Here is a 170,637-nt window from a genome sequence, read left to right as displayed (position 1 = left end):
AGTGTCAGCCCGCAACGGCTGTCTGATTGCACCCTGTTCCCAGCTTCACTCTACAAGAACCGAGCTTGTTCGGTGTGGGCAGGTAAGGAGTCAATTCTGAGTCTGAATGGCAAGGCTTGCACTTGCATCTGACCGAGAGTTCAGCCCCTTAGTGACAGTAATCTGCTGTCGGACTGGATTAGTTATATACGGACTGATTACCGTGATTCACTAATCAACGAATCGCACCCATCTCTTTAATCAGGTCGTAACCATGACTGGGATGTTCGGATAACAACTCCAACAAGATGAACTTAATATCACCCCGACGAGTGCGATATTCATCCGGCCAACCACGACCAAAAGTTTCATCACGAAAGTGTTTGCCATGATGTTTACCATGCTCTTTGCGATGCTCAAAGCGAGACTTGACAAACAAAAAATCATCTTCACTAACTCCTGCCCATGCAGGTGCGCCAAAGCGCGATCTAAAGTGTCTAAACATAAATCAATTTCCAATCAACTTTCTCTACTATACGATATATCGGAATACATCGCGATATATCGGAATAGAATTTTGATGAAGATTGTTCCAAGTAGTAGAGACAGCAATTGATAGGGATTATCAAGAAATAAATTATCTACTCTTGTGGGGTGGACATCTTGTCCGCCCTTGTCTACGGGCGGGCGAGACGCCCACCCCACAAGAAAAGTTGTATATTTTTTATTTGTCAGTCCCTAGTGTCTTTGGGGGATTACATACGCAACGCAGAGGCACAGCAATGCTGTGCCTCAAAAAAAGAATTTTTACAAATTGGTAATCTATTACACTTTGAAGCTGTTAACACCTCACAGCTAACCGTCAACAATCAACACAAGTCAACAATCAACACAAAAAGATATACCGCCTAAAATGGCAAATTAAGCTTTCACCTTAGCTTTTGACCAGACACCATTTTCATCTTCATCATATTGCTGCCGAACAGTTTCCCAGGCCGCTTGTTCAGCGTTAAACTCATCACTTTTTTCGTTGAGTACAGCGTTATAGCGGTCAATGAATGTACGTTGAGCTTCACTAGAAAGATGAGCGCGAACTTCAGGTGACAAGTCATCTGGGCTGTTGCACACTCCCGGACAAGGACGAGCCAGGGTTTTTTCAATTACCTGAATTTCTTCACCACCAGCACTTTCTAGGAGCAATTGAAATTCCCCGGTGCGATCGCTTGGAACTTCTGCCATCAATAAGAACTCACCAGCTTGTAAGCGAGTTTGGTAAATAGCGGCCTTATCTTCTGGCATTCCTAAAGTAGTCAGAACCGATACTAAACCGGCTCCTGCACTACCGGTGATCGCTCCACTAGCGGCCCCTAACAATACTGCACCAATGGGCCCGGCTGCCACAATTGAGCCAACAAAAGGAATAAATAGTACACCCACACCCGTGAGCAAACTGAGGAAGGAACCAAACAAGGAACCAAAAACTGCCCCTGTTCTCAAGCCTCCCAGAATCACATCCTTTTTACTAATAAAGCCAGAAATTCGAGTTTCGGACTGGAAATTTCTGCCCATCACCGAAATACGATCTCTAGGTACACCTCTATCTAACAAACGTCTAATAACATCATCTATTTGTTTTTGTTCTTTGAATACAGCAGAAATAGTACGTTCTGCTTGATATACTTCTGACATTTAAATACTCCTGGGAATATGTTGTTTTTGCTGTATTTATAGTCATGGGCAAGGGTATAGGGTGTAGGGTGTCGGATGTGAGGAAAATCACTTCTCCCTACACCAACAGACTTATCTAGACTTTCAGGGAACTCCAAAAAATAAATTATTCCGGTGAAAGTGTTGACTGTTGACGGTTCACAGTTAACAGTCAACAGTCAACAGTCCCTAAATATGCAATTCACAACCCAAAATCTAAAATCTCATAGGACTTACGCAACTGGCATATTATTTTAAGTTCGTAGTGAGGACTTTAGTCCTCTAATAAGGACTGAAGTCCTTACTACAAGCAAAAAAATTGATTTTTTGTGACACTTGCGTAAGTCCTGTCTCAAATTGATTACACACCTACAGGAGTTTTAGTTTCTGTTGCTGGCTGTGTACCGTCTCCCTCAAGTGCTTGTCCTTCAATAAATGAGCGCAACATCCAAGCCATTTCCTCATGTTCTTCCATCAATCCAGTCAGAAAATCAGCGGTTCCTTGATCGTGGAACTGTTCGCCGGAGCGATCGACATGATCTCTGAGGTTGCGAATCACTTGCTCGTGATCTTGCACTAAATTAGCTACCATTCCTGTTGCAGTGGGAACATTACCACCATGTTCCTTGAGGGTAGCAATTTTGAGAAATCCTTCCATTGTACCAACTGGATAACCACCCAAAGCACGAACCCGTTCTGCTAAAGCATCGATATTTTCAGTCAGCTTTTCGTAGTGTTCTTCCCATAGCTGGTGCAAAGAACGGAATTGAGGGCCAACAACATCCCAATGGTACTTTTTGGTTTTTACTAACAGTAAATAGGCATCTGCCAAATCTTGATTTAACAGATTAATTACACCTTCACGCTGTTCTTGTGTCAAACCAATATTAATCGCACGCATTGTTTTTCATCCCTAGACAAACTTATTATTTATTAACATCCCAAATTTGCAACAACATCTACATCAACCAAAGGGTGCATTATCAGTTGAAATTAGTTAGCATATTTATAATTACCCCTATGTCTTAGTAGGTAGTATAGCAATCCTATTTGATTTACAAACTAATGGTGGAGGTAGGAAATAGGGTTGTGGAAACGGGGAATAGATTTGTTTGGATCTTACTTTATGCCTTATATAAATAAAAATTAGCCATAAGTGACCTTTTATCCAATCACTTATGACTATTGAAAAATTACCAAAATCAAGTATTAATTATGTTACTTACCTGTAACTTTGTCTAACACATTTTTGATACTTTCTTCCACTGAGGTTGCGCTCTGTGAATTTTCAGGACGTTTTTGTTTGTCAATGTCAGCGGTTCCTTGAACTTCATTGAGTCCTCCTTGAGTCTTCTCTTGAGTCTCTTCAAGTCCAATTGGTGGTTTTCTAGCAGCTTCGTCAGTTTGGCGCTGAATATCAAGCAGTTGTGTTTCTCCTTCGGTAGGCTTGCTTTGGTAGCTATCGATCGCAAAAGCAGGATAAGCACTGGAGAACAACATTAAAGCGCAGGTAAAAGCCACAACTAAAAAACGTACTGGGCGCAAAATAGATAAAACAGAAGCAATAACTTTCATTTGAAATCCTCGATAACAGCGTTAACTACGCAAGACATTTACTCCATGGGCAAGGCTTGTGCTTTTATCTGGTAAACTTTACCAGTAAAACTCGTCAGCAATGCTCCAATCTAGAAGTTACTGAAAAATCAACCTGAACAACTTAACCTTTGTATTTGTGTATTCACTAACTTCAAACAGTTAATGAGTAGTTACCTCTGGCAAGTTCTTCATTTAATTTCCAACTGACTTAATTTTTACTTTGAAGACTATCAGGGATACATCAATCTGTAGAATGAAGTCACTACTATCCATAGTTAGAAAAAAATCATTCTCTAGGTATATCGACTTATCTACGAGACGCTGAAGCTAGTTTGCTCTCTCACATAAATACCTTTGAAAAAAGAAAAATATTTGTTACAGCACTCATCAATTCATACAGGTTAAATCATGCGGGTTAAATAAAGTATAACTACTCATAGCGATTGTTAAATGTTGACTGTCAACAGCCGCTTATCTTCTAAACAGTGTCATTAAATAGGTATCAATTATTATTTAGAATTTTTTTAATATTTAACTGAATATCTGGTACAATTACGAAAGTTAGGGATAAAATTTCTTGGCTACAACGTGCGTATGTTGCAGAACAAGAAAAAGTGGTTCGCAGGTAACGAGAGAACTGATTTAGTAGATATCCACAGTGTTTTAAATAGACTAAGATTCTTTTTTCTACAAACAGCTTGACTGTATTGAAGGAAGTTTCTTATGGCATTTTTCTCCATAATTTGTGACAGATTATTGTGGTCTAGTTACAAGCCACATTTCCTTGTGGATGGGGCCTTCGGTACTTTCCAACAACAACATAAGGGAACTCCAAAAAATCAATTATTCCGCTTAAAGTGTTGACGTTCACAGTTAACTGTTGACAATTTCAATGGAATATTTTTTACTTGGGAGTTCCTAAGAGGTGCCATTTTTTGCACCTGCCGATCGGCGATCGCCTGAGTATACTTTCTCAGGTGGATCTCTTGGTGCTGTGTAGTATCTATTCACAGTTGATACCCAGAGAGCTTTTTTCGCATATCTGCAATTTTTTCAACAAACTCTGAGAGTGGCATATCACCTAATACGGTTCGGTTAAAGGGAAAAGGGGAAAGGGGAAAGGTTTCAAATACATCCAAATCCCCTTACCCTTTAACCTTTTCCCAGATCACAAGGTAAGTTCATACTGCTTATCCGAACCGTATTGGCATATCACCTAAACGCAAGTCAGCTAGGTAATTCATCTATTGTCCATATTTAGGAGCATCAAAATGAAATCAATTCTTGAGTTGATCGAAAAAAAGAATCAGGAATATGCTCAATTACCATTTTTTAAGTATATGGAAGATGAGACAATTAACCCACGGCAGAAATTGGCATTTGCCCCTGTGATTGCTCCACTGGCGATGGAATTCAGTGAACTGTGCAAAAGAATTCTCAGAGATGAGCCAACAACTGATTACATTCAACAGATGGTGAATGTGCATACCCACGAAGAACATTTCCACTGGCAATGGTTACTGGAAGACATGGAGAAGATGGGAATTGACTATCCTATGCGGTTCAGCGATGCGGTGCGATTTCTGTGGAGCGAACATACCTTGGTTTCTCGTTCCATGTTACCTTTATTCGAGCGCTATACTCGTGGAGCGCATCCAATTATCAAATTAGTAGCCATTGAAGTCTCTGAAGTGACAGCCAATGTCTTTTTCCGTTCCACTAAATATGCAGCCCTGCAACTACAAGAAACGACTCAAGCAGAGTTCCGTTATTTTGGAATGCGGCATAACCATATCGAAAATACTCACACTCTCCACACTCCAGCTTCTTTGCAAACAATGAGAGACATTGAAGTGCCAGAGGAAATTCGTCAACAAATCTTGGAATTCATTGATGTGGCCTTTGAGTATTTTACAGACTTGATCGATGAGTTTTTTGCCTATATTACCACCCATTCTTATCAAGAACCCTTTGCTAGAGTTTATCAATCCGAGCGATCGCTAAGACCTGTCTAAACTATCTGTGCAATGGAGGGGAGTCTGGTATTGCGGGAAAATAATACCCCATTGGGGCTAAATTTGTGACGCTATCCCCGACTCCCTTCGCTCAATAGACTTCTAAGAGAATAGGACTTACGCAAAAACTCTCTCAAACCCTCTTTCTTCGTGTCCTTCTCTGACGAGACGCTGCGCGAATGTGTTCTTTGTGGTAGCCTACGGCAAGCCGCTCCGCGTCTACGTTCTTCCGTGACCTTTGCGTAAGTCCTGGAGAAGTCGGGAAAAGGCGAAGGGGAAAGGGGGAAAGGTTTGGATTTTCCCTTTCCCCAATCAAGATGCATTCCTTTTCCCACAAAAGTGCTTTTTGCGCTCTTGTCTAATTAACGGTAATTGTTACAGCATAAACAGCGTTGCGTTGTCCTTCAATGGGTTGAATTGCTCCATTAGAGTCAGTAGCTCGACTCATCAAGTTATATTTTCCTCGCGTTGGTGGAGTCCATTGAAACGTGAATCTCTGCCATGCATATTGCAACCTTGCTTCAACTTCAGCAGTGTGCCAAGTTATGCCGCTATCTATACTGACATCAACCGATGTGATGTCACTGTGTGCCCATGCCCAGCCCCAAAGTGTTTGGGGTTGAAGATTTAATACTTGATTTTGGTGAGGGTGAACAATCACAGACTCCGGAGCAACTTCCCAAACAGGCTTTAAAGTCGTACCATCCTCACCAACTCCATCGTTATAGAAGGTCGTCGTAAAGATTCCTGGCGATCGCTTATCTGTCACATAAATATTCGAGAGCCATTTCACCGAGTTAGTGCCATAGTAACCTGGAACAACAAGCCGCAACGGGAAACCCCGCTCTAGGGATAGAGGTTTACCGTTTATCTTATACGCCAGTAGCACATCCTTATGTAATGCTTTTTCCAGAGGAATATCTTTAATATAAAAATCACTAGAAACTCCCTCATAAACACCGCCATCAAGTCCTACAAACCAGACATAACGTGCTTGGGGTTTAACTTGCAGTTGATTGAGAATTGCTCCCAGGGAAACACCCCCCCATGTAACATTACTGATAGTTCTTGTTGGAAGTGTGGGTTGCAGTGGGTTACCGGAACATTGATGAAAAACGGTTAATTCCCGATACTCCATATTCAGCAAATTCTCATATGACAATTCCAGACTTTGCTCTACTAATCCCGAAATTTTCAATCTCCATCGTTCAATGTCAATATTTGGAATTCCCATATGACTGACGACGAATAGCTGGTTTTCAGGAGTAATAAAAGACTCAAGGTCATGAACACCCAGTGGAAAGTTTATAATCATTCCCACATAGCTCATGCTTTTGTTTTCTAAAGAATTATCGAACTCATTCATTTAAACAACATGCCAAAAATGAGCTATTAATATTGTAATATAATGTGTTACATTAAGTACTGATTATTAGACCTGCCTTAAAAATAGGGCATTGGGCATCAGAAGATTGATTTTTAAGACAGAAGTCTATTAAGTAATACAATCTCCCCTTGAGTGTGCTGGTTGGGTAATTTTTGTTTTTGTGACAAATATTTAGATGAATTGCGATCTAATTGGTGGATTAGGGAAAACTACACTCAGATTATTTATCCAGTAACGACTCCTATGGTACAAAATCTAGTCAATGTTTCTGGCTATCGGATTAGTGAAATTATTTATACTAGTAACCGTACCCTGGTTTACCGAGGTTGGCGAGAATCTGATGAAACACCAATTGTAATTAAACTTCTGAAAAATCCCTATCCCAGCCCCATTGAATTGGCTCAATTTAGGAATCAGTACGCAATTACTAATATTTTAAATGTCCCTGGTGTTGTTCGGATATATAGCCTAGAGAATTTTCAAAATCGGCTAGCCTTGATTTTGGAAGACTTTGGTGGAATTTCTTTGAAGGAGTACGCTGCTTTTAAAAACAAAGGACTTTATCAAATAGATAATCAAAAAAATTTATTGACTGAGTTTTTAGAGATTGCCATCGCCCTTGCTGATATTCTGGCGGATCTCTACCATCATCAAATCATCCACAAGGATATTAAGCCTGCAAATATTTTAATTAATCCGACTACAAAGCAAGTCAGAATCATCGACTTTAGCATTGCCTCGTTATTAACCAGAGAAACCCAACTTTCAACCAGTCCGACTGTTTTAGAGGGAACTCTCGCTTATCTTTCCCCCGAACAAACCGGACGAATGAACCGAGGGATTGATTACCGCACTGACTTCTATTCCCTGGGAGTCACCTTCTATGAGTTATTGACGGGGCAATTACCATTTCAATCTCATGATTTGATGGAATTAGTGCATTGTCACATAGCCAAACAAGCAATACCTGTTCATCATCTCAATCCTATTATTCCTCCCCAACTATCAGAAATTATTAATAAATTGATGGCGAAGAACGCCGAAGACCGCTATCAAAGTGCATTGGGGCTAAAGCACGATTTAGAAACTTGTTTGTGTCAATTACAGGAAGGCGGCGATATTCTCCCGTTCCAACTAGGGGAAAAAGATGTTTGCGATCGCTTTGTAATTCCAGAAAAACTTTATGGTCGTGAAGTAGAAGTTGCAAACCTCCTAGCAAGTTTTGAGCGAGTGCGTCAAGGAACTTGTGAATTGATGTTGATAGCAGGTTCCTCTGGCATTGGTAAAACGGCAATTGTCAATGAAGTTCACAAACCCATTACCCGTCAGCGCGGATATTTTATTAAGGGCAAATTCGATCAATTTAATCGTAATATTCCTTTTTTAGCTTTAGTCCAAGCCTTTCGAGACTTAATGACACAATTGCTCACAGAAAGCGATGCTCAAATTGCTCAATGGAAAATTAAAATTTTAGCCACATTGGGAGAAAGTGCCCAGGTAATTATCGAGGTGATTCCAGAACTCGAACGCATTATTGGTAAACAGCCTGCTGTGCCCGAATTATCTGGTAGTGCTGTTCAAAGCCGCTTCAATTTGTTGTTTCAGAAATTCATTCAAGTATTTACAACCCAAGAACATCCCCTGGTGATTTTCCTAGATGACTTACAGTGGGCAGATTCCGCTTCTTTAAAGCTGACGCACCTGTTGATGAGTGAAACAAACAATTGTTATTTGCTGGTGATTGGAGCATATCGAGATAATGAAGTCAGTGCAGCACATCCCCTGATGTTAACCATTGAGCAGATGCGTCAAGAAGGGATTAGAGTTAATAACATTATTCTTTCTCCACTGAGTGAGACTGAACTTAATGAAATGATTGGGGATACACTGAAATATTCGCCAGAACAGGCACTTGCAATTACTCATCTGGTATATCAAAAGACCAAAGGCAATCCATTTTTTACCAATCAATTTCTTAAATCGCTCCATGAAGATGGATTAATAACCTTTGCCACTAAAACAGGAAATTGGCAGTGCAATATTCCTTACATCCGGACGCTTTCTTTTACACAAGATGTTGTGGAGTTTGTGAAGCTGCAACTCCAGAAATTACCACCGCAGACTCAGGATGTTCTCAAATTGGCTGCCTGTATCGGCAATCAATTTGATTTAGAAACTCTGTCGGTGGTGTACGAACAATCTCCAACAGAAACCGCATTGGCCCTTTGGCCAGCCTTGAAGGATGAATTAATTTTACCTAACGGAGAAGGATATAAATTATTTCAAAATCAGCCCGTCATGGCAATTAATTATTTATCCTGTGAGAACAACGCACAAATCACAAATGCTAACGGCTCGATAACCATCAGTTACAAATTTCTCCACGATCGCGTCCAACAAGCTGCTTATTCATTAATTCCAGCAAATCAAAAAGCAGCAACACACCTGAAAATTGGTCAACAGCTGTTGAGCAATACCCCAGAAACAAAGCTCGAAGAAGTCATTTTTGAAATTGTCAACCAACTCAACATCGGCATAGAACTAATTGTAGCCCAGAGCGATCGCTTACGCTTGGCACAACTCAACTTACTGGCGGGAAAGAAAGCCAAGTCTTCCACAGCTTACTGGGTAGCAATTGAATATTTAACAGCAGGCATTAGTTTATTGAAAGCTGACTGTTGGCAAAGTCAGTATGATTTAGCTTTAGCATTGCACGAATCAGCCGCTGATGCTGCTTACCTTGGTGGAGCCTATGCACAGATGGAAGAATTCGCTCAAACAGTGATGCAGCAAGTGAAAACACCAGTGGATTTAGTTGGCATTTACGAAACCAAAATCCAAGCATACACAGCCCAAAATGATGTACTGGGAGCAATTGCCATTGCTCGCCAGGGAATGAGTCAATTGGGCTTAATTTTCCCACAAAGACCCACCCCCGAAGACATTGGGCAAGCTCTTGAGGAAATCGCCGCCTTAATTGCCGGACATGAAATTGCCCAATTGGTTGACTTACCGCTGATGACAGCAAAAGACAAGCTGGCAATTACCCGAATTGTAGCCAATGTTGCCCCCGCCGTTTACATTGCCGAGCCGAATCTATTTCCCCTACTCATCCTGTCCCAAGTCAAAGCATCTATTCAGTATGGCAATGCCCCATTTTCTGCCTTTTGTTATGCCTGTTATGGCATTTTGTTACAGGGAATTCTTCAGGATATTGACACAGCCCATCAAGTCGGCAACTTGGCTTTGGCACTAACGGATAAATTTAACATTAGCGATGTTAAACCTACAGTCTTTTATGTCGTGGGTGCTTTTATCACCTATTTGAAGTCTCCTCTAGAAAAATCCTTACAATTGATGCTGGAGGGCTATAAAATTGCCTTAGAAACTGGAAACTTATACTATGTAGGCTTCAATACCAAAGACATCTGCCAGTATTCCTATTTTATGGGTCGAGAGTTGAACTCCTTAGAACAAGAGATACGGGCTTACACTCATGTTTTGGAAAATTTTAAGCAAGGCACAACCCTCAACTACTGTCGGATCTTCTGGCAAACAGTTTTGAATTTGCTAGGCAAAACTGAAAATCTCTGTCATCTCCAAGGAGAGGCACTCAAGGAACCAGAATTTGCCACTCAATTAATTAACGCCAAAGAATTTACTGGGCTGCACTATTTCTTATTGCATCAGTTGATTCTCTGTTATCTATTTGAAAATCTCCCTCAAGCAATAGAAACAGCCGCTCAAGCCAGAGAATATCTAGTTGCGGGCACTGGTTATGCCACTGTGCCGATATTTTATTTCTATGATTCACTAACAGCTGTTTGTGAATATTCCCAAGCTACAGTTTCTCGCCAAGAACAGCTGCTGGCAAGAGTCAGAGAAAACCAGAGCAGAATGCAGACTTGGGCGCACCATGCACCCATGAATTATTTGCACAAATTTCAATTAGTACAAGCCGAACAATGTCGTGTTTTGAGACAAATGGGCGAGGCTGTGGATCTCTACGACAAAGCAATTACTGGGGCGAAACTCAATGGCTATATTCAGGAAGAAGCCCTGGCCAACGAACTGGCTGCTCGATTTTATTTAGAATGGAACAAAGAGCCGATCGCTCAAATATATCTCACAAATGCCTATTACTGTTACCTTAACTGGGGAGCGGTGGCTAAAGTCAGGCATTTAGAACAGCAATATCCTCACTTGTTAGCTGCGATCCTGGAGCAAGACGAAATTAGTAATTCAATTGTCAATCGAACTACCACAATTGGATTGGGAAGCAGCAGTACTAGTGTGACTGAAGCTTTAGATTTAGCAACAGTCATCAAAGCTTCTCACACACTGGCTGGAGAAATTGAATTAGAAAAGCTGTTGACGACCTTAATGCAGGTGGTAATTGAAAATGCTGGGGCTGAAAAATCTGCTCTTTTGCTGCTTCAAGAAGATAATTGGGTAGTTGCGGCTCAAAAAAGCAACAAAGCAACCACACAAACAACTATTACCAATCAAAGTCTTGATTCAGAGAGTGTCATCAACTTACACTCCCTTCCTCTTGAGGCGAGTCAAGATATTCCCAAAACCGTTGTCAACTATGTCTCGCGTACCAAAGAAACCCTTGTACTAGATGATGCTCGTACAGAAATCACCTTTGTCAACGATCCCTACATCATTCAATACCAACCAAAAAGCTTGCTGTGTACGCCGATTCACAATCGTGGCAAACTCATTGGCATCTTATATTTAGAAAACAGTTTAACAACTGGAGTCTTTACCCAAAAACGTCTTGAGGTTCTGCATCTGCTAATATCCCAAACTGCCATATCGCTGCAAAATGCCATGCTCTATAACAATCTAGCTGTGGCAAAAGCTCAACTAGAAGAGTATAGCCATAGTTTAGAGCATAAGGTACAGCAAAGAACTCAAGAGTTGAATGATAAAAATCAACATCTATCAGCAGCTTTAGAGGAACTTAAACGCACGCAAACCCAATTAATTCAAACTGAAAAAATGTCTTCTCTAGGGCAAATGGTGGCGGGTGTTGCCCATGAAATTAATAACCCGATTAATTTTATCTATGCTAACCTCACCCATGCCAATGAATATTTTCAACAAATGTTGCACATAATCGAACTGTATCACCGTTACTATCCTCAACCTGTGGCGGAAATTGAAGAACAACTAGAATCAACAGATTTAAATTTCCTCAAATTAGACCTGCAAAAATTGTTGGAATCAATGAAAGTAGGAGCAGTTCGGATTCGTCATATTGTGCTTTCTCTCCGCAATTTTGCACGATTGGATGAAGCGGCAATGAAACCTGTGAATATTCACGAAGGAATCGATAGTACTTTGCTTGTGTTGCATCATCGTCTAGAACAAAAACCATATCGCCCCGCCATCAATGTGATTAAGGAGTATGAAAATTTACCAGAAGTTAATTGTTATGCCAGTCAGATAAATCAGGTGTTTATGAATATTTTGAACAATGCTATTGATGCTTTAGATTGCTCATTTTCTATCAACGAAGGAGAAAATAAACAACTCAAAATTCCCACAATTAAAATTCGTACTCAGATGATTAATTTTCATACAATCAACATTGAAATTGTAGATAATGGAATTGGAATGTCTGAGGAAGTGAAGCAACGATTATTTGACCCATTCTTTACAACAAAACCTGTGGGTGGAGGAACGGGTTTAGGATTATCCATTAGTTATTCTATTATGGAAAAACATGGTGGACGACTAAATGTCAAATCAGAACTAGGACAAGGGGCAGAGTTTTCGCTTTTACTTCCCGTAAGGGCGGATGGCCGTTAGCCCCTACTGTGAACCGTCAACAGTCAACTGTCGATTGCCTAATTATTTGACCACTTGACAAATTAATGTCCTTAAAAATACTTAGCTTAAAACCCTTACTCAGTAAGGGTTTTATTATTTTAGTCTGAAAATAGTCTACTAGAGACTTCTTGCCAAAATAAGTGTCCTCTTTTAAACTATTGACAAAATAACTGTCCTCTTCTGAAAAATGTTTTCAGCCAAAATTTTTACCAAAATTGACAAAATAAATGTCCTTTACATAGTACAATACAACTACGTTTTTATTAAACAGAAATGTAAATATGCTGGACGATCATCCCAATGGTGAGCAAGAGCCAGAAATTAATGAGATAGTGACTGAAATATCAGCAGATGATAGGCATTTGCTCGATCTAATTCAAAAATTGCTAGAACCATGCGATCGCATCACCTACGGGCAAAGGCAAAGGGAAGTAGCAGCTAAACTAGGTAAGTCAGTACGGACAGTACGACGGCTAGTGAAAAAGTGGGAAGAAGAGGGTTTAGCTGCACTCCAGACCACAAAACGGGCTGATAAAGGTAAACACCGTATTGATGCTGAGTGGCAAAAGTTCATTATCAATACATATAAAGAAGGCAATAAAGGTAGTAGGCGAATTACTCCCCAACAAGTTGCTATCAGGGTAAAAGCAAAAGCAGCAGAATTAGGGGAACAGAAGTATCCAAGTTATAGGACTGTATATCGAGTCCTGCAACCAATAATTGAGCAGCAAGAACAAAAAGCGAGTATAAGGAATCGTGGTTGGCGTGGATCTCAAATATCACTCAAAACCCGTGATGGAGAATACATAGAAGTTGAATACAGTAATCATGTTTGGCAGTGTGACCATACTCTTGCAGACATATTACTCGTAGATCAACATGGTGAACTGCTGGGTCGTCCTTGGCTGACAACAGTTTTAGATACTTACTCACGCTGCATCATGGGAATAAACTTAGGTTTTGCTACATGGAATTCTCAAGTCGTAGCATTGGCACTACGTCACGCAATTTTACCGAAGCAGTACGGGCCAGAATACGAACTTCATGAAGAGTGGGGAACATACGGTCAGCCAAAATACTTTTATACAGATGGTGGCTCAGATTTTAACTCTAAACATTTGAAGCAAATTGGGGTACAACTGGATTTTTCTTGTGATTTGCGTGACCGACCCAGTGAAGGGGGCATTGTTGAACGTCCTTTTGGTACCTTTAACACCGACTTCTTTTCAAGTTTGCCAGGTTATACAGGTTCAAATGTACAGGAACGTCCAGAGCAAGCCGAGAAGGAGGCTTGTCTTACGTTAAGAGAGTTAGAACGCCTTTTAGTACGTTACATCGTAGACAAATATAACCAAAGTATTGATGCTCGTCTGGGCGATCAAACTCGTTATCAACGATGGGAAGCAGGGCTAATTGCGGCTCCTAAACTAATTTCCGAGGAAGAGTTATGTATATGTTTGATGAAGCAAACGCGACGCTCAATTTACAGAGGTGGATATTTACAATTTGAAAATTTAACTTATCGAGGAGAAAACTTAGCAGGTTATGCAGGCGAAAGTGTTGTACTACGATATGACCCCAGAGACATAACAAGTATCTTAGTATATCGCCAAAAAGACCAGAAAGAAGAGTTTCTAGCTAGAGCATCTGCTCAAGATTTAGAAACAGAGCAATTGTCTTTAGATGAGGCTAAAGCTATGAGCCGTAAGCTCAGGCAAGTGGGTAAGACTATTAGTAATAGTTCATTTTTAGCAGAGGTACGCGATCGCGATATTTTTGTCAAAGAAAAGCTCACTAAACAAGAACGACGAAAACAAGAAAACACACAATTCCAAAAAGCTAAAAAAATATTGCCAGTTAAACCTGAAAAAGAAATAGAAATTGAACTAGCATCCATCGAAAGTTTACCAGAACCGGAAATGCCGGAAGTCTTTGATTACGAACAAATGCACGAAGATTACGGGTGGTAGAAAATGACTTCACAGCAAGGCCAAGAAGTCGCTCAACAATTGGGTGATATACCCAAAAATGATGCGAAATTACAAGCAGAAATTCAACGATTAAACCGTAAAAGTTTTGTGCCACTAGAACAAGTACAAATTCTACATGATTGGCTAGAAGGGAAGCGTCAAGCTCGCCAATGCTGTCGAATTGTTGGAGAGTCACGTACAGGTAAAACTATGGCCTGCAATGCTTACAGATTAAGACATAAGCCAATACAACAGCCAGGTAAACCTCCAATAGTTCCTGTTGCTTACATCTTAGTTCCTCCAGAATGCAGTTCTAAGGACTTGTTTACGCTAATTATTGAGCATCTGAAGTATCAAATGACTAAGGGAACAGTTGCTGAAATTCGAGAGCGGACTCGGCGGGTTCTTAAAGGCTGTGGTGTAGAAACATTAATTATTGATGAGGCCGACCGCTTGAAGCCAAATACATTTAAAGATGTACGAGACATTGGTGAAGAATTAGAAATATCTGTGGTCTTAGTAGGAACAGATCGCCTGGATGCAGTGATTAAGCGTGATGAACAGGTTTACAATCGCTTTCGGGCTTGCCATCGATTTGGTAAATTCTCAGGGGAAGAATTTAAGCGAACTGTTGAAATTTGGGAAAAAAAAGTTTTACAGCTGCCAGTTGCTTCCAATCTTTCCAGTAAGACTATGCTAAAAACTTTAGGCGAAGCAACGGGAGGTTATATTGGTTTGCTGGATATGATTCTTAGAGAAGCAGCAATCCGAGCATTGAAGAAAGGATTACAAAAGGTGGATTTGGCAACTTTGAAGGAAGTAGCAGCAGAGTACAAATAATGGAAGTTCCAAAGATTCAACCTTGGCTGTTTCAAATAGAACCTTTAGATGGAGAAAGTCTGAGTCACTTTTTAGGACGCTTTCGACGGGCAAATGATTTAACGCCTACTGGGTTAGGTAAAGCAGCAGGACTTGGGGGTGCGATCGCGCGTTGGGAAAAATTTCGCTTTAATCCTCCACCGTCTCAGCAGCAATTGCAGGGATTGGTTAAGGTTGTAGGGGTTGATGCCGACAGATTAGCGCAGATGTTACCACCTGCTGGGGTGGGGATGAAGCTTGAGCCGATTCGGTTATGTGCTGCTTGCTATGTTGAGTCACCTTGTCACAAGATTGAATGGCAGTTTAAGGTAACGCAAGGGTGCGCGAGCCACAAAATAACTTTGTTGTCGGAATGTCCTAACTGCGGGGCAAAGTTTAAGGTTCCTGCATTGTGGGTAGATGGTTGGTGTCAACGATGTTTTCTGACTTTTGCCGATATGGTCAAGCATCAAAAGTCTATTGAATACTAAGTTTGTGTAGCAATATAAGTACTTTTCAAATTTTAGCTACCAATAATCCCCCCTTGCTTTACTGGAAAAAGGTAACAAGAGGGGATATCCTATGTTTCAATAAACAAAATAATTCGCTACAAATTAAATTGATTTTCAGAATGACCAAATCATGGGCTAATTTGCTCTGCTTGCTCGACTGCTGGATTGAACATGATTGAGAAAGTTGCATTTGGTATCAGTCGATGTAGAACTTGTGAATGAGCTTCTGCATCACTTCGACGGCGAAAACGAGCAACTATTTGGTGTTGCATACTAGGAAAATGGCGGACTATACACCAAGGATTTAGCTTTTCAATGTAGGTCACAAAACCCTCTTGATCGTATCTATGATTTAGCTGGGGAATTGCAGTTGAATAATAGACAAAGTTTGCTGAAACATTAGTAAACTCAACGAGGTTGTCACCAACCCCGTTGGTCTTCAAAACCGTGCGTAATAGTTTCCCATTACACGGCTCCTCAATGATTTGGCACTTTGTCATGTGTACTTCACAACTGAACCATCCTCAGTTGTCTTTTCATCGTGGCAGTGTCTGTGTAATATCTGGAGATTTTTATATTCATCTTTGCCTCCCAAACTTTTGGGGGTTTTGTGGTCAATCTCCAGTACGTCTTCCTCTCGGAAGTACATTCCGCAGTGGGTACATTTATTAGACTTTTGCATTGCTACTCATAACTTTACATTCCAAATCACCGTAAGTCCGTCAGCATATCCTTGTCATTACAACAGGGCGTTCGCTTTTGACTTAATCTCTCCTCTCGTTAGCATACGGTTAGCACCTACTCAGTTATCGACCTTACTGAGGGCAGGCGAAAGGTTACTTCGTTCCGAATAACCATTGTTAGAACCTTTAGAATGATGCTATCCACCGGGTTTATTGGGAGTGCAACTGGTCAACCAGAGAATTGCCAGCCCCTTATCCCTTGCCTTTTGGCTCCAACGCATTAAGCCTTATTTCGCTGGTTCTTTATGACGATGGTTCAGCGCATCTTTACTTTCGCTATTCATAGGTTTATGCTCGGAGGGAACCAGTTTAGGCTACCAGTTTTACCTCCTTTTCATCCCGCTTTACGGATTGATGGCTAGTCGCTACCGTAGGGATGATGCTGTTACCGTTGCACCTACGGAGAGGGACTTTTCCTTAGAATCACCCTCATGGTTATTCAGTTATCATCTGAGAGAGATTAAAGTGCGAACTCCACCCATTAAGGGTTATCTCTCAAATGTCACTCATCCCTGAATATTTCTATTCATTTCGAGTGAACGAATCGCACCCCAAGACTAAAGCCACCCTACAGTGAGAGTGGCTGGTAAAAAAATGTCAGGATGACATTGCAATTGGTTGACAGTTCGACTTCGCTCACCGTCAACTTTTCGATTCCTAGTTATGCCTTGCTAGAGAACAGAGCATCTTCAGAAATTCTTCTGGAATTTCCTCAAAGTTTTCTAGCAGGAAGTCCATTAGGGCAAGATGACGTAAATCGCTGGGCATGGGTCTGCGGTAATTGCGACCTTTGGAGAACCAACGCCGGACAGTTGAAAGTGAACGAGAGCAAATCCGAGCGATCGCCTCATGATTGACATCCCACTTAGCATAAAAATTCTTGGGTGTCATTCCTAGTTGACAATGGCTATATAAGTCAATCAAATTTTGCTCTCGTGCCTGTAAAGGACGCGGATTATTCATAGCATTGGCTCCGCTTCCAGTGGTTCTAAATCTTCCTCCCAAGCAATATCGGCAGATGTCCAAGCTGCACTGGGACTATCTTTGCTCAACCAAATCAGGTAGCACCAAGTCCAGCAGCAAAGATGGGGAGCAAAGCTGTAAAATCTGCCGATCGCAATTCCCCAATCCGTGTCAGAACCAACCCAACGCAATTTGTCGCCGTACAAAAAGCGGGGTGTCTTTGCTGTATTGGGAAAATCGTCAGGTAAATCACCAGAACTCGCAGAAAGTTTCTGGTTAATTAACCTTGGGAGTAAATCTTGGCGATTGAACGCCATCGCACTCAAATAACTAGCAACTAGTCCAGCATCAAGACTCTGGGTTAATTGAGAAATTAACAACGCTGCTAAAGTTTCTTGTTCTTGCTGTTCACAATAATCGCTGAGTTTCGTCAATAGTTCACCAATACCGAAGTCATCTAAAGCTTGTAGATAACTTCTGTGTTCATCTGTTTTGTGGCAAACAGGTCTTAACATAGAATATGTCTCCTGTGACAGGGAGCCAGAAGCCAGCGCGTCAGCCCTGAGAAAGTTGTGCGCTGGCTTTTGACTTATCAGTAATTATACATAGATTTAATGTATTTATGTTTAAATTTATTTGTTTTTAGTGATTTAATAGAAAAATACATAGAAAAACTGATGATAGTCACATGGGGAAAGTAACACTGAGTATTTACATGGAAGAAGAAGACAAAGAAGCTCTGCAACAACTAGCAGATGCAGAGGAGCGTTCATTGTCGCAAATGGCGGTGTTAATTCTGAAACGAGCAATTAGACAAGCGCAGGCAGATGGAACGATTTTGCCAAATCAAGGAAAAGGGAAATGAGGCGATCGCTCGCTGGGAAAAGTTTCGGTTTCATGCTTCACCGTCTCGTCACCAGTTGGAAGCTTTAGCTAAAATTGTGGGGGTTGATGCCGATAGATTAACGCAAGCAAATGTTACCACCTGCTGGGGTGGGTATGCAGCATGAACCCATTCGATTATGTGGGGCTTGTTATGCGGAAAGGCCTTGTCACCAGATTAAGTGGCAGTTTAAGGAAACGGGGGGATGCGATCACTATAAGTTGCATTTACTATCCAAGTGTCCGAATTATGATGCTAGGTTTAAAATACCTGCTTTATGGGAGCATGGATGCTGTGATCGCTGTCAATTACCTTTTAGTGAAATGGGGAACTTTCAAAAGCTTATATCTCTGCCTACATAGTTAAGGCTTACAACTTAGATTCTGCATTTAGGTTACTAGAATTGGTTTGCTAGATATCATTCATAATTCAAGCTGATTAATACATGAACTAAAATCTAGGTAGGGTTGAACTCTATCTGAAATTAGATGTTATGGTGTTGCTGTTGAGGAAACTTTGGGTGTTGCTCGTTTCTGTACTCTTCCTCGTGTAGAATTCTCTAATTCATCTATTCTCTTATTGAGTCTCTGAATTTCTCTTTCTAAAGAATTAATTTTATCTGCGTGGTTAATGTTTTTTTCGCGTGTCTCGTTCAGGTACTCAGATGTACTTAGAAAAAAACTAACTAATTGCCAAGAAGACATTACTACAGCGATGATTGATAAGCTAACTCCTATAAGAGTTCCTATTGTAAACCGTTGTTGACTTTGAGTTAATTTTTTATCAGCTTCATCAGCTAACTGTTTAGCTTCCTGAGCAGCTTTTTCGGCAGATTGAGCAGCTCTCTCAGCAGATTGAGCAGCTTTTTCGGCAGAGTTTCGAGCATCCTGGATTGCATCTGGAATCGAACTACGGATAGGACGATTGCGATCTGCCTTAAGAAGATATTCCTCTACATCGGAATCTTGGTTTTTTCTAGCCGGGAATGGTATGTATTTCCCCTGGCGAGATATCAGATTTGCTCGTCTTTGTCTCTTCAATTGCCTCCAATCATCGGAATGACTCAATTTTGTAAACTCTACCCAAATAAGAGCTTCACCACCAAAAAATCTGTAGTCATTGGTAGTTAAATTATGCAAAGGTATGGAAAGTCTTCCTACAAATCCAGGATCTACTAATGGGCCAGTACCTAATAACAGACCTCTATAAACATGGGTTATTTTTAAATTAAATCTTAGTGCAATATAGTCTGGAAGGCGGAACATTGGTTCTACAGTTACGAAGGCAATAGAGTTTGGTTTGAGAATAAATTCTTTATTTTTCTGAATATATTCAACTTGTTTTTTCCCTTGCTCATCATAATATACGCATTTTCCAAGTAAATTGACCTCATATGATGCAGACTTAAGTTTATCTGGATCAAAAGGATCAATCATACCAGTTACAGCAACATAGTCATAAATATCAGCCGAATTTAACAGTGCAGGTAAGATATCAGGAAATGGATCTTTGGATTTGTATTCCTTAAATCTGTTTTCTGCTTCGTCAGGACTTGGAGCAAATGGACTTGGACTATTTACTTGTATGTTGGATTGAGGGGTGTTACTCATATTGGCTTGACGTGAGATTTAGATGATTACGGGATACAAGTGATGCTGCACCAAATCCAAGATAATCAATATTTGAGTTAAGTGCAGATTCAACCTCAGCAACAAACTGGGAGACTTTTTCTGTTGGGCGATTCAAAAAATTACATCTTGCATCTACATAATCCAAATGATTCAAGACAATATGAGTTGGTCTATTGACTAGAATCGCTTGACGTACTACATCCGGATTAAATCGAGCAACCCGCCTGATTAATTTAGTAACTGAGGTATATTCAATAATTGGAGTACAAACCTCTGACTCGCAAGATACTGTTTGCCAATCAACTTCATCAGGTAAAGGCCCAGAATTTCCGCTTACCCGGATAGGAAATGCACGTAACACAAGTACAATTTCATCTACATCTAGGGGACTAAGACCAGCTTCAGCAATAAATCCTGCTGCTGTTGTATCCCGACTTGTTACATAAGGATAATCACTAGAGTGAAGTAGAGATAAACCAAACCCTTGTGTACCTTCAACAATTATTCTTTCTTTAGCCTCTAAATATGAACGCATTAACGGTACTACAGGTTTAACAAATTCCTGCAAACTCACTTCATGTTTAGCTAAACAAACTGATGAATTCCTCTCAATTCGTCTACGTACTGCTGCACCTGTTCCACTTAAAGTCGAACCTATAGATTGACCCAATGAACCTGTTTGCTCTTCTATTTGTTCACGCTCAGTCACGATAACAGCATTGGGATCAATTAACAGCCTATCCTTAGATAATCCTATGCGAGTAATTTCATTTATTAATATGTTTGGTTCTATATAACTTCCTGCGCCTAATACACATATAACATTTGGTAAGAGCGCAGCAGTAGGTAATTGCTGAAGAATTATTGGTGTACCTGATGCAGAGATAACTGTATGCCCGGAGTTAAACCCTCCAACACGTACTGCTACAGTTGCTCTTTTTTCTCTTGCAAAAAAATGTGCAACCTTGCCCTTACCCTCAGAACCAAACTGGCCACCTACTACTACTGTTACAGGCATTTTTAAAATCTTGTTCCTTTCCTTAATTTTTTCTTTCTCTAGACTCTATAGCTTGAATAATAGCTGAAGAAAATTCTTCTGCTGTTTTATCATTAACAATTAAAATATGTGCTAAATCAGCTAGATGGCTAATATTCTGTTCTGTTAACTGGGAATTAGCTATAACAAATTCTTCTGCTTCGCCTCCTCTAGCAATATATCTATCCATACGTGATTCCAATGGAGAAGTAATATGAATGTGTAAGAAAGATGAACCGAATGTTTCTTGCCAAAAAGCATAGTCTTCAGGAAAGCGTAAACCGTCTATAACAATATCACTATTCTTGGGCAGCTTTTCAAGAAGTTTTTTACATAGCCAACGCTGCCCTAATTTTTGGTTTACTTCTGTTCCAATTTGTTGTAGCGTTTCGCGAGTCGGCTTGATGCCTTGTTCATTTAAAATATCTTCTAGCACCAGACTATATCTAGCGTAATGAAATCCTCGTGATTTGAGCAAGTTACCAGCAGTTGTTTTTCCAACAGCCATAGATCCACTGAATCCAATAACTATTCTGTTTTTCCAAGTACTTTGGCAAGAATTAACATCAGGAATAATTAGGTATTCTTCTTCAACATTTCCTAATGCTTCAAATTTTCCATTCCAGAAGAAAACACCAACAATAGCTGAAGTAATTGCATCTAGTTCATCATGACTTACTGGTTGCTCAGTATACTCTCCTTTAACACCAAATTCACTAAGCCCAATTTTAAGAAGTTCAATACTAGCTTTTTTCCGTGGAATATTCATTATATCTTGTGCTGCACCTGGATAACTTTCAATCACAGGTATCCCTTGCCCTCTAAAATATTTAGCAAGCCGAATACCACGAGCAGTCAAATTTTGCATACTCCTAATTAAAGATGGATAAACATTTATCCCACGCTTCTTTAATATCCTTTCGCAAAACCGAGTAATACCGTAAAGTTGCCGTCCAGGATCGCTATCCTCAACGCTAACTCTTCCTATAGGTAAAGACAATGGTGAATCAATAGAGACAAGAGTAGGCTTAACATCCAGCGTTGCATTAATTAACTCAGAATCAGTATTTAATCTTTTGGTAAGTACATAATCTCCTTCTAATACGCTCCATCCAGACGCTCGATTTTCCGAACCGGAAAGGTCAATACCAACAATTTTTAATTTAGATAAATCTTTTATATCGGCAATATCTTTTAGTAATATGCTTGAGCATTGTTTTTCTTTAGGAGCAGGTATAGATATTCCCTCTGGGTTTGATTTTGATTTACCTTTATTCCACTGTAATGGACTTGGATTTGCCGCAAAATAATGAATGGAAGCACTAATATCTAGAGGAATTTGATGTTTTTTTATAAGCCGAGAAATAACATCATCAAATATTGATTTCATGCCTTCTATATCCGCATGATTGTAAGAAATCAACAGCCTCAGGGACTCAGAATCACCTCGACAGTATTTGTACCAAAGTAAAGGAGCAGAATCACCTTCTATGTCCAACAAATTAGAAGGTCTTTTTACTCCTAAAAGTTTTTCAATTTTTTTTTGCCCTCCTTCTAGCCCAACCCGTTTTGCTAAGAAACGTAGGTCAATGTGAGTTTTAGGAAGTTTCAAGTCCTGAAATTCTTTACAAATAAAAGGAATATCAAAAAGCGAACCATTAAAGGTAACGAGAACTTTTGCTTGTGTTAATGCTTGTCTAAAAGAATAATCATCCTCTCCTTGTATGTATACTTTGTACTTTGAATCCATACTCCATCCTACTAGTGTAATATTATTGTAGTGTCTACTTAAACCAGTAGTTTCAATATCTAAAAACATTGTTTTTTGAGGAAAAGTAAGAGCAATTCGATAGTATTCGGAACTAGGTAATTTATCAGCAAAAAAATCAGCATTTTCATCTTCAATTGCTTTGCGTGAAGCTTGAATAAAACTCTTTCTACTATTATCTGTATTAATATCAAAGATAGATAACTGAGTTGCTTGTTTTAACTCCCAGTCGTCCCAAGATACAATACCTGAACGCCAAAGTTCATTTTCTGTCTTAGATCCAATTCCTTTTAAATGTTGAAAAGTTGATAAAAGCATTGTATTTGCATCTGTTTTAAAGTAGTGTTTGTATTTATATCGTGTTATTAATTGTATACTCTAGTGTTTATTACATATACTAACCTAGTAAATGTGTCACTTTATATAAGTTATTTTGTCTCATGATTTGTTGTTAGACACAGACGCAATTACCTGTATCTTCTTAAAGGATACAGGTTCTAGTGAGAGTAGCACCTCTTCAACCTCAAAATTATCGCTTGCAGCAAACTCAGACTTCGCTGACAATTTTCGCCTCTAAGTTCTCAGTGATACTTTGGAATAGTTCCAACGCTGCTTCTAAATCCTCAGCAATCTCTAAAGCTAAAACATCCGGTGCTGGAAGGTTATCAGAGTCTTCTAAACTTTCATCCCTCAGCCAGAAAATATCCAGACTGACTTTATCCCGTTGCATCAGTTCTTCATAACTAAAGGCGCGAAACCTGTCTGTTTCCTGGCGTTCTTGGCGATTTTGAGCATTAAAGCATTGGATAAAGTCTTGCAAGTCAAAGTAACGCAGAGGATTCGTTTTCAGGGTAAAGTGCTGATTGGTTCTAAAATCGTAAATCCAGAGTTTCTTAGTCCAGGGGTCGGCGCTGGCGGGTTTGCGGTCAAAGAATAACACGTTAGCTTTGACACCTTGAGCGTAGAATATACCTGTTGGCAGTCTCAGTAAGGTATGTACGTCGCATTCGTGCAGTAATTTCTTGCGGATGGTTTCACCAGCACCACCTTCAAACAGGACGTTATCAGGAACAACAATAGCAGCTTTACCGTTGATTTGCAGTAGGGTTTTGACGTGCTGGAGAAAGTTTAGCTGTTTGTTAGATGTGGTAGCCCAAAAGTCATCACGGCGATACACGACCTTTTCTTTGTCTGCTTTGCCATCATCGTTGAAAACAGTAATGCTGCTTTTTTTACCGAAGGGTGGATTTGTTAATACTAATTCAAAGCGATCGCCTGGATCTGCCATTAAGCTATCTTTAGCATCAACTGGACTTTCATCACCTGCTATACCGTGTAAATACAGATTCATTGCACAGAGGCGTACTACCCCATCAGCAACATCAAAACCTTTGAAGGTTTGATTTTTCAGGAATTGCTTTTGAGCTTTATCGAGTTTGTAATTTTTGGTGATGTAGTCATTAGCAACCAGGAAAAAACCACCTGTACCACAAGCAGGATCGCAGATGCGCTGTGCTGGTTGGGGTTGCATGACTTCGACAATGGCTTTAATTAATGCCCTTGGCGTAAAATACTGACCTGCACCACCTTTAACATCTTCAGCATTCTTTTGCAGCAATCCTTCGTAAATTTCTCCTTTTACATCGATATCTAAACCAATCCAAGTTTCTGAGTTGATGAGTTCTACCAGTCGCTTGAGTTTGGCGGGGTCTTGAATTTTGTTTTGCGATTTGCGGAAGATAACGCCCAAAAGTCCTTTTTCTTTACCCAGGTTTTCTAAAGTATGACGGTACTGGGTTTCTAAAGCATCACCATCTTGCGATCGCAGTGCTGACCAACTGTATTCTGGGGGAATGGTGGAACGTTTGCCCAAAGGCGGGGGAAGTTGGTTTTGTTCTTCGACCATCTTCAAGAACAGCAAATAGGTAAGCTGTTCTACATAGTCACTGTAGCTAACGCCATCATCGCGGAGGACGTTACAGTAATTCCAGAGTTTTTGAACGATGGTTGAGGATTCGTTAGCCATTGAGTGATGCTACAGGGAGTTTTACTAGTAACGAAGAATTATATATTTTTGAGATGGCGATCGCCGCGAAGACAAGCTCAAATTAATGATTATGTTGCTCACTTGTAGCTATAATGCCAGCTTCACTCTTTGTATAACTGAATCAATGCATCGCTGCGAAAAATCCCAAAGTTTGAGTATATTACAGTTATTGGGTGTATTTTTTCGATAATGCTTGAGAAAGTATAAAATAAAACTTTTTTTGGCGATAAATCATTTCTAATAGTAATTAATCCTTAGTTAGCAATATAGCTCTGCGCTTTCGGAGTGTCATCATGAGCTTGATTAATCTGGATCTGGTCTTTAACGCCATTACTAGCATCGCCAATCCTTTGATTAAAGAAAAAATTCTGCGTAGTGAGACAGTAATTAAGTTACTCCAGCAATTTAACCTCGATCCAGAGCATCCACCTGCTGATTTTAGTGGTGTTTACGCTTACGCCTTAGTAGAGTACGGTGTTGGCAAACCAAAACCATTGCTGGAATTATTCCGGCAAGAAGCAATTAAACAAGCTTTTCGCACAGCATTAGACCACAATAACGCTTCAATTCTCCTTTCTGAGGTTGATGCTTTTCTTGATGCCTATGCATCGGGCGATGATATTAGAAGTTTGGAACTTGATGTTAGGCGAGAGGTAGCTGAATTTGCGACGGTATTTATCGAAGTGGCGAAACGTAGCCGCACACCTGCTGATGTGTTGATGAGCCAGAAAATCGGTTCTTTACATAGCAGGATTGCGAGTATCCAAGAACAACTGGATAGATTACCGACGCTGGAAGGAATTCGCACAGAAATAGCTAGGTTAGCAGCACAGAATTATCCTGCATTACCAGGAAGTGTCACTGAAAACCAATGTAGAGCGATCGCACTCGCCCAACAAATGCGAGGATGGTTTGAAACTTTGGGCTATGACTTTGAAAAATATGAAATCTGGGCAGAGGAATATTTTGAATGGATAATTCAAATTCCAGTACGTCGCAGTTATGACCGCATTCTTATACGTGGTGTTGCAGGAGAAATTGGACTGAGTGATGTCATGGCGTTGCGTTCCTCAGTTGAGGCGCAAAAAACTGATGAAGGATGGTTAGTAACTACCCGCCGCATTTCACGCGCTGCAAGGGATGAAGTCAAAAAGGAAACAAATCGTCATCTTGATTGTTTCACTTTTGACGAACTAATTGACTTAGATGCCGACTTTAATGCCTATCTTGACTGGTTAGAAGCAGAAATCAAACGCCGAAAAATTGATACTAAGTATGTACCTCTTGCTTGTACAAAAGAAGAAATTGACCCAGTAACTAAGCAGCGAATTGGGGTGAGTCGATACGAGGAAGAAGACGGCTGGATTGATGGCTATATAGACTTGTGGCTTGATGACCCTGCAAAAGAGCATATTTCCATTCTGGGAGAATTTGGCACAGGTAAAACTTGGTTTGTCTTTCACTATGCTTGGACTGCACTGCAACGTTACCGCGATGCTCAAAAACGTGGTGTTGAACGTCCCCGTCTTCCTTTAGTAATTACCTTGCGTGACTTTGCCAAAGCGTTAAATGTAGAGAATGTTTTAGCAGGTTTCTTTTTTACCCAACATAATATCCGCATCAACAGCGAAGTTTTCGACCAACTCAACCGCATGGGTAAATTGCTGCTAATTTTCGATGGCTTTGACGAAATGGCAGCAAAAGTTGACCGCCAACAGATGATTAACAACTTCTGGGAACTGGCAAAGGTCGTAGTTCCCGGTGCTAAAGTTATCCTTACCTGTCGGACTGAGCATTTCCCAGAGGCGAAAGAAGGACGTGCTTTACTCAATGCAGAATTGCAAGCATCGACTAAAAAATTGACTGGCGAAACGCCGCAATTTGAGGTATTAGAACTGGATAAATTCAACGATGAGCAAATTCGGCAGGTGCTTTCATACCAAGCTGAAGCAGTGACAGTTGAACAAGTGATGGGCAATGAGCAATTATTAGACTTAGCCCGTCGTCCAGTAATGACCGATTTAATCTTAGAAGCATTGCCAGATATTGAAGCGGGTAAACCTGTAGATATGTCACGGGTTTATCTGTATGCAGTGCGGCGCAAGATGGAACGGGATATCAAGGCAGAACGTACTTTTACTTCTTTGGCAGATAAACTGTATTTCCTGTGCGAACTTTCCTGGGAAATGCTGTCTAATGACCAAATGAGCTTGAATTATCGCCTTTTCCCAGAACGTATCCGCCGCTTATTTGGTTCTAGTGTGCAAGAAGAAAAGGATTTAGACCACTGGCATTATGACATGATGGCGCAGACGATGCTTGTTCGCAATGCTGATGGTGATTATACTCCAGCGCATAGGTCGCTGTTGGAGTTTTTTGTAGCGTATAAATTTGCCGCAGAGTTAGGGGCGTTAGCTAATGATTTTACAGAATTGGCACAAGCGCGATCGCTTGTAGATAAAACTGTCGCGCCTGCTGATTATACGTGGTCTGCTTATTTTTCGCGTCAATCAAATGATATTATTGCGCCACTTAAAGCATTTACAACCGAGTCTTTTGAGAAGTTAAGAGAAACTTTTGGCAAAGCACCACTCACAAAAGCAGTAATAGATTTACTCTTACCAATGTTGAGTAATCATGAAACTCTGATTAGTATAATTGAAGCCACGCGAGGTAAAAGCGAAAATGAGGTAGGTTATATCGGCGGAAATGCAGCGACACTGGCAGTTAAATTTGATAAAACAGCGTTGGAAGAAAGAGACTTAAATCATACAGTAATTAAGGGGGCTGATTTTTCTGATACCAGTTTACGACACGCTCATTTAATCAAAGCCAATCTAACAGAATCAGTTTTTCCAAAAGTCTTTGGCGCAGTTTTTTCAGTTGCATATAGTCCTGATGGTAAGTTATTTGCAGCAGCTGATGGTAATTGTGAAATTAATATATGGTTGACTGGAAATGATCAGCCGATTTTAAAATGTAACGGGCATAATAATTGGATACGCTCGATAGTTTTTAGTCCTGATGCTCACATTTTGGCTAGTGCCAGCTATGATCATACGGTAAAGCTGTGGAATACTACTACTGGAGTGTGTATAGCAATCTTGGAAGAACATAGCGATAGAGTACATTCAGTAGCATTTAGTCCAGACGGTAAAATCTTAGCAAGCGGAAGTCGAGATAAAACAATAAAGCTATGGAATACTCATACATGGGAATGCTTGAAAACATTAGATGGTATAAGCAACATACGTACAGTAGCTTTTAGTCCTGATGCAAAAATACTTGTTACTGGTGGCGCAGATAAAACATTAAAATTATGGGATATTGCGACTGGAAAATGCCTGAAAATTTTTCAAGGACATACCGATTCAATAAGCTCAGTTGTGTTTTCTTCAGACGGTAAAAACATAGTAAGTGGTGGTAGAGATAAAACAATCAAATTATGGGATGTTGCTAAGGAAAATTGTTTAAAATCTTTTGAAGGACATACTGACACAGTACGTGCAGTTGCCGTTAGTGAAAATTTTATTGTGAGTAGTAGTAAGGATACAACAATAAAGATATGGGATTTTAAAACTGGGGAATGCACTAAAACTTTACAAGGACATAACGGTTGGGTACGTTCAATTGCAGTTAGTCCTCAAGGTAACTATTTAATTAGTGGTAGTGAAGATAAAACTGTCAGACAATGGGACATTATCACTGGAAAGTGCTTAAAAATTTTGCAAGGTTATACTGGTTGGGTACGTTCAATAGCTATTAGTCCTAATGGTATAAATTTGGCTAGTTGTAGTGAAGATGGAACTATAAAGCTATGGGACATTGTTACAGGAAAATGCTTACAAACTTTACAAGGTCATCAAAGTAGGGTTAACTCAGTAGCAATTAGCCCTGATGGTAATACTTTAGCTAGTAGCAGTTATGATAGAACAATCAAGTTATGGGATATTAAGACTTATAAATGTTCAAAAACTTTTTACGCTCAAAATACTGGAGGAGTAAATTCAGTCATTTTTGCTTCTGATAGTATAACTCTGGTAAGTGGAAGTGGTGATAGTACGGTCAAGATATGGGATTCTCAAACAAAAGAACCACTAAAAATTCTACGAGGACATATCGACTGGGTATGGATGGTAGCAATCAGCCCTAATAACAAGATTATAGCTAGTGGTGGTTATGATAAGACAGTAAGACTCTGGGATTTTCACACAGGAGAATGCTTAAATATCATCAAAGGACACACTTCAATGGTAAGTGCATTAGCAATTAGTCCAGATAGTGATGTGGTTGCAAGTGCGAGTCTTGATAAAACAATAAGACTGTGGAATATCCATAATGGCGAGTGCTTAAAAACTTTGTGTAAACATACGGTAAATTCAATAGCATTTAGCCCAGATGGTCATTTACTAGCTAGTGCAGGTCATGATGGACAAATAATTATTTGGGATACTTGTACTGGGGAATGTATTAAAACTTTGTTAGGACATAATAGTTGGGTTAGTACTATTACTTTTAGTCCTGATGGTAGAAATCTTATCAGTGGTAGTAGAGATGAAACAATTAAAGTGTGGGATATTAAATCAAGTGAATGCTTAAAAACACTTGATAATAAACCCTATGCTGGCATGAACATCACAGGTGTTAAAGGCTTAACCGAAGCTGAAAAAGCCACACTTAAAGCATTAGGCGCGGTGGAAGATGGAGAATAAAGATTAGACAATATGCAAGCGATGTTGCGGCGATCGCACCACCCATCCCTTGACACTCATACAGTAAGAGCGATCGCATCACTAATTCTGAAACGTCTTGAATGTGCGATCGCATCAGTAAAACTATTCCTCTTCGCCATACTGTGTTGGTGCTTCACCATGAGACTCAAGAATTTTGGGCTTTTTAATTTTGGGATTAGCAGGTTCAAATTTTTCTAGCTGTAAATCAAACTCCCACTCATCCAATAAATCAAAGATAAATTGCAGATGATTTCCTGTTTTTAGTGGTAATTCACCCAAGCGAAAATCGCTGGTGTTTGGGGGAATATCAACAAAGGGATGGGAAAATTCAAAAGTACGTCCTAAATGGTCTTTGTAAATGAATCGGTAGAGGTGATCAAAGTCGAAATCAAATGCTTGAACCAATGCTGCGGCGACTTGATCGAGATTGAAGTTGCTAGGAATGGCTATGTGTCGCCAAGCATCCAACAGGCTGACTTTAAAAGTATAAATTGCCTCGGTAAACTCTCCTTTGGCAATGACTAAGGTTTGTTCCCATTCAGGAAAGTAGGTTTGGAGTGATGGTTTTAATTTTTCAAAGGCTATGCGGAAGTTAAGGGTAATTTCCTCCTCTTCTTTGTCTGGTTCAATTTCATCATAAATTTCCGAGATTAAAGCTATCATTGCATCTCCCCAAGGACGGCGTTTTACAGCAGCTATCCGCCAACCTTTAGCAGGTTCGGGTTTTCCTGGGGTGAGTTCGAGAAAGCCAAATAAATGAAACAGACTAAGACTGTGCAAGCCTGGGTAATAGGCTAATTTGTCTTGTTCCGAGTAACTATTAAAGGTTAAGCCTTCATCTGGAATTTCTCGCCAAAATTGCAAGCAGCGAAATAATAGTCCGTATGGATCTCTAAATTCGCCTAAGACTTCGCTTTCTCCCCAAATTAACCAGGATTCTAAAAGTGTGAAATATTGTTCTGTTGGGTTGAAGCCTTGCCAAATTTTGAGGAATTGTTTGTCTAAAACTAATTTGCTTTTTTTACCTTGGGTGATAACTTGAGACAGTCCAGAGGTGCGAAGGACGAAGTATAACCCGTAAATGTAGGGGTAGGATTTTTGTTGGGGACGCTTGAGGTTAGTTTCAATGGGGTAACTCAAGCGAGAATTGAGTTGCTGGAGGTATTTGAGAGAGAATTGATGATACGTGCTGCTAACTTCAACGCCGTCAGGTTGGAGAAATTCTAGGATGGTTTGAAAGTCCCGCAGAATTGTTCCTGGGGAATCTTGGGTGATGCTTTGCTGTTGGAGGAGTTGCTTTTTGTCTTCCGTGAGGGTTGGGAGTTGTTCGCCCAGATGATTGGGGACGGGGAATAGTCGTTTAATCATCTAATTTCAACTCTAATTGTGTAGCTGTAGTTTTAGATTTACGCGGTTGCTTGGATTTAATTGTAGATTGATGTTTTGGTTTTTTGTCAGCTTCGCGGTTAGCTTTCTCTGCTTTGATGCGTTCTAGCAGTTTTTCGGCGGGTTCATCGTTGGGGTCTTGGGGTACGAGTTTGCCTTCAAAGGCTTGTTTTAAGATGGTTTGGCGGAGTTTTTCAGCGCGTTTGAGGTTGGTATCTATGGTTTTTTCGAGTTGGTCGATTACTGAAAAAGACAGTTCAACTTCACATTGAATTTGAACCTGTTCTTCTTGAGGCGGTAAAGGTATAGGAAAAGCACTCAATTTGCTTAAGTTAATAGATGCAAGATTAGTTGTTTGCTTACCCTCCTTCATGAAATATGTTGCACCATAAGTATTGCTACACCAAGAAACGAATTTTGCAGATAGGTCTGAGTTATATAATCGACCTCTAAAAACGTGATTTTGATGAATACATTCACTAATCTCTTCTTGCCATATCCAACCTCTTCCTAATTTATCTCTATCTCCACCCTCATTAAATAAAATGTCATTTTTTTTGAGCAATAACTCAGTAATAATTGTTTCATTAGCTTCAATTTCTTTAATTTCGTTTAAATCAAGATATCCACGCTGTACATTCGCAACTCGTAAATAAGGAATTATTTTAAAGTTCTCAAATTTTCGGTTACTGTCTTTTGTAATTCCGCCTTTTAATGCTGCTATAGTATCTAACCTAACCCAGCACCACCCATCAGGTAATTTAGCTAAATCCGAAGTATCGGGTGCAACTGGTTCTTTATATTTCAGCTTCCAACTATCATCTTTGGGAGTTTTCCCCTGTGCTTTCATCTTCACCAGTTGTTCGGCTTCCCACTTCTCCCGTCGTTGTTTGAGAATACGTTCAAGTAACACTGAGGCGGGTTCTAATTCTCCTAGATTGGCTTCCCGCCATTCTTTAGTTAAATTTCCTTCGACTGCGGCTTTTAACACCGCCTGACGGTAGCGTTTTAATTTGGCTTTTACTTTTTTGAGTAACTCTACCCCTGCATCAAGTTGGGTGAATAGTTCTTCAATTTTGGCAACTATGCGATGTTGTTCAGCAAGTGGGGGAAGGGGAACAGGTGTAGTTCCTACATCTGTTTGATTAATACTAGCTTGATTGACTGCCCATTTTGCATTACTGATCAAGCGAGATTTTCCTAAACGAGAACGCAAATAGAATGCAAGAAAAAATACGTTAGCCGCTTGAAATAATCTGAGTCTCATCATATTTGACTCAAATAGAGCTGGAATATTTCTAGACCTAACAGGCAAGCACTTACCCAGATGGCTAGGACTATTCACTCTATTAATTACTAAGTCACCCTCATTTAAACTATATTTTTCAATATCCTCTGGTTTGGCTCTAACTAAATTCAGTTGATTAGAAGGACGGCTAAAACCATCTTGAAAGTCATCTATCCTCAAAATAGGAGTTCCTGAACCGTACTCAGATTTAGGTAAATAGATTCCATTTTGTATTCCACTTTCTACAAGAGTTTCTATTTCTGTCCACACCCAACCTTTTGGCAACTCATACAACTCCTCACCCATTACGCAGCTAACGCCTCATTCAACTCATCCAAAATATCCATTAAATCATTTCCAAACAACTGATAACCCTGAAACGCTTCCTGTGGCATTTCCTGTAAATCCTCTGGCTCAATCCTCACACTGGTGGCAATATGCTCCCTAATTTTTTCCAACCACCCCACCTGCTGTGAGGTAAACTGTTTTCCTGCTAACCACTGCTGAAACTTCTCCTCAACTGTCACCGCGTAGGGTTCTAACGTCTCCGTTTCCCCCATCGCAAAGCGTACCAGAGAAATGATATCTGTCAACAGCTTTTGCACCCCTGCACCCCTGACTTTATCTGCTTGCAACTGGGTGTATGCTTGCCATAACTTTTCTGGTGTCAGGTTACGCGGTGGACGTTCTAGGGCATTCGCTAACTGCTTGATTTGCTCGTAGGTTAACCGTCGCTGTCCGTAGGGCTGATTATAAAGGATTTGTAGTGCAGTAATTTCATCCTTATTCGCTGCTACAAACTCCCGAAAACTCTCCACAGTCCCCATTGCCTTATCCCTAGCAGTGGTATCAAATCCCGCAGCTAACACCACATCCTGACTGATAGTATCAATAATCTGCTCGTTCTTACTTTTAATATCTTTGAGCAAGTTACGAAACTGGGGATTATCAAAGGGTTGACAAGCAAGGTTGATTAATACCTCTGCTGCTTGCTGCTGTTGTGTTTCCGTGGGTGTTGGGGTTTGAAACTGTGCGATCGCCTGTTCAATTTGCGTATCTGGATCGAGGGCATCGAGTAACTCTCTGGTAATCTGTGGAATAGACTTGCCCCCAGCAGCAGTTTTTAATTCTGTGCGTTCATCCGCATTCAGTTGCCTTTCTAACCTTGCCAAGCGTCCCGCCAAGGACATCAGCGTGTCTTCATCTCGCTGATCCAACGCCACTGCTTGGACTAATTTATCAAAAGGTAAACTGCGTTTGCGCTCCAAAGGTCGAGAATCAGTTTTATCTGACTCGCACACCCCCACCGCATCCACAATCACGAATTGTTCCTTCACTTGAGCATCGGGTGTCACTCCTTGAAAATCTGTGGGATTAATTGTGCGGGTTCCCCGTCCTTTCATCTGCTCAAAATAAATCCGCGATTTCACATCCCGCATAAATAGCAAGCATTCCAAAGGTTTGATATCCGTCCCCGTGGAAATCATATCGACGGTGACAGCAATGCGGGGGTTATAGGAGTTGCGGAAACTGGCGATTAAATCTTCTGCTTTCTCCCCAGTGGTGCGATAGGTAATCTTTTTACAAAACTCATTCCCCTTACCAAATTCTTGGCGGACAATTCGCACAATATCTTCAGCGTGGGAGTCATCTTTAGCAAAAATCAGGGTTTTGGGAACTTCGGTTCTACCAGGGAATATCTCGGTAAATAATCGCTGTTTAAAGGTGCGAATCACCGTGCGAATTTGATCCATCGCTACAACAGAACGATCCAACTCCCTCCCCGCATAGTTTAAATCTTCATCCAACTGCTGCCAACGGATGGCACGAGTTTGGCGATCGCGTCTATCAATGTAAAATCCTGCTTGGATATTGCTACCCTGTTCTGTAATTTGGGTGCGAATGCGATAAACCTCATACCCCACATTCACTCCATCAGCTACCGCCCGTTCGTGGGAATACTCCATCACCAAATTCTGATCGAAAAAGCCAAAGGTTTGCAGAGATGGCGTTGCCGTCAGTCCGATAATGAAAGCATCAAAATATTCCAAAACTTGCCGCCACACATTGTAAATCGAGCGGTGGCATTCATCGGTGATTATGAAATCAAAGGTTTCAATGGGAATTTTCGGGTTATAAACTACATCCTTGGGTTGTTGGTTTTCCTCCTCGCCATTGAACTGTGATGCTTCCTCATTTTCTGCCTCAAATTCAGCCTCTCCCCGCAACATCGAATAAAGACGCTGAATCGTGGTGATACACACCTTATTAACTGGATCGATGGTATTGGAAGTCAACAACTGCACATTATAGAGTTCAGTGAACTTGCGCCCATCATCAGGGGTGACATACTGCTGAAACTCCTTCTGGGTTTGTTCTCCCAAATTCTTCCGATCCACCAAAAACAAAACCCGTTTCGCCCCAGCTAACTTAATCAGCCAGTAGATAAAACTCACAGCAGTATAGGTTTTGCCTACACCCGTCGCCATTTGAATTAATGCTCTAGGACGATTTTCTTTGAGAGAATTAAATAAACCTGCGATCGCTTCTTGCTGACAATCTCGTAAATCTTCTGTTTCAATTGTGGGTAACAGTTGCAAAAGTCCTCTGAGGGTGTCAGACTTACCTAGCCATTCCTGTAGCGTTTCCGGTTTATGGAAAGTAAACACCCGCCTTGAGCGATAATCAGGATCGCGGGAGTCACGAAAAAATGTTTCTGTACCAGTGCTTTCGTAGATGAAAGGTAAAGGCTTTTGGTGACAGGGGAGACTTTTGGGCAAGTTAAAGGAATATTTATCGGATTGGATTTCAACACCGCTTAAAGCAAATCCAGCAGGTTTCGCTTCAAGAACTCCAACAGCCTTGCGGTTGATGAATAGCAAGTAATCAGCATAACCAGATTTCAAGGGATATTCGCGCACCGCAATTCCCAACCCCGCACCCAAGTTCACTTGCTCATAGTCTTGGATAACCCATCCTGCGGTGGTGAGTAATTGGTCAATTTTTTGCCTTGCCTGTTCTTCCGGTTTCATCAGTTAGTTACTATGCACTTACATAAATTTTCATGGCTTTTTCTGAGAAGCGCAAGTAACATTAAGCTCAGTAAAATTGCTGTTATTTATCTAGAGTATGTAAATAGCAGTTTTGTTTTATCACGCCAATTTCTTCGTCAACTGCTGATGTATCACATCTAGCCACACAGGAATCACAGGTTTACCCTCATCTAAAGATGCGATCGCTTGTTCTCGGTCATACACTACAAGATTTAGCGATCGCTTATGCCCCTCGAAAAGTATCATCCACCGACTACCTTTACCAAATTCAAACAACTCCGGTTCCTTATCTCTCAGGGTTTTCAGCGTAGTACTGGCAATATCAAAACTCAATCCCATAGACAAAAAATATAACATTGCTGCCAGTTCCATCAAATTCGGCTTTGAGTAATAAATACTACGCCCTGTTCCCGTCTCACCAATAACAGGAACAACCACACCCTTTTCGCGCCAGTACTGGAGTTGACGCAGGGTGCAGCCTGTGATTTCAGCCGCTTGTTTACTCGTAAAAAACGTTTCTTGCATGAAATCATTGTAGGCACAGCAGTTAATTAAACGTTTGTGGTATTATCAGACATATATGTTAGTAAACGTATGAGCCAGATTACTATTCAGTGTCGTTTAGTAGGAAGTGAATCTACCCGCCAACAGCTATGGAAGTTGATGGCAGAGAAAAATACGCCACTGATTAACGAACTGTTGCTAAAGGTAGCTCAACAGCCAGAGTTTGAGAGTTGGCGGCAAAAAGGCAAGCACCCAGCCAAAATTGTCAAAGAATTATGCGAACCTTTGAAAACTGACCCCCGCTTCATCGGTCAACCCGGACGCTTTTACACGAGTGCGATCGCATTGGTGAATTACATATATAAATCATGGTTGGCGTTGATGAAGCGATCGCAGTCTCAACTAGAAGGTAAAATGCGCTGGTTGGAAATGCTTAAAAGTGATGCCGAATTAGTAGAAGCGAGTGGTGTTACTTTAGAGAACCTTCGTACTAAAGCGGCTGAAATATTGGCTCAATTGGCCCCCCAGTCAGATACAGTTGAAGCAAAATCACCGAAAGGAAACAAACGTAAGAAAACCAAAAAATCTAAAAAATCAGATGGCGATTGCGCGGAGCGCACGCTACGCGAACGTAGTATTTCTCAAATTTTGTTTGAGGCTTACCGCAACACAGAAGAAACATTGACACGCTGTGCAATTGGCTATTTGCTGAAAAATGGTTGCAAAATCAGCAATCAAGATGAAGATGCTGATAAATTTGCTAAACGCCGCCGTAAACTTGAGATTCAAATTGAACGCCTCAAACAACAGCTAGAGGCACGAATCCCCAAAGGTCGAGACTTAACCGATGCCAAATGGTTAGAAACTCTTTTGCTTGTCACTAATAACGCTCCTGAAAATGAAGCAGAGGCTAAATTTTGGCAGGACAGCCTTCTAAAACAATCTAGCAAACTACCTTTCCCAGTCGCTTATGAAACCAACGAAGATATGACTTGGTTTAAAAACGAGCGTGGACGTATCTGTGTGAAATTTAATGGTTTGAGTGAGCATAGCTTTCAAGTCTATTGTGATTCTCGCCATCTGCACTGGTTCCAACGATTTTTAGAAGACCAACAAATCAAGCACAACAGTAAAAACCAACACTCTAGCAGCCTATTTACTCTCCGCAGTGGGCGTATTGCTTGGCAGGAAGGGGAAGGCAAAGGCGATCATTGGAAAGTTAACCGCTTAATCCTCTACTGTTCTGTAGATACTCGCCTATGGACTGCTGAAGGAACAAACCTAATCAGAGAAGAGAAAGCAGAAGAAATTGCTAAAACTATCACCCAAACAAAAGCCAAAGGTGAACTCAACGATCAACAACTTGCTCATATAAAAAGAAAAAACTCATCTTTAGCCAGAATTAATAACCCCTTTCCTCGTCCTAGCAAGCCCTTATATAAAGGTCAATCTCATATTCTTGTTGCAGTTAGCCTTGGTTTAGAGAACCCTACAACAGTAGCAGTGGTTGATAGCTCTATAGGTAAAGTGCTTACCTACCGCAGCATTAAACAGCTACTAGGCGATAATTACAGACTTTTAAATAGACAGCGACAACAAAAACATACCTTATCCCACCAGCGCCAAGTAGCTCAAATTCTGGCTTCACCAAATCAAATTGGAGAATCAGAGTTAGGACAGTATGTAGATAGATTACTAGCTCAAGAAATTGTGGCGATCGCAATAACATATAAAGCTGGCAGTATAGTTCTCCCTAAATTGGGGGATATGCGAGAACAAGTTCAAAGCGAAGTTCAAGCTAAAGCCGAACAGAAATCAGACTTAATAGAAGTTCAGCAAAAATATGCCAAACAATACCGAGTTAGTGTCCATCAATGGAGCTATGGCAGATTGATTGCAAATATTGAAAGTCAATCTGCTAAAGCAGGAATTTTTATAGAAGAGGCAAAACAGCCGATTCGAGGTAGTCCACAAGAGAAAGCGAAAGAATTAGCGATCGCGGCTTACGATTCTCGCAAAATAAACTGATTGACAAAACACCGAACCTTGACAATAGAATGAAAATATTCAATAGCGCCGCAGTTCATACTTGTTACAAGTCTCTGTGCTGCGTAAATGTGGGTTAGTTTGACTGCTGTTAAACAGTCTTGCTTTCTGACCCTGGTAGCTGCCCACCTTGATGCTGCTGTCCCTTGTGGATAGGAATTAGGTGCGCCCCCAGTAATAGAGGTGCGGGTTTACCGCAGTGGTGGCTACTGAATCACCTCCGACCAAGGAGGAACCCACCTTAATTATTTTTTGGCATGGTAAAGCAGGGGCGATTTCCCTGGCACTCCTGCCAAAACTTTAAATCGCTTGTTTAATAAGGTTTATAGCCTTTAATGTGTCAGTTGATTTACTTTTTTAAGTATTAACTGACCAGCGATTTTGGGAGACATGACAAAAATGCCTTCAGAACTATTGGTAAATCAAGAGTTTGAAGCGCAGAGTTTCAACACCCCTCCCAGCTAGAGGCGGGTTGAAAGACTTCAAAAGTGCTTACGTGGTTTGGGAACCTGAAAGGGTTTCAACACCCCTCCCAGCTAGAGGCGGGTTGAAAGGTTTCTATTTTAACCGTACTTATACGGATTAATGTTGTTTCAACACCCCTCCCAGCTAGAGGCGGGTTGAAAGTTTTTCAAAAATTTTAAAAATTATCACCACCCTGGAAGTTTCAACACCCCTCCCAGCTAGAGGCGGGTTGAAAGACTCAAGACGCGATGCCAAAAGGTATCAATTTAGATTAGTTTCAACACCCCTCCCAGCTAGAGGCGGGTTGAAAGAATATACGTAGGCTTTCTGAACTCAATGATTTTATGCGTTTCAACACCCCTCCCAGCTAGAGGCGGGTTGAAAGAATTATTCATCTCGCTTCGGTCTTTATTGGATATTTACAAGTTTCAACACCCCTCCCAGCTAGAGGCGGGTTGAAAGGATTCAACGACATTATATAAACGGGCAAATAATTATTGTTTCAACACCCCTCCCAGCTAGAGGCGGGTTGAAAGTTATCAAAACTGCAACCGAAATAAACGCAATCACTAGTTTCAACACCCCTCCCAGCTAGAGGCGGGTTGAAAGTAACATCTAAAGAGGATGTAGTTCCAGGGGCTGTGTTTCAACACCCCTCCCAGCTAGAGGCGGGTTGAAAGCTGCTGGTTCTACCCTTGGTGGGTGGGGTGGTGCAAGTTTCAACACCCCTCCCAGCTAGAGGCGGGTTGAAAGGTAGAACTCCGGGCTATGCAGCTGTACAAGCTGAGTTTCAACACCCCTCCCAGCTAGAGGCGGGTTGAAAGCTGTGCTTACAAATCCATTGCCTGCTGGGGCTTCGGTTTCAACACCCCTCCCAGCTAGAGGCGGGTTGAAAGAACCAAGATGGAGATTCGTAAAAATTGAGGGGAGTTTCAACACCCCTCCCAGCTAGAGGCGGGTTGAAAGAACAAGCAACCCAATTAGCATCCCTGGTCTTCCACTCAGTTTCAACACCCCTCCCAGCTAGAGGCGGGTTGAAAGTTCAAAAATACTTAAAACCCAATGAATCAGAAGCCGCGTTTCAACACCCCTCCCAGCTAGAGGCGGGTTGAAAGGAAACCCTCAATTCACATGCCCCGCACGGTTAGTCGGGTTTCAACACCCCTCCCAGCTAGAGGCGAGTAAAGGAGGGACACACAAAAAACAAAAGCAATCAGAAGTATTTCAACACCGTTCTCAGTTACAGATGGTTTAAAATCAGGAAAAATGAGACTTTGCTCGATAATACTTTTTACGTTTAAAAAGCATTCCTAGCTAGAGAAGGGCTGAGAGGATGTTTGGAAATTGACAATTTTTTTGGAGAGAGTTTTACAAACTTCTCTTAAAAATAGGTGGGTTGAAAGATTGGTAAAAGTCATGGAATTCTTGGACTAATAGGACAAAAACTTGTCAACTTACAGCAATTTTCATTTCTTTGAACCACAAATCCCCATAGGGGGGTAAGGTCTTGCTGGCAAGGTTGATGTATGACAGTAACACACCACGCTGAAAAGTTTAACGATATTTTTAACGATATTATTTTGTTAATGGTTAGCTAACACAATTGGATTACATAGTGAATGCGGACATTATTTTGGCAATACTGACATTAATTTGTCAACGCGGACAAATAATTTGGCAATCGACAACAGTCAACAGTCACCAACTTTCATCGAACTCACGTTAAGTTAAATTCCGTGACTTTTACCAATTACCCAATTACGTCGGAAAAAACGAGCTAAGGCTGACTCTTCTAGTGATAAATAAATTGGGCGTCCGTGGGGACAGGTGCGGGGGTTGCGAGTGCGTTGCCAATCATCTAAAAGTGTCTGCATTTGTTGTAGATTCAATGGCGTACCGTTCCGAATTGCACTGCGACAAGCCACAGCAACTTGCGCTGTTTGTAAGTCACCTCCCAAACTCAATTCTAAAATGGCTTCTGCACAATCTTGGCGTTGCTGTAACATTGCGGGTAGGTTACGAACAGCCCAAAGTTGTTCGCCAAAGGGTTCTATATCTAAGCCGATGCGTTGCAATTGGGATACTTGCGCTGGGGACAAGTGATAGAGAATAATCGGCGGTTCAACACAAACTAGTTGCCAACGATCGCATAATTGCTCATATAAAACTCGTTCGTGGGCAATGTGCTGTTCCACTAACCACATTCCACCAGAATGTTCGGCAACTATGTAAGTATTATTTACTTGTGCCACAGCTTTTAGAGAGTTAGGAGTTGAGAGTGGAGAGTTAGGAATTTTGTCATCGCCGTTGGGATTTTGAGGATTGAAATTGTAACCGCCTTTAGCTTCTGCGGCCTTGAGTAATTTACTTACTCTTGTGGTGTGGACAGTTTCTTTGAGATTGGCAGCAGAAATTTGTAGTGCTTGGTTAATTCCTGCGATAATTTGCTCTTGCCAATAAGTTATTTCATTGAGATAAATTTCTGTTTTTGCAGGATTACGATTCCAATTAATTTGATCTGGCGAAATCACAAGATGCAGAAAACAAATTGGATAGCGATCGCGTGGTAATGTTTTGTGAAATGCTGATAATATTGTCTGCTCTAATTCTGCTGACTTCACCATACGTCCGTTAATGGCCACACGTACCCAATCTGGACGATGGCGATGGCAGCGATCGGGTAATCCTACTACTAAGTTTAGTGTTGAGTGTTGAGTGTTGAGTGTTAAATTATGAATTGTGAGTTCTGAGTTTACCGGGTTGGGTACTTCGAGTTTGACTTCTTGCAAATCGCCCTGTCGGACTTGGGGTAAAATCTGCGGTAGTAGTTGCCCGGTTGTGGCAGTTCTTGAGATGGTGAACCATTGGCGGTCATTTTGGCAAATTTGCCAGGTGACGCGGGGATGACACAAGGCAATTTGGTGAATTGTTGCTTGCACGGCTTTCATTTGCTGTGCTGTTGTCGGTAGTCCCTGACGACGAGATGAACAATTACCGAAAAGATTGGAAACTGTCACCACTGTACCAGGGGCGATGGCAGTTACTTCCACTTGCCTAACTTCTCCGCCATAGCCGTAGACTACTCGCCACCCTAATTTTCCACCCGCAGGACGGCTCAAAATTTCTAAATCTGCCAGATTCGTTAAACTATGTAAAGCTTCACCCCGAAAACCCAAGCTGTGAATTTTCCACAAATCGGCACTAGAACGAATTTTACTGGTACTGTGGGCTGTGGCTGCTTGTTGCAAATCCTCTAGGTTCATTCCACAACCATTGTCTGCAACCCGAATTCGCCATTGTTCTGGCCATAGGGAAACTATAATTCGCGTTGCACCTGCGTCTAGGGAATTTTCCACCAATTCCCGCACTACAGAGGCTAGAGAGTCAATGACCTCTCCCGCTGTAATCAGATATACAACTTCTTTTGGTAGAGCTTGAATAGTAGATGCCATAAGTTATAGTTTATAGCTTCTGGCGACAGAGAGATTGAGAGAGTAAATTTAGTAGAAATTTTGATTAAATGTAAAGAAAGCTCAATTAAAAAGCGATTTTTGATAAATTGCTTGTGGGATTTTAAGCAAAAAAAATTTATGAATTCAGCAGTCGGAAGTCAGAATTCAGCATAAATTCTAGACGAATGGCAAATCAACAATCACTAGCAGGTGTTAATCCACATTTAAACCATTGCTGAATTTACCAATTCTGAATTCTGACTTCTTTATCTATAGGACTTACGCAAAAGTATGAATAAACTAACCGCATAGACGCGGTAGCGGCTTCCCGCAGGGTAGGACGCATTCGCGCAGCGTTTCGTCAGAGAAGGGCACGAAGTTATAAGAGTTTGAGAGAGTTGTTGCGTAAGTCCTAATCTAATTACTTTCGCTTAGTGCTAAAACTTTAGGTGATTCAAGTTTCAGCAATCCGTTCAATAAGGATACCGGACGTTGCCTGTAAGGCCAAGCAAAAGCATGGCGAAACGCTGCATCCTGACAAGCTTGGAGTTGTTCAAAACTAATAATGTCGTAAGTCAAGAGATTTTCATATTCCCAAGGCAAACGTACATTGTGTAAACCAGCATTATCAGTACAAATAGCGATATCGACACCGGCATCAAAACAACGGTCAAAAACTAATTTCAGTTGACGGATATCCTGTAATGTACCAGTTTTTAGATAAGTCGTTGGGCAAACCTCCAAACACTGCCCGCGTCTGGCTAAATCCGGAAGTAATTCTGGATACAATAAAGGAATTTGAATGCCGTGACCAATTCGCATCAGGTAGGGTAACAATTGGGGGTAACAACCGGCGGTAGTTTCAAATAAATGTCCGGTGGTGTTAACATCGAGCGATCGCGCATAATTATATAGACTAATCCATTCTTGGAGGCGATCGGCATAATAGCTATCACCCCCAGCTACATCTACTCCACAGACATAATCCTTATTTTGCGCTGCCAAATCAATAATCGCTTTGTTCACCTCATAAGGTAAACGCGTGTGCATACAAAGAATTTGGCTAGTAACAATGGGATATTCTGGCAAATGACTAGCTTTTCCTACCACTTGGACAATTTCTGCCATCTTGTCAATTCTGTCTGATTGACTCAGATGCTCCGGTGTCCGTAAATAGGGAGTGTAGCGCAGTTCTAGATAAGCCAAATTTTCAAAAATGTAAGCACCCCGCAGCAAGCGATAGATAAAATAAGGCAAAGTCTCCACAGTTTGGACGCTTTCTACCAAGGTGTGCAATTCTAGATACTCATCTAGGGTATTGCGTGGGCGGGTGTAAAAATCTTCAAATTCCGAATAGTCACCAAAGCGGGAAATCAACTCCGGAGAATGTCGCTCGAAATATCGCCACAATACTCTGGGTACGACCGAACCGCCTAGATGTCTATGTAATTCTGCATATAAAGCCATAATGGTATTTTTAGGGAAAAATTTTAATAATTGTAACAAAAACCATAGAGAAAAAAATCTCCTCTAACAGAAAAATTATGTAAATATACGTTAATTGATGCTAAATTTTGCACCAATTTATGTAAAAATTCTTTTGTAGTCAAGGTTTTAAGCAAAATACCTGATACCAGTGTCAGCAAATGCCACAACCTTTTTACCTGAGAACAGCAAACTACTGACGTTAATTTTGACAATTTTTTCTAAATACTTCTTCCAAATCCCATCTTTCTCATCCCCGCACTCCCCAATTAACCTTCTCCAGTAACCGATTCGAGTTAAGGGTATTTGTTGGTTGGGTTGGGGCAATACCTTACCCAACAAATCCGCAAAATGTTGGGTTGCCCTACAGCCGTTCTTAGCCTGTAGTCCATTATAACTGTCGCGCACCTTGCGGTATAAGCTTTTTAAACACCTTTGACTCTTACAAGGCTTGAAAACTTTGCTATTATTTAGGCATCCGCTAAAGTAAACCTTAAAACCCAAATACAGCAAAGCTTTCAAAGGTTAGCAAGGTTGCAAAACACTTTCTCCCTATAAGGGATTGAAACTAACTAACTTTTCGATATCCTTGCTTTCTATCTGAGCTTGCAAAAGACTTTCTCCCTATAAGGGATTGAAACACTTGAGACTTACTAAATCCCTGTAGGGATTGAAATTAAGACCATGTTAAAAAACACAAACCTAAAGAGTATCTCTAAAAAATTTCCTATAGCCAGAAATTGTGCTTCGTTGAAACAAAATGAGGCAATGAGAGCTATCGCATATAGTATGGATTTACTAATACCTGGTTTGTATATATGGCTACATAGTTTTAGCTTTCGCATTGGTGGAAGCATACCAGATGATATCCCTTATAAATATCCCGGTAAAATTCACGCTGATACTGGAATTGCTTTAGTATTACCAGGATATAGAATTTTTACGACTTACCAGGGTACTTATGACCCTAAACAGACATCAGATACAGGGGCTAACAGCTTTTAATTGTACGGTTCTCGACTCAAATACTTTTGAAACATTGATGACTCAGGCGGGATATTCAATGTCAAGTAGCGCACCTGCACAGTCTAATAGAATAAAAGTATGGTGGATTCATAACGAATACCCAAGAGTTGAGTCCGTATATAGTCCAGACAAGAGAATAGTAATAACGGCGTATCATGTTAACTAATATTAACCAATTTCTAACGCGAGCAGAAAGTTTTGGTCGATAGAGTTTTTCTAATCTGTAATACTTTCACTACCCCAATCAATTAGCCATCTCCAGTAACTGATTCGAGTTTCTGAGAAACCGAAGGGGTTTGTGTGGATGTTAAAGCAGGTAAGTACACTGTGAATTGAGTACCTCTGCCTACCTGAGTGTAAAGATTGACAAAACCACCGTGATTTTTAATAATATCTAGCGCAGTGGAAAGCCCCAAACCCGTACCTTTGCTTACGTCTTTGGTGGTGAAAAATGGTTCAAAAATTCGTTGTTGCACTTCCGAAGACATACCCATACCAGTATCAGTAACCACGATCGCAATATAAGAACCCACTTTGGCATTAATATTAATCTGGGCAGAATGTTCGCCGATCACAACATTTTCTGCTACGATTTTCAAGATACCGCCATCGGGCATAGCATCGCGGGCGTTGACGGCTAAGTTCATCAGCACTTGATGTAGTTGAGTTGCGTCTCCCCTGAGGTACCAAAGATTTTTGGGAATATCTATTTGGCAGATAATAGAATCAGGAAATGTTTGAGCGATGATTTCCTGGATTTCTGTTATCAGAGGCAGAATTTCGATGATTGTGCGTTTGTTTTCAATTCCCCGTGCAAAAGTCAAGATTTGCTTGAGCAAATTAGCACTGCGCTTAACGTTATTTTCTAGGGTTTGTAATACTTTCTGGCTTTGGGTGTCAGGAAACTTCTTTTGCAACAACTGAACTGACATTAAAATCGGCGATAGTAGATTATTCAAGTCATGGACGATACCGCTAGTTAGAGTACCGATACTCTCCAAACGTTGCGATCGCAAAAGTTGAGCTTCTAATTGTTTGTGCTGTGTAATCTCGGTATTCACGCTCAAAATGGATTTGAGTTGTCCATTATCATGCTGTAACAATATCCACCGACTTTCAACAATAATTTCCTTACCTTCTTTTGTTAGTTGATACAATTCACCCCGCCATTCACCAGTATTTATGACACTTAAGTAAGCATCTTCAAACTGTGGTGAAGTTCCTTGATACAAAAGTTGCTCAACATTTTTACCCACAGCTTCCTCAACTTTCCAACCGTAGAGACTTTGGGCACCTTGATTCCAAAATAAGATTTGGTTGTGGATATTTTGTACTATAATTGCGTCTTTTACTACATCTAGTAGTAACTTTTGTTCGCAAATTTTCTCTTCTGCCTGCTGGAGTTGTTTAACGTAATTACACAATAATTTATACAGTAAAGCTACTAACAGCAAATGTAAAATAAGGGTCATTAAAAATCTCATTACAGCTTTTTGGGAAATTGCTTGAGACTCCCGTATCTCTCGCTGTAATAAATTTTCCTCTGTTTTTAAATATTCAGAAATTAGCTGTTGAATTTCTTTGCCTATTTGCTTGTCTTGTTTAGACAAAATTATTTGTTTAGTTGCTGCCAATCCCTGGTTTTTTCTTAAGTAAATTTCTTGTTGCAGCGTGTTGAATTTGCTACTAATTTTTGAATTTAATAAATTAAACCACTGCTGTTGTTGAGGATGATTAGCAATTAATTGATTAAGGTTGTGGAGATGGCGATCGCTGTCTTTATACCCCCGATAATATGCTGTGAGAGCTTCTATATCTGATGTAATTAAATAATTCCGTTGGGCAGTTTCAGCATCTTGTAGAGTACTTTGTATAATTTGCAGTTGAGTAATAAATTTGTGAGAGTATGTCACAGATTCACGATTATCAATCAGCTTAATAGTGCTGTCATAGGTAATTAGAGTATTAGTAAATACAATTGATAATGCCAAAATAAATATTGCTTTGTGCTTTTGGACTCTAGACCATTTTTTCATCATGCGATCGCCCTTTTGTTGCCCATGACCTCCATGAGTGATAATTAGGCATTGAAAACAAATACTGAGAGTATTTGAACCAGTAGGAAAACACGGGTAATAAAATACAAGCTGTGAAAGTTGTAAATTTTTTTAATTTTGGGGATAATCATGTATACACAATAATCAAAAACCAAACCGCCAGTTTTTAATATATATTAATTTTTGAACTTACTAGCTGCTATTTGTCATTAGTTATTGTTAACTAATCAATGATAAATGACAGTTAATGATAATGGCGATCGTAGCCATAAAAAATTGCAGATACACACCTGATTGATTGCTTATGTCGAAAATTAGGGTATATTCCCGATTCATATTTTGCAGTGACATTTTATGGTGAATTACCCAATGAAAAGTACCTACAGTAATTCTATTTAATTAAAAAAATATTAGTCCTGACACTCACCAGTCAAGCTGTTTAAAATTTCAACAACTATATCTTTGCTTGTTGGCTGTTGACCGTTTACCGTTAGCTTTCAACAAGCCTCATAAGTGATTATGCTATTTAGATATGTCTTAGGGACTGCCAAGTAAAAAAATATTCCATTACTATTGTTGACTGTTGACGGTTCACAGTTAACCCATCCACTGGAATAATTTATTTTTTGGAGTTCCCTTAGCTTAACAGTCATCAGTCAACAGTCATCAGTCAACACACTGCTATATATTTTTTTGCGTAATTATTGACATTTTTTCCAAAACATGTTGATAATTATAGTTTGTGGAAACTTTACCTCTTAATATAAACGCTTGGCTAACGTAATTGTCATAGGTGCCCAATGGGGCGATGAAGGAAAAGGTAAAATAACAGACTTGCTCAGTCGGTCAGCAGATGTTGTGGTACGTTACCAAGGGGGTGTCAATGCTGGACACACAATTGTAGTCAAAGGTCAAACCTTTAAGCTGCATTTAATTCCCTCTGGTATTTTGTATCCGGATACTGATTGCATTATCGGCTGTGGCACAGTCATCGATCCACAGATTTTGATAGCAGAACTCGACCAACTAAAAGAATTAAATATTTCCACTGACCACCTGCTGATATCTGAGACAGCCCACGTAACGATGCCTTATCATCGGTTGATAGACCAGGCATCAGAAGAACAACGGGGAAGCCATAAGATCGGCACTACAGGTAGGGGCATTGGTCCGACTTATGCTGACAAATCTGAACGTACAGGTATTCGAGTTCTGGATTTGATGGACTCCGATGGGCTACGCGAGCAGTTAGAGTGGACGATAAATTATAAAAACGTCATTTTAGAAAAGCTTTACAACTTGCCGCCTCTAAATCCACAAGAGGTGATTGAGGAGTACTTGGGGTATGCAGAACGCTTGCGGCCTTATGTCGTTGATACATCAATAAAAATATATGATGCAGTTCAGCGACGGCGGAATATTCTGTTTGAAGGCGCACAAGGCACACTCCTAGATTTGGATCACGGAACTTATCCCTATGTTACCTCCTCCAACCCTGTAGCCGGGGGGGCTTGCGTTGGTACGGGGCTAGGGCCGACAATGATAGACCGGGTGATTGGGGTATCCAAAGCCTACACCACCAGAGTGGGAGAAGGGCCATTTCCCACAGAACTGGATGGAGAACTGGGAGAATTACTGTGCGATCGCGGTGCCGAATTTGGCACAACCACCGGACGCAAACGGCGTTGCGGTTGGTTTGATGCCGTCATCGGTCGTTATGCCGTGCGAATCAACGGTATGGATTGTATGGCACTGACTAAACTGGATGTCCTCGATGAATTAGAAGAAATCCAAGTTTGTGTCGCCTATGAAATAGATGGCGTCCGCAGCGAACACTTCCCCACCAGTTCCCGTCAATTTGCCAGATGTCGCCCCATTTATAAAACCTTACCAGGATGGAAAGTGTCAACAACCCACTGCCGCACCCTGGAAGATTTGCCACAACAGGCATTGGACTATCTAAAATTCTTAGCAGAATTAATGGAAGTCCCGATCGCGATCGTTTCACTAGGAGCTAGCCGCGATCAAACCATTATCGTAGAAGACCCCATCCACGGCCCCAAACGCGCTTTATTGCACGCCGATGGCACACCCGCCACGTTGCTGAGTGCGTAGGGAGTGGAGACTGGAGACAAGGGAGACAAGGGAGACAAGGGAGACAAGGGAGACGAGGCAAGGAGCAGGGGAAAATAATAACTCCCCAGTCACCAGTCAACAGTTAACAGTTACCACTCCCAATGCCCCATGCCCAAATGACAAATGACAACTGACAAAGGAAGGTTCTATGGCGATTACAGTCGAATGTAAAAAGCGACCAGAAGGTAGCAAGCCCAAAGCTTTGCGCCGTTCTGGAGAAATCCCGGCAAATTTATACGGTCACAAAGGTACAGAATCAATTTCTTTGACCATTGATGCCAAAACCGTTGAGCGCTTGCTCAAAAGAGCTTCAGTCAACAATACTTTGATTGACTTAAAAATTACCGATGTACCTTGGCAGGGTCAAGCTTTAATACGGGAACTGCAAGTTCATCCAGCAAAGGGTACGCCTTACCACCTGAGCTTTTTTGCAGTTGCGGGTCATGGCGACACCACTGTAGAAGTACCACTGCGTTTTGTCGGAGATGCTATTGGTGTTAAACAAGAAGGTGGTGTACTAGACACTGTTGTTACCGAATTGCAAGTCAGTTGTGCCCCTGAGAACATCCCAGAGGTAATTGAAATCGATGTCGCTAACCTGAAAATTGGTGACACTTTACATATCAGTGATATTTCTTTTCCTCAGGGTGTAACACCTTTAGCTGAATCAGAACGAGTTATTGTCAGCGTTCTACCACCGCAAATTAATGCTGCTGCTGAAGAAGAAAGCGAAGCAGCTTCTTGATGGCTAATGGGGGTGAAAACCCTCGTTTACCCACAAAATCCTTGTTGGAGACGTTGCATTGCAACGTCTCTATGTTTTTTTGAATAGCAAATTGGTGTTTGCTTGGTTTACAGAATTGCCATTCGGTAAACTATGTAATAATTTTTGATGTTACCAGGGGAAACTCTGGTTTTTCTATATTTGAACTGCAAAGGCGCAAAGAACGCAGAGGCTAAGAAATGACAGAAGTAACTCTTCCGGCTTTAATTGAGCAAATGTTGGAGCCTGGATTTTATCCCCACGAGGTAACAGAATCTATTCAACTCATTCAAACTCACGTTTCTTATGTGCTGCTGACTGGGGATTACGCTTATAAGTTGAAAAAGCCCGTTAATTTCGGGTTTTTGGACTTTTCGACTTTAGAGAAGCGGCAGTATTATTGTCAGGAAGAGTTACGGTTAAATCAACGGGGAGCAGGTGAGTTATATTTAGAAGTCTTGCCCATAACTCTGGTAGGGGAGCAATACCAACTAGGGGGAACAGGAGAAGCAGCAGAATATGTGCTGAAAATGCGTCAATTTCCCCAAGAATCACTATTAAGCACGATTTTTGAACAAGGTCAGTTACGTGAAACACTCCTAGATGAGTTGGGACGGATAGTGGCTCAATACCATGCCAAAGCCGAGACGAATGATTATATTCGCGGTTTTGGTGAAGTGCCAAATGTCCGAGCTGCCTTTGATGAAAATTATCAGCAAACTGAAAAATATATCGGTGGCCCCCAGACTGAGGCGCAATTTACACAAACAAAGGAATATACAGATCGGTTTTTTGCCGAACGTCCAGAATTATTTGCTAGCAGAATCCACAACGATTATATTCGTGAATGCCACGGGGATTTACACCTGAGAAATATTGCTCTGTGGCACGACAAAATTTTGCTGTTTGATTGCATTGAATTTAATGAGCCGTTTCGGTTTGTGGATGTAATGTATGATGTAGCGTTCACCATGATGGATTTGGAAGCACGGGGACGCAAGGACTTGGGTAATGCCTTTTTGAATGCTTACATCGAGCAAACTGGAGATTGGGAAGGTTTACAGGTATTACCGTTGTATTTAAGCCGCCAAGCTTACGTGCGAGCCAAGGTAACTTCATTTTTGCTAGACGATGCCAGTGTACCCCCAGCAGTGAAGGAAGAAGCAACACAAACCGCTACTGGCTATTACAAACAGGCTTGGGAGTATACTAAACCAAAACAGGGGCAACTCATTTTGATGTCGGGGCTGTCTGGTTCTGGTAAAAGTACAACAGCGAAACTTTTAGCTCGTCAACTAGGAGCAATTCACCTGCGTTCCGATGCAGTGCGGAAGCATTTAGGCAAAGTTGCACTGTGGGAGAAAGGGGGCGATGATTTGTATACACCCGAAATGACAGAGAAAACTTACACCCGCTTGTTGTCATTGGGAATTATACTGGCTAATCAAGGTTTTGATGTAATTTTAGATGCCAAGTATGATAAACAAAAGTTACGGCAAGAAGCGATCGCCCAAGCTACAAAAAACCAACTTCCTCTCCAGATTATCCAATGCACAGCACCCCTGGAAGTTTTGCAAGAGCGCTTAAATAAGCGCACTGGTGATATTGCCGATGCCACTGCCGATTTGTTAGACTCACAACTCAAGCAAGCTGAACCCTTCACCGAAGAAGAAAAAACATACGTAAAGATTTTGGATACAACTCAGCCACAAGAGGCACTATTAAAAGCAGTGATTCCCTAATAAGTGTGCCAATTTTAGATTTTAGATTTTAGATTTTAGATTAAAAAGAACTTCAGTACTTCTGTAAAGGAGCAACCTGTAGACGCTGTTCCTAGTGAATCCAACAAATCCAAAATCCCAAATTTAAAATCCCATACTTTATGATTTGCTGAAGCTGCACTGTTTCAATCCAAAATTCCCCTTGGATTCCCCAAAATCTCAAAATCCAAAATTGATTATGGCAGACAAAAAAAACGACTTTTTTACTATTTCTCCTAGCTTCTTTTCTCAGCTATTATTTGGCGCATTTTTAACATTTATATTAATCATGACCGGTTCGCCAGTCCCCCTAAGCATCTTCTTAGGAATTTTGGGGGGCTTTATCCTCACCTGGATTACAAGTGCAACCAATAATAGTCCTCAACCTCCAACAGTAGCCTCCTCTGATGGCGTTGATACAGGATTGAAATACTGGTTATTTTTCATGCTTGGTTTTGTATCTTTGGGATATCCAGCACCCATGAGTATTTTCCTGGGTGCAATAGCCGCCTTGGGTGGAGGATGGATTACTGCTTGGTGGGGAAGTAAAGAAGAAGCTAAAACTCAATTGGAAGTTGAAGAATCAGAAGAAACTGAAATTCAAGAATCCAACCAAAGGATCAACAAACGCCAAAGAAGAAGACCCACCCGCCGTTCCCGTCGTACCAGTGGAAGTATTAATTTTAGGTTTTGGCAAAGATAGGGATTGGGGATGGGGCATTAGGAAGGGGGAAAGGGAAAGGGGTAAGGGGGAAAGGTTAAATTTATCCCTTTACCCTTTACCCTTTAACCTTTAACCTTTTCCCCTACCTCCCTATTCCCCAGTCCCTAATACCCAATATGTTTTTATATCTTTCCAAATTACTACCACTATTTTTTTACCCACTAGGACTGGCTTGCGTCAGTTTGATAGTAGCTTTAGTCACATTGTGGAAACGACCGCGCATTGCTGCCATTGCCATTACTTTGGCACTAACTTTACTACTGTTTTGTAGTAATGCCTGGATTGCTAAATCGTTAGTGCGATCGCTAGAATGGCAAAATCTCACCACCACCGAAATACCTAATGCAGAAGCGATTGTGGTGTTGGGTGGCGCTACCAAATCAGCTTTCCCTCCAAGACCTACTGTTGATTTGAGCGAATCAGGCGATCGCGTCATTTACGCCGCCCAACTTTATCGGCAAAAAAAAGCACCCATAATCATCCTCAGTGGCGGGCGCATCGATTGGCGTGGTAGCGGTTCCCCAGAATCGGCAGATATGGCCACAATCCTCACGTCTATAGGTATTCCATCCCAGGCAATTATCCAAGAACCATTATCTTTAAATACTTATGAAAACGCTGTCAATGTCCGAAAAATTATTGAAGCGCGTGGTATCAAAAAAGTATTATTAGTAACTTCAGCAATGCATATGCCGCGATCGCTCAAGATTTTTCAACGTCAAGGAATTAACGTGATTGCCGCACCTACTGATTTCCTCGTCAGTGAAGGGGAACTGCAAGAACTCGGCAGCACTCCCAAAGCCGCTATACTGAACCTATTACCAGATACCGATAACCTGCACCAATTTACCACAGCTTTAAAAGAATATATTGGTTCTTTCGTCTATTGGTTACGTGGTTGGCTTTAATTTAGTTAGGAGTTGAAAGTGAGGAGTTAAAAGTTGAAAGTGAGGAGTTAAGAGTTGAAAGTTGAAAGTTATTAATTATCAAGTTAGGAGTTAGAACTTATTAATTATGAGTACAGTAATTACTACAATTGCAGGCTCCTAATTCTCAATTCCTAACTCCAAACTTCTAACTTTTCAATTCCCAACTCTTAACTCCTAACTCCTAACTCCCAACTCCTAACTCCTAACTCCCAACTCCTCACTCCTAACTCCTAACTCCTAACTCCTAACTCCTAACTCCTAACTTTATTAAGATTATGTCTAAAAATTTACCTTATATTATTCCCTCGCCTCCACCTCAAGTTGAGGAAAGCTTTGCCGTTTACCAAACAACCCATCAGTTTTATCATGAAGTTCAGACACGGGAAGAGTTTCGGCGTTATTGTGAATGGTATTATGCTACAGCAGAACGCAACCGCCAAGACTTACAAAAAATGCGCGGCGAACTGAATATTTTCCAGTGGTTTCGCCGCCGTTGAATTAAATAACTTCTAACTCATTTTCACGCAAATGAGCTTTGAATTTTTTAGTAAACTGGACTAAAATCGGCAGATTAGCGCTTACAGGTCTACCTTGCCATTGAGTGACAATATCTATGACTTCGCCTTCTGTGCCTTTGAGGTCAAAAGGCTGATTTCGATGTTCTGGATGATGATAGATTACCACCGAATCTTTAACGCGCACGCGATCGCCAACTTTCATAACAACATTTACACCTTGCATTTGCTTTTCCACAAGTATCTGCTACAAAATATATGATTAAATCGCCCAAAATTTGATTTAATCAGCTATTTCTTGACGCTTCATAGGGGGGCGACGGCGCATTTAACCCTCCGCGTCCAGGCACGTTTTAGCCATCCGTGCATACTTTTCTTAGTTTTTTGCCGCGTTGGCGTATATCGCCCTCACCCTCCGCTTTCACCCCAAAACCAGGGAAACGAAAAAATCAAGCGATATCAGATGTCCTGACTGCTTTGGCAAGACATATAACCTTTTTATCTTCACTCCAGGATGTTCCTTAGGTCAACTCTCTCACCAATTTTCACCCATAACAAATAGACTTCTCTTAGAAGTCGGGAAAAGGGGAAGGGGAAAGGGGGAAAGGTTTGGTATTTTGCCTTTTCCCAATAAAGATGTAAGTAGGCCGATGTAAATAATTATTGTTGGGATAAGGCAGTTCTTGCTGGGAGCAGGGAGCAGGGGGAGAAAGAGTTTGAGCCTTATTTACTTTTCTTTACATAGTTTGGTTTTATTTCACCGACTTACTTATCCCTTTGACCACAAGAGTCTAAAAAGCACTTTTGCACTTTTACTCCAGAAAACAGTTTGACAAGGGGCTAAAATTGAGGTTTGGTTTCTAGCTAGGAGTTGCTACAAGTGCTTGAGAAATCCATGTAGCATGAAATCCGTAAGGAACGCGCCCAGGCATAATTACCCGCGCCACAGGTTCGGATGTAAAGTTTTGGGCATCAATAACCAGTAATTCAGACTGCTTGGCTACCGCGTCCCAGACCATCGTCAGCAACCAACCATTGTCTTCAGTACTAGCACCGGGGCGAGGTGCAAACGCACTATCACCACCAAAGCGCCCACGTCCAAATTCATGCACTTGGGAGCTACCAGTTTCCAAGTCATACTTAATCAGACCATCCAATAATAGTCTGGGTCTCATATATGTTGCTTGCCGTGAAGCATACATATAACGTGTTTTCCGCCCCGTGAAATCATCGTTGATGCGGGGAAATTCTGTAGCAACATCATCTAAAGGTTCTTCTTTCACAACACCCGTCACTAGGTTGATTCGATAGCGATACAGGCGGAATTGTTCAAACTCAGTTTCCCCACCTTCACCTTTGTCTTCTTGAGGAATAAACAGATAGGTATCGGGTGTTCGGGTAGCCAAGAGTACCACCTCGTCACCTTCTTCCCAAGCATTGCCCACATGGTAGAGCATACAGGCAGAAACCTTAAACCAACGGATTGTTCGATTATCCCCGTGGCGGGGTAGGATACCGATACGGCTGGGGTTTTGAGCCTCAAATTTAATAGGTAGCTGACCTTGCATGATTCGCATCGGTTTGAAGGTGAGCGGCATATCTAGGAAGATGGTGTAGTGTTCAGTAATGGCAAAATCATGCATCATCACCGGGGCTGGTATATCAATGGGAACGGTGCGCTTTAATTCCCCTTCTTTGGAAATGACACTATATTCAAGATAAGGTGGAGCGATGGGTGCGAAGCCGAACACAATCATTTCACCCGTCACTGGGTCAATTTTGGGATGTGCTGTAAAGGTGGAAGCGAGTTTGTCGTTAAAGGTATATACGCCAACAGTTTCTAAATCTGGAAGCCGGATTTCATAGGGTGCGCCAGCTTCCCACAAAGCCAATAATTTACCAGCATGGAATACACATGAAGTATTGGCGGTATTCTTCATCATCAAGCCGTGGGGTGCGTCAAACCTTGGCAAGTTTAGCAGTCCAGGCCAAATTGCTTTGGCTTGAGTTTGCTCGACTTTAAACCCATCTGTGCGGATGTAACGGTTGCGGTAGCTAGCTTTGCCATTGCTCATCTCTACACAGTGGAGCATTCCATCTCCATCTAACCAGTGATGAAGTCCTGTAGGCTTAAATTGGGGATTGGGGCCGTTGCGGAGAAACATCCCTTTTAATTCTTTGGGAAGTTCGCCTTCTACTATGAGATTATCAGCAGTGATTTCTTTTTTGACTGGAGCGAAGTTGTCAGTTAAATAAAGCTTCGCCATATCATCCGCGAGAGTTTTGATATTCGCAGTGAAGCTGAAGCGACTGATCGCTTGGTAGGGAACGCGAGCATAATAGCCAGTCCCTAAAGCTGTTTGATTAACCATTGACGATCGCTCCATCTGAACTACGCCCGCCAGGAATTTGCTATCAAGCATCATGCTCATGAATCGACGCTGTAGAGTCAGTTGGCGGCTGGAGTTGTTCCCTATGTCTGTGGCTGTCAGCTCTTTTAAAAGTTCCTTTTCCTCACTATCCAACTCACCATCGCTATGCATCAGTGAGTTTATAGCTTCATACAACTCCTGAAAATCTTTGTTTTCACTATTTAAATAGGTTTGTAACCAGCCATAACATTCTTCTAGCGGTACTGGCCGATCGGACAATAACAAGGATTTAATCTCTGGATCGTCAGCCAGTCCTTTCTCCTTTGCCATTCGTTGCAAGAATTCTTGTTCTCCTGGTTCGAGTTCTCCATCGATCCAGGCAATACCAACGAGGAGCTTTAATAATTGCTTATCATCTTTTGCAGCTTTTTCTCTACTTGCAAGTAAGATAGCTTGGGGAATCGCTACATTAAAATGCTCATGATTTTTTGCATTATTACGAATAGTCTTTTCGCTGCTGTACAAGATTTTACTCTTATCAGGTGTTTTGACTACAATATATAAATCGGGACTGCTTTCAAATATCTCAAATTTGCCTTTAAAATCTGCTTCGGAGTATGCAATTTCAAAAGCTCCATCGCTATTAGTTTTTGCTTGCCCTAATTTATCGTTCTTAACAACATCTTTGTCAAAGGCTTCGATAATTAAGTTAGGAATACCACAATTACTTTCGGCTTCGTAAATTCGTCCACTAACCTGAAAAAGCTTGAGATTATTCATGATGATTTAAAGATTGATTTTTTTTTGAATTGTCAGTTGAAACGAAAAAATGTGATATTTAGCTTTAGCCTTAATAGTTGTTTGTGGAATCAGGAAACTCCACAAAAGCTAAATTTTACGCAGGATTCCAAGTGCCGTGGAAACCATGAGGAATGACGCTCGGTAATGCCAGTTGGCAAACAGGTTCTCCATCTAGGCGATCGCTATCAAATACCCAAACTTCGCTACTATGAGAATTACCATCGTAGACTACTGTTAACACCCAACCTTGTTCAGGATTTTGGCTATCTTGGGCGTGGATGGGTTCTGTGACATAGCGATTTTCTCCTAAGTCTGCTTCGGTGAGAGTTTCAGTTTGGTAATCAAAACGTGCGATCGTGCCGAACCATTCTTTGCTAGCATCGGCATTTTTTCCGATTAAAGATGCATAAGTGTAACGCCAAGGTTGTCCAACTTGCGATCGCTGTACTACTGGAAACTCACACCTACGGTTGACAACTTCTTGGGCGCTGATAATTTTACCAGTTAGGGGATTGAGACGTATTTGCCACAGCGTACTCAGAGAAAGTGTGTGTGTTTCACCAGTGGCAAATTCTCTCAAGAATTCATTAGTTTGTTCAAAGTCTGAATATCTCACCAAATCTAGAATTATTGTGCCTTCTTCATCCTCATATCCATTGCCAACGTGCCAAGAAAACCAAGGATCGGTTTCACCACGACTAACTAGGGATAGGTTTTCGCGGTCAAAAATCAAAACTTGGGTTCCTAAATGTGGCTTCCACAACAGAGAATCACTAAAGGTGGTCAGACCGAGAATTAATGGTAGTAATTTCATGCTCATTGGTGGCATGAAAAACACAAGATATTTTTGCGTCAGTACAAAATCATGGATGATAGAGTAGCGACCTAAATTGAAAGTATTTCTTTGGATAATGTTGCCAGTGTTATCGCTTTTGTAAAGGTTCAGTTGTACAGAAGTGCCGATACTGACACCAAAGTTAAAAATCTCGCCTGTGTGTGCATCGCGTTTGTAATGAGCAGAATAAGGTAATTGTTTGGGTAAGGCTCCTAAATTATCTAAGCCTATGGTGTCGAGAGTTTGTAAATCCAGGGCATAGGGATGAGTTGCTTCCCACAAAGCTAATAATTTATCAGGTAAAGCCAAAACTGAGGTATTAGCTGCATTTTTGATCGGCTGGAACCAACGCTGCCAAATCGGGCCTGGTTTGTGCGTTCCATAAACGTCATAGAGGAAGCGATCGGCTTGTGTTTCCGCTTGGTATTCTGCTGTTTGCACATAGCGATAGACTCCAGTGGCTCCAGCATCGGTAAAATGAACAGCCAAAATTGCGCCATCACCATCAAACACGTGTCCCACACGTATACCACTACGTTCAAAGCGTGCTGGGCCATTACGGTAAAGTGTACCGCGCAAACCATCGGGGATTTTACCAGAGAGAACTGGTAATTTGGTAAGAGGAAATTCCGTTGCAGGTTTAGCGATCGCCTTTGCCCAAGCTTTTTTGGTTGATTGTCGATCGATTGTAGTCATCTCAAATCAATAGAAATTTTCTTTATAAGGAGAATTCAGCAAATCCTGAGTCATAATAAAGTCATGAATTCTGTACGAGTGGTTGATAGCACAGCGGTAGCGAGTCTTGCCTACGGCAGGCTGCGCGAACGAGCGTCGCATCTGAAATAGAGTATTCACCAATTCTCAATTCTGTTTTATGCAGAATTCCAAGTGCCGTGGAAACCATGAGGAATAACGCTTGGTAATCCCAGTTTGCAAACAGGTTCTGCGTCTAGGCGATCGCTATCAAATACCCAAACTTCACTACTATGAGAATTACCATCGTAGACCACAGTTATTACCCAACTTTGCTGAGGGTTTTGGGCATCTTGAGCAGGTTGTGGTTCTGAAGGATAAAGATTTGGTTTGAGGTTTGTTTCCACAAGGGTTTGGGTGTGGAAATCAAAACGGGCAATGGCGTTTACTATTTCTTGGCTAATATCTGTTCCTTTGGAAAATGAGGAAAAATATGTATACCGAGAGGCTTGCCCTACATTTTGGTCTGGTACTTTTGGGAACTCGCAATGTTGGTCTAGTATTTGCTCAATAGATGTAACTTTGCCAGTTTGGGGTTGAAGATGTACTCGTGTTAGTGTACTTTGAGCAGAGGTATGAGTTTTACCTGTGGGTACTTCTTTAAGATATTGGTTTGTTTGAAAGTCTTCGTAGCAGGCAATATCTATAATTGCTGAACCACTAGCATCTAAATGACCGTTGACAAAATGCCACTGAAACCAAGGCTTGGTTTCACTACGACTTACTAGAGATAATGTCTGGCGATCGAAGACTAAAATTTGAGTTCCCAACTGAGGTTTCCACTCTAGGGCATCACCAAAGCTGCTTCCTAGCAATACAGGAAAGAAATTCAGCCGCACTGGCGGTATGCAAAATACAAGATATTGTCCTGCTAAAACAAAATCATGCACTATTGGTATGCCATCCAGAGGGTATGTTGTCTGTTGGATAATTTTGCCAGTGGCATCGCTCTTATAAATATTTAGTTTGGCATTTAATCCGGGAATGATACCAAAGTTAAAAATCTCACCTGTTTGGTCGTCGCGTTTGTAGTGTGCGGAATAGGGTAATCCTTTATTTAACTCTCCTAAATCATCTTCGCCCCAAGTTTCTAAAGTTTGCAAATCCAAGGCATGGGGTCTACCAGCTTCCCACAGTGCTAAGAGTTTATCTGGAAGTGCGATGACAGAAGTATTAGCAGCATTTTTCACTGGTTTGAGCAATTGATTCCAAAAAGCTCCTGGCGCAGTCATACCATAGTTACCGTAAAGCAGTTTATCTGCTGCGGCTTCTTGTTTGTAGCCAGTTGTTTGCACGTAGCGATAAACTGCGGTGGCTCCTGCATCAGTAAAATTTACAGACAGAATTGCTCCATCTCCATCAAACCAGTGCCCCATCCGCCTACCGCCACGTTCTAGTCGTGCGGGGCCATTGCGGTAAAGTTTGCCACGTAAGCCATCCGGTATTTTACCAGAGATAATTGGCAGTTGGGTAAGAGGAAATTCTTTGGCTGGTTCGGCGATCGCACCTGCCCAAGCTTTTTTGGTTGACTGTTCGCTGATTGTATACATTCGCTCGACATCAATGAAGACAATGGCATGAAGACTATTAAGTATTAATAGGAATATATAATGTTACTTTGTCTGAAAATCTCAGATTTTTAATCACAACGCAAGGACAGTTAAGACATTTAAGACAGTTAAGCAAATATTTAATAAATACTTAATTTTCGGTTTTTCGACTCATAAACTACCCTGATGGCAAAATATGGAATATGGATTCAGCGCCTATGAGTTAAAAAACGTTACTTTATTCAATGCTTGAAGATGTGTAGTGCGATCGCCCTTGTCAAAGTTATGTAAAGTTATATGTAGTGCGATCGCTTCTAAATTTTGACTACACCACTCCGGAGTTGGCTGTAACCACTCTCCAAACTCAACCAATGCCCAATGCCCCATGCCCCATGCCCAATACCCTATTCAGAACACATTTGCTGCATTGCAGGTATTTGCCGACACACTTGTTCAAAACCTTGAGGATTAATTTGTCGCCAAGCAATTAATCCCATACTTGTACCCCCTGCAAGGAAAGCCAACAACCCCCCAAGCATTAGTAAACGTTTACGCAAAGCAGGTTTTTTAATTAAAGTTGGTGGAATTTCTTCTGGGGTTGTAGGGGTTGGAACTGGTTCCTCTGGAGTATTCAAATCTAAATCTAATTCTAGTGATTCTTGCGAATCTTCTATAAAAGAAATTGGTTCTTCTTCTAATTCTTGTAATTCTTCTTGTTCTTGTAGTTGTTCAATTTCTGGTTCTAGAACTTCAACTGGCGGTGTGGGAGTAACAGGTGCTATGTGTTCTGGGGAAACACGGCAATAAGTTAGAACAACTGAGATATTATCACGCCCATTTTTTTCATTTGCTAGGTTAATCCAATTGCGGGCAGCATCTTCCAGTGTCACCATACCTGCAAATATAGGTTTTGTGTAATCGTACCAATATTGTTCAACCCAGTTGCGATCGCTTAAACCGTCAGAACACAGCAATAAGATACCATCTTCTTCTAGGATGAAACGTTGAGTTGTCAGACGCAAAGATTCAGAATCTCTTGTTCCCAAAGCTTGAGTCAAGGCAGTAGCATCTGGTCTTAAAAGTGCCTGACGATACAAGCTTTTGGCAAAACGTACTTCCCGCGCTGTGACATCATCATCTATTGTTAATAGTTGGCAATAATTTGGAGTAATCCAATAAGCACGGCTATCACCAACATGAGCTAAGTATAGTTCGTGGCTGTTGTTTGATGGCTGACCAGAAATAGTTTCAATTCTTTGTGGAACTTGCACAGCCATAACAATAGTTGTGGCCATGCGTTCTCTGCCTTGACGTTTTTGTTCGTCATTGCGGGCACAAATCACATTATTAACCACTCGCAAGCTGGCTTCTAGCTGTTCTTGTAACAATTGTGGCGATACAACTTGATTTTGTGCTGCTATCTCCGCCAACAAAACGCGAATTTGCAACTTCACAGACTCCACTGCCAAGCGGCTAGCAACTTCACCACCTTCATGTCCGCCAATGCCATCGCAAACAATTGATAAGTGGGGTAGTAAGCGATCGTCAAAATCACTCAGTTCATTAGGGTAACAAGAATCTTCATTTTGCACCATCACTTTCCCTGTATCCGTCAAGCCTGTCATCTTGAGACTTAACGGTAACTCTGCCGCAGATGCTAATAATAAATTATTGAGTTGAGTAGCAATATCATCTAACTCCACATCAGTTTCACACATTTGCTGGACTATATTCTGCAATCGTTTAGCTATAGATGTTTTGGCAGATGCTAGCCAAGGCTGCCAACATAGTCCTAAATGTTGCAAACTCACTTCCTCAGCTGTTGGTGTTTGATAAAGTTGCAACAATCGCACACACCAACCTTGGATTCTCAAATTATCTCGCATTAATAAACTGCGGCTAAGTCCCAATTCAGATAAAGGCTTCCACAGTTGAAGAATTTGCCACAGCCAATAAACTTGTCGTACAGCCGTTGCTTGCTCCCATACCTCAGCAATACTTGGGTAAATATGTCCCGTTTCATCTATGGGTACATTTTCCAACAAAAGGATATCACCTGCACTCCCCTCAACCCCACGAGCAAACCCATAAACCTGGGGTAAATGTAATCTTTCTTGATACAACCGTAAGTAAGGAACTATTGCTTTTGGCAATTTGTCAGGTACATCTGGTGGCAGTCCTGGTTGACTATCGAGCCAAACTTGATATCTAATTACTTCATATCTATTTGCTACCTTTGTCCCTGGTGGTATTTTAGCGGGTAGCGAGCCTACAGCCCAGAGATAGCGGCGAACTAGGGGAGTTTGACAACTGGCACAAACAGCATTTTCTTCAGGATTAATGGGGTCTTGACAGTTCGGATTTATACAATAAATTTTTGGTTGAATAGAAATCATAAAGGTATAAATGAAAAGAAACAAATCAACTCATGAATTTCAATTAAATTTAGCTGTCAACAACTTGAAGGCTAGAATAGACTGGACTTGTGTACCCCTGGTTACACCTTGTTACTGAAATTAATCAAAGAATTATGTAAAAAAATCAAATTTTGCTTTCCGTTAATAGCTTACATCTGGGTGTATCTAATCTTATAAATGCATTTACGTCAATGTAGAGTCATAGGATAGCGCTATGCCAAGTTTTACTTTAATTTGGCTTCTTGCAGGAGCAGTTCTATGTTTAACAGAACTATTCTTACCATCTGCTTTCGTTGCCTTCATGATGGGAATTAGCGCTTTTGTTGTGGCGCTGTTGTCTGGAGTCGGATTAACAAATTTATGGTTGCAAATTCTCATTTGGCTGTTGCTTTCCACAACGCTAATTGTAGTTTCTCGTCGCTTTTTGCAACCGCGACGACGCAATTCAAAAATTCAAAATGCAGTCACCGCTGAAACCCTAACAGAAATTCCACCTGGAAAAACAGGGCGAGTCCTGTACGAGGGAAATTCTTGGCAAGCACGATGTGACGACGACAAATTCAGCATAGCGCCCCATCAAAAAGTGTATGTGGTCAGAAGAGAAGGCACGACTTTAATTGTGATACCAGAAAATTTGTTGCATTCTTAGGCATTGGGCATTGGGCATTGGGCATGGGGCATGGGGCATTGGGCATGGGAAGAGGACAAGGTAGACAAGGTAGCAATCTTTCTCCCTTGTCTCCCTTGTCTCCCTTGTCTCCCTTGTCTCCCTTGTCTCCCTTGTCTCCCTTGTCTCCCTTGTCTCCCCCCTCTCCCTACCTCCCTATCTCCCCATTCCCCGATATTTCCCCTTTCTAGTGATAGATATTTAATTAAAAAATCAGGAGATTCAAAATGGAACAATTATTTTTACTCGTCTTTTTAGCCCTTGGCGGTTCTGCTGTAGCGGGGTCTGTGAAAGTCGTAAATCAAGGTAATGAAGCTTTGGTGGAAAGGTTGGGTAGTTATAACAAAAAGCTAGAACCTGGTTTGAATTTTGTTATTCCTTTTCTAGATAAAATTGTTTACAAAGAAACTATCCGCGAAAAAGTTTTAGATATTCCTCCCCAAAAATGCATCACCCGCGACAACGTGAGCATTGAAGTAGATGCTGTGGTTTATTGGCGCATCGTGGATATGGAAAAAGCCTGGTATAAAGTGGAAAATCTCCAGTCGGCGATGGTGAATTTGGTGCTAACTCAAATTCGCTCGGAAATGGGACAACTAGAGTTAGATCAAACTTTTACTGCTCGTACCCAAATTAATGAACTATTGTTAAGGGATTTGGACATTGCTACCGATCCTTGGGGCGTGAAAGTGACGCGGGTAGAACTGCGCGATATTATTCCTTCGCAAGCAGTCCAAGAATCAATGGAATTGCAAATGTCAGCAGAACGACGCCGACGGGCAGCAATTCTCAATTCTGAGGGGGAACGAGAAGCTGCCATTAATACCGCCAGAGGTAAAGCTGAGGCACAAATTTTAGATGCAGAAGCTCGCCAAAAAGCAACAATTTTGCAAGCGGAAGCGCAACAAAAAACCATTGTTTTGCAAGCGCAAGCGGAACGTCAGCAACAAGTTCTCAAAGCCCAAGCAACCGCAGAGGCATTGCAAATTATCACCAATACTCTCAAATCTGAAACCAACGCACAACAAGCGTTGCAGTTCTTACTTGCCCAAAATTATCTAGAAATGGGTACCAAAATTGGCAGCAGCGACAGCAGCAAAGTCATGTTTATGGATCCCCGCACTATTCCCGCCACCTTAGAAGGAATGCGTTCCATTGTTGCCGAGGCTACTAATGGAAACTCTAACCAGTTATTTAGCGCGGAAACATCCACGGGGAATAATCGCGTTGGGTGAGGAGTGGGGAGATGGGGAGATGGGGAGATGAGGGGATAGGGAAGTGTGGGGAGTGTGGGGAGTGTGGGGGGAAAGATTTCTTCCTCATCCTCCCACACCTCCCACACCTCCCACCCCTCCCACACTTCCTGCTTGCCCCATGCCCAATGCCCAATACCAAATGCCCCTTACAAAGTTTGACATTGACTACATAAGCCAAAAAATTCTAAGGTGTGGTAAAAAATTTTAAATTTATGGTTGGTTTCTAGCTGGTCTTCTAGGTTATGGACTGGGCATTGATTAATTTGAATTGAGGTACCGCATTGCAAGCAAGTCAGATGGTGTTTGTCTTGCTGGGTTAGGCTGTAAAGGGCTTCACCGTTAGCCAAATTCCGCATTTGTACCATACCTTCTAGTTTTAAGGCTTCTAAGGAACGGTAAACTGTCGCTAAACCCATACCTTGATTGCTATTACGTAATTCTACATAAATATCCTGAGCAGAAATGCCTTTTTTGATGCTTTTTAGCAGGTTCAAAATACGCTCTTGACTGCGGGTGCGTATGACTGTCATAGACAATTATTTAAATATGCCACTGGAATTTGAAGCTGTTGGACTGGCTAATTAATAAATTAACCCTAACTGCTTCGTAATCTTATTTTCACTCACTTGGAACAGAAAGTTATAGTATAGCGATCGCAGCATTCAGCAAAAAGCCGTGCAAAGGAAGTATCTAGCCAAAATTCACGTGACACTTCGTCCTTCAGTCTTAGACCCTGCTGGTGTGGCTGTACAATCCGGTCTTCAGCAAATGGGATACACTACCGTTGAGCAAGTGAGGATTGGTAAGTACATTGAACTCACCATCGTCTCCCCAGATGAAAAAAAAGCGCGTCAAGACCTCAATAACATCTGTGACCAAATGCTAGCAAATACGGTGATTGAAAATTATCGCTTTGATTTGATTGAAGTTGAATCACAGACTGGGGTGTTTTAAAGACTGGGCATGGGGAGCAGAGGGGGCAGGGGAAAAGGTTAAAGGTTAAAGGGAAAAGGAAAAATTTAATCTTTTCCTTTTTCCCCTTACCCCTTTCCCTTTCCCCGTGCCCAATGCCCAATGCCCAATTCCCTAATCCAATTGACAAATGACTAAATTCGGTGTTGTTGTTTTTCCCGGTTCTAATTGCGATCGCGATGTTGCTTATGTCACCAGAGACTTGTTAGGGCAACCAACTCGCATGGTTTGGCATCAAGATACGGACATTGCTGATTTGGATGTTATTGTTATACCTGGTGGCTTTAGTTACGGGGATTATCTCCGTTGTGGTGCTATCGCGCGGTTTTCCCCTGTGATGCAGCAGGTCATCGAACATGCCCAAAAGGGTAAGTTTGTCCTCGGTATTTGCAATGGTTTTCAGGTATTAACTGAAGCTGGTTTGTTGCCGGGGGTGTTGACTAAAAATCGAGATTTGCATTTTATCTGCGATCGCGTCCCTGTGAAAGTTGAGCGTACCAATCTGCCTTGGACGCAAGCTTATCACAGTGATGAAGTTATCACTTTGCCCATTGCCCACGGCGAAGGACGATTCTATGCTGATGCAGACACTTTGGCAGCAATTGAAGATAACGGCCAAGTGTTGTTTCGCTATGTTGGAGAGAACCCCAATGGTTCATTGAACAACATTGCGGGGATTTGCGATCGCCAAGGCAATGTTTTGGGTATGATGCCGCACCCAGAAAGGGCGTCTGATGCCATGTTGGGCAACAGCGATGGCTTAAAGTTGTTTCAAGGATTGTTAGAGAAAGTAGCGGCGTTGGCTTAGATTAGAGGTTTTCAATCAGCCAAAGTAGACTTTCGTGAAAATGCGGCAACTTCAGTTATTAGGTGGTGGAGTTGCTGTTTTACTTTTTGTTGTATTAGCTAATAATCATTTCCAGATACAAGAGCATTCATCGCAACAGTCGGGCCTTCTTAGGGAGTTTGTATGCCAACAAAAAAGTATTTAGTTCGTTTCATATCAAGTCCAGCTAAATGCTTGTCATTACGTTCGCCCTTGGCGTTCCCGCAGGGTACGTAGCGATAGCGAAGTGAAGTAATCGCAGAATTCTTGCGATTGCGTCGTTCCACTTCGTTGCACTCGCAATGACATATCACAAGTAACTTACCGGACATGATATCATCTACTTTCGATTGAAAGAACGGTTAATATAATTCGTTACCCTGCAATGCCTACTAATCAAGAATTAGACAAATAAACTCGTCACTTAACTTCCCAACATCTGCAAGTTATGTAAAGTAGCATAAAGTCCACCTTGTTGGAGTAATTGTTCGTGACTTCCTTCTTCGATTAATTCCCCCCGCTTCAAAACAAAAATCCGGTCTACATTGCGAATTGTAGATAAACGGTGAGCAATAATAATTGCGGTGCGTCTGAACAAAAGCTGGTCTAATGCTTCTTGAATTAAAGCTTCTGTGCCAACATCTAAACTTGCTGTGGCTTCATCTAATACTAATATTTGAGGATCGCGAATGGCTGCACGGGCAAAGGCTAAAAGTTGCTTTTGTCCGCTAGAAAGATTTGTGCCTCTTTCTCGGAGTTGGGTATCGTAGCTATTAGGTAACTCTTCTATAAACTGGGCAATGTTGGTTTTTTCTGCTGCTTGTTGAATCTGCTCAATTGTATAACCATCTCCTAAGGAAATGTTGCTTTTCACATCACCAGCAAACACAAAACCATCTTGTAAAATTACTGCCATATAACGCCGCAGTTCTGCTTGTGGCACTTCTCTAATATCTATGCCATCAATGAGAATGCGTCCTTGTGTGGGTTCGTAAAGACGACACAACAGGCGAATAATGGAAGTTTTACCCGCACCCGTGGGGCCGACTAATGCAATTTTTTCACCAGGATGAATGGTGAAATCTAAATCTTTAATGACATAATCATCGTTTTTATAAGCAAACCAAACGTGTTCAAAACGAATTTCTCCGAGTTCCGGTGGTGATTCGAGGTCAGGAGATTCTAAATTTGCAACTATTTCGTCTATGTAGCCGAATTTGGCATCAAGAATTGAGTAGCGCACATTAGTGCGATCGCGGATTTCTATCGGTTCATCTAATACATCGCCGACGCGTTCAATGGCAGTAAAACCAGCTTGAATTACGGTAAATTTTTCGGCAAAGTTCCTTAATGGATCGAATAATCGTTGGGCATATAAAATAAATGCCGATAAAGTACCGAAAGTCAACTCTTTATCCAAAAGCATCAAACCACCCAACCACAAAACACCCGCGATCGCTACTAATCCAATCCACTCTAAAGTGGCAGAAACAGCTGCATCATAAAAAATGTTTTTATCTACTTGTTGAGTGTAGCGGTTGTTGGTGGCACGAAATAATTCGGCATTAAATTTTTCTCTGCGGAACAACTGCACTACATTAATACCAACTACATTTTCTTGTAGTTGTGAATTAAGTATCGAAAGTTCTTCCCGCCCTTTATAATTGGCTTTGCGATACTGTTTTTGTAAATAAATTGTTACCCAACTAATTGGTAACAACATCAATAGTAACAAGCAAGCAAGTTGCCATTGAATAGAAAACATTAAAGCAATAATTACCAGCATCGATAAGAAATCGGACAGGATACCGATGGCTCCCGTGGAAAAGACATCGCCTAACACTTCCACATCACTGGTAATTCTAGTAATTAATTTCCCTACTGGTGTCCTGTCAAAAAAACGTACCGCCAGAGATGTTACATGTTGGAATAAATCCTGGCGAATTGCTGTGGTAATTTGTTGCCCTAACTTTTGTACGAGATAACCCTGATAACCTGTCAACACCAAGCGGATGACGATTGAAATCAGCAATAACCCTTCTAAAATATTTAGCGCTTGTGGGAATGGACGATTCCTCAGGAATTCGTAAATACTCGATTCTTTACGAATTAGGGAAATCACTTGTCCAATTAACAGCGGTTGTACGGCATTAGCGATGGCAAGCGGTACGAGTAAGAACATTGAAAGTGCCAACAGTGTGCCACTGCGACGGGCATAAGGCACTAAACGCAAAAACAACCGCCAGTCATTTTCACCGCGACCGTGTTGTGTGTATGATTTTTTGTTGAGAGATTGGTAGATGCTCATAATAAGAGCATTATATTCATGTTTGGCAAAAACACACTTTTAACAGTTGTTAGTTCAATTGCATAGTCAAACACTATACAATATTAATCTATTTGTTTTCACTGCTTCACATTTTGCGATCGTCAAGTACGCACACTGATTTCGAGTAAAAATTTGGCTCTTAGGACTTACGCAACGCCGATATTGTCATTGCCACCAGAATGTAGTGTAGGAAAGCAATCCCAGCGTCAGGGCGGATTACTTCTCTATTGCTCTTAATGACGAAATTACATGATTTTTGCGTCAGTCTTACCACTCTTACAGCAATTTCCAGGTAAATAAACCACATTGTAAAGGCGTAGGCTACGGCCGTTCGCCCCTACCAGGGATTGTGGTTCAAATAGATGAAATTTTACGTCAACAGTTGACAGTTAACCGTCAACAGTCAACTGTCATCAATCTTCACTAGTGTGTTTGTATTAATTACTTCATGGGTATACTTTTAAGTATGAAAGATTACCATACTTCTCTCTTTACGTCTTATATCTAAAGGTAGAAGATATAGATTAACTAAAATTTGGGAAACCTAAGAGAAGTTCATCCCAAGAAATATCTTGCCTATTTATCGCAGAGTGCAACTGAGGTCAGATGACGCAATCTTTAAATCCTGTCAAAGAGTGGGAACAACGCCGCGATGAAGCAAACCACTATTACCAGCGGGGAAAATTTCAAGAGTATCTCGATCTTGTGACTAAGAATTTACAGTTAGCAAGGGCAATTCCAGACCGAGCCAGGGAAGGTTACACATTGAACGACCTTGGTTTAGCTTATCTGGGTTGCTGGCAACCTCAAAGAGCATTAGAGCGATTTCAACAAGCGCTGAGTGTGGCTGTTGAAATCAACAACGCCTCCGCACAAGCAACTGCACTGAGCAATTTAGGTTCTACCTACAGCCGTCTGGGACGTTTTTCCCAAGCATTAGAATATTTTGATCGAGCGCTTCTCATTTTCAGACAATTGCAAGACATCCAAGGAGAAGTTTCTACTCTCAATGATGTAGCACTGATTTATACCCGATTGGGAGAACCAAAACGCGCATTGCTGCTACAAAACCAAATTTTGACAATGCGTCGATTGCTTGGTGACTTTTCTGGTGAAGCAACGACTTTAAATGGTATTGGTTTTGCTTACAGCGTTTTAGGCAAGTTTGACCAAGCTCTAGAATATTTTCAAGCAGCACTGCCGATTCAACGAGCTGTGAAAAATTTAGTTGCTGAAGCAACCACCTTGAATAATATTGCTTCAGTTTATAGCGATTTAGGAAAACCCAAACAAGCCCTACTACTTTATTATCAAGTTCTTTTGACACGTCGAGCCATTGGCGACAAAGCGGGTGAAGCAACAACCCTTCACAACATTGGTTTTACCCACACTATCCTCACCCAACACCGCCAAGCCATGAAGTTCTACAAACAAGCCATTGCCATTTATCAAGAACTGGGGGATTCTCTGGGAGAAATTTCTACTTTATTGAATATGGGAAGCCTTTACGCCACAACCAAACGCAAACAAATGGCACGATTATGCTATCAAAATGCCCAACAGTTAGCTGATAAAATTGAACATCGGCCACTGTTAGAAAAGGTACAGCAGTTCATGAATTCTCTCTAGCTTGATGAACTAGATTCAAAAAATGTTTGTGACAGACTTCCCACCCGCCTAACGGCAGTTATGGCAATTTGAAGTTGAATAGACTACAGTAGGGGCGCACAGCTGTGCGCCCCTACAATGATTCAATTTTCAAATGTGTATTCCATTCAATTAAAAACCACTATATTTAACAGATGAGTGTTTCTATTAGATTACTCCAAGAAAATGAATTAGCTGCTGCTGACCATATTTTTCGGTTGGCTTTTGGTACTTTTATCGGACTACCTGAACCAACTGAGTTTTACGGGGATGCTGCTTATATACATCATCGGTGGAAAGCCAACCCCAATTCAGTGTTTGCTGCTGAGATTGATGGAAAATTAATTGGGTCTAACCTAGCAATAGATTGGGGAAGTTTTGGCTACTTTGGGCCGTTGAGCGTTCATCCAGACTTTTGGAACCAAAAAGTAGGTCAACATCTTGTTGAAGCTGCCATTGCTTACCTTACTGAAGCTAATACTTCCATGATGGGACTGTTTACTTTTGCTCAAAGTCCCAAGCATCACATCCTATATCAAAAATTTGGTTTTCGTCTGCGGTTTCTAACTGCAATTTTGGCAAAAAAAGTAGAACAATTACAGCCAATACCCCAAAGAAATAGATATTCACTTCTCAGTGAGAACGAACGCGCCCAAACTCTGGAGGCAATTGTTCAACTCAGCAATTCTATTTATGAAGGACTGGATTTATCAAGAGAAATTCAGACAGTCCAGGCTCAAGGACTGGGGGATACAGTATTGTTATGGAATGACACAGGCTTGTCAGGATTTGCAGTTTGTCATTATGGCCCAGGAACCGAAGCTGGTAGTAATACTTGCTTTGTGAGATTCGGTGCTGTATATTCTGGAAACAATGCGGGGGAACGTTTCGAGGAATTATTAGATTTGTGTGAAGCATTGACTGTGGCTCAAGGGATGTCACGTTTAATCGCTGGTGTTAATACCAGTCGAGATGAAGCTTATCGCAGGATGTTGGCTCGTGGTTTTCGCAGCGAAATCATTGGAGTTGCAATGCACAGACCTAATGAACCTGGATTTAATCGCCCGGATGTTTTTGCTGTGGATGATTGGCGATAACCCATATTCCGCTTTTTTAATAGACCTTTTGCACTCTTGTGGTCAAAGGAAAAAGGTGAGCCAGCGCGGTCTTGGGGGTTTCCCCCATGAGCGACTGGCGAACCCCGAAGGGGTCAAAGGAAAAAGAGAAAATACCAAACCTTTCCCCCTTTCCCTTTCCCCTTTTCCCGACTTCTACAAGAATGTCCAATGCCCAGTATTGTTACTCAATAGCTAAAATACTGATGGAAACTCAGCGGAATCTATCGTGTCTAATAAAAATACTAAAGTTTGGTTAATTACTGGTAGTTCTAGCGGCTTTGGGCGCAATTTGGCTCAAGCAGTAGCGAAAAGAGGCGATCGCTTAATTGCCACTGCCCGTAAGCCTGAGCAACTTCAAGATTTGGTCAATGAATACCCAGATACAGTTAAGGCAGTTTCTCAAGATGTTACTAATCCTGTGCAAGTCAAAGCAGCAGTAGATGAAGCCCTCAAAGCATTTGGACAAATTGACGTGCTAGTTAACAATGCTGGATATGGTTTAATTGGAGCGCTGGAAGAGGTCAGTGATGAGCAAATTCGGCGTAATTTTGATACTAATTTATTCGGTGCAATTAACACGATCCGGGCAGTATTGCCAATTATGAGACAGCAAAAAAGTGGGCATATTATCAATATGTCTGCAATTGCTGGATTCAACAATGAACTCGGTTTTTCCATCTATGGTGGTGCTAAGTTCGCTTTAGAAGGAGTGTCGGAAGCTGTACATGGCGAAGTTGCACCTTTGGGTATCAAAGTGACAATTGTCGAACCAGGGCCTTTCCGTACTGATTTTATTGGGCGATCGCTTGACCGCGCAGCCAATAGCATGGACGCCTACAAACCAACTGTGGGAAAATTCTTAGAGTTTCTAGAAAAAATTGAAGGCACTCAACCAGGCGATCCAGAAAAAGCTGCTGAGGTATTAATTCAGGTTGTGGAATCAGAAAATCCGCCATTGCGTTTGGTGCTGGGTAAGTACGCTTACAGCAAGTTCCGCAAGAAAATTGCTTCATTAACTACTGAATTGGATGCATGGGAAGCAGTAGCAGCAAATACTGATTTTGAAAATTAGAAATTGAGCAATTGTTCGCTGTTGACTGTTGACTGTTAACTGTGAACCTCCAACTTTCAACGCATTCACTGGAATAATTTATTTTTTGCAGTTCCCTTAGCTTTTGGCTTTTTTCCCATTTACTATTATGAACTATGAAAGTTTACGAAATTCAAAGCAATGCCGGTATTGATGCCCTAGCATTAGTCGATCGCCCGGAACCAAAACCCGCAGCTGGTGAAGTTTTGGTTCAAGTGAAAGCAACATCTTTAAATTACCGTGATTTGCTCGTCATTGAAGGAGCCTACGGTGCTGGACAGAAATATCCGTTGATTCCCATGTCTGATGGTGCGGGGGAAGTTGTGGCGGTGGGCAAAGGTGTAACACGGGTGAAAATAGGCGATCGCGTCGCTGCTACTTTCTTCCAAGATTGGATTTATGGCTCTTTAACTAGAGAACAAATGAAATCCGATCTGGGAGGCGGTATCGATGGTATGTTAGCTGAGTATGTCATATTACACCAAGATGGCTTAGTAATTTTACCAGACCATCTATCCTATGCTGAAGGAGCGACATTACCCTGTGCAGCAGTTACAGCTTGGCATGGATTGGTGACAAAAGGCAATATTAGCCCTGGTGATAGCGTTTTATTACTAGGTACTGGGGGAGTTTCGATTTTTGCTCTCCAGTTTGCTAAGATACATGGTGCTAGAGCGATCGCCACTTCTAGCAGCGATGAAAAGTTGGCACGAATCAAACAGCTTGGTGCTGACGAAACAATCAATTACAAAACAACACCAGATTGGGAAAAGCAAGTTTACCAATTAACTAATCGCACAGGTGTAGATCATGTAGTTGAAGTAGGTGGTGCTGGAACTCTACCAAAATCATTGCAAGCAGTCCGCATAGGCGGACGTGTTAGTTTAATCGGCGTTTTGTCGGGTAGAGGAAGTGAAATTGACCCCATGCCAATACTTTTTAAAAGTTTAACAGTTCAGGGAATCTACGTTGGCAGTCGGGAAATGTTTGAGGCTATGAATCAGACAATACAACAACATCAAATTAAACCAATTATCGATAGAGTTTTTCCATTTAATGAAGCGCGAGAAGCATATCGTTATCTCAAAAGTGCGGCTCACTTTGGCAAAGTTGTTATTAATCTGGATTGATAAATAACTACATAAAATTACAGCAGTTTTTAGACAAGGGAGACAAGGTAGACAAGGGAGACAAGGGAGACAAGGGAGACAAAGAGAATAATTCATAACCAATGACCAATGACTAATGACTAATGACTAATGACTAATGACTAAATAAAGTCCCTTCTTTCTTTTATTTTCCTGGTTGAAAGTAGAGGGGAATCAAATTTATGTAAGGTTTTATGAAACAAATAAAAGAAAAAATTATCAATAAATTAGAGCAAGTATTTGAACGACGATTAATACCTCATTTGGTAAAGTGGGAAGAATATTTAGAAAGCAAAATCAAGAGATATAAGCATCAACAACTGAAGAGTCAGTTAAAATTTGGTGGCTCAGGTTTACGATTTAAGCGAGATGTGAGAATTGAACATCCGCAAAATGTATCTCTGGGAAATAAAGTTTACATTGGACAAGATGTTATTTTAGATGGACGTGGCGGAATCACAATTGGTGATAATACAACACTGGGATTTAATGTTGTGATTCTGTCTGCAAATCACGACTATCAAAGTAATAATTTGCCATACGAACATAACGTTTATATTCATAAGCCTGTTAGCATCGGCCGCAATGTTTGGATTGGTGGAAATGTTTTAATTGTTCCCGGAGTTTCCATTGGCGATGGTGCAATTGTGGCAGCAGGGACAGTGGTCACTGCTAATGTAGAACCTTTAGCAATTGTTGGAAATCAACCTATGAGAGTAATTAAATATCGCGATAAAGAACATTATGAAAAACTTGCCGAGCAACAAGAAATTCCAAGTAGTTCTATAGCAATCACAAATCATTTGTGAAATGTTACGGCGGGCAGGATGCCCACCCCACAAGAGTTTACTAATGCACTATTTTAGCCTTGACACGCTACTACTAACGTGGCAAGTCAACTTTGGGGGGTAAAGGGTAAGGGGTAAAGGGAAAAGGTTTTGATTTTTTCCCCCTTCCCCTTTACCCTTTTCCCAGTACAAACCCAGCAATTTTGGGTTGCCAGACCACTAGTGGTCTGTCCTATTAGTTCTGAGAGATAAATAAGTTTGTAGTTAGGACTTTAGTCCTTGATTTTTAAGCACTGAAGTGCTTACTACAAACTCATCAAAATTAATGCGATAGACCATTAGTTGTTAAACTAACGCTGGTGTATTTGCTAGTTTTACTTGAGGGCTTGGAATCATTCGCATTCCAGCCGGTGCGGCGGTGGTTAAACCACGGCGCACGGGACGCACGGGACGTTTATTGACTAAGGATAATTGAAATTCTGACAAAATAGTTGCCAAGACAATTTTCATTTCATACATAGCAAATGCCATGCCAATACAACGACGATTACCACCACCAAATGGTAAATATTCATAAGGTGAATATTGTCTTTCTAAAAATCTTTCTGGTTTGAATTGTTTGGGTTGTGGATAGACTTGTTCGCGATGATGTGCTAAATAAATGCTGGGAATAATTAGGGTTCCTTTTGGTAGTTTGTAACCCATAATTTCAATTGGGGTTTTAACAATTCGGAAGAAAGCATTCATGGCAATGGGATAAATTCGCAATGTTTCTTGGCAAACTGCTGTCAAATAAGGCAATTTAGCAATGGTACTCAAATCTGTGTTAGCAGCAACAGTGGGGAGTTCCCGCAGCAAGTTTTCACGCACCTGTGGTAAATAATCAATCCAGTAAAATGCCCATGTTAAAGCCGAAGCTGTAGTTTCATGTCCGGCGACTAAAAGAGTCATTAATTCGTCGTGCAATTCTTTATCTGACATCCCTTGACCATCGTCATAACGAGCAGCCATCATCAAACTAAGGATATCTTGGCGATTTTGCTGGGGTTGGGCGCGACGTTCCCGAAGCAAAGTATAAATAAGTTCATCGATTTTTTTTTGTTGTTGGAGAATCCAACCCCACGGACTCCAAGTACCAAAATCTTTTTGCATGAAATTGAAAAAGAAGGCGCTAGACATTAAAGGTGAAGTCATGAAGTCTAGTAAATCACTTAGCGATCGCCTTAATTCCTCAAATCGCTCTCCTGCTTCCAAACCAAACACAACCCGCAGGATAACACGCAAAGTGATTTCTTGCATGGAATTACGTATTTTCAAAGGCTTGTTCATTTGCCATTGATGGCTTACCTGTTGTGTGATTTGACGGATATCCTCGCCATAAGCCCGCATTCTCTCGCCATGAAAAGGAGGAGCTAATAATTGTCTTTGCCGCTGGTGACGTTCGCCATCTGATAGCATGAAAGAGCGATCGCCAAGTAAAAATCTCAGCCCCGTATTGCCCCTGCCAACCTCAAAACTACTCAAATCAGATGTAAAAATCTGCTCAAGTGCTTCTGGTTGACTAAAGTAAACAATGGGGTTGTCTGAAGGATTACTTTGAATAGTGAAACTGTCGCCGTAAATTTTCGCAAAATCATCCACATATTTTACAGGCTGACTAATAAACTTGATCGTCCGCAGCCAGCGCGGTATTTGAGGCCCATCAGGTAGATTGTAAGTTGTTGTCATAGAAATTCGTGGAATTAATAGCTGCTAAATTTTATTGTTACGAGTTTTTATGTGATTGCGGGTCACAGAAAGCGGTATATTCATCATTAGGGACTGGGAACTGGAGACTGGTGACTAGGGACTGGGAAGACTAAAGAGAACAAGGACAAAAATCACTCCTAACTCTTAACTCCTAACTCTTAACTCCTAACTCTTAACTCAACACTCAGCATCGGAAGCAAGCAGTGTCAAAAATCATCGCTATTCTCAACGGTAAAGGAGGAGTCGGTAAAACGACTACCGCAATCAACTTAGCTGCAAACTTCGCGAAGAAAAAAAAGGTGTTGCTGATTGATGCAGATATTCAAGGTTCTGCCAGTTGGTGGTTCGGGCGTAGTCAGCAAGGAATGGGATTTGATTTATCTCAAGAAACAGATCCAACACTTTTAGGTGATTTGGGAAAAATAAAAGGTTACGATTTAGTAGTGGTGGATACGCCTCCCGCGCTGCGCTCTGAAGCATTAGTAGCGGTAGTTGCGATCGCAGATTATCTAGTTTTGCCTACACCCCCGTCTGCAATGGATTTAGCTGTCCTCGTGGAAACAGTCAAGGAAGCCGTTATCCCCCTGGGAACCCCCCATCGGGTATTGCTCACTAAAGTCGATACGCGCAGCATCGGGGAAGCACTAGAAGCAAAAAAAACTCTGACACGGCTAGGTATTCCTGCTTTTAATACCTTGATTCGCACTTACAAAGCTCACGAACGAGCCGCGCTTGAAGGTGTAGCGATTACTCAATGGCGAGGAGGAAATGCACGGGAAGCGGAGTTAGACTATCGCCGCGCAGCTGATGAATTACAGCGTGATTGGAGGAAATAATGGCTAAAAAACAAAGTTTATCAGATTTACTACAACAAGAAGCACAAAAATTTACATCTCCAGAAGATGAATCTGTGATTGAAGTTTCCGCTCAAGAAATAGCCCCGGAAGAGGCTACAACTGATGAAGAATCTTCACCACCAATACCCGAACCAACTACTACTAGGCGCACAAATCCTACAAAAGCTGATTTAGAAGCAACTGTCAAAGAATTGACAAACAATCTCGAAAAAAGTCATCAAAAGGAAGCTGCTCTAGAACAAGAAATAGTAGATTTGAAATCAAAACTATCACAACAAAAAACATTAGTCTCGGAACAAAAAATTTTAGCAGAACAGCTAACAAAAGAACTTGACGAAACCAAAAAAACAGCACTACAACTTGCAGAAGCAAATTCCAAACTGATAGAAGAAATTAATGCTTTCAAACAAGCAGCAGAAACTAAATCTCAAGTTGTTGCTAAACAAACTAGTGCTATCAAACCAGTAAAGGAAAACTACAATCCACTAAATTATAAAAAATCACATCGTTCATCTGAAAAACTAGCAGAACGACAAACATCAACAAATGATGATTTTGCAGAAAATACTTGGCTTTATGACTAGCACTGCTAGAACTACAGTCAGTTCAAAAATCAAGAACTTTATAAAGTAAGCTCAAAAAACAACAAAAAAATACTTCATACTAAGTTGCACTTAAAAATAGTAACTTGGGTGGCAAGTGGGGAGATGGATAGATGGGGAATAGAAATGATGAAATTACGTTTGGTAAATACAAATTAGTATAATATCATGTCCGCATAATTAGTGATAATTCCCACAGCCATTGCACCCCAAAGAGCCAAAGCTACGCTTTGTCTCCCCTCCCCGCCTGCGGGGAGGGGTTTTTATTTTACTTAACACCAAAGGTATTGAAGTATAATTTCTTAACTCAACTGTGCTACGAGTTGATTTTCTAAAAGCGTGTCATTGGTTAACAAGTCCTCAACGGTGATTCGCAAAAAGCGTTGTTCATCAACTTGAAAGAAGATTTTAATACGATCGCTCCCTGGAAATCCGCTTGGTGTGAGTTGGGCTATTGTTCTAGCGCCTTCTTTGTCATTGAGGGGTTTGACGCTGATTTCACTACTTTCAAGACGACGAGTAATTAAGCGATCGCCATCAAAATAAACTTCAGTATTACCTGTGTCTGCTCCCAATTCTCCCATAATTAATTCAATGCTTGGCTGATTCTCCACAGAAGCCCCTAAAACTAATTCTACTGGCTGACTCATGGGATATGGCTGTCCAGCTTTAATTATGGGATGCCAATGGTGGCGTTGATTGCGGCGATCCCAGTAGCGAATACCATAGCTATGGTAGAGAAAGTCTTTGATTTCAATGCCTTGGGCAATTTGTAACGCACCTTGGGCAATGGCTTCAAAGGGACGTTCGCAACGAATTTTTTCTGGCTCAAAATATTGTTTAATCCATGTCTGCACTACTGGCAATTGTACAGTTCCACCAACTAATAAAACTGCATTAATATCTGCAATTTCTATTCCTTGGCGTCTTGCTTGTTGCAACAGCGTCGTCATGGATTCATCTAATAACTCAAAAAATGCGTGTTCTTTGAGGACATTTTCAAAAGTTTCGCGGTTTAATTCCAATTCATAACTTTCAAATGTTTCATCATCAAAATAAACTTCACTGGCTTGATTTTGAGTTGATAACTGAATTTTCACTTTTTCCGCCAATCTTGTTGTCAAAGGACTAACCGCCAGTCCTTGATTTTTGGCAAAGTAATCTACTAACCAATTATCAATATCAGTACCGCCTAAATTCTGTCCAGCTTTCGCCAATACACGGGCTGTTTTGACTTTTTGTTTAGAATCTTCAGCTAAAGATTTATTACCCCATTTCAGCAGAAATCCCACCGGTTTTGTAGTTGCTTGCACGCTTCGATCCAACCGCACAAGGGACAAATCCAAAGTACCGCCACCAAAGTCAATTACCAAGATAATTTCTCGATCTGCCAAGCCATAACCCAAAGCGGCGGCTGTGGGTTCATCCAGCATTCGCACTTGTTCGACTTTTAAAGACTGGCAAACTTTTCCTAACCAATGACGGTAGGCTTCAAAACTATCTACTGGTACTGTTAACACCAGAGAATCTAAGCCACCTTCTAGGGGTGCTAGTTCTGCAATTACTTGAGTGAGAAACCATTGCCCAACCTGCTCAAAAGTGACAATTTGTCCATCTAACTCAGGTAAAAAACCTTGAATATTTGCACCAATACCGCGCTTGAAGCTGCGGAAAAATCTAGTTTCGCCCTTGAGATCGAGACCGCGATCGCGTACTTGTTGACCCACTAAGATTTTACTTGCTGCTGCGTCTTCAATATAAACTAAACTCGGAATCAGCGGTGGATTGAGACTTTGTTTAATTGATAAACCAGGTAAATTCAAGGTTTCTGGCTGTTGGGTTACAGAATTCCAACGAGCAATGACTGTGTTGCTAGTGCCAAAATCGATTGCGATCGCCATACTTTAGTTGGGAAATTAGGAGTTGGGAAGTTAGAAGTTAGGAGTTAGGAGTTAGAAGTTGGGAGTTGGGAGTTTAATGGCTGTTGAAGAAATGATAAAACAGCAAACTAAATTTTTGATTCAGTAGTTAACAACATACACTATTGAGTCTTACTCTAAACTGATTGCATCTAAATTCTAAATTCTGACTCCTGAATTCTGACTCCTGAATTCTGACTCCTGAATTCTGACTCCTGAATTCTGACTCCTGAATTCTGACTCCTGAATTCTGACTCCTGAATTCTGACTCCTGAATTCTGACTCCTGAATTCTGACTCCTGAATTCTGAATTCTGACTCCTGAATTCTGAATTCTGATTTCAATTTAAACCACCAGAGTTAATTCCAAGTTGGTAGGTATATACTGACCTCCAAATTGAAATTACAGCTTTTCGGATTTTTGTCGAGATATTTTTGTGTAACTCAGGCGATGGTGTCTGACTCTTAAACGGAGAATACATACATGTATAGATATGTGGAATTAATGCCAATCAATTGCTGAAAAGGCATAGTGCGATCGCAACTTTTTTCAAGCTATGTAAATTGTGGAATACCTGATGAGGTAAGGAAATTAGCGATTTGTATGGTGTTTCAGTAAGATTAACTAACAAGAGAGATTATACTGCATGACTTAAAATGAATATATACCCCCAACATGGAAATGGATTCCCAGTATGCTTTGTTGTGTGAATCCCGACTGCCAAAAACCCCTAAATCCTGATGAAAACAAGTATTGCCACAATTGTCGAGCGGAACTGATACCCCTACTGGGAGGTCGCTATCGTCCGACTCAAGTATTATCAGATGAGGGCGGGTTTGGCAGAACCTATCTAGCGGAAGATGTCCACAAGCTGAATGAATGCTGCGTTGTCAAACAATTTGCACCAAAACTTCAAGGAACCGGCCCCTTAACAAAAGCTATTGAATTATTTAAACAAGAAGCCAGCCGACTTCAACAATTGGCTGAACATCCACAAATTCCTACTTTATTGGCTTATTTTGAGCAGAATGGCTATTTATTTTTAGTACAGCAATTTATTAATGGACAGAATTTGCTCAAAGAATGGGAAAAGCGCGGAAACTATCACGAAATAGAGATTCAAGAACTGTTGCTAGATTTATTGCCGGTGCTGAAATTTATTCACGCACTAGGAGTGATTCATCGAGATATCAAGCCACAAAATATTATTCGCCGCCAAATTGATGGGCGATTAGTTTTAATTGATTTTGGAGCTTCTAAGCAACTAACAGCAAGAGTACAGACTAAAATTGGCACTGTCATAGGCTCCCACGGTTACACAGCACTGGAACAAATGCAAGATGGTAAAGCTTACCCAGCCAGTGATTTATTCAGTTTGGGAGCAACTTGTTTTCATCTACTAACTGGAGTCCGCCCATCTCAATTGTGGATGCAACAGGGTTATGGTTGGACTACATCCTGGCGACAATATTTGAATCCTTCAGGTAGAGACGCAATTCCTTTATCTGCGGAGTTGGCTGAAGTTTTGGACAAGCTTTTACAACCCGACATTCAAAAACGCTATCAATCAGCTGATGAAGTTCTCGCGGACTTAACATCCTCAGTACAAGTACCCCCTACTATACTCACAGCAACATTTAAAAGTACTTCCGCAAATACAGCCCCAATTTCACCAAAACCAAATAACAAAGCAAATACCACCCCTCCACCAAAACTAAATAACAAACTCAAAACTCCCCTGCTGTTAGGTACTGGCGTTTTGGTTTTAGGACTAGGGGGAGTTTGGTATTTCCAAAGTCGTCCCAGTGAAATCAACCAGCTTTCTGAACCAATTTCTCAGCCTGTTAGTTCCCCAGTAAAAAACATCTTGGAAGTCCCTTATTTAGCCAAATCTCTCAAAGGACATTCCAGCGATGTGAATTCCGTAGCCTTTAGTCCTGATGGTAAAACCCTTGGTAGTGCTAGTGATGACAAAACAATCAAGCTATGGAATCTCGCAAGTAAAGAAGAAATTCGCTCCCTTGAAGGCCATTCTAATTGGATTTGGACTGTAGCCTTTAGTCCCGATAGCAAAACCCTCGCCAGTGGAAGCGCGGACACGAAAATTAAACTGTGGAATGTGGAAACAGGTAACTTAATTCGCACTCTCGAAGGACATACCGATGGAGTTACCTCGGTGAATTTTAGCCCCAATGGTAAAATCCTCGCCAGTGGAAGTGCTAGTAAAGATACGAAAATCAAACTGTGGAATTTAGACACAGGAAAGTTAATCCGCACTCTCGAAGGACATACCAATGGCGTTCAGTCTGTGGTTTTCAGTCCTGATGGTAAAACCCTCGCCAGTGGTAGTTGGGATAAAACAATTAAGCTGTGGAATTTAGAAACTGGAAAATTAATCCGCACCTTAAATGGACATAGCGGCTCCGTTCTTTCCGTTGCTTTTGCTCCTGATGGCAAAACTCTAGCTAGTGGTAGTAATGACAAAACAATTAAATTGTGGAATTTACAAACGGGAAAGTTAATTTACACATTAAAGGGACATAATGATAAGATTAACTCCATTGCTTTTTTGCCAAAAACAGCTTTCAATAATATCACCCTTATCAGTGGCAGCAGTGATAGGACTATCAAACTTTGGAATCCAGTTACAGGAGAAAAAATCCGCACTTTAGAAACCGGTTCTGGATATATTTATGCTGTTGCTATCAGCCCAGATGGACAGACTATTGCTGGTGGTGGAAGTGGTGAAAATATTTTAAAAATTTGGCAGACAGTTCAATAAAAGCCGATCGTAAAAAATTAATTGTCGTCCTGATATCCGTGGAGGACTATATTGTGATAATATCCTCCAAGGAATTAAACAAGGGATTAAAATTTTCAAGTTGCAACAATATTAAAATCTACGCTCAATACTAATCTGTGTCCTGAAATTTCAGTTCAATCTAGGGGGATGAGGAGATAGGAACGTGGAGAGGAATAATTATGCAATTTCAATGTGCATTAGCTGATATAGAGATTCCCAGTTAAGTGAGGTACAGATAATATTTGGAAACGCATTTGTCGTTAGGCGTTCCCGCAAGGTAGGGACACAAAGTAATACCGATTCAAAAAATGTTTGCGACAGACACCCCACCCTTACTAAGGCGAGGGTTGGTGAGAGGTCTTGTCTATGTGTCACATTCTTTTTTCAAATTGGTATAATGTAAAATTTTTGTTGTCAAAAAAATCGCCAAATTTAGAATTTATGATTAATATATTTTTCCTATTGATACTGTTTTCTTCGCTGTTAGGGCGAATTAAATTTCCGGGACTCAATATTGGAATTCATTATTTATTACTGCCTGCTTTGAGTTTTGGTATAATTAGCTGCTCTTGGAAAGAAACAAGAGAAGTTGTCAAAAGTAATAAGACTATTTTGATATCTTTGGGGTTACTATATATCTGGATGTGGGTTTCTTCCTTAACTAGTGAATTTCCTCGTACTGCTATTACTTACAGCGCTAAATATTCAAGCTATTTTATATTATTTTTTGCTTTTTTAGTTTTAACGTTTAGAAAGATGAAAAATTCATCCTTAACGTTTTATTATCGTTGTATATTGTATTTGCTACAAATAATTGGAATTTTGGGTTTTTTAGAGGCTTTAGTTCCAAATCACTGGATTTTTGAGCTATTAAAGTTTCCTAGCTTTTATCCTCAAATTGGTTCAATAATGCAAAACCCCAATCAATTTGGGGTGATAATGGGTATTGGTTTATGTTTGAGTTTAACTTTAGAAAGACAAAAGAAAATTTCTACAATTGAGTTATATATTAGTGAATTTATTTTTTTAATTTCCCTTGCTTTGTCTGCTAGCAGAAACGCTTGGCTAATTTTTATTTTTGGTTTAATAATTTTATTAACATATAAAATTATTGATTTCAAAAAGATGATTGTTATTTTAAGTTTATGGCTTTTGTGTATTGTGACTATACCAGTATCTACATATAGAATCGGTTTAGGAGATAGTAAGATATTTCCATTAATTAATTTATTTTCCAGAAGTCCGAGTGATATTGTACTTCCTAGTCCTGTGGGAACAGCTTTGTCAAGATTTGCCCTTTGGAAAGCAGCGATTATTGAAACTATTAAAAGACCACTTACTGGTATAGGTGTAGGAGTTTTTGCAGAACATATAGGAACCAAAGTTTTTGGCCCTAAAGGTTTTCACGCACACAATATATTTTTAAATGTGCTAGTAGAAGAAGGAATTCCGGGATTACTTATTTTTGTTAACTTTTTAGTGATAATTGCATCGAAAGTTAAACAAGCTAATCCTGTGGCGATCGCTCCAATTATGATGTTTTTAGCATCTCAATTACCAGATTTTTTTGCCGAAGATTATACCTTTACAACTATTGAATTTTATTTTCTAGCAGCAGCCATCAATTCGAGGAAAATTGTGTCATCAAATTCCCAAATGCAATCGCTGACTCCACTACTTAATTCTGAAATTTAATAATTTTGTCATCTTAGCTAACAGGTTAAATTAGTTGCAATGCTGAACACAAAAATGAGAAAAAAATATCATTTCCACTTAATATTTCCCAATATATTTGGTTTTAAGGGTGGTATTCAAGTTTATTCAATATTTTTGCTGAAAGCATTACAAGATTTATATCCAGAAGCTAATTATGATGTATTTCTCAAATACGATAAACACAATTTAAAACAAGAGCGAAATTTACAATTTTTAGATGTAACTAAATTTCATTATTTTGGACATTTACCAAGATTATTTCAAACTCTTTTACTTGCCATCAAAATAATCATTTTGGGTATTTGGCAACGTCCTACCATAGTTATCTCAACCCATGTCAACTATGCCACCGCTTGTTATGTTCTCAAACTGATAACAGGAATTCCATATTGGGTAGTTGCTCACGGCTTAGAAGTATGGGAAATTGATAACAAAATTACAAAATTAGCTTTAAAAAAAGCAGACAGAATTATTAGCGTTAGTAACTACACTCGCCAGCGCTTGCTTGCAGAAACAGATATTGATTCTCAAAAAATAGTAGTTTTGCCAAATACATTTGATGCTAAACAATTTCAAATCAAACCAAAACCTACTGACTTGCTAAAACGCTACAATTTAAAAGATAACCAGCCTGTAATTCTCACCGTCACCCGCCTGGGACGCATGGCAAAATATAAAGGCTATGACCAAATTATTCATGCATTAGTGAAAGTGCGATCGCAAATTCCAGATGTCCGCTTTATTCTTGTAGGTAAAGGAGATGACTTACCTAGAATTAAAGCTTTAGTTAACAGCTTAAACCTAGAAGATTCCATTACCATTGCTGGATTTGTTCCAGATGAAGAATTGCGCGCTCATTACAATCTCTGCGATGTTTTTGCTATGCCTAGTAAAGGAGAAGGATTTGGTATTGTTTATCTCGAAGCCTTAGCTTGTGGCAAACCCGTATTGGCTGGTAATCAAGATGGTTCTGTAGACCCATTAGCCCAAGGTAAATTGGGATGTTTAGTTGACCCTGATAATATAGAAGAAATTGCTGACAAGCTCATTCAAATCTTGCAAGGTAATTACTCTAATTCAGTGGTTTATCAGCCAGAATATCTGCGACAAAAAACTCTTGAAGCTTATGAATTTAGCCAGTTTCGTACCAGATTAGCCAACTTATTTGGTTTAGTAGAAAATAAGGTCGGGGTAACAGTCCAGAAGGCAGAAGGCAGAAGGCAGAAGGCAGAAGACACCCACACTTAAAAACATGGATTGAAACAAGGAGTGCCACTTACTATTAACTTAGATTGGTGAAAATTTCAGAAAATAATTATGTAGAACGATTTGAAAAAACCAAACTATGTAAATGAATGTAAAAAGCTCGGCATTTAGTTCGTAGTAAGGACTTTAGTCCTCTAATAAGGACTAAAGTCCTTACTACAAACCTTTAATTATTTACACCGTTCTACTTGTGTAGTTTGAAAAATGCAAGATTCAGTGTTTGTTATATTTCTGGTTTTTGGCTTTATTTGGGTTTTGATGGGAGTTGTAGGCTGGATTGCGTTTTTAAAATCTGAGGGTGAAGAAATTAAGTTTGGCAAGTGGGGACTTGTAGTTGCTATCCCAATCTTAATACCAATAATTTTTACTCTGATTATTGGTGTCTTCTATCACTAATTCAAGCAATTGAATACGGTAACTATGTAAATCAAAACAAACTAGGCTCAAACCCTGATTAGCCTATTGCCATTTAACTACTAATTGCACTTCTGACGAGAATTACTGTACTTTCTACACCAGAGGCGATCGCTTCTGGAATATTACCTTGAATTGCCTGCTGCAACAATCCCTCGCGGGAAGCTCCCAAAACTACGACATCATAACCTTCAGTTTTCACTAATTTAATCACACCTTCGGCAACTGAATTAGCTTGTACTGGTACACCAACAACAGTACTAGATAATTTGCGGCGGCGCATTAACTCACGTATGGCATTTTCTAAAACTGCCATGTTTGGCTGCAACTGGGATGGTTTAAACACCTGTGTCAGACGAATTTTTGGGTTATTCCCCAAGGTGACTAAAGCCGGGAGTAATTTAATCGCTACTCGTGAATTCGGGCCGCCAGCCATCGGAACTAACCAACTGTTAAAGGAGTGGGGAGAGGAAGGAGACGCGGAGAGTGGGGGACGCGGTGACGCGGAGAGTGTTTGTGATAAATTCCTGTTGTCTTTGCGTCTGTTTGTCACAGCGTCTTGGTGAGTTTTGCCTAACTTGACTAAAACTACTTCGCAAGTGGCTTGGCGAATTATTGTGTCTACAACGTTGCCAAAAATCCGTCCTGGAGTAGATGTGTTACCTTTCCACCCCATTAATAGTAGGTCAATGTGTTGTTCGTTAATTGCCTCTAAAATTGCCTGGGCGACATCGTGGGTAACTCGAATTTGTGTGTGCAGGGGAATTCGCCACTTTTTCGCTAAGACTTCTGCTTTACGGAGGAGACGACGACTTTTTGCTGTTCTGACTTGTGTTTCTGATGGAGAACTGTGGCGCGATACTAATATTACTTGTATGCACTCTATTTCATAATGGCGATCGCGGGCAATGGCTGTTGCCATTTGCAACAATATAGCTGCTGTTTCCGGGTTAGCTATCGGTACTAATAATCTACCTCTACCAATGCTGGGCGATCGCGTTTGATAAACTACATAAGAAGGTTCTGGACGCAGTTTCGGTTTTCTGTCATCACCATTGAGATGATCTGCTTCCGCCCGAATGATATCTGCACGGGTAATAATCCCAATCAGTTTTCGTCCATCCACCACTGGTAAGCGACTGATTTGATAGCGATCGAGTAAATACAAAACATTGCTCAAGCTGTGGATTGGTGTTACTGTCATTGGGACAGGCGTCATAATTTCTTTTAAAGAAATATCGTTGGCTAAATTGCGTTCGCGAATTTTCAGCAAATCTGTTTGCGTGACAATTCCTACTAATTTATTAGCTTCTACTACGGGAAAACCCCGATGATGGGAACGGCTAAAAGCTTGCATGACTTCTTCTAAGCTCATCTCTGCGTCCAGAGTTTCCACCCGTTCTTGCATCACATCTTTGGCAGTTAACTTAGTTAATGCTCCCTCCACAGCAATTTCTTGACTGAGAGTAATACCTTTCAATTCCAAAAGTTTCTCATAAAGGGAACCAGGTATCACCTTATCTGCAACCAAGTAAGCTGCTACACAAACAATCATCAAAGGTAGTACCAGATTGAAATCTGTAGTCATCTCAAACACAATCACAATTGCTGTGATTGGCACCTTGGAGACAGCACTAAAAAATCCACCCATACCCGCCAGAGCATAAGTAGTGGGGGAACCTCCTCCCGTGATGTAGAACTCAAACACTCCAATGATGTGTCCCAAACAAGAACCCAAAATCAGACTAGGAGCGAATAAACCCCCTGGCGCTCCCGAACCAAATGCTACCAGTGTGAGGATGAATTGTGCCCCAAAAGCGATCGCTGCTACCGAGGGATGGGCTACTCCAGTCATGACATATTCTCTTAAACCAGTATTATCCCGGAAAGAAGCTGGTAGCATTGCCACCACAACACCAGAGATAAATCCAGCCAAAGCCACCCGCAGCGGTAAACTAATATGCAATCGTTGATAACATTTAATACTAAATATAATTCCCCGATTAAATAATGCACCGAATAAACCCGCCAAAATACCCAACACCAGGAAAAAAGGAATTTCAGGGATAGAAAATTGACTAGTAGATTCCACCAATTGCAGGTTCAAATCGAAACTGCCACCACCTAAAAGCCGGGATATCACCCCACCAATAAAGGAAGCGATAATGGCAGTTCCCAGAGTCAGCCCCGACAAATCGTGGAGTAACTCTTCCACGATAAATAAAACACCAGCAATGGGGGCATTGAAAGCAGCCGCCAAACCCGCCCCCGCCCCCGCTGCAATCATTTGCCGCCGATGATCTGGAGAAGTGGGAACCCACCGACTCATCCCTGCTGCCAAACCCGCCCCCACTTGCACAGTGGGGCCTTGGCGTCCCAGAGTCATACCCGAACCGATGGTAACGATGGCACTGAGTAACTTTACACCAGCCACACGCCAAGATAACCTAATGGGTACATTAGCCAGACTGGCTTTAACTTGGGGGATACCGCTACCAGAAGCCTCTGGTGCCAACCTTTCCACCAAAGTACCAGCCACAAACCCCAGCACAAGACCAACTATCGGCAGTGCCAGCCATACAGGTAACAGTCTAGTACTTTGGACTCGCCACGTCCCCAGCCATCCCGAACCCACTTTCAGCAACACCGCAGATAAAGCCGCAACCAAACCGATAACACAAGCTTCAGCGATCGCCAAACCTCTTCTAGGCTGCCACCAAGTGCGAAAGCGCTGATTGAGGATAGGATGAGACATAATTTTTAGGGGTTAGGGCATGGGGCATTGGGCATTGGGCATGGGGCATGGGATATGGGGTATGGGGGAGATGGGGCACAAGGGTAGGGCAGAATAATAACTCCTCGGTCATCAGTTAACAGTCATCAGTCAACGGTCATCAGTCAACACTCCCAATGCCCAATGCCCAATGCCCCATGCCCCATTTAATTACTTCTCCCAGTGGTAGATAATCCTTCCACTATGAGAGATGGAGTATAACAAGAACCATTCCAATCAGCATCGTTGCCGAGTGTCACTGATTGCTTGAGAGCTGCGTAGACATTACCTGCCACCATAGTATCCTTAACGCGTCCAATTACATGACCATTTTGGACGCGGTAGCCTAAATCAACGTTGATGGAAAAATCTCCAGAAATACTGCCGCCATTACCCAACATTTGATCCACGATTAAGCCATCATCCAACTGTTCAATCAACTCTTGTAGCGATAACGATCCTGGTTGGATGAGAAAATTAAATAAACCAGGGGTGGGATAGCTGCCTAAACTAGGGCGAAAACCATTTCCAGTGGTGTGAGTATTTAATTGCTGACCGGTGGTGCGATCGCCATAGAAATTCTCTAAAGTTCCGTTTTGGATAAATACTAAAAATTGAGTCGGAGTGCCTTCATCATCAAAAGGGCAACTGTAAGGGCCGGCTTGGGGATCTTGGTAGACGGTGAGGCTTGGTGCTATGACTAGGTTACCCAAGCGTTCTGCCCAAGGTGAAGCTGCTTCTAAAACTCGCTTACCATTCAAAGCTGCTTGCACAGTACCCCAAAGCATATCGGCGGCTTTAGAAGTAAACAAAACTGGGACGCGGCGATTGGGAGATGAAACATTTTCTTTTGCCCAAATTAATCGCTGTAAAATTTGGTTAGCCAATTTGTCTGGATGAAGTTCTCCGCGCTGGGTTTGACCATCAGAAACACTTAAAAAATCATCACCCCGCACCCATTCCGCCGAAATGTAGCAACTGAGGGTGGTGTCAGTGTAGTGGCAATCTAAACCTTTAGTATTGACTAGCCTGGTGGTTTCAACATCACATTCCCAATCACCATTGCAGACAACATCCGGATAGACATCGCGGATAAGGGCGATCGCTTCCTTGCCCCAATCCACCATAACCTCTATTGGCACACTTTCCCCTAAATCTGGGTAAGATGGCTGAAAATTAGATCCTAACTCCACTGCTTCCGGCTGATTTAGTTGGCTCAAAGCCAAAGCTTTTTCCACCATCACTTGGGCTGGGACAGAACCGTAAGCCACCGTTAGTCCTGGACGCCCATTTCGCCAAAGCCGCAGCGCTGTACCTTCAGATTGGCTGGTTTCTAGCTGCTTGAGTCGGTTTGCCTCAAAAAAAACTGGACGAGAAAGAGAGTGTGATTGATACACCTCAGCTGCTTCCGCACCAGATTTGATCGCTAGTTCCAGCAGTTCTTCTGCTAGTGTATCTTTTGACAAATTTTCAGAACCCATGACCCTTAGTGAATTGTGGATTTTGAACCGCATATCAACGCCAACAGACGCAGATAATTATCCAAAAAATCATCAGCCCCTTTTTGCAATTGCAATTTTCAACCACAGATCGACGCTGATAGACGCAGATAATTATCCCAAATCATTGTCATGTCTCAACGTTTCTTATGCGATCGCAATTTTTGGGCATTGGGCATTGGGCATTGGGCATTGGGCATTGGGTATGGGGAGATGAGGAGGATGAGGGAGATGGTCTGAGGGGCAGAAGAGAATAATAATTCCTTAGTCAACAGTCATCACTCAACACTCTCAATGCGCTATGCCCTATGCCCTATGCCCCTTGCCCCTTGCCCCATTCCCCATTCCCCATTCCCCATTTTCAAAGACTAACCTCTTGCAACAGCCAAAAACCAGCAAATGATTCCGCTTGGGGATTGGACTGTACTCCCAGAAAATGTACTCCATTCGCTTTTTGCTTGGCTTCTTCAAAACCTTTGGCTTCTGCTAAGGTTTGAGGCTTTTTGATGTTTGCCACAATCCAGCTTTCACTCACACCAGTTTCTAAAAGCAATCTTGTCTCTTGATTGGTGTCAACTCTCAAAAAAGCCAACTCTAAACCAGACATCCAACCCGCCAACGGTAAGGCTCTAGGTGAGAAAAATAAAACACCAGGAATACGAGTTTCAGGTGATACTTGTGCCAACTCTAGCGGGAAAGCTTCTCCAAAGCTAATTTCCCACTCTGACATTTCTGCCAAATCCTCCGCAGCTAAGCTCACAAATACCCACTGCTGTCCTTCCAAAGCATCTGGTAAACGTTGCGGCAAAGGTTTCTCTAACCGGACAGAGGGATTAGTACCTCCTTGATACCCTGGTTCTTGAGGATACACGTCCTGCATCCGCTGTTGTAACCATTGGTTGAGAATTAAAGTACGGCGGCTTGGCTGGGCGGGAATTCCCAAATCTTGGCAAGCTTTCGTAATCATATTGTTCATTTGGCGGCGGAAAAAGCGAATTTTAATTGGCGCTTTTCCAGCTTGGTTAATAGCTTCTTGCAATGCAGTCCGCAACCAGCCCGAATTTACCTGGCTACTGGGGCAATATTGAGCATAGCGAAACAAAGAATCTGCTTGTTTATTGACATCCAAAGGACTTTCACAGACTAAGACTTCCCAAACTTTTTTTTGATTGTCGTCCAAAATCGGACGAGAGTAAAAATCGATTTCCCAAATATTGCCCATGTTTGACTGTAAAAACCTGGTTGTTATGTTTTGCTGATATCTCGATCATACGAGTGTTAGGTCAGCATGGGGAATAAGGGAGTAGGGAGTGGGAGGCAGGGGAGGCAGGGCAATACGGTTCGGATAAGCACTATGAACTTCCGTTGTGGTCTGGGAAAAGGTTAAGGGGTAAGGGGATTTGGATGTATTTGAAACCTTTCCCCAAACCGTATTGGGAGGCAGGGGGAGCAAAAATGTTTATCTCAAGCCTATTTTTGAATATCTGGCTTTATCGCTGAATATCTGAAGTTCGCCTTTTTATCCAACAGAAATCGCTGTATTCCTTAAGAGTTTCCTTGCCTAAATAAATAACTTATTTTGCACGATCGCTTATCTGGTTTGGATACTGAAATTAGGAGTTGCAAAGTCCATAGATTTAATAGAACTTACGCAAAAACTCTCTGAAACTCTTATTTCTTTGTGTCCTACCCTGCGGGAAGCTACTGACGCTCCTTCTCTGCGAGACGCTGCGCGAACGTCGCTACCGCTTCGCTAATGTGTCTATGCGTCCTTTGCAGTTTGTTTTTTCATGATTTCCCGTAAGTCCTGTTTAATTTTCCTTGGCCGCATCTCAATCATTTCCTACGGTTAATCCAAACAGCTCTCAAACCAGCGGCTTTGGCTCCATAATAGTCATCGACGATGCTATCGCCAACATGCCATGCGCCTTCTGGAGGACATTTATGTTTCTTTAAAGCAATAGCAAAAATTTCCGGATCGGGTTTAGCTGCACGCACCTGGGTAGAAATAGTTATAGAACTAAAAAACTCTCTCAATCCCAAACTTTGCAATACAGAATAAATTCGAGAGTCAAAATTAGACAAAACTCCTAAACTAATTCCCAACTGTCGCCAATTAATTAAAGCTGGTAGGACATCAGGATAGACAAACCAAGGTTCGCCAGTTCCAAAGTGAATGTAAAGTTCGCTAAAAAAAGCCGAAAAGTCAGAAAATTGCTTGAGAACTCCTGCACTTTCAAAAGTATTCAAGGCAATTATCTTCCACCAATCAAATTCACGCTGGGGAATATCTTGCAATTCTGCATCTGGAAATATGGGCGGTGGCGAAGCTTTAAAACTTTGGATAAAGGTTTTATTTAATGTTTCAGGGGAAACCGTAACGCCGAATTCCTCAGCTATTTGACTATAAACTTCACCCACACTGCCTTTAACATCAAACAGTGTGCCCACAGCATCTAAAAAAATAACTTTCGGTTGTTCCATAATGGGGACTGGGGAATGGGGCATTGGGCATCATGATGAGGGGGATGAGGGAGACAAGGCAGACAAGGCAGACAAGGGAGAAAGAATTGCTACCTTGTCCCCCTTGTCCTCTTCTCATGCCCAATACCCTATGCCCTATGCCCAATGTTACTTAGAAAGTGTCTCTATAATAGGACGCACTAACCAATTAAAACCCACTTTAAGCTGATGGTCTAAAGTTGGCAACCTATATAAATAAGCAAGACGACGACCGATGTATGCCAAAGACCCATCTAGTTTGATTCCTAAGCCAGCGAGGGTAGCGTTGTCTTTCCCCAATGTCATCATTTCCCCTAAGTTTTGATAGTGGAAGGGAAGTAAAGGACGATTAGTAAGAGAAGCCCACACATTCCAAGCAACGTAATCAGCTTGTTGGAAAGCTGCTTGGGCGGTGGCGGGTACTTGTTGTCCTTCTGCGTCGTGACAGTCTGCTAAATCTCCCAAGGCAAAGATTTCTGGATGCTCAAAGACTTGTAGGTTAGATGTGGTGGTGATTTGACCGCGCTGATTTTGCTTGAGGGGAAGGGATTTCACCACTGGTGCAACTCGAACTCCCACTGTCCAAATTACTAATTCGACGGGAATTGTGTCTACTTGATTTTTATATTCTAGGGAGATGGTATCTTGCTCGATGGATTCGACTTTGGTTTCTAAATCGAGAAACACGCCACGTGCATCTAAAGCTTTTTTGGCTGCTTCACGGTTAAATTCTGGGGAAGTTCGCAAGATTTGGTCGGCAATTTCAATGATGCGAAAGCGTCCTCTCTCGCCTAGTCTGTCGGCTAACTTACAAGCTAACTCTACACCACTGTAACCAGCCCCGACGATCGCCACTCGAATTTTATCAGCATCGGATTCTTCTAAAAATCGCAGTCGTTCTTCTAAACGATAGGCGTCGGAAATTGTGCGGAATGTGTAGGCGTAGGCTGCTGCACCAGGTACTAAATCTAGTGGTGTTTCTCCTCCTAGTGCCAGCACTAATCGTTCGTAGGAGATTTGTGGCCCTTCGTGTAAGTTTACCCGCCGCTGGTCGATGTCAATTCCAGATACCACTCCTTGATAAAAACGTACCCCTGTACCTTGTAAAAGTTCTTCAAATGGTGGGGCAATTTCCCAGGTTTGCAGTTCGCCAGTGAGTAATTCGTAGAGTAAGGGGGAAAATAGAAAGCGATCGCTTTGATCTACCAAAACTATTTCGGGTTTTTGTGTAGATTCCCAAGGTAACTGGCTTAAACGCAAGGCTGTGTAGAGACCACCGAAGCCTCCACCAAGGATGCAGATTCTAGAAGTTTGTTGAGTCATCGATTCTATGGGACGGTCAATACTAGCAGGGCAACTAACTTAAGTGTAATGATTTCTTTAGTGCGATCGCCATCAGCCAATAGTCAACAATCAACAGTCAACAGTCAACAATATCAATGAAATATTTTGTTACTTGTCAGTTCCTAATTTGACCGGCACCAAAAAAAGAAGCCTGAATTATTCAAGCTTCTCGATAAAAAAGTAGTAATTTAATCGGAACTACTTAATTGTTACTTGACCACCAGCTTCTTCAATCCGCTTCTTAGCGTCTTCAGCAGCATCCTTAGCAATACCTTCCTTAACTGGTTTGGGTGCAGCTTCCACCAAGTCTTTAGCTTCTTTGAGTCCTAGACCGGTCAATTCGCGGACAATCTTCAGTACGGCAATCTTCTTATCAGCTGGAACTGATTCAAGAATCACGTCAAACTCGGTTTTTTCTTCTGCTACTTCAGCAACAGCAGCAGCAGGGCCAGGGCCAGCAATGGCCACGCCAACAGGTGCAGCAGCACTCACACCAAAAGCTTCTTCAATTTGCTTAACTAATTCAGCAGCTTCGAGTAAAGTTAAGCCTTTGAGTTTTTCCAAAATTTCATCGGTTGCAGTTGACATTGATATAACTCCTGTAATTTCTGATTATTTATTTGGTCATTGGTCATTAGTCATTAGTCATTAGTTGTTGACTGTTGAGTTTTGACTATTGACCTATCGATACATCTGTGAAATCTATTCGGCAGCAGTTTCGCTACTACCGTCTTTTTCTGCATCGGCTACAGCCTGCAAAGCACGAGCCAGCGAACCTGGAACTTCGTTGATACCCACAGCAATCTTGGTCGCCAAGGAATTGATTGCACCAGCAATTTGTCCCATGAGTTGTTCCTTAGATGGTAAGTCACCTAAAGCCTTGACATCATTTTCTTTGAGTAGGCGACCTTCCATCACGCCGCCGCGAAGTTCTGTCTTCTTGGTGGCTTTTTGGAAGTCTTGGTAAGCCTTAATTGCAGATGAAAAATCATCTTTGACTAGCAAAAAAGCTGAAGAACCTTTGAGCAGTTCTGACAATGGTTGCCATTTTTCCTGATCTTGAATGGCAATGCCCATCAGGGTATTTTTAGTTACCTTGCAAACAGCACCGCTGGGACGCAGCCGCCGCCGTAAGTCAGTAATTTCAGCAACGGTCAGCCCCTGATATTCAATTACCAGTGCCAAACTTGACTGGCTCAAAGTTTCTTTGAGGTCAGCTACGATTTCTTTTTTGTTTTCTAGCGTTCTACCCATTCCTATCTCACCTCCTCAAAACAATCAGCCGTTTCCCTACTTTTGTGTTTTTTCTTAACTAAATCGAAAACAACAAACCCCAGCTAACATAGCCGGGGTTGATTAGTAAAACTTCTGAGGCCATACTTCTGGCACCTTTATCGGTGGGAATTCTGGCAATTAGAGTTTTCACCTCGGCAGGATATTAAGCTATTAGCACCTGCTGTCTCCGGCTTTGACTATTTAATTTTGGATTTTGGATTTTGAATTTCAGATAAGAAGTTGAAAATCTTTAAAATTTTCAGTCTCTTGTGATGAGCCTCCAATCTAAAATCTAAAATTTAAAATCTAAAATTCTATGCTGCTTCGCTTAGTTTCAAATCTCGTAGGGCGCTGATATCAACTTTAATTGCTGGCCCCATAGTAGCAGATACATAAAACGTCCGCCAATAGCGACCTTTAGCACCTGAAGGACGGTTGCGGTCAATTGTTTCTTGCAACGCCTTGAGGTTGACTAACAAATCTTCAGGCGAGAAGGATGCCTTACCAAACATAACATGGACAATGCCAGTGCGATCGGCACGAAATTCTAATTTACCAGCTTTGAATTCAGCGATCGCACTTGCAATGTCAAATGTCACCGTTCCACCCTTGGGTGATGGCATCAAACCACGAGGCCCAAGCAATTTACCTAACTTCGCTACCTGTGGCATAACATCGGGTGTGGCAATCAGCTTGTCAAAGTCCATCATGCCTTTTTGAATATCGTCAATTAGTTCTTCCGAACCTGCGATATCAGCACCAGCGTTTGTTGCTTCTGTTACTTTTTCACCTCTAGCAATCACCGCCACTCGCACAATTTGTCCTGTACCTTTGGGCAGTGCTACCGTTGTCCGCAACTGTTGGTCTGTATATTTGGGGTCAATTCCTAGCCGGATATGCGCTTCTGCGGCTTCGGAAAATTTTGCTGTTGCTGTTTCTTTTAACAGGGCTAGAGCATCTAGGGGTTGATAATCCCTATCTTCTACTTTCGCTTGTAGCGCCTGCAAACGACGCGATACTTTCTTTGTCATTTTTCTCTCCTGGGGTAATTCCGAAGCCTTGCCTCTCCCCCGATACAATTTTGGATTTTAGATTTTGGATTTTAGATTTTGTCTTTTGTTTTTGGTCTTTAGTTTATTAACTAATGACCAATGACTAATCCGTTACCGTTACACCCATATTTTTAGCGGTTCCTTCCACAATCTTCATCGCCGCTTCGATGTCGTTGGCGTTGAGGTCAGGAAGTTTGGTTTGGGCTATTTCTTGCAATTGCGCTCTGGTGATTTTACCAACTTTCTTTTTGTTGGGTTCGTTAGAGCCTCTTTCTATCTTCGCCGCCTTGCGAATCAATACTGACGCTGGTGGCGTTTTGAGTACAAATGTAAAACTCCGGTCTTCAAAAACCGAAATTTCTACGGGTATCACCATTCCAGCTTGGTCTGCTGTTTTGGCGTTGTACTCTTTGCAGAACATCATGATGTTGACGCCATGTTGACCCAAGGCGGGGCCCACTGGCGGTGCTGGGTTGGCTTTTCCAGCATTTAAGGCCAGTTTAATGACCGCCACTACTTTCTTCGCCATTTATTTAGCTCTGTTTCTCTACCTGATTAAATTCCAATTCTACTGGTGTATCTCTACCAAATATCGAGAGTAAGGCTTTAAGCTTACTCCGCTCTGGAGAGACTTCAATCACCTCGCCTTCAAAGTCCTTGAATGGGCCAGAAAGCACAATTATCTTATCACCAGTAGCCATGTCGATTTTAACGACCGGCTCTTGTTCGCTCGTCTGTTTGAAGATGCGTTCTACTTCTGAAGCACTCAGTGGTATGGGGTTTACGTGTCCGCGACCCTTACTACTGCCACGTTTTTGTTCTGAACCAACAAAATTAATCACGTGGGAGGTGTTTCGTACCACCTGCCAAGTATCATCATCCATTTTCATCCGCACCAGCACATAGCCTGGAAAAACTTTCTCTTCTGTATGCTGGCGACTACCATCTTTGCGGATTTTAACCGCTGGTGTGTGGGGAATTTCCACCTGGATAATTTTATCAGCGACATCAAATGTTTGAATGCGCTGCTCTAAGTTAGTCTTTACACGCTTTTCACAGCCTGAGGCGACTTGTACAGCATACCAACGTGCTTCTTTTGACGCTGTTTCTGCTGTTTCACTTGTTTCCTCTGACTGCAACGTTGAGTCGCGTGGTTCCTCTGTTGCAAAACTCATTAGAACACCTGTTTTGCTGCCCAAGCAAACAATCCATCGACCAAGTATATCAAAGATGCCGAGAGCGCCACCATTAACAATACGGCGGCGGATTCGCTCACTATCTGTTTGCGACTAGGCCAAACTACTTTTTCAAGTTCTTCTTTGGTTCCTTGTATGAAGTTGCCGAAGCTAAACCCGTTTGTGGTTTCTGGCAATTCTGCTTCATTTTTTTTGGCCACGACCGTTTATCCCCCGTTTGTTACTCAATTTTGGATTTTGGATTTACCCAATTGAGGGCAAGGACGCTCAACTTGACATTTTAGTTTGTCCGTCTATTTAAATATTTAGATTTCTTCTCAATCCAAAATCTAAAATTTAAAATCTAAAATTCAGTCGTCCTGGTTTGCAACTTCGACTTTATTTTACTTACCGAAAACAAAACAACTGCAAATGCAATAGCTATGCCCGAAACTATTAACACTAACTGCTATTTTAGCAGTTTGCGTAATTATTTCGGGCTTTGTTTTTGCTCTTGAGCGCGCCCTGGAGGACTTGAACCCCCGACATCAGGTTTTGGAGACCTGCGTTCTACCAACTGAACTAAGAGCGCACAAGCTGTTTTGGATTCAGCTATCGCGTTGAATTAAATTTTATTTTAACACAACACGAGATTTTAATCATAGCAGAATTTTATTGATAAAACAAGCTAGCGGCAAATGCCGCTTGAGCCTTGAGATTTCTCCCATACTTTATCATCAGGATAACTACAAAGGACGGTCGAAGCGTTGCTTGATCCGAGTTGCTTTGCCGACGCGATCGCGCAGATAATACAATTTGGCACGGCGTACTTTACCGCGACGTAAGACTTTGACGCTCTCAATCCTGGGAGAATGCAACAGAAAGACTCTCTCAACACCCACACCTTGAAAAACTTTACGCACTGTAATAGTTTCGTTGATACCACCGTTGCGCTTGGCAATCACCACTCCTTCGTAAGGCTGTACGCGGTATTTATCGCCTTCTTTGATTTTTACTCCTACTTTTACTGTATCGCCCACATATATATCGGGCAGATTTGATTTTAGGTGTTCCGCTTCAATGGAGCGGATAATCTCTTGAGCATTCATAGTCTTTCTGTTTGCTGAAAAAAAACTCACAATCGTCAATTATAAATCGATAATCCTAAGCTGTCACGCATTTAAAGGGGAAAGGGGAAAGGGGAAAGGGGAAAGGGGAAAGGGGAAAGGTTTTAAATCCCTTACCCTTTCCTAAGCCCGAAAGAAGCGCATTTTTGGGTTGGTAGAGTACTAGACAGTGGGGAATGGGGAAAAGACTACTTTCATGTTTGGGTGTGAAACTTGCTTTATCTGGACTGCCTTGTGTCTTACCTCTACTACCAATGTTGAGGCCGTTCTACTTAATTTCACTGATACAACAGCCTGAAAATGAAAGCTATATTGCAAAATGCTACACCACAGGTATGAATTTATGAAATTTAGTGTTGTGATTACTACTTATAATCGCTTGGATTTGCTCAAAAGAGCAATTGATTCGGCTTGCAATCAAACCATTGAGTGTGAGGTGGTTGTTGCTGATGATTGTTCTTCTGATGACACCCAAGCCTATATTCAAAGCTTAGGCGATAAAATTGTTTATCATCGCAATGAAGTTAACCAAGGTCATGCAGCGACGGTAAATGCTGGAGTTGCCAAAGCTAGTGGCGATTGGATTAAGTTTCTCGATGATGATGATTATCTAGCTGCTAATTGTATAGAAGAAATAACCAAGGCCATCGCCCTTCGTCCCGATGCTGTAATCTGCTCTTGTGTTGCGGCTCAAGTAGATGCTAATGAAGTGGAACTTTCCCGCACTCCCGAAGTTGGCCCTGGTTTAGCTTTTTATATCCCACAAGCTGATATTCACTACGGGATGCTGTTAGAGCTTGTACCCTTTGGTACACCCGTACAAGTAGCTTGTCAGCGCGATGCTTTTTTGAAAACTGGTGGTTGGGATTCCACACTGGATGCTAATTGTGATGACATCGATTCTTGGATTAAGATTGCTCAATTTGGTGATGCTATTTTCTTAAATCAATGTCTTGCTTATCGTACTATCTGGCCTGGTGCATATAATCAAAAATTTTCTTTGCCTCGACGGTTGGCAACAAATATTTTAATGAAAGAGAAAATTTACGCTTTAGTAAATGAAGAACATCGTCTAAAAATTCCCCGTTTTCAGGATATAAAAAATTATCTCAAACTACATTGGAGTATAGTGGCGCTCAAGCAAAAAAATATTCAAAGCTTTCTGTCAATGATTGATTTGTCTGCACTTTCTCCTCAGTCTTGGAAGTTTTTGCTCAGTGCTACTTTATCACGTCGCACTCAGGGAAAAAATTCTCAAGTTCGTAAACTTGTGTTGATTGAATCGTAGTAGAGGAGAATTCAGGAGTCAGAATTCAGAATTCAGAAGTCAAACTATTTTTGTCAATGCGTAAGTTCTAAATTTGACGACATACTTACAGGGCTTACGCAATTTGCACAGGGTGGCGATCGCCATATAGAAATTCTTGATTAAATTAACTCTAAAGTGGCTAGATTTTGGTTATAATTAGCAACCAATATCAATAATTTTAGCCATTGAGAACCTAGTAAAATTTCCTGTATTTCATCTCCAGCAAATACAGGAATTTCCCATTCTTGATTATCTATTATTATCCTACCACTATAAACATCAAATTCAGTTTCTCCTTGAGCAGTTCTTAATTTATCTTGATTTAAAAAATCCCACTCAAGACTTTGTACATCTTGTTTGTTCATGGCTAAAAATTCAGTGAACCCTGTATCTAACATTGTTTCTACAGGAAAACTAATACCATCCTTACCAATTAAATCAATTTCAAAATAAATTTGTCCATTTTCTCCAAATCTCCCCTCAATCATATTCTGCCACTAACTCCGGTTTCATTAATGCCAAAAATATGATGAATCACATGAGGATATTTTTCTCTGGCCATTTTACTTGCTACTTCTTTATCACGATGGATAAAATAATCGCCACTATCAGGTTCAATGGCAATATACCAACCATAGTATTTATCTAGTATTTCTGGTTTTAAACGCTCAAAAATCACCCAACAACGTTCATAAAATGCCTGTCTTCTGGCTTTGTCTTCAGCTTTTTGTGCATCTGTCCATTGAATTTCCGGAAATACTCTCCCACGTCTCACTATTCTTTCTGGTGAAGAGTGTGTCATATTTTTGACCTGATGAAAGTTTGTTGTCCATATTTAATTATAAATATGTTGCAAAATTTTTTGTAAAGTATCACCCAGGGTTTACCTAATTCTTATCTTCTTTTATCCCGATTTATTAAGTTGTTACTGAATAAGTCTTTAAAGCTAAGTGGCTGAATAAATTAGCTATTGGTTAGTAGCAATTTGTAAATTTTACACGCTACTGGCTACTTTTAGTTACTTATCTTTATTTTTTATACATATGTCAAAAACTATGCGAATTATACATATTTTGAACCACATTCAAGAGATAGGTAACGGTATTGTGAATGTGGCTGTGGATTTGGCTTGTTTACAGTCCAAATCTGGGCATGAGGTAGCGGTTATTTCTAGTGGTGGTGAATACGAAATATTACTCAAAAAATATGGTGTTAAACATTACGAACTAGACCAAACTCGCAAACCAATAAATATGATTAAAGCAGCTATTGGTTACAGAGCGATCGCCACAAAATTCCAACCTGATATTGTTCACGCACACATGATGACGGGAGTCTTACTCGCACGCATTTTTCAAAATCGTTACGCTTTAGTTTCCACAGTACACAATGAATTTCAGCGTGCTAGCCTACTGATGGGTTTAGCTGACAGGGTTATTGCTGTCAGTCAGGCGGTGCGAGATTCTATGGCACGGCGCGGTATCCCAGAAAATAAGTTGCGGGTGGTATGCAATGGAACGTTAGGGAGTCCCCGCACCCAGCAAATAGGAGATTATCAAACTTTAGCGTTACAACGTCCAGCCATTGCCACCGTAGCCGGTATGTATCAACGCAAGGGAATTGCTGAATTAATCGCTGCTTTTGAACAAATCGCTTCAGATTTTCCCCAAGTCCATCTTTATTTGGTAGGTAATGGCCCTGATAAACAACTATTTGAAACACAAGCACAAGGAACTTCTGTGTCCGAACGCATTCATTTTGAAGGCTTTCAACCAGAACCCCAACGCTACCTAAAATCTTGTGACATATTTGTGCTGGCTTCTCACCGCGACCCCTGTCCTTTGGTGCTTTCAGAAGCCAGAGAAGCTGGAACTGCCATTGTTGGGACTCAGGTAGATGGAATTCCGGAAGCCTTAGATAATGGTCAAGCAGGCCTTTTGGTGCCAGCAAAAGATAGTCGTGCTTTGGCTGGTGTCTTAGTGCAATTATTGAGCGATAGTAATATGTTGCAAGAATGGAAACAACGAGCAAATCAAAATCTAGAACGGCTGAGTGTCGCCCGCGTTCATCAGGAAACATTAGCAGTGTATGGTGAAGTGACGTACTCCCCGCTCTGATGCTACGAATACTTCAGAGGGCTTCTTACTAACTTCTGCCGACGCATAGGATTCACAGTAAGCTTTACTCAAAGGAATTCACAATTTACGCATTAAGAAAGCCAACAGAATGTGCCAACGAAAAAACCTCGTTGGCACATTAGATTTATTTAAATTTCACTGTCTAAGTGTTGAAAAGTTTAATTTGTTGGTAAAGTACGATGCAATGTTAATCTTTATCAGTGATGGAAATAAGTTTTTTCTTAAATCCACGTAACCAGATTAACACTGGCTTTGTCCATTTTCCACCCAGCAAATCGTGGAGTAGGACATAAAAAGAAGGGATGATAAACAACGTCAGCATTGTTGCGATCGCCATCCCAAAGAAAACTACAATTCCTAAAGGCTGCAAAAACTCAGAACCTTCACCAATACCTAATGCTAAGGGAAACAGTCCCAAAATCGTAGTGACTGTAGTCATTACAATTGGGCGTAAGCGTTGGGGTGCAGCTTTGGCGATGGCAATTTGGCGAGTACAACCAATTTCTTCTCGAATTTGGTTTGCCAGTTCTACCATGAGAATCCCTGCGTTTACCACAATTCCCACTAATAACACTACACCAACAATTACAGTTGCGCCAATTGGAGTTTGGGTAATATAAAGTCCAAAAATTCCCCCAGCTAAGGCCAGTGGTACTGTGAACATAATTACCAATGGGTCAATCAGCGAATTGTATTGCACCGCCATCACTACAAAGATTAAGAACGTTGCCAACGCTCCCAAAGTTTTTAAAGCATCCTGGAGTTGTTGATTGGTTTCTTGAGCTGAACTAGGCACAATTGAAACCCCATCAGGTAAATCTACGTCCTGAAGTATTTCGTTGACTTCTGCTATGGCTTCACCAAGACTAGCTCCCTCACTGAGATTACCTGCCACAATAAAAGCTTGGCGCTGATTAATTCGTTGCACCTCACCAGGCGCTTGGCCTTCTTGAATGGTTGCAACATCAAAAAGGCGGACTAATTGATTATTTTCAGTAAATAGCGGTAATTGCTCTATTTGAGAAGGACGCCCAATAGCTTCTTTATTTAGCTGCACCCGGACATCAACTAAACGATTACCCCGTTGAATTTGGGTGGGAACTGAACCTTCAATTGCTGTCTGGACTGTTGCACCAATTTCTTGAGCGCTCAACCCCAAAGTCGCAACCCGTTCCCAGTCAGGGCGAATTTGGATTTCCGGTTGTCGGGGGTCGGCATCTGGTCGGAATGTCGCTAATTGTGCCCTTTCTTGTAATGCTTCGAGGACTTGGGCACCTGCCTGGGTTAAGCTTTCTTCATTCTCACCTTGCAAAATTACGTCCAGATCTGAGCCTTGCGCTGGAGAATTATTCAAAATTAAACCCCGCACCTGACCAGGACTGAGCCGCAGCAGAATTCCTGCTAAGTTCAGTTGGTTAAATTCCTGAGTTACTTTTTTGACAAAGGCTTCGACATCCGCGCCTGGTTTGAGATTGATAGTACTACTGGCACGTAATGGATTTTCTGTAGTGTTGCTGCCAAATAAATTACCACCCACAGTTGTGAAAGTAGACTCGGTTTCTGGTTGTTTGAGCAAAATCTCATCGACAATTTGCATAACTTTTTGAGAAGTTGCTAGAGGTGTACCAGCGGGAAACTGCGCTCTCAAGCTAGCTTGTCCGGTACTGATGCGGGGTAAAATTTCTTGGGGAATTTGACCAAACATCAAGAAGCTACTGCCACCCAAAATTAAAAAAGCAACAATTACTACGAGGAGCCGATAGCGTAAAACCTTGGTTAAAAAGTTACTGTATCCGCGCGTAGCATCTTCAAATCGATGATTAAACTGTCTCAGCAGCCAAAATTCGCTGATGCGACTAGACCAAGAAATTCCTAAAAGCCGAGAAGACAGCATCGGCACTACTGTAATGGCAACCACAAGGGAAGCTGCCACTGCAAAACTAATTGTCAAAATCAGTTCATTAAATAGTAGTGCAATAAAGCCACCAATTAACAGGAATGGCACTACAGAAACTAAGTTTGCACCTGTGGCAGCAACTAAGGCAGATTCTACTTCTTGAGAAGCATCAATAGCAGTGTCAACAAAAAATTTGGAATTTCTCCTTTTTCCCTCTGCCTCCATCTCTCTTTGATTGGGAGTCATGCCTACTTTTTCGGAAATATTTTCCAAGATCACAACTGATGTGTCAATTGCTTGACCGACTCCTAATGTCAAACCTGCCAAACTAAAAACATTCAAAGTTAAGCCAAAGAGTTTCATCAAAGCGATCGCAGCCAAAGTACACAGTGGAATCGTTAAACTGATAATCAATGTTTGTCTAAACGATCCCAAAAATAACAACACTGCTGCTGCTGCTAACAATGCCCCAGAAATGCCGGAAAAGATGACATCATTTAAAGAATTGCGGATAAAGACAGATTCATCTGTAGTGGGAATCAAAGTCATGTCTGCTGGAATTAAACCCGATTGCCGCAATTGTTCAATTCGCCGCTTAACAGCTTCTACAACTGTGATTGTATTGGCCTCAGGCTGCTTTCTAACTGAAAATTTCACAGCTGGCTGACGATTCAGGTAAACAAATACTCGCTGCTCTTGTGTATCGTCAATTACTTGAGCAAAGTCTCTTAAATAAACGCGTCGAGGAGGTGCAGCCGTAGTAGTGGTAGTGGTAGAAGAAGAAGACGCAACTCGCAAGGAAAGGTTTTCAATTTCACTAGCACTTTGGAAGCGTCCTATAGTCCTAGTCAATGGTTCAGAATTTTGTCCCAGAATCCGACCACCAGAAGTGTCTTGGTTTCGGGCTGTTAATTCATCTAATAGATTGTTTAACCCCACACCCAAAGCTTGTAATCGGTTCAAGTCAACAAGTACTCGTACTTCTTCTTCCGCACCACCAGATACATCAATTGATGCGACTCCTGGCACAACACTGAGTTCACGGGTTAACTCTTCATCAGCAAATACGCGTAAATCTTTACCTGGCAATGAAGCAGATGTCAGTGCTAATTCATAAATTGGCAATTGGGAAGGATCGACTTTAAATAAGCGCGGTTCTTCTATCGTATCTGGCAGTTGCGATCGCCCTCGGTTGAAAGCAGCAGTGGCATCATTTAGGGCTTGGTCGATGTCGCCCCCTGGCTGGAAGTATAAATCCAGGTTCACCTGTCCTTCGCGGGTACGGGAAAAAACTTGTACTACATTCTCGGTTGCAGATAAAGCTTCTTCTAAAGGTCTGGTGATTTCATCTACCGCTACTTCTGGGGAAATTCCAGGGGCTTCTAGCCGAACGCCAATTCGTGGATAGGTAATTGCTGGTAGGAGATCGACTTGGATGGTTGTAAGAAAAAATATCCCAATGACAATTACTGCCACGGTGAGCATAAGTGTACCAATGTGTTGGCGGATAGCGATCGTACTCAGACTAAATCCGCTATTGCCATTATTATTTGCTTGTTGCATGATACTAAATGCTAAGTGCTAAGTGCTGACTACTAAGTACTTTTTTCATTGGTATGGTGTTTATTGCTCACCCTACTATTGTTTTTCTGACAGAATTGAGAGACTTACAATGTCGCCCTCTTTTAAGGGTTTACCACTACGAACAACATAGCGTTCTCCTGGTTGCAAGCCAGATAAAATTTCCACTTTACTATCAGCTCTTTTTCCTAAGGTGACAGTACGCGCTGTTACTTTTGCTTTGCCTTCTGCATCGCTGAGAACAAACAAGGTTCCAGTTTGATTTTGTGTGTTGGCTGTGTTGCTTTTCTTTTGAAGAGCTTGTTTCTGAATTGCTGTTTGCGGCACCACTACCCTTTGTGTTGTCTGGGTTTCAAAATTGACTCGCGCCAGTAATCCACTGCCAATTTTGCTATCACTGTTGGGAATTACCACTTCTACAGGTATCAAGCGAGCTGTGGCATCGGCAGCTGGGGAAATCCGCGTTACTCTACCAATTAATGTTTCATTGGGAAAAGCATCTAAACGGACTTTTACAGATTGTCCGACTTGAATTTTTGCCAGTTCTAATTCGGAAACTTGCACCACGACTTTTACGCGGTTAAAGTCGCCAATTTTAAAGACTTCACTACCTGCTTGCAGAAGATTGCCTGGTTCTGTAACTTTTTCTGTAACTACACCAGTGATGGGAGATATCAGTCGAGCGTAAGATCTGCGTTCTTTGGCTTCTGCAACCAAGGCCTGTTGGGCTAGGACTCTGCCTTGAGCCGCAGCGACGGCTTGCTGTTCTGTACGTACTTGCTCTTGAGCCGCCCGCAATGCCTGGGCAGCCGTTTGCGCCTGGGTACGCGCCTGTTCAGCAGCTTGTTGAGCAATGGCTCCGGCTTGGAATAGTTTCTGTTGGCGTTGCGAGTCTGCCTGCGCTTGCACCACTTCTAGTCTGGCTCGTTCTACATCAGCACGGGCATTACTTACTTGAGTACTTGCCCTGACTACTTCTGATTTTAAGGCTGCAAGTTCGGCTTCTGCTTGTTTGTAGGCTGTTAGTAACAGGGCATCATCTAATTGCCCCACAGTCTGACCTCTAGTAACTGTATCGCCTACATCTAAATTCAAAGACAATAACCTGGCTTCCACTTGCGATCGCAATGACACAATGCGAAAGGGTGTTGTGTTACCTGTATATTCTGGTTGTGTTTGTAATAAGTCTGTTCGAGCGATCGCCACATCTACAGGTGTTGCACCATTACCCCGTCCCCGCGCACCAGGACTCTGAGATTGTGCCTCGGCTGATTCCTTAGGCAGCGATCCACAGCTAACTGTTAGTAGTCCTATACCTACTAAACAGGGAATTAATAAAGTTTTCAAAGGAGGAGAGGTAAAAAAATATTTTTTCCCCTTCCTATTTTTTGCCACAAGTTTGCTTTTGACATCTGCGTTGGCACAGCCCACTACAGACATGGCTACCTCAGTTTTTGCAACTGAATCTAACTCGATATTAATTAGCTGGGTATTGGTTACGGAATCTGTCATTTTCACCTGTTTGTGCGGCTTATTTATGTCCAAAATCATTTAGTTTTCTCCTATGGGGAGGCTTTGGGATTAAACAGCCGTGTTTTCCCAAGTAATTCTGAGAGATATTTCTAATAAAAAACGGCGAGAACGAATAAGCTGTCCAACAGTAATTTTCTATAAACTGAAAACTACTGTTTTCCCATAAAAGTCCCGAAATTCTCACCGCTCTACTTCTTATAAAGAGGTAGACAATCTTCTTGCAGCTAATCAATTATAAACTTAGTATAAATATTTTTCAGTTTTCTGTAATCTACCCATAGGAGAAAACTGGCTTTACCATAAGACACGAAACTTTTTTTCCCATGCTGAAACATGGCGGTATTAAATTTTCCTTATTTCTAGATAATAGCTTGATTCTACTAAAAATACTAGTATTTTTAGTAGAATGTCAACTGTATCCAGATCGCAAAAGTAAACATTTACTTGTTGGGCAGCGGCAGTATTGACTATGGACTGTTAACTGAGATGTTATTATTTAGGGGCTTGCAAGTAAAAAATATTTCATTGATATTGTTGACTGTTGACGATTCACAATTAACAGTCAACTGTCAACACTCAACACTTTAAGCGGAATAATTTATTTTTTCGAGTTTTCTTACCCCCTACTCCTCTGTCTTTACACGGTTGCTGAGGCAGTTAACATAAATTTTTTTAAAAATTTTCAACCTTTTCACCGGAAAGTTGACTATATGTGTCATCATGGTGAGTGAAATGAGAATTAATTCGGCGACAGTGTTTGTTCTTAGTATTGACAGGCTTTTTCCTTGTGGTATTACAGACTTCTCTCCGAAATCTAAATCTCTGCATACTCTATGATTTTGGAGATCTTTCATGTCAATTTACGTAGGTAACCTCTCTTATGAAGTTACACGGGAAGCACTGAGCGCTGTTTTTGCAGAATATGGTTCTGTAAAGCGGGTTCAGTTGCCTACAGACCGCGAAACAGGTCGTTTGCGGGGCTTTGGTTTTGTGGAAATGAGTTCAGATGCTGAAGAAGCAGCTGCCATTGAAGCTCTTGATGGTGCTGAATGGCTGGGTCGTGACTTAAAAGTAAATAAAGCCAAGCCCAGAGAAGACAGAGGTGGTTCTTTTGGTGGCGGAAACCGTGGCGGTGGTGGTTACAACCGCAATCGTTACTAAAGTAATTACACACCAGTAATACTGTTTCACTTTAATGCTGATATATTGAGGCAAGCTCCATAAGTTCTTGAGCAGAGGAGCAAAAGAAAAAATGATTTGTGTCATTCATTTGCCGAAATAGTATTAAAACGAACATTAGTATCAGCTTAAATCTGTTGCTCAATTTTAGATAATCAGTACAAGTTAGTTCAATCTAGAAAAGGCTCAAGCAGCAATGCTTGGGCTTTTTGTATGAAAAATATAGCAACTGAAAATTTTACAATGAGGGGTTGCCACAGGCAAATTTTGCAAACTCGATCCCTTGCAATCAGCGATTAATATTATGGGAACTTGTTTGTTTTAGTTTAACTTTTGAGTGCAGCAATGTTAGAACAACACTCTCAAGAGGCGATCGCATTAATTTTAGCCAGTGTTAGAAACACTCAATCATTATCAAGCAACTACTTGCCACCAACCAAAAGCAGGGCCGATAAAACGGATGGTTAACCATGCTGTAACCATAATACCGATGCCTATCCAAGCACCACGAGTAGTCCAACTTACAAATAATTCCGCTTGACTTTTGCTGATGGGAACCCAAGGCAAGATGCGAGTTTCTTGACCGTATGTTTCCCCTAGTGCGGTTTTCCGACGTTTTGCTTCACCCATAATTAGGAATTGAAATCAACTTCAGCTCTAATTTTATCTTGCCAGGAATTGTCGTCATAGACAATTAAGGTATTGGGTATGGGGCATGGGGCATGGGGGAGATGTAGCTTCTCTTTTAGAGACGCTAGCGCGAACCCGGAGGGTGGGAGATGGGGAGATGGGGAGATGGGGGAGACAAGGAGAATAATTCCTCAGTCAACAGTTAACAGTCAACAGTCAACACTCCCAATACCCCATGCCCTTATGCCGAATTCTCCTCATTTGTATTGGCAAACAAACTGGGATCGAGATAGTTAATACGGGCCAAGGGACTTAAGGCTGCGAGAATTTGAGCGCCGTAGCTGCGGTTAACTACACGACTATCAAGCAAAGCGACAATACCTTGACTTTCTCGCACTGGAGCGATGGCTCGTTGTAATTCATTCAAGGCGGTTGGTAATAAATATAAACGGAACCAATCTTGATGCGATCGCTTATAACGAGCGACTCTACCAGCTACTAGAGGATTTTCTAAAGATGGTAGCGGCAAAGTCGCAATAATTAACAGCTGGGGTGCAGGTAACACTTGCTGATGTTCTCGCCAAAATTCCCAACCGCTTACCAAAATACCATTTTCATCTAAACAAGTTTTTTCCACCTGCACCCGCGAACCAAATTCTGAGGCCAAAATTGTGCCGACTTGGGACTTGAGTGGGACATCACCCACCAAAATCACAGTTAACCCTGGTGCTGTAGCACTCAGACAAACCAGAGTGCGGACTTTGTGAATAAATGCCGCTTGAAATTCTGGTGTATTGGGTAGGGGTAACTTATAAGGTACATACAGCTGAATTGCTTCGGCTTGACTTTCAGAAGAAAATTTCAGGCAAGTTAAATCTTCCAAACCTAAACGCTGACGGAACAGGGGAGCCTCCGTTTCTGGTTCTACAGCACTGCCAATTAAAACTACTGGTTGTCGCTGCCAAATGGGGGAAAGTATTTTTCCTAATTCCATTGGGGCGTAGTGCAAAGAAAATAAACCTTGGCGACGGGCGATAGTCGCCCAGAAGAGGGCAGAGGGGGCAGGGGAGGCAGAGGGTGAAACACTTTCTGTTAGCAGTTGAAATTCTTGCCAGAAATGTTTCCAATTCTCTGGGATATTACTGATGTCTAAAGTAGAATAAAGACGGTTTAAAATGTCTATTTCTAGTCCAGAAATGAGATAGCACTCATAGGGATTAGCAGGATGCTGAAAAAGTTCGTGTGTCAGTTGTATCCTTGCTTCGCGAATTGCTTCAGCTTGGTTTGGGCAAGCTAGCATGAGTTGATCCCAATCATGGGGTTGAATTTCTTGGGCGAGCTGATGACGCACCCAATCTTCGAGGTCGTCTACGCCATCAATAATTGTAGGAATACCTTTGGGAAAGCGATCGCCATCAGCCAACTGTCCTTTTAACCAAGCTTCAGGGGAAGTCAACAGTAGCCCTTGGAACTGGGCATCAGGCCATGCGTCACCTGTCCTAATTGGTTTGTTGGCTGGTAGCCACTGCTGTAGACGGGGAATTTCCACCCGCAACAGAAGTTGTTGCACTGATTCTTGAGCAACAATAATTACAGGGCCATGCCACATCAGGGCTGATGCTACGAAACTGGTACGATATCGTCCTTGATACCCACAAACTGCCCCCACTTGAATGAGGGCGCTACGTTCCAGGCGCAAGGCGCGTGCTACCAACCGTGCCATCGTCAAATGATGGGGCCAGGAGGGGAACCCCGCCTGCGATCGCAAAAAGTTATGTAGTGACAAATGAACTTCTGCCTCAATCACACGCTTTTAATCCCATAACAAAGTGACTTTTACCAATAAAGCCCCATTTCTATTATGTTGTCCTTTGTCATTGATCATTTGTCATTTGTCTTCTGTTACAGAGTTCAGGCAGTCCGTTGGTGGGGTTCCCCCGCTTAAAGGAACTGCCCTTGAGCCACTGCGTTCCACAGGACTTTCTTTGGGCTTGTTCGCCCTTAGGGTTACCGTAGGATAGCAACTGGCGTCTGAAATATAAAGAAGCCTTAGCTTTTAACTTTGGGCTTAGTCATTTGTTCTTTATCTAAAACTAATGACTAATGACTAATGACCAATGACTAATGACCAATCACCAATTACCTAATTATGCCAACCTACACAGGAATTTCCAGCGAAGCCTTCAGGCATCCCCTGGATAGCCAAGCAGAGCAAGCTTTACGTAATTTACCAGGATTTGATTTTTTAGCCCGTAAATTTGTGGAATTTTTCGCTGAACGCCCTCAGTTAGTTTATTTAATGGGCAACACCATCCAAGTCGGGCCGCGCCAATATTCCACCATCTACCAGATTTTTCGGGAATGCGTCCGAGATTTGGACATTTATCCAGAACCCGCACTGTTTGTTGAGCAAAATTCCCAAGCTAATAGCTACGCACTTGGACAAGAGCATCCTTACATAGTCATAAATACAGGGATATTAGACTTACTAAACGAAGTTGAAATTAGGGCGGTGTTAGCCCATGAACTGGGGCACATTAAATGTGGTCATACTATTTTAATTCAAATGGCGATATGGGCGAGGAGTGTAGCTACTACCGTTGGGGAATTAACCTTTGGCATTGGTAATTTCCTTAGTCAAGGTTTGTTGCTTGCTTTTTACGAATGGCGACGTAAAGCTGAGTTATCGTCAGATCGGGCTGCTTTATTGGTAATGGATGACTTAAATCCCGTGATGAGTTCGATGATGAAAGTCACGGGCGGTAGTTTCAAATATGCCCACGAATGCAGTTTACAAGAATTTATGAAACAGTCTGAAAATTATCAAGCACTTGATGAAGATGGACTTAACCAAGTGTATAAATTCTTAATGTACACTGGGTTTCAAGGTGCAATGATGACACATCCTTTTCCTGTGGAGCGTTTGCACTACTTACAACAGTGGGCGGTATCAGAGGAGTATCAGCAAATTCGTCAAGGAAACTACCAGCGATCGCCCGCATCTGGAGCAGTAAATGTTCCTGCAGATTCTTCCGAAAATGAAAAAGAAGCTTTGCGCCGTCAAATTGAAGAATTACAACGCGAAATTAACAGAATGAGAAGGCCGGATAATAATTCGTAAAAGGACTAGAGAGTGGGGAGCAGGGGGCAGGGGAAAAGGTTAGAGGGAAAAGGAATAAATTTAATCTTTCCCCTTTCCCCCTTTCCCTTTCCCCTTTCCCCCTTTCCCCATGCTCAATGCCCAATGCCCCATGCCCAACCCCCAGCCCATATCTGAGCATTAAATTAGGCATTTTTCAACATGGCGATTTACTTGATAAAACGGCTTTTTGTATTATTTAATATCCTTGCTTTTATTTTCTTCATACCGGGAATTGCCCTAGCTGCAAACGTTCAACTAAATAATACTTCGAGTATTCTTGTCGCCAAAACTACTAAAGCTGTCAGCGATTCTACTTTAATATCAGATATTAACCTGACTCCCCAACAACGCCAACAACTCCAGGGTATACGTCAGAGAAGAAACAAGGAAATTCAGGCAGTATTAAATTCATCTCAGCGTGCCCAATTTGCTCGCAATCTCCGCGCTGGTAACAATATCAATCAAGCGCTCAAAACACTGAAGTTACAACCAGAACAGCAAGAATTAGTGGACGCAATATTGAAGTTTACTAACTTGAAAATGAAGGCAACTCTATCTCGCTATTCGCTCAAAGTCAATCAAAAATAAAGGTTTTATTTTTAGATTAAAGTTTGCGATCGCCACACTTATGGAAATAATTTACCAATGTGAATTTCAATTTCCGGAAATGGGATGGAGGATAACGTCCCTTGTTGTCTGGGAAAAGGTTAAGGGGTAAGGGGATTTGGATGTATTTGAAACCTTTCCCCCTTCCCCTTTCCCCTTTCCCCGAACCGTATTGCCTACGCCCGCGCTTTCAAGGACAAATATCTCTTACTGCCAACTTTTGCAGCATCTATAATTAATCTTGCCCTATTTAGTTCGTTACCATGTCGGAAGAAGATCTCCGTGCCGCGAGGCTGGAAAAAGTAGATCAGCTAAAGCAGTTAGGCACTAATCCCTACGCCTATCGTTGGGAATCCACCCATCACGCAGCGCAGTTACAAGAACAATTTGCCAATTTAGCCAGTGGTGAAGAAGTTGATTTAGAAGTGGCGATTGCCGGACGCATTATGGCGCGTCGGGTTTTCGGTAAATTGGCTTTCTTCACCTTACAAGACGAAACCGGCACGATTCAGCTTTATTTAGAGAAAAATCGCATCCAAGAAGGCATGGCAGATATTGATGCCGATGCGTTCAATCACTTGAAACAACTCACAGATGCAGGCGACATCTTAGGAGTCAAAGGTACTATCAAACGGACTGAAAAGGGCGAGTTATCTGTCTACGTCAAACAATACACCATCCTGACTAAATCTCTGTTGCCCCTACCCGACAAGTGGCATGGATTGACGGATGTTGCCAAGCGCTACCGTCAGCGCTACGTTGACTTGATTGTTAACCCAGAAGTGCGGCAAACTTTCCGCCGTCGCGCCCAAATCACTGCCGGGATTCGTCGCTATTTAGAAGAACGGGATTTTCTAGAAATTGAAACGCCAGTTCTACAAAGTGAAGCTGGGGGTGCAGATGCACGTCCATTTATCACTTACCACAACACTTTAGAAATGGAGTTGTATCTGCGAATTGCCACAGAACTTCATCTGAAGCGGTTAATCGTAGGTGGGTTTGAAAAAGTGTTTGAATTAGGGCGAATTTTCCGCAATGAGGGAATTTCGACTCGACACAATCCCGAATTTACAACTATTGAAATTTACCAAGCCTACGCCGACTACAACGATATGATGGCGCTAACAGAAGGAATTATTACCACTGTTGCCCAAGAAGTACTCGGCACGCTAAAAATTACCTACCAAGGTGAATCTATAGATTTAACACCACCTTGGCGACGGGTAACGATGCACGATTTAGTTAAAGAGTTTACCGGGCTAGATTTTCAATCTTTCCAAACTTTGGAAGAAGCAAAAACAGCAAGTAAAAATGCTGGTTTGGAAGCAATAGACGATGTGCAATCTATTGGTAAACTCTTGAATGAAGCTTTTGAACAAAAGGTAGAAGAAAAGTTAATTCAGCCTACCTTTGTAATTGATTATCCAGTGGAAATTTCCCCGTTAGCAAAACCCCACCGTTCTCAACCTGGTTTGGTGGAAAGATTTGAGTTATTCATAGTCGGGCGGGAAACTGGCAATAGCTTCTCAGAACTTACCGATCCCATCGACCAAAGAGAACGCTTAGAAGCGCAAGCTGCTAGAAAAGCTGCTGGTGATTTAGAGGCGCAAGGTGTAGACGAAGACTTTTTGGCAGCTTTGGAATATGGTATGCCGCCTACTGGTGGTTTAGGAATTGGAATCGATCGCTTAGTAATGTTACTAACTGATTCTCCCAGTATTCGGGATGTAATTGCTTTCCCCCTACTCAAACCTGAGGGCAACGTTATTAAGCAATTTACCCACGATGTAAAAACTCAAACACTAACTATTGAATTTGATAGCGGAAGTGTTTATGAGTATTTCAAAGTACCTCCCAGTGTCAAGGAAGGCTTAGATAATGCACCATCCAAAGGTCAATATTTCAACAAGTTTATTAAAGGGAAATTTAAGTACGAACAACTGAGTTGAGACATTAAATCTTAAGTAGTAGCGTGGCAAGCCTTAAATGTTGCAATAGATTTTATTCTGGGACGGGTGAGGAGACCCGTCCGGGCGGGCAGGATGCCCACCCCACAAGAGTTTACTAATGCACTATTTTAGCTTTGACACGCCAGTAGGGTGCGTTATGGCTTTAGCCTAACGCACCATTTTCATGCCTCATTCTTTTATTACCTTAGTTGCACTTACTTATTCTATATGTTATTCCTTTAAAAGAATATTTGATTTGACATTCTTTATAAAGAATATTATACTGTGAGGTAGGAAGTGACTTGGACTTGGGAACTTTATCAAGATGTCAATGGGGAAATCCCCAAAGACTTGCTTGCTTTTTTCATCAGGATGATTCCCCAAGAGGAGCAACCAGAAAACCCACCAAAACCATTACTGAGTGCTTCCGAAACCAGGCGTCTGCAAGTTAATCTTGGCTACCTGTGTAACAAAGGACTCGCGTCACTGACCAGCGACATCTTTGAGAAGCTGGAAGATGATTTGTATGAGTTACGCATGACCAAGAGCGAACATAATCCACGGTTTATTTTAACGGCTGCTACTCCTCAGCGTTTCGTGGTGTTGCACGTCTTTATGAAAAAATATGATGACGCTATCAAAGATAGAGACAAAGAACCTGCAAGAGTAAGATTACGTGAATTGCAGCAGAGGAATCATGAAAAAGCCTAATTTTCAAGCTTGGTTGCAGCAAAAGGTAAGCGATGACCCAGAGGTGATTTTGGCGGGTAAGTTAGAGTACTTGCGTCTTTATCTTACCGATGCTATGCGGGAAATACGTAATAAAGCAGGATTGACTCAGACACAGCTAGCAGAAAAGCTGGGAGTAAAGCAAGCGGCGGTGTCTAAATTGGAGTCGGCGTTAAAAGAGCATGAGTTGGAATCAGTGTTGCACTATTTACACGCCTTGGGTGCAGATTTGCTGGTAGCCGTCAAACAAGGTGATGATTTATATCAAGCCAGCGATAACGATGGTCTGTTGCTAGTAGATGTACCAGATGTAGTTTTCCAAAAGGCATTGGCGGCAAACATGAGTGTGCGCGAATATGTACGCCTAGCCGTTGAGAAGTTTTCTACTGAGGATGATGGACTGAGAACAGCTTTGGTAAAACTGCTGGAAAGTGACGATGCAGTAGCAGTGAAAGTGAGACAACGTTTAGGTTCAAGGACAATTCAAGAAGTTGCTGTAGACTTGGAAAAATGTCTTAGTTTATCGGAGGAAGAAGATAGGATTTTCGCTGTGAAAAATGTTTTGGCTGCTAATGTGTTGTGTGGAGAAAGTAATCGCGGAACTAGTGATGAAATTGATGAGATTGAGTTGTTGGATTTAGCTGAAGAATTGCTAGAAAAGTTGGCAGATATTTAGAATGACACAGATTTCATTTATAATTATCGGTCAATTTAATTTATTTAATTTGTATAGCCACATTATTACTTAACAAAGTAAGTACTTATGGTTAAGGGAAAACATTCTGAGAGATTAGACAACTTTTTACAAGCTGTAGAAGCTGCTCAAAAAGTGCAGGATGACATCATGAAGTATGGGCTTGAAGCCGCCCATTTATATTGTGATGATGTTGATGGAGATTGGCTAGAAACATGGGAAGAAGATGAAGATGGGCAGCAAATTTTTCTAGAATTAGAGTATAAATAGAAATTATTTAAATAAAAATGGGAAAAACATTTCGTACTTCTAAAACTAAACAAGTTAGACAAAACCGCAACACTGAATTTTATTTTTTTCTAAAAAAAGCATCATATATAAGCTATAAAAATATTAATCAATATGAGATGGCATATCCATTTATAGAAGCAAATTTAGATAAGTTGAATTATGAATTTGTTAGGTGGCTTCAGGTAAGAATACCAGATACTCTGTCTAAAATAGATTTAAAAAAAGCATTCTTTTTAATAAGAGGAGTTTGTTGTTTTAGTGAGATTGTTCACCACTTTCCTTTAGGTAATAAAGCACTCAACTTAGAGATTTCTGTCAGCGGATGGGAAATTTGTGCTGAATTTATAAGCCATAAAAAAGTAAAGTTTGCAAAATTATTATGGGCAGAAATACAATGCAATCTTAGTTTAGCCTATAGTAGCCGGATATACGGACATAAACACGAGAATATAGAAAAAGCAATATCAGCTTGCAACGAAGCGTTAAAAATCGTCAAACGTGAAGATATGCCTGAAATGTGGGCATCAATCAAAAATAATTTGGCGCGGGCTTACCTTTACCGTATTTATGGAGAGAAAGCTGATAACTTAGAACAGGCAATTAGTCTTTTAAAGGCTGCTTTACCAATTCACACCCGCGAATCATTTCCTAAAGAATGGGCAAAGCTACAACACAATTTGGGAGAAGCTTATTTTCAAAGAGTTAAGGGTGATAAAGCAGAAAATTTGGACAAGGCTTTAGTGTATCTTAGTTCAGCGTTAGAAGTTAACACAAAAGAGTCTTTTCAAACATTATGGGCTAATAGTCTCAACACTCTAGGTGCTATATTTGTTGAACGAATTCATGGCGATCGCGCAGAAAATTTGGAAATGGCGATCGCTTGCTTTCAAGCAGCATTGCAAGTCCGCACCCGTGAGGCTTTACCTGATGATTGGGCGCAGACAACAATGAATCTAGCAAATGCCTATCGTGAGAGAATTCAGGATAACCAAATTGCCAATTTAGAAACGGGTATTCAAACTTACACAGATGCTTTGCAGGTTTATACAAAAGAAACATTTCCTATAGAATGGGCTAAGACCCAAAACAATTTGGGAATAGCATATTTAAAACCGCCATACATATACTATACGGAAAATCAAGAACGAGCGATCGCAGCCTTTGAAGCAGCTTTAGAAATTTACAGTCAAGAGACTTTTCCTATGGATTGGGCAATGGCTCAAAAAAATTTAGGTATTGTCTACAGCCAAAGGAGAATAGGTAACAAAGCAGAAAATTTAGATAAAGCAATTCAATATTATGAAGCAGCTTTCCAAGTTTTTACCCGTGATAATTTTCCCGATTATTGGGCTAAAAACCAAAATAATCTGGCCATTGCATATACACATTTAGGAGAGATTGATAAAGCGATAGCTTGTTGTCGGTTTGGCCTAGAAATTTTCACGGCTACAGCCTTTCCTTCACAGTGCTTTACAGCTTCTAACCAACTAGGTGAAATTGCTACAAACGCGAAGCGTTGGTTAGAAGCTATCGAAGGATATAGCTTAGCCATTGAAGCTGTAGAAACCAGTCGCAGTTGGGCAAAATCGGAATCGCGTCGTCAAGAAATTTTAGAACAAGCTATTCATGTTTATCAAAACATGGTGCAAGCTTGCATCAATGCTGGACAAATAGAAAAAGCCTTTGAATATTCAGAGCGATCGCGCTCTAAACTTCTTGTAGACTTAATGGCAAGCTACAACCTCTCTCAAGGCGAAGAAATTCCCCCAAAAGTCCAAGAATTATTACAGCAATACGAAGAACTGCAACGGCAAATTGAGCAAGAACGCCAAGGGCATAAATCTGAAAATAATCGCAGTGAAACACGTGCTGCATGGGAAGCTTATAATGAGGCGATCGCCACTTTAGAAAGACAAAAACAACACGTTTGGGAAAATATCAGACGCGAAGATCCGGTGTTAGCTGGAGAAATTCAAGTTACCCCCCTAAAATTATCAGAAATTCAAAAGCTAATTGACCAACCCAATACAGCTATTCTCAGTTTCTACACTACTAACAACGACACCCATATTTTTGTCGTGCAGCAAAACCAAATTACTCTCCATACCTGTACAGAACAAGGATTAGATACCTTGCAACGCTGGATTGAGCAAAATTGGTTATTGCCATATAGAGATGAACCCAAAAAATGGGAAACTCAAATTAGTAGTATTCTCCGCGAACTAGCTGAACGCCTACAAATATCTGAACTCATATCTCAACATCTCCAAGGAATAGAAGAATTAATTTTAGTACCTCACCTGTTACTCCATCAGATTCCATTTACTGCTTTACCTACAGGAGAATATCAGGAATATTTAGGAGATAAATTTTTAATTCGTTATACCCCAAGTTGCCAAATTTTAGAATTTTGTCAACAACGTGGCACTCTATATAAAATGCCTCTGAAATATGGCACTGTAGAAGATGCCGAAGATAACCTTCCCTGTGCCAGATTTGAAGGAGAAAAACTTGCTCAAATATACAATATTCCACGAGAAAACAGATTAATTGGCAGCAGTCAAGCCAGCACCAAAAGCTATCGACAATTAGCACAACAAGTTCAAGTACTTCATTCCTGTCACCATGCGGAATCTCGCCTCGATAATCCTTTAGAATCACAATTAAAATTAGCGCATAGCAGTAGCATCACCTTGGGACAATTGATGACACCAAGCTGGCGTTTACCTCAACTTGTAGAAGTCTTTTTGTCTTGCTGCGAGACAAATCTCGGTATTCCATCCCTAAATGATGATATCCTTACTCTTGCCACAGGTTTTTTGTGTGCAGGTGCTAGAAGCATTGTTAGTACTTTATGGATAGTAAATGACTTAGCGACAGCACTATTTTCTATCTTTTATTACCAACATCGACAACAAGGTAACAACCGTCCTGAAGCTTTACAGCAAGCCCAAATAAAACTGCGCGAACTTAATAAAGAGGCACTGCTAAGTAGAGAGGATATACAAGAATTTTATACTCAAGTTATCAAAAGGTCGAAAGAAGCGAAAACTAATAGAAACCAGTATTCTCAAGGTTCAGCCAACTATTTAGAGTGGGACTGTGAATATAAAAAGTACCGTAAATTGTTGAGTCAAATTTATGGCATAAAAAATTCTACTGAGGAGTTTCCTTTTTCACATCCTCGTTACTGGGCTGCTTTTATTTGCTACGGTTTAAGGTGAAAAAATAGTATTAAAATAATTACTCGCTTACTCATCAACCCGATTTAAATTTGGTAGGAATTCAGGATTCAAGGTTTCATCTAAAGTATAAGGGCAGAGTTCTGGAAAAACATTTTCATCTAACTCAGTTTCTCGAATCGCCAAAGCCAAACCTAGTTCATAAACAGTGAGGAAAGCTTCATCAAGATAGGGTTTTAAACTAGGGCTGTCTTGCAAAAGTAGCTTGATTTGAACGCGTTGTTCTCGAATTGTACCTAACCAGCTATTGGTACGTTTTTCAGGTTGAAATTGCCATTTGAGCAAATGTCCTAGTAATACTCCTAGCCGATTTCTTAATTCTTGCCGTTCTCTTCTGCCCAAAGTTTCAATTTCTTCAATCAAATTAACGGTATCTAATTGTTCCCATTCTTGATTTTTGAGCAAGCTAACTTGCTCTTGCGTCCAAGCATAGAAATCTGTTTCATATAGGTGATATGTATGCATTTTTTCCACTTGATTTACACCTATATTAAAATGGTGCGTTGCGCTGCGCGACAACACACCCTACTCTTTCTAAGATACAACTAATTACATTCAGAATTCTGAACTAATTCGCTACTTCAGCTAGTTCAATAATCCGGCCTTCATAGTCCTTGACTAAAAAATTCAGGGGCTTGCTGTTACGAATTTTGAATTTTAAACCGCGCACTTCTACTCGCATTAAAATCATTTCCAGGCATTCGTGGTCAAAGCAGACATGACGTTGCTGATTTTTGCTACCTAAACTTGCACCAGTAATGACGTGTAGCTGGGTATTTTTCTTTAATTGATACCACAGTCCTTCACTGCCGTTATTCATCGTTTTGCTAGACAAACTCGGTGAGGTAGACATATAAAGCGGATCGATTCCAGTTGCACCTATGGTTTGTTCGTAGTTGTAGTAGTAGTGCAAAGGCACTTCAGCGGCTGGTAAATCTAGCAGCCCTTCATACAACTGTCGGGCAATCTCCAAATCTGACACCATCACAGTGTGTACTTTTGGCGCACTGGTGAGGAACATCCACATGGCACCAGCGTAAGCCGCCAACAGCATTACCATAATCCCTTGGGTGGAGAAGAGGCTATCTAAAGGCAGGGAGGGCAAGAAGGAGGCTAAAGTAAGGGGACTGAAAAGGAATGAGATCGCGCTAACTGCTATAACCATGAACAAATAAGGATTCTATAAGGTAGAGGTTTTTATGATTGTCGATTAAGACTAAAATTAAGTCCTTGTTTTTTAGTTTATCAATATTTAACTAGTCTGAGTCTGGGGCTACAAATTGAGCAACACCAAGATATTATGCGATTAACTACAAGAGTGCAATTGCCAAAATTATTTTTAACAACTATCAATCTCAAGGCTGATGCAAATTCCTTCTTTTCCTGAAGCTAATCACCCCCTGGTTAAGTCGCTGTTTCATCACAGTGACGATGAATTACTGGCTCTGTTTCAGCAGTATCCTGATGCTGGCAAGTATTTTACAGTGATTTTTTGCCGCTATAGCCCCATAGTGTATACCTTAATTCGGCATTCGGCGCGATCGCCTGTACAAGCAGATTATCTGTTCGCCCTCACTTGGCGACATATCTACTATGAACTCGGTGGATTAAATTTAAGTGGCGGTGCATCCACTCAAGAAGCTTTAACCATGCAAAATTGGTTAATTAACATGACTGCTTTTTGTATAAACGAGATTAAAGTACCACCCACAGAAGCAATTCACTATTCTCTAGAAGCAACTTCACCGCCGTTATGGTGTTATGTAGAACAAGCATTAGATCAATTACCTCCAATTCTGCGCTTAATTGTGTTGATGTCTCAAACTTTTCATTGGAGTGACACGAGAATTGCTGCTTATTTGCAAGCTGAAGGAGAAGCGATCGCCCCGAACGAAGTAGCCAATTTTCTTCAGGAAGGCTATCGTATGCTAGAGGACAAATTACCTACAGATATTCGTGCTATTTATCTTGGTGAAGATTTTTCTCCAGCTTAGCTTACGTATAAATGCGAGTATTCGTTGTCTTCAAATTAAATTTAAAACTTCACTTTAGACCTTCTACTTAAGCCTGCAATTTGATGGGTAAGTTTTATGAGACAACAGCTTGTATTTTCCAGGCAGAAGATAAACGTTGATGTAACTGCGATTTTTCATCACCAAGTACTTTTGTATGGCTTTTTATTGTTTACTTTTGTGCTGACTCCCATAGCGGCGGGTGCGGTTGATATTACCGAACAACTCCACCGTCCTTTAAATAGTTCTGTTGGGCGACAATCAAGAGATGAAGCAGACAGTTTGTTGCGTATCGCTGAACAACAATACGCTTCTGGATATGCCAACAAAACAATTACTTCCTGCTTGCAAGCCCTAGAACTATATCATTCAATTGGTGACCTAAAAGCCCAAGGTTTAACTTATAATTTGCTTGCTAAAGCTTATATCCAGCTAGGTAGTTCAAAAGAAGCGGAAGATGCTTTACGGCGAGGATTAGCCATTGCTCGCGATACTAAAGATTTTCAATCTCAGATTTTTGTCCTGAACAATATTACTACATTTCTACTGCAAGAAGGAGAATTCGCTGCTGCTGGTAAAACTGCCCAAGAGGCATTTACAATTGCTCAAAATGTCAAAAATATTGAAGGTCAAGGACTATCTTTGAGTAATTTGGGATTAGTAGCAGCTAGGTTGGGAGATTATAACAAAGCAATTAAATTATATGAAAATGCCTTAATTTATCGCCGTCAAACTGGTGATACCATTGGTGAGGCAAATACCTTAAATAATTTGGGTGATGCTTATTTAGCAGCGGGAAATTATCAAGATACCATTGGTAGTTATGGTGCAGCAATGCGGATTGCTAAAATTAATAGCGATCGCATCAATCAATTAAGGGCAATCGATGGTTTAGTTACAGTTCACAGTGGTGTTGGTCGCCACGAACGGGCTTTTGACTTATTACAGGAGCGTTTAATACTCGCTAAAGAATTACAAAATGTGCGAGAAGAATTAAAATCTTTTGAATCCTATGCTCAATTATACGAGCAGTTAGGTAATTACCCCACTGCTCGTAACTTTTATGAAAGAGCGATTATACTGGCACGAAAATTAGAAGACAGCAAACAAGAAGTGCTACTGGTGGATAAGCTGACTAAAATGCTCAGACGGTAAAGGAATTTTGGATTAGGACTTACGCAATAACTCTCTGAAACCATTATTCCTTTGTGTCCTTCTCTGACGAGACGCTGCGCGAATGCGTCCTTCGCGGTAGCCTGCGGCAAGCCGCTGACGCTCCTTCTCTGCGAGACGCTGCGCGAACGTCGCTACCGCTTCGCTAATGCGTCTACGTTTTTCCGTTACCTGTGCGTAAGTCCTATGGATTTTGGATTTACCGCAGTTAGCCCAGCATTCTTGCATCAGTGCTGGGTTTAAGTCCCCCACTGAATTCTCTTTTAATTCAAAAACACTGAACCGCTTGGTTCGATTCTCATAGCACTTCTGCCTTGCGTTGCATCCGTCGCTTCATTAAATGTAACTTCCAAGTTTCCTGCTTCTGATGAAGGTTGTGGAGTTACCGTCAGTTGTCCGCCATCTTCTCGTTCAAATGTTACTGTTACTGGTGCGCTTAGACCTTGGAGTGTGACATCGGATTTACCTGCTAGCGATCGCGGTGCGGTATCGCCAATAACTTGGTAAGTTATATTGGCCGCAGTGTCATTCACCAATCTGACGTTAACTCTACCATTTGCCAGTGCAATTCTAGCACTAGGGGCTTGTCGTGATTGTACTGGTACTGGAGGTACTTGTCCTTGGGTTGGAGGAACCGGGGCTGGTGGTACAGCACCTGGTTGTGGTGGTACTGGAGGTTCTTCTCCACCTACACCCAATCTTGCTTGTTCTGGTGATGGAGTCGCAGGGACGGGGAGAAGTCCTTGGGCTGCTAGTCTTTGGGTTAACGCGTTGGGAGGACATCCTTGGGGTACTACAACGCGAGAGTTATGTGGTTCTTCGTAAAAAATACTAGGACAAGGATTAACGCGAGGAGTAGATTGCTGTGCCAGTACTTGAGGAATCGCTGGCAAGGTGATTAGTAGTCCTCCGCAAATAGCACCTAAAAATTCAGCAGATTTGCGGAAAATTGCAGAATTATTAACCATTATTAACTCCTGAAAATAATTGGATTATCTGATTTGAAAAATTTTAAATGTAAAAATTTAGAACTCAAATTTCACGATTTGTCAGGATTTTAGCGAGACAAGTATATTAATTAGGTATGTAATCATAGTTATTTAGCAACTCTGACTTTTGAATTTTGAGTTCTAAAGTAATTACATTTTTAAATTAATAAATAATTTATGTGTTTTACATCTAACTCTAGACTTGAAAATCATATTTTTTGGACATAAAACTTACTTCTGAAGGCTGAAAAACTCAAATTTACTATTGTTGAGTGTTGACTATGAACCGTTAACAGTCAACATTCAACCCTTTAATCCGAATAATTTATTTTTTGGAGTATCCTTAAGACTCCAGAGTTATTGGTAAAGTCACGGTGAAGGTGGTGCCAATGCCTTGGGTGCTTTCAACTTGAATGTGACCCTGGTGATGTTCGACAATGGCAGCAGCGATCGCTAATCCTAATCCTGAACCAGTAACACTGGCAGTAGCTTTATTCCCAGTATGAGTACGTGCAGGGTCTACCCGATAAAAGCGGTCAAACAAGCGCGGTAGTGCTTCTGGTGGAATTCCCACTCCAGTATCACTGACTTTAACTTGCAACTGGCTGCCAGTATAACGTCGTCCAGAAACCCGATTTATTCCCTCTATGCGTGCCAATTCGACTTTTACCTGTCCCCCTGCTGGTGTGTAATGCAAGGCATTGGTAATCAAATTTGTGAACAGTCGCACCAATTGATCCCAATTACCCACGAGGGTAAACCAATTTTCTAGTAATTTCTGGCTAGTTTCCGAAGCGGGAGGATCGACTAAGTGTAGAGTCAAGGCTATTTGTTTTTCTGGAAATAACAGTTGTTGTTCTTCAAGTACTTCCATCAACAAAGCATCCAACGGACAAGGTGCAAAGGCATCTTTGCTAATACCACTATCTTGTCTTGCGAGAAAAAGTAAATCGTTGACTAACCTACCCAAACGCTGTGTTAACCGTTCCACTATCTTTAACTGCTGGCGATATTGCAAAGAAGCAGTAGTTTGTGCTTCTGCTAATTCCAAGTCAGCAAGGGCGACTTGCACATTAGTTTGAATCAAAGTGATGGGACTTCTCAGTTCATGAGAAGCATCAGCAGTAAATTGTTTGAGACGCTGATATGACTCACCCACTGGTTCCATAGCTTTACCTGAAAGAAACCAGCCACTTGCTCCCACAGAAACCAGCATTAACCCAATACCCAGCGCCAAATCAAAAATAAATTCACGACTCGGCTTAGTAACTTCAAACCAAGGATGGCTGACACGCAGATATCCTAATACTTGCCGTCCCACTTCCACCCGTTGTGTGACTTGTCGCAATAAGAGTGGGGAGTTGGGAGTTAGGAGTGAGGAGTTAGGAGTTAGGAGTTTACGATCTTCTGTTTTCTCTGTCTCACTTTTTCCCTTGACTACACGGACAGTTTCACCAGTGCGGTTGCCATGAATGGGAATATTTAAAGGTTCGGATAGTGTTGACCAAAGTAATTCACCTGTGGGGCTAAACCATTCTAGGTCAATGTGGTCATCTTCTACGCTGTCGGCATTGTCAGGAAAACTCGCCTCTACATTAATGCGAAATTTATCAGCGTCGGAATTGACTGGCTCAATTATGAGTCTAGACGCACAAGGGCTTGTTGTTAGACATCGTTCTACTATTTCCACTACATGGTTGAGGGTATCGTCAATTCGCTCAATCAGTGTACTGCGGACGTATAAATAAATGCCACTTGCAAATAGTAGTAGTAATACCGCAGTTACCGCAGTGTACCAAATCGCAAGACGGCGGCGAGTAGCTTGAAACATGTTTTTTACTCCACTTTTTTAACTTAATATCTTTAAATTACGTATTTATACGGCTAAAAAATAACTCAATTTTTGAGCTTTGGTGATTTTGCTGAGGTTGAATTTTTGTTCGAGAATTACACTCTTGTTGCAGTAAATCTGCTGAGTCCCCTTTTATTCTTTGTAAAGAGAATAAAATAATTTGCTTTTGAACTATCTACATCTACCGAAACGCTGTTGAGTGCATCGAACCACAGAAACCAAAAATAAATTAGAAATTTAAGTATTAAATAATGATTTATTTCCGACATTAGTCAATGTCAAATACTTTGAGTTCCCAACATCTTTTACTGTGAAATCCTTGAAAAAATCAAGTCAGACAATTAGCAATATCTCCCTAATGAGATTCAAAAAAAAAGTAAAAATTCTGGGGATATATTTGTTATCCTCGACATTTTTTTACAGTATTATATGTATTGAAATATCTGCGATCGCCACCAATGTAAATAGTCAAAATAATGTTGATTTAACAAATAATCACAACAGTTTATTAATCACAACCGATCGAATAAATAGCTCACAAAATCAACAAATTTTAAAACGAGCTTTAAAGAAATTTCAATCTAATTTAGAAAAGCCAAAAAAATTACCCAAATTAATTATAGCTGATGTTATCCCAATTGAAGAATATAAAGATAACCCTGCCAAACCACCCGCAGAAAATGAAGAAAAACCCCAACCAGATATAATTCAACCATCAAATTCAAATCCAGCAAAACCATATACTCTCCAGCAACAACTACTAATCCAAAAACTACGTCGAACAAAAAAACAGCAACAAGTAATCCAAAAGAAAATAATTCTTGACGCTCTGAGTTCCAGTGCCAATAGATACCCTTGGATTACTAACCCTACAGATAACCTGACTTTTAAACCTCAATTATTTAAACCAAATAAAGACGAAAATTACATCGATACAGATTTAAGTATCAGATTTTCTGAAGATAATGAAATTATTGAAAAATTTACCTACGGAAAATTCCCCGAATCTGACCAGTTTTACTGGGTTCTCGATAACAATAGATTAGTAATTGAAACCAAAGGTACACAAGCAGGTATTCTTTACCAAGGGAGAGCTTCTGAAAACTATAGTACCCAAAATATGACATCAACCCAAGCATTTTGGGGTTTACAATCTCTGAATACTTTACCTGTAAATTTCGACGAATTAATGGGTGAGGCTGGAGTTGATAATTTTTCTATCGTTTCTATAGCAGGACAAATAATTAATCCTGAAGGAGTACCTGCTGGTAGAGTAATAATTAATAGCGGAGTTAATCCTGAAGATCCTAACGTCACAATTTTGAGAAATCCTACCCCAATTCTTGGTAGTGGTTCAACTTTAAGTAGTCAAGGTGGCGGAGCTTTATTTGATTTATTAGACGCTACCAATAGCCCTCGAATTTTACAAGCCTTTCCCACTACAAATTTAAAGCCTCTATTAGATGGTGGAAATGTTAGACTCCAACTAGGCGAAATTATTCCTAATTCCGCTCTAGAAGCAGCTGGGATTTTTTGGGGCGATATTTTAACAGGTGAAGGCTTTGGTTTTACTGCTCCTGTTTCTTCATTACCAGGTGCTAAGATTGCTCAGCGGGGTAGTTTTGATAACCCTGATTTATTAAATATAGCAGTCAACCCTTACCTCACACAAACTGAGAGAGATTTAAGTTATTTAAATTCTTTATTTTGGGTTTCTTTTGGCAAAAGAGACCCCCAATTTGAAATTTTATCTCAGGCTCCACAAAGAACTTCTAATTGGCATAGATTATATGCTAGCTATCCTCACAATCGCACCATTATTCAATACGATCCAGAAAAAATTAGTGCCAATTATTCTAATGTTTTTGCTAGTCCAGGATTCTCAATTACAGCTAATTTTAATGATTTTAGTATTGATGGTATACAAACAGTTAATTCTACTTTAGGACTGGCATTAGGTGGAATTTTTAACTTTGTTAAAATAGACAATCTTGACGAGAGTTTAGCAGAAGCACGAGAAAGATTTCAAAACGGAGACAATTTTGCTGAATTAAATACAAAATCAACACCAAATCAAAGAAGACTAATTAATAACAGGCTGAATCGCACTTTAGCTTATTCCAATGCAGCCAGTAACCTAGAACAAGTATCTGGGAATATGACAATTGAGAGTAAAATTACTCCCAATAACTCTAATATATTGACCCTGAGGACAGGAAATCACAAACGCGCCGTTCAATTTTTAGAAAGAGATATTCAACTTTTAGATCCAGGTGATACATTCTTTTCAACCCTGAGACTTTCTAATGAAAGATTTGGCCCTTTGACTTTCATTGGCAATCAAATTCCTTTAAATAATACTGGCATCGATCCTGTTAACGAATCTAGTGCTACTGAAGTTATTTTAACTAACTCCCAAGGCAGACAATTTGTACAAAAATTTAGTTCTGTAGATAATACTATAGTGCCACTACCAGTCCGGACATTTGATTTGGCATTCGATTATTTTGAACTGACTAGAGTTGACCTCATAGGTGTGAGTTTTAACCGTTTTAATGGTTATCTGTCTTTACCCTCAGTGGAATTATTAGCAGCTGGTTCCAGTGGTGACTTAAACTATAGCGCTAGCTTGGGAACTTGGTTTAATGTAGATGCTCAATCAGCACCAGGAGTTTCTAATAATAATTTAGGATTACCAGAACCAGCTATAGGTATATATTTTAGCGCTCTGGCTAACTATATTAAAACTCACGTCCAGTTAGATGCCAATAAAAAACCAGTAGCTATCAATACTCATGTACCGTCATTACAAATTAATTGGAATAGTGCATCAAACGCCAATAATCCTTTCTCCGCCGTCTTAAGCTATTATTTTAATCGCCAACAAAAATATTTAAGTTTCTCTTTAGCCCCTGCCATCGCTTTTATTCAAGAAAATAGTAATGGTGAATTATTAGGACTTTTTAGCGGTGAACTTAGTACTAGCACTGGTTTGAATATTAATGCAAACCTCGAATTTGGTGAAAATTTATTCTATGAATTAAAGGGTTTACAAAGAATCAGTACTAATTTTTCTCTTGGTGCTTATATTAAAAATTATGCCACAAGAAATGTAGGTTTAAATAGCCGAGTATCTGGCTTAAATTACGGATTAATTTTTAGACATCAATTTCCAGATAATAATGTTTTTATAGAATCTCTAATTGGGACTGGTGAAAATGGATTTGATATGCAAATTAAAGGTGGTTATAGGTTTTAGGTAAGATGCCGCAAGGTATAGGGGCACGTCATTTCGTGCCCCTGTTTAGTTAAGGCATTAGACGCGAACTAGAGGCTATTCAATCTTTAGATCGAAATCACCACAAAATTAAGTAAGTCGGCGAAAAAAATTCGATGTATATGAACAAATATAAATTTGATGTAGGGTGTGTTACGCCGTAGGCTAACGCACCTGAAACTGTTGGTGGTGCGTTACGCTGCGCGACAACGCACCCTACATTTAAGCTCTTAACATAACTGAAATTAGCGACAACTTAGGTTAATATAGTCTTTTGTACTATTCTAAAGCTCCTAACCCATTAGTATCATTAATCGTCTCAATCAGAGATGCTGCATCGGTAATTGATGTTAAATTATTGACTGTTTCTACATTTTGATTCAAAAGTGAATTGTTATTGTTTGTTATTGTTTCTGTTGCTGTTCCTACGGTGAGGGATAAGGAAGTTATTCTTTCATTAATTGTTCCAATGTTTGTAAAAGTAGGCGTGACTGTTAGAGTGGTGCTTGTGCCAGGATTTAAAACATTATTACTAACAGGTAAGAACAGTTCACCACTAACACTTTGATAAGCACCAGTAGGTGAAACTATAGAAACAGCACCACGCGCCACTGCTTGTTGTGCATTTACTGGCGCTGCAATCAAATTACCTAAACTGATAAAAGCCAGCAAATAAAAGCTTTTTTTGATAGTTACAGGTAGTTGACAAAACATGCTATACATGTTTATTCTATCCCTCATGCTTTTTTAGATTGGCATGAGAAATATATCTGTAACTTTCTGAAAGATTTGATTGCTAGACTACTAAAATTTGGTATAAGGATTAACACTTAGTCAAAAAAGGCAAAAGCCAAAGGGCAAAAGGCAAGAGTAATTATTACCTTTTTGTCTTGTCCCTATTGCCTTCTACCTTCTGCTTATTGCCTCTTGCCTCTTGCCTCTTGCCTTATTAAGAAGATTTCGTGAAGTATCTATTTAAACAAATATCAAAAGCCCGATTTCTTAGAGAAACCGGGTTTGTATGGTAATATTGTGAAATAAGTTTGGAAATACTGCCCCTCAACTACATTTAAGGGGTTGTATTTTTTCTGAAATCTGTTAAACCTTCCCGTCTACCTTATCCTGCATCAAGACTATGGATATAGGTAAAAGATATTGACTAAAAGAGTTGATCTGCGTATTACCAAGTATTTTAATGCAAATGCCTAGCGTGGGGATGCACAATAGTTTTATCTCTACTGCTGGCAATGCTTTCTCAAGCTAAACCCAAAAAGACATCGAAAATCAAGGCAAAGTGTGAAAGCGTCTAGACTAAAAGCCGATGAGGTTTACACTATCGTGATTTTCTCTGAGCTAAGGCTCGGTCTATTCTAAACCACCAGCGCTAGCTGCTCTAACAAGAGCTGTTACATCCTGAATATCTGTATAGCCAGTAATCAGTGCTGCAATAGCTCCTTCGATTGTGCTGCTGCTAGTTGATATAGATTCTTCAAGTGCACCTGGATCTATTTCTAGACTGTCTATAGCTTCATCTTGTCCACCCACAGTACCACTAATTGTAGGTGTAATTGTTAATGGGCCAGGGAATTGTGTACCACTAGGAGCAACCAACTCACCACTAACGCTGACAGAAGAACCTGATGGTCTAACTACTGTAACTGCACCACGAGCAGCAGCTTGATCTGCTTTTGCAGGTGCAGCAAAGAAATTGCTAACACCAACTAAACCTAATACGCAAACACTACCTTTGATAATTGTAGAAATTTTCATGATTCACAAGCTCCTTGTGTATTCATCTTTGCGTTTTCAATATAACTATTGCTTTCCATAAATATTTCAGTGATAACACTGAAATTTGAAAATTTTTGATGGTCATAAATTAAAAAAATTAATATAAAAATTATGAGTATTGTTATGAATACTACAATCTGAATCTCAATAAAACAAGAGATAAAACAGAGAGGCTACCTGATTAATGTCTGTATAGTGCTTGTGGTATTGATTACTAGATTGAGTATTTTGAAAAACTATATCTAAAAATTACTAAATGTATGACTTGAGACTAAGTTTAATCCCAAAATTTCTGTAAACTATGCTTAATAATTACTCACAAATTTACCAAATTAGCCATGCAGTATTTTGGCTAAATCTTGATTGCATCTTCACGGCTAATATGCTCTGAGCAATGATTTGAATTCTACTGTTGCTAATTTTATGTATGAAAACGATCGCACACCATATCAAAGAGACCTTGCAATGCAACGTCTCTACATCTGGATTTATATCGCAATTGGTCAACGCCGGAATTCTTAGCCATAACGTTGTAGGGGTACACGGCTGTGTACCCCTACTAAAGAAATAATATTTTGAAATCATTAAAAGCAGCTATAAAACGTAGATATGACCAAGTGTTGCTTAGGCGTAACGCTCAAGCACTATTTAACTTACTATGTTTAGTGTCCCCAAGTTAAATGGCTACACCTGCCTGCCCTTAGGTCATTATGGCGAAATCAAAAAAAAGCACTACTCCTATTAATCTTAACGATCCACAATATTATCTTAACCGAGAGTTAAGCTGGTTAGAGTTTAATGCCAGAGTTTTACATGAAGCTTGTGACGATCGCACCCCGCTTCTCGAACGTCTAAAGTTTTTAGCAATCTTCTGTTCTAATTTAGATGAATTCTTTATGGTGCGGGTTGCTGGTTTAAAGCAACAAGTTGAGGCTAAGGTCAGTCTGTTAACTCCCGATGGTCGCACACCACAACAACAGCTAGACGATATTCGGTCTGCCCTGATTCCTCAGGTGAAAAAACAGCACCAACATTTTGACCAAGTACTCCGCCCGCTATTGGCAAATCATGGCATCCATATTCTGAATTACATAGATTTAAATCAGACACAGCGGAATCATCTCAACAGCTATTTTGAAGAACAGGTTTTTCCAGTTTTGACTCCGTTGGCTGTTGACCCCAGTCATCCGTTTCCTTTTATTTCTAATCTCAGCTTGAATTTGGCAGTTGTGGTGAAAAACCCAGACACCGATGAAGAATTTTTTGCCAGAGTCAAAGTTCCTAACGTTCTGCCAAGATTTTTACCTATACCTCGTGAGTTAGCAACCCCAGATAAGGAAAAACCGATTCACTGGGTGGGAGTACCTTTAGAACAAGCGATCGCTCATAACTTAGAATCCCTATTTCCAGGGATGAATATTCAAGAATATCATCCATTCCGCATTACCCGCGACGCCGATTTAGTTTTAGAAGAAGATGAAGCCGATGATTTATTGTTAGCCATCGAACAAGAACTGCGAAAACGGCGTTTGGGTGGAAGTCCAGTGCGACTAGAAATTCAATCGCAAACACCAGAACCGGTGCGATCGCGATTATTACAAGATTTAGAATTAACAGACAGCGATCTTTATGAGGTAGATGGCCTTTTAGGACTGCGGGATTTAATGTATTTTATGTCCTTGCCACTACCAGAAATCAAAGATCCACCACGTCAATCTGTTGTCCCACCACGGCTGCAACGTCTTCGAGAACCAAGTTTAGACCCAGATGCACTAGAAACAGACGAAGGAAAAGACTTTTTTGCGGTAATTCGGGAAAAAGATTTGTTAGTACACCATCCCTATCAATCTTTTTCCGCCTCAGTGGTGCGGTTTATTACTTACGCCGCCTACGACCCGAATGTGCTAGCCATCAAAATGACTCTCTACCGCACTTCTGGAGACTCACCCATCGTTAACGCTTTAATCGCCGCCGCCGAAAATGGCAAGCAGGTATCTGTGCTGGTGGAATTAAAAGCGCGGTTTGATGAAGAAAATAATATTTATTGGGCAAGACGATTAGAAAGAGTAGGAGTTCATGTCGTCTATGGTTTAGTGGGACTGAAAACCCATAGTAAAACCGTCTTGGTGGTACGGCGAGAAAAAGACCGGATGCGCCGCTACGTGCATATTGGGACTGGTAATTATAACCCGAAAACTGCACGTCTGTACACAGATTTGGGATTGTTTACTTGCCGTGAAGAAGTAGGTGCTGACATCACAGACTTATTTAATTTCTTAACAGGCTACTCCCGGCAAAAGTCTTATCGAGAAGTGCTGGTTGCACCTGTGAATATGCGCGATCGCTTTTTGGCACTTATTCGTCGCGAAATCGAAAATGTTCAAAATGGCTTTTCTGGGCGCATTGTTGCCAAAATGAATTCTCTAGTCGATCCCCAAATTATCGCCACTTTATATGAAGCTTCCCGCGCTGGGGTGCAGATAGATTTAATTGTTAGGGGCATTTGTTGTTTACGTCCAGGACTCAAAGATATCAGTGAAAATATTCATATAATCAGCATTATTGGTCGCTTTTTAGAACACTCCCGCATTTATTATTTTCATAACAACGCACAGGAGGAAATTTATATTGGCAGTGCCGATTGGATGCGCCGCAACTTAGACCGACGAGTGGAAGTAATTACCCCAATTAAAGACCCAGATATTGCTAAAGACTTGCAAGAAATCCTGGGAATTATGCTCGCAGATAATCGCCAAGCTTGGGAATTACAATCCGATGGCACATATATTCAACGGCGTCCCTATGATGATTCTCCGGAAGCCAATTCCCAAAAAATTCTGCTCAATATGGCCTTACGCACAAATAGTGTAGCCTCAAACCTGATTGATTAAAAAGATTAGGTTCGCCATATTTTGACTGAAAATCAAAAGGCGCAAGTCTCTAACTTCTATTTATTTGGAATCACTGTCAAGCAAGAATCAGCCAGCTTCTAGCGATGAAGAGTGTCAAAACTAGATCGACTTAGTTTTTTTACAAAATTTTAATTTTTTGAAAAGTTAACTAAGTTATTTGTTATGGGTTTATAGAAGTTATTCAACCATAGGATAGAGTAAGTACTGGCACTTATTCCCATAAACTAGAGGGGTTATTGTAAACAATTTTGTCTTTTCCCTCGATGTTAATGTTATCCTGTGAGCTTTCTACCTTGCGCGTTCTAGTAGTTGATGACCACGAACTTACTCGTTTAACCTTACAATTAGCTTTTTCTTGCCAGGAAAATATCCAAGTTGTGGGCTTAGCCAGTAATGGTCAAGAAGCTGTGGAAATGGTTAAACTTTGGCAGCCTGATGTAATTGTTTTAGATTTACAGATGCCAGTCATGGATGGCTGGAGTGCATCCAGTCAAATTAAAGCTATATCCCCTAACACTCAAATCCTTGCTTACTCTTCTGTAGAGGATGTAAGTTTTCAGGGGACAAAAAAAATGTCTAGCTTTGATGATGTTTGTAAAAAAGATGTACCTACCTCCGAACTTATCGCTTTAGTAAGGCAGTTAGGTAAGCGTGCGGCAAATAACACCGTCACTGAATGAGTGAATGATAATAAATGACATCACCAACCCAGGGTTATCTCAATTCCAGGGATTTGAAGACATTATATTAGTGAAAAAGGTCGGTATATCCTCAAGTTCAAGGTCACACCGACACTTTTTCATAATCTCCACTCTAATGGCGAGTCTAGCTTCAGGGACTTTCAAATACACATATCCCACCGTTCACAGTCAACGGTCATCAGTTAGCAACTTCAAGTTACCTAACTATATTTCTGCTTCGGGAACTGTACGTCTAAATTCATCAATTAACTCATCCAGTTCCTCCAAAGCCTGATTTACGTCAATTCTTAAAGTTCCCAAGTTTGGCTGTTCCAGTAAACTCAGTAGGTAGTCCCGCTTACTTTGCACTACGGCAATTCGTTCTTTTATAGTCTGTAGATCCATTATTTTTTCTTTGTTTTAATCACCTTTAAGTCTAAACTTAACTCATAATCTAACTAAATGCAGCAAGGGGTTGCCTATTATACCTATAAGAGTTAATGGGTGTGGAATTGCTACCAACTAATAAAGTGAGCAACAAGTTCTTGACTTTGTTTACTCAACAAGACTTCTATCTTCCTTGTCTTCCTTGTCCCCCTTGTCCCCCTTATCCCAGCACAATGGGATATTTTTTTCTAGGAAGTCCCTGAGGTTACTATCCTTGCCAATGAGAATACCACAAACAAGATGGGCTAATGCTCTTTCTTAATTTGTGACTCATAGCCGATGATAATAAAACTAATATCATTTCATAAAACTCTTACTACAAGTACGTAGGTAGGGGCACACAACTTTCATAGGTGTCAACTTAACATGAAACTTTTATTATCACTGTCTGCGTTACTCCACCCCGGTTTTGTCTAAAGCCAAAACCTCCCTCTTGGTAAGGGGAGGGGTTGGGGGTGGGGTAAAACGATTGTGGGGCAAGAGTTTGAGCTTAAGTTGACACCAATGCACAACTTGAAACCCCTACAGGCTATTGATTTTTTGCCAAGATTTTTAGAAATGGTATGAGATATTAGCAATTTATACTCATCTAAGCTCATGCTAGGCCAAATCTCTCTGGGAACACTCGGTTTAACTATCGGTAGCATATTAACCATTATTGGCTTCGTCGCTTATGCTGCTGATAATGCGACACTCAATCTTGTGGGATTTTTTTACGGGATTCCTCTATTGTTAGGGGGATTGGCACTGAAAGCTAATGAACTCAAGCCAATACCTTTTAGCCAAACGACGCCACCATCAATATTAAAATTGCGTCAGGAACAGGCAACTGTAACTCAAAATAAAATTCGCAAAGACATCACTAGATATTGCTATGGTCAAGATGCCCATTTCGATACAACACTTGATTTTTTGGGTTTGAGTCCCAGCGATGAAGAACGGCCGATAATTACAGGGTTGCGAGAAACAGAAGTCAATGAAAGTTACACCCTAATTTTAGAATTTGATTCACCGTTAGTACCAATTGACTTATGGCAAAAAAAACAAGAAAAAATGACCAATTATTTTGGCCCTGGAGTGGAAATTCAAATAACCCAGCCATCTGAAAACAAAATTGAAGTAGCATTAATCAAAAATGCTGAAAAAGAGTCAGTAGTCAGTAGTCAATAATGTTGGGGATTGGGAGTGTTGACTGTTGACTGTTGACTGTTGAGATGGGGAGATGGGGTGAGAATTTCATTCAGCCGATTATCCTAGTACCCCATCTCGCGAAAGTTTAGAATTCCGTTGGATAACTCAGATTAATATCAGACATACAAGGTGATTCTCAATTGAAAATCTAAAACTCAAAACAATATTACTTTTCTAGACGAACTGCATACCATTCTAAGTATTGTCCAGGGCCAAGATCTAATTCACAAGTAGTGTCGAGTAAATGTTGTGCTTGGCCTTCCACAGTATTAATTTTTTGCAACTCAGGCGGCAAATCTTGAATTTTCAGTTGCTGGAGAGTTGTTTTGAGTTTCTCTAATAACTCTGATAATGTCATAAATTGTTCTGGTTGATTTGTTTCCAGAACCACAAAGTTATCCTGCTGATACATTAATGGGTTTGGCATTTTTTAGATTTAGTGAATGTATGTGATTTTTGAGTTTTTTAGAAAATATAAGAATTTTTACTGATGTTTTTTAGGATGATTAATCAAATAATAAACTTTTCAAAAATGAAAATATCAAATTTATGTAATTATACTAAATCACTACAATTATTATTAGATAATAAATTCAATTTTTAATTTAAATTAAGTGACATTAGTATTTAGTCTTAGCCATACACTCAGTACTGTTTACTAATTAGTTTGACCTATTTAAGATAACTTTTTAAAAGAATCACAAAATTCAATAATTAAGCTGTGAATTAGATGTGAATTTACAATTCTGTTGAGAATTGTAATTTGACATTAATAATGGGGAAATATAACAGTAACATTTCCTCCCATAATCATAAGGCAATAAAAAAGTGGCTATTGCCTTTGAGTTCCAATTATAGACTGTATATGCAAATTAGTTATCTACCGCTTGCTTGGCTCAATAATATTGAGCAGTCTATTCTCAAAAAACAGTTGATTGTCAGGACAAAGGCACCCTTGCCACATATGCTGGCATTGATGGAAATAGCGATCGCTCCTATGCGATCTGATTACTCAGCCTTTTTCAGGATAGTCTCGCAAGTAGAATGTAACTCATGTCAGGCATAAGCCCATTTTCTCTTTCTAAGCAACCACCACTCATTCTAGTGGCTGATGACGACAAGACCATTCGAGTGTTATTGCGTAAAGCTATGGAGCAAGAAGGTTACCGAGTGGTGGAGGTCAATGATGGTAAGCAATGTTTAGATGCTTACGAGACTATCAAACCGGATATAGTTTTGCTGGATGCTGTAATGCCTGTGATGGATGGTTTTACTTGCTGTAAACAATTGCTTCAGATTGCTAGAAATAATCTGATTTCAGCACTGGCAACTTTCGATACTGATTCTGTGCTTGGTAATACTGTAATTTCCAAGATATGGGAGCGGACTCCCATCTTGATGATCACATGCTTAGACGATGAAGAATCTGTAGACCGTGCTTTTGAGGCGGGAGCAACTGATTATGTTACCAAGCCAATTCACTGGCCTGTATTGCGCCAACGACTACGCCGACTACTACAGCAAGCACAAGTATACAAACAACTAGAAGCAGCAAACCAAGCTTTGCAGCACCTCGCCAATGTTGATGGCTTAACTGGGTTACCGAATCGTCGTCGTTTTGACGATTATCTTAATACTCAGTGGATTAACTTAGCACAAGAGGAATCCCCCTTGTCTCTTATTTTATGTGATATTGACTATTTTAAATTTTACAACGATAAATATGGTCATCCTGCTGGCGATGTCTGTTTACAAAAGGTGGGTACTGTTTTAAGCCAAAAAGCACAAAAACATCAAGATTTAGTAGCCCGTTATGGTGGTGAAGAATTTGCTGTGATTATGCCATATACACATGCCTCTGGTGCAATTCATGTGGCCGCAGGAATGCAAGCAGCAGTCAGAGATTTGCAAATTGTTCATGACGGTTCTGCGGTGAGTCAGCATGTCACCCTAAGTATGGGCGTAGCAACTGTTGTCCCCACCTGGGAATCGTCACCTTTGGATTTGATCGTGCGGGCAGATAAAGCACTTTACCAAGCCAAAGCTAAAGGACGCGATCGCTTTGTATCAAGTAGTCATTAGTCATTGGGCATTGGGCATTGGGCATTGGGCATTGGGCATTGGGCATTGGGTACGAGTAGAGATGAACGGATGAGGGTTCTGGAGGGAGATGGGGCACAAAAGCAGGGGAGAATAATAACTCCTCTGTCAGCAGTCAACTGTCAACTGTCAACTGTCAACATATTTAATCCCCAATGCTTTGTTTGGCTAAGGATCAAGAAGGATAAACCGGTAGTGTGAAGTGGAACCATGCCCCGCTATTGGGGGCAGAGTCTACCCAAATTTGACCGTAATGCGCTCGGATGATGCGTTGGCATAAACAAAGGCCGATGCCGTAACCTTCTGTACCTTCATCCCGTTGCAGGCGGAAGTGGTTTTCAAAGATGCGATCGCGATTTTCTACAGGAATACCAGGCCCAGTATCGCCAATACTGAACTGAACTTTTTGGGTGGTGCGGTGTAATCCAGCAATGCTAATCTTCCCGCCTTTGGGTGTATATTTGATGGCGTTATCCAAGAGATTTACTAACACTTGTCGGATGCGTTCTGGGTCAGCATATACGCATGGCAAGTCTTTGGGAATATCTGTTTCTACCTCTTGGGATTTGGCAGTGTAGCGATCGCGCAATTCTTCTAATACATCGAAACAAAGTTTACCTAGCTCTACCTTTTGTGGTAGTATTGGTATTTCTGTGTCTTTACCACGACCTACTTGCAAAAGATCGGCAATCATCCGGTCGATAATTTTAGTTTGACCGCGGGCTTGTTTTAATAAATGTGCCGTCATCGACGGTTTGAGGCGCTGAAATTCCCCTGTTTCTACATTGTAGTTAGATTGAAGAGTTTCTATGGCGATGGCAGCAGCAGTTAGGGGATTGCGGAGGTCATGTGCCAACATAGCAATCACTCGGTCTTTAAACTGTAACTGTTCCTGAAGGTTTTCTTTTTCCTGTTTTAAGCGAAAAATTTCGTCTGACAGGCGGATGAGTTCAGCAGAAACCGCAACGGAACGAATTGTAGATTTGGCAGAGTTCACCCGACCATTATCGTCTATACGCTCTTGTAAGTCTTCCTGTAATTTTAAGTAGGTGTCTACGGCGGTTTGCCAGCGAGACCACCAGTTTTTCAATTGCGCTACTATATTGCTCCCAGCTAGAATCTGTTGTGGTTCTGGATGAATTTTGATTAAAGCTGGTGTTGCTACCAATTTAAAGTGTTCTGCTAAGTAAGGTTGTTGACCAACATCGATTATTTGCAGTTCAAAACTATACTCAGCCTGCAACTCTTTTAAGTAAGCACGTATTCGCTGCACTTGCTGTCGGGACTTTGGGCGTCCATCGACAAAAAGTAGCAGCTGGAGTGGGGCCTCAGAATGAATAGGCTGATCCTGGGAAACTTGCATGTAATCGTGTTTCAGCACTGGTAACAACCTGGCGACGCTTTACAAAAAGTAAAATGGACTAATGGTTGTCGATGGTCGTTCGTTTTTCTTCAATTTAATATCTATTTTAGATTTTTCATACTCATATCAGATCTGCATTTTTGACATAAGATACAGCTTTTTGAGCCTTTTGCTTTCTCCAAGGTGACTTTATTTCCAAGAAACACTCAAGTTACTTGAATATAAGCCTCAATTTGCCCTAAATCAAAATTTTTGGCAGAGTCAGCACGTAAAAAGTTTAATACTATGTCAAATTGGCTAGTACAGCATTATGTGAATATGATGAGTCACTTTGAACAAGGAAACACTGAACCAAACGTAGATGCTAATTGTATCTGAATCTATTAGGTATGTGTTAACTATCTAGACAAAGTGTGTAAATCCCGTAAAAACATTTTCCCAATCCCTAATACCCAGTTAGAGAGAGGCATTTCTCCCCAAGCAGATTTTTAATTAGTTGGCGACTCCTCACCGCGACCTAACGCTATGGATAAGATACCAGCGATCGCACTTTGAAGAAGAAGCACTCACTACTTTTGAGGGTTTTAAGAAACATCGGGAGTGGTAGAGCAGATAGTGTTTGTTTCATAGTGCGGTGTGCCGACTATGTAGCGCTACCAATAAAATCTGACTAGAGAACAGGTAGTAATCTTGGTCAGGAATCATTGATAGATATGACGTAAACCACTGCGACATTTGACTAGGAATTTTAGATTTTTGGGCAATGCTGCTTTTTGGCAAGCTACATACCTGACTTTTAGTCAGTGAAATAAATCCAAAATCCTCAGTAGCGTGGTAGTTTCGCAATGTGTTGCCATCAAAAATTCAAAACCAGTTAACTGCTTTACATAAGCCCTAACCTCAAGAACTAAAAACTTACGCTAAGTTCCTGGAATTACTCAACACTGGCATTCTTCGGACATTTCATTATCCAGCTTACCATCGTCAGATGAATAATCTTCAGATATCCATATTTAAGCCAACGTTAGCCAATTTCATTGGTTCCCCTCTTTTGATGAGGCTAAGGGGGGCTTTATTCATAGTCTATCACTTCAGTTGCTTGGCGATCGCACCAAATCAATGCATTTAGGCGTAGCCTCAAGGTTGTGTTTGCTAGATTGTTCAGTTGCCAAGAGGATTCATGGTGTCGGCTGTTAAGTGTCAATTATGGGTTTATTTATGTTTTTTCTCAAAAATGTTACTTTCGCTGAATTTTAGGGAAATCTATAAATAAGCATGGGAATTATCAAAACCTAATGGCTGTAAAACGAAGACAACACGGTAGCTTCTGCTACCGTTTACTAATTTTCTGAGACATCATTAAATAGCGCTGCGCGAGAAACTGGGAAAATTTCTCTCCAATAACCAGTAGCCATTTCATAAACAGTTTGCGCTAGGGTAGGAACTGAAACTCAATTTGTGATTTCCTGTGCTTCCTGCTAAACGTCCAGCTGTATTTCTGAGTTTGGCTGTTTTATTAACTTCGTTAACAGCCTGTGCTAATACTCCAGTGGCCAAAAATCTGGAGGAGTCTTTGGCAGCAGATCCTAAACTGCAAAATAATCCGGTTGTCTTTGGAGAATCTCAGACAAACCAATCACAAGCACAGCCAAAGGACTCAACACTCCAGTTACCAGCTGATTTCCCTAAAGACATTCCACTATACTCCAATGCCAAACTACAGGAAGTAACACCTGCTAACGATTCAGAAAACAAAGTCTCAACTCGTTGGTTGAGTTCCGATCCTAGCAACTTGATTGCTAGTTTTTATCGCAGCCAGTTACAAACAAATAACTGGCAAATTTCGCAACAGCCAACAGATGATGGAGTAGGTGTATTTGAAGCACGCCGTGATAATTCCCTACTGAAAGTTTCGATTCAGCCTCAATCAGTTACCAACGCTACACCTAATCAACCCCAAACAGCCACTGAATTATTGATTGAGTACCTACCAAATAGTAGTACTGCCACAGCGCAACCTACTCCTAGTGCAAATCCTAACAACACTTCTAGTAACAACAACGTTCCTCAAGCCGGAGATCCGCAGTTTATCGGCCCTGTACAACCAGCAAACTCGGCATCACAGCCATCAACCACCACTAATAACCAAACAACTCCCGCAGCCACACGCCAACCACAGACATTCAACGATCTCAATAAAGCACCACAAGAATGGCGACAACACATTGAAGATTTAGCTGCTTTGGGTGTTTTGTCCCTAGAACCAAAGACAACTAAGAGTAATTCTGTTACCACAACTAACCAATTTGAACCCGGTAAAATTGTTACACGTCGCGAATACGCTCGTTGGCTAATTGCTGCTAATAATGCTATGTATGCCAACAATCCAGCTAAACAAATTCGCTTGGCACCAGAAAGTACTCAACCAACTTTTAGTGATGTATCCTCAAAAGACCCTGATTTTCCAGCAATTCAGGGACTAGCTGAGGCTGGGTTAATTCCCAGTCCTTTATCTGGAGATTCTGTTGCTGTTTTGTTTCGTCCTGATGCTCCCTTAACACGGGAGGTGTTACTGCTGTGGAAATTACCCCTAGATACTCGCCAAGGCTTACCCTCTGCTACCTTGGATGCTGTCAAACAAACCTGGGGTTTTCAAGACGTAGCCCGAATTGATTCTAAGGCTTTAAGAGCAGTGTTGGCTGATTTCCAAAATGGAGAACAATCGAATATTCGGCGGGTGTTTGGCTATACGACTTTGTTTCAACCCAAAAAACCAGTAACTCGTGCTGAGGCTGCTACAGCTTTGTGGTACTTCGGAACTCAGGGTGAGGGTGTCTCGGCGGCTGATGCATTGAAATTAAAGCAAAGTTAAAGTTGTTAGGTTTGGTGTGAAATACTTTGGTAGAAGTCGGTAGGAAAAATATTTTTGTTTTTCATGCAACAGATCCAAGACACCGGCCAGCAGCTAAAATTGATTGTCATAAAGCTAGATATACGTAACCCCATCCACAACAAGTTTCTCATCTGGGACGATTACCACCCAACCACCGTTGCTCATCAGATTATAGCGGACACTGCACTGGCGGCGATTGAGGCTAAGTCTGTTCCGAAACCTCCGACACAGGTGGGGACATTGTTGGCAGTTGGTACTTTCGGTGCAGTAGGAGTACTCAAGCGCCAGCAAAAAAGGTCGGCACTTACGACTGCGGATCTGGTTTCTAGCGCACAATCGTCTCATACAGTTGACAAGAAGTATTATTGATGTGGGATTACGATCGCTTATTTCAAATTATTGCAGAGTTGGTGATGCATCATTCTCCTAGTGGTGCAGAAGCCGAAATTAATCAGTTGTTAATCCAACGATTTACAGCACTTGGTGTAGAAGTTTGGTGCGATCGCGCCGACAACATTATTGCAAAAATCCCTGGACAAAGTCCAGACCGAGCCATTGCTATTACAGCCCATAAGGATGAAATTGGGGCAATAGTCAAAACTCTCGGTGATGAAGGTCGTGTTGAAGTCCGCAAACTCGGCGGTTCTTTTCCGTGGATTTACGGCGAAGGCGTGGTAGATTTACTGGGAGACAATGAAACCATCAGCGGAATTCTCAGCTTTGGTTCTCGGCACGTTTCCCACGAATCTCCGCAAAAAGTCCAGCAGGAAGATACTAGCGTCAAGTGGGAAAATGCCTGGATTGAAACCAAACGCACTACCGCCGAACTAGAAGCCGCTGGAATTCGACCTGGAACGAGAATGGTAATTGGCAAACATCGCAAATTGCCAATTAGATTAAAGGATCACATTGCCAGTTACACTTTAGATAACAAAGCCTCTGTTGCGATTTTGCTAGCTTTAGCTGAAGGCCTAAAACAGCCAGCTGTCGATGTTTATCTGGTGGCTTCAGCAAAAGAAGAAGTCGGGGCAATTGGGGCATTATTTTTTACTCAAAATCAGCCTTTAGATGCCTTGATTGCTTTAGAAATTTGTCCATTATCTGAGGAATATCCTGTTAAAGATGGGGAAATTCCTGTACTTTTATCCCAAGACGCTTATGGAATATATGATGAGGGATTAAATGCACAAATACGCCAATGCGCTAAGCAGTTGGATGTACCAATTCAGTTTACAACTCTGAGTGGATTTGGCAGTGATGCGTCAATTGCCATGAAATTTGGACATGTTGGACGTGCTGCTTGTTTAGCGTTTCCTACTCAAAATACTCACGGTTATGAAATTGCTCATTTAGGAGCGATCGCTCATTGTATTGATTTATTAAAAGCCTTCTGCCAAACTGAATTCAAGTAATACTCGATAAAAGCCGATGACGGGATTTGAACCCGTGGCCTGCTGATTACGAATCAGCTGCTCTACCACTGAGCCACATCGGCGTACACAATCGAATAGTATAGCATGATTCACTGATGGTAAATCCAAATCCCAAAAATCGCCTCAATCCCGAACAATACACACGTCTGAAAGCAGAAATAGCAACTCCTTATCGAGGGTTGCGACAATTTCTTTATATTGCTTTTGGTGCTTCTGGTTTAATTGGGGCGTTCATCTTTTTTTTCCGAGTCCTTGCTGGACGCGATATTGACAGCGCTTTGCCTAACTTAGCTCTGCAAATAGGAATCGTTACCTTGATGGTTTTTCTTTGGCGTTGGGAACAACGCCGACAACAAAACCGTAAATCTGGTAAAAATAATAACTCCTGAATCAATTTAAATTGTTAATTTTTTTATTTGTATTTTTACATATGTTGATATTCTTCAATGTTTTGATAAGAATTAACATATCAGGAAAGAAAAAATAAAGAAATTATTAGAAAAGCTCAAAAAGTAAAAATTTCTGAGAGACTGAAAGTCGTTAAAACGGGGTCAGCATATATAAAGACCCTGATTATAAACTCAATCAGGTTGAGATGGGGTCAATTTTTATATTTGAAGACCCCAAATTTTATAAATCGCATCTTAAATTTAATAAAATTTACAATGTTGCAAGGGCCAGACCAATAATTTATTAGTCTGGCCATTGCAATTAATCTATTGGTACATACTCAAAGCTTCAGCACATTTTATTGAACAGTTACCAAATACGATGAAGGAATTGGTTGCGCGCGTCCAGTATTAACGAGTGCTTGGTAAACAAAGGCTGCAACTTCGGCTCTAGTCGCCTGACGGTTAGGATTGAGTTGTTTAGCAGTCGGGTAATTGATTACTAATTGCCGTACAGTTGCAGCAGCAACAGGGGCGATGGCATAGTCAGGAATTTGCGCCGCATCAGTATAAAACGAAATAACACTTTGATTGTTAGCAGTTAAGCCCAAACCATTTGCTAAAGCAACCAAGGCCTGCACTCTTGGAATTTGTTGCTGTGGTTTAAAAGTACCATCAGGATAACCAGAAACAAATTGACTCTGATAAGCAGATTGAATAGCAGCGTAAGCCCAAAAATTGCTTGCTACGTCTTTAAATTGAATAGCTGGGCGCTTGGTTGGCGGTGTCAGAGCTTTAGTGATAATAGTAGCGAATTGAGCGCGGGTTACGGGTTCATTGGGTTTAAAGGTGCCATCAGGAAACCCAGCAATAATATTTTGGGAAGCTAAGGCTTCAATGTAGACTTTTGCCCAATAATTTGCTGGCACATCTTTAAAGGCGACAGCTCCTCCAGGAGGTACATCAACAACTGCGGCAACAAAATCTACTGAACCAGCAATTCGTTTTTGATCGATATCGTTGCCAACAGCGAGAATTGTACCAGTTTTAGTAGCATTGTTGACATCATAGCGAACATTATTACGAATCAGATTACCACCAGGATTTTCATTGGTGCCAAGGTCAGGTAATGCGCTAACAGTTGCTACAACACCATCCCGCTTATTGTTTTGAATGACATTCTTACGTAATACGGGTTTAGCTGACTCTGAGATAAAAAGACCGTCTTGGTTTTCAATGATTTGGTTTTCTACAACTAAAGGTGTAGAAGTGCCGCCGATCGCTATACCAAAACCAGTATCTTGAAATAAGTTACTGCGAATTTCTCCTTGAGCAGATTTAGCAACAGAAACTCCGTTGCCTTTATTTTGTACAAAAATGTTACTTTCGATTTTGGGGTTGCCTGTACCAGTGACAAAAACGCCCTCTCTGATGCTGTTAATAAAGGTACTGTTTTTGATGGTGGGATTTGTAGATTCCACCCAAATACCAGTTCCCCGTTGATTTGGGTTGGTAACAGTAACTCCTGTAATGGTCGTATTTTGCTCGGCAAGGATGGTAATATCCTGTCTGGCAAAGGTGCGACTGGTGTAAAAACCTCCACCTGAAATTAATATTCCCTGACCTCTGCTAGCTTCATCACCCTGGAGTGTCACCCCTGGTTTGAGCAAGATGGGAAAGGTTTCTCCACTTTCCTGGGTATAATTTCCCGGTGCAAGTTGAATTGTTGTCCCTGGTTGGGCCTGACTAAGGGCAAAAGTTATGCTTTTGTAAGGTGCGTTGGCTGTAGTACCAGCACCAGCGGTGTCTGCACCAGTTGTAGGATTAACGTAAATTACTGTTGCAGTGGTGGGAACTTGGGCTGTGAGAGTTGGAGCGATATTTTGTGAGTGAGTGGCACCAGCATTTACCTCACCAGATAGTACTATTGAACCACCAGAGACTACTAACAAAGCCGTTAGTCCGGCTGTGATGCGTACAGTGTGTCTCAAATAATTGCGAGAAAGAAAGCGAAAATTTTTTGCTGAAGCAGTCTGAAAACTCTGATGTTTCATTTTTGAGTCTGTGATGTGCTGAATTACGGTATGTCGAACAAGGTTAAAGCTAGCAATCTTGTCAGCTGGCATAAAACCCATGCAAAACTATACCGAATGATTAGCACTGATTCAGCTAAATTCCTGAGATAGATCACAGAACTTATACATAAGTTATATACTTTAATTGAGAAAATTTTACCTAAAACAGTAATTCATCTCACACATCACCCGAAGGAGAGCATGAGATGAATTGCGAAGTTACACCTACCTAACAGAAAGGTATAAGTAAATTGTTTTGCATTGAACTTGCACATTGATTCAACGAGGCTGTTCACCGTTGACAGTTGACAGTCAACAGCCACTTTTGTTGGTTATACTTTTTTAGCACGGATTAACTTAGTTCACTAGATATCTAATAAGCTAAAGTTTCTAAAGTTTCTCGTAAATATCGTTGTACTTGCTGTTCTAAGCGGAGTCCCTGTAATTGAGCATCTCGTTCTAGTTGCCAGCGTTGAAAACCTGAACTATTAGAGATAGCACATTTGAGGCTATACCAAATTTCACTATCAGCAGAAAATTGGCGATCGCTATAAGCTGGAATTTGAGCCATAATTCCTCATTCCTCTGTTATTAGTAATTGGGCATGGGGGAGGCAGTGCGGTTTTGGGGTCTCCCCAAGTAGAGCAACTGCCGTCATTGGGTATTGGCTATTAATTTGTCTCCCTCATCCCTGACTCCCCGCGTCTGCTCCTAGCCTCTTCAAAGAAAATAATATTTACTCTGGGGGCTGGTGCGAATCTTTGTTTTGTGAGAGCAAAGATTCAAACAATCGGGGCAACATTTGATTAACCCGCACACCTAAAATTGTAAAATCTTGTTTAATCTTGTCTAAAGATAACGGTTCTATGGCCGCAAATTCTGTGTCATTAGTCACTAAAACTCGCATGACACTAACGGGTATTTGTAAAAATAGATTACTGGCTAAAAAGGCTAAGGCAGCAAGTATTAAACCAAGGCTGCGCCATTGTGGTAAAAATTTAGCCGTATTTGCTACTGATGGGGCAATTTGATATATATGCCACAACGCCCAAATCGACAACACTGCTGTCACTAGGGTTAAGATCCGATTTAACCTTGTATTCGTTAAACAAAGAATTTTGCGCTGCCGTTCAGTCAAGTTTTCTGGTTTTAAGGCTATTCCCAAAAGACCAAATATATAAAAGGGGCGACGCAGCTGCATCCATAGCAGTGGCAAAACACCAATGGCAGCTACTAGAAATAATTCCATCCAGACGGGCAAAAAAGGTTCGCCTACGGATAGGAACAATAAGCAGAGTATTGAAAAAATAGGTAATGTCGCTAATCCAGCGATATGAATCCACAAAATTGGTTCAGAGCGAAATGAAGCCATATATTAAATTTATGAGTTAAAAGTTAGGAGTTAGGAGTTAAGAGCTTTTAACTCACAACTCCTAACTCCTACTTCTAACCATTTTACCCCCAGCACTATCTGGTTAAGGTGAGAGTACGGCGCTTAGTAACCATTTGATAGGCTTCGATGATGTCACCTTCAACCCAATCATTGAATTTATCGATGCCGACACCGCATTCATAACCAGCGTTGACTTCGCGGGCATCTTCTTTCATCCGTTTGAGGGAATCAAGCACGCCTTCATAAACCACTTTTCCGCTACGTCGTACCCGTACTTTACAGTTGCGGATTAGTTTGCCAGATTGAACGTAACAACCGGCAACCGCACCACGGCCAACTGGGAAGACGGCACGGACTTCGGTTTGACCCAAGGGTTCTTCCACCAACTCTGGTTCAAGAAGACCTTCCAAAGCATCTTGGATATCTTCCAAGAGTTTGTAGATGACGTTGTATTCCCGGACATCTACACCAGCTTCATCAGCGGCTTGTCTTGCACCACTAGCGAAGGTAGTATTGAAGCCAATAATTACAGCGTTACTAGCAGATGCTAAGTCGATATCTGTTTCGGTAATTTCCCCAGCAGTAGCCAATAACATGCGAATTTGGACTTCGTTTTGGGGGATTTGCTTGAGCGCTCCCACAATGGCTTCCACGGAACCTTGTACGTCTCCCTTCAAGATCAAGTTGAGTTCTTTCAACTCGCCTTCTTGTGCTTGAGCTGAGAGGGTAGTGAGGGTAACGCGTCCTTGTAACAAGCGGGATAGGCGTTGTTTGTCGGCGCGATCGCTTGCTAGGTTTCGGGCTTCTTTTTCGTTCTCGAAGACCTCGAACTCGTCGCCGGCTGCTGGGACATCACTCAAGCCCAACACCTCAACCGCAAAGGATGGGGAGGCAGCTTCGACTCTAGCACCTCTGTCGTTCACCATTGCCCGCACTTTCCCAAAGGCGGAGCCGGCTACAAGCATATCACCTACATGCAATGTGCCATTCTGAATTAGCAAAGTAGCAACTGCTCCCTTGGCTTTATCCAGATGTGCTTCAATAACGGTTCCTCTGGCTGCCCGGTCTGGGTTAGCAGATAGTTCTGCTACTTCTGCCACCAACAGGATCATTTCTAAGAGCGTATCCAGGTTTTCGCCTTTGATGGCACTCACCGGTACCATAATTGTGTCGCCGCCCCATTCCTCTGGTGTCAGACCATATTGGGTGAGTTCTTGTTTCACCCGGTCTGGCTGTGCGGCTTCTTTGTCAATTTTGTTGATGGCAACAACAATTGGTACTTCTGCTGCTTGAGCGTGGCTAATGGCTTCAATGGTTTGGGGACGAACGCCGTCATCGGCAGCTACTACTAACACAGCAATATCAGTTACCCGCGCTCCTCGTGCCCGCATGGCTGTAAAAGCTTCGTGACCTGGAGTATCTAGGAAGACTATCTGCTGTGGTTTATCCTCATGCACCACATCCACGTGGTATGCGCCGATGTGTTGGGTAATACCGCCAGCTTCTCCAGCAGCGACTTTGGTTTTACGAATTGAGTCGAGCAGAGTTGTTTTACCGTGGTCTACGTGACCCATAATTGTCACCACAGGCGGACGCCGATGGAGATTTTCTAGGTCTTCGGCGCTGACCATTTCCGTAACCTTGCGAGCTTCTGCTTCTGGTTCGGCGGTTTCAACTTCTATTTCTAGTTCTTTTCCTACCAACGTAATTGTTGGAATATCTAGATTTTGGGTGATACTGACTGCCATGCCTTTGAGGAACAGGATTTTTACAATCTCTGTATCGGCAACAACTAAAAGGTCAGCCAATTCTTGGACAGTCATTGGCCCTGTGACCACGACTTTTTCCGGACGTTCGCGTTTGGTTTCGACTTCTTGGCGACGGTTTTGGTCGCGGTTGGAAGTAGATTTTTTAGTTTTTGCTGTTGGTGCGGTGGCCAAGGCTGCCGCTGAGGTTTGTGCTGGTTTGGTCGATTTGGGTTTTGGGGGACGGACAATAGAAAGACTTACTTGGATGGTGGCTGGTGTGTCTAAATCGTCATCATCCAGTAAATCCTCTTCAAATTCGTCATCATCCAGAAGTATTGGCTTGTTTCGTTTGCCTTTAACGCCGGCTTTACCGGCCTTTTCTTTAACTTCATCGATGATTTCTTCTTCTACCCACTTTTTACCACCTTTGGCTAGCCGGGGTGGAGTTGGGCGCTTCAAATCGAGCAGTTCCGGAGCAATTGGCTCCTCACCCAATACCTCAGTTTTTGCTGCTATTGCTGACAGATGTCTTGGCGGAGTAGCAATTGGCATTGCTGCTGCTACAGCTTCCCCAGAACGTGCAGGCCGGGGTCGTTGCCCGTCTCCTATTGGTGATGGAGCTGATGGTCGATTTCCTCTTGGCTCTGGTTTGCCTGGTGAAGTGGTGGGACGAGGCTGTTTTTGTGGTGCAGCCGACGGGGCCTGGTCTGCTGGTAGCTTAGCGACTTTTGGCTTAATAATTTGATGGTCGCGATCGCCTTCTGCTGTCCGCGGACGTTCCCGTTTGAGAATCGGTTTGTCTGTGGCAGTTTGCGGCTCGGATACCTGTAGTTGTTCCGCTGCTGGTCTTGCCGGTGGGGCAACTAATTGCGGTTTTTGAGGTTTTTCCGGTTTCGGTCTTGGTGGAATTACTTTTTCTGGTTTTTGGGCAACTGGTTTTTCCTGTGGCTGATTTGGACTAGGTGCTTGTTCCAAGTTTTTTACAGGAGGTTGCTCTGGGGTCTCAGATTGATTCCGGGGTACGGGTCGAATTGGTGCCGTCGGCTTCATGGGTGAGACTGGTGTAGCGAAAGGCCGTGGAGGTGAGGGAGGATTAGCTTCAGACAAAGCAGCTTGGGTATTGGTAGCAACTGACGCCTCTGGGGCGTTGGAGGTAGTATTTCTCAATATTTTCGGTTTGCGTATTTCCAAAATTTGCTGTTTGTGGGGTGCAGCAGGTCGGTTACGTCCGCCGTTTGGTAGTGAATTTGATTTATGGCTGGTTGTACCTGGTTCCTTTTTAGGCGTCACATTTGTCGCTGCGAGTTTTTGTGCAGCAGTACGAATCTGTTCTGCCTCGGATTCTGAAATCGTGCTGCTATGGCTTTTGACCGCGATGTTGAGCTGGTCGCAAATTGCTAATAGCTCTTTGTTATCCAAATTCAATTCCTTTGATAATTCATAGATTCTAACTTTGCCGTTGTTCATCCACTCTTCCCCTTTAATTTACAGTTTTAGCGGATGGCTGCCTGGGAGTGCGACATCTCCATCCTTTGATTACTGTTTTTAGGTTGCCCTTGGTGATTTTGCCGGTGCCTCCAATCAGGAAAGAGAGATGTTTCGGTTTAATGGCATCCCCACCAGGAATGATGGTTGAGAGATGCCCATAAAAATTTTTTAAAGATTTTTATGGTCACCCTTGACGCCGAACTGCGCCTGAGCGCTACCAGGTTGCCATGAAGTTGTAGTTTTTTGTTTTGCTGATTCTGAGTCTTCCACAACACAATCGAGTACATTTTGCTTTGGGAGTGTTACCCCGCTCCTCTTTTAATGGAAGAGCCGAATGCTTTCTACACCCATTTACTATTTTGGCACTAACCCTAGCATTCGACAGAGGATATGAAAAAGGTGCGATTAGTTCGGCTTTTGCATAATTTCTCTGCTGATAACGCTACTAAGTTGTTCCAATTAATTAAATTTGTTGATTTTGGCTATTATTGCTGGCTAGACGTTGCGACAAGCTTTGGTACAGTGTTTCTGGCACTGATGCGTGTAGCGATCGCCCTAGTCGATTTTTCTTTTGAGCTGCTTGTAGGCAACTCGCTTGCGGACAAATGTAGGCAGAACGCCCCATGCCTCGATCTAATTGTACCTTTCCAGATGGAAAGACGCGTACAATCCGCCAAAACTCTTCTTTTAAACCTAGTTTGCGGCAGCTAATACAGCGCCGATAATTTGGTTTCATTAGTTTTGTTAGGATCTCAGTTCAGCATTTTGGGTGTAGAAAGAAGGTCGCTATTACTATTTTTTACTTATACCAACTCGTTTTGCTGCAAAAAATCTTTGAGATTGAGACTTAAATCAACAGTAACAAAATTTAACAAGATTGATAAGTTATTCTTCATCCTCAGCATCAAAAGTATCATTATCTAATTCTTCTTCTAATTCGTCTTGATTTTCGGTGTCTAATTCTTCAAAATCAACATCATCCTCTTCTTGCTCTGCTTGATATTTAGCTCTAGAAGCTATAAATTTAGCATCTTCTCCGGCATGGTCGTACTTAGCTTTGTCTTTTATATCAATTTTCCACCCTGTCAAACGCGCTGCCAAACGGACATTTTGTCCTTCTTTGCCGATGGCCAAACTCAGTTGGTCTTCAGCCACTAGCACGTGAGTTTGCCGAGTTTCTGGATCCATGAGGCGGACTTCATCCACTCGTGCTGGACTCAGGGCGTTGGCAATATATGTTGCTGGGTCTGGCGACCAACGAATTACATCTATTTTTTCACCCCGTAATTCGTTGACTACCACTTGAATTCGCGAACCCCTAGCTCCGATACATGCACCCACTGGGTCTACATCGCGATCGAGAGTATCTACAGCTATTTTAGTCCTGGGGCCTACATAACGGGAAGGGGGGTTTGCCTCCCTTGCTACGGCAACAATCCGTACCACTTCGTCTTCGATTTCTGGGACTTCATTGGCAAATAGATAAACTACTAAACCAGCATCGGCTCTTGATACTAGTAACTGCGGCCCTCGTTGCTGACCTTGGGAAACTTTTTTGAGATATACCTTAAAGGTGGCGTTTGCTCGATAATTATCGTTTGGTAGCTGTTCGCGTTTGGGTAATTCTGCTTCTACTTCTGGCTGACCAAAGCCACTGCTAACTGCCAAAATTACGGATTGACGTTCAAACCGTAAAACTCTTGCTTGCAAAACAGTTCCTTCTAAATCTTGAAACTCTTCTTGCACCATTTGACGCTGCTGATCCCGGAGTTTTTGGGCTAGTACTTGCTTGGTTTGCATAGCAGCCATGCGCCCAAATTCTCCTTGATCTGGTGTCACATCCAGCACCACAGAGTCGCCTAACTGTGCTTCTGGAGCTACTAGTTGAACTTCATCTAGAGAAATTTGATGGTCTGTATTACTGAGTTTTTCTTTTTCAACAATAATTTTAGTAGAAAGAACGCGAAATCCTTCTTCTTCTATATCCAGTTCTACTTCAAAATTATCAAAATAATCTTCGTCAAACTGTTTGCGTTCTAGATTTTGGGCGCGACGATAACGTTCGTAACCTTTAAGTAGCGCTTCTCTAATAGCTGATTGAACTGCAAGACGAGGTAAATTGCGCTCCCGACTAATACTTTCAATTAGTTCTTTTAATCCAGGTAAAGTAACCATTGACATAAGCAATCTCCTGTAAAAATTAGGGACTGGGGATTGGGGATTAGGGAATGGGGCATGGAGCATGGGGCATGGTAAGACACAGGGGGGCAGAGAAAGTGGGGCAGATGGGAAAGACTGACTGCAACTTCCCGTCTGCACTGAAGCTCTTCTGCTCCCCTGCTCCTCTACTGTTGTATTCCCCCAGTTTCTATTCCCTAATTTCTAATTCCCAGTGCCCAGTTCCCAGTCCCTAGTCATTTGTTTATCGGCCTTCGTCTAGCTGCACCCTAGTAATTAGAGAGCGCTGAATTTCGACTACACGACCTTTTTGATTTAAGTAAACTGCTGTCTCATCCCGGCGAATCAGCTGACCAGTCCACTCTTGTTGTCCCTCATAAGGTGGGGAAGTGGAGATAATGACAGGAAATCCTTTAAAAGAGATAAACTCCCTGTCGGTGACCAATTGCCGCGAAATACCAGGACTGGACACTTCCAAGACATAAGCATCTGGAAAGATTTCCGCAGCATCTAAGGAGGTTTCTAAAGCACGGCTCATTTTCTCACAATCATTTAATCCAGTGTCTTGCTGAGGATTGCGAATATCTACCCGCAATACTGGTGGACTTTGGTTAGTGTGAAAAACCACGCCCACTAGTTCTAATCCCAGTTCTTGTGCCACTGGTGTTGCCAAATCAATAATTTTTGGTACTAAGGGATGAGCCATGAGAAAATTCAATAAAAAAAGTGGGCATCGACCCACTTCCTGCGATAGGGATATCTTCCAAGAAGTCTTGTGACGAACCAATGCTGGTTCGCCCTAATTCGAGTTTAGCGCATTTATTCTGTAGTGGGGCATTGGGCAAACAGGGCATGGGGCAGAGGGGTAGGGGGCGGGGGCAGAGGGGAAGATTTTCTCCCTTGTCTCCCTCATCTCCCTGTAAAACTAGTACCTTTATCAACTACTGCTGGAAGTGATGCTTGTGTTCGTAGCTGTCTGGTTTGCTCGATGATTTGCTCGATATCTTCCTGGGACAAACGCTGAACGTAGTTAATTTTAATTTCTTCTAAGAAGTCAGAAAGTAAACTCTCGATTTCTGCAAGTAAGTGCTTTTTTTTGATTTGTCCTGTTAAGGCGTCGCTGAAACTTTGTATTAGTTGACTGGTGAGTTTTGCACCAACAGGGTCTTCAACAGCACTAACTAAAGTTTTGTAAAGATTTGTTGTGATTTGGGTTGCTAATTGCTCGCTGAGTTGGCTTTGGGCTTGTCCGATGCCTGGGAGGTTCTGGAGGTTGCGGTAGACGGGAACTTGATGGATGACGGTTTCGATGTTGTGACGCAAAAGGGCAACGATCGCTGGTTGGATTTCTGGTAGCACTTGATACACCACTGTTTTTACCAATAAACCTGCGATCGCTTCTATTTCATTGACATTATTAATATCTATGTAAGAGCGCACATTTTCTTGTTGCGATAGCCAACGGATCAATTCACCCCGCTTAATGGAAGCCTGGACTTGGTTGATCACTCTCACCACTACAATTTCTGTCAATTCTTCGGCAAAATTGGCCACGATCCCCTGATTAATTTGTCGGCGCACTGGATGTAGACTCAATAACTTTGCTTGGTCGAGGCGCACCAATACGGGTATAATTCGTAGCCAACGAAAAAATGGTAATAATAAGAACAAATCATACCAACGCCACAACAGTGCTTCTAGCCAGCTTAAACCGACATGTTGGCGTTTGATAAAAAAGGTACGCCCCAGCAATTCTAGAGCAAATAAAATTACAAATACTGAGTCAATAATCCAGAAATTATTGATAAATTCCCCACTTTCTGCAATTCTACGGTAGTAGTTAGTAGCAATTAAAGGGCGTATTCTCTGGTTGAAAAAATTAATTTCTTGCAGCCAGCCTTTTTGGGTTAAGTAGGGTTGACTCCAAAAAATGGCAAAGGACTGTTTTGCAGATTCGTTGTTGATGCGATCGCGCATCCGATTTTTGATTTTTTCTAGAGTACCACTCTTATTCGCTCCCGCAAATGGATTAGTATCAATCATCTCGTTGCTCAAACGAGTTATTTCCTCTAGCTGGTTTTTTACCTCAGGGGATTGTAATCCTGTTTGGCTGACTTGTTCTTCTAATGCATCTAAGGTTTGTAAATATTTTTTTGTGTCTCGATGCGTTTCAATACCTTTGATGGGGTCATAAATCTGGACAATTTGGGGAAATTTTTGTAAGTATAAATCCCGCCATTGTACGTAACTTAAATCAAACAAAACTAAACTTAAGTTTACTGTGGCCAGGATTGCCATAAATCTTTCAAACCATAGATTACGCTTGTCAGAATTTTTTATATTTTTCATTTTTTTTGTTTTAAATTATACAGGTTTCTGGATTTTCAATATTCACTGGTAAGAATTCAGGAGTCAGAATACTTAAAGAATTAGGAAAAAATTTGACCGATAAATGTACTGCTCATGCTGAATTTTTACCCTGTCTGATTTATTGACTGCCAGGTTTTGACAACGAATTTGCTTCGCTAATATAAGATACTTCTTTTGATGGATGACACAAATTGGTTTTTATATTTTCAGTTAAGTTTGACAAATATAAATTACGAATTATTCAATAATCATGAAACAATTACGAAAAAAGTTATTAAAGAAACTTAAAATGCAGCTGTTAAAGTCTATAATCCTGCTGATTTAACCCAAAGGAGTTTTCATTATGTGGTGTGGGTTTGGAAAATCAAGCGCGACTTTTGCTGCTACCTGCCTGTTAAGTGCTAGCATAGTAATTGCAGACACAGGTTTTGCAGCCCCTCAAGGTAGTTACACGCCACAGCAATTTCGTGCTGTGTTGCGGGGGTTAGGCTATACCGTCAAGGTAACAAATACCCCATTGACGGATGAAGAAACCAAAAAAGCAATTCGTGAATTTCAGACTGGTTACAGACTAAAACCAGTTGATGGCATAGCCGGGCCACAAACCCAAGCTTATGCTGCTAACATCGTTAAAATTCTCCAAGGAAATTTGAATGCGGTAGTGAAGCCGAATCCTCCGCTTCCTCGCGATCAATTTTATGGGCCTCAGACCGAAGCAGTGGTGAAGGAATACCAGAAAAAGAACCAGTTGCAAGAAACTGGAATTGCTAATTTAGCACTCCGGCAAAAGCTGGATGCAGAAGCTAAGGCACTTGTGGGTCAGCCAACTACTAAGCCATCACCTACACCGACGGCAAAACCGACGGCAAAACCGACGACTAAACCGACGACTAAACCGAGTCCGACACCGACTGCTACTCCCACAGCTACGCCAACTGCAACCCCCACGCCTACGCCAACAGCTACGCCAACTGCAACCCCCACGGCTACACCAACAGCTACACCAACACCTACCCCCACTGCTACACCTTAATTCCTTGATTTATTGTTGTAGAGACGTTGCATTGCAACGTCTCTACTTCGTTGATTCACATCAGATGTGAATTAGGAATTATTGGGTTCTTCTAAAGGTCTGCCTTTGGGGACAGGTAGAGATGGACTGCGGTCATTGTAAGGCATAGGAATGTACTGGACAGTGGGTCGCCCCCCTTGTGGCTGTGGGTACAAATCCATCAAATCATATATGGAATTGGGCAATCCAACGGTTATTGGCAGACCCATTTCTGTGGCTTCCTCAACAGTGATGGGATAGTCATGGGTAACGCGTCCAGTTGTTAAGGCTTCGATAATCGATTCGATATTTTCTGGCAGAACTTTTTGTTTGGGTATACTGTCTTTGAGGAGAGTCCGCACAAAGCGTTGTACTTGCTGTATTGCTTTACGTGCGAGGTCAGCCATAATGAGGGTTTGGTCATCAACCTCACTGATGGGTTTATCTTCAACTACTTTGATGATACTTGCTGCTGGGTAATTACCGAGTTGGGGATCGACTGGGCCTAAAACAGCGTTGGCGTCCATAACAATTTCATCGGAAGCGAGAGCCAGCATTGTACCGCCACTCATAGCGTAGTGGGGTACAAAGACAGTTACTTTTGCTTGGTGACGAATTAATGCTCTAGCAATTTGTTCTGTGGCTAAAACTAAACCCCCAGGAGTGTGCAAAATTAAGTCAATGGGTACATCTGGAGGAGTGAGACGAATTGCTCGCAATATTTGTTCTGAGTCTTCGATAGTAATGTAGCGAGATAAGGGAATTCCCAGTAAACTAATGGACTCTTGGCGGTGAATTAGCAAAATCACGCGACTTTTGCGTTGCTGCTGGAATTCCTGTAAAGCACGCAAGCGCCGATATTCTATTTGGCGTTTTTGCCAAAGGGGTTGCAGAGAAGTAAGAAGCAGGAAAATCCAAAATAAATCGCCAATACCAAAGCCCATAAATTTATTTATTGTTGAAAAATAACGGTTACGCCATTATTTTGACAAGTTTCAGGCGATCGCAATTCTATCTCAAGGTTAGATGAGGGGAGGTATTGGGTATTGGGCATGGGGAGTAGGGGAAAAGGTTAAAGGGAAAAGGGAAAAGGAAATAAATTTAATCTTTCCCCTTTCCCCATGCCCCATGCTTCCCTACCCCATCCCCCTCATCTCTCACGTCGCCAAATTTTAATCGTATCGTCATCGCCGCCACTGACTAAGGTTTGTCCATCAGGACTGAAGGCGACGCATCTAACATAGCTGGAATGCCCTGTTAGTGTGCTGATTTCTCTACCAGTGTGTAGATGCCACAGTTTGATGGTGTTGTCCCAGCTACCACTAGCGAGAAATTGTCTATCGGAACTAAAGGCCACTGACCAAACTGAATCAGAATGACCGCTAAGGGTGCGAATTTCTCTGCCTGTATTTACATGCCACAGTTTAATTGTGTTATCGCCACTACCGCTGGCGAGAATTTCTCCATCGTGGCTGAAGGCAATACAGTTAACAAAAAAGGTGTGTCCAACTAACGTGGAAATGTTTCTCCCTGTGTATACTTGCCACAGTTTGATGGTGTAGTCATTACTTCCACTAGCTATTATTTGTTTGTCTTGGTTGTTGGTTGTAACTGTTCTGGGGGAGTAGGCGAGTGATGAAACTGGGTCAGTATGACCTCTGAAAGTTTGGATTTCAATGCCAGTGTTTACTTGCCAGATTTTAATTGTACAGTCAGCGCCACCACTGATGAGCAGTTTGCCGTCTGGACTGAAGGCAACGGAATTTACCCAGTTGGTATGACCAGTGAGAGTACGAATTTCTTTGCCTGTGTTGATATCCCACAATTTAATTGTGTTGTCCCAACTAGCGCTAGCTAAAATTCCTGAGTTGATATCTGTAAACCCGGTAGTTCTAGCAGACTCTCCTTGATAAGAAGAATTTGGGGAAATTGGACTAAAGGCAAGAGAATGAACCATGTTGGAATGACCGGAAAACCAACGGCCTAATTGACGCACGAGCTTACCGGTACTCAGTTGCCAAAGTTTGATAGTTCTGTCGTTGCTACCACTAGCAAGATATTGTCCGTCTGGGCTAATGGCGATGGCATGAACCATACTAGAATGACCTTTAAGGGTCTGTATGCATTGCCAATTTTGCCGAGCTAATATGACAACAGGCGGTGCTGATTGCACACTAGGTTTGAGTGATTCTTGTTTGGGTTTGCTCGCTAAAGATAATGGTATTGTTGCTAAATCTTCTCTAGAATCACCTTCAAGTAAATTCAACCATTCTTGCACGGACTGGGGACGATAAGTTGACTCCAAATCCATGCCGCACATAATAGCTTGATTTACTTTATTACTAATGTTGGGATTAAAGTATTGTGGTGGTTCTAATTTAACATTGTGACGGCGATCGTCTGCACTGGTTGGTACAACTCCTGTAAGCAAATTGTATAAAGTAGCAGCTAGGGCATAAATATCAATGTATTCCCCTCGTGGCGCTTCTAATTCATACTGTTCAGGCGGGGCAAAACCAGGAGTGCGATACACTGTATGCCTTTGCACTACATTAGGAATAAATTCTCTAGAAATGCCAAAGTCTATCAGCACTGCTTCTGATTTATCAATGCGAATCATGATGTTGCGCGGTTTGAGATCCCGATGCAACAGCCCTTTAGAATGAATCAGCGTTAAAGCGTCGCCAATTTGCCGAATATATAACAGTGCTTCTGTTTCTGATAGCAAACCTACCCGCTTTAAGCGTTGTCCTAAGTCTTCGCCTTGGATGTACTCCATCACCATACAAGGCGAATTTCCTTCATCAAAAACGTTTTCTATTTGTACTATATGAGGATGGTGACACACAGCCAGCCGAACGGCTTCATCACGGAAGTCTTGCCGTAATTTATTTCGGTGGAGTATCCAAGCGGGGTGATTGAGGATTTCTTCTTTGAGAGTTTTGATTACTCGCAGTTGATTTCTTTGATTTCTGGCAAGATAAGTGATGCCAATTCCACCTTCGCCTAGTTGGCTTTCAATAATGTAGCGTCCTCCGAATAAAGACTTTCCTGAATTCCACACCATTAGTAATATTTGATGTTTTCTGGTATTTATTTTGGCACGGTATCAGAACAGCCAACATGAATTTTTAGGAATTCTATTTGTATTGTTGTTGTAGCTTTCTGAAGTTAGTTACTTAGATAACATTTTTATCTCCCCAATAGTTACTATTAATTAATAGTATAAATTTAGATATATCCTGATAGTTTTAGTTAAACTATGCCTTTACAGCAAAATATGAAGCTTGATTGCTAATCCTATCAACCATCGCTTGAGCCATATTTGTTCATAATAATTTGACTTGTAGGTAATCTAAAATTATGCTGAAGAATCTAAATCTGAAACAAAAATTTACAATTCTGCTGCTAGTAATTTTGACATTTGGTCTGAGCTTAAGCGGATTTGCCCTTTCTTCTTTGCTGAGGGAGAATGCTAAACAAGATATCAGCTCAACAGCTTTGATGCTGATGCAAACAATGAGTTCTGTTCGTAAGTACACTAGTACTCAAGTGAATCCAGAGTTAGCTGATAAATTAGCAACGGAGTTTTTGCCGCAAAGTGTACCTGGATACTCAGCACGGGAGGTATTTGAAATTTTGCGGAAAACACCAGAGTACCGTGACTTTTTTTATAAAGAAGCAACTCTCAACCCCACTAATCTTCGGGATAAGGCAGACGGCTTTGAAACAGAAATTGTAGAAAAGTTTAGGAATAAACCAGACTTGAAAGAAGTGAGTGGATTTCGCTCAATTCCTGGTGGAGATATCTTTTATGTTGCTCGTCCCCTACCGGTTTCTGAAGAAAGTTGTTTGAAGTGTCACAGTGTACCTGAAGCCGCACCTCAAAGTATGATTACTCTTTATGGTGCAGCTAATGGATTTGGATGGAAGCTAAACGAAATTGTTGGCGCTCAAATTATCTCAGTACCAGCTAATAACGTTATTAACAAAGCTAATCAATCTTCTTTATTAATCCTTCTCATTGTATCAACGATTTTTATCGCAACTATTCTGTTAGTGAACTTTTTCTTAAATCGACAAGTTGTTATTCCTCTCAAGCGCATGACTCGCATTGCAGAGGAAGTGAGTACGGGACATCTAGAAGTTGAATTCGAGCAAATGTCTAATGATGAAATTGGTAATCTAGCTAGAGCTTTTAAGCGGATGCAATTAAGCTTAGAAATGGCAATGAAACGAATCAAACGTACTCATGGAGGTACGGTTGAATAAATAATCAATTAACTAATATTCAACGGGTTGAAGTGGTTGATTGTTGACTGTGAACCGTCAACAGTCAAAAGATAAAAACAGAATATTTTTGTCTCTACTTTTTCAAATTTAAATCCTTAGGAAAATAAGCTTTTTTTAAATTCAAAAGCTGCTTGAAAGTTAGGAATTTCTGCGGCTATCAATTCCACAAAATGGTCTGGTGAAATGTAAGGATTTTGAGCCAATATTTCTTCTATAACTAGAGTTGCCATTGGCCCGATGTGGTAAGCTAACTCTTGCTGACAGTGTTTAACAAATGCTGGATTGAGAGAAGGTTGTTGTTGTTCGATTTGTCCAATTTGTGGAGTTGTAGGTAAACTGGGCGAACTAAAGATGGTCTCTCCGAGTTGGTTGTATGAGTCGGTAATTGCCGACATGGCTTGATATTGAGGATTAAATACGGTGGTAGGTGAATCATTCACCACCGCAGGTAAAATTGCTACTTTTGATTCTTCCAGACGCCTTAAATCTGCGATGACTTCTGTTGCTGTTTGGTATCGCTTGTTGGGTCTATCGGCTAACATGCAATCGAGTATTTGAGCAAAACCATCAGTAACATAGACATAATAACGCCAGTTCCATTCTAAGGAATACTGATCCATTAATAAGGATGGATCTTTTCCTGTGAGCAGTACAATAGCTGTTACTCCCAAAGCATAAATATCACTGGAGGGAGAACATAAACCCAAGCTAATTTGCTCGCGGGGAGCGTATCCTACTTTTCCTACGAGGGACATTTTACCAACAAAAGTTACTTGGTGAGAAGTTTTGGCTTCGTTGATATCAGTAATTTGTTTGCCGACACCAAAATCAATCAGTACTGGCAAATCTTTGCCATCTGGTAACATAATGTTGTCGGGGGAAATATCACGGTGGATAATATTATGCTGGTGGACGTATTCCAATACAGGGAGCAGATTTTTTAGCCACTGAATAACTTCTTCTTCAGAAAAATTTCTTCCTTGGCGTTGCAGTTCTCCTAACAGCCGAGAATATGTTTTTCCATCGACATATTCTTGAACTAAAAATAGCCTACCGTCTCCTTCAAAGCAAGCCAAAAACTTGGGAATTTGGGAATGTTGCAGCTGGTGAAGAATTTTAGCTTCTCTTTTAAATAAGTTGCGATATTGTTCGAGTCCACTTTCCCCTGTACCAATGGGTGCAAACTCTTTGAGAACACAAGCTTCATTAAAGCGACGGGTATCAAATGCCAAATAAGTTCGTCCCAATCCTCCTTGTCCCAAAAGTTTTTGGATAATATAGCGGTTATCAATTAAAGTTCCTGCGGCTATTTCTGGTCTTGTTAAAGGCGACTGTGACATCATCATCGCACTCCTAGCGATCTTACATTTATTGATAGATTATTTAGTTTGCTGAAAGTCACAAACTCTAGCAGATAAAGGCTGATATCATCTGTAAAATAGAGGTTAACACCACTGTCAATATTAGGAAATACACTTTTCTACAATTTCTAAATGCTCTTGTGTGACGAAATTAGCAATTTTTACTTGAGTCGGTTTTAGTATTTTAGTACTAGTTAATATAAGTCAGGATATAACTTGTATCAGCGTAATATCTGCGAGTGCTTCGGGCTTCGCTTTTGAGATTTGTTGTTTAATTTGATCTTAGCTTTGAGTAAGGCGATCGCCACTAGACTAAGCAGCTAGTATTTAGCATACTTCATAGTTTTTGGGCAAAACTGAACTTGCTATATAATTATCAGACTTAAATATTATATTTATTCAAACTAGTTTGCGGGCGATCGCTATTAAAAATTAACTTCTGTGCAACCTCATGTTGCTGCATTAATATATACAGGAATCCGCTTTGATTTATGAAAAAATCTAAGTATCTGTAGTGGCGTATCAAGCCTTAAATGTTGCAATAAAATTTCTTGTGGGATGGGTGTCCTCACCCGTCCGGGCCGGCAGGATGCCCACCCCACAAAAGTTTACTAATGCAATATTTTAGCCTTGCCACGCCACTACGTATCTTTTCAAAAATCAAATAGGAGTCCTATATAAGGTTTCAGCATAAGTTATTATTCTTCTCAAACAAAAAATAGTCTTCCTTACTTATACAGAGTTATTGTTACTTTTATTTATTGTTTATTCTCTATGTTATCAAAGCTGGTTCTTAGTAACATAAGTTAATAAAAAATCAATAAAAAATATCCGCAGTTACAATAATTAATCTAGTTCGTCAGGATTGATGTCTAACTGACGTAAACGTTCTGCTTATTTTGCTCCTTGAATGAATAAGAGACTTGATGCAAGATGTGACTTATCCTAAAGTTAGTAGACCTTCAGGAAAATCAACGACTAATTTTCTGGTCAAAAGCCAAGGTAAACCGAGAAGTACTTCGGCAATTTCATCTCCAGCAATTACAGAAATATTGAATTCTTGACTATCTAAACTAACTGTACCAGTGTCGATATCAAACTGGAATTCTCCTTGTGCGGTCATACGTGTTTCTTCACTTTCCACAAGTTCCTATCCCAGGGAGAGAGCATCTTGAGTATTAATTGCTAACCAGTCGGTAAAACCAGTATCGAATAGTGCATCAACTGTGATAACCAAACCATCGGATGCTACGAGGTCGATTTCAAAAATCAACTCGCCTTGGTTGGTAAATTTTCCTTCAATCAATTTGTTTAGCTATGCTTCTGTGGAATTAATTGAAAGGTACAAATTAATCTAGAAGGATTTTTTTGTTTTGCTTGCTCTTGGGCTAAAGCTTTATTGACATTGAGAAAATAATCGCCGCTATCAGGTTCGATAGCAACATACCAGCCCGCATAACTGTTAACTAATTCAGAGTACACCCGATCGTATATTTGACGCACCCTTTTTACATATCCTGGGTTGGCTAACTTTGGTGATAATTGATTTGTATATTGCCTAATTCCCACTAAAGGACGAATAAGTCGGGAATGTTCTCTAGGGTGGTGTTAATTTTTGGCAGCAAAAGATTCTTCTGGAAGTGATGACTTTTGATCTGCAACTGGTAGATTTTCACTGGAGAGATTACTCATAGTTAATCTTGTTAGTTGTAAAACTTTGGAATTGCCTCTGCTACTATTATCTCTAAATGTTCGGCTTCCTTTGCTCAAATGTCACTGCACTTCAATGGTGAAAGTTGCTCAAGGCTGGTAATTAGGGAAATATTACTTAATTAAAAGTATAAAAATTTTTTCTTTATTGCTGATAAATAACTATGATTGCCTAAATAACTTGGGGAATACTGAAAATAAGTACCTGAAAGAGAGTATTAAAAATGGCAGAAAATAAAGTTAGTGCAAAACTTTCCTCCGCAGACAGGGAAGCCGTGATGCAAGCAATTACTACTATTCGCCAAAAGTTACCGTTCTTGATTGATTTGACAACCGAGGAACGTAAAGCTTTACCTAAACTGGGAGATAAGAGTCGGGCGTTTGTGAGTAAGGCGTTGGAAATTGCCACACAAAACCCTGACTTCTTACCGCGTTCTTTTGACTTGGATGAAATGCGTCAAGATATCGAATTATTTGAAGCCCTGTATCCCATTATGCTGTCGTTGACGCAACTGCAAGGACTCGTGGATGATACATCTGTGGCTGTGGGTAGCGAAGCTTATGCGGCGGGTTTAATGGTATATAACTATGCCAAAGTTAGTGGTAAAGGCGCTGGTTTAGAGTCAATGGTTGATGATTTAGGGCGAAGATTTGCCCGCAAAGCTAAAAAAGTGCAACCACAAACTTCATAAGTCGAGAAATTAACTCGACGCTTGTACCTAAAAACATAAAACTTTTTGCTCTGAGCTTGGGTGTTTTCGTTTAAAGTGAGACACTCCGAGTTCAGAGCATTAATATTTTAGTTCCAAGTGAGAACGTTTTCGTTTGAAACGAGAACATTCCGGTTTCAAGTGAGAACGTTTTGGGTTGAAACGAGAAATTTTCGGTTTGAAGTGAGAACGTTCTGGGTTGAAACGAGAAATTTTCGGTTTGAAGTGAGAATGTTTTCGTTTAAAGTTAAAATTTTTGCGTTTAGAACTAAACAGTAGTAGGTTCAAGAGCAATACGCTTCAGCTAAAGAGAATCATAGCGACTAGCTTTTTCGGGTATCCTCACTAGGAGGATGCAAGCCGGCTTGAAACCAAAAACCCCGCGCACTGCGAATTGAGTCATCTTCTGGATAGCGTTCATCGTTCATATCAAGTCGGTTGCAGGTTGCTCTACCAGTTGGTGTAATTCCGATAATTGTCCTACCATCTGCTGACCAGAGAAAATGCTCTGACCAAATTTGTTGACGAGGATTAAAGAGGGGTACTACTGCTTGAGTCTCTGAGTCATATCCCGCGACAAAGTTGTAGCGACGTTCATTACAACGACGACAAGCCAAGGCTAAATTATTAATTTCATCACCACCACCAATAGACTTTGGTATCAAATGGTCTACTGTAAATCTTGTGGTAGAAATGCGTTCTGGAGAATGGCAATACTCGCACAGATAATTGGCGCGTTTGCGGACAATTTCTTTAGTAGCATCATCAATCATTTTTTTGAGCTACCAGCATCGCATTGATATGGGTGAAAATTCTATCTAGTTCTCCAATTTCTTCAAGTTCGATAACTTCTTCTGGAGTTAGTAAATCAGCTTTTTTGCGTTCTAAAAGTTCTTCCATCCGTGCTTGCAGTTCATCATTAAATTTGAACAGGTTAAATTTATCCAGCTTTTCTATTCTGATACTGCCAATCAAGGATGAAGGTCTAGCGATTACAGTTGTCATAGTTAGAGCGATATAATTTACAGATATGTGCTTTTATTTTAGTGTTGTAATAGCTTGCTTCGTAAGGAAGTTAGGGCATCATAGCCTAACTAGCGCAGTTCTCTGACTATATCTATAGGAAAATTTTCATTAGAGTAAAGCTTAACCATCATCATCCTCAGCGAACGTGATGATTGCTCGATCTAATTGTTCTTGGTGCTGTTCATAATAAATCCAGGCAGCTTTTAGATCGTCATGGGTTAGGGTAGGGTAGTTTCGCAGCAACTCTTCCTCATCTGCTCCCTGTTGGCGAAAAGCCACCAGCGTCCACACAGGGATGCGCGTGTTGCGAATGCGTGGCTGTCCACCGCAGACACCGACTGTCACTTGAATTGGCTGCCTGCTTAGTCGCTGTTGCAGAAAAATGCGTTCTTTTGGGGTGAGGGATTCGATGATTTGTACCAGCGAATCGACCAATCGCGTGTTCATTTCCGTTTTCTAAAATTATCCGTCCACAAGTGTTGCTGTCTTGCATTGCTTAAACGTCACAACCTGCCTAACTCCCACAAGTTTTTTAAATCGAGTTCAAAATCTTCTATATCATAAGAGTAAAGAGGAATTTTGCGCTCTTTGAGCAGCTGTCGAAACTGTACTTTATCCATTTCTGCTAACTTGCTGGCGTGTCCTATAGACAATTTACCAGACTCAAACAATAGCAATGCAATTTCCTGCTTGAATTCGGCTGCGGTCATCTCACAGGCATTTAAGGTTTCATCGGATATAATGACGCTCATATATATTGATCGCCTGCTAGTTCTAATATTATTGTGACGCTGTTATTCTACAACTAGCTGCGTCGCCAAATTTTGATATTTCCGCTAGCATCTCCAGCAGTAAGCCAACTTCCAACGGGGCTAAAGACGACGGAAATAACTGAGTCAAAAAGACTGAGGGTCCCAATTTCTCTACCTGTTTGCACCTCCCACAGTTTGATAGTCTTGTCGCTACTACCACTAGCCAAGGTTTGCCCATCACTACTGATGGCAACAGAATTAACCCAGTTAGAATGACCAGTTAGGGTGTGAATTTCTCTACCTGTTTGCACCTCCCACAGTTTGATAGTCTTGTCGCCACTACCACTAGCCAAGGTTTGCCCATCGCTACTGATGGCAACGGAACTAACCGAGTTAGAATGACCAGTTAGGGTGCCAATTTCTCTACCTGTTTGCACCTCCCACAGTTTGATAGTCTTGTCGCTACTACCACTAGCCAAGGTTTGCCCATCGCTACTGATGGCAACGGAAGTAACCGAGTTAGAATGACCAGTTAGGGTGTGAATTTCTCTACCTGTTTGCACCTCCCACAGTTTGATAGTCTTGTCGCCACTACCACTAGCCAAGGTTTGCCCATCGCTACTGATGCCAACGGAAGTAACCGAGTTAGAATGACTAGTTAAGGTGTGAATTTCTCTTCCTGTTTGCAGATTCCACAGTTTGATATTGTCCCAACTACCACTAGCCAGGGTTTGCCCATCGCTACTGATGGCAACGGAACTAACCCAGTCAGAATGACCAGTTAGGGTGTGAATTTCTCTTCCTGTTTGCAGATTCCATAGTTTGATAGTCTTGTCTCTACTACCACTAGCCAAGATTTGCCCATTGCTACTGATGGCGACGGAACTAATCGAGTTAGAATGACCAGTTAGGGTGTGAATTTCTCTTCCTGTTTGCACCTCCCACAGTTTGATATTGTCGCAACTACCACTAGCCAGGGTTTGCCCATCGCTACTGATGGCAACGGAACTAACCCAGTCAGAATGACCAGTTAGGGTGTGAATTTCTCTTCCTGTTTGCAGATTCCACAGTTTGATAGTCTTGTCGTCACTACCACTAGCCAAGGTTTGCCCATCGCTACTGATGGCAACGGAACTAACCCAGTCAGAATGACCAGTTAGGGTGTGAATTTCTCTTCCTGTTTGCACCTCCCACAGTTTGATATTGTCCCAACTACCACTAGCCAAGATTTGCCCATTGCTACTGATGGCGACGGAACTAACCGAGTCAAAATGACCAGTCAGGGTGTAAATTTCTCTTCGTGTTTGCAGATTCCACAGTTTGATAGTCTTGTCTCTACTACCACTAGCCAAGGTTTGCCCATCGCTACTGATGGCGACGCAATTAACTGAGGAATAATGACCAGTCAGGGTGTAAATTTCTCTTCGTGTTTGCAGATTCCACAGTTTGATAGTCTTGTCTCTACTACCACTAGCCAAGGTTTGCCCATCGCTACTGATAGCGACGGAATAAACCCCAGAAGAATGACCAGTTAGGGTGCAAATTTCTCTTCCTGTTTGCAGATTCCACAGTTTGATAGTCTTGTCCCCACTAGCACTAGCCAAGGTTTGCCCATCGCTACTGATGGCGACGCAATTAACTGAGGAATAATGACCAGTTAGGGTGCGGAGAAGTTGACCTGTAGTTGATGAAAACAAGTGAATGACTTTACCTCCCACACTTGCTAAGATATCTTCCGTGGCGCTAAAGGTTACTATTCCAAAAATCCCTGGAATGATGTGGACGCATTCCCAAGATGGGGGCGTGTAGGGAGGAAATGTTACAGGTTGTGTTGGTGCTACTATCCCCGCAGCTAACAAATCCAACCACTCCTGTACTGACTGGGGGCGAAACCTGTAATTTAACGCCATCCCCTTCATAATTGCGTTATTCACCCTGTCGCCTACACTCGAATTCAATTCTTTAGGCGGTTTTAGGGTAAAATTTTGCAGTCTAACTGGTACTGGCATCGGCAATTGTCCAGTCAGCAAAGAATACAACGTGGCGGCTAAGGCGTAAACATCAATATATTCTCCCCGTTCGGCATGAGGTACATACTGTTCTGGTGGCGCATAACCATGAGTAACACTCTCTGTATGCTGTAAAACTGCACCCGAAATAAATTGTCTAGCAATACCAAAGTCAATTAACACTGCCTCTGGTTTACCCGCACGCATCATAATGTTACCCGGCTTTAAATCCCGATGCAGTAAGCCTTTGTCGTGAACCAGTATCAAAGCTTCGCCAATTTGCCTAATATATTGCAGTGCTTCCGCTTCTGGTAACGCCCCTTTTTCGGTTATTCGCTTTCCCAAATCTTCGCCTTCGATATACTCCATCACCATGCAGGGAAAATTACCTTCATCAAAAACGTTTTCTACCTGCACAATATGAGGATGGTGACACAAAGCCAGTCGCAAAGCTTCATCTCGGAAGTCATGCCGTAATTTATCTTGATGTGGTATCCAGTCAGGATGATTCAGGATTTGTTCTCTGAGGGTTTTGATGACTCGCAACTCGCCGCGTCGATTTTTAGCCAGATAGGTTATGCCTATGCCACCCTCGCCTAATTTTCTCTCGATTATGTAGCGATCGCCAAACAACTGCTGCCCAGAATTCCACGCCATTGGTCAAAACCGTAGTTTCACTGATATTTTATTTTGACACATCATAAATATCAGTTTTTGGCAAGGCTGATGTATAAACTTTGTATGCAATATATCTACATTTAGCTCTTTACTCAACTTTGCTCATAGGCTGTTAAGAATTCATCCCGCGAGATAGCTACTTGAGTGCAAATACTGGTGAGTCATCTTCAAGCATTTCTTTGCCAAATATCTCGATATAGCAGCGAATAGCTGACTTGACATCGGCTAAGGCTTCTTCATAAGTGTTTCCTTGACCAACTACAGCCCCTTTTATACCAAGAGGATAGGCAACATAACCGTCAGAATGTTTTTCAACGATAATTTTGATTTGTCTCATTACTGGTGTTTAACAAGGTAGACTTTAAGCAATGTCGATGGAGTCTACAAGATATATCCAATTGTAATAAACTTATGGCGATCGCAGTAGCTAAACCTTCATCCTGGCTAGAGCAAGGTATTAAACTTCAAAAAGTCAATAAACTTTATCTGTTTAAAATTACAGATGAAATGTCAGATCGGATGCAAGAACTTGTTGATAAAAAAACTGCTGATTCTGAAACACCAGAAGAAGCGGCTGAGTTGGAAGCAATTGGAGAATTAGCGATAATTGTTAGCTACATCAATGGCATGATTGCTAATGAAGCACAAAAATCTAATGAAACAGGGAACCAGGAAGAAGGATTAGATAGGAACTAATCAGAATTTAGAATTCAGAATTCAGAATTCAGAAAAATTAGAGACGTTGCATTGCAACGTCTCTACATTTGGGTTATTGCATCAGAATTTGCCGGATTAAAATACTCATTACTTCATCTGGGTTGCCGGTTGGTACTAGTGGACTCCAATCTCCTACGCTGGCGTAGCCAATTATCTGCAAGTGATGGATTGTACTAGTAACGACTTCAAGAGAACCAATCAATATATGCTTAATCGGTTTTCTCTTGGGAAATCGTCTTTCAATGCATTGTTGAGCGCTTGGTGTATCTAAATATTTACCCAAGAACTGTTCTAATTTTGACTGGGCGGAATCTTCTTGTTATGTCATGATTATATTTATCTCCTGATAAGGGGGCGGATAAGGGCGATGTCTACGACGGGCTACGCCTACGCATTCATCTTTTGCGGGATTGGGCGATCGCCTTTATCATGCTTTTATATTAATGTATAATTTTATACTTATTAACTATAAATTCAAAAATTTCTATCAATAATTTCCAAGTTTTAACGAGAATAGATTATGTCTAATTCGAGATATTTCAAATTACATTGCTCTAAAAAAAATGCTAGATTTAGCAAATTTTTAACTAAACCTAGCAATCTTTAATTATTTACAAAAAGTCTAATCTTCAGGTTCAATTCCCGCAGCCCGCAATTGTGCTGCTAGTCGTTCGGCGCGTTGGCGTTCTTGTTCGGTACGTTGGCGTTCTTGTTCGGCTAATTCTGTTCCCCAAGGTAGAAGGTTTCCTTGTTCGTCCCACCAGCGTAACCACTTCCCTGTGCGGTTTTCACGAGTGCCTTGCAACACGCCAAGGTAAAGATTCATTTCTGGTATCCAGTAGCGTTGATTTTCATCAGCCTCTTGCAAGACGTACTGTTCTGTGGTGTCCAGGCGATACGTTTCGATACTGCCGCTTTCTGGCTCAAAGATAATGTAGTTTGGTACTTTTAAGATGCGCTCGTAGAAAAACCATTTTCCTGGGGGATGTGTCGCTTTAATAGAGTATTCTGTCTCCTGTGTATCGGAAACAAATTCCATCACAATTACAGGAGTGTCGCCCTGTAATTGAGGTGTGTAACTGCGTACTACTTCTTCTCGATTAACATTAATTTTGGCAATGAAAGCCCAATCAGGGGCTTTAATGACTATTTTGTTATTCAGTGTGGCGCAAATGCCGTAATTAGTTGTTGCCAGGGCGTTAGCTGGAATTTTTTCGGCTAATAGTAGGCTTTCTGTAAGTGCAGCAGCTAAGGCTGGTTGGTTGATGTTGTCCACTGGGTCATCTGGCAGTTTGTAATCATCGGGGAGTTTTTCCCAAGTGATTTTGTAGTCTTGGGTGATGACAGTCATGATGGGTTTTCCTTTGATTGTTGAGTTAGGAGTTAGGAGTTAAGAGTTAGGAGTTAGGAGTTAAGAATTATTCTCCTTGTCTCCCTTGTCTCCCTTGTCTCCCCATCTTCCTCATCTCCCTCATTCATATTCATCGGGTTCTAAATCTTCAGTTGTCAGTTCTTGATGGGGGATGGCGGCGATAATTGCATCTATGACTTTAGATACTGGTAAAATCTCAATATTCAGGTCGGGAAATTTTTGTCCTTTGGGCACGATCGCTCTTTTAAATCCCAATTTAGCAGCTTCTTTTAATCGCAGTTCCATTTGGGAAACTGACCGCACTTGTCCGCCTAAGCCAACTTCACCTATTAGTACTGTACTTGGGTCAACGATGCGATCGCGGAAACTTGCAACAATGGCAAT

146 protein-coding genes, 2 tRNA genes, 1 CRISPR repeat array and 1 other annotated feature (1 of these 150 running past the window's edge) are annotated in these 170,637 nt (G+C 41.2%); of the genes, 58 read left to right on the top strand and 90 right to left on the bottom strand.

Annotation, left to right across the window (positions count from 1 at the left end; genetic code table 11):
* Positions 1-214 precede the first annotated feature (214 nt).
* The 4 genes from VF06_RS03730 to VF06_RS03715 all read right to left on the bottom strand — a co-directional run bounded on the left by VF06_RS03730 (position 215) and on the right by VF06_RS03715 (position 3,261).
* Positions 215-484: a hypothetical protein gene (locus VF06_RS03730; protein ID WP_244918118.1), complete on the bottom strand. Its 270-nt coding sequence runs from the start codon at positions 482-484 to the stop codon at positions 215-217.
* A 416-nt stretch (positions 485-900) separates the two neighbouring features.
* On the bottom strand, positions 901-1,668 hold the full coding sequence (locus VF06_RS03725; protein WP_099067438.1) for a ChaB family protein: 768 nt from the start codon (positions 1,666-1,668) through the stop codon (positions 901-903).
* Between the two features lie 379 nt (positions 1,669-2,047).
* The gene (locus VF06_RS03720) at positions 2,048-2,587 is read right to left on the bottom strand and encodes a Dps family protein (protein WP_099067437.1); all 540 of its coding nucleotides are present in this window, start codon (positions 2,585-2,587) and stop codon (positions 2,048-2,050) included.
* Between the two features lie 317 nt (positions 2,588-2,904).
* A complete protein-coding gene (locus VF06_RS03715) occupies positions 2,905-3,261 on the bottom strand; it encodes a hypothetical protein (RefSeq protein ID WP_099067436.1) in 357 nt (118 codons plus the stop codon).
* Positions 3,262-4,553: 1,292 nt separating this feature from the next.
* Between VF06_RS03715 and VF06_RS03710 the strand changes: the two genes are divergently transcribed.
* Entirely contained in the window at positions 4,554-5,297 is a 744-nt protein-coding gene (locus VF06_RS03710; RefSeq protein WP_099067435.1) for a hypothetical protein, read from the top strand.
* A gap of 358 nt (positions 5,298-5,655) precedes the next feature.
* On the opposite strand, the gene VF06_RS03705 is transcribed toward VF06_RS03710, so the two are convergent.
* The gene (locus VF06_RS03705) at positions 5,656-6,612 is read right to left on the bottom strand and encodes a molybdopterin-dependent oxidoreductase (RefSeq protein ID WP_180267911.1); all 957 of its coding nucleotides are present in this window, start codon (positions 6,610-6,612) and stop codon (positions 5,656-5,658) included.
* 315 nt (positions 6,613-6,927) lie between these two features.
* On the opposite strand from VF06_RS03705, the gene VF06_RS03700 reads away from it, so the two are divergent.
* From VF06_RS03700 to VF06_RS03685, 4 genes are all read left to right on the top strand, one after another.
* The gene (locus VF06_RS03700; RefSeq protein WP_099067433.1) at positions 6,928-12,504 is read left to right on the top strand and encodes an ATP-binding sensor histidine kinase; all 5,577 of its coding nucleotides are present in this window, start codon (positions 6,928-6,930) and stop codon (positions 12,502-12,504) included.
* Between the two features lie 302 nt (positions 12,505-12,806).
* Positions 12,807-14,495 (top strand): TnsB C-terminal domain-containing protein, encoded by a 1,689-nt coding sequence (locus tag VF06_RS03695; RefSeq protein WP_099067432.1) that lies wholly within the window; start codon positions 12,807-12,809, stop codon positions 14,493-14,495.
* A gap of 3 nt (positions 14,496-14,498) precedes the next feature.
* The gene (locus VF06_RS03690; RefSeq protein WP_099067431.1) at positions 14,499-15,335 is read left to right on the top strand and encodes a TniB family NTP-binding protein; all 837 of its coding nucleotides are present in this window, start codon (positions 14,499-14,501) and stop codon (positions 15,333-15,335) included.
* Complete coding sequence (locus VF06_RS03685; protein ID WP_099067430.1) at positions 15,335-15,844, top strand: TniQ family protein; 510 nt, start codon at positions 15,335-15,337, stop codon at positions 15,842-15,844. The genes VF06_RS03690 and VF06_RS03685 overlap by 1 nt, the downstream gene beginning before the upstream one ends.
* A gap of 149 nt (positions 15,845-15,993) precedes the next feature.
* Here VF06_RS03685 and VF06_RS42355 read toward each other — a convergent pair whose 3' ends face one another.
* The 4 genes from VF06_RS42355 to VF06_RS03665 all read right to left on the bottom strand — a co-directional run bounded on the left by VF06_RS42355 (position 15,994) and on the right by VF06_RS03665 (position 18,086).
* On the bottom strand, positions 15,994-16,365 hold the full coding sequence (locus VF06_RS42355; protein WP_244918117.1) for a hypothetical protein: 372 nt from the start codon (positions 16,363-16,365) through the stop codon (positions 15,994-15,996).
* Positions 16,362-16,547, bottom strand: a complete 186-nt coding sequence (locus VF06_RS03675) for an HNH endonuclease (protein ID WP_099067429.1) — start codon at positions 16,545-16,547, stop codon at positions 16,362-16,364. Before VF06_RS03675 ends, VF06_RS42355 begins: the two co-directional genes overlap by 4 nt.
* Positions 16,548-17,265: 718 nt before the next feature.
* Positions 17,266-17,571, bottom strand: a complete 306-nt coding sequence (locus VF06_RS03670) for a hypothetical protein (protein ID WP_099067428.1) — start codon at positions 17,569-17,571, stop codon at positions 17,266-17,268.
* On the bottom strand, positions 17,568-18,086 hold the full coding sequence (locus VF06_RS03665) for a hypothetical protein (RefSeq protein ID WP_099067427.1): 519 nt from the start codon (positions 18,084-18,086) through the stop codon (positions 17,568-17,570). Before VF06_RS03665 ends, VF06_RS03670 begins: the two co-directional genes overlap by 4 nt.
* Positions 18,087-18,259: 173 nt before the next feature.
* Between VF06_RS03665 and VF06_RS03660 the strand changes: the two genes are divergently transcribed.
* Both VF06_RS03660 and VF06_RS42350 read left to right on the top strand, forming a co-directional pair.
* Complete coding sequence (locus VF06_RS03660; protein ID WP_099067426.1) at positions 18,260-18,436, top strand: ribbon-helix-helix domain-containing protein; 177 nt, start codon at positions 18,260-18,262, stop codon at positions 18,434-18,436.
* Positions 18,399-18,581, top strand: a complete 183-nt coding sequence (locus tag VF06_RS42350) for a hypothetical protein (RefSeq protein ID WP_244918116.1) — start codon at positions 18,399-18,401, stop codon at positions 18,579-18,581. The genes VF06_RS03660 and VF06_RS42350 overlap by 38 nt, the downstream gene beginning before the upstream one ends.
* 364 nt (positions 18,582-18,945) lie before the next feature.
* Here the strand turns inward: VF06_RS42350 and VF06_RS03650 are convergent, their stop codons facing one another.
* From VF06_RS03650 to VF06_RS03635, 4 genes are all read right to left on the bottom strand, one after another.
* The gene (locus VF06_RS03650; RefSeq protein ID WP_099067425.1) at positions 18,946-20,064 is read right to left on the bottom strand and encodes a dCTP deaminase domain-containing protein; all 1,119 of its coding nucleotides are present in this window, start codon (positions 20,062-20,064) and stop codon (positions 18,946-18,948) included.
* A complete protein-coding gene (locus VF06_RS03645) occupies positions 20,057-21,103 on the bottom strand; it encodes an adenylosuccinate synthetase (RefSeq protein WP_099067424.1) in 1,047 nt (348 codons plus the stop codon). The genes VF06_RS03650 and VF06_RS03645 overlap by 8 nt, the downstream gene beginning before the upstream one ends.
* Positions 21,104-21,125: 22 nt before the next feature.
* On the bottom strand, positions 21,126-23,207 hold the full coding sequence (locus VF06_RS03640; RefSeq protein ID WP_099067423.1) for a ribonuclease H-like domain-containing protein: 2,082 nt from the start codon (positions 23,205-23,207) through the stop codon (positions 21,126-21,128).
* Positions 23,208-23,436: 229 nt separating this feature from the next.
* Positions 23,437-24,915 (bottom strand): type I restriction-modification system subunit M, encoded by a 1,479-nt coding sequence (locus VF06_RS03635; protein ID WP_099067422.1) that lies wholly within the window; start codon positions 24,913-24,915, stop codon positions 23,437-23,439.
* A gap of 314 nt (positions 24,916-25,229) precedes the next feature.
* Here VF06_RS03635 and VF06_RS03630 point away from each other — a divergent pair, with 314 nt between their 5' ends.
* Positions 25,230-29,648: an NACHT and WD40 repeat domain-containing protein gene (locus VF06_RS03630; RefSeq protein ID WP_099067421.1), complete on the top strand. Its 4,419-nt coding sequence runs from the start codon at positions 25,230-25,232 to the stop codon at positions 29,646-29,648.
* Here the strand turns inward: VF06_RS03630 and VF06_RS40260 are convergent.
* The 5 genes from VF06_RS40260 to VF06_RS03610 form a co-directional block, all read right to left on the bottom strand.
* Complete coding sequence (locus VF06_RS40260) at positions 29,614-29,763, bottom strand: hypothetical protein (RefSeq protein ID WP_180267324.1); 150 nt, start codon at positions 29,761-29,763, stop codon at positions 29,614-29,616. The genes VF06_RS03630 and VF06_RS40260 overlap by 35 nt on opposite strands.
* Before the next feature lie 8 nt (positions 29,764-29,771).
* Positions 29,772-31,037: an IS1096 element passenger TnpR family protein gene (locus VF06_RS03625; protein ID WP_099067420.1), complete on the bottom strand. Its 1,266-nt coding sequence runs from the start codon at positions 31,035-31,037 to the stop codon at positions 29,772-29,774.
* Positions 31,030-32,628 carry a restriction endonuclease subunit S gene (locus tag VF06_RS03620; RefSeq protein ID WP_180267325.1) on the bottom strand — a complete coding sequence of 533 codons (1,599 nt, stop codon included), beginning with the start codon at positions 32,626-32,628 and terminating at the stop codon, positions 31,030-31,032. Before VF06_RS03620 ends, VF06_RS03625 begins: the two co-directional genes overlap by 8 nt.
* Before the next feature lie 20 nt (positions 32,629-32,648).
* Complete coding sequence (locus tag VF06_RS03615; protein ID WP_099067418.1) at positions 32,649-35,375, bottom strand: type I restriction endonuclease subunit R; 2,727 nt, start codon at positions 35,373-35,375, stop codon at positions 32,649-32,651.
* Between the two features lie 120 nt (positions 35,376-35,495).
* Complete coding sequence (locus VF06_RS03610) at positions 35,496-35,921, bottom strand: MerR family transcriptional regulator (RefSeq protein WP_099067417.1); 426 nt, start codon at positions 35,919-35,921, stop codon at positions 35,496-35,498.
* A gap of 69 nt (positions 35,922-35,990) precedes the next feature.
* Here VF06_RS03610 and cas12k point away from each other — a divergent pair, with 69 nt between their 5' ends.
* Positions 35,991-37,928: a type V CRISPR-associated protein Cas12k gene (gene cas12k / locus VF06_RS03605; RefSeq protein ID WP_099067416.1), complete on the top strand. Its 1,938-nt coding sequence runs from the start codon at positions 35,991-35,993 to the stop codon at positions 37,926-37,928.
* A gap of 460 nt (positions 37,929-38,388) precedes the next feature.
* Positions 38,389-39,600: a CRISPR direct-repeat array (repeat unit 37 nt; unit sequence GTTTCAACACCCCTCCCAGCTAGAGGCGGGTTGAAAG).
* 538 nt (positions 39,601-40,138) lie between these two features.
* Here cas12k and mutL read toward each other — a convergent pair.
* From mutL to VF06_RS03590, 3 genes are all read right to left on the bottom strand, one after another.
* Complete coding sequence (gene mutL / locus VF06_RS03600; protein WP_099067415.1) at positions 40,139-41,863, bottom strand: DNA mismatch repair endonuclease MutL; 1,725 nt, start codon at positions 41,861-41,863, stop codon at positions 40,139-40,141.
* Between the two features lie 417 nt (positions 41,864-42,280).
* Entirely contained in the window at positions 42,281-43,330 is a 1,050-nt protein-coding gene (locus VF06_RS03595) for an adenosine deaminase (protein WP_099067441.1), read from the bottom strand.
* Positions 43,331-43,477: 147 nt separating this feature from the next.
* Positions 43,478-43,756 (bottom strand): hypothetical protein, encoded by a 279-nt coding sequence (locus tag VF06_RS03590; protein ID WP_099076738.1) that lies wholly within the window; start codon positions 43,754-43,756, stop codon positions 43,478-43,480.
* A 360-nt stretch (positions 43,757-44,116) separates the two neighbouring features.
* Here VF06_RS03590 and VF06_RS03585 point away from each other — a divergent pair, with 360 nt between their 5' ends.
* Positions 44,117-44,353 (top strand): hypothetical protein, encoded by a 237-nt coding sequence (locus tag VF06_RS03585; protein ID WP_180267326.1) that lies wholly within the window; start codon positions 44,117-44,119, stop codon positions 44,351-44,353.
* A gap of 269 nt (positions 44,354-44,622) precedes the next feature.
* Here VF06_RS03585 and VF06_RS03575 read toward each other — a convergent pair whose 3' ends face one another.
* The gene (locus tag VF06_RS03575; protein WP_099067411.1) at positions 44,623-46,413 is read right to left on the bottom strand and encodes a CHASE3 domain-containing protein; all 1,791 of its coding nucleotides are present in this window, start codon (positions 46,411-46,413) and stop codon (positions 44,623-44,625) included.
* Positions 46,414-47,202: 789 nt separating this feature from the next.
* Here VF06_RS03575 and VF06_RS03570 point away from each other — a divergent pair.
* The 7 genes from VF06_RS03570 (at position 47,203) to VF06_RS03545 (ending at position 53,240) form a co-directional block, all read left to right on the top strand.
* Positions 47,203-48,546, top strand: coding sequence for an adenylosuccinate synthase (locus tag VF06_RS03570; protein WP_099067410.1), 1,344 nt, complete (start codon positions 47,203-47,205; stop codon positions 48,544-48,546).
* Positions 48,539-48,694: a hypothetical protein gene (locus VF06_RS40255; RefSeq protein ID WP_180267327.1), complete on the top strand. Its 156-nt coding sequence runs from the start codon at positions 48,539-48,541 to the stop codon at positions 48,692-48,694. The genes VF06_RS03570 and VF06_RS40255 overlap by 8 nt, the downstream gene beginning before the upstream one ends.
* Positions 48,695-48,715: 21 nt before the next feature.
* Positions 48,716-49,312: a 50S ribosomal protein L25/general stress protein Ctc gene (locus VF06_RS03565; protein WP_099067409.1), complete on the top strand. Its 597-nt coding sequence runs from the start codon at positions 48,716-48,718 to the stop codon at positions 49,310-49,312.
* A 218-nt stretch (positions 49,313-49,530) separates the two neighbouring features.
* Positions 49,531-51,072 carry a bifunctional aminoglycoside phosphotransferase/ATP-binding protein gene (locus VF06_RS03560; protein WP_099067408.1) on the top strand — a complete coding sequence of 514 codons (1,542 nt, stop codon included), beginning with the start codon at positions 49,531-49,533 and terminating at the stop codon, positions 51,070-51,072.
* A 217-nt stretch (positions 51,073-51,289) separates the two neighbouring features.
* Entirely contained in the window at positions 51,290-51,793 is a 504-nt protein-coding gene (locus tag VF06_RS03555) for a hypothetical protein (RefSeq protein ID WP_099067407.1), read from the top strand.
* A gap of 137 nt (positions 51,794-51,930) precedes the next feature.
* Positions 51,931-52,722 (top strand): YdcF family protein, encoded by a 792-nt coding sequence (locus VF06_RS03550; RefSeq protein ID WP_099067406.1) that lies wholly within the window; start codon positions 51,931-51,933, stop codon positions 52,720-52,722.
* A 296-nt stretch (positions 52,723-53,018) separates the two neighbouring features.
* On the top strand, positions 53,019-53,240 hold the full coding sequence (locus VF06_RS03545) for a hypothetical protein (RefSeq protein ID WP_099067405.1): 222 nt from the start codon (positions 53,019-53,021) through the stop codon (positions 53,238-53,240).
* 1 nt (position 53,241) lies between these two features.
* Here VF06_RS03545 and VF06_RS03540 read toward each other — a convergent pair whose 3' ends face one another.
* From VF06_RS03540 to VF06_RS03520, 6 genes are all read right to left on the bottom strand, one after another.
* Positions 53,242-53,463, bottom strand: a complete 222-nt coding sequence (locus VF06_RS03540) for a ferredoxin-thioredoxin reductase variable chain (protein WP_099067440.1) — start codon at positions 53,461-53,463, stop codon at positions 53,242-53,244.
* Positions 53,464-54,118: 655 nt separating this feature from the next.
* Complete coding sequence (locus VF06_RS43345) at positions 54,119-56,410, bottom strand: carotenoid oxygenase family protein (RefSeq protein WP_099067404.1); 2,292 nt, start codon at positions 56,408-56,410, stop codon at positions 54,119-54,121.
* A gap of 115 nt (positions 56,411-56,525) precedes the next feature.
* Positions 56,526-57,962: a carotenoid oxygenase family protein gene (locus tag VF06_RS03530; protein ID WP_099067403.1), complete on the bottom strand. Its 1,437-nt coding sequence runs from the start codon at positions 57,960-57,962 to the stop codon at positions 56,526-56,528.
* Between the two features lie 176 nt (positions 57,963-58,138).
* Positions 58,139-59,569: a carotenoid oxygenase family protein gene (locus VF06_RS03525; protein ID WP_099067402.1), complete on the bottom strand. Its 1,431-nt coding sequence runs from the start codon at positions 59,567-59,569 to the stop codon at positions 58,139-58,141.
* Between the two features lie 216 nt (positions 59,570-59,785).
* The gene (locus VF06_RS40250; protein WP_180267328.1) at positions 59,786-59,956 is read right to left on the bottom strand and encodes a hypothetical protein; all 171 of its coding nucleotides are present in this window, start codon (positions 59,954-59,956) and stop codon (positions 59,786-59,788) included.
* Positions 59,957-59,973: 17 nt separating this feature from the next.
* Positions 59,974-61,965 carry a 4-Cys prefix domain-containing protein gene (locus tag VF06_RS03520; RefSeq protein WP_099067401.1) on the bottom strand — a complete coding sequence of 664 codons (1,992 nt, stop codon included), beginning with the start codon at positions 61,963-61,965 and terminating at the stop codon, positions 59,974-59,976.
* A gap of 235 nt (positions 61,966-62,200) precedes the next feature.
* On the opposite strand from VF06_RS03520, the gene VF06_RS03515 reads away from it, so the two are divergent.
* Entirely contained in the window at positions 62,201-62,635 is a 435-nt protein-coding gene (locus VF06_RS03515; RefSeq protein ID WP_099067400.1) for an NfeD family protein, read from the top strand.
* Here the strand turns inward: VF06_RS03515 and VF06_RS38900 are convergent.
* A complete protein-coding gene (locus VF06_RS38900) occupies positions 62,632-62,889 on the bottom strand; it encodes a hypothetical protein (protein WP_143861734.1) in 258 nt (85 codons plus the stop codon). The two genes, VF06_RS03515 and VF06_RS38900, sit on opposite strands and share 4 nt — an antisense overlap.
* On the opposite strand from VF06_RS38900, the gene VF06_RS03510 reads away from it, so the two are divergent.
* Positions 62,881-63,888: an SPFH domain-containing protein gene (locus tag VF06_RS03510; RefSeq protein WP_099067399.1), complete on the top strand. Its 1,008-nt coding sequence runs from the start codon at positions 62,881-62,883 to the stop codon at positions 63,886-63,888. The genes VF06_RS38900 and VF06_RS03510 overlap by 9 nt on opposite strands.
* Before the next feature lie 167 nt (positions 63,889-64,055).
* Here VF06_RS03510 and VF06_RS03505 read toward each other — a convergent pair whose 3' ends face one another.
* Positions 64,056-64,439 carry a Fur family transcriptional regulator gene (locus VF06_RS03505; RefSeq protein WP_099067398.1) on the bottom strand — a complete coding sequence of 128 codons (384 nt, stop codon included), beginning with the start codon at positions 64,437-64,439 and terminating at the stop codon, positions 64,056-64,058.
* A 145-nt stretch (positions 64,440-64,584) separates the two neighbouring features.
* Here VF06_RS03505 and purS point away from each other — a divergent pair, with 145 nt between their 5' ends.
* Both purS and purQ read left to right on the top strand, forming a co-directional pair.
* On the top strand, positions 64,585-64,863 hold the full coding sequence (purS, locus tag VF06_RS03500; protein WP_099067397.1) for a phosphoribosylformylglycinamidine synthase subunit PurS: 279 nt from the start codon (positions 64,585-64,587) through the stop codon (positions 64,861-64,863).
* A gap of 148 nt (positions 64,864-65,011) precedes the next feature.
* A complete protein-coding gene (purQ, locus tag VF06_RS03495) occupies positions 65,012-65,689 on the top strand; it encodes a phosphoribosylformylglycinamidine synthase subunit PurQ (protein WP_099067396.1) in 678 nt (225 codons plus the stop codon).
* 149 nt (positions 65,690-65,838) lie between these two features.
* Here the strand turns inward: purQ and VF06_RS38890 are convergent, their stop codons facing one another.
* Both VF06_RS38890 and VF06_RS03490 read right to left on the bottom strand, forming a co-directional pair.
* Positions 65,839-66,039 (bottom strand): hypothetical protein, encoded by a 201-nt coding sequence (locus VF06_RS38890; RefSeq protein WP_143861733.1) that lies wholly within the window; start codon positions 66,037-66,039, stop codon positions 65,839-65,841.
* Positions 66,040-66,131: 92 nt separating this feature from the next.
* Entirely contained in the window at positions 66,132-68,015 is a 1,884-nt protein-coding gene (locus VF06_RS03490; RefSeq protein ID WP_099067395.1) for an ABC transporter ATP-binding protein, read from the bottom strand.
* A 277-nt stretch (positions 68,016-68,292) separates the two neighbouring features.
* On the opposite strand from VF06_RS03490, the gene VF06_RS40240 reads away from it, so the two are divergent.
* The 6 genes from VF06_RS40240 to VF06_RS03465 all read left to right on the top strand — a co-directional run bounded on the left by VF06_RS40240 (position 68,293) and on the right by VF06_RS03465 (position 73,848).
* Positions 68,293-68,463 (top strand): hypothetical protein, encoded by a 171-nt coding sequence (locus VF06_RS40240; protein WP_180267329.1) that lies wholly within the window; start codon positions 68,293-68,295, stop codon positions 68,461-68,463.
* A 179-nt stretch (positions 68,464-68,642) separates the two neighbouring features.
* Positions 68,643-69,665: a tetratricopeptide repeat protein gene (locus VF06_RS03485; protein WP_099067394.1), complete on the top strand. Its 1,023-nt coding sequence runs from the start codon at positions 68,643-68,645 to the stop codon at positions 69,663-69,665.
* 173 nt (positions 69,666-69,838) lie between these two features.
* Positions 69,839-70,780 carry a GNAT family N-acetyltransferase gene (locus VF06_RS03480; RefSeq protein WP_099067393.1) on the top strand — a complete coding sequence of 314 codons (942 nt, stop codon included), beginning with the start codon at positions 69,839-69,841 and terminating at the stop codon, positions 70,778-70,780.
* 247 nt (positions 70,781-71,027) lie between these two features.
* Positions 71,028-71,873, top strand: coding sequence for an oxidoreductase (locus VF06_RS03475; protein WP_099067392.1), 846 nt, complete (start codon positions 71,028-71,030; stop codon positions 71,871-71,873).
* Positions 71,874-72,007: 134 nt separating this feature from the next.
* Positions 72,008-73,021 (top strand): zinc-dependent alcohol dehydrogenase family protein, encoded by a 1,014-nt coding sequence (locus VF06_RS03470; protein WP_099067391.1) that lies wholly within the window; start codon positions 72,008-72,010, stop codon positions 73,019-73,021.
* A gap of 212 nt (positions 73,022-73,233) precedes the next feature.
* Complete coding sequence (locus VF06_RS03465; RefSeq protein ID WP_099067390.1) at positions 73,234-73,848, top strand: acyltransferase; 615 nt, start codon at positions 73,234-73,236, stop codon at positions 73,846-73,848.
* A 324-nt stretch (positions 73,849-74,172) separates the two neighbouring features.
* On the opposite strand, the gene VF06_RS03460 is transcribed toward VF06_RS03465, so the two are convergent.
* Complete coding sequence (locus tag VF06_RS03460; protein WP_099067389.1) at positions 74,173-75,555, bottom strand: cytochrome P450; 1,383 nt, start codon at positions 75,553-75,555, stop codon at positions 74,173-74,175.
* Positions 75,556-75,779: 224 nt separating this feature from the next.
* Between VF06_RS03460 and VF06_RS03455 the strand changes: the two genes are divergently transcribed.
* Positions 75,780-76,412, top strand: coding sequence for an AAA family ATPase (locus VF06_RS03455; protein ID WP_099067388.1), 633 nt, complete (start codon positions 75,780-75,782; stop codon positions 76,410-76,412).
* The gene (locus VF06_RS03450; RefSeq protein ID WP_099067387.1) at positions 76,412-77,017 is read left to right on the top strand and encodes a hypothetical protein; all 606 of its coding nucleotides are present in this window, start codon (positions 76,412-76,414) and stop codon (positions 77,015-77,017) included. Before VF06_RS03455 ends, VF06_RS03450 begins: the two co-directional genes overlap by 1 nt.
* A gap of 320 nt (positions 77,018-77,337) precedes the next feature.
* Here the strand turns inward: VF06_RS03450 and VF06_RS03445 are convergent, their stop codons facing one another.
* Positions 77,338-78,936, bottom strand: coding sequence for an Hsp70 family protein (locus VF06_RS03445; RefSeq protein WP_099067386.1), 1,599 nt, complete (start codon positions 78,934-78,936; stop codon positions 77,338-77,340).
* Positions 78,937-79,648: 712 nt separating this feature from the next.
* Here VF06_RS03445 and VF06_RS03435 point away from each other — a divergent pair.
* The 3 genes from VF06_RS03435 (at position 79,649) to VF06_RS03425 (ending at position 84,721) form a co-directional block, all read left to right on the top strand.
* A complete protein-coding gene (locus tag VF06_RS03435) occupies positions 79,649-81,736 on the top strand; it encodes a serine/threonine-protein kinase (protein ID WP_099069703.1) in 2,088 nt (695 codons plus the stop codon).
* A 462-nt stretch (positions 81,737-82,198) separates the two neighbouring features.
* The gene (locus VF06_RS03430; protein ID WP_180267571.1) at positions 82,199-83,452 is read left to right on the top strand and encodes an O-antigen ligase family protein; all 1,254 of its coding nucleotides are present in this window, start codon (positions 82,199-82,201) and stop codon (positions 83,450-83,452) included.
* A 54-nt stretch (positions 83,453-83,506) separates the two neighbouring features.
* Positions 83,507-84,721, top strand: a complete 1,215-nt coding sequence (locus VF06_RS03425) for a glycosyltransferase (RefSeq protein WP_099069701.1) — start codon at positions 83,507-83,509, stop codon at positions 84,719-84,721.
* A gap of 487 nt (positions 84,722-85,208) precedes the next feature.
* Here the strand turns inward: VF06_RS03425 and VF06_RS03415 are convergent, their stop codons facing one another.
* The 15 genes from VF06_RS03415 to rplS form a co-directional block, all read right to left on the bottom strand.
* Positions 85,209-87,908: a chloride channel protein gene (locus VF06_RS03415; RefSeq protein ID WP_099069699.1), complete on the bottom strand. Its 2,700-nt coding sequence runs from the start codon at positions 87,906-87,908 to the stop codon at positions 85,209-85,211.
* Positions 87,859-88,020, bottom strand: a complete 162-nt coding sequence (locus VF06_RS40235) for a hypothetical protein (protein WP_180267570.1) — start codon at positions 88,018-88,020, stop codon at positions 87,859-87,861. The genes VF06_RS03415 and VF06_RS40235 overlap by 50 nt, the downstream gene beginning before the upstream one ends.
* A 73-nt stretch (positions 88,021-88,093) precedes the next feature.
* Positions 88,094-89,407 (bottom strand): TldD/PmbA family protein, encoded by a 1,314-nt coding sequence (locus VF06_RS03410; protein WP_099069698.1) that lies wholly within the window; start codon positions 89,405-89,407, stop codon positions 88,094-88,096.
* 155 nt (positions 89,408-89,562) lie between these two features.
* Positions 89,563-89,697, bottom strand: coding sequence for a hypothetical protein (locus VF06_RS42340; protein WP_257207673.1), 135 nt, complete (start codon positions 89,695-89,697; stop codon positions 89,563-89,565).
* An 89-nt stretch (positions 89,698-89,786) separates the two neighbouring features.
* Positions 89,787-90,647: a Tab2/Atab2 family RNA-binding protein gene (locus tag VF06_RS03400; RefSeq protein WP_099069696.1), complete on the bottom strand. Its 861-nt coding sequence runs from the start codon at positions 90,645-90,647 to the stop codon at positions 89,787-89,789.
* A 614-nt stretch (positions 90,648-91,261) separates the two neighbouring features.
* A complete protein-coding gene (locus tag VF06_RS03395; protein WP_099069695.1) occupies positions 91,262-91,909 on the bottom strand; it encodes an HAD-IA family hydrolase in 648 nt (215 codons plus the stop codon).
* 147 nt (positions 91,910-92,056) lie between these two features.
* On the bottom strand, positions 92,057-93,250 hold the full coding sequence (locus VF06_RS03390; protein ID WP_099069694.1) for an NAD(P)/FAD-dependent oxidoreductase: 1,194 nt from the start codon (positions 93,248-93,250) through the stop codon (positions 92,057-92,059).
* Between the two features lie 219 nt (positions 93,251-93,469).
* The gene (gene rplL / locus VF06_RS03385) at positions 93,470-93,859 is read right to left on the bottom strand and encodes a 50S ribosomal protein L7/L12 (RefSeq protein WP_099069693.1); all 390 of its coding nucleotides are present in this window, start codon (positions 93,857-93,859) and stop codon (positions 93,470-93,472) included.
* A 114-nt stretch (positions 93,860-93,973) separates the two neighbouring features.
* Positions 93,974-94,525, bottom strand: a complete 552-nt coding sequence (rplJ, locus tag VF06_RS03380; protein WP_099069692.1) for a 50S ribosomal protein L10 — start codon at positions 94,523-94,525, stop codon at positions 93,974-93,976.
* A gap of 62 nt (positions 94,526-94,587) precedes the next feature.
* Positions 94,588-94,755, bottom strand: a sequence feature (ribosomal protein L10 leader region).
* A 105-nt stretch (positions 94,756-94,860) separates the two neighbouring features.
* Positions 94,861-95,577 (bottom strand): 50S ribosomal protein L1, encoded by a 717-nt coding sequence (gene rplA / locus VF06_RS03375; protein WP_099069691.1) that lies wholly within the window; start codon positions 95,575-95,577, stop codon positions 94,861-94,863.
* A 124-nt stretch (positions 95,578-95,701) separates the two neighbouring features.
* Positions 95,702-96,127 carry a 50S ribosomal protein L11 gene (rplK, locus tag VF06_RS03370; RefSeq protein ID WP_073640554.1) on the bottom strand — a complete coding sequence of 142 codons (426 nt, stop codon included), beginning with the start codon at positions 96,125-96,127 and terminating at the stop codon, positions 95,702-95,704.
* Positions 96,128-96,131: 4 nt separating this feature from the next.
* Entirely contained in the window at positions 96,132-96,773 is a 642-nt protein-coding gene (gene nusG, locus VF06_RS03365) for a transcription termination/antitermination protein NusG (protein WP_099069690.1), read from the bottom strand.
* Complete coding sequence (gene secE, locus VF06_RS03360; RefSeq protein WP_069071556.1) at positions 96,773-96,994, bottom strand: preprotein translocase subunit SecE; 222 nt, start codon at positions 96,992-96,994, stop codon at positions 96,773-96,775. Before secE ends, nusG begins: the two co-directional genes overlap by 1 nt.
* 298 nt (positions 96,995-97,292) lie before the next feature.
* Positions 97,293-97,365 (bottom strand) — tRNA-Trp (locus VF06_RS03355).
* A gap of 154 nt (positions 97,366-97,519) precedes the next feature.
* The gene (rplS, locus tag VF06_RS03350; RefSeq protein ID WP_099069689.1) at positions 97,520-97,882 is read right to left on the bottom strand and encodes a 50S ribosomal protein L19; all 363 of its coding nucleotides are present in this window, start codon (positions 97,880-97,882) and stop codon (positions 97,520-97,522) included.
* A 361-nt stretch (positions 97,883-98,243) separates the two neighbouring features.
* Here rplS and VF06_RS03345 point away from each other — a divergent pair, with 361 nt between their 5' ends.
* Entirely contained in the window at positions 98,244-99,188 is a 945-nt protein-coding gene (locus VF06_RS03345) for a glycosyltransferase family 2 protein (RefSeq protein ID WP_099069688.1), read from the top strand.
* A gap of 140 nt (positions 99,189-99,328) precedes the next feature.
* On the opposite strand, the gene VF06_RS03340 is transcribed toward VF06_RS03345, so the two are convergent.
* Together VF06_RS03340 and VF06_RS03335 are read right to left on the bottom strand one after the other, a co-directional pair.
* The gene (locus VF06_RS03340; protein ID WP_099069687.1) at positions 99,329-99,697 is read right to left on the bottom strand and encodes an aspartyl protease; all 369 of its coding nucleotides are present in this window, start codon (positions 99,695-99,697) and stop codon (positions 99,329-99,331) included.
* A complete protein-coding gene (locus VF06_RS03335; RefSeq protein WP_099069686.1) occupies positions 99,694-100,011 on the bottom strand; it encodes a hypothetical protein in 318 nt (105 codons plus the stop codon). Before VF06_RS03335 ends, VF06_RS03340 begins: the two co-directional genes overlap by 4 nt.
* A 253-nt stretch (positions 100,012-100,264) precedes the next feature.
* Here VF06_RS03335 and VF06_RS03330 point away from each other — a divergent pair, with 253 nt between their 5' ends.
* Positions 100,265-101,326, top strand: a complete 1,062-nt coding sequence (locus VF06_RS03330) for a glycosyltransferase family 4 protein (protein WP_099069685.1) — start codon at positions 100,265-100,267, stop codon at positions 101,324-101,326.
* Between the two features lie 208 nt (positions 101,327-101,534).
* On the opposite strand, the gene VF06_RS03325 is transcribed toward VF06_RS03330, so the two are convergent.
* Together VF06_RS03325 and VF06_RS03320 are read right to left on the bottom strand one after the other, a co-directional pair.
* Complete coding sequence (locus VF06_RS03325; RefSeq protein ID WP_099069684.1) at positions 101,535-104,807, bottom strand: efflux RND transporter permease subunit; 3,273 nt, start codon at positions 104,805-104,807, stop codon at positions 101,535-101,537.
* Between the two features lie 75 nt (positions 104,808-104,882).
* On the bottom strand, positions 104,883-106,376 hold the full coding sequence (locus VF06_RS03320; RefSeq protein ID WP_244917966.1) for an efflux RND transporter periplasmic adaptor subunit: 1,494 nt from the start codon (positions 106,374-106,376) through the stop codon (positions 104,883-104,885).
* 834 nt (positions 106,377-107,210) lie between these two features.
* On the opposite strand from VF06_RS03320, the gene rbp reads away from it, so the two are divergent.
* Positions 107,211-107,519 carry an RNA-binding regulator gene (gene rbp, locus VF06_RS03310; RefSeq protein ID WP_099069682.1) on the top strand — a complete coding sequence of 103 codons (309 nt, stop codon included), beginning with the start codon at positions 107,211-107,213 and terminating at the stop codon, positions 107,517-107,519.
* A 432-nt stretch (positions 107,520-107,951) separates the two neighbouring features.
* Here the strand turns inward: rbp and VF06_RS03300 are convergent, their stop codons facing one another.
* Positions 107,952-108,167, bottom strand: coding sequence for a DUF2839 domain-containing protein (locus VF06_RS03300; protein WP_099069681.1), 216 nt, complete (start codon positions 108,165-108,167; stop codon positions 107,952-107,954).
* A gap of 241 nt (positions 108,168-108,408) precedes the next feature.
* Positions 108,409-109,974, bottom strand: coding sequence for a helicase C-terminal domain-containing protein (locus VF06_RS03295; RefSeq protein WP_099069680.1), 1,566 nt, complete (start codon positions 109,972-109,974; stop codon positions 108,409-108,411).
* A gap of 342 nt (positions 109,975-110,316) precedes the next feature.
* Here VF06_RS03295 and VF06_RS03290 point away from each other — a divergent pair, with 342 nt between their 5' ends.
* The 7 genes from VF06_RS03290 (at position 110,317) to VF06_RS03260 (ending at position 118,802) form a co-directional block, all read left to right on the top strand.
* Complete coding sequence (locus VF06_RS03290; protein ID WP_099069679.1) at positions 110,317-111,288, top strand: M48 family metallopeptidase; 972 nt, start codon at positions 110,317-110,319, stop codon at positions 111,286-111,288.
* A gap of 180 nt (positions 111,289-111,468) precedes the next feature.
* Positions 111,469-111,897: a hypothetical protein gene (locus VF06_RS03285; protein WP_099069678.1), complete on the top strand. Its 429-nt coding sequence runs from the start codon at positions 111,469-111,471 to the stop codon at positions 111,895-111,897.
* Between the two features lie 281 nt (positions 111,898-112,178).
* Positions 112,179-113,864 carry a lysine--tRNA ligase gene (gene lysS / locus VF06_RS03280; protein ID WP_099069677.1) on the top strand — a complete coding sequence of 562 codons (1,686 nt, stop codon included), beginning with the start codon at positions 112,179-112,181 and terminating at the stop codon, positions 113,862-113,864.
* A gap of 297 nt (positions 113,865-114,161) precedes the next feature.
* Positions 114,162-114,575, top strand: coding sequence for a type II toxin-antitoxin system RelE/ParE family toxin (locus VF06_RS03275; protein ID WP_099069676.1), 414 nt, complete (start codon positions 114,162-114,164; stop codon positions 114,573-114,575).
* The gene (locus VF06_RS03270) at positions 114,562-115,269 is read left to right on the top strand and encodes a helix-turn-helix domain-containing protein (protein ID WP_099069675.1); all 708 of its coding nucleotides are present in this window, start codon (positions 114,562-114,564) and stop codon (positions 115,267-115,269) included. The genes VF06_RS03275 and VF06_RS03270 overlap by 14 nt, the downstream gene beginning before the upstream one ends.
* 87 nt (positions 115,270-115,356) lie before the next feature.
* Positions 115,357-115,557 carry a hypothetical protein gene (locus tag VF06_RS03265; RefSeq protein ID WP_099069674.1) on the top strand — a complete coding sequence of 67 codons (201 nt, stop codon included), beginning with the start codon at positions 115,357-115,359 and terminating at the stop codon, positions 115,555-115,557.
* A 137-nt stretch (positions 115,558-115,694) separates the two neighbouring features.
* Positions 115,695-118,802, top strand: coding sequence for a CHAT domain-containing protein (locus tag VF06_RS03260; RefSeq protein ID WP_244917965.1), 3,108 nt, complete (start codon positions 115,695-115,697; stop codon positions 118,800-118,802).
* Positions 118,803-118,829: 27 nt separating this feature from the next.
* Here VF06_RS03260 and VF06_RS03255 read toward each other — a convergent pair whose 3' ends face one another.
* The gene (locus tag VF06_RS03255; RefSeq protein ID WP_099069672.1) at positions 118,830-119,285 is read right to left on the bottom strand and encodes a DUF29 domain-containing protein; all 456 of its coding nucleotides are present in this window, start codon (positions 119,283-119,285) and stop codon (positions 118,830-118,832) included.
* Positions 119,286-119,388: 103 nt separating this feature from the next.
* Positions 119,389-119,985: a glyoxalase-like domain protein gene (locus VF06_RS03250; RefSeq protein ID WP_096541419.1), complete on the bottom strand. Its 597-nt coding sequence runs from the start codon at positions 119,983-119,985 to the stop codon at positions 119,389-119,391.
* A 199-nt stretch (positions 119,986-120,184) separates the two neighbouring features.
* On the opposite strand from VF06_RS03250, the gene VF06_RS03245 reads away from it, so the two are divergent.
* Positions 120,185-120,814: a sigma-70 family RNA polymerase sigma factor gene (locus tag VF06_RS03245; protein ID WP_180267233.1), complete on the top strand. Its 630-nt coding sequence runs from the start codon at positions 120,185-120,187 to the stop codon at positions 120,812-120,814.
* Positions 120,815-120,910: 96 nt separating this feature from the next.
* On the top strand, positions 120,911-121,987 hold the full coding sequence (locus VF06_RS03240; protein ID WP_099069670.1) for a tetratricopeptide repeat protein: 1,077 nt from the start codon (positions 120,911-120,913) through the stop codon (positions 121,985-121,987).
* A 281-nt stretch (positions 121,988-122,268) separates the two neighbouring features.
* Here the strand turns inward: VF06_RS03240 and VF06_RS03235 are convergent, their stop codons facing one another.
* Together VF06_RS03235 and VF06_RS03230 are read right to left on the bottom strand one after the other, a co-directional pair.
* Complete coding sequence (locus tag VF06_RS03235) at positions 122,269-122,973, bottom strand: hypothetical protein (protein WP_099069669.1); 705 nt, start codon at positions 122,971-122,973, stop codon at positions 122,269-122,271.
* A gap of 364 nt (positions 122,974-123,337) precedes the next feature.
* A complete protein-coding gene (locus VF06_RS03230; RefSeq protein ID WP_099069668.1) occupies positions 123,338-124,825 on the bottom strand; it encodes a sensor histidine kinase in 1,488 nt (495 codons plus the stop codon).
* A gap of 418 nt (positions 124,826-125,243) precedes the next feature.
* Here VF06_RS03230 and VF06_RS03225 point away from each other — a divergent pair, with 418 nt between their 5' ends.
* Positions 125,244-128,105: a hypothetical protein gene (locus VF06_RS03225; protein WP_257208108.1), complete on the top strand. Its 2,862-nt coding sequence runs from the start codon at positions 125,244-125,246 to the stop codon at positions 128,103-128,105.
* Positions 128,106-128,402: 297 nt separating this feature from the next.
* Here VF06_RS03225 and VF06_RS03220 read toward each other — a convergent pair whose 3' ends face one another.
* Positions 128,403-128,846 (bottom strand): hypothetical protein, encoded by a 444-nt coding sequence (locus tag VF06_RS03220; protein ID WP_099084583.1) that lies wholly within the window; start codon positions 128,844-128,846, stop codon positions 128,403-128,405.
* A 642-nt stretch (positions 128,847-129,488) separates the two neighbouring features.
* Positions 129,489-129,893, bottom strand: coding sequence for a hypothetical protein (locus tag VF06_RS03215; RefSeq protein WP_099069665.1), 405 nt, complete (start codon positions 129,891-129,893; stop codon positions 129,489-129,491).
* 420 nt (positions 129,894-130,313) lie between these two features.
* Between VF06_RS03215 and VF06_RS42335 the strand changes: the two genes are divergently transcribed.
* From VF06_RS42335 to VF06_RS03205, 3 genes are all read left to right on the top strand, one after another.
* Positions 130,314-130,436 (top strand): hypothetical protein, encoded by a 123-nt coding sequence (locus VF06_RS42335; protein WP_257207455.1) that lies wholly within the window; start codon positions 130,314-130,316, stop codon positions 130,434-130,436.
* Positions 130,437-130,624: 188 nt separating this feature from the next.
* Positions 130,625-132,805 carry a polyphosphate kinase 1 gene (gene ppk1, locus VF06_RS03210; protein ID WP_099069664.1) on the top strand — a complete coding sequence of 727 codons (2,181 nt, stop codon included), beginning with the start codon at positions 130,625-130,627 and terminating at the stop codon, positions 132,803-132,805.
* A gap of 284 nt (positions 132,806-133,089) precedes the next feature.
* Positions 133,090-133,506 (top strand): response regulator, encoded by a 417-nt coding sequence (locus tag VF06_RS03205; protein ID WP_099069663.1) that lies wholly within the window; start codon positions 133,090-133,092, stop codon positions 133,504-133,506.
* Between the two features lie 225 nt (positions 133,507-133,731).
* Here the strand turns inward: VF06_RS03205 and VF06_RS03200 are convergent, their stop codons facing one another.
* The gene (locus tag VF06_RS03200; RefSeq protein ID WP_099069662.1) at positions 133,732-133,911 is read right to left on the bottom strand and encodes a hypothetical protein; all 180 of its coding nucleotides are present in this window, start codon (positions 133,909-133,911) and stop codon (positions 133,732-133,734) included.
* A gap of 639 nt (positions 133,912-134,550) precedes the next feature.
* Here VF06_RS03200 and VF06_RS03195 point away from each other — a divergent pair.
* Positions 134,551-135,123 (top strand): DUF2854 domain-containing protein, encoded by a 573-nt coding sequence (locus tag VF06_RS03195; RefSeq protein WP_099069661.1) that lies wholly within the window; start codon positions 134,551-134,553, stop codon positions 135,121-135,123.
* 187 nt (positions 135,124-135,310) lie between these two features.
* On the opposite strand, the gene VF06_RS03190 is transcribed toward VF06_RS03195, so the two are convergent.
* Positions 135,311-135,571, bottom strand: a complete 261-nt coding sequence (locus VF06_RS03190; RefSeq protein WP_099069660.1) for a CRR7 family NDH-1 assembly protein — start codon at positions 135,569-135,571, stop codon at positions 135,311-135,313.
* Positions 135,572-136,197: 626 nt separating this feature from the next.
* Between VF06_RS03190 and VF06_RS03180 the strand changes: the two genes are divergently transcribed.
* Complete coding sequence (locus tag VF06_RS03180) at positions 136,198-137,226, top strand: GGDEF domain-containing response regulator (RefSeq protein WP_099069658.1); 1,029 nt, start codon at positions 136,198-136,200, stop codon at positions 137,224-137,226.
* On the opposite strand, the gene VF06_RS40225 is transcribed toward VF06_RS03180, so the two are convergent.
* The 3 genes from VF06_RS40225 to VF06_RS42330 all read right to left on the bottom strand — a co-directional run bounded on the left by VF06_RS40225 (position 137,223) and on the right by VF06_RS42330 (position 139,811).
* Positions 137,223-137,363, bottom strand: a complete 141-nt coding sequence (locus VF06_RS40225; protein ID WP_180267234.1) for a hypothetical protein — start codon at positions 137,361-137,363, stop codon at positions 137,223-137,225. The two genes, VF06_RS03180 and VF06_RS40225, sit on opposite strands and share 4 nt — an antisense overlap.
* A gap of 56 nt (positions 137,364-137,419) precedes the next feature.
* The gene (locus VF06_RS03175) at positions 137,420-138,625 is read right to left on the bottom strand and encodes a histidine kinase (protein ID WP_180267235.1); all 1,206 of its coding nucleotides are present in this window, start codon (positions 138,623-138,625) and stop codon (positions 137,420-137,422) included.
* Positions 138,626-139,679: 1,054 nt separating this feature from the next.
* The gene (locus tag VF06_RS42330) at positions 139,680-139,811 is read right to left on the bottom strand and encodes a hypothetical protein (RefSeq protein WP_257207457.1); all 132 of its coding nucleotides are present in this window, start codon (positions 139,809-139,811) and stop codon (positions 139,680-139,682) included.
* Between the two features lie 264 nt (positions 139,812-140,075).
* Here VF06_RS42330 and VF06_RS03170 point away from each other — a divergent pair, with 264 nt between their 5' ends.
* From VF06_RS03170 to VF06_RS03160, 3 genes are all read left to right on the top strand, one after another.
* The gene (locus VF06_RS03170) at positions 140,076-141,479 is read left to right on the top strand and encodes an S-layer homology domain-containing protein (protein WP_099069656.1); all 1,404 of its coding nucleotides are present in this window, start codon (positions 140,076-140,078) and stop codon (positions 141,477-141,479) included.
* Positions 141,480-141,542: 63 nt separating this feature from the next.
* Positions 141,543-141,869 (top strand): hypothetical protein, encoded by a 327-nt coding sequence (locus VF06_RS03165; RefSeq protein ID WP_099069655.1) that lies wholly within the window; start codon positions 141,543-141,545, stop codon positions 141,867-141,869.
* Positions 141,869-142,912: a M42 family metallopeptidase gene (locus VF06_RS03160; RefSeq protein WP_099069654.1), complete on the top strand. Its 1,044-nt coding sequence runs from the start codon at positions 141,869-141,871 to the stop codon at positions 142,910-142,912. The genes VF06_RS03165 and VF06_RS03160 overlap by 1 nt, the downstream gene beginning before the upstream one ends.
* An 11-nt stretch (positions 142,913-142,923) precedes the next feature.
* Here VF06_RS03160 and VF06_RS03155 read toward each other — a convergent pair.
* A tRNA-Thr gene (locus tag VF06_RS03155) sits at positions 142,924-142,995 on the bottom strand.
* 33 nt (positions 142,996-143,028) lie between these two features.
* Between VF06_RS03155 and VF06_RS03150 the strand changes: the two genes are divergently transcribed.
* Complete coding sequence (locus VF06_RS03150; protein WP_099069653.1) at positions 143,029-143,322, top strand: DUF3493 domain-containing protein; 294 nt, start codon at positions 143,029-143,031, stop codon at positions 143,320-143,322.
* Between the two features lie 359 nt (positions 143,323-143,681).
* On the opposite strand, the gene VF06_RS03145 is transcribed toward VF06_RS03150, so the two are convergent.
* The 8 genes from VF06_RS03145 to VF06_RS03105 all read right to left on the bottom strand — a co-directional run bounded on the left by VF06_RS03145 (position 143,682) and on the right by VF06_RS03105 (position 154,553).
* Entirely contained in the window at positions 143,682-145,376 is a 1,695-nt protein-coding gene (locus tag VF06_RS03145) for a DUF1565 domain-containing protein (RefSeq protein ID WP_099069758.1), read from the bottom strand.
* A 394-nt stretch (positions 145,377-145,770) separates the two neighbouring features.
* Positions 145,771-145,968 (bottom strand): hypothetical protein, encoded by a 198-nt coding sequence (locus VF06_RS03140; protein WP_099069652.1) that lies wholly within the window; start codon positions 145,966-145,968, stop codon positions 145,771-145,773.
* 165 nt (positions 145,969-146,133) lie between these two features.
* Complete coding sequence (locus tag VF06_RS03135; RefSeq protein WP_099069651.1) at positions 146,134-146,769, bottom strand: low-complexity tail membrane protein; 636 nt, start codon at positions 146,767-146,769, stop codon at positions 146,134-146,136.
* Positions 146,770-146,864: 95 nt separating this feature from the next.
* On the bottom strand, positions 146,865-150,005 hold the full coding sequence (gene infB / locus VF06_RS03130) for a translation initiation factor IF-2 (protein ID WP_099069650.1): 3,141 nt from the start codon (positions 150,003-150,005) through the stop codon (positions 146,865-146,867).
* Positions 150,006-150,489: 484 nt separating this feature from the next.
* Positions 150,490-150,762, bottom strand: coding sequence for a YlxR family protein (locus VF06_RS03120; protein ID WP_099069649.1), 273 nt, complete (start codon positions 150,760-150,762; stop codon positions 150,490-150,492).
* Positions 150,763-150,911: 149 nt separating this feature from the next.
* A complete protein-coding gene (gene nusA, locus VF06_RS03115) occupies positions 150,912-152,207 on the bottom strand; it encodes a transcription termination factor NusA (RefSeq protein ID WP_180267236.1) in 1,296 nt (431 codons plus the stop codon).
* A gap of 241 nt (positions 152,208-152,448) precedes the next feature.
* A complete protein-coding gene (rimP, locus tag VF06_RS03110; RefSeq protein WP_099069647.1) occupies positions 152,449-152,910 on the bottom strand; it encodes a ribosome maturation factor RimP in 462 nt (153 codons plus the stop codon).
* Between the two features lie 203 nt (positions 152,911-153,113).
* Positions 153,114-154,553, bottom strand: a complete 1,440-nt coding sequence (locus tag VF06_RS03105; RefSeq protein ID WP_099073480.1) for a hypothetical protein — start codon at positions 154,551-154,553, stop codon at positions 153,114-153,116.
* Positions 154,554-154,917: 364 nt separating this feature from the next.
* Here VF06_RS03105 and VF06_RS03100 point away from each other — a divergent pair, with 364 nt between their 5' ends.
* Positions 154,918-155,607 (top strand): peptidoglycan-binding domain-containing protein, encoded by a 690-nt coding sequence (locus VF06_RS03100; RefSeq protein ID WP_099069803.1) that lies wholly within the window; start codon positions 154,918-154,920, stop codon positions 155,605-155,607.
* A gap of 71 nt (positions 155,608-155,678) precedes the next feature.
* Here the strand turns inward: VF06_RS03100 and VF06_RS03095 are convergent, their stop codons facing one another.
* Together VF06_RS03095 and VF06_RS03090 are read right to left on the bottom strand one after the other, a co-directional pair.
* The gene (locus VF06_RS03095) at positions 155,679-156,569 is read right to left on the bottom strand and encodes an SDH family Clp fold serine proteinase (protein WP_099069802.1); all 891 of its coding nucleotides are present in this window, start codon (positions 156,567-156,569) and stop codon (positions 155,679-155,681) included.
* A gap of 206 nt (positions 156,570-156,775) precedes the next feature.
* Positions 156,776-158,692 carry a serine/threonine-protein kinase gene (locus VF06_RS03090; protein WP_099069801.1) on the bottom strand — a complete coding sequence of 639 codons (1,917 nt, stop codon included), beginning with the start codon at positions 158,690-158,692 and terminating at the stop codon, positions 156,776-156,778.
* Positions 158,693-158,988: 296 nt separating this feature from the next.
* On the opposite strand from VF06_RS03090, the gene VF06_RS03085 reads away from it, so the two are divergent.
* Positions 158,989-159,897: a Tll0287-like domain-containing protein gene (locus tag VF06_RS03085; RefSeq protein ID WP_099069800.1), complete on the top strand. Its 909-nt coding sequence runs from the start codon at positions 158,989-158,991 to the stop codon at positions 159,895-159,897.
* A 116-nt stretch (positions 159,898-160,013) separates the two neighbouring features.
* Here the strand turns inward: VF06_RS03085 and VF06_RS03080 are convergent, their stop codons facing one another.
* The 4 genes from VF06_RS03080 to VF06_RS03070 form a co-directional block, all read right to left on the bottom strand.
* A complete protein-coding gene (locus tag VF06_RS03080; RefSeq protein WP_099069799.1) occupies positions 160,014-161,258 on the bottom strand; it encodes a serine/threonine-protein kinase in 1,245 nt (414 codons plus the stop codon).
* Between the two features lie 961 nt (positions 161,259-162,219).
* A complete protein-coding gene (locus VF06_RS43340; RefSeq protein WP_306609541.1) occupies positions 162,220-162,402 on the bottom strand; it encodes a hypothetical protein in 183 nt (60 codons plus the stop codon).
* 27 nt (positions 162,403-162,429) lie between these two features.
* Positions 162,430-162,585 carry a hypothetical protein gene (locus VF06_RS43335; RefSeq protein ID WP_306419463.1) on the bottom strand — a complete coding sequence of 52 codons (156 nt, stop codon included), beginning with the start codon at positions 162,583-162,585 and terminating at the stop codon, positions 162,430-162,432.
* Between the two features lie 5 nt (positions 162,586-162,590).
* Positions 162,591-162,848 (bottom strand): hypothetical protein, encoded by a 258-nt coding sequence (locus VF06_RS03070; RefSeq protein WP_099069798.1) that lies wholly within the window; start codon positions 162,846-162,848, stop codon positions 162,591-162,593.
* A gap of 365 nt (positions 162,849-163,213) precedes the next feature.
* Between VF06_RS03070 and VF06_RS03065 the strand changes: the two genes are divergently transcribed.
* Positions 163,214-163,681: a hypothetical protein gene (locus tag VF06_RS03065; RefSeq protein WP_099069797.1), complete on the top strand. Its 468-nt coding sequence runs from the start codon at positions 163,214-163,216 to the stop codon at positions 163,679-163,681.
* Between the two features lie 341 nt (positions 163,682-164,022).
* On the opposite strand, the gene VF06_RS03060 is transcribed toward VF06_RS03065, so the two are convergent.
* From VF06_RS03060 to VF06_RS03035, 6 genes are all read right to left on the bottom strand, one after another.
* Positions 164,023-164,472, bottom strand: coding sequence for an HNH endonuclease (locus VF06_RS03060; RefSeq protein ID WP_099069796.1), 450 nt, complete (start codon positions 164,470-164,472; stop codon positions 164,023-164,025).
* Positions 164,465-164,704 carry a hypothetical protein gene (locus VF06_RS03055; protein ID WP_099069795.1) on the bottom strand — a complete coding sequence of 80 codons (240 nt, stop codon included), beginning with the start codon at positions 164,702-164,704 and terminating at the stop codon, positions 164,465-164,467. The genes VF06_RS03060 and VF06_RS03055 overlap by 8 nt, the downstream gene beginning before the upstream one ends.
* 141 nt (positions 164,705-164,845) lie before the next feature.
* Positions 164,846-165,172 carry a DUF433 domain-containing protein gene (locus VF06_RS03050; RefSeq protein WP_099069794.1) on the bottom strand — a complete coding sequence of 109 codons (327 nt, stop codon included), beginning with the start codon at positions 165,170-165,172 and terminating at the stop codon, positions 164,846-164,848.
* A 56-nt stretch (positions 165,173-165,228) separates the two neighbouring features.
* The gene (locus VF06_RS03045; protein WP_099069793.1) at positions 165,229-165,477 is read right to left on the bottom strand and encodes a UPF0175 family protein; all 249 of its coding nucleotides are present in this window, start codon (positions 165,475-165,477) and stop codon (positions 165,229-165,231) included.
* 53 nt (positions 165,478-165,530) lie between these two features.
* Positions 165,531-168,143 (bottom strand): protein kinase domain-containing protein, encoded by a 2,613-nt coding sequence (locus tag VF06_RS03040; RefSeq protein ID WP_099069792.1) that lies wholly within the window; start codon positions 168,141-168,143, stop codon positions 165,531-165,533.
* A 157-nt stretch (positions 168,144-168,300) separates the two neighbouring features.
* Positions 168,301-168,501 carry a type II toxin-antitoxin system HicB family antitoxin gene (locus VF06_RS03035; RefSeq protein ID WP_099069791.1) on the bottom strand — a complete coding sequence of 67 codons (201 nt, stop codon included), beginning with the start codon at positions 168,499-168,501 and terminating at the stop codon, positions 168,301-168,303.
* Positions 168,502-168,575: 74 nt separating this feature from the next.
* Between VF06_RS03035 and VF06_RS03030 the strand changes: the two genes are divergently transcribed.
* The gene (locus VF06_RS03030) at positions 168,576-168,860 is read left to right on the top strand and encodes a hypothetical protein (RefSeq protein WP_099069790.1); all 285 of its coding nucleotides are present in this window, start codon (positions 168,576-168,578) and stop codon (positions 168,858-168,860) included.
* Between the two features lie 73 nt (positions 168,861-168,933).
* Here VF06_RS03030 and VF06_RS03025 read toward each other — a convergent pair whose 3' ends face one another.
* The 3 genes from VF06_RS03025 to radA all read right to left on the bottom strand — a co-directional run.
* Positions 168,934-169,164 (bottom strand): hypothetical protein, encoded by a 231-nt coding sequence (locus VF06_RS03025; RefSeq protein ID WP_099069789.1) that lies wholly within the window; start codon positions 169,162-169,164, stop codon positions 168,934-168,936.
* A gap of 339 nt (positions 169,165-169,503) precedes the next feature.
* Complete coding sequence (locus VF06_RS03020; RefSeq protein ID WP_099069788.1) at positions 169,504-170,232, bottom strand: Uma2 family endonuclease; 729 nt, start codon at positions 170,230-170,232, stop codon at positions 169,504-169,506.
* Between the two features lie 120 nt (positions 170,233-170,352).
* On the bottom strand, positions 170,353-170,637 hold the 3' end of the coding sequence (gene radA, locus VF06_RS03015) for a DNA repair protein RadA (protein ID WP_099069787.1). Its footprint extends 1,242 nt past the window's final position; only the last 285 of its 1,527 coding nucleotides appear in the window; its start codon lies beyond the right edge, outside the window; the stop codon is at positions 170,353-170,355.

The organism is Nostoc linckia z4, from assembly GCF_002608075.1.
Classification (GTDB): domain Bacteria; phylum Cyanobacteriota; class Cyanobacteriia; order Cyanobacteriales; family Nostocaceae; genus Nostoc; species Nostoc linckia.
This window is presented reverse-complemented; position numbering and strand designations above follow the sequence as displayed.

Coding starts and splice junctions, on each gene's coding strand:
- VF06_RS03730 (WP_244918118.1), bottom strand. CDS start 484: ATGTTTAGACACTTTAGATCGCGCTTTGGCGCACCTGCATGGGCAGGA.
- VF06_RS03725 (WP_099067438.1), bottom strand. CDS start 1,668: ATGTCAGAAGTATATCAAGCAGAACGTACTATTTCTGCTGTATTCAAA.
- VF06_RS03720 (WP_099067437.1), bottom strand. CDS start 2,587: ATGCGTGCGATTAATATTGGTTTGACACAAGAACAGCGTGAAGGTGTA.
- VF06_RS03715 (WP_099067436.1), bottom strand. CDS start 3,261: ATGAAAGTTATTGCTTCTGTTTTATCTATTTTGCGCCCAGTACGTTTT.
- VF06_RS03710 (WP_099067435.1), top strand. CDS start 4,554: ATGAAATCAATTCTTGAGTTGATCGAAAAAAAGAATCAGGAATATGCT.
- VF06_RS03705 (WP_180267911.1), bottom strand. CDS start 6,612: ATGATTATAAACTTTCCACTGGGTGTTCATGACCTTGAGTCTTTTATT.
- VF06_RS03700 (WP_099067433.1), top strand. CDS start 6,928: ATGGTACAAAATCTAGTCAATGTTTCTGGCTATCGGATTAGTGAAATT.
- VF06_RS03695 (WP_099067432.1), top strand. CDS start 12,807: ATGCTGGACGATCATCCCAATGGTGAGCAAGAGCCAGAAATTAATGAG.
- VF06_RS03690 (WP_099067431.1), top strand. CDS start 14,499: ATGACTTCACAGCAAGGCCAAGAAGTCGCTCAACAATTGGGTGATATA.
- VF06_RS03685 (WP_099067430.1), top strand. CDS start 15,335: ATGGAAGTTCCAAAGATTCAACCTTGGCTGTTTCAAATAGAACCTTTA.
- VF06_RS42355 (WP_244918117.1), bottom strand. CDS start 16,365: ATGACAAAGTGCCAAATCATTGAGGAGCCGTGTAATGGGAAACTATTA.
- VF06_RS03675 (WP_099067429.1), bottom strand. CDS start 16,547: ATGCAAAAGTCTAATAAATGTACCCACTGCGGAATGTACTTCCGAGAG.
- VF06_RS03670 (WP_099067428.1), bottom strand. CDS start 17,571: ATGAATAATCCGCGTCCTTTACAGGCACGAGAGCAAAATTTGATTGAC.
- VF06_RS03665 (WP_099067427.1), bottom strand. CDS start 18,086: ATGTTAAGACCTGTTTGCCACAAAACAGATGAACACAGAAGTTATCTA.
- VF06_RS03660 (WP_099067426.1), top strand. CDS start 18,260: ATGGGGAAAGTAACACTGAGTATTTACATGGAAGAAGAAGACAAAGAA.
- VF06_RS42350 (WP_244918116.1), top strand. CDS start 18,399: ATGGAACGATTTTGCCAAATCAAGGAAAAGGGAAATGAGGCGATCGCT.
- VF06_RS03650 (WP_099067425.1), bottom strand. CDS start 20,064: ATGAGTAACACCCCTCAATCCAACATACAAGTAAATAGTCCAAGTCCA.
- VF06_RS03645 (WP_099067424.1), bottom strand. CDS start 21,103: ATGCCTGTAACAGTAGTAGTAGGTGGCCAGTTTGGTTCTGAGGGTAAG.
- VF06_RS03640 (WP_099067423.1), bottom strand. CDS start 23,207: ATGCTTTTATCAACTTTTCAACATTTAAAAGGAATTGGATCTAAGACA.
- VF06_RS03635 (WP_099067422.1), bottom strand. CDS start 24,915: ATGGCTAACGAATCCTCAACCATCGTTCAAAAACTCTGGAATTACTGT.
- VF06_RS03630 (WP_099067421.1), top strand. CDS start 25,230: ATGAGCTTGATTAATCTGGATCTGGTCTTTAACGCCATTACTAGCATC.
- VF06_RS40260 (WP_180267324.1), bottom strand. CDS start 29,763: ATGCGATCGCACATTCAAGACGTTTCAGAATTAGTGATGCGATCGCTC.
- VF06_RS03625 (WP_099067420.1), bottom strand. CDS start 31,037: ATGATTAAACGACTATTCCCCGTCCCCAATCATCTGGGCGAACAACTC.
- VF06_RS03615 (WP_099067418.1), bottom strand. CDS start 35,375: ATGAAACCGGAAGAACAGGCAAGGCAAAAAATTGACCAATTACTCACC.
- VF06_RS03610 (WP_099067417.1), bottom strand. CDS start 35,921: ATGCAAGAAACGTTTTTTACGAGTAAACAAGCGGCTGAAATCACAGGC.
- cas12k (WP_099067416.1), top strand. CDS start 35,991: ATGAGCCAGATTACTATTCAGTGTCGTTTAGTAGGAAGTGAATCTACC.
- mutL (WP_099067415.1), bottom strand. CDS start 41,863: ATGGCATCTACTATTCAAGCTCTACCAAAAGAAGTTGTATATCTGATT.
- VF06_RS03595 (WP_099067441.1), bottom strand. CDS start 43,330: ATGGCTTTATATGCAGAATTACATAGACATCTAGGCGGTTCGGTCGTA.
- VF06_RS03585 (WP_180267326.1), top strand. CDS start 44,117: ATGAGAGCTATCGCATATAGTATGGATTTACTAATACCTGGTTTGTAT.
- VF06_RS03575 (WP_099067411.1), bottom strand. CDS start 46,413: ATGATGAAAAAATGGTCTAGAGTCCAAAAGCACAAAGCAATATTTATT.
- VF06_RS03565 (WP_099067409.1), top strand. CDS start 48,716: ATGGCGATTACAGTCGAATGTAAAAAGCGACCAGAAGGTAGCAAGCCC.
- VF06_RS03560 (WP_099067408.1), top strand. CDS start 49,531: ATGACAGAAGTAACTCTTCCGGCTTTAATTGAGCAAATGTTGGAGCCT.
- VF06_RS03555 (WP_099067407.1), top strand. CDS start 51,290: ATGGCAGACAAAAAAAACGACTTTTTTACTATTTCTCCTAGCTTCTTT.
- VF06_RS03550 (WP_099067406.1), top strand. CDS start 51,931: ATGTTTTTATATCTTTCCAAATTACTACCACTATTTTTTTACCCACTA.
- VF06_RS03545 (WP_099067405.1), top strand. CDS start 53,019: ATGTCTAAAAATTTACCTTATATTATTCCCTCGCCTCCACCTCAAGTT.
- VF06_RS03540 (WP_099067440.1), bottom strand. CDS start 53,463: ATGAAAGTTGGCGATCGCGTGCGCGTTAAAGATTCGGTGGTAATCTAT.
- VF06_RS43345 (WP_099067404.1), bottom strand. CDS start 56,410: ATGAATAATCTCAAGCTTTTTCAGGTTAGTGGACGAATTTACGAAGCC.
- VF06_RS03530 (WP_099067403.1), bottom strand. CDS start 57,962: ATGACTACAATCGATCGACAATCAACCAAAAAAGCTTGGGCAAAGGCG.
- VF06_RS03525 (WP_099067402.1), bottom strand. CDS start 59,569: ATGTATACAATCAGCGAACAGTCAACCAAAAAAGCTTGGGCAGGTGCG.
- VF06_RS40250 (WP_180267328.1), bottom strand. CDS start 59,956: ATGGGGCATTGGGCATTGGTTGAGTTTGGAGAGTGGTTACAGCCAACT.
- VF06_RS03520 (WP_099067401.1), bottom strand. CDS start 61,965: ATGATTTCTATTCAACCAAAAATTTATTGTATAAATCCGAACTGTCAA.
- VF06_RS03515 (WP_099067400.1), top strand. CDS start 62,201: ATGCCAAGTTTTACTTTAATTTGGCTTCTTGCAGGAGCAGTTCTATGT.
- VF06_RS03510 (WP_099067399.1), top strand. CDS start 62,881: ATGGAACAATTATTTTTACTCGTCTTTTTAGCCCTTGGCGGTTCTGCT.
- VF06_RS03505 (WP_099067398.1), bottom strand. CDS start 64,439: ATGACAGTCATACGCACCCGCAGTCAAGAGCGTATTTTGAACCTGCTA.
- purQ (WP_099067396.1), top strand. CDS start 65,012: ATGACTAAATTCGGTGTTGTTGTTTTTCCCGGTTCTAATTGCGATCGC.
- VF06_RS38890 (WP_143861733.1), bottom strand. CDS start 66,039: ATGTCCGGTAAGTTACTTGTGATATGTCATTGCGAGTGCAACGAAGTG.
- VF06_RS03490 (WP_099067395.1), bottom strand. CDS start 68,015: ATGAGCATCTACCAATCTCTCAACAAAAAATCATACACACAACACGGT.
- VF06_RS03485 (WP_099067394.1), top strand. CDS start 68,643: ATGACGCAATCTTTAAATCCTGTCAAAGAGTGGGAACAACGCCGCGAT.
- VF06_RS03480 (WP_099067393.1), top strand. CDS start 69,839: ATGAGTGTTTCTATTAGATTACTCCAAGAAAATGAATTAGCTGCTGCT.
- VF06_RS03470 (WP_099067391.1), top strand. CDS start 72,008: ATGAAAGTTTACGAAATTCAAAGCAATGCCGGTATTGATGCCCTAGCA.
- VF06_RS03465 (WP_099067390.1), top strand. CDS start 73,234: ATGAAACAAATAAAAGAAAAAATTATCAATAAATTAGAGCAAGTATTT.
- VF06_RS03460 (WP_099067389.1), bottom strand. CDS start 75,555: ATGACAACAACTTACAATCTACCTGATGGGCCTCAAATACCGCGCTGG.
- VF06_RS03450 (WP_099067387.1), top strand. CDS start 76,412: ATGGCTAAAAAACAAAGTTTATCAGATTTACTACAACAAGAAGCACAA.
- VF06_RS03445 (WP_099067386.1), bottom strand. CDS start 78,936: ATGGCGATCGCAATCGATTTTGGCACTAGCAACACAGTCATTGCTCGT.
- VF06_RS03435 (WP_099069703.1), top strand. CDS start 79,649: ATGCTTTGTTGTGTGAATCCCGACTGCCAAAAACCCCTAAATCCTGAT.
- VF06_RS03430 (WP_180267571.1), top strand. CDS start 82,199: ATGATTAATATATTTTTCCTATTGATACTGTTTTCTTCGCTGTTAGGG.
- VF06_RS03425 (WP_099069701.1), top strand. CDS start 83,507: ATGAGAAAAAAATATCATTTCCACTTAATATTTCCCAATATATTTGGT.
- VF06_RS03415 (WP_099069699.1), bottom strand. CDS start 87,908: ATGTCTCATCCTATCCTCAATCAGCGCTTTCGCACTTGGTGGCAGCCT.
- VF06_RS40235 (WP_180267570.1), bottom strand. CDS start 88,020: ATGACCGAGGAGTTATTATTCTGCCCTACCCTTGTGCCCCATCTCCCC.
- VF06_RS03410 (WP_099069698.1), bottom strand. CDS start 89,407: ATGGGTTCTGAAAATTTGTCAAAAGATACACTAGCAGAAGAACTGCTG.
- VF06_RS03400 (WP_099069696.1), bottom strand. CDS start 90,647: ATGGGCAATATTTGGGAAATCGATTTTTACTCTCGTCCGATTTTGGAC.
- VF06_RS03395 (WP_099069695.1), bottom strand. CDS start 91,909: ATGGAACAACCGAAAGTTATTTTTTTAGATGCTGTGGGCACACTGTTT.
- VF06_RS03390 (WP_099069694.1), bottom strand. CDS start 93,250: ATGACTCAACAAACTTCTAGAATCTGCATCCTTGGTGGAGGCTTCGGT.
- rplL (WP_099069693.1), bottom strand. CDS start 93,859: ATGTCAACTGCAACCGATGAAATTTTGGAAAAACTCAAAGGCTTAACT.
- rplJ (WP_099069692.1), bottom strand. CDS start 94,525: ATGGGTAGAACGCTAGAAAACAAAAAAGAAATCGTAGCTGACCTCAAA.
- rplA (WP_099069691.1), bottom strand. CDS start 95,577: ATGACAAAGAAAGTATCGCGTCGTTTGCAGGCGCTACAAGCGAAAGTA.
- rplK (WP_073640554.1), bottom strand. CDS start 96,127: ATGGCGAAGAAAGTAGTGGCGGTCATTAAACTGGCCTTAAATGCTGGA.
- nusG (WP_099069690.1), bottom strand. CDS start 96,773: ATGAGTTTTGCAACAGAGGAACCACGCGACTCAACGTTGCAGTCAGAG.
- rplS (WP_099069689.1), bottom strand. CDS start 97,882: ATGAATGCTCAAGAGATTATCCGCTCCATTGAAGCGGAACACCTAAAA.
- VF06_RS03345 (WP_099069688.1), top strand. CDS start 98,244: ATGAAATTTAGTGTTGTGATTACTACTTATAATCGCTTGGATTTGCTC.
- VF06_RS03340 (WP_099069687.1), bottom strand. CDS start 99,697: ATGATTGAGGGGAGATTTGGAGAAAATGGACAAATTTATTTTGAAATT.
- VF06_RS03335 (WP_099069686.1), bottom strand. CDS start 100,011: ATGACACACTCTTCACCAGAAAGAATAGTGAGACGTGGGAGAGTATTT.
- VF06_RS03330 (WP_099069685.1), top strand. CDS start 100,265: ATGCGAATTATACATATTTTGAACCACATTCAAGAGATAGGTAACGGT.
- VF06_RS03325 (WP_099069684.1), bottom strand. CDS start 104,807: ATGCAACAAGCAAATAATAATGGCAATAGCGGATTTAGTCTGAGTACG.
- VF06_RS03320 (WP_244917966.1), bottom strand. CDS start 106,376: ATGATTTTGGACATAAATAAGCCGCACAAACAGGTGAAAATGACAGAT.
- rbp (WP_099069682.1), top strand. CDS start 107,211: ATGTCAATTTACGTAGGTAACCTCTCTTATGAAGTTACACGGGAAGCA.
- VF06_RS03300 (WP_099069681.1), bottom strand. CDS start 108,167: ATGGGTGAAGCAAAACGTCGGAAAACCGCACTAGGGGAAACATACGGT.
- VF06_RS03290 (WP_099069679.1), top strand. CDS start 110,317: ATGCCAACCTACACAGGAATTTCCAGCGAAGCCTTCAGGCATCCCCTG.
- VF06_RS03285 (WP_099069678.1), top strand. CDS start 111,469: ATGGCGATTTACTTGATAAAACGGCTTTTTGTATTATTTAATATCCTT.
- lysS (WP_099069677.1), top strand. CDS start 112,179: ATGTCGGAAGAAGATCTCCGTGCCGCGAGGCTGGAAAAAGTAGATCAG.
- VF06_RS03270 (WP_099069675.1), top strand. CDS start 114,562: ATGAAAAAGCCTAATTTTCAAGCTTGGTTGCAGCAAAAGGTAAGCGAT.
- VF06_RS03265 (WP_099069674.1), top strand. CDS start 115,357: ATGGTTAAGGGAAAACATTCTGAGAGATTAGACAACTTTTTACAAGCT.
- VF06_RS03260 (WP_244917965.1), top strand. CDS start 115,695: ATGGCATATCCATTTATAGAAGCAAATTTAGATAAGTTGAATTATGAA.
- VF06_RS03255 (WP_099069672.1), bottom strand. CDS start 119,285: ATGCATACATATCACCTATATGAAACAGATTTCTATGCTTGGACGCAA.
- VF06_RS03250 (WP_096541419.1), bottom strand. CDS start 119,985: ATGGTTATAGCAGTTAGCGCGATCTCATTCCTTTTCAGTCCCCTTACT.
- VF06_RS03245 (WP_180267233.1), top strand. CDS start 120,185: ATGCAAATTCCTTCTTTTCCTGAAGCTAATCACCCCCTGGTTAAGTCG.
- VF06_RS03240 (WP_099069670.1), top strand. CDS start 120,911: ATGAGACAACAGCTTGTATTTTCCAGGCAGAAGATAAACGTTGATGTA.
- VF06_RS03235 (WP_099069669.1), bottom strand. CDS start 122,973: ATGGTTAATAATTCTGCAATTTTCCGCAAATCTGCTGAATTTTTAGGT.
- VF06_RS03230 (WP_099069668.1), bottom strand. CDS start 124,825: ATGTTTCAAGCTACTCGCCGCCGTCTTGCGATTTGGTACACTGCGGTA.
- VF06_RS03220 (WP_099084583.1), bottom strand. CDS start 128,846: ATGTATAGCATGTTTTGTCAACTACCTGTAACTATCAAAAAAAGCTTT.
- VF06_RS03215 (WP_099069665.1), bottom strand. CDS start 129,893: ATGAAAATTTCTACAATTATCAAAGGTAGTGTTTGCGTATTAGGTTTA.
- ppk1 (WP_099069664.1), top strand. CDS start 130,625: ATGGCGAAATCAAAAAAAAGCACTACTCCTATTAATCTTAACGATCCA.
- VF06_RS03205 (WP_099069663.1), top strand. CDS start 133,090: ATGTTAATGTTATCCTGTGAGCTTTCTACCTTGCGCGTTCTAGTAGTT.
- VF06_RS03200 (WP_099069662.1), bottom strand. CDS start 133,911: ATGGATCTACAGACTATAAAAGAACGAATTGCCGTAGTGCAAAGTAAG.
- VF06_RS03195 (WP_099069661.1), top strand. CDS start 134,551: ATGCTAGGCCAAATCTCTCTGGGAACACTCGGTTTAACTATCGGTAGC.
- VF06_RS03190 (WP_099069660.1), bottom strand. CDS start 135,571: ATGCCAAACCCATTAATGTATCAGCAGGATAACTTTGTGGTTCTGGAA.
- VF06_RS03180 (WP_099069658.1), top strand. CDS start 136,198: ATGTCAGGCATAAGCCCATTTTCTCTTTCTAAGCAACCACCACTCATT.
- VF06_RS03165 (WP_099069655.1), top strand. CDS start 141,543: ATGCAACAGATCCAAGACACCGGCCAGCAGCTAAAATTGATTGTCATA.
- VF06_RS03160 (WP_099069654.1), top strand. CDS start 141,869: ATGTGGGATTACGATCGCTTATTTCAAATTATTGCAGAGTTGGTGATG.
- VF06_RS03150 (WP_099069653.1), top strand. CDS start 143,029: ATGGTAAATCCAAATCCCAAAAATCGCCTCAATCCCGAACAATACACA.
- VF06_RS03145 (WP_099069758.1), bottom strand. CDS start 145,376: ATGAAACATCAGAGTTTTCAGACTGCTTCAGCAAAAAATTTTCGCTTT.
- VF06_RS03140 (WP_099069652.1), bottom strand. CDS start 145,968: ATGGCTCAAATTCCAGCTTATAGCGATCGCCAATTTTCTGCTGATAGT.
- VF06_RS03135 (WP_099069651.1), bottom strand. CDS start 146,769: ATGGCTTCATTTCGCTCTGAACCAATTTTGTGGATTCATATCGCTGGA.
- infB (WP_099069650.1), bottom strand. CDS start 150,005: ATGAACAACGGCAAAGTTAGAATCTATGAATTATCAAAGGAATTGAAT.
- VF06_RS03120 (WP_099069649.1), bottom strand. CDS start 150,762: ATGAAACCAAATTATCGGCGCTGTATTAGCTGCCGCAAACTAGGTTTA.
- nusA (WP_180267236.1), bottom strand. CDS start 152,207: ATGTCAATGGTTACTTTACCTGGATTAAAAGAACTAATTGAAAGTATT.
- rimP (WP_099069647.1), bottom strand. CDS start 152,910: ATGGCTCATCCCTTAGTACCAAAAATTATTGATTTGGCAACACCAGTG.
- VF06_RS03105 (WP_099073480.1), bottom strand. CDS start 154,553: ATGAAAAATATAAAAAATTCTGACAAGCGTAATCTATGGTTTGAAAGA.
- VF06_RS03100 (WP_099069803.1), top strand. CDS start 154,918: ATGTGGTGTGGGTTTGGAAAATCAAGCGCGACTTTTGCTGCTACCTGC.
- VF06_RS03095 (WP_099069802.1), bottom strand. CDS start 156,569: ATGGGCTTTGGTATTGGCGATTTATTTTGGATTTTCCTGCTTCTTACT.
- VF06_RS03090 (WP_099069801.1), bottom strand. CDS start 158,692: ATGGTGTGGAATTCAGGAAAGTCTTTATTCGGAGGACGCTACATTATT.
- VF06_RS03085 (WP_099069800.1), top strand. CDS start 158,989: ATGCTGAAGAATCTAAATCTGAAACAAAAATTTACAATTCTGCTGCTA.
- VF06_RS03080 (WP_099069799.1), bottom strand. CDS start 161,258: ATGTCACAGTCGCCTTTAACAAGACCAGAAATAGCCGCAGGAACTTTA.
- VF06_RS43340 (WP_306609541.1), bottom strand. CDS start 162,402: ATGACCGCACAAGGAGAATTCCAGTTTGATATCGACACTGGTACAGTT.
- VF06_RS03065 (WP_099069797.1), top strand. CDS start 163,214: ATGGCAGAAAATAAAGTTAGTGCAAAACTTTCCTCCGCAGACAGGGAA.
- VF06_RS03060 (WP_099069796.1), bottom strand. CDS start 164,472: ATGATTGATGATGCTACTAAAGAAATTGTCCGCAAACGCGCCAATTAT.
- VF06_RS03055 (WP_099069795.1), bottom strand. CDS start 164,704: ATGACAACTGTAATCGCTAGACCTTCATCCTTGATTGGCAGTATCAGA.
- VF06_RS03050 (WP_099069794.1), bottom strand. CDS start 165,172: ATGAACACGCGATTGGTCGATTCGCTGGTACAAATCATCGAATCCCTC.
- VF06_RS03045 (WP_099069793.1), bottom strand. CDS start 165,477: ATGAGCGTCATTATATCCGATGAAACCTTAAATGCCTGTGAGATGACC.
- VF06_RS03040 (WP_099069792.1), bottom strand. CDS start 168,143: ATGGCGTGGAATTCTGGGCAGCAGTTGTTTGGCGATCGCTACATAATC.
- VF06_RS03035 (WP_099069791.1), bottom strand. CDS start 168,501: ATGAGACAAATCAAAATTATCGTTGAAAAACATTCTGACGGTTATGTT.
- VF06_RS03030 (WP_099069790.1), top strand. CDS start 168,576: ATGGCGATCGCAGTAGCTAAACCTTCATCCTGGCTAGAGCAAGGTATT.
- VF06_RS03020 (WP_099069788.1), bottom strand. CDS start 170,232: ATGACTGTCATCACCCAAGACTACAAAATCACTTGGGAAAAACTCCCC.